Source organism: Bacillus sp. V26 (assembly GCF_034296245.1).
Lineage (GTDB): Bacteria > Bacillota > Bacilli > Bacillales > Bacillaceae > Bacillus > Bacillus halotolerans.
Genome location: NZ_JAXKQF010000002.1, coordinates 171320 through 398881, shown reverse-complemented (window position 1 = coordinate 398881; position 227562 = coordinate 171320). Strand labels below are relative to the sequence as shown.

Genomic DNA, 227562 nt, shown 5'->3' with positions numbered 1-227562 from the left:
GCGTTTCGTAATATACACCCATTCAGTCGCTGTCAAAACACCTGCTGCGACATTAACTACTGCTGTCGTTGTCCAAACATTGTTATTGTCGCTTTCTTCTATAAAGAGCGTGCCTTCACGATCTGCATACGCCCAGCCCTTTACTTTCGAAATCAGAACTGCGCCCAGTCTGTCTTGCCCAAGCTGACTGTATGTCTCAGTGGCCTTTAACGCGGCATTTGTTAAAATCTCCGCTACACCTGAGAGATTCGAAACAGGTGTGACAAAATCGGTTTTTTCTCCTCTATACGGCTTCACAGCTCCAGCTTTTCCAGTCTTATCGAGAGGAAACTCATATTGATACTTGACCATTTTTATCCTCCTTTTCATGTAAAAATGAGCAAAATAAAAAAGCCTACATGGCTTTACCGGTAATTTCTTCATACTGGTCAGAAGTGATCAGCTTTTTGTTCACGCCTTCTGCCAGATCCTCTTCAGAACAGTCTTTGAATTGTATGGCCTGCTTCACCATATCTGTCGTCGCCCAATCATAATGTAAGGCAAGCACCCAATAATTCATTCAGCACTCTCTCCTTTCAAAGATAATAATGAGAGCTTTATATCTGACAACTCGCTCCCCAACGTTTTGTTTAGCTCTTCAAGCTGCTTGCGTGCCAGCTTTTCCTGCGACAATTCCTGAGCAAGTACCTCCACCTGATCAGGCGGCTCGTACGGCGGGTTTTTTTGCGATTCCTCCCACCAGGCTTCCAGCTCTTTTTGCGTCGGGATCGGGGCACGCAGGTTCCATTTTTCAATATAGGAACCATTTCCGTCATTCCGCAGCTCGAAATCCTTTCTTGGCACAGCGTCAGGGTATTTGTACATGATTGCATCGTATAATATCATTTTGCACCTCCTATAGTGTAGGGAAATTTCGGCCTCCGAGTTCTAGGATATCAAAGTAATTTTTACTAATGGACGTATCATCAACAATATACCGAGTTTCTGTACCTGTGTACCCCACATAAACGTAGATTTCCACATAATCACCCGCATTAAGCGATACCGCAACCGATCCTGTAACAGTTACATAAAATTCTTTTGAATCACTATTATCTTTAGGAGCTGGCGTTCTAAACTGATTCATTAATTTATATTGCGAACCATTCACATACGTATACAACTCAAAATTGGAATACTGTAATGTATTTTGAAAATATAAGCTGGCATTAACCAAATACATACCAGCGTGACTTGCTACAAATCTACTGTTAGATGGATCATACAGGTTATTGCTATCCTTCAGTACATTTTTAAATAATATTTTATTTTGTTCCCCTTTATTCAGCGCTTGTTTACCTGTTGTTTTTGCAATCATATGCCCGAAACCAGAGATTTTTTCCCAAGGAGTCCATCCTGAACCAGACCACCAGTGACGTATCCAAGTTCCGGTATTGTTTGCATATACACTTGTTTCATTACCTGTGCCATAAAAATATTGTGTAAAACGATAATTACTATATTTTTCATTTTTCACAATTCCATAGCCTAGCGGATAACCTGTTGTATTTCCTTGGCCAATATCCATAAAGGTAAGTCCTGGCGGATAAGATTCTCCACCAGTTCTTGCGTCTTGAATTGCATTAGAACCTGTAAGAATGGTTAGTTTCTGATTTGAGTAGTTTGTATCTACATAGTTTTTTGCATCAGTTAAGGATTTATCAACCTTTGTTTGAGCACCGCTTTCAGTTTCAACTTTATTCCATCCTTGCCAATCCAAATTAGCACCAAGATAATTTGTAAACATGTTATTCCTATAATCAATAGCGACTACGTACCCAAAAGTTCCATTCCCATCACTATCAGTAGCTGTAAAATGAAAAAATCCTCTTGTAGATAATGCAGAAGGTGCATTAGTCGGTTTTCCAGTAGAATAAAAAGTTCCAAACTTCTCTCCAGTTTGAACAATTTTACTTAGGAAATCATCTGCGTCACCTATTGAAACTAGAACCCCGCCCGTATCGTTCGTAATTTTAGACAACTGACCAGCATTCCATTTGTTCCGTTCCTCTGTCGTAATATGAGCTGTTGAGTCCTTGGCATGATTAGATACTTTAGACTGTGCTCCCACAGTTGTTTCTAGTTCTGTCCACTCAGACCAGTTCCCTCCAGATATTGTCTTTCGATAAGTTTTATTTGTATTATCAAAAGCAATAATCTGGCCGTAATTTCCGGTAGCATTAACTGTCCATATGCCTCTAACTGCAGTACCAGGACCATTCACTGTATTAGAAGCAGACGTAAAATGAACCATTCCAGTATTCTTTGGTACAATTTCATGAAAATCATCGGTTTCATTTAAGTATAGTTTTCCTTGACCATTATCCGCTGTTATTTTAAAAAGCTGGCTGTTGTTCCATTTATCCTTCTCCGCTTGTGTTACGTGTATATCCGACTTGGCGGCATGAGCGTTCACCTTTGTTTGAGCACCATTTGTTGTCTCCAATTCAATCCAATCTGACCAGTTGCCATTTGATAACGTTTTGCGATAGGTTCTATTATCATTTGTCATCACAATAACATGCCCATATAACTTACTATCACTGCAAGTCCAAAATCCCCTTCCTGATCCACCCGGAGAATTTAAAGGTGAGCCACTGTAAGAAAAATAAGTCAATGTAGGATAGTTCAACAGTTCCGTATGGAAATCACTCGTGATATTGAACATAGGTTGTCCATTATCATTTGTAATCTTAGATAACTGTCCACTGTTCCATTTCACCCTCTCTTCCTCTGTAATATGCCGCACCTGATCTTGCTCATGCTGGTCAAAATCCTTCTTTGCCGCCTGCTGCACATTATCCACATTCCCCAGCCCGACTTGCGCCTTTGTTGTGTTGTGGGGGTTGTTCATGTCGTTTTTGTGGGCGGCCAGGTCTGTGTGGGCGTCTTTTATTCCTTTTTCCCAGCGGTTGACGTCATCTTCGTTGATGGGATCGTCCGGGAGCCAGTCTGTTTTTTCTTCGTATGCCATGTTTACACCACCTCAAAAGTAAATCTGAAATCGAGTGTTCTGTTTTCGCTGACGTCCAGGTCTGTTTTTCTTTCTGTAATGACATTGCCCAGTTCGTCAAAAATTTGTACCGTTTCGATATGTTTAATATCTTCCTCACGTTTTGTCAGAACGGTCACTGTTGCTCCTTCAATGGTGAGCTCCACTATTTCTGTTTCTTGTCCGTTAAGTAGCACGTGATGAATCCTGCTTTTCAGATCGGCAGCTGTACGTTCTCTGTATATGGTTGAAATCAAGTTAAGACCACCTCATTATTGTTAAGGGTGACAGAATAACCGACCTTCAGCTCACTGGCTGTTCGGTATCTTCGGTGATTCATGATGACTGTGTCCTTTATTTGGAGCGTCTCATTTAATCCGCCTCTGAGCGTATACGCCAGATGTGCCGGCTTCATATTTTCCAGTGTTTCGATCAGCTCATTCATGTGCTGGAGATCATCAATATTGACGTCTACATTAAAGCGGTATTCACCGGGCAGCAGGCGGACTTGTGCCGACGGTTTTTTTAAGAAACGGTTCACCGCTTGCTCAATGGCCCGGTATGTGATCGGCGGAATGTTCGACATTTTTGAAATGAGCCTCAATCGTCTGATTTCATCGGTGTCTCCCGATTCCCGCGGCACGTTTAAAATCTTTTCCCAGCGGCTAAGCCCCCATGTTGCTGTTGGCACAAATAACTGGTCTGTCAGATCAAATATGCTGTTATTTTGCTGATCAAACTCAGGTGCTTCCGCTTTCAGCAGCTCCGACATTTCTTTTAAGCTTGTGAGAAACGGCGGCAGATATGAAATCATGTCATCTTGTTTGCTCAATGATCTTCACCTGCCCAAGCTTAGGGATTTCTACGTCGCTCAGCACTAAATTTTCGGAAGTGCTGTTGATTTTAATATTTGAATAATCACTGACAGACGGCGAATTATAGACGATGTTATTAATTTGAGAAAGGCGGATAATGTTATCTTCGAATGCCATTTTCTTAAAGAGATTTAAAACGCCTTCTTGAATTTCTGTCTTTACTTCATCAATCGGGTGATTGACTTCTGGAAGCACCTCGGCTGAAATCTCAACTTCCTTCCAGACCGCGCTTTCCACTGTGACAACGGCTCCGATTGGCGCCTGCCCCTCGCCCTGACCGGGCTCAGGGTCAATATAGTCTTTCACTTTTTGAATTAAGATTTCAGAAGCCGGTTCAAGGTTGGCATTCGTGACGACAATTTTAACCGTCCCGTCTCCGTTCCAAAGCGGAAAGATCTTTGCTTTTCCAACCCCGTCCACTTCTTCAGCCCACTCTTTATAATGCATTTTATTGGCGCTGACAGCCTCACGCCGAACCCTCGTAAAATACCGTTCTCTTAAGCTGTCGTCTCCTTCTTCTTCACGCCCCGGAATCAGAATCTCTTTGACAATCGCTTTTTCCAATCCCGGGATGGTATCCAGTGACAGTAAATTGCGTCCTGTCAGATTGGCATTTCCTGCTTCTCCCGGCGTTTCACAGACAAGCGTCCCGTCTCCTGTATATTGAAAATAAAGATTGTCCACATAGAAGCGGGAGCCTTCAGGAATTCTAACGCCAGCTGTGAACTCCCCTGCTCTCACGGCCTTTGTGGCAGCTGTCCGTTCAATCCCCGCTTCCGCAGCGCGCCGGTCCAAAAACTCTCCTTGCGCAGTATCAGAAAACACAAGCTCAAGCACGGTATCAAGCCATATATACGACTTCGCAAGCTCGGCTGCCGCTGGGGCTAATGCGTTATAAATAACACTGCCTTCTCTCGTGTCAATATCTGCGGAGATGCTGTTCAGCATACGCTCCATAATATCTTCAAAGGTCTGATCCTCAAACATCTTCGCCAATCACCTCCTCAATCTCAAGCGATCCTTCATCTGTCTCGACTACAAAGGAAACATGAAACGCATCGCCTTGTTTTTCTATCTCAAAGTCTGTTACAGCGGAAATCCGGTCATCATAAACAAGTGCCTCTTCTATGAGCCTTGGAATCTCCATTTTTTTGTATGCATCAGTCGTCTCATGATCTGTAAGCACGTCCTGAAGCTCATTTCCGACATTATGGCTGTAAACTGAATACGCATATCGTTCAGTTTGTAAGGCGATATACACAAACTGTCTGATTGCTTCAAGCCCGGTAATCAGCTCATTTGTAATTCTTCCGTTTTCAAAATCTATTTTGTAGGTTTGCGAGGTTTCAATGACTTCGCCGTCATCTTCAATATCCTCAAACTCCACTTCTGGTGTCAGGGCCATGATGCCCACTCCTTTATACATGCTAAATAAAAAACCACTTCGTCCGAAGCGGTTTTGTTTACAGTTTATCTAAAATATAAAACGATTGCCCGCCTGTCAGGGCTGCAGTCATGACGCGATCCCCCAGCTCGAGTGCATCATCTCCTCCGGACTGCATCCGTTTTGGGATGATGAGAGCGTCAGCCGGTATAATCAGTTTGCTGTTTTCTTTTAATTTGATTTCAACAGGAGAAACCGAAACCACCTCAGCTGGGAGCAGCTCCACCGGAGATTCAGCATCAACCGCACCGACGGCCAAATGTTTGATGGCTTCACTCAGTCTCATCAGGAAACCCCTTCCGGCATCGTATTCTTTTCGACAACATCAATGGTCATCGTATGTTTCGTTCCTTTAAACTCATGCCGGTCTGTATCTACCCAGTAGGTTTTCTTAATCCCGGCCTCCGGAATGGATATATAGACAGGCAAGCCGCTCTGCACTTCTGGAATGCCGATGGCCTGAATATTTTTCAGTTCTTTTTTTACGCCCTTTTTTTCAGCAAGGCGTACGTCAGCCCTCTGCTGAAGCTGCGCCTGGTTAATTTCGTCCGTTACGGTCTCCGTATATTGAAGCACGCCGTATTTGTTTAAGCCTGAACTGTCCTTCGCAGACGCTTTATACGTCTTATTATCCTTCTGGCGGCGCAGCACGACTCGTGTAGCGGTATCATTTATAGACGTGCTGTATTGGTAGCCCGTAATATTGACGCCGGTTTCCAGCACCCATATCTCAGACGGATCTGGCCAAGCGCGCAGACCCAGCTTTCCTTTTTCCGAATACAGCTGATAATTCCGGCCCGTCTGGCTCTTTGTTTGTTTTAAAGCCTTCAATATGATGTCGTACAGGCTCGTATCATTTTTAATCACAAGGCTTTTGATCGTATGACTTGTGTTCGCAATAGAGGTTGTCGGAATTTGAAAATCATTGGCGATCCTCCTGATCATCTGGTCAGCACGCTGATTGGAAAACACGTACACATCCTGATTTTTGACCAGATATTGCAGCATATCGTACGCACTGAAGGCAAGCGTATGTTCATCAGGCGTTCGGGCGAAGACGATCCCGCGGAAAAGCTCTTTTCCCTTCCACTTAAACAAGACGGTATCTCCTTCTGTGACGCTGTAATATTTCTGGTCGCCCTGTTTAATGACGATGGTCGCTTCTATGGAGCGCGGCGCTTGATATCGGTGCCCCTCCAGCGACACGCTTTCCGCTACCAGCTCAAGCCATTCTGTATCTTTAATGACGAACAATTCTATCATCATACATCACCTGCTTCATTGCGGTATCTTTAATTTTTGACCGGGAAAAATCCAGTGGCCCGGCTGCCTGATATTTCGTTTGCTTCGCTTGATCATCGCTGTTTTATTGGCGTTCCAAATTTTGCGCCATTGCGTGCTGTTCCCGTAAAATCTGCCGGCAATGTCCCAAAGCGTGTCTCCCTTTTTTACTGTATAGGTTTTCGGAGAGGCCTTTGACGGACGTTTTGCCTTTGTTTTTTTCTTTTGCTTGATTTTTCGGGGGGAAGCGGTTTTGTATTCTTTCAGTACAATATCAAAATCCCTATCTCCTATCTCTTTGTCTCCTTCACTGTATTTAAAGCTTTCGATGCTGCATGTCATATTTATTTTTGTTCCCGTAATTAAAAATTGAACAGGCTTTTTAGCCTTCATCCATTTTTCAATTTTAACAACGGCGTTCTCTGGAGAAGGGATATTCTGATATTCAGCTATCGGGCTATACTTTTTTGGAAAAAAAGAAGAAAAAGAGATTTCTTTAGCTCCGGGCTCTTCAATAAATGTGATTTCACCCAGCCCTGTTATTTTTACTGAGTCATTTTGTAAGCTATTAGATACGTCAATTGTCTCTGGAAGAACGGGAAATCGCAGCTTTTCCTTCCCCTGTGATATCCAAAATTCATAGACAGACTTAGTCAAAAGCCACGACCCCCTTTGTTCCGGTATTAATGTCTTTTTGTAATTCATCAAGTAATGCTTGCCTGATTTTAGCTACTAGACTGTCTGTATCCTGTCCGTTATGAAAATGCTGGTCGCCATTGAATTCAATCTTTATTTCTTTCGTTCCGGCTGTTTGTACCGTTTGCCGGGATCCGGAAGTAACGGCTGCTGATACTTGTCCTGATGAAAGCTCAGACTGCTGAGTTTGTGATGGATCTGTTACTTCCATTCCTAAAGCTTGGGCTGCTCTCTGAAGGAGGTAACGGCCGCGTATGCCCCGCTCCTCCGGAATGATCCATTCACGTTTATTTCCTTCCCCGACACGGGCGATTTGTTCTTTTGTGATCAGTCCGCCGTTGGCATAACCGACATAGGGACCGCCACGTTTCAGACTTTTAATGCCAGGTACATTATCAATTGAGCCGTATCTGCTTTTGATATAGCCGATAGCGGCAGCAGCGTTGTGAATCGGATTTCTAATGTTACCCATGCCCGGTGCTTTATGAGCATTAAATGTGGTCGGGACTGTCTGCATGAGTCCTTGTGATGGATTTCCCGCCTTCGCGTTGCTATCCCACAGGTTAATAGAGTTCGGGTTGCCTCCTGATTCATACTGAGCAATCGTCATCAATCCTGGAAGCCAGCTTAATGGTGTCTTTGTGGCCATCATTGCAGCCATAAGCCACTGCTTCACATTTCCCCCTACTGCACCCATTCCGGAATAAGCAGCTGCCAGTGAACCGGCTTGCTTTTCAGCGTATTTTTTCACATCGACAGAATCCAATCCTTTTACTACACCGACAGATGCAAAACGACCGAGACTCATCATAACTCGAGAAGGCGAATGGATATCTAATTCTTCACGGAAAGCCTTCTCAACTTTTTTCGCGAGTTCTTTGGCGGCTTCATGGACTTCACTTGCCTTTGAAGTCATACCCGAAACAAAATTCCCGATCATGCCGCTACCCCAGCCGTTTGATGATTCTTTAGATCGCAAAAACGGCTTATTCACATGTGTATTTACATATTGATCGGTACCGGTTTGGGAACTATTTTGTCCTGAAGCAAACCCTTTGATTGTACTGCTTCCCCATGATGAAGATTTGTTTACAGTAGCTTGGAACGGTGTTTTGACTTTTGATTGTAAAAAGCCGTCTGTTCCGGTTGCTGTGCTGTTTTGCCCCTTAGCATAGCCGCTTACCATCTGTTTTCCGTAATTTGGTGAAGAAGAAATCATTTGTGTAAATGGCGTATTGATGTTTTTCTTTTTCCAATCTTCCATTTTGACCGGCTGATTGCTGATGCCTTTACCAAAGCCTTCTGAAAATTGCTTTCCGAGTGTGGACGCTTGCCCTGTCAGACTTGCAGTGTCCATTGATGGAGAGGCTGATCCTGATAACGGACTGGCAGCTGCTCCTCTTGAAACAGATACCGGGCTTCCAGCAGAAGACGAAGCGGTTCCCATATCGTCTACGACTTGCATACCAAGTTTAGACGCCGCTTGTGAGAGAAGCATTTTACCTCTGCCTCGGTTATTATCAACTGGTATAACGAATTCCTTGCCGGCTTCACCGATCCATGAGATGGTTGGTTTTGTGATGTAGCCGCCTGTGGCATGTTTATCAGTTTTAGTTTTTTCTCCTTTATAGTCATCCGGGTCTCCTCCGCCAGTTACGAAGTTGACAATGCTTGAGACAACGCCGCCTGCTTTATCCCAAATTTTCTTTACCCAGCCAAACGCTTTAGAAAAAGCATCCGAAACTGTTTCTCCAACCTTAGTAAGAGGTTCTTGAATATTCTTTTTAAACCAGCCGCTCAGACCCTTCCAAATGTTCTTGACCGTATCTAAAGCTTTTTGGAAAGCATCAGATATTCCCTTGCCTACATCTAAGACTGTATTTTTAACTGGGTTCCAAACTGTATCCATGAACCATCCTGATACTGTACTGAAAACACTCTTAATCTTATCCCAAGCGCCCGTCATTTTATCCCAGATAGTGGTTGCCGCTCCGATAACAGCCGATTTGACTGGCTCCCATACATTGCTCATAAACCATGAAGCAACTGCACTGAACACATTTTTAATCGTAGTCCATGCATTTACAATTTTAGACCATATCGCTGTAGCCACACCGACAACCGCGGATGACACCGGTGTCCAAACATTATCCATAAACCATGTTGCGACGGTACTAAAGATTGTTTGTATGGTGGTCCATGCGTTTACAATATTTGACCATATACTTGTAGCCACGCCCACAACTGCGGATGACACTGGTGTCCAAACATTGTCCATAAACCATGTTGATACAGTTCCCCAAGTACCCTGAATGGCTGACCATGCATTTTGCGCACCCTCTGTAATGCTATTCCATGTATCATTTAGAGCGCCGGCATCAAATGCCTTCCCTAAACTTTCACCGCCGAAAGTGCCGGCAATTCCTCCTACAACACCGCCAATAGCGGTTCCGACTCCCGGCACAACGCTTCCAATAGCCGCTCCGGCAGCTGCTCCTGCTAAACCTCCGCCGGCTGAACCTACTTTTTCACCGGCATTATCCTTATTGATTCCGGCTAAGTCAGTAAGAGACAGAATTTCGCCTAATCCCGGTATTCCTTTTGCGGCTCCTTTTAAGCCCTTCAGTCCGCCCTTCAAACCTTTTGATTCTCCCAATGTTTTCAGAAGGCCTGAAAAACCTTTGCCTGATCCGCCTTTAGCTGCTTTTGCCGATTTAGGCGTATTCACAGGATTTGATTTATTGCCCTTGTTTGATGAACCGTTTCTATTTTTGACTTTTTTGCTTTTGCCTGTACTGATTCCGGCACAGCAGCATCCGCAAACCCCGCCCCATTTGCCGCCTGACTTCTTCGATTTAGAACCTGACGCTTTTTGATTCATAGAAGGTTTTTTAGTTCGGTTTGAGTTGTTTGAAGTTGAGTGATTTGTATTGGCTTTTGAGGCTTTTTGTTTGCCTTTGCTTCCGCTGGATTTGCCGCCAAGCAGTCCTCCAAAATCCAGATTCCCCAATTTTTCAGCAATGCCTTTTATAATCTTTTCAAAAAACTCTCCCGCTTTTTCAATAATTTTATCAGGGCTGAATTTCTCAAATTTTTTCGCGATTTTTGAGACAATATTATCAAAAAACTTTTCTGCTTTATTCGCAATTTTATCTGGGTTGAGGAAATTGAATTTTTCAGAGATTTTGTCAACAATATTTGTTACAAAGTCTTCTGCTTTAGTGAGAATCGCGTCCGGACTGAATTTACTTGCGATATCATCTACTTTTTTCATAAAGGAGTCTGTAAACTTGTCCAGTTCGTTAAAAATGGTTTCTGGGCTGAATTTGCTTACGACATCGTCCACTTTTTTCATAAAGGAATCTGCAAACTTATCCAGTTCGTTAAAAATGGTTTCTGGGCTGAATTTGCTTACGATATCGTCCACTTTTTTCATAAAGGAATCCGCAAACTTATCCAGTTCGTTAAAAATGGTTTCTGGGCTGAATTTGCTTACGATATCGTCTACTTTTTTCATAAAGGAATCCGTAAATTTGTCCAGTTGCTTAAAAATGGCTTCAGGACTGAATTTACTTGCAATATCGTCTACTTTTTTCATAAAGGAATCCGTAAATTTGTCCAGTTGCTTAAAAATAGATTCGGGACTGAATTTACTTGCGATTTTGTCCACTTTTCCCATAAACGATGTTGTGAACTTATCCAGCTCTGTCAAAATCGTTTCTGGGCTGAACTTTGTCGCGATCTCATCCACTTTTCCCATAAAGGAGCTTGTGAACTTATCCAGCTCTGTCAAAATCGTTTCCGGGCTGAACTTTGTCGCGATCTCATCCACTTTTCCCATAAAGGAGCTTGTGAACTTATCCAGCTCTGTCAAAATCGTCTTCGGACTAAACTTTACCGCAATTGCATCCACCTTACTCATAAACGATGTTGTGAACTTATCCAGCTCTGTCAAAATCGTTTCCGGACTAAACTTTGTCGCGATCTCATCTACTTTTCCCATGAAGGAGCTTGTGAACTTATCGAGCTCTGCTAAAATCGTCTCCGGACTAAACTTCTCAGCTAGTGCGGTCATTTTAGATGTAATGGATTCTGTGTATGATTCTAATTTTGAGGTGATCGATTCGGGTGTAAAATGTTCAAATTCCTTCAAGAAGGTACTTTTTAATTCCTCAATTGCATTGCTGATACCGGCTGTACCTTCACTGATAAACGAATCTAAAAGGCCTCCGCCTCCTGATTCTGCGGCTCCTCCAGATCCTGGATTCAACCCGTTGCAGCAACAGCCCGCATTTTCTGCCGGAGTTTTTTCTTCGGGACCGAACACTTTATCTAATAAAGCATAAAACTTATCATCAAGTATTTTTTCCGGATTAAACTTTTCAAATTTTTGGGTAACACGATCAATAACGGCTTCTTTATATTCAGTTACTTTTTCATCTAACTTTTCTTTGATCTTCTTTTTGCCTTCTTCAACGAGGCTTCCCCAAAAGGAACCGCCTTCTTTTCCCTCTCCCTTTTTGCTCTCTGCTTTCTTAGCTGATGGGGGAGCTGTTTTCTCAGCTGTCTTTAGTTTCCCAAAGCTATCCATTTTCTTCTGAAGTTCATCCAGCTTTTTTGATACCTGATCATTCAAAGTGAGATGAACTTGGTTATCTTTTTGTGTAAGTGCGTCAATGCCTGCTGAAATGCGGCCGACTGTTTTCATGACGTGATCAATCACACGTATCGTAACAGAGTAACCATTTTGAAGTGCGGTTTCCATATAACGCTGTATTTTTTGCACAGCCGGAGAAACTTGATCTTCTGCACTTAGCATAATCGTAAAACCTTTAAAACCCGCAACGAGCTCTCTTAATTGTTCAAACTTTTCTGTCGCTTGATCATTAGCGCCAATTTTAATAGATACCGATGACGGCAATCCCTGCAATTGAGTTTGAACCTTCTGAATGACAGTGCTGGCGTTATCCTCAGCTGAAATGGAAATCATTTGTGCGCCAAGCTTTTTCTTTATAGATTTTTGTATGCGGTCAATTGTCCTTAACACCGTTTTGCTTTCTTTTCGTATATCTATAGAGCTATTTCGCTGCGCTATTTTTCTATACTTTTCAAGCGCTCTAAACCCATTTTGTATCTTTCTTAACTTTTTGCTTACACGGTCTTCCATTTCAAATCTTGCTGTCAGCTTTGCCAATTACGATGCCCCTCCTTTCTTTGCTTGTTTTTCAAGGATATCCAGCTTATACCCAATCAGCCCATACAACAGCGCCTTAAAGTTTCTGGGCGCTTCATACAGTTCTAATAAATCTGATGGAGAATAATGAAGCTCGTGCATCGCAAAATAGAGATACACGGCTTCTTTATGCCCATCTTTTATTAGTTTTTTGCTTCTTCTTCCAGGTCTTCTAATTCATCTTCGAATCCATTAATCTCAATTGCTTTGTTGAGCCAGTTTGCGTATTCGCCTCCTACAGACAGGACACGTTTCGCTACTTCTACCGGGTCGGCCGTTTTGTAAGCTTCTCGAAGATCTTTTGAACGGAAGTCCGGATAGACTGTCGATTCCACTGCGATTCGGGCATAAAAGCGCTGGCTGTCTAAATCTTTTACACGGCCTCTGCCTTTTACATTTTTATAAGTTGTAGTTTCTTTCTCCAGTTCGTCAATGCGCTCTGTCGTGATCGCTTTGAAAATAAATGGTACGATATTTCCTTTTTTATCAACAAAACGTTTAGAGATCGGCACTTTGATTTCTTCGGCTTCGATTGTTTTTCCTGGCATAAAAAAGGAAAGATCATATACGTTTTCGTTCTTCTCGCTCATGTAAAAAACTCCCTTATCTTTAAATTGATTTCATCATTTAAAAACAGACCTTTCTGAGAAAGGTCTGTTTATGGCTTGTTCAGTTTTGATTAAAACGTGTCAGAAAGCTTTTCAGGCACGTCGAAGTCTTCAAATGTAAACGGAACTTCTTCCTCTAATGCTTCTGAATCGACATCGAGGCTGGCGATTTTTGCGGAATCGAAGTTTACGTCGTAAAGCGTGACTCTTTCCGTTCCTCTTCCGGAAGATTTATCATCTAACACAGCCTGCAGGGTGAAATAAGGATCGCTGCCTTTTTTGACGTAGTCCATCATGAGGATCACAAATTTTGAAGTGACTTTGTAGAACGTCGCTGTGCCTGTTCCGTTTGCGCCTGTTGTTTTATGGCCTGTCATGCGGCGGCCCATAATATTTACTTCAGACTTGTTTTTCTCCACATTTGCTTCAAATGTTTTGATATGCGCCATTTCTTCTCCATCGAGAAATAAGCGTCCTTCTTTACCTGAAATCGTGTTTTGTGCTTTTAATGCCATATTAGTTTACCTCCACATTAAAGTAGAATTTTTCTGCTGCGTCGACAGGCTGTACAGCGAGGTCGATCAAGAAGCCGTCACGGTCTTCATTCATTGAAATTGTGATATCTTGATCAGAATCAAAACCGGTAATGCCGCCCGCATCCTGAAGGGTTGTCATGTATTGCGTAATCATCGTTTTCACATACTGAAGCCCGTCTTCAGAGGCCGGGATGTCGCTTCCGCTTCCTTTTCTTGATTTCATTAATGCTTTCAGCTCGCGTGTTAAATCGTTATTGACTGCGTCGAGTACACGGACGATTTTGTTTTTCGCAAACTTCTTGTTTTTCTCAGCCGTAAACGTGACAAGTGAGTTAATGTCTTTTTCTACGCTTACCGATTTATCGCGGGCGTCAAACGTGAATAAAAATTCGCCTTTGCCTAAGCGCTCCACAATCGCGTCGTGGTCAAGGCGGTTTAAGACATCAACAGCGCCTTCATACTCCACAAATGTGAGAGATTGGTTAAAGGTTGCTCCCGCACTTGCGCCGGCTACCCACGCCGTCGCTTTGTCCGGTGTCACTTCTGTTCCGTCTTCCAGCAGCACGCCTTCTGTCACGTTGATGATGCCTTCATAGTCACCGCTGTAGTTGGCTGTTACCCCTTGGACTTTTTGCCCTTGACCGTCACGCAGACGCTTAATGAATGCGGCAAAGGTCGCCTTCAGCTGATCTCCTTCTGCAACCGGCAAAGCGATGACATCAAAGCTCTCCGTTTCAGCCGCAGCCAAGAAATCGGTATAGTCTGAGTTGACCGGCGCTTTATCCGTACCGCCGGATAAACGGATTCCCGCAGATGCGTTCAGCGTCTCGGCAGCCGTGTCTCCCTCTGATCCAGTCAGCGGAATTGAAGAGGAAAGATCTCCTGTTCCGGTAAATGTCACATAGCCGTTTGCTGTTAATTCTTCAGCTTTTTTGACAGTCTGTTTATCCACTTCTGATTCATCCATATACGTTGTGACATCAAATGACGCTGCATCCAGTACATTTTCATTAATGCGGATGATGATGTCATTCCCTTTTGATCCGCCGTATAAAGCAGTCGCTTTAACGCCTTCGGCAATATCGGCAGATGCTCTGACGCCTTCAGTGAGGCGGTACAGCAATACCGTTTTCGCGTTTTTCTTCGCTTCACGCAACAGTAATAAAGATGGATCGTCGATGCTGAGACCCACTTTTTTGTTTAAATCCTCCACGCTTGAAATGGAGACAAATGTTTTCGCTTCGCCCCAGCTTGATGCGACCGGAAGTGCGACCGTCCCCCGTTCACCAAGTGACACCCGTTCCTGTGCCGTCGTTTTAAAATTGAAATAAATGCCTGCACGATCCTTTTCTTTTCCTGCTGTAAATGTTCCGCCATTCATTATTGCATGACCTCCTTAGTTAAAAATGTTTGTATCAATTGACTTGCCTCTGATTTTGTCAGGCGTGTTTTGTCCACACCAAATAAAGCCCCCTGAAGGATCTCCGGCTTAACGCCGAACAGTTCCTTTGCGTGCTTGATCAAATCCGCTGTATCAAAAAGAGCTTCCCGGCTCTCTGTATGTACAGCCTTCGCTTGTTTCTGCTTTGCCACCGCTATTTCACCCCGCTGTTCATATCGATATCCTGTAAGACAGGCTGTTCTGTTTTGTGATAATAATATCGGCTGCTCCACCTGATCACCATGACCGCCTCGCCCCTGTCTCCCACCCTTGTCTCAATTCGGGTGATGCGAAGCATATCCCCTGTCTCCTCACCGGATTCACTGAGCAGCGGTATCATATTTCTCGCTTCTCTGATGGCATCCGCGAGCCTGTCCGCTTCATCCAGCGCCTGCACGGAGTCAAGATGAAACAGCTTCACATTGAGACTGTAGGTTTTTTTAAACGTGGAGACTGTATCTGTTTCTTCAAAAACAGATGGCGCAGGGACATATAAAGACGGCACTTGAAACTGATCAGGCAGCTCGCTTTCATAAATGGGAACAGACCACTGGCTGTACAAAAAAGCCATGATCGATCCTGTTTCGCTGTTCATCCCGCTCCTCCTTTACATCTTTTTCAGCCACTGGTGCAATTTATGTTCCATTGATTTTGCAAACAGCTGTTCATATAGAAGCAGTGCATGCTCCCAATAGCTCGTGCCGGGTATCCATTTTTTCTTGAGTGCCATGCCTGTGGAAGAAGCCGGATCATAGATAAACCGTGAGCCTTGAAAATGCCCCGGCACCCATCTCACATCGTCCGCTTTCGACGTCCAGTGGCCGTCATTGAGAAAAGAAGCATATTCAAGCTGGGTCCCGACCTCAAGTGAGAGTCCGCCGCTTTGTATCTTCCAGAGGTTGTCCTCTGAGCCTTTCTGAAAGGAGCTGAGCAGTTTTTCTGTATCTATCGTTTGCGTGCTGATGAGTTCAGATTGTACGATCTCCAAAAAATCTTGCCCGCACTCTTCAAGCCACCGGGACGCCTCGCGAGAAAAACCGCCGGATGCCTCTTCCTTTAACGATGCGTTCAGCTGTTTAAGTCCCGCTATCTTCATAGACTTTCATCTCTGACAGCGATGACTTCCCAATGATGGTGTCTGATCTTTTTTGGCAGCTTCAGAATATAGCTGTTGTGTTGCCAAATGATTTTGTCGTTCATCCGGATATCCGCAGAGAATGGAAAATGGACAAGAAAGCTGTGATACACGGTTTGATCAGGCTCCTCCTGAATCAGCTGCTGCGTTTTTTCTGTAAAGTAGCAAGGGACATTTTCTTCATCAGGTGTATTCGGATATGAAAATACCGGCTGAAGCTTGTCCGCCGGAATTCCGAATCGTCCCGCCGGCGGCAGCTGCGCTGTTTCATGATAAATATCACAGCGATGGATCAGCATCTGCTGATAACTCATAACGACCGCACCTTCAATCTGGCGGACTCCGGGACATAGTCCGGTGCGATAAACTCTTCCAACAGATGATACACATCGGGCTTTTGAATGCCGGCTTCACCGGAAACCGTGTAGGAGTAATCCCCCATTTTCTCAGACTGATAGCTTGATGCGGCTGATTCGTCGCTGTTTACTAGGGCAAAGTATTGGGCGAGCTTCAGCAAAGCTAATCTCGCCTTTTCAGGGAGCGGGTCGTAGATGCTGTCTGTAAAGCTGTGCCCTGTAATGAGGGCCGCTTCCGATTCCGCCTCGATGATATCCTGCGCCAGCAGTTCTTCCGGCCTGTTTTTCACCTGGTCATAGACCGAATAGGCGGCAACGTCCTTCGGTTCGATGAGCATATAAGCTGGCCACCCCATTTCAATTATTCTTTTACGTTAATTAATTTAGCGCAGGCATCCTCTTCCTCGAACTTGCTGTCCAGCTTCGCCGTTAAGACAATGATGAACTTACGGGAGCGGATATCCTTGTCGACTTCAATTCGAATATTGCGTGAGAAGCCGAGAATGATATTTTTCGGATGTGTCAGAATGATATCGGACGCATCATATTGCGCGTCTCCCTCTCCGACTGCGTACGGCTGGATATTGGATACCCCTTTTACCGGTACGCCGAATGCTGTGGACAAGCCGCCCTGAACAGCCTGGTCCCCAAGATTTGTCTGGCGGTCCGCCACGCGGTCCTTCCATTCAACTTCTAAGCCGTGCGACGTATAGAATCTGAATTCCTGAGGGATGCGCAAATATTTTGGCGGAACAGCCTTTAAGCCTTTTTTAAATGTCGCTCTCGACAGTTCTTCACCGTTCATATCGACGATGTGGGACACTGCTTGTTTACGGATGCCGTCCAGCTGTGCCAGGTAAGGATCTGCTGATGCAGTATCTCCGTTTACGATCAGCTCTTCAATATCAACTGCCGCCCGCTCTGCTAAAATTTGCATGATCGTTTGCTGCAGTCCGCCTTTTTCAATATTGTTTTCGAGCGTGTCGTACGTAATGTTAATTTCCGCAATGACTTCCTTTGTGTTCAGCTGGACAGTGCTTGTCGTCGGAACCGTCAGTTCGTCTGTTGTCAGCGCCTTTCCTTCTTGAGCCGCGCGCAAAATACGCTGGCCGAAACCGATTTTCTCAAATTTTTGCGAATCGTTTTCCATTTGAATCACGCGGGATTCACTGAAAATCGTCGGCGTGTTTTGCACCATGCGGATAAAAGCTGATGCTTGTGCAGGGTTCATGAGCCCGCCGCTTTTTAAAGCAGAAAGCGACATTTCCGCTTTCCGAATGATCTCTTGATTTCTCAATTGATTTCCTCCTCTTTGACTGGTTTACAGCAGTCCGCTCCAGATTGATTTTTTGACTTGCTCTGTATTGCCGGCCGCATCGGCCGCCGTCTGTTTAGAGGCTCCCCGAGCTTTTTCCAAGGCTTCAATGCGTTCGATCAGCGGGGCAATCATGTCCTCAACGAGCTTCTTCAGGCGCTCGTCATCTCCCGTCTGCTCCGGTTTTTCCTCTGTTTCCGTGTTTTTTTCAATTGTCTCCAGCCGTTTGAGCAACGGATACAGCGCATGCTCGATTGATTCCCTCATGTCTTCTTTCCTCATTTCTTCAGTCTCCTTTCCGGTTTTGTCGGCCAGCAGCTGCTTAAACACGCTTAGAAATCCGGCTTTTTCAACCGGTTCTTCTTCATATACATCAGCAGTGCCCGCCATGCTGTAGCCGGTGATGATGCCGGCTTTGATTTGTTCCCACACCTCATCTGACGCTCTTGTCACAAGCACCCACGAGCCCTTTGTAATCCGTTTTGTTCCGATGATAAAATCATCGGGCGCCACATAGGATTCAACGACCACGCCTGTGCCGCCTTCAAAGCTGTGATTGATATCAATCTCCCGCGCGTCTGCAAGAAAGCCATGCGCCGCTTTTTCAATTTCTTCTGCGGTCATATAGTCGCCGTGGGCATCTGGAACATCAGGCTCATACACAATTCCGTATACAAGCTTTTGTTCATCCTGCTCGCTTTTCGTAAACAGCCGAACTTTTTTTTCAAATGACGGAGGTTCGGCTGACTTCGTAAAGAAAAATTCTGTCTGGTTTGCCGCCTTGTCCACATAGCTGACAAAGCTGATTTTGGCATTTTTCAATTCCCGCGCCACCTGCTTGATTCACCTCCCTTCAGGACGTTTTGATATCTTCGATGCTGTCCTTCAGCTCCTGCAGAAGTGCTGTCAGATTCGTCTTTTCAGCATCCTGTCCGGCAGGGCGTTTGTAAATGTCCTCCGGCCACTCCTCAAGCGTTTTGCCGAGCACCCGTCCGGCAAGGTCTCGTAAATCATTCGGCGAAACGGCTCCAGCTGTAATAAAAGGACCGAGCACTTTCGCAATCTCAAGCGGATCACGAAAGTCCGGTCCTTTTAATGTCAGCCTCACATCATGAAGATTCAGCTCCGGCAAAAGCAGTGTGTTCAATTTGTTGACAAGCGTTTTCCGCTCTGGCTGAAACACCTGCTCCTCCGTAATTTTTCTCGCTGTATCAGCCGTAGCCCGGTTGTATTCCTGAGCTTCTCCCGTATAAAGCGGCGGCAGACGGAAAGCAGAGCGCAGCTTATTTCTGCTTTTTTCATCATATTCAAGAAACAAGGCGTCGTTTTGGAGGATTTCCGCAAGGGATTTGATTTCCACAGAAACCGGCGTGATATCTTCACCGCCGTGCAGATCCTTCTCCTTCGCGATGCCTTCCGCCTCAATCAGAAGAAATTTATGGGCATTTTCCACACCTTCAAGGTCATTCATATACTCCTGCAGTTCCCGGTAAGAAGCTTCAGACAGCATCCCGTTTTCCACCGTAATCGCCGCGGGTACGTGACGCCCCTGCTTAAAGTACATAAAATTGAGCTCTTCCGCTTTCCGGGCGCCGTATAAATTGACGATATTGCCTACCCAGCGGGGCACGCCGTATACGCCGCTTCCGATTTTAAGATGAATCACTTCGTTTGCTTGGTGCTTTTCAGCCAGTGTGCTGACATATTCGCCCGTGCGCATGTCCAGTTTTCGAGGATCGCCGTATTCTTTGAAAAATACTTTTTTTCCATTGATCATCTGCACAAATTTCCGAAACCGTTTTTGCCTTTTGATTCTCTTCACTTTTCTGTTTTCTTCATACATAAAAGATACTTCGACAGGCTCGCCGGCTCCGCATACGCGCATATATTTCACATCCAAATATTCAATGCCGGCCGGTTTTCCCATCCCGTCGCGAAGCACTTCCATAAAGCCGTTTCCGGTTTTTTCCCTGTCTTCAATGGCATAGCCTAAAATCATTTCAGCAGATTCATCAAAGTGAAGGCATTTGTAAAAGGCTTCAAGTCTGGCCCAGTCTTTTTCCGCTTTTTTCTTTTTCGCCTGGTCGACATCAGTGGCGTTGACATCAAACGTGTACTCCACATCAAAACCAAAACCAGTAATATTCACTCTGTACGCATCAATGCATTGCTGAAGAATGGTTGAGTATTCAGCAATTGTTTTGAGCTCGGTGATATTGTAGGGCGGAGCGATGATATCCTCTCCGTACAAATCAGAAAAGTCGTCTTCATAAATTTGCTTTGTCTGAGGAGCAGATGCATTGGCTTTCAACACGGTTGCTCTGACTGTTTGATTGTGCGGCATTTATGACCTCCTCCTTTCTCGGTTCGGACGGATTCGTTTTTGCGCTGTTTCCTTCACATCTGCGACCTCATAATCATCAAGCGCATACCAAATAGCAGAAAGCGTATGCGGATCGATCGTGAATTCATCCTCAATCAGCGCACCGTTTTTATCTTTGGCATACGTCAGTGTCTTGAGCTCATAGATGACATTTTCACAGCGGTCCGAACAGAAAATTTTTTTGAAGCGTTTGACCTTTTTGGTGTATTGAAGCCTGGAGCCGGGAAACTTCCTGGCTCCGACCATCCGAAAACCCTGCTGGCGGAAATATTGAATGCTTTTCGGCTCAGCGGAGTCGGCTTTGATCATTTCCTGTGTTTTAACCAATTCCTGCAGCTCCTCAGCCGTCCTGTCATCTGTCATTTTGTTTTTATAATACTCCCAATAAATGTAGAGATATTTCTTATCAGGATCGACGGCGAGACGGACGACAGCATTGTAGGATTCTTCAAAACCAAAATCCATGCCTGTGCGAAGGATCGGCTGGCTGATGGCGGCAATACGTTCTTCGATACGGTCGTGCGGGAGCACCTCAAACTGCGGCAGCACCCTGATTCCATTGACGCCGAACCTGCCTTTACGGGCAATTCGGTATAAGTCAGGATCATATTCCTTCAGTCCGTCAAGCTGCTTGATATAGCTTTCGGGGAGGAAGAGGTTGTCGTTTGCCGTGGAATGATGGTAATACGTATCTCTCCTGACAAGTGTCCGCTTTTCGTAAAGCTCGCTGTCATCCAGCACAAACCGCTGATTGCGTTCATCCCGAAAAAAATGCCGGTACGTCCAATTGGAGGTGCCGACGGGATTGGTGGTGCAAATCATGTGCAGCTTCAGCTCAGGGTGGCGAAGACGGCCGATTAATTCCTTAAAGCCTTCATACTTCACCTCAGAGCACTCTTCAATCCATATTAAAGAAATGTTGTGAACAGATTTCAGCTTCGCCGGATTGTCCATTCCTTTGAACATGATCCGGCTGCCGTTTTGAAACCGCAGCTGAAGCGGGGAAGAAAGTGCTGCAGCTGCCTTCGTAAGACCAAGCTCTTCAATCACCTCTTCAAATAAAGCGAAGGTCGAATCCCGGTGGGTATCGAACACCTCGCGTACGACGAGCGCCGTCCGCTTTTCCTTCAACAGCTTTAACACGATTTTCAGCGCCGTATGATAGCTTTTTGATGAGCCGTAGCCGCCGACGAGGAACTGGTACGTCTGCTCCCAATTGAACACGTAATCTTCAAAATGAGGATTGATTTCTTTTACAATCATGCCTTGTCCTCTTTTCGTTTGATCATGATTTCAATTGGCTCGCGGCCGTCATCAGTTTTTTCCGCTTTTTGTTTCGCGAGCTTTAACTTCTCATTTTCTATTTTTTGTTTAAATTGATCCGGAAACAAATCAAAGTATAATGACAGCTTTTCAAGTGCTTTCATCTTATCGGCAAGCTTAATGGCGATGCCTTCCTTGCCGAGCTTTGCCTCCGTGACAATGGTGCCGTCAACGAGACCGGAGTCTTTGACGTCGACAAAGCTGATTTCCTTCATGATCGGGTTATCATCTTCATCAAACAGCGGTCCCGACTTTCCGACGGCCTGCACCTCTTTTTTGCCAAAGGTCACATAATCCGTGATATCGGCGAACGCGATTTTGACATATACCTGCAAAACGTCCATCGCTTCAATAAACACTTCATTCACCATTTCTTTTTTTATCCGCCTGATTTCAGCGGCAACCTTTTCATGCTTTAACAGCCTGCAGCCCGTCACATGGGCGCTGTCCGGAGAATAGCCCGCCTTGATCGCTGACTGTGTCGCATTGAAGCTTTTTACGTAGTACAGGCAGAACAGCCGCTGCCGTTCATTTAATTCATCGTTTTCTATGCGGCGCTGCTTATGTCCGTTTTCAGAAAACAAGGCTTCTTTCCATCCGTCCTGTTTTTTCCAGATGCCGATTGTTTTCGCCGAAACGCCGATTGTGTCTGCAATGGCCCGGTTTGTGATATTTCCCTGATGGTGCTGATAGATTGCTAATGCTTGTTCTCTCTGTTGTGTTTTCATGCTACGGCATCACCGCCACCTCCAGCATGGATTTCTATTCATAAAAGCGGCCGGTTATGCCGGCCGCTTATGTGTCATGCTCTTTTCACTTATAGGTGGCAAACGTATGACAAGCATTCAGGCAAGCGATCGGTTTATTTCCTCCTGCTGTCTTTGCATCTTTAATAAAGCCCGTTTGATTGTTGTCTGCACAGTTGATTTTTTGACGCCAAGAAGATCGGCAATGCGTTCATAAGAAAAGCATTCCACCTTGTGCAGCAAAAACATTTCTTTCTCCCTGTCCGTTAAAAGGGATAAAGCTTCTCGGATTCTCTCCCTGTCTTCCTCAGATACCTGTCCGTCCGGCTCAAACATCATATCGCAAGAAAATGATTCTATGATTCTTGGATCTTTGATCATCAGCCGCTGATACGCATCACGCCGGTCAATCGCCCGTCTGATGCCGGGCTGTCTTCCTTTTTCAAGCCATTCTGTTACATATTCAAGGTCTGTGATGATGTTTCTGATAATCTTTTTATCCTTCATGTCCTCAGCTGAGAGCACTGATTCATCTGCTTCAGCGAGCGGTTTATATTGTGTTCTTGTTTGTTTTAATGTGCGTTTATATTCAAATAATAAGTCTTGCATTCTATGATTCCTCCTCATTTGTGCAATAAAAAAGCGGACACCAATCAACGCACAAATGCTGTGCATGTTGATCAGTGTCCGCAGGCTTTCCGTCTTGGACGTATTCTTTTTTCGCTTTAATTTAATTTGTAGCCGATTTCAAATTCTACGCGGGCAAGGTCTCCCTTTCTCGTTTCAACAAGCGTTTTCCCGTGCTCCGGAGCTTCTGTGATCCAGGCTTCTTGCTTTATGCCGTCGACTATAATAACGCGGATTTTCCCGTCCTTAAGCTGGCTGTCGAGCGTGATGGAATCTATATTTACGAGTTTTTTAGGGTTGATCATGTGTCATTTCTCCTTTCGGGTTCAGCGCTTTTGTTGGCTTCTTCTAATACCTTTATGATGTGCTCCTTGGAATGAGCGGAATTCCCGTTCAGAAAATCCAGCGCCGCTTTAGCCGCTTCCTTCAGCTCAGGTGCGGCTGCCATCAAGTTGGCATTGCTTATTTGCGAAAAAGAGCTGAGGTCAAATACAGCGGCGATCAGCCGGCCGTTTGAATAAGGGAATCTCTCTTTTTCTTCTTCACTGTAAGCAGAATAGATATAAATTGGCTTCTCATCCCCGCATGCGACAGCACGCCACGGCGCAGGACTCATTTCAAATTGTTTTGTTTCCGGCATCTGCTTCACTTCCCGTCATCCTTGTACCATTGTTCGATGTTTTTTTCTGTCCGCTTCGCCCGAAACAGCAACGCGAACAGAGCAGCCAGCTGTTTAATCACGGGCATTCAGCCCCGCTTTTCCGGCTGTCAGCATTTGTTCCAGCTTTTGAATAACCGGCGTTAAATCATTGCCGGACCGGCAGTTCGGACATGGATGAAAAACCGTTCCGATCCCGGTATGTTCAACAATTACTTTCTTTGTCTTACAGAGCTTGCACATTATCTGATGCCCTCCAATCTATGATTCAGGTCATACGCTGTTCCTTTGATAATCACTAAATAATCACTGCACATTTCATAGATTCTCGTGCCGATCGCTTCATCAACCCGGACGAGCGTTTCAATCGTAAGCTCGCTTGAAAGCAGAATCGGTTTATGATTTAAGTAGCGGTAGTTCAAAACGGAATACATTTGTTCCAGCTGCCAATCAGTGGCGCGCGGTTTGCCGTTTACCGGTTTAAAGAGATCATCAATGAACAGCACGTCTGCCTGCTTTATTCGGTTCAGCTTGGCTTCCAAAAGATCAAAATCATTTTTTAAATCAATAAAGCCTTCGACGAACGGAAAATAAATGACCGGCACATGGCGCTTTCTCATCAGGTCATTGGCCGCAGCGGTAAGAAGATGTGTTTTCCCGGAACCGGGCTGACCCAAAAGGGCGATGCTGTTTTTCCGGCTGTCCTTGATTTTTTCATAATCCGCCACAAACTCTTTGGCGCATTCAAACGCGTCCTTGACGGCCTGTGGCTTCCCTTGGGTGCGGAATTCATGAAAGCCAAGCTGTCTGAAAGCAGGGGTAATTTCGCTTGCGCCAAGCAGCCGTTTTACTTTTCGTTCTGCCATACAGCTGCACATTGTCCACACTTCCAGACCGTCTTGCCGGCTGAGATATCCTCCCTGATCCTTGCATCGCTGGCAATCATACCGGCTTGCGTCTGATTCGGCCGGTTTGTCCGCCAGTAATGGACGTCTCCCTTTTCTCAACTCGTCTAAAATCTGCTCGATTGTATGTTTTGTCATCACTTTCATTCCTCTCATGTTGTATTGCAGCGGTCTTTTTGGCTTGCTGCGCGAAAAATCGGTCTTCGATGAATTTCGAACAGTAGCGAAAGGCCTTTATCGTTTCTGAAGCAGCGGTTCGCCGGTTTTCAAAAGCTTGAAAACATTCCTCAAGCCATTTGATTGTTTGCGTTACGGGAACGCCGATGGCGACAATACGGGCGATGGCTTGATAATCTCTGGAGGAAGGATACACGGTGCGTCCTTCTTGAGCCGACCGTAATTGTGTAAACCGCTTCGCAATGCGATCCACTGCATCATCAGCAGCAGTATATGTTTTTGTTTTATCTATATTAGAGCGGCCTTCTTTGTCCTGTGCCAGCGGCGAAAATGACCGCTCATTATCGCTGCGGTGTGCAGTTTTGTCCGATCTGAAGCTGAATTTTTTAGAGTGCTTCACAGAAATCATGAGTCCGTATGGCGCGCGGGCAGCCTTTATGTATCCATGGCTATCAAGAAGCTCCAGCCATCTTCTGACTGTTTTTTCACTAACACCGAATACGGCCGCCATCTCTCTTGCTTTTAATGGCTTATGGCCGAGCACAATTCCCCAGCTCACGCCGTCCTTTTCAATTTCTTTTGTTGTTGAGCTGATAAACCAGAGAAACAGCCACAGGGCTGAGCCTATTTTGTCATAATGTTCTGAATTCAATAGCCCTGAATATATGGGAAAAGGATAGCTTTTATCCCTTTTCATTGCGTTTCACCTCTTCTTTTAACAGCAAGTACGCTTGAAATTGTTCTCGATTTTCAAAATGGAATACCGGAAGGCCGCATGCTGTAAAAGAAATGGAGCCGCCGGATTGCCCGAGATGGCGCTGATCTATCGGATGTTCACTAAAAACGATTTGAATCGGATGCATGTGATCACTCCCCCGATTTGTTTTCGATACAATTCGTATCAACTGTTACCAAGTATAAACGATACATTCTGTATCATCAAGTTATTTTTGATACTTTTTTTATCATAACTTTATTTTGATACAGATTGTATCTATAATCATAAGTAATTTAGGGAGTTAAAAAAAGAGAGGTCATAGTATGATAGGCGGCAGATTGAAGAGTCTCAGAGGAAAAAGGACACAGGAAGAAATCGCATCTCACATCGGTGTATCGCGCGCACGATATTCTCATTATGAAAACGGGCGAAGCGAACCTGATTACGACACACTGCAAAAGCTGGCTGATTACTTCCAAGTGACAACGGATTACTTATTAACAGGAAAAGAAAAAAAATCTAATGATGATATGTTTTCTGATCCGGACTTGCAGCTCGCATACCGGGATATGCAGGATTTTTCCCCGGAAAGCAAGCAGCAGGCCATCGAATTTATCAACTATTTAAAAGAAAAAGAGAAAAACCGGAAACCGAAAAACAAATAATATTTCTCTGTTCTCTAAAACATATAAAAAATAGACCGATATAAAGAAAAAAGTGTTTATTTTTTAAAGAAAAGGGAAAGATTTCAACACACTTTTTAGTCCTAAACGGGCTTTTCTTTCTCGCTATAAACAGAACATACGTTCGAAAGGGAGTATTCAATTGGGCGATTACTTATCACATCTGGAGGAATACGTAAAAAATTTATACAGCCGGCTGGGCATCACCTCTCCCCATCACATTGACATGCTGAAAATCGCAAACGATCTTGATATTTGGGTTCATTTCGAGGATATGGGAAGCATGATGGTGAAATACGACGGCATGTACAGTATCATATTGAACCAAAGAAAGTCCCAGGAAGAGCAATGGGAGGATTTTGGCCATGAACTGTGCCACGTATTAAAGCATGCAGGCAATCATTTTCAGATGAACAAGCTCTTCAGGGAGCTGCAGGAATTTCAGGCGAACCAATTTATGTACCACTTCTGTGTGCCAACCTTTATGCTGTTGCAGATGGAACTGCCGCAATGGAGAAGTCAGGCTCTTGCAACCATTGCGACGGTATTCCGGGTAACAAAGGACTTTGCTGAGAAAAGACTTGAAATGTTTGAACGGCGTAAAGCAGGTATTCAATTTCAGAAGCGGCTTGCTTACTTATTATCACATAAGCGGCCAAATGCGTACGAGGAAGGCGATCAGCAGCACTTGCAGGTCGCTGAAGAAAAAGCGTTGTATCAAATCGGCAAATACAGCTGATCAAAAACAGGCTGGGGACATTTGCCCTCAGCCCGGCATAGATATTAATATTTCGACATCGGAGGCATGGTATTCTGCAGCCACATTGGCGCCGGTTTAAGATGAGGCGCAGATGCGAACGCAATCGGAGCCGGGATATACCTGAACTCGCCCCGGCTGTCAAAGGCTTCGCCATGAGCCCACCTTCCCTGTGAGCTTTCATCCCCTCTGGAAAAGTTAAACAGGTCATAGGATACTTCCTGCTTTTCTAGCTCACGCGGAAATGTCGTGGGAACGACAATATCCCGTTCTCTTTCTTCCAGCTCTTTAATCGCTGCATACCACATATTTTGATGATAAGTATCCCTTGCAATCAAAAATGACAGCATATCTCTTACCCCGGGATCATCAGTCATGGCGTAAAGCCGTGTCACCTGAAGGCGCCCCTGGGCTTCCGCATTTAAGTTTGCACGGAAATCCGCCAGCAGATTTCCGCTTGAGATAATGTATTTTGCATTCCACGGATAGCCCTCACTATCTGATGCCATCGCACCCAAACCGGACACAATAGCGTGCTGAGGATTCATCCCTGACATCACTGCTGCAATAGCGGGGTTGCTTTTATAAGCATTTTCCTGTACATCAGCGGGAGCATCATCCAGAAGCCTGGAAATCATCGTAGCCAACATTTCCACATGTCCGATCTCTTCCGTCCCCACATCACATAGCAAATCTTTATACTTGGCATCCGCCCTGCAGTTAAAACCCTGAAACAAATATTGCATCATCACACTAATTTCACCAAATTGGCCGCCCAGCACCTCTTGGAGCTTTTTCGCATAAACAGGATCCGGACGGGAAGGCTTTGCCTGATATTGAAGCTCTTTAATATGATAAAACATCGTTCATTCCTCCCTGCGCATTCAAACAATCACAGCATATGAAGGAATGGGCAGTTATTGCAGGTCCTACTTGTTTCTTTCATAAAAACCAAGCTTAACGGCATTCACATATCGAGAAAAAAGATTGTTTTCTATGTATTGTCCCTTACGGCAGCCAAAATTGTGAAACAGCGCGCTCCGCTGCGCCGTACTCAGTTCCAGCTGCAGCCCCATCTCCCTTTTCGTCCGATTGACGATATTTTGCGGATGAACACCTGCCAGCCTGTCTTTTTCACTGACCAGTTCCGCACTGAAACCTGCCTCATTCAGCAACTCGCAAATGGCTTCTGCTTTTATCCGATCCGCGCCCCCGACCAATGTATGCGGCTTTTTCATATCACGGTAGCCGTGAAATGCCAGCGCGAATCGGTGGGCGTTTACTTTTTCTATGGCAAGCGGTTCATCAAAACGAGTGCTTGTCAGGTGGAGCGAACGGTTGTTGCGCTGCTTCAATCCTTCAAAGATATAAATGGAACTTTGATCAGCAAATGCCCGCACCAGTTCGCTGACGCCCGGCTCAATTCTTCCGCCGTGAGGGCCGATGACAATATGCTCGCTCCCGCTGTTCTCTTCATAAATAATCCGGTACTCCGATTCAGACGCAGAAAGAGATAAAAAACAGTCATACATATCTTTCATGTTAAGCGCTCTCCTTTATCAGTCAGCACCAGTTTACTCTACTCATCTATGAATGAAAACCTTTTTATCGTATTTCCATATCAGGAGATATATGAAGGGATTTATCGATACATTGCTGGAATGTGTCAACTCTTTCAACAGCTGAGGCGATAGAAAAGTAAGCACTTATTTTACTAGAAAGAAAAACTGCGGCGTTTAAATGGGGTCCTTGTGCGGTCGATCTACAGGTGGATTAAGTATAAATGTTATAAATCATTCTTTTAAAAGGCTTATGTAAGATCGCACGCTATCATTTTTATCAGTTTGTTTTTTAAAACAGCCTTTTTTTGATGACGAATACATTTGACCATACCATCTCTTTTTTAATCCATATAATAAAACTGATCATACATTAAAGGAGGCGTTAGTATGGGTTATTATAAAAAATATAAAGAAGAGTATTACACTTACAAAAAGAAGTACTACAAGAAGTACTACAAGAAGTATTACGACCACGATAAAAAGTATTATGATGATCATGAGAAAGATTATGATTGCGACAAAAAGTACTATGACCATGACAAAAAATATTATGACCACGGCAAAAAGTGTTATGACCATGACAAGCATGACTATGATTACAAAGTAGAATATAAAAAGTATTACTAAACCTGTAACGTTCTATTTCTTTTCCCCGGTGATCACCGGGTCTTTTTATTTTCTATTTTATTGCTTGAAGGTTTTTGCTTTTCTAGATTTCTTGTCAACTTCGTGCCCAGCAAATTGTTCATAACTCTTAACATCCTTTTGTGGCGCGGCGCTCTCCTGCTGTGCCAAATCAGTCAATAGGTTCTCGCTGCCGTTTGTATGTAAGGGAAAAAAGGAAGCTCCATTCAAGTGAAGCTTCCTTTTTTTCATTATCGTTTTTGTTCAATTTTAGCTTTCGTTTTCGGCCCGTAAATGCCGTCTGCCGTTAATCCGCTGACAGATTGAAAGCGTTTGACAGCATTTGCTGTTTTTGGCCCATATACACCGTCCACCCCATGATTCTTCGCCCCTTTATCAGGATAAAAATATAGAGCTGCCAGCGCAGTCTGAACCTGCTTTACTTTTGTGCCTTTTGTCAGCGGGCTCGTTACTTTGATCACCCCCGATGGCAGCGGATAAGAGGATGCGGCATGGCTTTTAGAGGAAGAGGCCGTCCCGGAAAGCTTGATCTCCTGTCCGACTTTAATGTAATTTGGATCAGTGATGTGATTTAAGCTTTGCAGAGTTTTCACACTGACACCGTGTGATGCTGCGATGCCGGACAGCGTATCTCCTTTTTTCACATGATACACTTGCGCAGAAGAAGAAGCCTTTTTCGCTGAAACGCTGCCGTTTAATTCCGCTTCAATTGCCGCCTTGACTTGCTCCCAGCGCCCCTCTGATAAAATGCGGTGCGGGCAGTATTTTCCGTTCCAGTCTTGGTGCTTTCTGACTCGATCAATTCCCCAGCCCCGCTCCTTCAAAAGCTGTGCCACAAAAGAGATCGCCAATGCCTCGGCTGCCTTGTACTTTGGGCCTCCCGATTTGCTGTAGCAAATTTCAACGCCAATCGACTTGCGGTTGCCTGTACCGTTTGTGCCGTCACCAGTATGCCAAGCGTTACGGTTTAGCGGCAAACCTTGAATCACTTCTTTATCGTCAACCGCGAAATGAAAGCTTGTCGAGCTGGTATTCCCGATCATGTAGCTGATTTCGTTGGCAGCGGACGCGTCGTTTGCCGTGTTGTGAATGGTAATATATTCAGCGGACATCGCATTCGGGCATTTCAGCCCGTACTTTGCCTCAGAAACCAAATTTTTCTTCACTTGAATGCTCACCTATCATCTCTCCTTTTTCTTTTTTCATCAATAGGTGGCATTCGTAGGACGAAAAGCACCGCTATATGGATAATTGTGCTAAGCTAAAGTTCAAAAGGAGGGGACATTCTTGAATACGTACTTAATACTGACTACGAGAACAGATCAATTCAATCAGGAGCATGCAGCCAGACACTATGAATTTTTGGACCGTCTGCAGGCAGAAAAACGCTTAAAAATGTTCGGGCCTTTCAGCGACGCCACAGGCGGAGCCTACGTCATCGAAGCAGGTTCGCTGGAAGAGGCATCAGAAATCGGACATGCAGACCCGCTGGTGGCAAGCGGTTCTTCTGAGCTGGCCATAAAGGAATGGAATCTGAAATAAAAAAGACCCCTGAGGGTCTTTTTTCGTCATCATCATGTTTGATTGCGTGCCGCAATATGAAATGTTTTTCCCTCTGTATCTGCTGTTTCTCCTGCATGGACCATCACCTGAGTAAAGCTGAACCCGACCGCAACGAGCAACAAACCTGTCATCCATTTAGATTTCATACAAACAATCTCCTCTCTGGATTTGTTTTTGTGCGTGCACCATTTTCTCATAAAAGGAAAGTGCTTTTTCAGGCTGTCCGTTCTCTATATAGAATTGGGCAGCATCATGCGCCAGCTCTTCAATGTAAGGATACAGCATATGTTCTTCAAGAAATTGAAAGGTGTGTGAGACTGATTCTGTGTCAATGTTTTTTCCGTATAACGCATGTAAAAATTGAAAAAGCTCCACGAATAATTCATCACTATACTGACGGGCGATTTCCAATCCTTGACGATATTGCTTTTGCGCCTCGGCATCATTTTTTTGTTTATACAGAACTTGTGTTAATGAGTAGATAGAATGCGGAAGATTATCGAACTTTTCCGACTTGCAAATAGAAACAGATTTCTCAAAGTATTCGGCTGCCTTTTGCAGTTCACCCATTTTCTCGTAACAGTTTCCGAGATTGTAAAGGGCCGAACTGATCAGGCGGGGATTGCCTTCTTTCTTTGCAAGATCTAAAGCCAGTTCTAAATGGGGCAATGCTCTTTCTGGATACTGCATATCATCATAATTACCTGCAATAACGAATTCACATTGGATTCTGCGGACAGTGTACGTTTCATACATCTGATACGTTTCTAACGCCTGAACGGCATAGCTCATAGAGACATAAGTCTGCTTTAAATTGTAAAAGATCTCAGCCATTTTAAAAGCAAATTCAGCTTTTTCAATGTCGTCTGACACAAGGGCAAGGTTCTTTTCTGCCCTCTTATAGTACATCATGGCACTGACAAACATTTTCTGCTTAAATTCATACATCCCGCGAAAAAAGTTAAAGTAGTATTCGAGCAGTCCTGTCAGCTTGTACTGATTCCCCTCGATGTCTTCTAATAATTCTGAAAACTCTAGCTGCGAGGTGTCCTCTCCCAGAGGCTTAATGTAATCCAGCATAACACGGTGCCTAAATTCCATTAAAGAATAATACAGCAGCAAATCTTGATCTTCTTCCATATCCTCGATTTCTCTTTCTACTTCGAGCTTGACCCGTTCGGCTTCAGCTATGTGAAACTGCCGGATATGGGTATACCATTCATTAATTTTAAGCCCGACATAAGAGGACGGAATAGTCTGCTTCATCCTCAATTAATCCCCCCTTTTATATACCCGAGATATGTCATATTTTATCATATTTACAAGAAAAAGAAGAACGCAAAAAGACCGCAATTGTCGAATTTCGGCTAACCGCAAAAAAAACAATCACTTCTCAGCATATTGCTTGTTAATTTATGCGCATTGATATAGGATTTCATTGCACCATTTATTTTTACATATGGAGGAGATTCTATTGAGCCAATCCACTCAAATTGTGAGTCACTTTTTGTCACATCGAAATGTGACGATTGAGCTGACAGAAAAAATCAGCAAAAATCATTACAGCTACAAACCGACAGAAACATCAATGTCAGCAGAAGAGCTTGTCAAGCACATCCTGACGACTTTCCATCTGTTCGCAAATGTCATTAAAGAAGGCAATGCCTCACCTTTTCAAAACAAGCAGGAAGAAACGGAAACAGATCTCAATGTTTTGGCTAAAACGTATACAGAAAAAACGGCTGCCATCCTTGAGCAGCTGACTGAGGAACACCTTGACAGAGAAATTGACCTGACAGCCACTTTCGGAAGAAAAGTCACTGGTAGCGCATTGCTTCAGCTTGCGATGGAGCATGAAATTCACCATAAAGGCAACCTGTTTGTTTATGTAAGAGAAATGGGCCATACGGAGCTGCCTTTTTATCAGCAGCGTATGTAACCTAAAAAAAGATACCTGATCTAAAGGTATCTTTTTTTATTGCCTTCAGTTCACTACCGTATCCAACACACCGCGATTCCCAGTGACAGCCGGTATTTGCATATAGCTGACTGGTTGATCTCATTCAGCCAAATACCGCCCCGAATGACCTGTTTTAACCGATCAAACTCAATCCCATCTCGTCCTCCTGACACTCATTATAGGGCAAATGAATAAAGATATTGAGCATACAAAAATCAAAGAAACACACGTACAAATATTCAAAAAATTTAATTGATTAAAGCGACCTAATCATATATAATCTGATAAAAATAGTCGGGTTTTCAGGAGGCCTTTATCATGAGTGTTAGCATCATTTTGATGGGTTTGTTAGTCGGTGTCTTAGTCGGATTGACAGGTGTAGGCGGAGCTGCGCTTTTAACTCCTCTTTTAATAGTGCTTGGAATCAATCCTTCCATTGCAGTCGGTACGGACCTTGTCTATAACTCGATCACCAAGCTGTTTGGTGTTGCGTCCCATTGGCGGCAGAAAACAATCAATTTTAAATTGGTAAAATACTTAGCCATCGGCAGTATTCCGAGTGCTTCTATAGCCATTGGCATACTTCATTTGTTTCCCGCCTTCCACCAGCATCAGGAAGAGATTATTAAACACGCTCTTGGTTATGTTTTGACCCTAGTTGCGATTTCGATCATCGTCCGCCTGTTTCTGGACAAAAAGCTTCGCCCGAACCGCTGGCAGCTGATGCCGCTAGAAGATAAGCGGATGCTTACGATTCTTATCGGTGTCGTGTTTGGATTTATCGTCGGCTTAACGTCGATCGGTTCCGGCTCGTTGTTTGCGATTGCTATGCTGTACTTATTTAAAATGAAAACATCCGACATTGTCGGAACAGATATTGCGCATGCTTTTCTGCTCGTTACTGCGGCAGGTATTTTAAATGCAAGCTTCGGGAGTGTTGATTATTTGTTAGCGGCCAATTTGCTTATCGGTTCCATTCCGGGGGTGCTGGTTGGCAGTCATCTCTCACCTAGATTTTCACCCCGTCCGCTGCAATTTATTATGGCATCCATTATCTTAATCAGCGGCTTGAAGCTGATTTAATCAAGAAGGCTATCCTTAACAGGATAGCCTTTCTTGGTTTATAGCGTCACACCCGATTTAAAAATGGCAAGCTCTCTGAAGTCATTTTTTTCGTGATTCACAAGCTCTCCGCTTGCAACCTTCGTGATATAATCGATAAACTCACGAAGCACAAATTCCTCATGAACATCATCCTCTGCTAAGAGACCTGCGTTAAAATCAATCCAGTGCGGCTTCGTCTCGTACAGCTGTGTATTCGTCGCCACCTTTATCGTTGGAACAAAAGTGCCGAACGGCGTGCCTCGCCCCGTTGTAAACAAAACAATGTGGCAGCCGGCCGCAGCCAATGCGGAGGAGGCGATTAAATCATTGCCGGGTGCGCTCAATAGTGTCAGTCCGTTTGTCTGAAGCACTTCACCGTATTTTAATACATCTGAGACAGGAGAAATCCCCGCCTTTTGCGTGCAGCCCAGCGATTTATCCTCAAGGGTGGAAATGCCGCCTGCTTTGTTTCCTGGCGAAGGATTTTCGTAAACCGGCTGATCATGCTGTATAAAATATTGTTTGAAATCATTGATTAAATCGACAATTTTATGGAATACCTCTTCATTGGCAGCCCGCTGCATCAGCAGCGTTTCCGCACCGAACATCTCCGGCACCTCCGTCAGCACCGTGCTGCCTCCCTGCGCAATGATATAATCAGAAAATCGTCCGAGCAATGGGTTCGCTGTGATGCCGGAAAAACCGTCAGACCCCCCGCATTTCAACCCTATTTTCAGTTCAGAAAACGGGATGTCTTCCCGTTTATCCCCTTTGGCCGCTACATGGATGTCCTTCAGCAATGCGACACCTGCCTCCATTTCGTCTGTCACCGACTGGGATTCGAGAAATTTCACCCGATCCTTGTTGACATCCTGAAGCGCTTTTTTCATTGCTGCCAGCTCGTTATTTTCACAGCCGAGCCCCAGCACCAAGACACCGCCGGCATTTGGATGGCGAATGGCGTTCAGCAGGATTTGCCTAGTATTTTCGTGATCATCGCCAAGCTGTGAGCATCCGTATTGATGTTTTAGCACTAATACGTTGTCAAATGGGGCAATATCCCCCGTTTCTCTTACAAACCGCTGAAGCATTTTTTCGGCAATCCCATTGACACAGCCGACGGTTGGCACGATCCACAATTCATTGCGAACACCGGCATTGCCGTTTTCTCTTCTATATCCTTTAAATGTCCGCTCCTCATGTGTGTATGGATTTTGTTCAAATCTCGGTGTATAACTGTACGTTTGGATAGCAGATAAATTTGTTTTTGTATTATGAACATGAATATGCTCCCCAATAAAAATATCTTTTAACGCATGCCCGATCGGAAACCCGTATTTGATGATGCTGCCGTTTTCCTTTATATGCTGCAATGCAATCTTATGGCCTCTTTTAATATCATCTTTTACTTCAATCGATATGCCGTCCGCGTTCAGCAGCTCCCCCTTCTGAATATCACGCAAAGCAAGCAAGACATTATCCTGTCTATGAATTTTTATAAATGATTTCACAGCACTTTCCCCCTTTGCAGACAGCATTGTTCAAGAGCCCGCTCCATTCCCAGTTCATGAATATGATTCAAGTACTCAGCGACTCTCTCAGTCAGCTTCGGAATCTCATTCAGATTTGCTCCCCACAGCCATTGTTCTCCTAATAAGGCTGAAGCGATACGGAGCATATCTCCGGTCTCCTGATTCCAAACCTCTTGGAAAAATCGAAGAACAGCCGGGTCATCCTGCATTTCCCTATTTCGATAACTATACAGAAGCGCGCTGAATGAAAACACTAAACGTGCAGGAAGCTGTCCCTTTTGTTCAACATATTCCTGAAGGGTCGGCAGGTTTCTCGTTTTGAACTTTGACACTGAATTCAGTGCAATGCTTTCCACATAATGTTTGATGTACGGGTTTTTAAAGCGACTCAGTACATCCTCCGCATATTTAGTAAGCCCTTCCATTTTCAAAACAGGAAGTATTTCATCATGAATCAGCTCCTCAACAAAGCGCCCCACTGCCGGATGTTCAACTGAATCACGCACCGTTTTCAAACCGTATAAAGAAGACACTGGCGTCATTGCCGTATGCGCGCCATTTAAAATTCTCACTTTTTTCGTCCGATATGGGGTCAGATCGCTGACAATCTTTGTATGAAGGCCGGCTGCCGCAAAGGGCAATTCTTCTCCAATCCAATTCGGCCCTTCAATCACCCATAAATAATACTGTTCTCCCACAACAACCAGTTCATCTTGATAGCCTAATTCCGCAGTGATCTCATTAATGCTGTCTACAGGAAAACCGGGAACAATGCGGTCTACTAAACTATTACAAAACGTGTTGGCGTTCTGAATCCATTGCGTAAACCCCTCTTCCAGCTCCCATAGATCAGCATAATGCAGAGTCGCTTCCTTCAGCTTTTGCCCGTTATTCTCAATCAGCTCACACGGAATCAAGACACACCCTTTTGTCTCGTCTCCGGCAAAAGCCTGGTAGCGAAAGTACAGAAAAGCTGTTAATTTCCCTGGAAATGTTTTTTGCGGCCTATCCTCTAAGCGGTCTTCTTTCTCACAAACAATACCGGCTTCGGTCGTATTAGAAATGATAAAACGCAGTGATTCGCTTGAAGCCAACTTTTTGAACTCGTCATAGTCGGAAAACAGATCAATCCCGCGGCTGATTGAATTGATAATCATCTTTTCGTTTACCGCTTCTCCATCCTTCATTCCCTGTAAAAAAAGAGTATACAAGCCATTCTGGTCATTTAATCTTTTGATTTTCTCTGAACCTCTCGGCTGTACAACTGCGACACTTCCATTGAAATCAGTATGTCGATTCAATTGCTCAATTTGCCAATCGACAAACGCCCGCAGAAAATTTCCTTCCCCAAACTGGAGAATCTTTTCCGGATACTGTGTATAGCTTTCGTACAATTTTTTATTCAGCTTTTGCACCGTCATTGCCTCCCTTTCGGATTTATGCACACGTTAACATTTCTCTGTATAAAGAATGCCCGCTGGAAAAACGAGGCATCATGTCGTGACATCTTTTACTGAATCACGCACCATAAACTCTGTGTTTTCAAAGATTTTTTCTGCCTTCGTATCAGGTGTGCTGATCAGCGCCAATAATTTTTTTGCACCGAGCACGCTGATTTTTTCAACAGGACGCTTCACTGTAGAAAGCCTTGGCGTGATATATTGCGAAAAACCAATATCATCAAATCCGATGACAGATATATCATCAGGGACGCGCATCCCCTTGGCAAATATGGCATTCATTGCTCCGATCGCCATGTCATCATTCGAACAAAAGACAGCGGTTGGAGTGTTCGGAAGCGCCAGCAGGCGTTCCATCGCCTGAAAGCCGCTCTCCATATCGTATTGCCCTTTTACACTGTATTCATGTTTGATCGGTATATGATGGCGAATCAGCGCCGCTAAGTAGCCTTCCTTTCGCTGCTGAGATGATTTAAATCCTTCGATTCCCTCAATGATGGCGATGTCTTGATGTCCGTTTTTAATCAAGTATTCTACAGCTTCCTGAGAACCTTCCTTGTCATTGGACAATATGTTGGTAATGCCTCTGTCATCGATATCCCGGTTCAGCACGACGAGCGGGATCTTTTTTTCCCGAATATGATAAATAAAAGAATTATCAATATCACTTTGACTCATTAAAATAATTCCGTCATATCTCATTGGTGTTACAGAGTCATAGCTTTTCAGATCATCAATGCCGCGCACATACAGATTGTACTCCTCGCTGATTGCCTGGTTTACGCCTTTTATGGTATCAGCGAAAAAACTGTGTGAGGTTCCGTTTGTGATGCTTGTAAAGAAAAGCCCGATCGTATGGGATTTTTGCATTGCAAGGCTTTTTGCATTCACATTCGGTGTATAGTTGAGCTGTGAGGCGAGCTCCAATATTTTTTTCTTCGTGTGTTCTTTAATATAAGGGCTGTTATTGAGTGCTCTGGAAACGGTTGTGTGGGATACGTTTGCAAGTTTTGCGATATCTTTAATGGTTACCATCTATTTCCCTTCCTTATCATACCGGCTGCGATTCGTTATTACATATTGTATCATCAAACACACCGCCTCTCCCACCATATTTCCAGATTAATAAGAAACCGTATCATCATGCGTTCCTGCTGCGCTGCCGATGATCGGCCGCACAAAACGGATGACAGCCAGTGAAGCGAAGACGGCCAGCCCTCCGGCAAGTAAAAATGCGCCAGAAAAAGTACCCGTCCGGTCAACTATAAAGCCGGTTAAAGCGGGACCGATGATGCCTGCGGTGTTGGCGAGAAAATGCATGAATCCGCCAACAGAACCGACATTCTTTTGGTCGACTACATCCTGAATAACAGCCCAGTAGATCGCGCCCGTCAAATATAAAAAGAAGACAGACAGAGCCACGAGTGTAACAGCGCTTACAGTTGTGGTAACAAGCCCAGCCAAACCAATCAATACCGCGGAAGAAAACAAACACGTGACGAGTACAACTTTACGCGAAAACAGAACGCCTTTCCGGACTGTTTTTTTGTATACATAGTCCGAAACAAATCCCCCGGCTGCCAGGCCGATAAATCCTAAAATCCACGGAATGACTGTGATGACACTCATTGACCCAACACTTAATCCCCGCTCCTCGACAAGATAGCTCGGAAACCACGTCAAAAAGAAGAAGAGGATGTAGTTGTAAGCGAAAAAAGCAAACGCCGTGAACAAGACTGTTTTTTGTTTCAGATAAAAGGTCAGCGGAATTTTCTCCTCGGGAGCGGCTTCAACTTTCATCGCAGGAGCATTGCCCATTGGCTCAGCCGGCTTTTCTTTTACGCATTTTAACCAGAGAAATGCCCAAATCAATCCGATGATCATGATGAGAACGAAGGAGACCTTCCAGCTGAATGCAACGGCGATCATGCCGACAATTGGGCCGGAAATGGCTCCGCCAAGGGGCGTTCCGCTATTTGTGACTCCGACAACAGACGCCCGCTGAGTCGGCGGAAACCAGTTATTGACCATTTTATTGATGGTCGCCGAAAGCGGCCCTTCCCCCATTCCAAACAAAATTCGTATGATCAGCAGGCTGACAAAGCCAAAAGCCAATGCAACTGCTCCGCTGAACAGCGACCAAACGACCATGGCCACAAATAAGGTCAATTTTGCTCCATAGCGGTCGGATGCCACACCGCCAAGAAAATTGAAAACGGCATATCCAATCGAAAAACTGCTGAAAATCAAGCCCATTTGTGTAGCGGACAGTGTGAGATCATCCTGAATGAATGGAGCTGCAATGGACAATGCCGAACGGTCCAGATAGTTAATCACACCAGCCAGGAACAAAAAAAGGATGACTGGAAGCTTATCTTTTGAAAACATCTCAACCTCACCCCTATGTTGGTTCAGTATCTGTATCTGCTTTCGTCACACTCCTGAATAAGCCATAAAACCTCCATCGACAGGAACGGTGATGCCGGTGACAAAGCCTGAATAGGAATCATCCGCCAGCCAAAGAAGCGTGCCGAGCAGGTCCTCCGGTTTTCCAAATCGCTTCATCGGTGTTCCCGCAATAATCTTTTTAGAGCGATCTGTAAAGCTTCCATCCTTATTGATCAGCAGATCGTGGTTTTGTTTTGTCAGAAAAAAGCCTGGTGCGATTGCGTTAACCCTCAGTCCGGTTTCCGCAAAATGCACAGCCAGCCACATTGTAAAATTATTGATTGACGCTTTGGCCGCACTGTACGCCGGAACCTTCGTCATAGGTGAATAAGCGCTCATTGATGAGATATTCACAATGGCTGGTGAGCCTGCCTTCAGCAGTTCCTTTCCAAACACTTGGGTAGCCAGAAATGCCCCAGTGAAGTTGGTTGAAAAAACTGTTGAAAATCCGTTTTCATCCATGTCAAAGAATGATTGGCCTTCTCCTTCTTCTTCATATGTCTCCACATCAGTAATCGCAGCGGGATGATTCCCTCCTGCTCCATTGATTAAGAGATGAACAGCGCCAAATCGGTCAAGGATATCAGTCTTCGCCTTCTCTAGCGACGTCCTGTCCAGCACATCAGCAGAAACGGAATATGCCGTGCCGCCAGCTTTCGTAATTTCCCTCACAACCTCTTGTCCTGTTTCAGCTGACCGGTTCAGTATTGCCACCTTCATGCCATGGCGGGCAAGCTCCCGGGCCATGGCCGAGCAGAGCACACCGCTGCCCCCTGTGATAACAGCAACTTTACCCGCCAGTCGATGATGAAGAGGAATCATAATTCCACCTCTTTTTTCGCCATTGATTCGTACGCGTCCCACAGTCCGTTCAAATACATGATGCCTAAAGCGCGGTCGTATAAGCCGTAGCCCGGACGGCATTGCTCTCCCCAAATATGGCGACCGTGATCCGGCCTGACATATCCGTTGTAATCCTGCTTGTGCAGTTCTGCCATGACCCCTTGAATATTAATCGAACCGTCCTTTGTCAGATGAGACGTTTCAATAAAATCTCCATTTTCAAAGATCTTCACATTGCGGATGTGTGAAAATGGAGCAAGCCCGGCATATGTCTTAGCAATTTCCACCATGTCATTGGCGGGATTGGCCCCCATGGAACCGGTACATAAGGTGATGCAGTTAGAAGGTGAGTCTGATATGGCCCGCAGCTTCTTATAGCTTGCCTCTCCTGTGATAATACGCGGCAATCCAAAAATCGGCCAAGGCGGGTCATCCGGATGAATGGCCATTTGAATGCCATGCGCTTCAGCAACCGGCAGAATTTCCTTCAAAAAAAATGATAAATTGTTCCACAGCTGTTCTTCATCGACCGTCCTGTAGGCCTCAAACAGTTCTTTGATCCGAGCCATTTTTTCTGGCTCCCACCCTGGGAGTGTCAGGTCAGACGCTTCTTCCACCGTCCGGATCAGCTCTTGAGGCTCCAGGCTCTCCACTTTGGCTTTTTCAAAAAACAGAGCGGTTGAGCCGTCTTCCAGCGGACGGAACATGTCGGTGCGTGTCCAGTCGAAAATCGGCATAAAATTGTAGCAAATCACTTTCACGCCAAAAGCAGACAGATTGCGGATGGTCTGCTTATAATTTTCAATGTACCGGCCGCGTTCTTCGCTGCCCAGTTTAATCGCTTCATGAACGTTTACGCTTTCGACAACCTCCGCATGAAAACCATGGGATTGTATATATTCCGTCTCAGCTTTGATTTCTTCTATTTCCCACACTTCCCCGGCAGGTTTGTGATGGAGACCCCAGACGATGCCTTTCACCCCGGGAATTTGTTTCACGTGTTCAAGTGTGACTGTATCGTTGCCTTGTCCATACCATCGAAATGTAATATTCATCGTACACCTCCGGATTGAGCCTTTTAATCAAATGTGATCACTGCCTTCCGCACCTGATCGGGATGCTCCTTGATAAATTGAAACGCGTGATGGACATCATCAACTGAAAACGTATGGGTGACGAGCCCGTTATGCGCTAACCGGCCTTCATTCAGCAGCTTTACAACTTTCGGAAACTGATTTGTCTGGAGTCTTGAGCCGGTAATCGTGACTTCTTTTTTTGTAATGGGGAGCTGGGGAATTTGTGACGCTCTCTCATCAAATCCAAGCACCACCACACGCCCTGCCGGAGAAACAACATCAACGGAAAGCTCAAAAGTCGCAGGGAGACAGACAGCATCAATGACTACATTGGCTCCTTCATTGCCCGTCCATTCCCGAACCCGCTCAGCCGCATGTTCTGTTTGAACATTCACAACAGCGTCGGCACCGTTTTCTGTAGCAAATGCCAGCCGCTCATTATTTAAGTCGGTTATCATGACGGAAGCACCCGCAAGCTTTGCCATTTTTAATACACAGATGCCGATAGGCCCCGCCCCCTGAATCAGAACGCGATCACCCTTTTCCACCTGTCCCCGCCAAACAGCCTGGGCACCTATTGTATAAGGCTCGGCCATAACTGCCTCCTCCCAAGGCAGCTCTTTTGAAACCGCGTGAAGCTGCTTTTCAGGAAGCACAACATATTCCCGCATCCCGCCGTCTTCATGAACGCCAAACACAGAAAGCTTCGCACAAACATTTGGCCGGCCTTTACGGCAGGCATAACAGTTTCCGCAATAAGAAATCGGTTCAATCACAACATGGTCTCCGGCTTTCAGGCCTTTAACATTCGCACCAACCTCCTCCACTTCTCCCGTTACCTCGTGTCCGATTACTCTCGGAAGGGTCGCAAGCGGATTCGTGCCATGATAAATATGCATGTCAGAACCGCAAATTCCGACTCGTTTTACTTTGACGAGCACCTCATCAGCCTTTGAAAGAACAGGCTTTTCCATGTCTGCTGTCACCAAATCATACGCTTTTCGCACTTGAACCGCTTTCATTTTCTCACCTGCTTTTTAAAAATTCATACACGCTCCGAGCAATTGAAATTCCGTGTTTCCTGTTTCTTTCCTCATGCAGCTGCTCCAATTCGCCAGGCACATACACTCGCTCGACTCCTCTAGCCGGAGGTGATTGCTGCAGTTCATCAAGCATGGCGTCCATCTGCTCTAAAAACGTATCTTGTCCGGTAAAATAGGACGGATGGATCGCGCAAACATAATGTCCAAGCTTCCTATTTTGATCAAGATCGCCATACATTTTAGCGATATGCGGCCCAAAAGCCGCCCCAGCCAGCAAACCTGAAAACACATCCACCACAACAGATAGCCCGTAGCCTTTAGGACCCCCGAACGTTGAAAGTGAGACGACCTTGTGAGGGTCTGTTACCGTCTCTCCGTTTTCATCGACTCCCCATCCTTCTGGTATTTCTCTGCCCTCTTCACGCGCCTGCAGAATCTTTCCAAATGCCACTTTTGACGTCGCCATATCTAGGATAAACGGTTTTTTATGCTTTGCCGGCACACCGTAAGCAATTGGATTCGTGCCTAAAAAAGGAGACCTCCCGCCAAACGGGACTACAATACTGTCAGTATGAGACATAGCGATTCCGATCAGTTTTTCCTCAGCCGCTTTTTGCACAAAATAACTTAACGCTCCGCAATGGCTGCTGTTTGTCGCGGTGACCATGCCAACACCATTTTTCTTTGCCATTTCAATGGCATGAGCCATCGCCTTATCGGCAATCACATGGCCGAACCCGTCATCACCGTCCAGCACTCCTGTCACCGGCCCCGTTTCTTTAAAAATGGGACACGCTTTTGGATTGATGCCTCCAGCCCTGAGCCTGTTCACATAATGTTCTGTTCGCAAAACACCATGAGAATTCACATTGCGTAAATCGGCGTGTATGAGCACGTCTGCTACTTTTTCGGCATCTCGTTCATTCAAATTGGCGCCGATCAGCTTTTGCTGAACCAGTTCCTTCGCTTCTTCAGCGGAAATCGTTACCGTATTCAATTCAATGAAGAGCCTCCTTTCTTTCAGTTTCATCACTTAGCGAAAACCCTTACAAATTATTATTACTTGCGAACTATTCAAAATATTCTTTATATGGTTGTTTGATCAGTTTCTATGCTGAAGCTCTTCGACAATCTGTGCATGCTGCTGATCTGTCAGTTTATAAAGAAAACCGATAATGACTATAGCTAATGCCAAAGCAATGGCGGGATACAGAAGAAGAAGCGCTTTAATGCCGAGCAGCGCCTGTGCCGTCTGGGCTACGTTCGGCATATATCCGACAAGTCCCAATCCGATCCCCGAGAGAAATCCAGACAATGACTGAGCAAGCTTTCGCGAGAAGTTAAAGAGGGAATATGTCGTTGCTTCTTTCCGCTCACCGGATTTCCACTCGCCGTAGTCAATGATATCTGAGACAAGCGCCCACGTAATGCCATTGGGAATACTGATCCCAATAAACGCGATGCTTGCAAGGATGGTAAACACATATACATTTGAAGGAAGCATAAAGTTGATCAGGTCCGCGGCAACGCTGATGCCGAAACCGATCATTGCGGTTTGTTTCTTTCCAAACATCTTGACGAGCTTTGGCAGAAACACGACGCCCAAAAAGGAAGATCCAATAATGATAAAGTTCATATAAGCCATCAGTTCGACATTGCCTAGGTTATATTGTGCGAAGTATACGAGCATTGCGGATTTAATGTTGTATGCGGAAATCGAAAAAATGGTCATCAGGACAAGGGTTAACAGCGGTTTGTTCGTTATAAACGTTTTGACGACAGATGAAAATGTTAATTTCTCTTTTGGCGCTTCCGCAATAACAATACGTTCCTTGCAGTTGCGATAGCAAATATAAAACCAAAGCACACCGAGAACAGCAAACAATCCCATGACCACCGGATAGCCTATCTTCGGGTTATCAAACTTGACGAGCAGCGGCATGACGGCCACGCTCGTGATAAACAAAGCCCCGAGTGAACCGATTTGGCGAAAAGTAGAGATAGAAGTCCGGTCTTCGGTATTTTGAGTCATCGCCGCTCCCAATGAACCGTACGGGATGTTTACAAATGAATAGCCCACGCCCCACAGTATATAGGATGCATACGCATAAATCAGCTTGCCTGTCGTTGATACATTCGGGGACAGAAAAATAAGAACAGTAAGCACCGCAAGAACAATGCTGCCGATTAATAAATAAGGCCTGAATTTCCCCCGCCTGCCGATGTTTTTGCGATAATCAATTGATGAGCCGACAATGGGGTCTGTTACAGCCGCAAAGAGCTTGCTGACTAAAAAAATACTTCCCGCCATTGCAGCCGGAATTCCCGCCACATCAGTAAAATACTTTAATAAATAGATTTGGCCTAAATCAAACATAAAACCGTTCCCAAAATCACCAAAACCATAGGAAATTTTCTCTTTCAGTGAAAGCCTCTTCTCTGTTTCAATCGACACAACCTTATTTTCCAGTTCTGCTCGCATCTTCCACCTCTGTATCTTAAGAATTTTCGATGAGATGTCCGCTCAGTATGACGTATCTGAGCGGAACTTATTTTATACGTTTGCCTTTTCTTCTTGAAATTGAAAATATTGTTTCGCATTGTGATAGCAAATGCCTTGTACGATGCTGCCAAGAAGCTCCATATCTTTCGGCACTTCACCGTTTTCAGCCCATTCGCCCATCAGATTGCAGACAATCCGTCTGAAGTATTCATGGCGTGTATACGACAAAAAGCTTCTGGAATCAGTCAGCATGCCGATAAAACGGCTGAAAAGCCCGACGTTTGACAACGCTTTCATTTGATCAAGCATCCCATCCTTGGAATCGTTAAACCACCATGCTGTGCCAAATTGTATTTTCCCAGGCGTGATGCCGTCTTGAAAGCTATTGATCATGCTGGCAATGACATAGTTATCATTTGGGTTGAGCGAATATAAAATCGTTTTCGGCAGCTGGTTTTTCATTTCGATTGAATTCAGCAGCCTGTACAAAGGCTTCGCAATTTCTTCGTCATTCATAGAATCATAGCCTGTATCCGGCCCCAATTTCTTCATCATTTTCGTATTCGTATTTCTGAGTGCATTGATATGAAACTGCATCGCCCAGTCGAGCTCAGCATACAATCCGCAAAGAAATTGAAGTGTATATGTCTTGAATTTCTTCTCATCTTCGTAAGAAACCTGTTCCCCGTTTAATCTTGCGGTAAAAATGAGGCCCGCTTCCTCTTTGTCCGTTTCGGCAAACACCATTGAATCAATCGCATGATCTGATACTCTGCCGCCGACTGAATGGAAGAAACGCACTCGTTCTTCAAGAGCCTTCAAAAACTCATCATAGGTTGTAATCGAAAGTGACGCAGCCTTTTCAAGCGCCTGCACCCAATCCGGGAAGCCTTCGCGATTGATTTCCAGCCCTTTATCCGGCCGAAATCCCGGCAGCACACTGACAGGAAAATCTTTGTCCTCTTTTAATAATAGGTGGTACTCGAGGGAATCGACAGGGTCATCGGTTGTGCATACTACTTTTACATTTGATTTCACAATGAAATCCCTTGCCCCGAAGCCCTCTCCTTGCAGCAGTTCATTCGTCCGTTTCCAAATATTTGGCGCCGATTGCTCATTTAATATCTCGTAAATCCCAAAAAATCGCTGCAGCTCTAAATGGGTCCAATTGTAGAGCGGATTGCCAATCGCCATCGGCACTGTTCTCGCCCATGCCATGAACTTCTCCTCATCAGCTGCATCGCCTGTAATGTATGTTTCTTCAATTCCGTTGGCTCTCATGATGCGCCATTTGTAATGGTCTCCATACAGCCAGGCTTCTGTCATGTTTTGAAATCTCTTATTTTCATAGATTTCTTTCGGACTCAAATGGCAGTGATAATCAATAATCGGCATGTCTTTCGCATAATAGTGATAGAGGTTGACAGCGGTTTCATTTTTCAGCAAAAAGTTTTCTCCCATAAAGGGTTCCATGTCCTCACCGTCTTTCATTCTATTTCAAAATGTTAACGTTAACATTTTGATTTGTTTTTATTTTACCTTTATATTCCTCTAGGATCAATCTCTTTTTTAAATTTAAATGTTAACGTTAGCAAATAAGCGCAAAAAAGACATTGCCGTAAAGCTGCCTGAAAAGACCTCTTTTTGGCAATGTCCGATTTTACAAGAAAGGATTAGTAAGCCAGGCTGAATAGTCCTTTAATGTGTGTTAAGTAGCGTACGTTACTTGCTTCTTTCATCAAGGAAGCAGGAAGACCTTTAAGCGGTGTAGAATTAGCACCAATTATGGCTACCGCATCTTTGCGTCCAAGACTTGCAAGTGTACCAGAGTTTACTGGCTGGAATGTTTCAAGTGTTTTTCCTTCTAAGTAAGCGAATAGGTTGTAACCGATCAGCTCACCCATTTGCCATGCGATTTGTGCAGTTGGCGGGTATGGACGGCCGTCTGCCGCAAAGTAAACTGCGCTGTCACCGGCAACAAATACATCTTCATGAGATGTAGATTGAAGGAAATCGTTAACTGTCGCACGGCCGCGGTTCACTTCAAGACCTGATTCGCCGACTAAAGGATTTCCTTGTACGCCGCCAGTCCAAACAAATGTGTTGGCAACAACTTTTGATCCGTCTTTCAGATCAATCACGTTTCCTTCTACATTTGTAACAGGAAGGCCTGTTAAGAACTCAACGCCGCGTTTTTCAAGGCTTTTAGTCGCGCGTTCGATAAGATCATCCGGAAGAACAGGAAGGATTTTCGGACCTGCTTCAACCAATTTCAATTTGATTTCTTTATGATCTACGCCATATTTTTTCGCAAGGTTCGGCATGATGTCAGCAAGCTCACCGACAAGCTCAACGCCTGTTAAGCCGCCTCCGCCGATAAGGATTGTTGCATCTGCTTCGTTTTTCGTTTTAGAGTACTCACGCACACGGTCTTCAACATGTTTGAAGACTTTGTTCGCATCAGCAGCAGATTTAAGAACCATGCTGTTTTCTTCAAGTCCTGGGATGCCGAAGTAAGCAGTGACAGAACCAAGGCCTACTACTAGCGCATCGTAAGTTAATGCAGAACCGTCAGCAAGCGCAATCTCTTTCTTATCAACAGAGAAAGAGCTGACTTCGGCGATTTTAAGATCAATGTCTTTGCCTTTGAAAAGTTTTTCTAACGGCATTGCAACCGCTTTTTCAGACACGTTGCCTGCTGCAAGACGGTGTAATTCCGTAATGATTTGGTGAGTTGGGTATTTGTTTACCACTGTCACGCGTGCTTGTTCTTTCGTGTAATGTTTGCGAACTGTTAAAGCAGAAAGAACACCGCCATAACCAGCGCCTAAAATGACAATATGTTTTGACATCGTATATCCTCCGTCCTTTATATCAATTTGAATCTGAGATTATTTTTGTTTTTCGTTCATGATTTCAAGGTAGCTGTTAGCAAAACGGAACAGCTTTTGAGCTTGAGGATCTTTCAGCATGCGCAACAGGCCGAAAAGTCCAATCGTTTCGTTGCTAGCATCCGCGCGGTCTTTTGCTTCGATTGCAGTCGCAGCCACTTCTTTTGCTGTTTCTTTTACAGGCTCAAGAATTTCAGTGATTGCACCGACTGTATCGCTTTTCAATACTTCGTCAGTCGCAACAGACTGAGCGAAATCATAAGACTTCGTTAAAATATTCACTAACTCAGTCAGCTTTGGAAGCTGGTCAACTAAAACAGTCAGTGATTCTTGAACTTCTGGCTTTAACAGCTGATCAATAAGATCTTGCTGGCTTTGGCTGACAGACGCATTTGTTTGATCGATTGTTTCTGGCATATCCAATTCTCCTTTACTATAAGCAGTATGCTGATTTTTTGGAAAGGGTAGTGCCTCTCCCTGATCTCATGTTTGAAAGCATGAGAAGAAGGATTGTGAATTCGTGCACAATCATTCGCAAAAATAAATGTTTACTACCCAGTTTTTCATCTTGCCATATTCAGTATTATTTTTATCTCAAAAATAAACCATTGAATAAGTCAAAATCCTTTACTCTCTCTGAAAATAGCAAACATAAAAAACTCCAATTTGATTACCTTCTATATGATAACACTTTTTGAACAAAATTTGAACGTGAATTGCTTCGATTATGAAATTAATTTATATGGTGCCCGTGTCATAACATTTCTTCAGCACTAGTTATTGACAATCCATCAATTTTCTCCCCTACGCGTTACCCAGATGTCCAATAGAGGTTCTCTTTTTCCTGTAACTGGATCCAATGCCGGAAGTACTGCTTGCTCTATATTTTCTAGCGCAGCCGCTCTTTCATCCGGCTTTCCCGTCTTCATATCATACCGAGAACCATCTGGATAAGCGCCGATTACGGTAAAATCGGGGCTCGCGCTTAGCTTTTTATGGCCGACACCGGCTGGAATGACCGCTGCGTCGCCTGTTTTGACAGGAACAGCAGCTCCTTTTTCTCCCCCAAATTGAATAACAGCCTCCCCTCGGACTGCGATTAGGACTTCATGCGTGTTGCTGTGATAATGATGGTACGGAAAAACACTGCCCGACCAGCTGTTTAGCCAGCCATGCCGGTTGACGATCCGCTCTGCCTGTTCAGCACGTCCCATAAAAACATTTTTATAGATAACGAGCGGAAAATCAGGGTGATTTGGAACCCTGCCGTCATCCTGAAAAAAGTACGTTTCTGTTTCCATCATTTTCACCTCCCTATTTCTGTCTTCCACATATATTGATCCGTAAAACATCATTATTTTCTCACAATTCCGTTGATCTGTATCATCCCGGGTAGTATAGTATAAAAAAATAATGCCAGAATGAGGGATTTGATGAAAGCGATCGTAATCGGAATATTGGCTTCTCTCTTTTTCGCCGTTACCTTTATTTTAAACAGGGCGATGGAATTATCCGGAGGCAGCTGGCTTTGGAGCGCCTCGTTACGCTTTATTTTTATGGTTCCGTTTTTATGTCTGATTGTCATCATGAAAGGGAAGTTCGTTCCTCTTTTACAAGAGATGCGGAAAAAGCCGTTTTTTTGGATAAAGTGGAGCTTCGTCGGCTTTGTTCTTTTTTATGCGCCGATCACGTTTGCCGCCGCATTCGGGCCGGGCTGGCTCGTAGCCGGAACATGGCAAATTACCATTGTAGCCGGTGTGCTGCTGTCTCCATTTTTCTATGAGAAAAAAGACACGCCTGGAGGCACTTTGCTCGTTCGGCAAAAGATTCCCCTTGTTTCGCTGGGCACTTCCATCGTCATTCTGATTGGGGCAGCGCTGATTCAGCTCCAGCATGCAGAATCGCTTTCCGGAAAAATGCTGCTCTTCAGCGTGCTGCCGGTTGTCATTGCGGCTTTCGCCTATCCGCTGGGAAACCGGAGGATGCTTGAGCAATACGGAGGCAGGCTTGATACGTTCCAGCGTGTGCTGGGAATGACCCTTGCAAGCCTTCCATTCTGGCTTGTATTGGCAGCTTACGGCTGGTGGTCAGATGGCCTTCCGACCGCGGGACAAACCGTTCAATCCTTTATCGTTGCCGTCAGCTCAGGCATCATTGCGACCGTTTTATTTTTCTGGGCAACGGATATGGTAAGAGATCATCCGCAAAAGCTTGCTGCTGTTGAAGCAACACAATCCGGGGAAGTGATATTCGCTTTGCTTGGTGAAATAATCCTGCTGTCAGGTGTTTTCCCTTCCATTTTATCGTTTGCCGGCTTAATGATTATTATTGCCGGAATGGTGTTACATACCTTCGCTTCCCAACAAAAACCCAAAGAGAAAACTCAGTCAAATCTGACTGCTTAGCAGCTTCTGGAGAATGGGCGAAAGCCCGTTCTCCTTTCTTTTTAACGCCTTCCAAAAGAGACCTGTTTCACGTTATATTTATGTATAGTCTAAGCCCACTTAACTGAAAGGTGATATTTTAATGGAAGCAAACAATCAAAAAGACGATATACCAGCAATCTCATTCACATCTGTGCGAAAAAGCTATGAACAAGAGGGACAAACCTATGATGTATTAAAGGATGTCACCGGAGACATTAAACAGGGTGCAATCGTGGCCGTTTTGGGCCCTTCCGGTTCAGGAAAAAGCACACTGCTGTCAATGTGTAATTTGATGAAAACACCGGATCACGGTGAAGTGAAGATTTACGGAAAGGAAGTCAGAGACTGGAATGTGAATGAACTGAGGCGGACGGCCTCCCTTGCCTTTCAATCCGCCCCCGTCCTTGACGGAACGGTGCGTGACAATCTGAATCTGGTACAAAAGCTCCACCAAACCCAGCTTTACTCTTCTGAAGAGCTCGCTTCACTGACAGGCCTGTCTCCAGAACTGTTAGACAGGAGCGCCAAGGATTTATCCGGCGGACAGCGGCAAAGGCTTTCACTTGCCAGAACACTCGCAAACCCTTCCTCCATCCTATTATTGGACGAAATTACATCTGCCCTGGACCCTGTTTCTGCTCTGGAGATTGAAGAACTGATCAAAAGGCAACATCAAGAGAAAAAGCTGACGGTCATGTGGGTGACTCATAATATGGAGCAGGCAAAACGAGTAGCCGATTCCATTTGGTTTATGGCGGATGGCCGGCTGCTGGAAATCGCAGAAACTGAAACATTTTTCTCTAATCCGCAGCATGAAGCAGCCAAGGAGTTTTTGAAGGGAGGCACTCAATAATGGATTATCTTTCCCTCTCTTTAACGATGATCTTTGTTTTGATCGCCTTGTTTTTATCAAAATCCTTTAAAGCCGGCGTAGAAAAAGACATGATCATTGCCACCATCCGGGCCGCGTTACAGCTGCTTGTGATCGGTTATGTGCTGTCGCTGATATTTCATGGGGATCACCCTGTGTTTATTCTGCTGATGGTGCTGTTAATGCTGGCGGTGGCGGCGCAAAACGTCGTCAAACGAAAGAAAATGAAAATCGGTTCTTTTTGGAGGGTGTTTGTGGCATTAGCGATTGTAGAAATCGTCACCCAAGGCATTCTTCTGGCGCTTCACATCATCCCGCTTACCGCACGGTATGTCATCCCGATCAGCGGAATGGTCATCGGAAATTCAATGGTGCTCGCGAGCCTATTTTTAAACCGGCTCAGCTCCGAGGTCGGAGTGCGCAAGGAAGAAATTCAATTGATTTTGTCGCTTGGCGGCACACCAAAACAATCCATACAGCATATCCTGACTTCCGCCATGAAAATGAGTATGATCCCTACGCTAGAAAGCCAGAAAACATTAGGGCTCGTCCAGCTTCCCGGCATGATGACCGGCCAGATCTTAGCAGGCGCCGATCCGATTCAGGCGGTTCGCTTTCAGCTTTTGATTGTTTTTACAACGATGGCGTCCGCCGCACTGACTTGTGTCATACTCAGCGTGCTGACATACCCGTCATTATTTACCGCGCATCAGCAGCTGAAGCAAAATGGTTAACATTATGACAGCAATTTCGGGATTTGCAGATCACATAAAAGCCGCTTCTCAACAGAAAAGCGGCTTTTGTGCTGGTTATTCCCCAGCCATTTCTTCATAATACCGTGAAAGTTCAATAATCATCGCGCCCATCCGCTCAATCTCCGGAGCAAGCAGCCTTGTGATGCCTTCTTCCCGCAGCGCTTCAGCAGTCACTTTTCCGACAGCCGCTGCGATGGCACGCTCTTCGAATACAGCCCTCACTTCATTGATAAAGCCACGCTCCTTGGCAAATTGAAACAGAGAACGAACCTGAATGGCCGTGGTAAAACAAACAGCATCCAATTCACCATTCAGCAGTTCCCGGCATAGCTGTTCCACCGTTTCCTCCTCTGGCGGGATATGCTGATAAGGGAGTATCGGCAAAACTGAAGCTCCTTTTTCTTTCAAAAATGCTATGAGGGCAGGTGCATTTTCTCCGTGAAGCTGCACCATTACTTTTTTTCTTGAAAAGTCGTAAGGCTCCAAGGACCGGATCAATCCGCTGGTTGTCCCATCTTCATCAGAAGCCTCTGCGGTGATGCCAAGCTTTTTTAACGCAGACAATGTTTTGTACCCTCGGCACGCCGCTTTAGCCTGGCGAATCGCCAGCAGAAACTCGTCCTTTATTCCGATTTTCTCTGCCATCTTCACAAGCGTCTCCGTACCGATGCCTGTCGTAAAGATCACCCAGTCGGCTTTTTCTTCCGCAAATTTGCGCAGCTCCGGCTCCACCTGCTCCTCTGCCAAGTACACCGTTCCTTGGAGAGGCCGAACGACAGGAATTCCGCCCTGTTTTTCAATGATTGTGCTGATTTCTTCCGTTTTCCGAGAACCGCCGATCGCAATGCGTTTTCCATGTAAACCTTTACCCATATCCGTTCCTCTCCTCTTTGCCAGCTTAGTCTTTATATGTATATAACCTTTAATAAAGCTATTGTGTCGCAAACCAAGGGAGAAATCAAGATGAACCAAATGCCTCTCATTACCCGTTGAATACACCGGATGCATGCTGTAATATAAACAACAGACACGCTTTAACGGAGGATCGACCATGGAAACAAAAGAAGAATACGAAACAAAAGGCTACGACACATCGGTTATTTATGAATTCAACGAATATCCCGACGTCCATAGCGGACGCTGTGATAATTGTGACTATACGCTTTTTAAAAGCTCCGTAAAAGGCGGAAAGTTTTTGAGAGAATGCCGGAGATGCGGGATGAAAAAGAATATTTAATAGAAGATGTTCGCGGGGCAGGGATTAGCCTCTGCACCCGAGAACAAGCTGGAGAAAGCGGGATTCATTATTTTATTTTCGCTGCAATCTCCAGCCCTTTGTATATCATTCCCACTGTCTCTTCCGGCGTCATCTCTGACGAATCCAGCCACAGGCCAAGACGCGGTGTTTCTGACTGCAAGACGGCATCGAGAGATTCAATGCTGATATCTCCATATCCTTTTTTCTTGCGTGCTGATTCTCTTGCGGCTATTATGTCAGCTCGGGGTGCCAACACGATCACATACAATGGACGATAACTGATCAACTTCACCATTTCTTCTAACATAGGTCCGATGATCACATCCTGCACCACCGTATGAAACCCCGCTTCAGCATACATATCCGATACGTTAGCCGCCAGCCGGTAGCGAAGACGCAACTGTTCCAGCGCCTCAGCTGAAGGAGTGTCTGACATTTGCATTTCGCCGTTTACAATCATTTTTCTAAATATATCTCCCCTGATATGAACGCTCTTGTCTAAACGCTCAGAAAGAAGCTGGGCAACTGTGGACTTCCCCGCTGCCATCACCCCTGTAATCAGATAGACGGCGTTTTCTTTACTCATTGCATCCCATCCTTTTTAAAAGAAGAAAAACCGAAATCTCAGCAGATTTCGGGTGCAAATGTGTTATTGCGGAACAACAGACTTTTTTATGAAGGCTTCAATTTCCGCGGCTGCCTTCTCCGCTCCGCCTGCTTCTTTTACGTCTTTCTGCATGTCTTTTACACGGTTGAGCATTTCTTTATCTCCGGATACGTCCTGAACTGCCTTCTGCAAACGGGAGACGCTGACCTCTTCTTTCGGCAAATAGACGCCGAGGCCTAATTCATCAATACGCCGGGCAGTGAGCTCCTGCTCATACATTTGCGGAATCACCACAAGCGGTACCCCCGCATTCATTGCCTCCATCGTACTGTTCATTCCTCCGTGAGAAACAAACAGATCGGCTTTCGCTAAGATATCCAACTGCGGAACGCGCTGGCGAACTGTAAAGTTGTCAGGAATGTCACCTAGACTGTCAGGTTCAATTGATATCCCTGTTGACATCACAACATGCCAGTCGGAATTCCGAAATGCATCTATACACATACGATAAAATTCCGGCCATGCGTTAAAAGCGGTTCCCAATGAAATCAGCATGAGCGGACGATTGCCTGTTTCCGGCAGCAGACTCTCTTGTTCACCTCGTTTTCCAAGTGAAGGGCCGACAAAGCAGAATCGCTCATCAAAGGTTTCGTTTTTAATCTGAAAAGACCGCGGCATAAAGACAATATTTAACGCTTCCGGTATAGCTAAGTGTTCAAATGAGACAGCCGGTAAGTTTTCTTTCTCAAGGTAAACCTGGAAATCGGCCTCCGCTTGTTTGAGTTGCTTGAGCATCTCTTCACTTCCAAGCTGGAAGGATTCATTTTGCGCATAGGAAGAACAGAGCCTGATGGCCGGCACATTCAGCTTATCAGCAAACAATTTTCCCGCAAATGCGATAAAATCATAAACGATAAGATCAGGCCTGTCATTTTGATATAATTCTTCAAGCTGAGGCAAGATTTCGAGCGATTCTTTTAAAATGCTAATCGGTGTTTCATTTTTCTCTATCATTTCCTTAATGCGTTCCGGTTCCACGTTAATCGTAGTTTGATATAGAAGCGGGCTTGCCCCTGCTTGCTTCACCGCAGGCGCGAATTCCTCAGTCGTCGCATAAGTGACACGGTGCCCTTTTTCACAAAGCTTCTCCACTAACGCAAGAGTGGGATTCACATGTCCGTATGCCGGGATATTAATAATTGAGATATGATGCTGTCTCATCATTTCAGCCTCCAATTTTCATATTATATGTTGACGCGAAAACTCTTTAGTCCGTATATCACGCTATTTTCAATCGGGGTGATACTGACTGGCTCCATATGAGAAAACGTTTGAGTCAATGCCGTTAACGCGATGGCTGCTTCAAGCCGTGCAAGGGGAGCCCCAAGACAAAAATGAATGCCGTGGCCAAACGCAATATGCGGATTGGGATGGCGGTGAATATCAAACTTGTGCGCCCTGTCAAACTTCGCTTCATCACGATTTGCTGACGCTACAAACGCTAACACCATGTCGCCTTCTTTCATCTGCTGGCCACCAATCTCCGTATCCCGCTTGGCAATTCGCCGCAAAACAGGTGCAGGCGCCCTGAAACGCAGAGCTTCCTCCACCGCCTGAGGCACCAGCTCTGGATGCCGCCGCAATTCGTCATAAGCGCCAGGCGTGTCTAAAATGCTGTACATCGCGTTTGAAATCAAGTTCGTTGTCGTTTCGTTTCCCGCCACAAGCAGCAATGTACAAAACGGAATCAGCTCTTCTCCGGAAAGCTTCTCGCCGGTTTCTTTCGCTTTAATTAAAATGGAGATGATGTCCTGTTCCGGTTTCTTCCGTTTTTCTTCTATGATGCCGGCAAAAAACGCGGCTAGCTCTTCCTCGCATTTGTTCCGCTCTTTCAGAAAGGCTCTCTCCGCTTCCTCACTTCCATCTCTTGGTGTGCTCACCAAAATATCAGACCATGTCTTAAACGCATCCATATGCTCTGAAGGAACGCCTAAAAGCTCAGATATTACAATGACAGGAAGCGGATATGAGAAATCCTGGACCAAATCAAACTCGCTTCGTCCATGAAAACGATGTATCAGATCATCTGCGATGTCTTGAATTCTTGGTTCCCACTGCTTCATGACACGCGGTGTAAACGCTCTATTGACAACAGAACGGATTTGCGTGTGTCTTGGCGGGTCCATATTAATGATCGAATTCCCGATAGAACTTGTCTGCTCCGGCATATAACTGGAGAAAAGCTCTTTATCCCCAATCACTTTTTTGACATCATCATAAAGAAAAACACTCCATACTTGATTGTCTTCATCATAGGTAACAGGAGCTTCCTTTCTCATCGATTCGTACCACGGAATCGGATGATAAGCATCCTGTTTATTTTTTCCGTTCATCAGTGCACGCTGCAAAGCTTGTCGCCGATTTACCACATTCATGCTTTTCCCCTCCCCATGAAAGAAAAGATTCAGCAATTGACGAACTTCACCACCTCCTGCTATCGAAAAAGAGAGGGACATCCATTTTGTCGTCTGAAACAGCAGGCAGGTCTTCAAGATGCCGGTGCAGGCATCATATAATCTCCCTCGAATGTTGTTCATCTTACCATAATCTTTCAATTTTTTTCTATTACGCACACCCGATTTGGTTCACAACGTGACCTTAGGCATGCTCATCGATTTTAGAAACGCAATCAATAGCTTATGAAAATCTCACACGTCGCCCTCATCCGCAACGTAAGCACTACTCTAAAAGATGACTTTTCCATTATGTAAAGCAAGCTGAAGATATGATTAAATAGAAAGTAAAATGGTGAAGGAGAGAACAAATGACAGCACAGATCAACCGTAAAAAACTAGTTGTCGGCATCGTACTTTCACTTGCATTTGTATTGTTTGTGTTCTCTTTTTCTGAGAGACATTCAAAACCGCTCGTTGAGGGAAAAAAACAGGAAAACTGGCATACTGTGGTCGACAAAGCCTCTGTCGATATATATGGAAGCCGTTTAGTGGAAGAAAGCAAACTAAAACAAAAGCTCGGCCATAAACAAGCCGATTCGGTACTAACCCTTTTGAAGCTAGCCAGCGAAAAACATATTGCCCTGTAAAAACAAAAAAGAGCCTCCGGCTCTTTTTTGTTTAATCAAATACAGTTTTTTTATCTGGATGACGCTGAAAGTCAAAAAGCATGCTGAGCTGTGACTGTGTGTTTCGTTTTGGAGAAAGCGGAGGGAGCCTGTCTTCCGGAAAAAAAGCGGCATGGTTCGTCTCAATCCCGGTTTTCTGCTGTCCGCCCGTTATGCTGCATTCAATGAAGATCTTATAGTAATGATAAGGCTGAGGGGGGTGAGGATGCTTATGGCTGTCCAGCACGGCCAGTAATCGAGAAGGCACTGTATCGTAACCCGACTCTTCTTTGATTTCCTTGATCACATTTTCAGCGGGTGATAAACCAATTTCACAAAAACCGCCTGGGAGTGACCACAGCTCGTCATGCTTCTCCCGGACAAGCAATATGCGATTCTCTCGAAATACCGCGCCGCGAACATCCGCCTTCGGTGTCGGATAGCCTTTCTCGCCTTTCCATAAATCAGTGATGACTTCAATGTCCTTCTCAGAGTAATCTGCCATCATCTCCAAGCTCAGTTCCATCAGTTCTTCGTATCTTTCCCTGTCATACACATCCTTGGAAAACGCGAGTCCCGCCTGTGCGATCGCCTGAATTCGCTGTGCCCGTTCCAGCCATTTGGTTTGCACGTTTATCACTCGTCCTTTCAAGTTATTTTTCTCTATAAAAAATGCACGTTTCACTAATGAAAAACGTGCAGCTGTAAATCAAGTTCTAATCTAATTTCACCAAATAATCAATATCGTCCTTTACTCTCTCTTCAGTATTACTGCTATTTGTATCAGCTAAAAACGGATTATATACCAGTGTGTAATGTTTCTGTTCTCCTTTAGGGATGACATAACTGAGTACACCTGTAACCTTTTTCCCTGATGTCAGTGTTCCTGTCATCAGGATCCTGCCCTTCTCTTCTATTGAAAAAACCGGCTGGACTGATTGATTTTTCTTGTCTTTTAAGTCTAACCCGAGAAAATTGTATTGCATTGAATCTTTCTCTATGTTTTCTATCGTAACTTCTATAATGAGCCGTTCCTCATCATCTTTTATTGTTTTTGGCTTCGAGTCTACAGCTCCTCCAAATTCCGAATATTCACCTTTTTGCACTCTATCAACTTTATTCACTGTAAAATTCGTATGTCCCGCTTTAAACGTTTCTCCTATTTTATGTATTTGATCATCTTTTTTAATCTTCGGCTCACCGCCTTTTTTCAGTTCCTTATCAAGTTCCTTTTCAAGCTCTTCTTGCGTTTTTTCTTTCGGTTTTTCCTTCTCTGACGCATCACTCGATTGACTGCACGCGGAGAGCGCAAGCCCGATTGTCAGTACAAATAATAGTAATAAGACTTTTTTCACGACTGTTCCCCCATCTAAAGTAATCGTTTTCTATTATAATCCGATTTTCCCTTTTCTTAACAGGTAAGAAAGTAGTGAATTTTTCTGCCTCATTCATTACAAACTTACTTTTTTCTAGTATTTGAATATTTTTTGCTAGTCCATTAGACCTTTTCATCAAAAAACCCGAGCTGGCATTAGCCGGCTCGGGCGGATGTCAATCTCGCTTATCCATTCCCCTTTTCTCTCGGGGTTCCTGATGATGTTTTTGATGTTCAGGAGGCTGAGTTGTGCGTTCCAGCTCCTTTGTATCTTGTCCCATTCCTTTTAAAAAGGAGAACAGCAGCGTAACCGCTTTGTTGATTTCCGGGTCTTTAAGCGAACGGATGATATCAAAATAACCTGTTTTCTCTTCGCTGTTCTTCTGTTCTACCGCGTTCGCCACACCGGCATTCACTTTCAAAATGAGCGGCTCCAGCTGTTTGACATCCAGCATGCCGAGCGTTCCAAACAAGAGGAGCAGGTTTTTAAGCATATTGGCCGTTTCCTCTGTATCTGCCTTTTTTACTAGGATGTCAAGGACTTTATCACCTTGGCCAAAAAGGCCGCGGAGCAAAGGCAGCACGCCCCGTTCGTTCATGTGCCCCAGCATATGCAGGGTCTCCAGAATGGCTTCTTTGTTGTCGACTAAGGCATCTTCGATTTCTTCCAAATCACGTTTGCGCTGATCTTCTTCGGTCACCTGTACTTTCTGAATGCGTTTAATCGCTTTAGCCATTGTGCCCAGTCCCCCTTTTCACAGCATCGCCAGGGAAGATGTAATCCTTCCGCGCCCATTTTTTATGAACCTGCACACCGATTTGCGGCTGGGGATTTCCGTTGCGGTGATTGATTTTAGGCAGCGGATTGATTCCATCCTGCTTCAAGATTTCCATCTTCGCTGATGTTTCTTTGTACGCAGGCGTGTCAGTATCCTTGTCCGCGTGGCTGCCTGTTAACAGGTTGATCGCCGCTTCCCCAGAATCGTTCATTGGCAGATACACTTCCTTCCCTTTGACACGATCAGTGATCAGGCATTTCACCTTCACGTTTCCAAAAGGCGACGTGAGTCTGACAAGGGTCCCGTCCTGGATCCCCCGTTCTGCCGCAAGCTCTGGAGAAATTTCTAAGAATACATGCGGCGTTTTTTCAGAAATGCCTTTTGATTTATACGTCAGGTTTCCTTCATGGAAATGCTCCAAGAGTCTGCCGTTATTTACATGGATGTCATATTCCTCACCGAACTCCTCAGGCTCAGTCCATTGAACCGGATAAAGAATCGCTTTGCCATCCGGGAAAGGAAAGCGTTCTGTAAAGAGTAAAGGTGAATCCTTCCCATCAGCACTTACAGGCCATTGCAGGGAGTTGTAGCCCTCAAGACGTTCATAGGTTACTCCTGCATAAATTGGTGACAGCATTGCAGCTTCTTCCATAATGTCGGAAGGATGCTCATAATTCCAATTGGCCCCAAGCTCATTCGCTACCTCCATAATAATCTGCCAGTCCGGCTTTGATTCACCCATAGGTTCAAATACCTGGTATAAACGCTGAATACGGCGTTCAGTGTTTGTAAAGGTTCCTTCTTTTTCAAGGCTCGGGCTCGCAGGAAGAACAACATCTGCAAATTCTGCCGTCCGAGATAGGAAAATGTCCTGCACAACAAAGAAATCAAGTTTTTCATATGCGGCGTGTACATGATTGATATTAGAATCGACAAGGCCCATTTCTTCCCCTTTTACATACATCGCTTTCAGCTGGCCGGAATGGATTTTTTCAATCATTTCATGGTTGGTCATGCCCGGCTCCTTCGGCAGCTGCACACCCCAGGCTTGTTCGTATTTCTTGCGGACTTGTTCATCCTTCACTTTTTCATAGCCCGGCAGGCTGTCTGGCATGCTTCCGAAGTCACTTGCTCCCTGCACGTTGTTATGGCCGCGTAATGGATAAGAACCCGCCCCCGGTTTTCCGTAGTTTCCTGTAACAAGCAGCAAATTTGAAATCGCAGTGCTTGTATCGCTGCCTCCAATGTGCTGTGTCACGCCCATGGCCCATAACGCGCACACACTGTCAGCCTCATGAATCATTTCAGCCATTTGAATCAGGGTTTGTTTATCAATTCCGGTTTTCTCCTCTGCATATTCAAGTGTGTACGGCGCAAGGCTTTTCACGTATTCATCCCGGCCGTTGACCCTTTCCTGCAAAAAGCGCTCATCTGCCTTGCCGTTTTCAATCAGATATTTGGCGATGGCATTCAGCCAGACGATATCTGATCCGGCACGCGGCTGAACAAATAGATCAGAATGCTCAGCCATTTCGTGTTTTCTGATATCAGCCACGATAACCTTCTGCCCTCTCAGCTTGTGGGCCCGTTTAATGCGGGTAGACAATACCGGGTGCGACTCTGATGTGTTCGAACCGATAATTAAAACAAGATCTGCCTGGGCGATATCTGTAATCGATCCTGAGTCACCGCCGTATCCGACTGTCCGGAACAGGCCGGCAGTAGCCGGAGACTGGCAATAGCGCGAACAGTTATCCACATTATTTGTGCCGATAACCCCTCTGGCCAGCTTTTGCATCAGGTAGGATTCTTCATTCGTACATTTAGACGACGTGATAAAAGCAAGTGAGTCAGGGCCACATTCTTCTTTCAATTCAGTGAACTTGCTTGCGATCAGTGTTAAGGCTTCCTCCCACTCTGCTTCCCGGAAATGGTCGCCTTCGCGGATGAGCGGTTTTGTCAGACGCTCCTCGCTGTTTACAAAATCCCAGCCGAACTTGCCTTTTACACAAGTGGAAATGCCATTGGCAGGCGCCTCCTCCTGCGGCTCCACTTTCAGAATATCTCTGCCTTTTGTCCAAACATCAAAACTGCAGCCGACACCGCAATAGGTGCAGACGGTTTTGGTTTTTTTGATTCGTTCATCACGCATGGCAGATTCCATGTCAGAAATGGCTAGAATTGAGCCGTATCCTGTCTCTACGCCTTTCGTAATCTCGATCATCGGGCGCAGTGATTCGTTATTGATGCCTGTTAAATATCCCGCTTCCCCTTCCATTCCTTTTTCCATCATCGCGTTGCACGGACATACGGTTGAGCAATGGCCGCACGACACACATGACGACTCGTTAATCGGCACGTCATGATCCCAAATGACGCGCGGGCGTTCCCGCTCCCAGTCAATCGTCAGTGTTTCTGTCACCTGTACGTCTTGGCATGCTTCGACACAGCGGCCGCACAAAATACATTGATCAGGATCATACCGGTAAAACGGATGGGATTCATCCTTATGATAAGGCTTTTGATCAAACGGGATGCTTTGGTGATTGATTTTCATTTCCTTCACCGTATTATGTATTTCGCATCCTCCATTGTTGTAATCGCAAACTGTACAGTAAAGCTCATGATTATATAAGATTTTATCCATCCCGATGACCTGTGCCTTTTTCACGTCAGACGCAAGCGTATCAATGACATCGCCATCCTTTATTTCAGCTGAGCACGATCTCTTCAGCTCACCATTGATGCTGACGATACACGTATCACATGTTTCTATCGGCCCAAGGCTCGGATGATAGCATACTTGCGGCACTTCGATTGAACTGTTATTCAAAAGCTGCAGCACCGTCTGGTCTCCGGCTGTCTCCATCTCAACGCCGTTTATGGTTACTTTTTTTGTGTCCGCCATCTCCATTCCCCTTTCTTGCGTTTATATACCGAATTACCCATTTCAGTTCCCTTACATGTGCTGATTAAAACATACAGAGCGCATACAAATGTTTTAATGCACGAACACCGGGAAACGTCATGATAGACAAAAAGGGAGGGATAACCATGAAGAAAACCATTTCCGCATTAACAGCGGCGGCAGCACTGTCAGGCACTGTTTGTGGCTTTGGGACGGCAATTCCGGCAAAAGCTGCCGCTCAGACAAATCCGCCTGCTGAAGAAACAACCTCATCATCCGCTGAGCTTGTAAAAAATCTTTATAACACCGCTTTTACAGGTGAAATGCCGCAGCAGGTACAAGGTCTTACGATTAACAAAAGCACAAAAGGGGATGTCCATGCCAAGATGGGAGAACCGGAAAGACCGGCTGGAGGAAACAATATGTTTGATCTATACAGCTGGAATATGGGAAATCCCGGCTACGGCTTTTCCTATAACAAAGACATGACCATTTCAGAAATCCGTTACTTTGGAACCGGAGTAGAACGCCGTCTGAATCTTGGAGGGGTTACACCGGATGTGCTGAGCGATCAAATTGGCCCCGCCGACCGAATTTTAACCGTCCCATTCACGGATGAAATCGACTATATCTATGATACAGGCCGTTATGAGCTCCATTTCGTCATTGGAAAAGACCAGACAGCCGACCATGTCAATCTAAGAGCAAGATAAAAGCACTTGCGGCTCCAGCCGCTTTTTTTATGGACAAAGTGAGGATGGATTCCTTACAATACATGGGAGGAAAATACGGGAAGAGGTATCAATCATTAATGAGTAGGAAACGGTTCATATATGCGGCCTTTACAATCCTCATCATTGGGTTGGGACTGGGGTCAAGAGCGTTCTCCAGTTTTCTCCCGGATATCGTCAATGCCTATCTCGGAGATGCACTGTGGGCCGCAATGATTTTTACGGGCTGCGGCTTTCTGTTTCAGACGATGAAAACCATCACAACAGGAATTATCAGCCTTTTATTTTGTGTTATTATCGAATGCAGCCAGCTGTACCATGCTGAGTGGATCGACCGGATCAGGGACACTTCGCTCGGCGGCCTCGTGCTGGGGTACGGATTTTTATGGAGCGATATCATAGCTTATACGATGGGAATTGTCACCTGCACACTCATAGAGCTGATCCATCAAAACATCAAAAAGCGCCGCTGACGTGACGCTTTTTCTTATGTCGAGAACAGCCCGCACTGAGACAGAATCGTCTCTGTATCCAAGAGTGTGGCCTCCTTTATATCGACCCGGTGTTTATTCATAAAAGACTGAACAGCATGATATCCAACCGCATATCCGGCAAAAGCAGATAATCCCGCCGGCTCAAAGCCTTGCGCTTTCGCTATTTGATCTCCAAACATGTAACGGCTCACCTCCGAAAAGCCTTTTACATCAATCACCTCTTTTATGACTTCAATGGAATATTGCAAATCGTCCCGATCAAAGCGAGTAACCCAAGGGCCTAATTGTTCTTCGCCAAAGAGCTCCCGCGCAAATGACTCAGCCAGCCCTTCAATGACAAGATAATCCCCGACCGACACAGAACCTCGCTGAAAATCAAAATACGAAAACCGCAGATTATGGTGAAATTCATGGGCAATCATCGATGAAATCCTCAGAAGGTTATAGCTGTTCGGATACATCCAAACGTGAATAAAGCCTGGAATTCCCCCAAACCCACAATACCCTTTTTGCAGCTTCAGCTTGCTTGGATCAGCAATGTAAAGCCCGAACCTCATTTCTTCCGCATTTACTCGCAGCTTTTCACGCTCGGCAAAATGTATACACTGCTGCAGCGCAGATTCAGCAGTCTCGGCAATATGCAATTGCTGCAGTTTTCTTAATGCTTTCTGTCCGGTTTCAGCATCACACACATCCAAATAACCAAGCATCTTTACAGCCATGATTACATCATATCCATTCGGTGTCTTCGCTTTTAGGGGAACCCGTATGGCGCTCCACATTTTTTCAAACGGTCCCATCATCGTATACCGAAATTCGTCCGCTCTTTCGTGTTCTTCCATCGAAAACAGCTTTTCATATTGCTGAAAAGTCTGTTCTATTACGATATTCATCCTAATCCCTCCTTACAAAAAAATATACGGTATGCCGCAGCGTAAGGGTCAACAGAAAAAATTAAGCCTTTCTGCCCTATAAAATCGAAGCCGGCCGCCGATAGGTAAGGCATAGGAGGTGTAGCAATGGATATTCCTGCATTATCAGTTGCCATGCATCAAGCAAATCTGGCCCAAAATGTTGATATCGCTTTAACGAAAAAGATGCTGGACACTGCCCAGCAAAATGCTGACCAAACCCTTAAGCTGATTCAGCACCCGACGCTCGGACAAACCATTGACCTGAAAGCTTAGCTTCACACCCCAGGCGGCCAAGTACTCCATCCTCCCGGCCGCCTTTATTTTTCACAAAAAAGCATGCATGTTTTGGCCTTTCCTCCGTATGATTTATTGTTTGTCATTTTAAGGGGGTCAGGAAGAAATGAAAAGAATGGTTAAAAAGGTGTCTTTGGTGTTGTTCGCGTTCGTATTTATTTTTGCCATCAAGGGAGCACCCGCTCATGCGGAAACGCATGCCTACGATGGAAAAAGCCCTTATTACAATGATTGTGCGTCCAGCGCCACCACAAAAAAATCTTCTAACTTAGTGAACGCAAACAATCAAGTCATCGGAGTCGTCGAGCTCAAGTTCAGCAGTACATGCAAAACGGCATGGGCAAAAATAACGATGAACAACACCTTGACAACAGGCTATGAAGCAAACGCTGAAATAACCCGGAACACAGACAAAAAGAGATATAACTGTGACTCTGCAGGCGGCAATGGCAAAGCGGTGGCAGGCCAAAAATCTTGTTATACGCCTATGGTCTATGACTTAGACCCGAGAACCTCCTACGCTTTCGGTAAATATTCAGGCCCCAACCTGAATGTATGGGCAACCACAGGCTCTTATTAAAAAGAAAAAAGGCTGTCCAACGGGCATTTCCCGCGACAGCCTTTCCACATTTATTTCGCTTCCCTTTGTTTTTTTACCTCTTCAAGCTGAGTGACCGTCACCAATTGATAGCCTTGATCGGTCAGTCTTTTGATAATCTCATCGGCAGCATCAGCAGAAGTGCCGTAAATATCGTGAATTAAAATCGTCTTTCCGTCAGCCGCGTGGCTCATGACTCGGTTGACAATTGTATTTTTATTTCGGTCTTTCCAATCTTCCGGATCAATGTCCCATAACGCGACATCCATTTTCAGCTTGCTGCGCAGTTCATCATTAATGCCGCCATATGGAGGACGCACAAGCGTCGGACGATACCCGCTTATTTTTTCAATCATGTCCTGCGTGTCATTGATCTGCTTTACAGCCTCTTTCACTGAAAGCCTTGTGAGAAGCGGATGGCTCCATGAGTGGTTCCCCACTTCATTTCCTTCTTTCAGCATTCTTTTTAACGTTTCCGGATAATATTGAACCCTGCTGCCCAGCACAAAAAACGTTGCATGCCCTTCATATTTCTTCAAGGAGTCCAGAATCTGATTTGTTGTCGCAGGATTCGGGCCGTCGTCGAAAGTAAGCGCAATGACTTTTTTATTCGGATCAACTGTTTCTTCCTTGGGTAATGAAATGACTTCGTGCTTCGGTTTTTGTTCTTTGATTTTATTTTTGTTTTTCGCTTTATCAATATATTGTTCTTTCAATATATCTTTTAAAAGATTTTTCTTAATCGCAATCGACTGCTCTCCAAGATAGCCCGCAGCGACTTGATATGTATCAAAATAAAACTCGATATAATCTTCCTTGACGGCAAAACGGCTGAAATTTTCTTTTGCCGGTGCAGTTCCTTCTTTTAACAATTCGTCGTCCGCTGCAATGTCCTTATTCTTTTTAAGCTCATGATAAGCGATCAGCGAAAGCTTTTGTAAATAATCAGAGTCCCTTTTGAAAATATCATCAATAGAAAGAAAGGCTTCCTTGCTAAAATCAAAGTTAAATGTTTTTTTTACGGTTTGTCCATGCGCGCCGCCTATGTATTTATATTCATTAAAGACCACTGCCGCTGTCTGCTTGGCATAATGAACAATTTCATAATCGATGTTGAGTTCATTGCGCTTTTTTGTATGCTCCTGGTCAGCATCTTTCGTTTCCTTCTGAAATTGGCGAACCTCTTTCTCTGCGAAACTCTTTAATGCCGCATCCATTTTTTTATTTTTAAAGACAGGGTAGTTGACCGCGTAATTGAAGGTTTTCCCGTCATTCACAAGCGTTGCGATCTCCACATCTCCATACTGAGAATCGGTTTTCACCTGATTCATGACCGTTTCTTTTTTTGATGTATTATGGCAAAAGCCAATAAGCCCTGCCGCACAAACAACTGCTAATAATACTTGAAACCATTTGATTCTTCTCGCCAACAACACAAACTCCTTCTTTCGTAATCACTTCGATTTATATCCCATCAAAAGATTCAGATGATGTTCTTTATGCTCATTCGTACTCAATTAGAAATATTTTTGTAACATTAAAGTAACATTTATTTCACTTTTGTAATAATAGGAGATTTAGAAGTTCTTGTCAATCCCTTTCTGAGGATTTACTCAATTTAAAAAAACAATTTGGTCGATGGACATACACCCATTTCTCATATCAGGAATAAGGTAAACAGAATAAAAAATGCTAGGGAGGTAACCCTCTTGGAATTTCCTGTTAATTACGATCAGTTTGAGCAAGTTTCACCTTTTGACGAAAGACAGCCATATTACTACCCGCGTCCGCGCCCTAGACCGCCATTTTATCCGCCTTATTATTACCCAAGACCGTTTTATCCGTTTTATCCGCGTCCGCCTTACTACTACCCTCGCCCTCCTTACTACCCTTGGTACGGGTACGGCGGCGGATACGGCGGCGGATATGGAGGATACAACAGATAGCAGGCGGTGTTTACCGAAATGGGGGCAGTCCAGCTCCCCTTTTTTTGTATAAAAATTGACAATGCCATGACAAATACAGGAAATCATTGTGGTCTGGCTGGGCTCTTGGTACGATAACAAAAGCATACAGTTTTGGGGGAGGCGTCTATTTTTGGATAATTCAAGAGTTTCTGCTCCGATTTCTGAAACAAAATACATAAAAGCCTCGAACCGGGTATCCGTTTACGATTTTATAAAGCTTGCAAAACCCGGCATTATCATATCAAACTCGATAGCAGCCTTCGGCGGATTTTGGATCGCATTTGTGAGCTCAGAAATACCATTAACAGGACTCGCTTTTTTTATGACAATGATAACGGCAATGCTTGGAACCGCGTTCGTCATGGCCTCCGGCACTGTCTACAACAACTATTTTGATCGGCATATGGATGCAAAAATGGAGCGCACCCGCAGCAGGGCCTCAGTCACAGGAAAAATGCCGCCGGCTTTGATCTTAACGTATGGCTCTGTTTTAGGAATATCAGGTCTTGCCATGCTGTATTCCCTCAACCCTTTAACTGCAATTCTCGGACTGGCCGCCTTTATTTTTTATGCCATCATCTATACAGTATGGGTGAAACGGGCCTCGGTATGGAGCACGTTTGTCGGAAGCTTTCCGGGAGCTGCTCCGCCGCTGATGGGTTATTGTGCCATCACAGGAGAAATCAGTGTAACCGCCGTCATGTTATATGCCATTATGTTTCTGTGGCAGCCCCCGCATTTTTGGGCTATTGGGATAAGACGCAAAGAGGAATATCGGGCGGCTGGTGTCCCGCTCTTGCCTGTTGTAAAAGGAAATCATGTAACGAAAGTAAAAATGATTCAATATATTGCTGTCCTGGTGCCGGTCACGCTATTATTTCCTTTTTCTCTCGGCACCGGCCATATAAGCCCATTTTATTTTTTAACTGCCTTGGTTCTCGGAGGTATATGGATCAAAAAAAGCATGCAAGGATTCAAAACAGACGATGACGTAAAGTGGGCAAAGGATATGTTTGTCTACTCACTCATTTATTTTTGCTTGCTGTTTTTTGTCATGATGATTGATTCATTTGTAATGTTTTTAATCAGATGATTTTATGCAAAAAGAGCCACACATTAATGTGACTCTTTTTTGTTTGGAAAAACAGTCTCTAATAGAAAAGTCAGGATAATAAACACAGCCGCGCAAATCAAAAATCGGACGATTTCAGTCAAAATCCAGCTATGGGCAATACTCATATCATCGGTTTCCTGGAGGACTGCACATATTGAAAAAATAGTGAGTATGTTTTTTAGGATTTCTTTGTTCATGGACACCATCACTTTCTGGATATGATCACCAATATCCAAAATAACACATAGCTAAGAGCGGCAAAAGCCGAAAGAGCAAAAAAGTACCAGCCCAGGCTGAACCAAACTCCAATGAAATACATACTGGCTCTCCATTCTAAGATATGAATATATTACAGATTAAGATCCTTTCCATTGTCAGCTATCCCCATCCGGAAATAAAGAAAAAATTGTCCAACCCCCTACATTATGGTAATATATGATTTACTTTTCTCATGTTCATTGATTTGGAGGCGTACGATGAAAGGGATTGTTTTAGTTGTTCAGCTTGGATTTTCATTCATGGCTTTTCTGTTTTTAGCCGCTGTCAATTGGTATCAAGGAAGCGAGCTTGTTTCAGATCAATTCGATTGGAATTACACAGCCAAATTTTCAAAGCTCCTTAACGGCATTGACACCATCACCAGCCCCAAACATATTTCACAGCTGGACTTTTTCATATACTCTGCGAAACACTATCCGGTCATGAGTATACTGATGATCTGTTCGTTTTTATATGTGTTATTATCACTTTTTTTGCTGATTCGCGATTGCCACACGGCTCGGTAAAGAATATGTCATTACCACATGCCCCATTGAAATACCATAAAAGGAGCACCGTTATGATCCTCCCCCTCTTTTTTCTTTAATCACCAGTTCATCTAAAGGATATGGCAAGGCGTAGCTCGCTCCGCGTACTTGATTTCTAAGCATTCCACGATTAGGTGCGCGATTTACATCTTCTCTATATTCGTATGGTCAATCAGAACTGCGTTTGTATGATCCGAACTTGAATGTTCTTGCCTCATTGGTTACTTTCGGTTTCACCTTTTGTTTTTCCATCTTTCGGAACTTTTCTCTCGCTCTTTCGTATAACCTTACAGGAGGTATCACATGATGAAAGAGTATGAATTCGTTAGAGTCGAACTTAGTACCATGAGAAGAAGACCCAAAGAAGACTACCAACAAATCATTCGTGACTATGCTCAAAGAGGATGGAAGTTTATTCAGATTTTCGCCCCTAGTATAGACGGGTATGGAGCAGCTGCTTATTTTGAAATGATATTTGAAAGAGATGTGGAAGATGCTTAGTCTTTATGGCTAAGCATTCTTATCATTGAGTAACTTATATTTATAAATGACAAATCATAAAAAGCTTACAATTAGTAAGCTTTTTTGACCCTTCATGACAAAGAAATACTCTAGTTTTTTCAATCGTGCTTCAAACTTCGCTTTCGTTTTCGCTCGATAAAGTCCATGCATCAGTTCGATGCTTAATCATTTACTTTCCCAGTATACACATAGATCACCTGTCTTAGAAATTCAGCTAATCCCTCACCATGTTGATCGTAATATCGCTTAAAGCGCTCATCTGATACATACATCTCCCCTAGACCTGCATGAGCTTCTTTGCTGTAGTCGCTCCAATGATAAAGAAGCCATTTTTTGTGCAATTCCGCCGCTTTCAAGGCGTCTTCACTTTTTGGATCTCCTTCTTCAAATGCTTTTTTAAGTTTTTCAAACATTTCTTTTTCTGTAGCGGTCAGCTCTTCATATTGCTCCTTTGTCATATTCAACACTTTTTGGTTAGTTTCTTCCACCGCTTCTTCTCCATACTTTTGGCGTATTTCCGCTCCGTATTTCCTCTCGTTTTCTTCCACAAGCTCTTTTTTAAATCCTGTAAATTTCTCTTCATCTCTCATCTTTTCATTTCTCTCCTCTGCATGAATTGTTTTCTCTACATTTTGTATAAGGCTATCAATCCGGGCTCTTTCTTCTAGAAGCTCTGCATGATGATCCTTTAATGCTTTATGACGATTGAAAGATGGGGAAAAGATTAATTTTTTTATCTCCTCTAATTGGAAACCTAACTCTCGATAAAATAAAATGTGCTGTAATTCGTTGATTTCTTTTTCCCCATAAATTCGGTATCCTGATGAATTAATCCGTGCTGGCTTTAAAAGGTTAATCTCATCATAATACCTAAGCGTTCTTGTGCTGACTCCCGCTAATTTGGCTAACTTCTGAACGGTATATTCCATTTCTTCTCCCTCCTTATACATTAACCGTACACTTTGACGTAACGTGAATGTCAAAGCTTTTTAAAAAAAGATCTCCTTGAATGTTTCAAGGAGATGATTTATCTGCAACATGTCATATACCGAAACTTATTTGATGTCTCTATTAAGAAGTTCTTTTAAAAGTTGATTGAACTCCTCCTGCTGTTTTATATTTTTGCGGCCATTTCGATTAATTGCTGCTAGTTCACAGACAATGCCAGCCGAAATGAAAAACAATAAACCTTCAAGCATATAGCATCCTCCAACGTTTAAGAGATAGTCAACTGTGTTTGTTCATTTTTTAAAGACTGCTTATCATTTTTATCTTCCTTACGCTGAAAAATGTTATTTAGAATAAGCGCTGTCATGACAAGCAGTGTTCCTGCTACATCAAAAGTGGTTATTTTAGATCCTTGTATCATCATGATTAACAATGTAGTAATGGGAACAAAGTTAATAAATAAAATCCCGTTAATGGGTGATAAAATTTTAACACCATAGTTCCAGCTAAGGAGAGCTACGATACCTGGTAAAGTAATCATAAATATTAAGTCATACTTAATTTCAGCAATCACATTTATACTAGGTATGGACACGTATCCTTGAGCGGTGAGCGCAGCTGTTAGAATACCTGTTACAGCTGTACCGAATAAACACGTCAATGTTGAATAGCGAAGTGTAGACCATTCTTGAAATAGCTGTCCCCCCATTGTATAGATTACCCATCCCACAACACCCATTAAAATAAAGGTTAGCGAAAACAGGTTATCTCTCAATGTATAAAAGAAACTCATATCGCCTTTGGTAATAACGAATGCGGCTCCAAAAAAAGCAATTATAATAGATATAATCTTATATTTTTTCGGTTTCACATGTTTATATCCCCACAGGATAAAAATAGAAATGATTGGCATAAGAGCCTCTGCAATAGACGCAGTCATGATTCCAGACTCCCCCATCAACCTTTGGCCCCAAAAAATAAAAACGTTGTATACAGTAAACGCCATTACACCAAAAAAAATGAGCAATTTTGCTTTACCCTCTAAACGAAATGATTTCTTCCCCTCCCTTACCAATAATAAAATCACTAAGATAACTGCTACCACGCCATATCGAATAGTTGAAAAATAAAATGGATCAACAAATGCTAATGCATGATCTGCAACTGGAAACATTGCGCCCCACGACATACTTGCTACTAAACATGTGAGGACACCAATGAATAATTGACCGTTCTTCATTGTCATTCCCCTCCTTTTCTTGTATTGACAATGAGAATTATAAAAAGAAGGATGACATCATGTAAAATGAATAAAAATGATGAAAAACATCATTTAGAATGATATTTTAAATGAAGGAGGGATACTAAATGGAACTGCGAGACTTACAAATTTTCCAAAGCGTTGCCCATCACAAAAGTATTACCGGCGCTGCAAAGGAATTAAGCTATGTACAATCCAATGTAACAGCACGTATTAAGCAATTAGAAAACGAACTCAAAACACCTCTTTTCAATCGGCATAAAAAAGGGGTAACATTAAATCCTGAGGGCCGAAAAATGCTTGAATACGTTAACAAAATCTTGAAAGATGTTGAAGAGCTAAAACAAGTCTTTCTTGATAGTGATATCCCCTCTGGAATATTAAAAATCGGTACAGTGGAAACAGTGAGGATACTGCCGACCATCTTAGCCTCCTATTATAAAAAGTATCCAAACGTGGATTTATCATTGCAGGCTGGTTTAACGGAGGAGCTTATTGAGAAGGTAACCAACCACGAATTAGACGGGGCTTTTATATCAGGGCCAATTAAGCATTCATTTCTCGAACAATATGATGTCTATACTGAACAACTTACTCTAGTAACGGCAAATAAAACGTTTCAAATAGAGGATTTTATGACGACGCCGATCCTTGTGTCTAATCAAGGATGCGGATATCGTTCCAGGCTGGAACATTGGCTCAAAGATGAAGGTTTACTGCCAAAAAGAATTTTGGAGTTTAACATTCTAGAGACCATTTTAAATAGTGTTGCGCTTGGTCTTGGAATCACAGTCGTACCCGAATCTGCCATAACACATCTTTCAGCCGCTGGTAAGGTTTATTGTCACCCGCTGCCTGAGAAATATAGCATGATCTCAACCATCTTTATTCGGCACAAAGACGCTTACATGACAAATTCGATGCGCAGCCTGCTGATGACGATTAGTGAGCATCAAAGGATGAGTATGTCTTAAGGGAGTCTGCTACTGCTTTGTTCTCACCGCCAAACTTATGCATATTCCTGTTAGCTGCAAATATCTTTTCATAATAAAGAGCAGGCATCATCTCTGCTCCCCCTTTACTCCTTATCATCCGTTTATTTGGACCCAGACGGTTATTCTTACTTTTGAAATCATACTGATTTCTTTATCATTTTTTTCTGTTATCAAGTTCATGAATTTTTTTGGTGCGGCACATATTACGGATACGTTATAGAGAGAGAAAGTAATGAATATGCATTGTGACAAACTTGTTATAGAGAGGACAATTAATTCTCGATTCATGGTAAATGAACATAAAAAGAATCACATGTATGGATATCAAATAGAAGAGAGGCTAAAGAGATGGTTCTCCTTGAAACGGATCGGTTACTATTAAAAACGATTGATGTTAACCTGCTAGACGCTGCATCTAAACTGGATCATCAGGCTATTATAGACCTGGGTTATAAAACAAATGGGGAATGGCCAAACTCCGATTTTTTTGAAGCAATTCCTTATTTCCGCGAGATTTTAATCAAAAATAAAGGAACAAGAGGATTTGATTCATGGATCATTTTAAAGAAGGATGATTATGAAATTGTCGGAGGAACTGGGTTTTTAGGCGACCCTGATACGGATGGCATGGTTGAAATCGGTTTTGCAACAAATAAAAGTCACCGCCGTAAAGGTTATTGTTTTGAGGCTGCTCAAAAGTTAATCAACTGGGCATTAAGCGAAGAGAATGTTAACTGTATTGCGGCAAGATGTGAACATGGCAATATGGGATCACAGCATATTTTGAAGAAGTTAGGGTTTAAACTGGACCGTGAAGAAAAAGACTTTATCCATTGGAGATACGCTAAAGTGTAAAACATATACTTCACTTATAAGAAAGCAGGCTCTATGCCTGCTTTTTCAAGCTATTTTCCTCTATGCTTTTTTTAGCTTTTTGCTTTCTGATGAGATACTTTTGTTCTTTTCTTTTTTCTCTTTGTTCTTTCGTTATATGTTTTTTCTTTTGCTTCTTCGCTTCCAACTCTTGTTTCATCGCATCCTGTGCCTTTAAGGATGCTCCGGCACGTTTCAATTCCTTCGAAACCTGACGTTGCAATCTTTTCGGATTTATCTTTTTCTGATCTTGGGCCTTTACACTAACTCCTTCCTGCTCAGACTGGGACAGAGTCTTTAAGAGTTGTCTATTAACAAAATCTAATACTTCAGAATCCTTCGGCTCTTTTCCAAACAAATGCTGAGAGGCCTTTAGTTTTCCGTTTTTCACAACCTCAATAACTCCTACCCAAAACTGACCATTGTAGTAAATCGTTAATTTCATAACGATTCCCCCCTCTTTTAAATGATGAAAGAATGATGGACATCCCGAGGAGGGGAAGGTTACTGACATGATAAAAATGCATTCGGACTACCAACCGAATCGTGTTTTTTCATTCTTCCGCATAAATTTTATCAATTTTTCCCTTTAGAGAAAAGATATTGAGAGCATACTTCAAGAATAAGTCATACATCAGCTTGGACCTTTTTTTCTCTATTCAAAATCAAGGAAACCAAAGAAGACTGAAAAAAATTAAATAGAATTGCATTCTCTTCTTTCAATAGAATATCAAGCTACGGTTTCCTTTTGTTTCGCAAAAGCGAGGATCCCATTATTTGCATGCCCCTTTATGAAAGCAGCTTCTGCCGAACCAGTTTCATCTTTGTACTGAAAACGGAACTAACTCAAGTTCATTCGAGTCAGCTCCGCTTGATTGTTAGTCCAAGTTTTGGTCGATGGTTCCCTCAAAATAGTCATCACTGACTTGTTCATGCGTTTCAGCCAAACCCTGTTCCAATTGTGTGGTTCCTTTGTAATCTGACGGTTCAAAATATCTTCCTGCGACATCCATATTTTCGTTTGCTTCTTCTTTGTTATTGGTTTGTTCGTTCTTGCCTAATGTCTCTGACTTAGGATCGCCATTTTGATTAAAATCAAAGTCCTTGTCAATTTCAGAAAATCTTTTATAATCATCAGGTCTGTCTGCTCCATTTTTTTGAGTCACATCATCCACTCCCATTCCTTATCAATCAATATGACAGGCCAAAAACAATTGGCCCAGATCTTGATATCAGGCTTTCCATTGAAACAAAACTTATTTGGTCCTCTTTGAACCTGTGCCATGTTTTTTAGGGTCATCTGCTTTGAATGCTGTTTCAGTCTCATGATCATTTCTTATTTGTTCAATACTTGAATTTTGAATCCCTTTTTTAGTCATGCTTTCACCTCTTTTCTGAAAACATTGGAATATCAGCTTCCCCCTTATTCTGTCTTTTGAGCAGGCATTCATTCACCCCTTTTGACCAATAACAAAAAAACTCTTAAGAGTGACCATTCGTCATTAGTTCTGTATCTGCCAAAGCATAATTTATCTTTCAGCCAACACAATAAGTTTAAAGAATGTAATATGCCAGAAACTGTTCTGTTTACTGTAAGAAAAACACCCTTTATATAGAGGATCAGCCAGCATAAAAAACAAGTCTAGAATTATGTATTAAGCCTAATTGCTGATGTGACTGCCGTTGGACCGGATACATTCATGCCTAGTAAATCTGGTTTTTTTTCATTGAATTGGAACAGCAGATTAGATTGAAAAAAACCCTTCTCTCTGAGAAGGGCTAAGTAATGGTAATGACATTCACACAATCGGTTCATACCTTAAACCACGCCATATTAATGAAAGCGGCGGGTGTATTCGCAAAGGGTGCAGCCGGTTTCTTTACACTTGCTGCTTATTTGATTACGAAATCACCGTATTCTGCTGAATGGATATTGATCGGTCCGTTCAGATTGTAGTTATTCGACTTGGCGATAGAGCGAAGCACGTCCACACGGGCAACCGATTCTCTCCACTCATCACGGGTGTCCGGATCTGCTGGATTCATCAGGTCGTCATAACGCACGTCCAGAAATTTATTTAACCATTTCTTCTCATCTATTCCGTCTTTAGGTGAGCCGCCTGCCTTTTTGTTCGTGCGTTTGATCAAGGCATAAAAAGAGTCAGGGTCATCACCATCGCCATGCTGAATAACTGTATCGTACATCACAGCTTTTGCCAGTGCCGTTTTCAATCCGGCATTCTCTGATCGTTTCATGGCAGGCTGATAATACAAGCGATCATTTACCTTGTCTTGGGCAGCACGGAAATCTTTATCATTTCCAAGCGAACGCCAGGCAGAAGCAAATCCCTTGAGGTTGCTTATGTCATCGCTTTCTTCTTCGGCCAGACGGCGCAATTCAGGAAGATACTTTTTCAGTTTGTTATTCGGTACTGCCTTTGTGTATACTTCAACTACTTCCAATGCATCCCCGGTAGCCGTTGTAAAGCCTGCCCGGCCGCATGTATAGCCTCTTCCATCACCCAAGGGTTCCACATATCCGTATTGGATTTCCGTCGTACCGTTTTCAAAGATACTGGTCAGCTGTTCCGCCCGGCGCTTTTGATCTTTGTTCAGTCCGGCCGCAAAAACCGTATCACTCATCATCAGGGTAAAAAACATGGTGAACATAAATGATGAAATCGCTGCCTTCTTCCAGAAACCTGCTTTTTTCTCCAAACTGATTTTCATTCTATTACCCCTTTCTATATATTGTAATTACGGACTCAGTATACATGAAGGGGTTGCCCTTTTGTTGAAAATACATCGATTTGTCAATATTTTGAATCTTAATTACTACTCTTAATGATAAATAGATTGCGGCCTGAACCTTATCCTCTCATTCTAAAAAACAGACATCATTTTCACCCCAGAGAGATTCTTGAGAGAAAAGGCTTTCCGACAAGGACTTCTCTTATTATCATTCGTTCCATTTTTAAAAGTAATCATTGCCAATCAGCTATCGTAGAAACTGTAAGTCAAAAAAAGAATCCTTCTTTGTAAGGACTCTTCCTAATACCAAGATGTTTTTATTTAAACCACGCTTTCTTTAAATTGCTGGTAAAGTTATTATCATTAAAAGGAACATTTGCTTTACCGAAATTTGCTGTATGTAATGCATTCCTTGCGGCAGGAGTTAAATCATCCCATCCGATTAACGGTTGAGTTCCGCCTACTACATCATCGCTCATAAATAATTCATGGTTCAGCGGCCAAGTGCTGTCATATGCAATCAAAGGATGGTGATTTCTCATGTTGCTTCCACTTGGTGCTGCATTTGTGAATTTTCCGTGTCCGGAATATGCAATGGATAAAACTTTTGGATGTTGATTTGCTGGATTATCAATCCATACAACGATTCCTTCCCAGTCATGTCTGTGACCTAATTTTGGAGAGGCTTCATCTTTTGGAAAATACCAGGAATACATAATTGCCCAAACACCATTGTACCAAGCAGAACGCGAATATACTTGTCCAGTATTTTTGCTGCAATGTCCTTCAGGCGCTCCAGTAGGCTCTAAACCTCCACTTGTATTGCCTTGTGCATCGACTGCAGGAAAAGGCACGCACCCGCTATAAACCTTCAAATATGGCTGAAAACGTTTCGCCGCTTTTTGAGTAACAGTGGCAGGCGATACCTCTTTAAAGCCGACAACCTTGTCATGATCGATTACTGCTGCATTTGCTGTTGAAACAATGCTGACAGAAGCGAAAACGGATAAAAAGAGAGCCAAGAAAAATTTGTTCATGATTCCAACTCCTTTTGACAATATAGACAATTATTAGTTATCAAAAATTCGAGTTGAAATCAATGTCATTTTTACAAACTTCACACATTTTGTTTCTAAAGTATTATTTGAATTTTTCTTATGTTTTAAATTCAGTAAATCGTATTCATTTCAAAAACGTGTCAAAAACACACAATAAGCCCCATCCACTAAGGACAGAGCTTTTTGTCATTTTAGAGCCTTTCAAGCACATTTTTCGTCTGTAGCACCGCCAGCAGAACGCTTGGAAAAGAGTTATAAAACTTCTCTGCACGAAGAGTCGGTTCTTCTGCAAACAATGGTGATGTGCTGTTTCCTTACTCATCTTTTTTATCTTTATCGGCATCTTCATTATCCTCAACCGGATCTTCGGGATCAGTCTCATTATCTTTTTCATCATCTTTATTGATCGTATCGTCCTCATCAACACCCGGCGCATTGTTACCATTATTATCCTGTTCGTTCTCCTCAACATCTGGAGTATTGTTATCTTGATCATTATTATTTTGATCATTATTACAGCCCATTAATATAAAAGTGGATAGACATAACGCAGTTATTATTTGCAGCCATTTTTTACTCATTTCCACCCTCCTCTCTTCTTTTTAATCCATATAAGTTTGTCCATTAAGTTCACTTTGATTCGTTCCATTCTTAAATGTCTTCTTGATCAGCATATTAATTCAATCCTTTGCGAAAACTATAAACAAAGGTGCTTAGAAAGTGGTTAAGAAGAAAAAGGAATAACTATTCAATATGCAGTTAACCATGTTAAACCAAATAATGTAAGATCATTCATGCCGATATCCTGCAGCACAAAATTCTTTAAAAGTTGTTCTCTATCTTAAATATGTAGTTTCCTTATGAGTTCTTCAGGCTATAAAAAAACACCCCAATCGCTAAACTCATTGTCTAACAATTGGGGCGCAATTTACGATTCATTTATAATCTTAGGATTTGCTCCATATTGATTCTCTATTGTTTCACTATCTTGGCAGTTAAAGATCAGCATAATAATAGGACCGACCACCGGAATAAAGCCTATAAATATCCACCAGCCACTTTTGCCGATATCATGCAATCTGCGGATACTGAGAGCAAGAGACGGAAGAAAAACAGCTAACTGATAAAGAAAGATCAGAATATATGCCAGTAATCCCCCGCCATATCCAATTACATATCCTACTTGAGAACCGGCATATCCTTCTGCCGCCAATGGGCCTGATGTTAATAATCCAACTAGTATTAATGATAGCAGTAATAAAATAAAACAAATGATGCCATTAAAGAGATGAAACATCCAATATTCCTTTCGCCGAGCTCTCCCTTCAAAATTGACGTAATTCTTTAAGCCATTCCAATACCACTTCATATCATTTCCTCCGTTACCAACACTATAGATTAATGCAAAACATATCCATTATATCATAAAAATGATTAAAAACAGGAGAGCTATAAAACTAGTCAATGGCAAAAAGACCTCATTATCAAAGAACTTGCTATAAAAAAATGAAGGCAGTCGTAAAACAAAAATGGACAAGCTGATTGTCCTTACTCCTTTAGTTCCATTCTAAGTCAACTTACAACAAAACAGGAATTAACGAACTACGCCAACATACACTTTGTATGAATGTAAACGAAGGAGTGGTTGCTTTGTATCATTACTTTTATGTTCCTGTGTTAATTCCTCACTTACCACCTGCTCATCACACGCAAAGAAATCAAGACTTTTCAGAAAGACAGCGAAGAAGAGAAATAACATTGAATGTAGATGGCTTTATACCGCCATCTTCCACCGAGGATCTCGGAGACGGCTTTTATTCTTACGCATGGACTAACCAACAGGTCATAGATCCCGGTGAATACCTTGTTTGTTATCTTGAAGGAAGAGATATAAAGGTAATAAATGGCGGGTTTACTCCACGTGATTATGCTCCAATGTATGCAATAGGCAGTTTTCCGAGGAGAAGGAACCAGTGGGTGATTACGATTCATAATCCTCTTCAAACCCAAAGAGCCCTATCACTTTATCTCATTGCGAAAAGATAACACAAAACAAAAACGGCAGGAACGCCTTTATCAGCGTTTCCTGCCGTTTTTCGTGTATGATTCCGCCTGGGTTCGAACCAGGGGCCTCTCCCTTGTCAAGGTAGGGACTATATGCCGATACGAACTGACGTTTTATTTTAAAAACCTTATTTTATAGGGTTTTCTAACAAGAATTTCTGATAAAAAACCTTTTGTTTTGACTAAAAAGTTTGTCCCCTATTCGTCCCCATCTGTTCCCTAATGGCATTACAGCATACTTCGTCTATTCACTGTGATCGAATCCTTTCACCTAACTTATATTTGGTTATCAGAAATGCCCTATTAATAAATTATTAGTGAATTTGGCCATACCATATCATATAAACTTCATATATTAATATTGATTAAAATAATAGGAGGGCTTAAATTGGGTTATTATAAAAAATATAAAGAAGAGTATTACACTTGGAAAAAAACTTATTACAAAAAGTATTATGACCACGATAAGAAGCATTATGATTGCGACAAAAAGTATCATGACTGCGATAAGAAGCATTATGATTGCGACAAAAAGTATTATGATTTTGATCATGACAAGAAGTATTATGATGATGATCACGATTATCATTGCGATAAAAAATATTATGATGACGATGATCATTATTATGATTATGTCGAATCGTATAAAAAACATCACTAAATCTCTTAAATATCTATAAAAGTTTCTTATATTTAAAACGCTTTATATCAAGTGATGTGAAAATAGAAAAGCTCCCTATTATGTGGGAGCTTTTCTTAGAAAATTGAGATTTTATGTACCAAATTAAACACCGCTGAACTTTTCAATGATTTTGACCCTAAAAAGAGACAGGCTCAATGAATCTCTAAGCCAAAAAATCAAGTTTGCCCTTTTATTTCAAAGCCTATTGAATTGTACATCTGATGACTTCTGAATGAAAATGATGATTGTTGGCAGAATTGGACAACAATCCGTCAACACTTTACCACATAATTACAGGTGGTTGATTCTTAGCCATTGAATGTCTCTTTTTAAGGAACCTTTTACTCATTCACATTGCTTTTCATTAACCATTCTACTTCCGTTAATTCTTGTTTTTGAACGTCTTTTGTGTGTTTTTTCGTGAAATGTTCTTTAACAGCTTCTTCGTTTTCCCAAATCTCCCAAAGCATTATTTTGCGTTCTGATGGTTCAAGCGGATAAGCATGGAATTGAATACACCCTTCTTCTTTGTTTGTTTCTTCCTCAAATTTTTTAAATTCCTTCATTATTTCATTAAGGTCTTTATCACTGATGATTTTTAAGCATGCAGTTATGTAATGCACCGAAATCCCCCTCTTCATATTAATTCATGGCTTTTCATTATAGCATTTTCTCGAAAAATGTAGATGTCATTTATAAATCATTAAACGACATCGATAGCCTTTTAGACCAATTTTCTATAAATTCTAAAGCAAGCTAAAGGGTCGATATCAGACGATATGGTCCTTATTTATGTTTATTCCGACCCTTTTTAGTCTAAATAGAGGGACTTTTCAAAAAATACTCTATTAGAGGGGGTCCTTAGTGGTATAATATTAAATATATGTAAAGAAAAGGATGTATTTGATTGTCTGTTTCGGATTTATTCCCATATCATTATGTAACTACAGACATTAATCATTGGTATGTTATCATAAAGCAGGGTCGAATTGAGAAAGCAAAACAAATGAAAAGAAAAGTTGAAAAAGAATTCGATATGATGGAGAAAAATGAAAAGGTTGCAGTCTATCTTCAGCTATTAAAGCTACGGCACGAAATAATGCTGTCGTATCTCGAACCTGACTCTGTTAAAAATATAGATGGTGTTTATTCTGCTCTTAAAAAGACAAGGGAGAATATGGCCCCTGAATCCCTTACGAATACAATAGAGTTCTATTATCATTTTTTTACCGGTATGTATCATTTCAGAACAAGAGATTTAGTTATTGCCTTAACATATTATCGCGAAGCCGAAAAATATCTTGATTTATTAGATGAAAACGCAAATACAGATAAGGCCGCGTTCTATTTTAAAGTATCAGAGGTCTATTACTATATGAAAGAGACTCATTTCTCAATGAATTATGCTCAGCGAGCATATTCTATATTTAAAGAGCAAAAAGATGCTCAGGGTAACCTTACATATGGCAAAGAAATGGTCCAATGTCAGTTTGTTGTCTTTGGGAAATGGCTAGATAAAATGTGTTATGAGGATGCTTTAGAAACAGCTGAAAAAGCCTTACATGATGCTATAAAAATAGGGGAGCAACATTTAATTGGTTCAGCTCATTTTTAAGTGGGATTATGTTATAATAACCTTGAAGAACTTGACAATGCTGAGAAACATTTTCAAATTGCCTATGAAATTCATAAGGATCGAAAACACATTTATGAGTCCAAAGCGATTTTTAATCTGGCATATGTCAAAGCAAAGAAAAATGATTTAAAGACTGCATTAGAATTATACCAGGAAGGTCAGAAGGTTGCTGCCCGACACAATAACCAGGAAGTAACCGAGAAATTAAAACTGGTTAAAGGTCTTTATTTATCATTCGACTTACAAACACTTAGAGAAGTGTTCAAGTTCTTCGAAGAGAAAAACCTTTACGGTGATATGGAAGAATACGCTGTTGCTGTTGCTGATTTTTTGACCAACAAAGAAGACAGACATGATGCGGTCGATTTTTATCAAATGGCAATTGAAGCACGCAAACAAATTCAAAGGGGGAAACATTTAAATGAAAAAATGTAAAATTGCAATTTGTTTAGCGCTCTTGCTTGGCGTTGTTGGAGTATCTAGCGCTTCATACGCTCTTTCTGAGCAGTCCACTTATAAGGTCGCAGATAGAGCAGCAACTTAATATGAAATTAAGAAATAACCCCATTTTGGACTTTACAAATGGGGTTTTTATTTTATCTTTCTCAACTCAATTTTTATTCTTGGGTTTTCATTAAATCATATACTGCATTAATAAAACCGACAACCCCTACAAAAAGTAAAAAACCCTTGCTACGCAAGGGTTTAAGCTATGATTCCGACTGGGCTCGAACCAGCGACCTCTACCCTGTCAAGGTAGCGCTCTCCCAGCTGAGCTACGGAATCATGATATGTATGTGTTGCTGGGTATGTTGTTATCTTTCTGACAAGTTCTATTATATAATCTTCCCTTCTATTCGTCAACTGCTTTTTTAGAAAAACTTTTTTTCGGACTTGCTGTTATGTTCATCAGCTATTATAATATGTCTTAATTTTCTAACAATAGAGGTGATGGGGTTTTGCATTCTTTGATTTCTTCTGATGATGTATGGGTATTATGGGGGTTTATTGCGGTGTGGGCGGCAGTGAGCATCGGGCTGGAGCAGCGCTTTAAGTGGGCGTCCGCTGTGTCTGGCGCTATTATCGCGCTCGCAGGCGCAATGGTGTTTACAAATATAGGAGTGCTTCCTGTTGAATCCCCTGTTTACGATACCGTATGGTCATATGTGGTGCCGCTGGCGATTCCTCTTTTGCTGTTTCAGATCAATGTGCGGCAGATTTTTAAGGAAAGCAGGCGTTTGCTGTTTATTTTTCTTATAAGCTCCTTAGGGACAGTGGTTGGCAGCATCATCGCTTTTTTTCTATTAAAACAGCATATTCCCTATCTAGATAAGATCGGCGGGATGATCAGTGCCTCCTATATTGGCGGCGGGATTAATTTTGCGGCGATGGCTGCGAAATTTGAGACACCGGGCGAATATGTGTCAGCAACGGTTGTGGCAGATAACTTCATGATGGCGCTGTTGTTTTTTATTTTAATCAGCATTCCCGCACTCAAATGGTTTCGCCGGCATTATGCGATGCCGTTTGAAGATCAGGCAAAAGCGGAAGGAAACAGCGGTAACAGCGCGGAAAGCTATTGGAAGCGGAAAGACATTTCATTAAAGGATATTGCCTTTAACGCTGGAGCTGCTTTTGCCCTTGTTGCTGTAAGCGGTAAGATCTCCGGCTATTTCAAAATTACGTTCTCTCACCCCCTTTTGACCGGGACGCTTGGCGATCAGTACCTTGTGCTTACGTCTTTAACCGTTCTTATCATCTTTCTGTTCCCTCGTTTTTTTGAAAGGCTCAATGGATCTCAGGAGCTTGGCACCTACTTGATTTATTTGTTTTTTGTGGTGATTGGCATTCCTGCAGATCTCCGGTTAATCATCACAAATGCGCCTCTTATTCTCTTATTTGTCTTTATCATCGCCATCAGCAATTTAGCGGTTTCGTTAGCTGTCGGTAAATTGTTCCGCGTGCGCCTTGAGGAAATTCTGCTTGCCGTAAACGCCACAGTCGGCGGCCCTACGACAGCAGCTGCGATGGCGATTGCCAAAGGATGGCGGGAGCTTGTTGCACCGATTATGCTGGTCGGCACACTCGGCTACTTGATCGGCAATTATGTTGGCACCTTTATGGGAAATTGGTTTTCTTCCTTTTTATAAAAAGGATTTTCACACTTTCCTCAGAATACTATGTAAGAGAAATTGCTGACGCGAGAACGGAGAGATCACTGTATGTTAAAAGGACATACCATTTATATAAGACCTTTAGAATCAGAAGATGCTGAAGAGAATCTTCGGCTGCAAAGCGAAAACCGGGCATTTTTTGAACAGTTCTCCATGATTCGCGCTGACGATTACTATACGATTGAAGGGCAGAGAAAAAGGATCGAACAATATCAGCAAAGACTGGAAAATGACCAAGAGTATCACTTTGGCATCTTCACAAATAAAGACCATACATTAATCGGGACGGTATCCCTTTTCCAAATCATCCGCGGAGCGCTGCAATGCGCGTTTATTGGATACTTTTTAGATAAAGCCCATAACGGAAAGGGCCTGATGACAGAGGCAGTCAGATTGATTGTTGATTATGCGTTTTACGATCTGAAGCTGCATCGTATTGAAGCCGGTGTCATGCCTCGCAATCTGGGGTCCATGCGCGTATTAGAAAAAGCGGGATTTCATAAAGAGGGCATTGCCCGAAAAAACGTGAAAATCAACGGAAAATGGGAAGATCATCAAGTACTGGCGATTCTGAATCCTAATGATGAAAAGTAAAAAGAAGCCGGGATATCGCCCGGCTTCTTTTTTAACGCGCAGCTACAGGCGCAATTTCTTTCAGCGCTTGTTCGAAATCACGTTCTAAATCATCTGCATGTTCGACTCCCACACTTAGACGGAGCAGGCCGTCTGTGATGCCGCGTTTTTCACGTTCTTCCTTAGGCATTGCTGCGTGAGACATCGTTGCCGGATAGGACAAAATCGATTCCACGGCGCCAAGGCTCACAGCAAAGACCGGAAGTGATACATTCTCTACTAATTTCTTAACGGCCTCTTTGCTTTCTAGCTCAAAAGAAAGTACAGCACCCGCTCCCATCGACTGACTTTTATGGGTTTCGGCTCCCGGATGATCAGACAGCCCCGGATAATACACGCGTTTCACCGCCGGATTCTTCTGGAAAAATTCCGCAAGCCGCTGCGCTGTTTGGCTCGCTTTTTCTAAACGGACCTGCAATGTTTTTAAGCCGCGCAGCACGAGCCAGCAATCTTGCACGCCAAGGACGGCGCCGAACGAGTTTTGCAGCTTATACAGCTGCTTCCCAAGCTCTTCATCCTTGACAGCAGCCAGGCCTGACAGCACATCGCTGTGTCCGCTCAGGAATTTTGTTGCGCTGTGAAGTACGATATCCACGCCGAGATCAAGCGGACGCTGCAGTGCCGGTGTCATGAATGTATTATCCAGAAAGGTCAGACAGCTGTTTTCTTTTGCAAGCTGGACAACCGCTTTAATATCAGTAATTCCAAGTGTCGGATTTGACGGTGTCTCCATATAAATGACCTTTGTGTTTGGCTGGATATTCCGCGCCACTTCGTTGATATCCGTCATATCAACAAACGTGTGCTCAATGCCAAAACGGGTCAAAACCTCTGTCACCATGCGGAAGGTTCCGCCGTATACATCTTCTGTCACAAGAACGTGATCGCCCTGTGAGAGAAGTAAAAATGCTGTTGAGATCGCAGCCATGCCTGAACTGAAAGCAAATCCTCTCGTTCCGCCTTCCAGGGCGGCAATTGTTTCTTCGAGAGCTGTTCTTGTCGGCGTGCCTGATCGGCTGTAATCATATGCGCCAAATTCTTCAAATGAAGATTGATGGAAGGTCGATGCGTGCTGGATCGGTACACTGACCGCCCCGGTTGCACCGTCTGTTTTAAATGGATTGTGCACGAGCTGGGTTTCCAGCGTCCAATTGTGATTACTCAAATGAAACAGCTCCCTCTTTGACCTGACATAACGCCTGTTTTAGGTCCTCTTTTAAATCTTCCGCATGTTCAATTCCGACTGAAAAACGCAGAAGACGGTTACAGACGCCGTTTGCGATGCGGATTTCCTCAGGAATATCCATGTGTGTCTGTGTGGCAGGGTATGTAATAAAGCTCTCCACCCCGCCGAGGCTTTCAGCAAAGCAAATCGTTTTCAGTGCTTTTAAAAATGGATTCACCCATTCTTCTTTTTGCAGACGGAAGGACAGCATGCCTCCTTTTCCCGGGTAAAGCACATCCTTGATTTCTTCTTGCTCATCTAAAAAGGCCGCAAGCTCTTGCGCGTTCGCCTGATGCTGGCGCATTCTGAGACTGAGTGTCTTCATTCCTCTCATCAAAAGCCATGAGTCAAACGGAGGCAGGACCGCGCCGATGGCGTTTTGATGCTGAAACATTTCTTCTCCAAGCTGTTCATCCTTTACAACAACAAGGCCTGCGAGCAAATCATTATGGCCGCCTAAATATTTGGTTGCGCTGTGAATGACAATGTCGGCTCCGAGCTCAAGCGGACGCTGCAAAACCGGTGTATAAAATGTGTTATCAACAATCACCAGAAGACCGTGCTCTTTTGAGATCCGAGCAATCTTTTCAATGTCCGCCTCCTGCATCAGCGGATTTGTCGGTGTTTCCACAAACACCGCTTTTGTATTCGGTGTAATCTTGGAGCGTAAACAGTCCTCATCGCTGAAATCATCATAATAAAAGGTCAAGCCGTATTTTTTCCATTCATTTTCAAACAGACGGTACGTGCCGCCATACAAATCCGATGAAACGATCAGTTCATCCCCGCTTTTAAACAGCGCCATAATCGTTTGAATTGCTGCCATTCCTGAACTGAAGGCAAGCCCTCTCGCTCCGTTTTCTAAACTGGCAATCGCGTCCTCAACAAGCTGGCGTGTCGGGTTTTTTGTCCGAACATAATCAAATCCGGTCGATTCGCCGATCCCTCTGTGGCGGTATGCAGTTGATAAATAAATAGGAGGACTCACTGTTCCCGTTACTTCGTCGCTTCGGTTTCCGATTTGGGCTAATTTCGTTTCAACGTGCTGTGACATATAGCTGACACCTTCCCTTTTCAAAATAAAAACCCCTTCTTCATAAGAAGAAGGGGTTTAACGCTTCTTCTTATCTTCCAAGCATAGTACGCTTGCTGGATTTAGCACCTTGGCGCTTTGCACGTATGCAAAACAAGCCGGTTGCTGAGGTTTCTAAGGGCCAGTCCCTCCACCTCTCACGATAAGAAATATCGATTTCAATTTTCTGATTGTTTTATATTAGCGCAATTTGCAGTTTATTTCAATACTTTTTTCTTCGGGCACCGAACTGTTTAAAGAGAGAAATTTCTAATAATTCATGGTACAATAATTTCAAACGCAAGAAAGTCTAGTGATGTCCTGGAGGAATGTATTATGGCACCGAAAAACGGCACAGTTCAAGAAAAGAAGCTCTTTTCAAAAGAGCTTAACGAGGAAATGACAGTACTCGTTTATCTGCCGTCAAACTACTCCCCTCTTTATAAATATCATCTTATTATTGCGCAGGACGGCCACGATTATTTCAGGCTGGGGAGAATCGGCAGACAAGTGGAGGAATTGCTGTCCAAAAGAGAAATAGACCGATGCATTATTATCGGTGTTCCTTACAAGGATGTAAAAGAACGCAGAAAAACCTATCATCCGGAAGGTTCTATGTTTTCGGCATATAAACGATTTATTGCCCACGAGCTAGTTCCTTTTGCGGACCATGAATTTCCGACGTACCAAGTCGGCTACGGGCGGACACTGATCGGTGATTCTCTCGGAGCGACCGTTTCTCTTATGACAGCGCTTGATTATCCGAATATGTTTGGTAACATCATCATGCAGTCTCCCTATGTTGATCAACATGTATTAGAAGCCGTGAAACAGTCAGACGACATCAAACACCTCTCTCTTTATCACCAAATCGGAACAAAAGAAACAGACGTCCATACGACAGACGGCAATATTTTGGACTTCACAGAACCGAATCAGGAGCTGAAAAAGCTCTTGGAGGAGAAGCTTTCCGATTATTATTTTGAGCCATTTGACGGAGACCACAAGTGGACATACTGGCAGCCGCTCATTACGCCGGCTCTGAAAAAAATGCTCTAACATACTTTATTTTCAGGAGGGACATACTATGAAATACGGAATTGTTTTATTTCCATCAAAAAAACTGCAAGATCTCGCGAACTCTTACAGAAAGCGCTATGATCCGAGCTATTCCCTGATCCCGCCTCATTTGACGCTGAGATCTTCATTTGAATTTACGGAAGAGGAAGCCGGTGAATTGGTATCACAATTGAGAGAAATCGCTAAAGAATCTCATCCGATTGTTCTCAAAATGACCAAATACAGTTCTTTTGCGCCTGTCAATAATGTCATTTACATTAAAGCAGAACCGACGGAAGAATTAAAAACACTGAATGAAAAACTTTACACCGGTTTATTAGCCGGTAATCAGGAATACAATTTTGTTCCGCATGTGACGGTCGGCCAAAACCTTTCCGACGATGAGCATTCGGATGTATTAGGGCAGTTAAAAATGCAGGAAGTATCTCATGAAGAAATTGTTGACCGTTTTCATCTGCTGTATCAATTGGAAAACGGTTCGTGGACGGTATATGAAACGTTCCTGTTAGGCGGAGGAGAATAAACGATTGGAAGCAGTTATCGCTAAAAATGAAAAACAAATGAAAGATGCATTTTATGTAAGAAAAGAAGTCTTTGTCAAAGAACAAAACGTACCAGTTGAAGAAGAAATTGATGAGCTCGAAAACGAATCAGAGCATATTGTGGTATATGACGGAGATCAGCCGGTCGGCGCCGGAAGATGGCGGCTAAAGAACGGATACGGCAAATTAGAGCGAATTTGTGTCTTAAAAAGCCACCGCTCAGCCGGTGTCGGCGGCATCATTATGAAAGCGCTGGAAAAAGCGGCAGCAGACGGCGGTGCTTCAGGTTTTATGTTAAATGCGCAGACACAAGCGGTGCCATTTTACAAAAAACATGGATATCGGGTGCTGTCTAAAGAGGAATTTCTCGATGCTGGCATTCCCCATTTGCAAATGATTAAGGATTAAACACCATCCGGGTCTTCTGAGATCCGGATTTTTTCGCATATAAAAAACCGCTCTCTCGTGTGAACGGTTTTTTATACATATCGATTAATAGATGTGCCTATCCCTTTTTCTCTCAATCTTTTATAAAAAGAGCGCTTACGTTTTGCCTCATTTACTTTCCTTTCAGCAGCCGTTAGATTCTCCTGCTGTTTTTCAAGTTCCTTATATACCCGCTGAAACGGGACATAGCTGATCTTCTCTGTTCCGGCATAATCCTGTTTATGGCCTATTGTGCGATTGGCATATTGAGCGTATTGCTGGTTCTGAATCTGACCTGCATATATCATACGATACCCACCCTTCTGCTGTTCTTTTCCCTTAAACTTACTTTTTGAAACACGTTTCTTTTGATATGATAGTCTTTGTCTGTAATGAACACCTTTTTATTGGGAGGACCCCTTTTTGAAATGCGCCCGACTGAATGATCGAACAATACATTTACATACATATTCGAGAGAACATTATCAATTCCTCTATGAAGAAGGAATAAAAGGGAATTTATTTTGTTCTCATTGCGGAAAGCCTGTTTTGTTAAGGCTTAACATCGCTGAACCGCCTGCATTTATTCACCGGCAGCCTGGTGCTTTCCCGGCGTGTGAGGAAGCCTGCGAACCGAAACCGGCGAAAGAAGAGAGAAAAGAAGACTTTCAGGAATCCGGCGTCTTTCGTTTGCCTAAAGGAAAAGCAATATCAGCTGATCCGGCACCCGGTGTCACGGATTGGCAGACTCCAAGACATATTAAACCTGGTACACCTTTTATAAAAAGACCGGAAACACCTGATATGAGCCTTTTTCCGACTGTCGGCTTAAACACAGATCAGCTGAAAGCTGTCACGGAAACGGAAGGCCCTTTATTGGTGCTTGCCGGTGCAGGAAGCGGAAAAACACGTGTGCTGACCGCGCGCGCTGCCCACATGATCGAACACTTAGACATACCGCCGGAACATATGCTGCTTGTCACCTTTACAACAAAAGCCGTCGCGGAAATGAAAGATCGCATGGCGAAGCAGTACGGATTACAGCCGTCAAAAGTCAGAAGACTTGTCACCGGAACATTCCACAGCTTGTTTTATAAAATCCTGTATCACTATGATTCTGCCAAATGGAATGGCGAGCATTTGCTTAAAATGGAGTGGCAAAAGGAACAATATATAAAAAAAGCACTCTATGAAGAAGGCGTAGATGAGAAAGAGTTCCCCGTCGATCAGGCCTTGCAGCAAATCGGCTTCTGGAAGAACACTTATTTGCCGAATGAACGTATTCCTTTAAAGGATGAGTGGGAAAAACAAGTCTACCGCCTATACGAATATTATGAGCGACAGAAAAAAGAACACCGCCAATTTGATTTTGATGATATGGCATCAGCCTGCTATGAACTGTTTATAGAACGGCCTGACCTTCTGGTGCAATATCAATCTAGGTTTACGTATATTTTAATCGATGAGTTTCAGGACATTAATCCGGTTCAATATAAAATCATGCAAATGCTGGCGAGTCCGGAACAAAACCTGTGCTGTGTCGGTGACGACGATCAGTCAATCTATGCGTTTCGCGGCAGCAGCCCTTCTTTTATTCTGGATTTTCAAAAGGATTATCCCGGTGCTAAAACAATCTATTTAACAGCGAACTACCGTTCAACACATCCGATCGTTTCCAGTGCTGATATTGTCGTGAAAAAGAACAAAAACAGGTATGCCAAGATGCTGGAAGCCGCTCGTGATGACGCGCAGGTTCCTGTGCTGTTTTATCCTTATGACGAAGAAGAAGAAGCGACAATGGTGGTTTCCGATATGAAAGAAAAAATTCAAAACGGCGCAAACCCTGAAGATTTTGCGGTTCTCTACCGGACAAACAGCGCCGGCCGCGCCATTTATGAAAGGCTTCATCAATCATCAATTCCGTATACCGCAGATCGCGGCGTCCAGTCCTTTTACAGCAGAAGGATCGTCCGCCAGATACTCGCATACTTGTACGCGAGCCAAAACGAGGATGATACTGAAGCGATTAAACACTTGCTGCCTGCCTTATTTCTAAAACAGTCTGCTTTAAACACGCTGAAGGCGCTCTCGATTACCGAGGACTGCTCCATGATCAAGGCCCTGGCCAAACTGCCGGATCTGAAGCCGTTCCAGCTGGATAAAATCAAAAAAATCGTGCCCTTTTTCGCAAGCATCCGCACCATGAAGCCGGTGGAAGCCATTACCTTTGCCGAAGGAAAAATGGGCTTCTCCGAATACTTAAAAAAACGGGGCAACGAAGGAAATAAGCTGGAAAAAGGCTCTGATGACCTGCGTGACGTCAAGGTTGTCGCCAAAAAATTCAAAACCATCCCTGACTTTCTCGCCCATGTTGATCACATGCGGGCTGCTGAAAAAAACAAAACGGATGAAAACGGCGTGCAGCTGATGACCATTCACCGGTCAAAGGGCCTCGAATTCAAAACCGTCTATGTATTAGGCACGGTAGACGGCTCCATCCCGCATGATTTCTCACTAGAAACAGCGAGAAAGGGAGACGAAGCTCCGCTTGAGGAAGAAAGACGCCTTCTGTATGTTGCAATGACACGGGCCAAACAGCATTTATATTTGTCTTGTCCCGCAAACAGGCGCGGCAAAACCGCCCATCGTTCAAGGTTTTTGTATCCTCTTTTGCAGCAAACGAGACAGCCCTTGCCCAAATAAACAGCCCGGCAGTGATACTGCCGGGTTTTTCACTGTAAAAAAGGCCCGCTGCCCAGGCCATCCGCTTATTTACTATCCAACATTTTAGAAATTGTTCCAAAATCAAGCTTTTCTTTTCCGCTTGTAATGGACTGGACAATCTTATCTTCCAGTTCTTTCGGCACGCGTCTGTTTGCCAGCTGCGCCACGCGTTTAATAACGCTGCGGACTGTGTTTTCATCTTTAAAATTGGCGTTTTGAAGTGATCCTGCAAGATTCATGACATCCTGCATGTTCACGCCTGTTTTCTTTTCAATGTTCTTAAAAAATTGATTATCCATGATACGCCTCCTTTTGGCGGAGTAATACAGTATTGTATGAACGCTTTACGCATAATGTGATGATTTGCAATCAAAAAATAAGTTACTGATTTAAAAAGCAGCAAAGGGTACACAATGTAAGGAAGAAGCACGGGAATCATCCGCACTTCCTCCTTCATTCATTTCTTAGTAGTTAAAAAAAGATGCACCTACGATGATGAGAAGAATGAACAGTACGACCACAAGAACGAATGTTGAACCGTAACCGCCTGAATATCCTCCAGAATAACCGCCGCCGTAGCAGCCGCCTCCGTAACCAAATCCCATAACTAAGCACCTCCTTTACTCTCTATACACTATGTGAGACATCATGATCGGCTTGGATATTCGCATAGGGCGCTTGCGGATTTATGATGGATCATGCTGAGCCTGCCGTTTTTTCAGTAAGGCTTCCGTCTTTTCAGCCAATTCTTCAATTTCTTGTTCAAACGACAGGCCGGCTTCGTCAAATAAAGCCAATTCCTTTTCAATATGTTTGATCGTCTTGTCATGTTTGTTTTGCTTTTGATCGTGCGGTCCATACCTGCCCTCTATGAATTTTTCAAACTCGTTCATGAGATCCCCCCTCTCATGACATATGCTGAGCGTATCAGCATTGTTAAAAAAACAAAAAACCGGACATCTCCGGTCTCTTGTCAGTGTCAAGCTATTGAGGTTTTTTCTTTTTACTGCCGCATCCGCAGCCTTTCTTTTTGATCTTTTTTGTTTGATACGATGAATCTGTATATGGAGTTTTTTGGGAAGGTTTGTTAAATTGATTCACTTTGATCCCTTCCTTTCCTTATGTCATATATGCTACTTTATGCGGAAACTGACGGAAAGTTGCTGATGGGAATGCCTCATTCCTGCAGCCATTTTGATACAAGGGTTTCAATAATACCGGCCAGCCCTGCGATCGCCAGCAGCAAAACCAGCCACTGGGCCGCCTCTGGAATAAAGGCCTGGCACAAAATCAAAAAGCCGGCGCACCACACGCCTGTGCACCAATAGCAGCTCAGCAATTCACCGATAAACGCCCTGACACCCGTTCCCTTTATGACAATATACGTTTCAATGTTCCCGTCCGCATCCTTTTCCTCTTTCTCTTCATGAAAAAGGCTGCGAAGCGGCGCCATAATCGTATCAAACACGAAAAGACGCGCGAGCCGGAAGACCGCAAGCGAAAGAAGGAAAAGAGACAGCCAATTGATAACCACTTGTTCACTCCTTTCATCATCCCCTTCACATATATGCAGAAACCCTAGCTTTCATGAATTTGTATCTTGTCCTGTTGAAAATTGGTTATTTTTCTTATTCCGCTCTGCACTTGTTCTGCATTATATACAGTATGGATAAGAAAGGAGTGAAGGTTATGTCATTTGAAGAAAAAGTTGAATCCCTGCATCCTGAAATATTTGAGCAATTATCTAGCGAATTCGAGCAGCAGATCGAAGTCATTGATTGCGAAAATATCACAATAGATACGTCACATATAACAGCTGCCCTTTCTATACAAGCCTTGGTCACAACAATGATTATCCTGGCAACACAGCTCGTCATCGCCGACGAGAACTTAGCTGACGCAGTCGCAAGCGAAATACTCATCCTCGATAACTCCCAAATCAAAAAAAGAACCATCATTAAAATTATCAACAGTCGAAACATCAAAATTACTTTATCTGCCGACGAAATAATAACCTTTGTACAAATTTTGCTTCAGGTGCTAAACAGCATTCTCAATGAACTTGACGTCCTTTAACCCTTTCTTTTCATAAACTTAAAAGTCGAGGTGAAAACAAATGTCAGATAACGATAAATTCAAAGAAGAGCTTGCAAAGCTGCCGGAAGCTGATCCAATGACGAAAATGCTTGTTCAAAATATCTTTCTTAAACACGGCGTCACGAAAGACAAAATGAAAAAAGTATCAGATGAAGAAAAAGAAATGCTCTTGAACCTGGTAAAAGACTTGCAGGCTAAATCAGCTGCATTAGTTGAAAATCAAAAGAAGAAAAAAGAAGAAGCAGCCGCGCAAGAGAAGAAGAACGAAAAACCGCTAAGCCGCAGAGAGCAATTAATTGAACAGCTCAGACAAAGACGGCAAAACAATAACAATTCAAACCAATCATAAAAAATAGGGTTCTTCATCAGGATATATGCCTCAGTCAAAGTAAGAGGCTCGCTCATTTAATAACAGTAAAAGAAAAGGAGGAATAGATATGGAAAGCAGACCATACTCTTGGGTTGCACTTGATCCTGACTGTGACCATCCGTTAGACGAAAAAGATAAAAAAGAAGAAAGAAAATGTAATTGCGATATTTGCTGCAATGGCAATGGATTCGGCGACGACAATGCCTTTATCAATCAAGATCTGGCTCAGGCAAATCTTAACAAACAAGTCTCCGATGAAACAATTATTATCAGAGATTCTTGTGACATCAACGTTACATCAACAGACGTTCAAGCCGTAACATCAGTTGTAACTGCAATTAATGCCGCTGTCGTAACAGCAACTCTCACATCCATTGCAGATGGTGTAATTGCTGAATTAGTCGCACAAGATTTACTGCAGCTTACAGCTAACAAGCAAGTAAACCGCCAAAAACTTCTCATCGAATGCTCCCGCGGCGTAAACGTCTCAACAGTAGATGTCGATATTGCAACACTTGTCTCTACAGCAACAAACACTCTCATTGCCATCCTAGTTATCACACTCGTCCTCTAGGACCTAAAAGCAGAGCTAAAACGCTCTGCTTTTTCTTATTTTCCCAGCATATGATGAATATATAGACGTTCACCCACACCAAGTGAGGCACGAGTACATATGTTGTTAAGGACTAAAGTCAAATACCCTATAAGAAGGAGCTGAAATCAATGAGCTGCGGAAAAACCCATGGCCGGCATGAGAACTGTGTATGCGATGCAGTGGAAAAGATTTTAGCAGAGCAGGAGGCAGTGGAGGAACAGTGTCCGACTGGCTGCTATACAAACCTTTTAAACCCTACGATTGCTGGAAAAGACACAATTCCGTTTCTCGTTTTTGATAAAAAAGGCGGATTGTTCTCCACATTCGGAAACGTGGGGGGATTTGTGGATGATATGCAATGCTTTGAATCCATTTTCTTCCGCGTTGAAAAATTATGCGATTGCTGTGCAACACTGTCTATTTTACGCCCGGTCGATATCAAAGGCGATACCTTAAGTGTTTGCCACCCTTGTGACCCAGATTTCTTCGGGCTCGAAAAAACAGATTTTTGCATCGAAGTGGATCTCGGATGCTTCTGTGCGATTCAATGCCTGTCACCAGAATTAGTTGACAGAACTTCGCCTCATAAGGATAAAAAGCATCATCACAATGGATAAACACTTGTAAAGAGGAATCCCCTTCCAAGCTCTATTACAAGTGCAAATCATTCAGCTGCTTCGAAAGTGAGGCAGCTGACTCTCCATCATTTCGCCAGTCTCAAAATTACAAGGCAGGAGGGATAATATATGAGCCAGAAAACATCAAGCTGCGTGCGTGAAGCGGTAGAACAAATTGAAGATCTGCAAAACGCGGTTGAAGAGGATTGCCCGACCGGCTGCCACTCCAAGCTTTTATCTGTAAGCCATTCATTAGGCGATACAGTGCCTTTTGCAATATTTACATCAAAATCAAAGCCTTTAGTCGCCTTCGGTAATGTCGGCGAGCTGGATAACGGACCTTGCTTTAATACAGTATTTTTTAGAGTGGAAAAAGTTCATGGCAGCTGCGCAACGCTATCCTTATTAATCGCTTTTGACGAACACAAACACATTTTGGACTTCACTGATAAAGACACGATTTGTGAAGTGTTCCGACTTGAAAAAACGCACTACTGCATTGAAGTGGATTTAGACTGCTTCTGCGCGATCAATTGCTTAAATCCCCGTTTAATCAATCGAACACATCATCATTCATGATAAGGCGGAAAAGCTTGCAGATTTGCAGGCTTTTCTCTATGTAAAAAAGCTGCCGGAACGATCTGCCGGGCAGCTTTTTGCTTTCATTAAAAACCTAACGGGTGCAGAGATGTGATATCATCAATCGCCAGCTCAGTCGGAGCGCCGTTTCCGGTCGTCCGAAGCAGAACGGAATCATTTCTTCTTCCGACAATCACGCCTCTGTACGTTTTCCCATTGGCTTCAATCAGACAAAGCGCTCTCGGCATGTTATGCGGCAGTTTTGTTAAAAAGTCGATTTTTTCATGGATGGACATCTTGCTCATCGGTTTTTTCACTTTTCTGGCCGGCGGTGTCTTTTCTTCAGCTTTAGCTGCATTATGAACGGCCTCCGGTTCCTTTTCAGGCTTACGGGCTTCAGGTGCAGGCTCTTCCTTTTTTTCTGCTTCCTGAGGTTGCTGTTTGGCGGTGTCTTCAATTGCCTGCGGCTCTTCTAACGGTTCCTGCTGCTTTTTCTGGTTCTCCGGCTCTCTCGCCTCTTGTTTTTGCTGACTCACTTGTGCCTCTGCCTGTTTTTTCTCTGTTTGCCGAGCATCTTTTGCCTGAATGTCTTCCCGCTGTTTTTCCTCTGTTTCCACGGCATCTTTTACCTGAATGTCTTCCCGCTCTTTTTCATGGTAAACCGGCTGTTCCTTTGCTTTTGGCGGAGCCGGTTTGGCTTTTCTTTTAATGACGATCTCCTGCATGGACGAGCGTGTTTCCACATAATCCGGCTGAACAATATACATGAGCGGTTTTTTATCCGCGTTTCTTTTCTTATTAGACATCTTCATCCCTCCGATTCTGTCATATTCTATCTATATGACAGAATGCTGAAAATCAGAAGAAATAAAAAAGCAATCCCTGTTAGGGACTGCTTGATGGTGAATCTGCTTAGCGGGCAGTGATATGGAAACCTGAATCAACATGAAGATTTTCACCTGTGATGCCTCGGGACATATCGCTAAATAAAAATGCAGCTGTATCTCCCACCTCTTCAGGTGTAGTCGTGCGGCGTAGCGGCGCACGCTCTTCGATGTCTTTTAAGATGGAGTTGAAGTCACTGATGCCTTTAGCAGACAATGTTCTGATCGGACCGGCAGAAATGCTGTTAACGCGGATATTTTCTTTTCCTAAGTCAGCAGCTAAGTACTTCACACTTGCGTCAAGAGAAGCTTTCGCTACACCCATCACGTTGTAGTTCGGCATAACGAGCTCTCCGCCAAGGTAAGTCAGCGTTACGATGCTTCCGCCTTCAGTCATCATCGGACGCGCCGCTTTTGCGACAGCGGTCAGTGAGTATGAGCTGATGTTGTGAGCTAGAAGGAAGCCCTCACGATTTGTGTTTAAGTATTCGCCGACAAGCTCTTCTTTGTTGGCAAACGCGATACAATGCGCGATACCGTGGATCACACCGACCTGCTCCTTAATGCTTGCGAAACAAGTTTCGATTTCCGCGTCGTTTGTCACGTCGCAAGGAAGAATAATGGAATCGTTTCGCTCTAAAGTTCCAGCGAGTTCATGAACAGATTTCTCCAGGCGTTCACCTGCATATGTGAAAATCAAACGTGCGCCCGCTTCATGTAAAGAGCGCGCAATTCCCCAAGCGATACTGCGTTTGTTGGCTACTCCCATAACAACAATGTTGCGGCCTTCAAGTGAAAAATTCATATGTATAAAGCCTCCTATATTTGTTAAAGACATAGTATTAGTACCTGATCTTAATACCTATCATATCATAACCTTGTCCAGATGAAAAGCGCATACCAAAGTCAAACATAAAAGAGACCACCATAAGCAGGTGGTCTCATCGGTTTATTTTTATACTGTTTCGTTTAAAAGCGAAATGATTTGTCGGTCCGTGGCCCGATCCGATGCCGAGCGTATTTTCCACAGCTTCGCGGACAAAGTTGGCAGCAACCTCGAATGCCTGATGGATGCTGTCTCCTTTAGCGGTTTGGGCTGTTAAAGCCGCAGCAAAGGTGCAGCCTGTGCCATGCGTATGCTTCGTATCGATATAAGGATGGCTGATTTGCATAAACATGTTTCCATCAAAAAGAAGGTCAGTAATGTGATTGTCCTCAGGCTGGTGCCCGCCTTTGATAATCACATGCTGCGCACCCATCTTCACCAGCTGTTCCGCAGCTTTCTTCCGGTCATCAAGCGAACGGATCGCCATACCCGTCAGCGCTTCTGCTTCCGGCACATTCGGCGTGATCGCATAGCTTCTTGGAATCAGCAGCTCCTTCAGCGTAGCGATTGATTCATCGCGAAGCAAGGACGCCCCGCCCTTCGCAATCATAACCGGATCAACGATTACCCGGCTTAATTCGTATTGATCAATTTTTCTTGCCACTTCTTCAATCATTTCCGCATTCCAAAGCATTCCTGTTTTTACGGCGTCCGGTCTCAAATCCTCCGACACAGCGTCAATTTGCTCTCTCAATGCCTCTGCAGTCAGCGGATACACGCCGTGGACGCCAAGTGTATTTTGAGCAGTTACCGCCGTGATGGCAGACATTCCGAATACACCAAGCTCCTGAAAGGTTTTAATATCTGCCTGTATCCCCGCACCGCCGCCTGAGTCAGAGCCGGCGATCGTCAAGGCTTTATATATACTCATCAAACTACACTCCTTTTATTACCCGATCCATTTATGATAGATGGATTTTGCCCTGGCAATATCATTTGTTCCATGGATCAATGCTCTGCCGTCCCTAAACAGCACCATTTTCATGTCATCCGAGCGGCAGGAAATTAAATACGGATTCGCTGCTACTTCCAGCCCCGCCTGCCTCAGCCGCCCCGCCATCACGTCAAGATCTGCTTCTTTTGTGAAAGAGGATCTGATTTGCACCGTGTTTCTGCCGCACAATACTGCTGCTTTCGTTTGATTTTCATATGATAAAAACGGAAAATCCTTTGTGCCGCAGCTTGGACACGAGTCATCTTTAAGTCCCGCTGCTCCTACCTCTGACCGCTCATTTTTCCACAGATCAAAGGAGCGCAGCACAGGCTCGCATTCCTCTCCCGTCAGCAGTTTCAGGGCGTCTGTCACCTGAAGAACAGCAACCTGCAGAACAGCCGGGCTGATAATGCCGGCTGTGTCGCATGTCGCACCGCCAATAGGAAGAGTATCGAGTAAACAATGAAGGCAGGGTGTTACTCCCGGCAATACAGTAAACGTGAGACCGTAGCTCCCCACACAAGCGCCGTAAAGAAACGGAATGCCTTCTTTCACCGCAGCATCGTTAACAATGAGCCGGGTTTCAAAATTATCGGCGGCATCTACAATGATTGATGCGCCGCGAATCAGCTCGGATACGTTTTCTGCTGTGACATCCATGACAAGTCCGGTCACATCCACATCACTGTTAATGGAACGAAGACGCTGCTCAGCTGCTGCTGCTTTCGGCAGTTCCTTTTTGACATCATTTTCTGTGTAAAGCTGCTGGCGCTGAAGATTGCTCCATTCGACGTAATCTCTATCGGCGATTTTCACCGATCCGACTCCCGCTCTCACCAGCATCTCTGCGCTGGCTGTTCCCAGTGCGCCGGCGCCGATGATCACAACGCGCGCCTCTCTCAGTTTCTTCTGGCCTTCGCGGCCGATTGGAGCAAACAGCTCCTGTCTGGAATACCTGTCCGTCATACAGGAAGACCTTCTCCCGGACTGCTAGCCGTCCCATATGACTTGGCTGGAATACGGCCTGCTTCATAAGATAGACGGCCTGCTTCTACCGCAAGCTTCATGGCGTGTGCCATTTTCACCGGATCGTTCGCACCTGATACGGCCGTATTCAGCAGTACGCCGTCCGCTCCAAGCTCCATTGCATATGCCGCATCTTTTGGCGATCCGATTCCGGCATCCACGATGACCGGCACTTTCGCCTGTTCAATGATAAATGACAGATTCAAAGGATTTAAAATCCCCTGTCCCGATCCAATCGGAGAAGCCCCCGGCATAATGGCATGAACACCAAGCTCTTCAAGCTTTCTCGCCAGCACCACATCATCCGAGGTGTACGGCAGTACAATGAATCCTTCTTCAAGAAGCTGTTCAGACGCTTTTAACGTTTCCACAGGATCGGGCAGCAAGGAGCGGCTGCACCCGATGACTTCGACTTTAATCATGTCACAAAGCCCGGATGCCTTCGCAAGCCGTGCAATTCGAACTGCTTCTTCCGCCGTGCTGGCGCCTGCTGTATTTGGCAGAAGCGTATATTTGGATAAATCAAGCTGCTCCAGAAAATTAGGCTGAGACGCTTCAAAGATATTCATTCTCCGCACAGCAAATGTTAAAATATCAGACTCTGAAACCGCCACCGCATCCTTTTGAATGTCAAACGATGGATATTTTCCCGTGCCCAGCAGCAACCTTGATTGAAATTGTTTCCCGCCAATTGTTAACATTCTCATCCGCCTCCTACAAAATGGACAATTTCGATGACATCACGATCAGAAAGCTCTACCTCGCGATATTGTTCTTTGCCTATAATTTCTTTATTTCTTTCAACGATCACGATTTTTTTTTCAAGCTGATAAGACGCAAGCAGATCCTGAATCGTACCTCTGTCTCTATCCCACTCAACTTGTTTACCGTTCAGCTGTAGCATCATATCTGAACCGCCTCCTTGCGATCAATTCGAAAGGCGTGCAGCCAGTCTGCCTTGACCTCTTTATTCATAATGAGATCACCGATTAAAGCACCCGTTGCAGGAGCAAGCAGAATCCCGTTTCTGAAATGGCCCGCCGCAAATAAAATGCGGCTGTCCTCAGGGTGTCTGCCAATGTATGGTTTTCCGTCCTTTGTCCCCGGACGCAGTCCCGCCCAAAAACGATCAACCTTCATTTTCTGAATCGCCGGCAGCATCGTTTTCGCTTTTTCCATAACCGACTGAAGTCCGCCAAGATCCGGCTTATCGCTCCAATCACCAGGCTTCATCGTCGCGCCGACAACCAGTCTGCCGCTTTTTCTCGGTACGATATAGCAATGATCATGATAAAGTGTTTTTGTCAGCGGAATATCATCATTCCAAACAGACAGGCACTCTCCTTTTACAGGAAAAAATGACTGGTTCAACCCGAGCTGTTTAAAAAACATCCCACTCCAGACCCCGCTGGCAACCACGACATGGTCCGCATGCAAGTCACCGGAACCTGTTTTGATCAAAATGGATTCACCGCCACGTGTCACATCGAGAACGGGAGTATGCTCAAAAATTTCCGTACCAAGCGCTTTAGCCGATTTAGCGTATGCCTTGCATACAAAATAAGGCTCAACATGAACATCGTCCTGAATAAAGCTCGCCCCGTAAATCTCACCGGCCGTATACGGCTCTTTTGCCAGCACTTCTTCTTTTGTATGCCAGCTGACAGAATCCAAATCGTCCATCCGTCTCAGGCGTGACACGTCTTCTTCGGAGAATGCAAGCTTAAACATACCGCCATCATGCCTTCTGATATCAATGCCGGATAATGCAAATAGCTCCTCTCCAAGCCCCTGATACAAACGCTGACTGTGCATGGCGAAATCAAAAAACGCATCCCGCTCCTCGCACTCGGCATGGGCGCCAAGCATCCCTGCCGCGGCGCTTGTTGTTCTGCCGCCAATTGTTCCGCTTTCAAGCAATGCGGTGTTTTTCTTTTCTTTTGCCAACTGATAAGCTATCGCGGAACCAATCATTCCGCCTCCAATGACAACTGCATCATAATGCCTTTTCATACTGAATCTCCTTTAGCTTGCGGGAATATCGTCTGGCAGCTTCCAAAGGATCATCGGAAGAAAAAATTCCGGACATGACAGCGATACCGTTTGAACCTGCTTGTTTCACTTCTCTTAATCTGGCAGGTGTCATTCCGCCAATTGCAATAACCGGAATCGAGATCCTCTGTTTGATTTCTGAAAGCAAAGACACGCCTCTGCCCTCAAGGCCTTGTTTGCAATCCGTTTCAAACACATGGCCGAACAAAACATAATCAGCGTCTTCCTTTTCTGCCTGAAGCGCTTCCTCCAGTGAATGCACCGATCGCCCAATGTGCAGGTGAGGAAATCTGGCTCTTACTTGTTTCGGCGAAAAGCTGCTGCTCGGCAGCTGAACGCGATGAATATTTGAAAAAAGCGCAATATCAACCCGGCCATTCATCACCAGCTTTTGCTTATCAACACCGTCTTCAGAAATAAACTCCAGCAGTTTCAAAATGTCAGCCGCCGATTTAGACCGTTCACGAATATGGATGAAATCAACCTCATCCTGAATGGCTATAATTGATCTCGCTAGATCTTCAACCGGCTTGCGGTCATCAGTTATGGCGTGCAGCTCCAAGCCCTTCCACCTCTTTTACGCCGCTGTCTGACCAGCCTTCTTTTCGATAAGCCATTCCCCAGAACTGATATTCATAATAGCTCGAAATAACGAAATTCTCTTTCATTTTGGCACGCACTTCCTCCGTGCTGTTTTCCGCCAGCTCATCCAGACGGTTAATTTGTTCTTCCACCTGCTGTCTGAACCAGTCACCGCCGTATGTGCTAATCCACTTCTGATAAATCGGATGCCCCGGATCACATGTCAGCAATTTCTCACCAACCTCATAATAAAGCCAATAGCACGGGAGAAGAGCTGCCAAGATTTCTGCAAAATTCCCGCTCAAAACCGAACGGTACATATGGGATGTATAGGAGTAAGCGGTAGGAGATGGCTTAAATGACTTCCGTTCTTCCTCACTGATTTCCAAAAGCTCCGTAAACTCGCGATGAAGCGCCATTTCCGCTTCATATGTACCTTGAGCATGGCTGGCCATGCGTCCTGTTGTATAAAGATCCTTTGCATAAGCGGCACCGAACGATTGCACCTTTGCAAAATGAGTTAAATAGTAAGAATCCTGAAGCACGTAATATTTAAAGCGGTCGATCGGAAGAGTTCCGTCACCGATCCCCTGAACAAATGGATGGACAAAGCTGCCTTCCCACCATTCTGCGGCTGCACTGCGGCATTCTTCTGAAAACTTCACACGTCATTCCCCCTGTCTGATAATAAAAAAACCACTTTCCCGCAAGGAAAAGTGGTTTGGAATTGGCATAGTTATATAACACAAATACCGCTCCACTTCCCTACGCAGGTCTGAACCTGTTCAAGTTATGAGGGTCTAAAAGTCACACTTTTATCTCAGCCCTTATAAAGGACACCCCTAGTGGTTTTACGAATACATATTGAATTGTTCTGCACCTCTATCTTAACACGAATCCTTATTTGGTCAAGATATTATCCTTCCAATGTTTTCTTAAGATCGGTTACGTACCCGCGTGATCCGGTGACAATTAAGCGGTCTCCGATTTTCAGTCTTGTATCGCCGTGAGGAACGATGCTGTCGACACCCCGGAAAATCCTGACAAAAATCACGTCGCCTGTTAAAGGGAATTCACGGAGAATCACGCCATCGTATTTGCTGTTTTCCATATTAATTTGATACAGCGAAGACTCCTGGTTCGTGAGCAGTTTCATGACGCCAGGCGCTTCTATCAGCGCGCGAAGCAGCGTTTTGGTCGACAGCAAGATGGAAAAGATGCTGATGCCCTGCTCTTTCAATTTCGCTTCGTTCTCCGGTGATCCGGTGCTGGCAATGACTCTTTCTGTTCCTTTTTCTTTGGCGTATAGTGCGATGTCCGTATTCATGTCTTCATCCCCTGTCGCCACCACAAGGATTTCTGTATCAAATATACCGAGTGATTCAAGGGTTTGATGCTCATAATCAGAAATCGTTTCGACGGAAAATACTGAGTCTGACAGCTTTTCCTCAGCGTTTTCTTGATAAACGTGCACGACACGCACTTCATACTCGTTCTCAGGCAATTCAAGTGTCACAGGCAGTGTCATTTGATTAGCGCCGATAAATGTGATCTTCTTTTTCTCCTCCGGCTGCTCCTGTTTTTTGTACAGCTTTTTAAAACCCACCGGCGTAAAAATACTTGCAATAACCGCCACCAGCGTAAGCGCTCCTGACATATTCGCGCTGATTACATGAAGCTGCTGGCCGATTGTCGCAGCGGCAATCACAAGAGAAAGCGTTGATGTCAGCAGGAAACCAGACGCCAATATTGTGCGGTTATCATACCATTTCTTCAAGTACAGGACAGGAAGAATTTTGCTTACTAGCAGCGCCATAAGCAGCAGCGGAATCATCACTAAAATTTTCGGGTCCTGAAAAAGTGTCCAAATATCCAATTTTACACCGACCATCACAAAGAAAATCGGTATTAAGAACCCGTAGCCGAAGGAATCAAGCTGCTGAACCAATTCCTTGTTCGGCGAGAGCAGGGAAACAAGTACGCCCGCTAAGAAAGCGCCGAGAATATTTTCTGCCCCCAGTGATTCAGACAGAGCCACCAGTACGATAATTAAGGTGAAAATAGCACGAGTGCCGATCTGGATCGTCCCTTTTGACATGGACTGAACAAAAGAACGGTGTTTGAAGACCCGGCCGAAAAAGTAAAGCACTACTCCGGCTGCGAACAGGATCATCAAGAGCCACATGTTTCCGCTGTCCTCTCCGTATAGAGAAGAAAATACAGCAAGAAGAATCATAGTGACCAAGTCAGCAATCACAGCAACAAGCAGGATAATCTGCCCGATGTTTGAATCCATGATCCGTTCTTCCTTTAAGGTTGGAACAACAACACCTAACGAAATCGTAGAAATAATAAGCGTCATTAAAAAAGCATTTTGGATAAATCCGGCCAAGACGAACCCATAGGACAGCAGCAATGATAAAATAAAAATACCGATAAAAATAATGGATGCTGTGGCAAATGTATTGGGTGCTTCCTTGCCGTTTTGCAAAAACTGCTTTTTCTTTCCTCTCTCAAAGGATGAAAAATCAATTTCAAGCCCGCTTAAAAACATTAAAAAGATAAATCCGAGCATAGAGAGCGTCTGAAGCCAAGTATCACCCTCCACAACTAAATTAAGACCGCTTTTTCCTATAATCAATCCCATAATAATTTCAGCAACTACAACAGGGATGCTGAGTTTAAACCGATGCAAAAGGATGGGAGTTAAAAATGCAACGATAAGTACGACAACTAATGATGCGACAGATGTATGCGCCATAATCTGAACCTCCTTTTAAAAAAACATAACGCGATTTTAACAAGGGTGATAATGAAAATAAAGTAATAAGGTCTCATTTTTTTTAGAAAATGATTCTTCTATAATTTGCACATAAAAGCTGGTGATGACTCACAGCAATTTGCTTCATAATAAATAAAATCATGAGTAAGGAGGATGCTGCATGGCTTACTACGATATTATCAGCGATATTCATGGCTGCTACGATGAAATGACAGCCCTGATAGAAAAACTTGGATACACAATAAAAAATGGATTGCCTGTACATGATGAAGGCAGGATGCTTGTTTTTGCCGGGGATTTGACAGACCGAGGCCCTAAATCAATTGAAGTCATCCGCTTTGTAGCCGGCGCTTATGAACAAGGAGCAGTGCGTTATGTCCCGGGAAATCATTGCAACAAGCTGTACCGCTACTTAAAAGGAAATCCCGTTAAAGTGATGCATGGTCTTGAAACAACTGCGGCAGAGCTTAAAGCACTTTCTGAAGAAGAAAGAAGAAAAGTCAGCGAACAATTTATGAAGCTTTATGAAACTGCGCCGCTTTACGACATCTTACATAATGGAGAATTGGTTGTCGCCCATGCTGGCATAAAGGCTGACGATATCGGCAAAAACACAAGAAGAGTAAAGGACTTTGTGCTTTACGGCGATGTGACGGGTGAAACGTATCCGGACGGCAGACCCGTCAGGCGGGATTGGGCCGCCGTCTATAACGGGAAAGCATGGGTTGTATACGGACACACACCTGTTAAAGAGCCCCGCATCATAAATCGCACCATTAACATTGATACGGGCTGTGTGTTTGGGAATGAACTGACGGCCTTGCGTTTTCCCGAACTGAAGACAGTCTCCGTTCCAAGCTCTATGCCTTATGACGAATCTAGATTTCGCCCCATATAAAAAAGGAGAGAATCGTTTTAATGATTCTCTCCTCTAACTAATTCTTGCATATCGTGCGGCAGAGCCGCATGAAACGTCATTTTCTCCTGCGTCAGCGGGTGGATAAACGACAGCTGCTCACTGTGCAGCGCCTGCCTGTCAATCTTTTGTCTCGTTCCGCCGTACAACGTATCGCCGCACAGCGGGTGTCCGAGGTAGCTCATATGGACGCGAATCTGGTGGGTCCGCCCTGTCTCAAGCTGCAATGCCACCGAGGTTAAGTCATCTGTTATACGTGTGACACGAAAGTGAGTAACAGCCTTCTGACCGCCCGGTGTCACCATCCGTTCAATGATACTGTCAGGATGTCTGTCAATCGGGGCGTCTATCTTTCCCTCTGTCTCTGTCATACGTCCATGCACAACCGCAACATATCTGCGTTTCACAAGGCCGTTTTTTTGCGCCGACGATAAAATGGAGTGGGCAAAGCGATGCTTGGCAATCAGCATGACACCAGACGTGTCCCGGTCTAGCCGGGTGACAAGATGAACCGTGGCCCGCACTCCGTTTTTTTGGTAGTGATGGATGATGCCATTTGCGATGCTTCCCGCCGGGTGCTCTCGCGACGGAATAGATGACACATACGGCTGTTTGTTTATCACAAGCACGTGTTCATCCTCATACAGAATATCGAGCGGAACAGGCTCGGCCAAAAGCGTCTCGCTCACCTGTTCCTCAGGAAACTTTACAACTAGAAGGTCTCCGTCTCTCAATACGTATTTAACAGTCACATGCTCACCGTTAATGAGAAAATCTCCTCCGCTAAACTTGATGTCGGTCAGCAGACGTTTCGAAATCCCCAGCTCGCCCGCATATTCCTTTAAGGTCATTCCGTCTTCAGCGGAAGTGATGTTCTTTTCAATAATAAATTGCTCCACGATACGTCCTCTTTCTACTCACCTTTTCCGATAAATGAATCCTGGACTCTTTTCCAAAACGGAAACGGACGGAATCTTGCAAATCTTACATTTTCGGATGCAACCTGGCAGCGGATGGACTTTACATCCTTATGAAGCAGGGTTAAATGGTCAATTGTTACTTGAAAGTCAACTTCGTTTCTCGGTTTAATCATGCAATCATGATGGGAAGGGAGAAGGAGCGGTGATCCGACCGTCCGGAATACGCGGTTATTGATAGATGCCATTTCCGCCAGCTGAATCGCTCTGATGGATGGGTGGATAATTGCTCCGCCCAGCGCTTTATTATAGGCTGTGCTCCCGGAAGGCGTGGACAGGCAAAGGCCGTCGCCTCGGAACGTTTCAAAGAGCTGCCCTTTGATTTCCACATCCGCCACAAGGCTTCCTTCTATGCTTTTAATCGTACATTCATTTAACGCCAAATATCTTTCCTCTCGCTCATTTTCATGATAGGTCACTATCACTTCAAGGAGCGGATATTCCACAGTATGATACGGTGTTTTCGCAATTGCGAGCACGAGTTTTTCAATTTCATGAGGAACCCAGTCCGCATAAAACCCAAGATGACCCGTGTGAACGCCGACAAAAGCTGTTTTATCTAACCTGTCGCTGTATCTGTGAAAAGCGTATAAAAGCGTCCCGTCGCCCCCGACTGAAATGACGATTTCCGGTTCATTTTCATCCAGTTCCATGTCAAAATCCAATAAATACGCCTGTATTTTGCTTTTCAGCGTATCAGAAACATTATCTCCTTTTGACGATACGGCAAATTTCATGCTTTTTCTTCCCCTTTACCTATTGATGCTCGCTTCCTTTTTTCTTTCTAGAAAAGGCAGCTTGAGCTTCCTGTATTTCACCCTTGATCTCCGACATCTCTTCATCAAGCCGCGAAGCCGCTTCAGAAGCGCGCTGGAGCCTCAGTTTTACTTTTTCAGGAATGTTTCCGCTGTATTTATAATTTAATGAATGCTCAATGGTCGCCCAAAAATTCATCGCCAGCGTACGGATCTGTATTTCAACAAGAACATGTTTCTCTCCGGATATCGTCTGCAAAGGATACATCACGACAAGGTGATATGACCGATACCCGCTCTCTTTATGTTCTGCAATATAATCTCTCTGATCCACAACGGTGAAATCTTTTCGGGCAAACAGCATTTCCTTTACAAATTGGATGTCATCGACAAATTGGCACATGATCCTAAGGCCTGCGATATCCTGCATGGTTTCAATTTCATGTAACGGTATGCTTTTCCGTCTGGCCTTTTCGAGTATACTTGCCACAGGCTTGACGCGTCCTGTCACAAACTCAATCGGTGAATGGTCATCCTCATATTCATAAAGCGTGCGGATCCCCTTGAGCTTCACTTTTAATTCTTCAACAGCCTGGCGGTACGGCACTAAAAAACGCTCCCATTGTTTGTCATCCATCATACATCCCCCAATTCAGCACCAGTTTCTATAGAAATACGCGTTTCACTTTTTCTTCCATTTCTTCTCCGTAGTTCGCATTATCTTTAATATTTTCTAAAAGATACTCCAGCTCCTCATAGAGGCCTGACAGCTCAATGCTTTCCTTCCCTGCCTCTAAAACAATCGGTTTTCTTTGATCATGGGCCTGCTTCAGTTCAGGCCATATATGTTCCTTTATCATGACATATTCAAAAGAATCAGCTAATTCAAGTATGTATACAAAAGCAATGTTGTCAGAATCAACAAGCATTTGACCTGACGGCTTGCGCTCTGCTTCGATTCCTTCTGTCTCACAGGTAAGGCGAAGCTCATCATCCGATAGTGTTGCATTTAAGATTTCGATTCTGTTTTGCATAATGCTCTCCTTTATAAACAAAGTACAGATTCATTTTATCATATCAAGCTCGATATTGATAAACCTAACATCTAAAGAGATAATAGTAAAAATGAGATTTACAGAGCTGAAAGGAAGACAATCATGAGCCAAGAAATTGAAATTGAATTTAAAAATCTGCTGACAAAACATGAATTTGAAAACATAGCTGCAGCACTGCACTTGACAGAAAAAGAATTTACAAATCAAGAGAATCACTATTTTGATACAAACAGCTTCGCACTGAAACAAAAACATGCGGCGCTTCGAATCCGCAAGAAAAATGGCGAGTATGTGCTGACGTTAAAAGAACCGGCTGAAGTTGGACTTCTGGAAACCCACCAGAAACTTTCCGGCGTATCCGAATTTACACGTTTCACGATTCCGAAAGGCCCTGTCGAGGACCAGCTGAAGAAGCTTCACATCGATACAGACGCCATTCATTATTTTGGATCTTTAACAACAAATCGTGCAGAAAAAGAAACAGAAAAAGGTTTAATAGTTTTAGATCACAGCCGATATTTAAATAAAGAGGATTATGAAATCGAATTTGAGGCGGCTGACTGGCATGAAGGCAAACTGGCCTTTGAAAAGCTGCTTCAGCAATTCAGTATTCCTCTGCGTGAAACCAAAAATAAAATTCAGCGTTTTTATGAAGAAAAACGAAAGTCTATATAAGGTGGAATGACATAGTGAACGTAACGAATTGGGCGGCTCTCCTTCAGCTTCAGGCATTACAGTCTATATCAAATGCAAGCAGCACGGGCAGTCAGAGTGCCGAAAGCCCGCTTTCAAGCTTCAGCTCCTTGCTCAGCCAATATACAAATGGACTGTCCCAGCAAACAACAGCGCCAGCAGCATCTTCAAGCCCGCTCAGCCAGCTGAACAGCGTTTACGGGACATCGCCGTCACTGCTTTCAGCTTACGGGCTTACCTCCTATTCCAACGGCAATGCCGGCCAAATGACAAAAGCGAGTGAAACCACTGAAACAGCCGCTGTTGATGTCTCCTCAAACAAACAAGAGGATAAAAACATCAGTTCGGGTGACTTCTCAATCGACAGCGCTATAAAAAAAGCGTCTGACAAATACGGAGTCGATGAAAAATTAATCCGCGCTGTCATCAAACAGGAATCAGGCTTTAATGCAAAAGCCGTCAGCGGTGCAGGCGCAATGGGCTTAATGCAGCTGATGCCGTCAACAGCAACCTCACTTGGCGTTTCCAATCCGCTTAATCCGCAGCAAAACGTTGAGGGCGGAACGAAGTATTTAAAACAAATGCTGGATAAATATGATGGGAATGTATCCATGGCGTTAGCAGCTTATAACGCCGGACCGGGAAACGTTGATCGATACGGAGGCATTCCGCCTTTCAGAGAAACTCAAAACTATGTAAAAAAAATAACAGCAACCTATTACGCGTAACCGGAGCGGCTCTTGCCCTCCGGTTTTTTTGCGGAGTGAAATCTTACACATTCATGATTTGTATGTGATATGATATGAAATACAAACCCGGCTCTAAAGCCGAACCCTGTCTTCGAGCACATAAAAGGCAGTTTGTTTGTAGAAATGATGCCTTGTTGCTAAAATAAATCATAGATGAATTGAAATAAATACAGAAAATAACTTTTTGCAATAGGAATTATGATTCCTATTAGCCATATTTAAAGGAGTAGTCAACATGGGACAATCGTTTAACGCACCTTATGAAGCGATTGGAGAAGAACTTCTATCGCAACTTGTTGATACTTTTTATGAGCGTGTCGCGTCTCATCCTTTGCTTAAGCCCATATTTCCGAGCGATTTAACAGAAACGGCCAGGAAACAGAAGCAATTTTTGACACAGTATTTAGGCGGGCCTCCCCTTTATACTGAGGAACACGGCCATCCCATGCTCAGGGCAAGACATCTTCCCTTTCCAATTACAAACGAGAGGGCCGATGCGTGGCTCAGCTGTATGAAAGACGCAATGGACCATGTAGGACTAGAGGGCGATATTCGTGAATTTTTGTTTGGCCGGCTGGAGTTGACAGCAAGGCATATGGTGAATCAAACAGAAGCGGAGGATCGATCATATTGACAAACTATCAGCATGAGCAATACTTCGCCCATTGCCACGGCCATCCAAAAAAACCGCTGGAAATCTACATGTTTGTTGACCCTTTATGTCCCGAATGCTGGTCCTTAGAGCCTGTCATAAAAAAAATGAAAATCAGATACGGACGTTTTTTTACCTTACGCATCATCGCATCCGCAAGCCTTACAGCGTTAAATAAGAAACGCAAAAAGCACCTTCTGGCAGAAGCCTGGGAAAAGATCGCTAGCCGTTCCGGTATGCCGTGTGACGGCAGTGTATGGTTTGAGCAAGATCAGCCGCTCTCATCTCCATATATGGCCGCTCTCGCATTTAAGGCAGCCGAACTTCAAGGAAGAAGAGCCGGTATGCAATTTCTTCGGAATATGCAAGAGAGTCTGTTCGTTTCGAAGAAGAATATTACGGATGAAAACGTGCTTTTGGAAATAGCGTCAAAAACAAGCCTAGATCTCGAGGAATTTCAAAAAGACCTTCACTCCCAAAGCGCGGTAAAGGCGCTTCAATGCGACATGAAAATCGCGGCTGAGATGGATGTTACAGCCACCCCGACGCTGACGTTTTTTAATACGCAGCATGAAGATGAAGGACTTAAAGTCCCCGGCAGCTATTCATATCATGTATATGAAGAAATCTTATTTGAGATGCTTGGCGACGAGCCGAAGCCGTCGGAAACACCGCCTCTGGAATGTTTTATTGAATATTTCCGTTTCGTTGCCTCTAAGGAAATCGCTCTTGTATATGATTTGAGTCTTGAAGAGGTAGAAAAGGAAATGAAAAAATTGGCGTTTGCTAAAAAGGTTGCCAAAGTAGAGGCCAAGCACGGAATGTTTTGGCAGTCCCTCACAAGCAGTTCTGATGAATACCAATCATGTGAAAAATAGCCGCAGGCGTGTATATGCTTGAGGCTGTTTTTTTGCGCAAAAATCGAACTTATGTTCCGTTCAAAGCACTAAAGAAACCGCGCCGGGATAAGCGCGGTTTCATATGTCTTAACGACAACAAAGGGGATGGGAGAAATTTTTCACGGTCAAACAAAGGGGTAATGTTTGTTTGTGATCAATTTCACATCCTTATCATATCAAAAGTTGTCGACTGTTGACAACCATTAAGCTTAATGTTCATATTTTTGTCACAAAACATAACTGACAGATTTCATTCATATGCTTGTAAGGAACAAGGACGAGGAGGATCGCCATGATGTTTAATGTAATCTCAATTGTGTGCATTGTTGTTTTTTTCTGTTTAAATTTATTCGCTATGATGCATATGCTGCCTCTTTACATTACATCCCCTCTGCTGTTTCTCTCTATTCTGTTTACCTTGTACCGCCTGAACCATCGGAAAACCTTTAAAGGATTTTAAAAAGCCTGTGCATCATTTATGCACAGGCAATTTTTTTAAGACTGCTTTACTTTTAACAGCAGTTCTTCCATCTCATCAAGTTTTTCCTCAAACATTTTGCACGCAGCTTCAATCGGTTCTGGAGACGTCATATCAACGCCCGCTTTTTTCAGGATGTCGATCGGATATTGTGAGCTGCCCGCTTTCAGGAAGTCAATATAACGGTCAACCGCAGGCTTGCCTTCCTTCAAAATTTGGCTGCTTAACGCCTGGGCCGCACTGTACCCTGTCGCATACTGATATACATAGTAGTTGTAATAGAAATGCGGAATCCGTGACCATTCGAGTCCGATTTCTTTATCAATCACCATGTCGTTTCCGAAATACTTTTTATTCAGATCATAATATACATTGGTCAGGAGCTCAGGTGTCAGCGGCTCTCCTTCTTGCGCTTTTATATGGATAAGATGTTCAAATTCTGCAAACATCGTTTGTCTGAAAACGGTTCCTCTAAAGCCCTCAAGCATATGGTTGAGAATATATAAACGCTGTTTTTCGTCCTCTAAATTGTTCAGCAAATATTCACCAAGCAGCGCTTCATTTGTCGTGGAGGCAACTTCCGCGACAAAGATGCTGTAATTGCCGTAAGGATATGGCTGATGTTTTCTCGTATAGTAGCTGTGAACAGAGTGGCCGAACTCATGGACTAGCGTAAAGAGATTATTGACGTTATCATGCCAGTTCATTAAAATATACGGATTTGTGCCGTATGTTCCAGAAGAGTAAGCGCCGTTGCGTTTCCCTTTATTTTCATAAACATCAACCCAGCGGTTTTCAAGCCCCTCTTTTAAGATAGAGCGGTATTCTTCTCCTAAAGGTGCAAGCCCCTTTAGCATATAATCTTTAGCTTGTTCGTACGTAACCTTCATTCCCGCATCCTTCACAAGCGGTGTATACAGATCATAGATATGCACTTCATCCAGCTCAAGCACTTTCTTTCTCAGTGCAATATAACGATGCAGCAACGGAAGATGCTTGTTAATCGTTTTGACGAGATTGTCGTATACCTCTTCAGGAATACTGTTGTTAGAAAGCGCAGCTTCGCGTGCTGATTTGTACTTTTTCATTCTTGCGTAGAAGTTGTCTTTTTTCACAGTCCCGCTCAAGGTAGTCGCCATTGTGTTTTTATATTGGCCGTATGTTTTATATACAGCGTCAAACGCATTTTTGCGGACTTCGCGGTTTTCGCTTTCTAAGAAATTAATAAAATTGCCGTGAGTGATCTGTTTTTCTTTTCCCTCTTCATCTTTAATTGATGGGAATGTAATATCGGCATTATTTAACACGCTGAACGTATTTGACGACGAAGACAGCACCTCAGAAGCTTCAGCCAGCAGCGCTTCTTCCTTCTCGCTCAGCACGTGCGGGCGTTCCTTTGTGATTTCCTCAATCGCGTGTGAGTAAAGCTTCAGCTCTTCTTTTTCAAGAATAAACTGCTGCAGTTTGTCTTCCTCTATGGATAAAATCTCCGGAACAAGATAGGCTGTTGCGCTTGCGGCCTGTGTATACAGATTTCCAGCCTTATCATTAAGCCCCTGATAAAAGGAGTTCCCGGTATCTTGGTCTGAGCGCATATGCGCGTATGTGTAAAGTTTGCCCAAACGCTCCATCACCTTATCTTGGTAAGTAAGGGCTTCGTATAAATGATCAGCTGAATCAGCCAGCTTGCCTTTATACTTAGATAATTCCGGTATTAATTCTTTGACAGCTTGAAATTCTTTATTCCAGGCCTCATCACTAGGAAAAATATCCTCTAGTCTCCATGTGTCCTCTACCTTTACCTCGCTTCGGTCAGGCAGTTGATTAGCTTTTTTTTCCTCAGCCATGGTGATCCCCCTCGTTTTCTTTGATTCAAGCCAATTGAAAAAACGGTTGTTTCTCAATAAACTTGTGTTGTGAATATCTTCCGGTTTTTCACTGCCATTTGTCAAATCATATGCAGTTATGAAGAGAACGAATGCCAAAAAAGCAGTAAAAACACGAAAAACCTTTCCTTTTGTGCTTCTCACAACCAGCCCACCACCTTTGTCTTAGGGTGAGCCAAATCAGGAAAACTCATTCGATAAAACAGCTTCTGTCTTTTTCAATGAGATCCTGTAATGATTGGCTGCGCTTTGCGGGCTGATTCAGCACATATACTTCTTTCTGAGTCCCCCTCAAAAATCCCTTCTTGCACAAAAACTCAATGTACTGTTTAACCGCCTCAATGAAATCCTGATCCCTGTATACACCTCTTAGCAGAATGTTCTTTTTATGAATGTGTATTTTGCAGTGCTGCAAAACGGCTGAAAAGCGAATGGGCGCATGTTTATATCCAAGATCCGTAATAAACAGATAAAGATAGCCCTGCCATACAAAAACGGGACTCTTAAAAACAGCTCCTTTCTTTACAGGAACAAACACCTCTGTCGGAAGAAAAGAGAGTGGTGTTTGCCGTTTTTCATAAAACAGAAGCCTGATCCGATTCATATCTTTAGAGAGAAAGCGATGAGTTTTGCGGCGAAAACGGAGAATGGCTCCTGTCCAATCTGAGTGCTTAAACGACGAATCTGGTTCAGCGAAAAATAAATCTTCAGCCGCTGCCTGGCGGATTGGAATCGTTTGGACGGAGCAGTAAAAATGGGTTGTGTAAAATGGGATCATGCGGCTGAGCCTCAGGAAAGAATGTGTTTCGGGGCAGTAACATAACAGATCACTGTTCGGACTGGCATTGATAAACTGCCAATGGAAAGCGGACAGCTGGTAAAAGGATGATGATGTCCGTTTTAAGCGGCTGCCTCCAAGAATCCACTGCGGTATCATTCCTGCTTGTTTGAAACCGGCTGTTCTTTTTTGAAAGACATCTGGAGCGAGAGTCGCGCATTGATATTCAACTGCAAGCGTATCCCCCTTTACTTTTGCCAAGATGTCGGGCCTTTGTTTAATCTCTTTCACGTACGGCTCTAAGAGCGGGGAAGCCTTTTGCGTTTTCAGCCATACATAAAGCTGCCGTTTTCCTTCTAAGTGATAGGCGCTCTCAGGTTCTAGTTCTATCGTGCAGGACTTGTTCTGTTTATGGGCAAAATGCGGCGCTTTCTGAGACCCTAGCTTCACATCGAGCTCCTCTGCACACACCGGGCAGAAAAACCTGGTCTGCTTTAATTGTTCTCTCCTCTGCCTGCCTATGAGGTGAAACACTTGGCCGTCTTCTGTCACAGCACTAAACAATTGTCATCTCTCCTTTCCAGATTCATAACTCTTTCTGGAAATAACCGATGAACTCCTGTTCGCTGATGTTTTGCCTATATGTATGTTTTTGATTTTCCAGCTTCAATATGTTGTTTTGAAATAGAAAAAAACCGATTTCCGGCAAGAAATCGGTCTGCTATGATGCAAAGTGTTTTTTTATCGTTTCAAGAGCGTGCTCTGACACAACCAGCTTGCCGTATTCTTCAAGACGGTGTATGCTGATTGAGGATTCAGACGCGTACTCCAACAGGATGCTTAGCTGATTTTCAACCTCTTCATCAGTCAAATTGTAAAAATCCACATATAAATAATATCGGTTCTCAAACGAATATAAAGTCGTTTTACTTCCGTTAACGTTTAATTTAGATAGAGAAATTACATCTTCGAAGTCATCAAACCGCAAGACAAATTGAAGCTTTTGCTCCTTCTCTTCCTGATTGACTTCTTGCTCTTCTTTTTGAAAATCATCCAGCAAGGCGTCAAGATCCTCAGATGCTGGTTCTTGCTTTTTATCCTCAGGAATCGGCAGTTCGAGCTTTTGTCCGTCTTTGGAAAGCTGGGCTTTGGTGACGATAATTTCTAAGCCTTTGTCCAGTGCCTGAACTTGAATCCAAAGAGGACCTTCAACAGCGAATTCCTCTTCCTCATGAACTTCATCCATAACTTCCCAGAATAGTTCTTCACTGCGCTCACGGTTATACCAAATTTCTTCTCTGTCAAAACCGCGATCTTCAATATCTCCATAAGACATATAAAATTTTACTGTATGCTCGTTAATTCTTTCAATTTCCATTTGCCAACCTTCCCTTCTATATAAGATGTTGAAGGGACATCTAAGCTCCCGATTAATAGTACTTTACTACACTTTACCCATTCCGTCCACATCTTAACCTTGAACCAAGGCAAGTGTGAATTCCTTTGTATTTCTATTTTATGATAAATCAGTCACAAAAGAAATAAAAATGCATCTTCGGCCAAAAAATGGCTTGTCTTCCGCACCGCTATCATAAATTGCCTCCCGCTTCATATATTAGTGGTACAAGCGATGGAACGAAAGCGAGGTGCCGATTCATGGAGCATGACTATCTGATATCGCTGCTGCTTATCGTCGGAATTGATCTGATTCTCGGCGGTGATAATGCAGTCGTAATCGCCATGGCCAGCCGAAATTTACCGGACAAGCAAAGACAGCAAGCCATTATTCTCGGAACATTTATCGCCGTTGCGATGAGAATCGGATTAACAAGCGCAGCAGTTTATCTTTTAAATATTCCTTTCCTGCAATGCGCCGGCGGAATTTTCCTTCTATATTTGGGATACCAGCTATTAATTGAAAAAAAAGACGCCCAGCACGTCAAAAGCAGCACCTCTCTGTGGAAAGCCATACGAACAATTGTACTCGCAGACCTGTTTATGTCGCTGGACAATGTAATTGCTGTCGCAGGAGCGTCGCACGGTGAGCTTTCTCTCGTTATGATTGGTCTGTGTGTATCGGTGCCGGTAATTATTTGGGGAAGCAAACTTATCCACATCGCGCTTGAGAAAATACCTTTATTGATTTATGCGGGAAGCGGATTATTGGCTTATACAGGCGGAGAAATGATTGTCCGGGATAAAAAGCTGTCTTTTTTTATGGCTCAGCACGGCGCCGTTGAAGCGCTTCTCCCCATTTTAACTGTCGTCTTTGTCATCCTTGCCAGCATTTATTATCAGCAGGTTGAAAAATAAAAGAAGGCTGATGATGTCTCAGCCTTCTTTTTAACGTGCGATCTATTAGTTTGCCAAACGCTGTGCTTCTCTTAATTGGAAAGAGCGGACTTTTCTTGGCAGGAAACGTCTGATTTCGTCTTCATTGTATCCGACCTGCAAACGTTTTTCATCGATGATGATCGGACGGCGAAGCAAACCTGGGTGCTCGTTGATCAAGCGGTATAAGTCTTGCAGCGGCATTGATTCAACGTTCACATTCAATTTTTGGAATACTTTTGAACGGGTTGAGATGATCTCATCTGTTCCGTCCTCAGTCATTCTTAAGATTTGTTTTATTTCATCAATTGATAAAGGTTCAGAGAAAATGTTTCTTTCTACATAAGGAATCTCATGCTCCTCGAGCCACGCTCTCGCCTTTCTGCATGAAGTACAGCTTGGTGATGTGTATAATGTAACCATTCATCTTCACTCCTCTAATTAGTAGGATGAACATCTATTTTATTCTTAAATTGAAATTACTCTAAAAAAGGAATCTTTATAGGTATTATACTATAAAAAAGTAAGTGTGAACAGTATCCTAAGAAAAAAATGTGTCAATCCAGCAAATTTTTATTTTATTCATGTGTTTGCATTCTCAATTAGCTTAACTCATCGAAAATATTTTTTTGCTTTTCTTCATCAATGAGTGTCAGGACTTCATCCGTTTTTTCGTATGATTCCCCGTACCATTTCTCATCTTTATAAGTATGAATGTTTTCATATGTCTGTTTCATGGCTTCAAGAATTTCTTCTTCTGATTCTGTTTTCGGTGACCAGTACAGAATCTCCATCTTGTTGACTTCATTCGTAGCCAATGACCGGCGCCGGTACCCAATTGACTGAGCATGCTTAAAATGCTCTCTTTGATAAAATCTCAGGCGTTTTTCTGTATCAGCATCATCTTCATCCACAGGCTCCACCTCAAGCAATATCGGCTTATTTTTCTTTTTCAGCTTGGCAATCAGTTTGCCGCCAAGCCCCTGCCCTCTTGCATCTTTTGACACATACAGATAATCAACGAAGATAAAAGATTCAAATTCCGCAAACATTAAAATATGATGCTTGCCTTCGTCTTTATGATAAATATCGCTTCGCTCTTTCAAAAGAGCTTCCATATGCGCTTTTGATTTCAATTCTTCAATTGGAAAGTACTCGCTAAGCTTTTCGTACCAGTTCATTGATTTGCTCCTTATGAGTTCGTTGTCTTCATACTTTTAGATATACCCCATTTCTTCTTGTTTAAACAGCCTTACATCTATAAAGACGTACGAACTTTCCGCATGGTTTCATTTTTTTTCGGCAAGTAAGACGATTCGTCGTTCCACCGGAGATGTTTGTCATGCTCAATTCGCGTGTTTTTCCCGTTTGTAACGACTCAGGCCGGGCTGTGCCAACGCAATCAAAAAAGTCATGCCATATAATACACCCGCCGAAATAAAAGCTGTTTTTGCACCAGCAGCATCAGCCAGCAGTCCCATGATGGAATAAGTAACACCAGACCAAGGAGTCAACAGCGCGTTTTTGGCAGCCATGATCCCGATGCGCTTATGTGCCGGAATGACCTCCTGCAATACGGTTTCCTGACAAATATCTCTGACCTGATAAAAAGGCCCCATCGCCGCGCAAGCCAGGGCGCATAAAAATGGAAAGGGAGAAACCGCAAAGAAAAATGTCAGCACTGACATTACAAGTGAGCTGAATATAATCGCGTACCCCATGTTTCGCTCAAAAAATGCAGAAAAATGGATGGCGATGACACTGCCGATCATAGCACCTATAAAATAAGAAGCGTTAAAGATTCCCCACCACACTTCTGTTTCATGCAGAACAGCCACTGTAAAAGCCAAAAGAATGGCAGATGACCAAACTGAGCCGGCAAGAGCTTCTATCATGTCCATTGCAGTGATGTCTCTTACAATCGGGGTTGTCATCAAATCCTTCCATACACTTCTGGCAGATGCTGTTTCAGCTGTTCTTTTCGTTCCTTCATCGTTCACATGAAGCAGGCTGATGAAAGCTCCGGAAAAAACAAACAGGCATATGGCACTGCCGACAACGAACTCAAAAGATACAGCATATGTAAGAAAACCTCCAAGTCCCCAGCCAGCTGTTAAAAACAATTGATTAGCGAGTGAAATCACGCCGTTCGCTTTCACGTAATGCTCTTTTGAAACAATGACAGGCAGCAGCGCGAACCTTGCCGGCTGAAAAAAGGCGCCCGAAAATGAAATACAAAAAACAAACAGCAGCGTCATGATCAAGGAGGAAATTCCGTTTTGGCTGACACTGTATGCGATTAGCATCGCAAAGACCGCTCTCAGCAGACTTGCACCGGCAAGCACCTTTTTAAAACCAAGCTTATGGAGTGCATCTGAAATGCAAAAGCTTGCCGCAACACTTGCAAACGACATGAATGATAAAATAAGACCCGAAAAAAAGACAGAATCGGTCATTTGATAGACCCTTACCATTAAAACGATTGTCACCAGTACTCCAGCTAAAGATTGCAGAGATTGCGACAGAAGCAGCGCAAAGACATTTTTCTGATGAATAATTTGAATAGTGTCCGCCTCCGTTTTTCCTCTAATTGTAAAAGAGATGACTCTTACTTTCTATCAGCCTGTATAAAAAAATCCTTCAAAACATTTGTTTTGAAGGATTTTCAACTTATTATGAGTAGGCTTTAAATTCTTCTTCCGTGCACATCACAAAATGACCTGGTTTTACTTCACGGAATCCCATCTTTTCTCCATCCTTTAGCCGATGCACGGACGGATCGTATTTCTGGCGGACACGATTTCTCTCATAATCCGGGTCAGGAAGCGGAATGGCAGAAAGCAATGATTTTGTATACGGGTGTAGCGGGTTTTCGTAAAGTTCATCTGCCGGCGCAAGTTCAACCAGCTTTCCGAAATACATCACTCCGATACGGTCGCTGATGTATTTGACCATTGATAAATCATGAGCAATAAACAAGTAGGTGAGCCCTTTTTCCTTTTGGAGTTCTTTCATTAAGTTCACGACCTGTGCCTGAATAGACACATCCAATGCAGAAATCGGTTCATCCGCGATAATAAATTCAGGATCAACGGCAAGAGCTCTCGCGATCCCGATTCTTTGCCGCTGTCCGCCGGAAAATTCATGCGGATAACGGTTGGCATGCTCCTTGTTTAAACCGACTGTTTGCAGGAGCTCATGAACCCGCTGCATACGCTCTTTCTTCGTTTTCGTCAGCTTATGAATGTCGAGGCCTTCTGCAATAATATCTGCGACTGTCATTCTCGGATTCAGCGATGCATATGGATCCTGGAAAATCATTTGCATTTTGCGGTTGAATTCGAGCAGCTTTTTGCGGGATTTTTTACCGTGAACATTTTCACCGTTAAACAGCACCTCGCCATCAGTTGCTTCGTACAGCCGAATAATACTTCGGCCTGTTGTCGATTTACCGCAGCCAGATTCACCAACCAGACCTAATGTTTCGCCCCTATAGATATCAAACGACAGGTCATCTACGGCTTTAACCGTTCCTCTCGGCGTAACAAAGTGCTGTTTTAAATGTTTGATTTCTAATAGTTTCTCCGTCAATTTATTCACCTTCTCTCACTAAGACAGGTTTTTGATACGTATTCGCCAGCGTCCGCATTTTCGCTTTTACCGTTTCAGGCGGCTCTGCCTTTGGCGCATCAGGATGAAGCAGCCACGATTTCACATAATGAGTATCGGAAACCTTAAACATTGGCGGCTCCTGTTCAAAATCAATTTTCATCGCATATGAGCTCCGGAGCGCAAAGGCATCTCCTTTTGGAGGATTTGTCAAATCAGGCGGCGTGCCCGGGATTGCCGTCAGCTGTTCGTCTCCTGAGCTGTCAAGTGTCGGCATGGATGCCAGCAGCCCCCAAGTATACGGATGTCTCGGATCGTAAAAAATTTCGTCTACCGTACCGGTTTCTACAATCTGTCCCGCGTACATGACAGCGACCCGGTCAGCAACGTTAGCCACAACACCGAGATCGTGAGTGATAAAGATGATGGACGTGTCGATTTTCTTTTGCAATTCTTTCATCAATTCAAGAATCTGCGCTTGGATGGTCACGTCGAGAGCAGTTGTCGGCTCATCGGCAATTAACAGCTTCGGATTCGCCGCAAGTGCCATCGCAATGACAACACGCTGTCTCATCCCGCCTGAAAACTCGTGCGGAAATTGGTTGACCCGTTTTTCCGGCATTGGGATCCCTACTAAATCCAGCAGCTCAACAGCACGTTTTTTCGCAGCTTCCTTTGAAATGTTTTCGTGTTTAAAAAGCACTTCCGTAATTTGTTTGCCGACTTTCATTGTCGGATTTAAAGAGGTCATCGGATCTTGGAATATCATTCCGATCTCTTTCCCCCGTACATTTTGCATCTCTTTTTCGGACAGCGGCACTAAATCCTTGCCGTCAAATAAAATCTCACCGCGTTTAAAATAACCCGGGGGCATCGGTATCAGCTTCATGATCGCTTGAGATGTCACACTTTTTCCGGAGCCTGACTCCCCGACGATTGCCAATGTTTCTCCTTTATTCAGATGGAAATTCACTCCGCGGATCGCCTGAACCTCTCCGCCGTATGTTTTAAATGAAATCGCTAAATCTTTTACTTCTAATAGGCGTGTCACCCGTATCACTCCCTTATTTACGTAACTTAGGATCCAATGCGTCTCTTAATCCGTCGCCGACAACGTTAAAACCAAACATGGTAATGCAGATAAAACCGGCAGGGAAAAACAAACGCCACGGATAATAGGTCAATGCAGGCAATCCGTCAGAAGCCATCGTTCCCCAGCTTGCAAGAGGAGCCGGAACACCAAGTCCTAAATAGCTTAAAAAGGCTTCTGTAAAAATCGCGGTTGGAACAGTTAGTGTCATCGTGACTAAAATAGAGCCCATTGCGTTCGGCACGATATGTTTAAACAGCAGACGGGATGTTTTCGCCCCGAGTGTCTGCGACGCAAGCACGTATTCCTGGTTCTTCAGCTGCAGCACTTGTCCGCGAACGATTCTGGCCATGTTAATCCAGCCCGTAATCGTCATGGCAATAATAATCGTTAACAGCCCTTTCGGAAGAACGACCATCAGCAGGATAACCATTAATAATGAAGGAACAGCCCAAAGGATATCTGCGATACGCATCATAATCTCATCTGTTCTGCCTCCGCGGAACCCTGAAATACTGCCCCAAATAACACCGATCAGCAAGTCAAGAACAGCGGCTGCGACACCGATAAAGATTGAAATTCGCGCACCTACCCATGTACGGACGAAAATGTCCCTTCCTAGATCATCAGTCCCGAACCAGTGATCTTTTGAAGGCGGCTTATCCGCATTTAAGAGATTGGTAGTCGAATAATCATATTTTGAGAAAACAGGCGCAAAAATCGCCATTAAAATAATGAGAACAATAATAACAAGCCCGACCATCGCAAGCTTATTGCTGCGGAAGCGTAACATCGCATCTTTCCAGAGGGAAAGGCTCTTTTTACTTATTTTCTCAGCATCGCCGGCATTCGCTGCGGCTGGTTCAAACATGTTTTTTGGAATGTTCTGCATGGCCTAGGCTCCTTTCTTTGCTTTGGAAAGCTTGATTCTTGGATCAATAATGCCGTATAACACGTCTACGATTAATACACATAAAAGCAGGATGACACTGAAGAACACCGTTACACCCATAATGACTGTATAATCACGGTTTGTAATACTGTTAACAAAGTGTGCACCAAGCCCCGGGATACCAAAAATGGTTTCAATGATAAAGCTTCCAGTTAAAACTTGAGCGGCCATAGGGCCCATATATGTAACGACTGGCAACAGCGCGTTTCGGATGGCGTGCCGCACTGTAACTGCAGGACGCGACAGCCCTTTTGCTTTCGCTGTGCGAATATAATCACTGTTTAATACTTCGATCATGCTTGAACGGGAAAGTCTGGCAATAAACGCCATCGGCATGGAAGCAAGTGCGATGGAAGGCAGAAAGGTGTATGACCAGGACTCCCACCCCGCGACCGGAAACAGCTCAAGCTTCATAGAGAACACATATTGCAGCACAGCCGCCATGATAAAGCTCGGAACTGAAATACCAAAGATCGTTAAAATCGCGACGGTATAATCCTGCCATTTATTATGATAAAGGGCTGCAATCACCCCAAACAGTACACCAAACGCTAAAGCGAGGAGAATAGCTTCTGCTCCAAGAGTGAATGAAACGGGGAAACCTGAACTGATCAGGTCATTGACACTCTGACCTTTATATTTAAATGACGGTCCGAAATCCCACATTGCAACTGATTTCAAATAGCTCGCATATTGTACAAACAGCGGCTTGTCCAAGCCATAATGCGCATTTAAGTTTGCTTCAATTTCAGGCGGAAGCTTTTTCTCACCCGAAAACGGCCCGCCCGGTGCTGCTTGCATTAAGAAGAATGTCACGGTTACAATCACAAATAATGTGATGATCATATAGACTAAACGTCTTCCGATATATTTTAGCAAGGGGGAACACCTCCATGGTTTTTACTTTTTTATACTCCATCAGTAAGAAAGAAAGGTATATGGGGCTTTTTTCCCCATATACCTTGAGGTCTTTTATTTTCAGATAAAGCCTTATTTAAAATATGCGTTTCTGAAATAAACCTCACCAGTACCTGGCATGATAACACCTTTTAGGTTTTCATCCTGTACCCAAGTATCAGTATAGAAATAGATTGGGGCTACAGGCATTTCATCAATGAAAATATTCTCTGCTTTTTTCAGCAGTTCTGCACGTTTTGTTTTATCTGTTTCAGTTTGTGACTGGTTCAGAAGCTTTTTGAATTCTGGATTTTCCCAGCCGGTATCGTTATTTCCTCCGTCTTTGTCACGGAACAGCTCAAGGAAATTAATAGGATCATTGAAGTCGCCAAGCCAGCCCATACGGCCGACTTGATAATCTTGGCTGTGAAGCTTATCAATATATACATTCCATTCTGAGTTATCAAGCTCAATATTAACGCCTAAATTTTTCTTCCACATTTCTTGTACAGCTTGCGCGATTTTCGCATGTGCTTCATCCGTATTATAAGACAATTTGATTTTCGGCAGGTCAGATGCCTTGCTTAAGCCCATTTCTTTCAGGCCTTTTTCAAGGTATTCTTTTGCCGTTTTGACATCGTTGTCTTTGAAGTAACCTTCTTTGTTATCTTCAAATCCCTTCATTGTCGGCGGAACTGCGGCCATTGCCGGGATTTGCTCGCCTTGCGTCACGTTTTTAACAATTGATTGGCGGTCAATTGCATAAGTTAAAGCCTTACGGATATTTACATTGTTTAATGGCTTAGCTTCTGTGTTAAATTTGTACCAATACACACCTGCAATCGGCTCAACATGTAAAGAACCGTCTTTTTTCAAGCTAGGCAGAGATTCAGTCGGAAGCTGTCCGAGCGGCATACCGGCCCAATCAAGTTCACCAGCTTGGAATTTTTTCAGTTCAGTATTGTTGTTGTTGATCATAACCATATTGATTTTCTTCAGTTTGACTTTGTCTTTATCCCAGTATTGATCATTCTTTTCAAGATCGATAGATCCGCTGTGTTTCCATGCCGTCATCTTAAATGGCCCGTTTGACACATAATCGTCTCCGGCATTTGTGTTCCACTTTTTGTTTTTCTCTGCAATTTTTTTGTTAATCGGCATATAAGTATAAAATGCTGTTAATTCAGTGAAGTATGGAGTCGGGTTGTTTAGTTCAACCTTTAATGTCTTATCGTTTTCAGCTTTTACTGCCACATCATCAAGGCTGCCTTTACCGGTATTTGCCGCCTCAGCACCTTTTATGTAGTAGAGCTGGTAAGCGTATTGTGATTCGTTATTAGGATCAAGCGCCCATTTCCATGCATATTCAAAATCTTGCGCTGTGACAGGGTCACCGTTTGACCACTTTGCATCATCACGAATCGTAAACGTATAGGTTTTTCCATCTTTGCTTGTTTCAATTTTAGAAGCTGCGCCTTCTTCAGGCTCACCCTCTGCATTAATACGTGTCAATCCTTCAAAAGTCTGACGGATAACCCCGCCTGATACCGAGTCATTTGCCAAGCCGGGATGTAAGGAGAACGGCTCAGTTTTAATATTAATGTTAAGAGTCGTCTTCCCTTTGCTGTCTTTTTTCCCATCACCGTTTGAACCGCTGCCGCCAAAGCCGCATGCGCTCAGCACGAGAGTGAAAATGAGCATTAACGTGACAATCGACCAACGTTTTTTCATATCCACAAACCCCCTAATAATCATTTTTTCAGCTCCTTACGGCTAAATCCTCAGAAATATCAGACAAATGAACCTAAGTTTACATAACTTTTATTCTGTTCCGTCTTTTCTGATTATTTTTGTAAAAAAGCTGTAACAATAGAGTGAACAAGTTCATTATAATGAAACAAATTCTTTATTGCAATATTATTTTATCAATTTAAAATTTTTAAACTTCGTTAGTTTTTCTGTCAATAACGCGATATCCTTCTACCGTTTAAAGCATAAATTGATTAAAAACTATTTTAGGAGTTTCCAATCCATATTGCTTTATACATATAATATCTAGCTGTTTAACTGCTGAGAGCGGTTATCATTTGGGCGATTTATAACTGTTCTTTTATTTATATCATTACAATTTTCATGCAAAAAGAACGTTTTTTCAGGATGACAATTGGTTATAATTGATTTATAATGAAGCAATCAAAAGAAAAGCTTGCTATGAAAAAGAGTAGTACACATTTCACCCGTTTGAAGAGAGTCTGCGGTGCTGTGAGCAGATAACGGGCAATGTGGAATGGACTTTGGAGCAGCTGACCGAACCAAAAAGTAGGCTCAGCCGGAGCAGTCTCCGTTACAAACGTCAGAGTGATTCCATTTTAATGGAATAATCAGGGTGGTACCACGGTTCATTCGTCCCTTTTTTATAGGGGAAGAATGAGCCTTTTTTATTATGTTCTAAGAAATGAGGTTGATTTTCCAATGAAACAGACGATTTTTTCAGGCATCCAGCCAAGCGGTTCCGTTACACTCGGCAACTACATCGGTGCAATGAAGCAGTTTGTCGAACTGCAGCATGATTATCACAGCTATTTTTGCATCGTAGACCAGCATGCGATCACAGTGCCTCAGGATCGGCTTCAGCTGAGAAAAAACATCCGCAGTCTGGCTGCGCTTTATCTAGCTGTCGGTCTCGATCCTGAAAAGGCAACACTGTTTATTCAATCAGAGGTTCCCGCACATGCACAGGCCGGATGGATGATGCAGTGCGTCGCTTATATCGGCGAGCTTGAACGAATGACTCAATTTAAGGACAAGTCAAATGGAAAAGAAGCAGTTGTCTCAGGCCTGTTAACGTATCCGCCGCTGATGGCCGCTGACATTCTGCTGTACGGAACAGATCTTGTGCCTGTCGGCGAGGATCAAAAGCAGCATCTTGAGCTGACACGAAACCTTGCAGAGCGATTTAACAAAAAATATAACGACATCTTTACAATTCCGGAAGTGAAGATTCCAAAAGTAGGCGCCCGGATCATGTCTCTGACTGACCCGCTGAAGAAAATGAGTAAATCTGATCCGAACCAGAAATCTTTTATTACATTGCTGGACGAACCAAAGCGGCTTGAAAAGAAAATCAAAAGCGCTGTGACAGATTCTGAAGGTATTGTAAAATTTGATAAAGAAAACAAACCGGGCGTTTCCAACCTTCTTACGATTTATTCAATTCTCGGCAATAAGACGATTGAAGAACTTGAAGCGAAATACGAAGGAAAAGGCTATGGCGAGTTCAAAGGTGATTTGGCAGAAGTGGTAGTCGGTGCATTAAAGCCAATTCAAGACCGTTATCATGAACTGATTGAGTCCGAAGAATTAGACCGGATTCTTGATGAAGGCGCTGAGCGGGCGAACCGGACAGCAAACAAAATGCTCAAAAAAATGGAAAATGCCATGGGTCTCGGCCGAAAAAGACGATAACAAAAAAACCGCTCTTGCAATTTGCAAAGAGCGGTTTTTTTAATTTACCTTTGATTCATTTTCTAATTCCCAAAGCTTCTCGAAAAAAGGCTGTCCTTTTATCAAGTTTTCGCAAAAGGCCAGGTGCTTGTCCGACCAGCCTTCAATGGTTTCGTTATACAGCATGTCCCAAATCTCTTCAAAGCTCATCCGTTTGATTTGCTCATACATATGCGGGTTCCACTCTGTGTACCAGTAGCCAATCTCCGCACGGTTTTTCAGCCCTTTTAATTGATCCAGCGCCATAAACATAAGCTGCTTAATTTGCCGCTCTTTTCTCGTTAATCCTCTGACGTGCTCTGGTGCCAATGATAAGATATGATATTCTTTTGAGGACTCCAGCTTCTTCGGCTCAAATTCATACGTTTCCGGCTCTACATCTTTCACCATTTCATACACGAGCTGCTCCTGGCGCGGAATAAGGCGGCTTTTTCTGACAGGGATCGTGTAGCCGATTGTATCAACAGCCAAAATGCCGATTCCGTCCGTCACAACAAAACAATACTCCAGCTTTGTGCGTTCATGATTTTTGCGAATGTACGATTTTTGATGAACCTCTTCAAGCAAATCTTTCGGAAGCTCTGACAAATCGTTTTCTATGTAATGAAACAATACTGACGGCACCCTTAAGAGAGGCACCTGATCCAAAAGCTCAACCGTATCTTCCTTGCGCCATTCATGAAAGTGGCATACATTGTAGCCATTTTCTTCCCCTTCAAACCAATTGACCCACACATCATGAAGAAATAACATCTCTAACCCCTCACTTTATAAAAACTGTTGTCCACAGTATAGGCAAGGTGCAGAGAAATTATTCCATAGAGATTGAGGAAATCTGGAATAACTGGGTTTCTGTTATAAACACAAAAAGCAGACTTCCTCGTATATTTTCTGACAAAGGAAATCTGCTTACTTTAGGAATTCGTTACATTTTCTAACGAACATGATTTTCATTTTTATTTAATATTTTTAGGATCAAGAGCATCCCGCAAACCGTCACCGACAAAGTTGAAGCACAGCACGGTAATTAAAATAAATAGCCCGGGAAATAATGGGTACCACCATGCTTGAATCATCACTGTAAAATTTTGTGCGTCTTGAAGCATATTTCCCCAGCTTGCGATTGGCGGCTGAATCCCAAAGCCTAAGTAGCTCAGCGCGGACTCAGCGAGAATAACTGAACCTACCTTTAATGTTGCTGACACAATAATCGGTCCTAATGCATTGGGAAGAATATGTGAAAAGATAATTTTGTGAGTCTTCGTTCCGATTGTTTTAGCAGCCAGAACGTATTCCCTTGAACGAAGCGATAGAAACTCTCCTCTTACCAATCGTGCCGTTGTTGTCCAGCCGGTGAGACAGAAAATTAAAATCAGTTTGTCCACGCCAGGCTTGAAAATGGTAACCAGCGTGATCAGCAAGAAAATATCCGGAATGGATAATACAATGTCGACTAAACGCATAATGACAGCGTCGACAATTCCTCTGAAATAACCTGCTAACGCCCCTAATACAGTTCCGATTAAAATAGAACCGACTACAGAAGCAAAACCGACCAATAAAGAGACGCGCGCTCCATATAAAATCCGGCTGAAAATATCGCGGCCGAATTTATCTGTTCCCATCAAATGTTCAAGGCCCGGCGCTTTATACTTATCAAGCAAGCTTTGCTGCTCTTGGGGATAAGGTGCAATCAAAGGAGCGAAAACAGCCGACATAACAATGATAAACAGAATGACGGCACCTAGAATGGCAAGCTTGTTTTTCGAAAATTTTTCCCAGAAGATCTTGGTCATCGTCTCTGGTTTTTTCGAAATGTTTTCTTTCAGTCTGATCTCCGGCGAGGGAGTTGTTTGCAGCTCTGACATCTCTGTTTCCCTCCTCTTAATATTCGATCCGCGGATCAACAATCGCGTAAAGGATGTCTGCAACGAGGTTTCCGACCACGACAAGCACCGCTGAAATTACGGTCATTGCCATAATAACCGGATAATCACGCTGGAATGCCGAATCCACAAACAGTTTTCCTAGCCCCGGCCAAGTGAAAATCTGCTCTACGACAACTGCTCCACCGATAAAAGAGGGGATCATTAATCCGAAGATCGTAATAACAGGCAATAGCGCATTCCGCAAGCCGTGCTTAAATAGCACGCGATTTTCTTTAAAGCCTTTTGATCTGGCTGTTCGGATATAGTCTTGGTTTAACACATCAAGCATATTTGACCTTGTATATCTCGTTAAGCCAGCCATATCTGCCGTAGCTAACACAAATGCGGGTAATAACAAATGATGAATCCTGTCTAATAAGCTAAAATCCGTGTTAAGAGTAGCGACTCCCCCAGTTGGGAACCAGCCGAGGTTCACAGCAAATACCATAATTAAAATCAGACCGAACCAAAAGTTCGGAATGGCTAAACCGATAAATGAAGTAAATGTAATGCCATAATCCAGCTTGGAATAAGGTTTTTTTGCAGAAATCACACCAAATGGGATTGAAATGATCAGCGCCAAAATCGTCGACACCAGCATAAGGAGGAGTGTGTTAGGCAGCCTTGCTATAATCAGCTCTGAAACAGGCGTTCCTTTTCTGATAATGGACGTTCCGAAATCCCCTTGAACCATATTGCCGAGCCATTTTAAATATTGAACGTATTCCGGGTCATTCAGGCCGTATTTTTCAATAAACTGCGCTCTGTCCGCCTGGCTGATGGTAGGGTCCATCATAAGCGTCATCGGATCTCCGGGAGCCGCTTTCATAATGACGAAAGACAAAATTGTAATTCCTAGTAGGATAGGAATCGAAGCTAATGTTCTTCGAATGATATATGTAACCATATTCTTGTCCCCTTTGTGGTTCTTTTTCAATATAGAAGGGGGAAGGAAATTCGCTCCCTCCCCTTCAAGGGAAAATTATTGGGCAAGCCACCATTTTTCAATCTGATATAGTGTACGTTTCGGATGATACACATACCCCTCTAAGTTAGCTGGCATCGCCATATGGTTGTTCGGATAATAAAGGAAGGTATACGGCTGATCTTCAGCAAGCTTTTGGTAAATCTTTTCATAGGCTTTAGAGTATTCGTCACGGTCACTGATCGATTTTGCAGCTTTCAGAAGCTTATCAACCTCTGGATTTTTGTACCACATATTATTTAAGCCTTTTTCAGACTGGCTTGAATGGAAGATATCATAATGATCTGGGAAAGTGGACAGACTCCAGCCTAAAACCATTGCGTCATAGTCCCAATTAGGGGCACTGGTTTGTTCAACAAGCGCACTCCATTCCACGATTTGCGGCGTTACTTTAATACCGACTTTCTTCAGCTGTTCTTGGACAACAACTGCAATATCCTCACGCACCTTATTTCCTTGGTTCGTTTTCAGCGTAAACTCGAATTTTTTGCCGTCTTTATCTAAGATGCCGTCACCGTCAGTATCTTCCCAGCCGGCTTCTTTCAGCATCTTCTTCGCTTTTTTCACGTTGTATTTAAATTTAGGCACTTCTACGCCTTTCGGATAGTTCCAGGAAGCCGGGCTTTCCGGAATATAAGCGACTTCCGCGTCTCCATCCAATACAGTTTGCACCATCGTTTCACGGTCTAAAGCGGTGGTGAGCGCTTGGCGTACTTTTTTATCTTTAAAGAGCTCGTTTTTCTCATTCCAGCCGATATATGAGTAGCTCAGCGCCAAGTCTGTTACAACCTTGACATTATTAAACGATTCGGCTGTCTTATAATCAGTTGACGGAACGTTAAAGAAATCAATATCCCCCGCTTGAAGCTGGGCAACCGCAGCATTGGCATCAGGAATAATTTTATACGTAACACTGTCTAAATACGGACGTCCGTCATAGTAGTCATCATTGGCAACGAGCTTGACGTATTGCCCATCTTTCCATTCTTTAAATTTGAAAGGCCCTGAGCCAATTGGATTTTTTCTGTTAAATTCATTATCTTCAAGCTGCGCAACCGGTACATCTTTTAAAATATGCTCCGGAAGAATGCCGTAGCTGTCTAATGTATTGTTATAGAAGTTAGGGTCTTTGTATTTCAGGGTAAATAAAACCTCGTAATCTCCCTTTTTCTCTACTGATTTCAGCATTTCAAAGTTAGAGCCGCGCTCACCTTTGTAATCCTTGTTCAGCGGGATGTTAAACGTAAATACTACATCGTCAGCAGTAAGTTCTTCTCCGTCATGAAACTTAACGCCTTTTTTGATTTTCACATCATATTTCAGTCCGCCATCCAGCTCTTTGACACTCTCAGCCAATGACATTTTGACATTTAATTTTTCATCTGTTTTTGTTAAAAAGCTGTAAATCATTTGTTCTATATCTGTACTCGATTCATCCGTTGAATATAATGAGTTGAAAAGTGTCGGGGCACCGATTGAACCAACAACCAAGTCCCCGCCCTGCTGCGGTTTGCCGGTTGATTTTTTCTCGCTGCTGCTTGACTTCGATCCCGAGCAGGCCGATAAAAAGATGGCCATCACCATTAATACACTTAGCATCATCAGTGCGGTTTTACGTCTTTTCATTAGATATTCCCCCTCTTGAAATGTTCGTTCTTCTTAGCTGCTGTTTATGTAGTAGCATACCCCCTCTCAAAGCTGTGCGGGCGACAGTTAGCTATAAAGGTGACAAGCCACAAAATGGCTGGGAGCAGCTTCTTTGAATTCTGGTATTTGTTCCTTGCATATCGGTTTTGCAACAGGACATCTCGTATGGAAAACACAGCCTTTTGGCGGATTGGCCGGGCTGGGCAGTTCTCCTTTCAGGACGATGCGTTCGCGTTTGACAGATCCTTTTTTTCTTGTAACCGGGACAGATGATAAAAGGGCTTGGGTGTATGGGTGCAGCGGGTTGTCATATAACTCATGCTTGTCGGTCAATTCCATCATTTTACCGAGGTACATTACTCCGACCCTGTCGCTGATATGGCGGACGACACTTAAATCGTGAGAGATAAATAGATACGTCAGATTAAATTCTTCCTGCAATTCTTCCATTAAGTTGATGACCTGGGCCTGAATCGATACATCAAGTGCAGAAACCGGTTCGTCTGCAATGATAAGCTCCGGATTCAGCGTGAGGGCTCTCGCAATGCCGATCCGCTGACGCTGTCCGCCGGAAAACTCATGAGGATAGCGGGAGGCAAACGACGGATGAAGGCCTACTCTCGCAAGCAGCTCTTCGACTTTCTCATTTCGTTCTCGCATCGTGTACATGTGATGTGTGTTAAAAGGCTCCTTAATAATAGAACGCAGCGTTTTTCTTGGATTCAGCGAAGCAAATGGATCTTGAAAGACCATCTGAATATTTTTGCGGACGTTTTTTCGTAAATTCTCCTCTGACAGATTGGAAATATCCTGTCCCTTAAAGAGAATCTGGCCTTCAGTCGGTTTGTACAGCCTGATCATCGTTCGGCCGGCAGTCGATTTTCCGCAGCCCGACTCTCCAACGATTCCGAGTGTTTCTCCTTTTTTTAAAGAAAACGAAACACCGTCCACCGCTTTCACATCACCAACTTTTCTTTGAAAAAAGCCTGAGCGGATTGGGAAATATTTTTTTACGTCCCGAAGTTCTAAAATTGTTTCCTGATTAGCTGCTGTCATGATTGTTCGGCACCTTCTTCCTCATATAAAAAGCATCTCACTGACCTTCCGCTTTTGTGTGTCAAAAGCGAAGGCTGATGGGTCCAGCATTTATCCATCGCTTTTGGGCACCTAGGAGCAAAACGGCACCCCGGCGGCAGATTATCTGGTGTCGGCACGCTGCCTTTAATCGCATTTAATTTATCAATCTCTCCATCTATGACTGGAATAGACATAAGCAGGCCTTCTGTATAAGGATGAAGGGGCTCTAAAAATAACTCATCGACTGAGGCATTTTCTACGACTTGTCCGCAGTACATGACAATGACTCTGTCGGCTGCTTCCGATACGACACCTAAGTCATGTGTAATCAGCAAAATTGAAGTATCAAACTTCTGGCAGAGATCTTTCATTAGCTCCAGCACTTGGGCTTGTATCGTCACGTCTAACGCCGTTGTCGGTTCATCGGCAATAAGCAGTTTTGGATTACAGCTGAGCGCGATGGCAATCATTACCCTCTGTCTCATGCCGCCAGATAGACGGTGCGGGTATTCCTTCATAATTTGCTCCGCTCTTGAAAACCCAACCATCTTCAAGAGTTCGACGGCTCTTTGATACGCTTCTTTTTTCTTCATGTTTTTATGGTAAATCAGCACTTCGGTAATTTGTTCTCCGATCGTTAACACCGGATTAAGGGAGGTCATTGGTTCTTGAAAGATCATGGATACTTCGTTTCCGCGGATTTTGCAATAGTCATTTTCAGTGAATGTGGTGAGGTCCTTGTCTTCGAGTTTAATCGTACCGTCCATGATTTTCCCGCCTGAGCTCTGGACGAGACCCATAATAGACAATGAAGTAATACTTTTGCCGGAGCCCGATTCGCCTACAAGCGCGACGGTTTCGCCTTTTTTGATGTAGAAATCGACTCCGTCCACCGCAGGGATCGGCTCCTTTTTTCTAAAAAAATAAGTCTTTAAATTATTCACTTCTAAAAGTGTGCTCATGCTAGCTCCCCTTTCCCCCTCTTGTCGCCAAACGTTTTCAAGAGAAAGTAATCCCTCTATTCAGAAATAATAAACAATATTGAATTATCGAAAAATTTTATAGTTGTATATTATTACAATCATTTTGCAAAATCAAGAATTTTTTAGGATAATTGTAATATTATTAATGGAATTCCATTATTTTATTCTTTTAAAGCGTTGCTTTCAAAAAGGTTTCAGGAGAGATGGACAACCCTTCTGTTGTACTGGCTCTGTTCTCTGTTAAATATTTTTTTACAATATTGAATCCGACTGCGTATCCAAGCATTTTCGGCTGATATCCTTTGCCGTATAAAAGCTGATCGAACAATCGATGACCCCGTTTGATGTTCAGATGAGGTGCAATCTTTTTTTCGTAAAAAACCTCAAGCTGCAGAGGGGTATACCAGGTGGTCCATTCAGCCGTTTGGCTTTGGCCTAACCTCTCATAAACAGCATATTCTGCCAGCCCTTCCATGATGATTGTATCAAGTAATGTGACGTCTTTTTCCTCTTTTGTCATATGATCTAACCGGCAAACATGATGATATTCATGTGTCATAAGGGCTGAAACCGAGGACAATTCGATATCTGACGAGAGAAAGAGAAACATTTTATCTGGGAAGGCGAGCCCTGATTTTGACCCGAATTCTAAACGGATTCTTCTGTTACGTTCATCAACCGGCAGTGCTACGATTGGCACGTCAGGCCCTTGCCACTTCTTTCTGAGATACTGCTCCTCTTTTTGTATATGCCTGAAAAGTCCTTTTTCTTTCAGAATGGAAGACGTGCTTATACCCTCTTTTATGTTTTTAAACATTCCGTGATGCTGCAAATGTCCCAAGATGCCTTTCCAGTCTTCTTTCTTTGTTCCTGAAAAGAGTGGGACAATGTAATGCGCCAGATCATCTATTGAAGCGGCTTTTTCAAACCATTTGTATGTTTGTTCCACGCTCATGCTATCGCCTCCTCTTTTTTATCCTATGCGCACGAAAAAAACCGGCTACCCTTTTAGGGCAGCCGGTTTGGCGTCAAAATTACTGATATTTTTTGAAGATTAGCGTTGCATTATGTCCGCCGAATCCCAGTGAGTTGCTGAGAACATAGCTGAGATCCTGTCTGCGTGCTTCATCAGGCACATAATCTAAATCGCATTCTTCGTCAGGCGTTTCAATATTGATTGTTGGCGGGATCATGCCTTCTTTAATGGCAAGGATAGAGAAAATGGCTTCAATACCGCCCGCCGCGCCTAGAAGGTGGCCCGTCATAGATTTTGTAGAGCTTACCGCAAGTTTATAGGCATGCTCGCCAAAAACTGTCTTAATCGCCATTGTTTCATATTTGTCATTGTAATATGTGCTTGTGCCGTGAGCATTGATATAGTCAATCTCTTCAGGCGCAATGCCCGCATCTTTAATGGCTTCTTGCATCGCTCTCGCTCCGCCTTCGCCGTCTTGGGCAGGCGCTGTGATATGATAAGCATCTCCCGTCGAACCGTAACCGACGATTTCTCCGTAAATTTTGGCGCCGCGTGCAAGTGCATGCTCAAGTTCTTCAAGAACGATAATACCCGCACCTTCACCCATAACGAATCCATCACGGTTTTTATCAAACGGACGGCTCGCTGTTTTCGGATCCGGATTTGTAGAAAGCGCTTTGTTGGCACTGAAGCCCGCGAATGACATTCTAGTCAGCGGCGCTTCTGTTCCGCCTGTGATCATAGCGTCTGCATCGCCGCGCTGAATCACTTTAAATGCGTCACCGATAGAGTTTGTTCCTGTTGCACATGCAGTTACCGTACAAGAGTTAACTCCCTTTGCTCCTAAAGCGATAGAAATTTGGCCTGTCGCCATATCAGGAATCATCATCGGCACAAAAAACGGGCTTACCCGTCTTGGGCCTTTTGTTAAGAAGATTTCAAACTGAGACTCAAGCGTTTCAAGCCCTCCGATTCCGGAACCAACCCAAACACCGACTCTCGGCGCGATTTCATCAGTAATTTCAAGACCTGCGTCTTCAACTGCCATTTTCGCAGCGACAACCGCATATTGAGTGAAACGGTCCATTTTTCTTGCTTCTTTTTTGTCCATGTAATCTTCAACATTAAAGTCTTTTAATTCAGCGGCTACTTTAGCCGGATATTCTTCAGAATCAACACGAGTGATCGGACCGATCCCGGACACACCGTTGATTGCGTTATTCCAACTTGTATCGACGTCGTTGCCAAGCGGAGACAATGCCCCGAGCCCTGTAACAACTACTCTTTTTTTACTCATCTTGTGTGCACCTCACCTTTTTTTATCGGCCCCAGCGGATTGCAATGGCGCCCCAAGTTAATCCTCCGCCGAATCCTACCATGACGATCACATCGCCATCTTTGATTTTACCGGCTTCCAATTCTTCTACTAGAGAAATAGGAATGGATGCGGCAGAAGTGTTTCCATATTTATGAACAGTTTTAGACATCTTTTCGACAGGAAGCTCTAAACGCTCACGTGCAGCTTCCATGATGCGGATGTTCGCTTGATGCGGAATCAAAAAGTCGACGTCCTCTTTTGAGAGCCCGGCTTTTTCAATGACGTTTACGCATGATTCACCCATTTGGCGGACCGCAAATTTGAAAACTTCCCGTCCATTCATGATTGTATGTCCTTTTTCATTCAGATACAAGTGCTGACCGCCTGTGCCGTCTGCTCCTAGTTCAAATGAAAGGATTCCTCTGTCATCACTGACTGGCCCGACTACCGCAGCGCCCGCTCCGTCACCAAACAGAACGGCTGTGTTGCGGTCTTCCCAGTCTGTAATGCTTGAGAGCTTTTCTACACCGACAACAAGGACATGCTTATAAGTTCCGGATTCAATAAATTGTTTACCCGTGACAACCCCGTACATAAAGCCTGCACAAGCCGCGCTGATATCCATGGCACATGCTTTCTTTGCGCCGAGCTGTTCTTGAATCATACAAGAAACTGTAGGAAATGACTGATCAGGTGTGACAGTCGCAACGAGAATCATATCAAGATCCTCAGCGGACACTTCAGCTTGTTCCAGCGCTTTTTTCGCTGCTGCAACAGCCATATGTGATGAATATACGTCATCAGCGGCAATTCTTCTTTCTTCTATTCCTGTTCTTGTACGAATCCACTCGTCAGAAGTTTCAACCATTTTTTCTAAATCATGATTTGTTAAAACCTTCTCAGGGATATAACGTCCAACTCCAAGTATTCCAGCTTTCATAAGGGAAGACTCCTTTATATAGTTAATTTAGAAGATCAATCAGGTTATGATCAATTATTAGTATCAGGTACTAATTCTATCTTATTTTTTTTCACATGGCAATATATTCGTCTAAACTATCGGTCCATCTTACTCATAGAGTATGGTATATGGAAAAGGAGGCGTATGCAGGTGGATGTGTTTTCAAAAATGATGTTCGGCGATAACGCCAAACAAAAAACAGAAAAAGAAGAAGTGCAGGAGGAGGGGGTTTCCCCGACAAACGAAGAAGAGACGATTGATTACATGTATATTATGAACCAAATCGGTTCGATTATGAACTCTCTCGATCAAATCAAGCCCGCTCTGAAGGAGCTCGCGCCTATGGTATCCGCTATTAAAAAGAAAATCATGTGAAAAGCCACTTTCGAGAAAGTGGCTTCTTCTTATTCGGTTTCAGATTTCGCGTCGGATTTACCCAGCTCATAGGCTTCCGCCATTACCGTTGTAAATAAATTCATAAACGGCTGAATGGCCTCCATCGACAGATCTATTCCTGATTTTTCAAGCTGCTCTTTCGCTTCAGGCAGATATTTCATTGCTATTTGCAGAAACTCAAGTGATTTTTCGTGCTGCATGTAAAAGTCACCCCGTTACTCGTTTTTTGGCAGTTCACCTGTTTTATTATATGTTTTGACCAGTTTGGCGATTTTTTTCTGAAAGGCTTTGTCTACAAGCGGACTGAAGGTTCCCATTTCGACAACTCGGCTTTTCAGATCGTAATAGTGATCGCCGCCTTTTAAAGTGCCTTTGTCGAATTGCTCAGCTATAATTTCATAGGCCTTGTCCACATTTTGCACCGTGCTGGTTAACACGGTGTTCTCGCCAAGATCGGATTGATCTGTGACATAGCCGATCGCATATAGGCCGTCTTTTTTGATTTGCTGAATGACAGGAACATTATACCCGTCTCCGGCTGGATACACAACATCCGCGCCTTCATTCTTCATTTTTTGATAAAGGTTCACCGCAGTCGAATCATCATCCCAGTGATCCGTATATTTTGTATTCACTTCTATATTAGGATTTTCATACTTAGCCCCTTTTATAAAGCCGTCCACTTCTGGCTGCCATGAAAAAGAAGCGATGACGCCGACCTGATTGGTTTTTGACATATGGGCAGCGGTCATTCCGCCGAAAAAGCCGATTGCTTCCCCGCTGAGATGGACGCTTGCGACATTTTCCGCTTTTGCTTTTGCATTTGAAATCACAAACTGCATATCCGGATAGTCTTCACTCACCAAGTTAAATACTTCTTCATACTCACTTCCATGGCCAAAGAGGAGATTGACGCCGCGCTTATGAAAATCTTCAATCGCATTTATAATATCTTCATCTGTTTTTACGCCTTCTTTATAGTAGACGTCCACATTGTATTTAGATTGTATATTCAGTAATCCTTTATACCCTTTTGTGCCCCATACGAGGTCATTAATCGTATCAGGAAAGAGCATGCCGACCTTCTCAATTTTTCCTTTAAACGGAGTTTGTCCACATCCGCTTAATAAAAGGAGGACAGAAAAGATCATGACAAGCCTTGTGATCAAGTCATGTTCAACTCCTTTTGACAAGCTATCACATGTATTCAAATGATACGTTTATTGTATCTAGAAAACTCGAAACATGGAAGGTTTTTCTTAATATTTGTCGAAAATTGATGAAAATTGTCTTTTCCACTCGAGAATTTTTGTTTTCGCTTCATCTTTTGAAGTTTTTTTCGTGACTTGCAAATCAAAAATGCAATCTTTGCCGGTGTCACGGCCGGGCTCAAGCAGGAATCTCAACAGCTCGTCAGCTACATCTTCTGTATAAAAGCCCTCTTCCTCCTGTTCTTCTTTCCACGGCCCATACATTTTAGGAAGGATCACCGCTTTTTCTGAACCTGTCTTTTCACGTTTCTCCCACTCTTTTCGGTCTTGTTCGTATACCAATACATATGCGGATTTATATTGGTCCAAAGGCAAAAAGCTGCTGCCATATTGGATACAAATTGTATCATACTTTTGATCCTCAATGTGCTCAAGCTGCCGAAAGTGCTCGTTTCTTCCAAGCCACATGAGTCTTTCTTCTAAGTACATTTGTCTGTTTTCATCATCTGTTTCAGCCAAAACGACATCGACGTATATGCCTTCATCCATCATTCGCTCGCATAAAGAAAGGCCGAAAAATTCATCCGCCCCTACAATCAGCGTTGATTCCATTTCATCTGCCGCCCTTCCGGTTTTTCATTTATCCAAAGCAAAACAGCCTCCGCAAAAGAGAAGGCTATTGTTATTGTATTCTTTATAACTCTTTTTCATGCCTGTGAAAGAATTTGCAGATTGATGCATAGATCCTGCTTGGGTGCTCAAATAAATGAAACGTTATGTCAACCGGACAGCCTTGGTTTTGCTGCTGCTTTTCCTTAAATACTTCCGCATGCAGGCTGTACGGATACGGTGCTCCGGTCATCCGCTGCCATATATGAACCGGTACGCTGCTCGGATAGCTTTCTATTGTTTTATAACGGAGTGAAGCCGCTTCTTTTTCGGAGATTTCGTAGCTTTCCGATACCTCTTTCAAAAATTGCTTATAGAAAAATTTATTTTCTTTTTCTGATTCATAATGTGCCTGAAGATCGAGACAAGGATTCAACATCGCGGCTGATCGGATATGATCCGGGGAAAAACGAAGCAGTTCATCGGCCACGAGAGCGCCCATCCCTTCTGCTAAAATATGAATCTTCGGATTGAGTATTTCCTGCTTCAACACGAAATGTATCAGCTGTTTGGCATAGGCGACCGCTTTTTCCGCGCCCCAGTGCCTTCCGAACAGATTGCTGTTAAAAATGGTATAGCCTTCGTCCCTCAGCATATTTAAAAGCTGATTTTTGCCGTAATGCTGAAGCCAAAAGCTTGAATCATTACCGACAAAGTGGGTTCTGTCCCCGAGGACAAAGATGCCAAAGCCGTTCGGACGATAGGGCAGATGAATCACGTTATGCTCCGTTCCCAATTGAAAATACCTTTCCGTTATTCCCATCGCTTGCCCGCCTCCTTTCACACTTCATCTCACGCTATCTTATGTAAAAAGAAAAGAAACGAATAAGGTAAAGTCCTAGCCTTTCTATGTTTTGGCTATTATACCAATTGACGATATTTATTTTTTATATTTTACCATTAAAAATGTGACGAATCAGACTCTTTTGTCACCTCACTTTCTTCTAAAATTAGATTCCCCCTTGGCTTTATGTATGGTATGATAACTTCTAGAACAGAATGAGAAGGACGAGGTGGAAACGTGCGATTTATTATTGCTTTTATTTGGACGTTCCTTTTATCGCATATGGCATGCTATTTGATTGCCAGCATGAACAGTGTAGCGTATAACTTCACAACATCATCCGTAATTGCTGTCGTTTTATATGTGCTGATCATGGCGCTAGCAGCAATCATGCCTATGAACAACAATGCCAGCCAGCATTAATAAGCCAAAAACCCAAAACATGTATTGTTTTGGGTTTTTTCGTGATCACGGTTTTCTTTTATACGTCCACAGGCGATTGTGATTAGATGTTTCAGGAAACATATCTCCTGCTGACAGATGGACCTTTTGCGGGTTTTTGACCATACTCCCCGTCTCGCCGATTTCTACGTAGATGCCGTTGTTGGGCGCTTTCTGCCCGGGCCGGAATTGATGCTGCTGTCCCACTGTTTTTCCTCCTTTTCCTTTTTCGTGTAGTATGCGCCTAAGCGGGTGTGAATATGTTTCCATAAAAAAACTGCTGAGACCCGGCTCAGCAGTTTTTTCGGTTATTCCCCTTTGTAAAGGATCGCCTTTAACAGCGCTTTTTGCACATGGAGACGGTTTTCGGCCTGCTGGAATACAGCGGAATTCGGACCGTCAATAATCTCTGCCGTCACTTCTTCTTCACGGTGTGCAGGAAGACAGTGCAAAAATGTATAGTCAGGTTTAGCATGGCTGACAAGCGATGCATTCACCTGGTAAGGCGCGAAGACTGCGAGACGCTCTTGCTCTTCCGCTTCCTGTCCCATGCTTGTGAATACATCTGAATAAATGACGTCCGCATGTTTTACGGCTTCAATCGGATCAGCTGTAAGTGTAATGGAAGCACCGGATTGAAGGGCAGATGCCTTGGCTGCTTCCGCCGCTTCGTCTAACACTTCGTATCCCTTAGGGGAAGCAATCGAGATATCACAGCCCATTTTTGCGCAGCCGATCATCAGGGAGTGCGCCACATTATTTCCGTCACCGATATATGCGACTTTCACACCTTTGAGATCGCCTTTGATTTCCTTGATCGTCAATAGGTCCGCCAGCGCCTGGCAAGGATGATATTTATCAGTAAGCCCGTTGATGACCGGAATATCAGCGTGTTCAGCAAGCTCCTCCACCTTTTCATGCTCGAAGGTCCGGATCATGATTGCATCTACATAGCCCGAGAGCACTTTTGCCGTGTCAGCCACAGTTTCACCGCGGCCCAGCTGCAGATCTTTCTGGCTTAAAAAGAGGGCGTTTCCGCCAAGCTGCGCCATGCCGGCCTCAAATGAAACACGTGTCCGCGTGGATGATTTTTCAAAAATCATCGCAAGGGTTTTGCCTTGAAAAATAGGCTGAATCTTGTTTTGCTTCAGTTCACTGGCTTCAGCAAGCAACGCGCTGATATCCTGTTCACTGAGATCTTTTAGCGTTAATAGGTCTTTTCCGAATAGATTGGTTTGCATTTCTCCCATATTCACTGTGTGCATGATGCCACTTCCTTTTTATAAAGATCTCTGAGGGAAACAGGGTGCGGACTGCCTGATCCGCTTTGCAAAAACGCCCGTACGGTTTCCTCTTCAGTAAAGACGGTAATGCCGTGTGTCATGGCTTCCAAACGCTCTTTGCGTGCTTCTTCAGAGCCGTTCAAATGGATATGGAGCGCTTTTTCATCCTGTTCCATCCAGGAGGCGAATGTGCCTTCATGAACCGTAAAGCCGGCGTTTTCCGCTAATGTCTTCAAGTCTTCCGGTCCGTTTTGCAAATAAATGCTTCCTTTTTGATTCCAAACACGCGTGTAGATTTTTTTCAAGGCGCTGTCGGCGTCGTATGCAACACACATGCCTTCTCCTGTCGATTTCATTTCCGGTCCAAGCTTCACATCTACATCTTGAATCGCATGTGATGAAAAGACCGGGAACTTTACAGCAACACCATGGTGATTTTGAATTGCCGGGTTTACATCTTTTAGAGATGCCCCCGCCAGCAGCCGTGTGGCGAGCGGAATCATCGGGACGCCCATGACTTTGCTGACGACCGGAACTGTACGGCTCGCTCTCGGGTTCACTTCAAGGACGAGAATGGTTTCGTTATCGATCACAAATTGGATGTTCATAATGCCTTTAAACGAAAGCTTTTGGGCAATTTTTTGCGCAGCATCTTTTATTCCCTGCTGCAGCTTGTTTGTGACGGAAGGACCCGGGAGAATGGCGAAGCTGTCTCCTGAATGGACGCCCGCCCGCTCAATATGTTCGGTATATGTCGGGATAAAGACTTCTTCACCATCGGAAATCAAATCAATTTCGACTTCTTTTCCTGACACGTACTGATCAATTAAAATGGGGTACGGCATGCTGTCTTCTCCGTCCAGCAGCTGAGAAAGCGCAGCTTCCGATTCAACGATGATCATGCCCATTCCGCCAATGACATAAGAAGGACGGATTAATACCGGATAGCCGATCCCGTCTGCTTTCTCTGCAGCCTCTTCTTTTGTATAAGCAATTTCTCCTTTAGCGTGCTGCAATCCGAGTTCATCAAGAAGCTGATAAAATTGATCGCGATCCTCTAACACGTCAAGCGTTTCAAACGATGTGCCGAGAAGCGTGATTCCGGCTTTTTCGAGCGCTTCAGCAGCATTGATCGCGGTTTGGCCGCCGAACTGCACGATCGCATAGTCAATGTTTTCCTGTTCCGCCACGTTTAATATGTGCTCCGTTGTCAGCGGTTCAAAATACAGGCGGTCCGCAATTTCATAATCAGTGCTCACGGTTTCCGGGTTGTTGTTAATCATAATCGTTTCGAACCCAAGCTTTTGCAGCGTTAACACCCCATGAACAGCACTGTAATCGAATTCAACACCCTGCCCGATGCGAATCGGTCCTGAGCCGATAATCAGCGCGCGCTTTTTCTCTTTGCGGCTGATGTCTCCATCGGTTTCTCCGAAATACGTGGAGTAGAAATAGTTGGTTTTCGCATCAAACTCAGCTGCGCAAGTATCAACAATTTTGAAGGAAGGCGTTATCCCCTTCTCTTTGCGAAGAGCGCGCACCTCTACCTCTGTCTTGCCGATAAGCGAGGCAATCGTTGCGTCTGAAAACCCTTTTTCCTTTGCCTTTTTCAATAAATCAAAAGAGAGGTCGCTCCCCGCTTCCATGATCTGATTTTCCAGCTTGATGATATTGTTAAAGGTGTGAAGGAAAAACGGGTCGATTTTTGTTTTTGCATGGATTTCTTCTATTGATAGGCTTCGGCTTAACAGCTCCATCACAACGAAAAATCTTCGATCGTCAGGTGTGATTGCCAGCTCCCAGAGCGCTTCAATTGATAAGCCGCCGAGCTCCGGCAGATGCGTGCCGACGTTTTTCAGCTCAAGGGAGGCTGCCGCCTTTTGGAGCGCCGCTTCTACATTACGTTCAATCGCCATCACTTCTCCGGTGGCTTTCATTTTTGTGCCGAGCTTGCGGTCCGCGTTTTTGAATTTATCAAACGGCCAGCGCGGAAACTTGACGATAACATAGTCCAATGCCGGTTCGAAGCTCGCATAAGTGGAGCCTGTAAGCGGGTTTTTTAATTCGTCAAGCGTGTATCCGACCGCCAATTTCGCAGCCATTTTCGCAATGGGATAACCTGTTGCTTTTGACGCAAGAGCAGATGAACGGCTCACACGCGGATTCACTTCAATGACGTAGTATTGCTTGCTGAACGGATCAAGCGCAAACTGAATGTTGCACCCGCCTACGACATCAAGTGCCGAAATGATCGTCAGACTTGCCGTCCGGAGCATTTGATAGTCTTCATCAGTTAATGTTTGTGAAGGCGCCACTACGATCGAATCGCCTGTATGCACACCGACCGGATCAATGTTTTCCATATTACAGACGGTAATGCATGTGTTGTTGCTGTCGCGCATCACTTCATATTCAATTTCTTTAAAGCCGGCAATGCTCTTTTCTACCAGACATTGATTGATCGGGCTAGCCAGGAGCGCTTGCTTGATCATGGCGGTAAATGCTTCTTTCGTAGGCGCGATGCCCCCACCTTTTCCGCCTAACGTGTAAGCAGGCCGGATAATGACAGGAAAGCCGATGGATTCCGCAAAACGAAGGGCATCTGTTTCGTTATCGACAATTTCGCTCTCTGGAACTGGCTGATTCAGCTCGTTCATTAAAGAACGAAATTTTTCCCGGTCCTCTCCTTTTTGTATCGTATCAACGGATGTACCCAGAAGTTTGACGCCGTGCGCCTTTAAGATACCCGCTTCTTCAAGTTCAACCGCTAGATTCAGTGCAGTCTGCCCGCCTAAATTGGCCAGAAGTCCGTCGGGCTTTTCTTTCTTAATAATGTCTGTCAGGCTTTCTACCGTCAGCGGTTCAAAATATATGTCATCCGCGAAAGCTTCATCGGTCATAATTGTTGCCGGGTTGTTGTTGACGAGAATAACCCGATAGCCTTCTTCCTTGAGCGCGATGCACCCTTGAGTGCCTGAATAATCAAATTCTGCCGCCTGGCCGATGATGATCGGGCCTGAGCCGATTACTAATATGCTTGAAATACTGGTGTCTTTAGGCATGGGCGATTTCTCTCCTTGCTGGTATCACATTCTTTAAATAATCATCAAAAATCCATTCGCTTTCCGCCGGCCCGGGATGGGCTTCCGGGTGAAATTGCACACTCATGACAGGCAGCTTTTTATGGGAAAGCCCTTCAACTGACGTGTCATTGACATGGTGGAATCTGATCGTCAGCTCTTCTTGATTAATGGATTTTTCATCGACCACATAGCTGTGATTTTGGCTGGTCATGAACACCCGCTTCGTTTCACGGTCGATGACCGGATGGTTTGCGCCCCTGTGTCCGAACGGCAGCTTAAACGTATTTCCGCCGAAAGCGAGCGCAATCAGCTGGTGGCCGAGACATATGCCGAGTGTCGGAAAGCGGCTGACAATGTTTTTGATTTGTTCCATATACGGTGTAATGGCTTTCGGATCTCCGGGTCCGTTGGATAACACGACACCGTCCGGCTTTATGCCGTAAACCGATTCCATTTGCTGATACGGTATAACTGTGACCTTGCAGCCTCGTTTCACGAGTGAGGCTGCAATTGATTTTTTAAAGCCAAAGTCAATGAGAGCGATATGTTTATTTCCTTCACCGATTGTGCTGATGTCCTGTGCGGACGCCTGTTCTGCGACGTTCTCAGGCTGCAGTGCAATCTCAGCCGCTTCTTTAGAGGCAGTGACAGACGCCCCCATCGTTCCGTTCGCTCGGATTTTTTTGACGACAGCCCTCGTATCGACATGGGACAAGAGCGGGATATTCCATTTTTTCAGATATTCCTTAAGGCTGTATACTGCTTCATGATGAGAAAAATGATCGCACGCCTCGTAAACAACCGCTGCTTTCACTTGCGGTTGTTTGCTTTCAAAGTCGTTTTCATTAATACCGTAGTTGCCGATCAGCGGGTACGTAAAAACGATAATCTGTCCTTTGTATGACGGGTCTGTCAGCACTTCCTGATAGCCCGTCATTCCTGTGAAAAACACAGCTTCGCCCGTGCAGTTTTTATGTCCGTCCAGTTCTCCGCTGAACACTGTTCCATCTTCTAATACTAAATAACCTTCCATCTAAAAGCCCACCTCTTGATGAATAATTAATTACAAAAATGAATTTTTATGCTTTCATATCGAAAAAAAATTACAAATTGACAGCGGTATGCTGAGCAATCGCTTGTTTCAGCTTGCTGACGGCTTCTGTTATTTCATCCTTTGTCACGGTGAGCGGCGGCAGCAGACGAATCACGTTCGGTCCGGCCGGCAGTACGAGCAAGCCTAATGTCTGCAATTCAGCAATGATGTCTGCAACCGGCCCATCACACTCAATTCCAAGCATTAATCCTTTGCCGCGGATTTGCCTCGCAAAAGGACTCTTCAGTTCAGCCTCCAGCTGTTCTTTCAAAAACGCACCCTTATCAGCAGCCTCTTGCAGAAATTCAGGCTGGAATACAACCTGCAATGTTGCATTGACGGCGGCCATCGCCAGCATATTCCCTCCGAAGGTCGTTCCGTGAGATCCAGGAGTAAACGCTGCTCCCAGCTCTTTCTTGCCGATTACCGCACCGACTGGAAAGCCGTTCCCCAATCCTTTTGCAGCTGTGATGATATCAGGTGAGAGGCCGAAGTGTTCGTATGCGAAGCCTTTTCCTGTCCGTCCAATACCGGTCTGAATTTCATCTACGATCAGAAGCGCCTGCTTTTCCTTGCAAAATGACTGTACGGCTGTTAAAAATTCTGCACTGGCCGGATTGACTCCGCCTTCTCCCTGTACGGTCTCAAGCATTACCGCGGCTATGCCGTCTTCCTCCCCAAGAGCATCAAAAGCGGCAGGATCATTGTACGGGAGGTAATGAAAGCCTTCCAGCATCGGGCCGAAGCCTGTTTTGATTTTATCCTGTCCGGTAGCTGCCATCCCTGCATAGGTGCGGCCGTGGAATGATTGAAGAAATGTGATGATTTTCGTTTTTCCAGTTGCTTTTCGCGCCAGCTTAATCGCGCCTTCATTCGCTTCTGCCCCGCTGTTGCAGAAAAAAACGAGATCTCCGGCACTGTTTGCTGCTAACTGCTGTGCCGCTTGCTCCTGAAGACTGTTTTCAAACAGATTGGATACGTGCCATACGCTGTCGAGCTGTTTTTTGACCGCTTCTGTGACCGCTTCATGGCAGTGGCCTAGGTTGGAAACCGCAATCCCTTGAATGAAATCGAGGTATGTTTTGCCGTTTTGATCCTCAACGCAAGTCCCCTTCGCCTTCTTTATCTCAATGTTCCAACGTCCGTAGGTTTGAAACAAGCTGCTCATGAAACAGCCTCCTTTGCTTTGACGATTTTTGTTCCTTGAAATGTTTGATCTGTGAAAAACGATCCTTTTCCGTTTACGATCATCACTTCTGATACTTGATCCGTTAATGCTGACAAGGCTGAATTGACCTTTGGTATCATCCCGCCTGTGATCACTTCCTGTTTAATGAGAGTCTGAATTTCCTCAGGGGTCAGGATGTCGAGACGCTGTTTTTCCTTTATAATTCCTTCCACGTCTGTGACGAACATCAGCTTATCGGCTTTCAGCGCCCCGGCGACTGCCGAAGCCGCAAGATCAGCATTGACATTCAGTGTTTTGTAATCGCTCGTCAAGGACAGGGGCGCGATTACCGGAATGATGCCTTCATCCATCAGCGCGTTTACCATAGAGGCATTAACCTTTTTAATTTCTCCGACTTCCCCGTATGTGTCCGGATCAAGATAGTCTGCTTCGAGAAGGCCTCCATCCTTGCCGGACACTCCCGCAGCCCGGAGCCCGTGTTTTGCAAGCTCGGCAACGAAAAATTTATTCACTGAGCCGGACAGTACCATTTCAGCGACTTCCAATACCGGTTTGGTTGTTTTCCGCTGTCCGCCTTCAAATTCTGTTTTGATGTTTAACCGTTTCAGCATATGTGTGATTTCCGGTCCGCCGCCGTGCACGATTGCCAATTTCCATCCTGATTCCATCAATTCTTTCAGGTTTTGAAAAAATTCTTCCGACAGCTCACGGATGACACTTCCCCCGCATTTAAAAACGATTGTTTTCTTCATTGCGCTCCCCTTTATTACGTGCGATAGCTCGCATTAATTTTGATATAATCATAGGTCAGATCACAGCCCCATGCTCTTCCGTTCCCGTCTCCTTCATGCATCTTGATGACAATGGCAATCTCATCTCCTTCGAGATATTCTTTCGCGAGAGATTCAGAGAATGGCTGAGGCTCGTTGTTTTTAAACAGGCATTGGCCCCCGAGATAAACCTCTACTTCTTCAGCCTTCACCTGAGCCGCGCTGTGCCCGATAGCCCCGATAATGCGCCCCCAGTTCGCGTCTGTTCCGTATACAGCGGTTTTTACGAGGTTCGACCCGACAATTTTCTTGGCAATTACGTTTGCATCAAGATTGTTTTTCGCCCCTTTTACTTGGGCTTCGATTAGTTTTGTCGCGCCTTCTCCGTCTCTGGCAATCTCCTTAGCCAAATCTTCGCAAGCCATCAGAAGCGCTTTTTTAAAGAGCGGCCAGTCTTTATGATCTTCCGTAAGGCACTCATTTTCCGCGCAGCCATTTGCCATGACCAATACCATGTCATTGGTGGAGGTTTCTCCGTCAACTGTAATTTGATTAAAAGAGACGTCAGTGATGTCGCGGAGCGCTTTTTGCAGCGTTTTTTCTTCGATTGCCGCGTCTGTTGTCACAAACCCCAGCATCGTTGCCATGTTTGGGTGAATCATTCCGGAGCCTTTAGCCGCTCCGCCGATGGTGACTTTTTGACCGCCGATTGTCAGTTCATAGCACGTTTGCTTGATGACGGTATCTGTCGTTAAAATCGCTTCCTCGAAATCTCCAGATCCCGCAGGCGTTTCTTTCAAAAGCTCGATGCCGGCCTGAATGTTTTCCATATTTAAATGTTCGCCGATGACACCAGTTGAAGAAACGGCGACAAGCTCCGGCTCAATGCCCAGCTGTAAAGCAAGGCTCTCCCGCATTTTGTATGCATCCTCTAAGCCCTGTTCCCCTGTACAAGCATTGGCAATGGCGCTGTTGACAATGACTGCTTTCAGAGCTGATCCATGCTTTAAGCTGTCCTGTGTGACTTTAATCGGAGCCGCCTGAAAGTGGCTTTGCGTATAAACTGCCGCGCTCACTGCCGGTGTCTCGCTGATGATGACGCCAAGGTCTTTTTTCGAGTAGCGCAGCCCGCAATGCACGCCCTTTGCCTGAAATCCTTTTGGCGAGGATACATCGCCTTTTACTTTCACTATTTGATCTTCACTCAACTGAATCATGGTTCGATTCTCTCCTGTTCTATGGATAAATTGGTGTCATGGTAAGACCTGTCTCTTCGTTCCAGCCATTCATGATATTGAAATTTTGTACTGCCTGCCCAGCGGCACCCTTCATCAGATTATCAATTACCGATACGATCGTGACCCTGTTCGTTCTTTCGTCGAGGGTAACGGATACATCGCAGAAATTGCTGCCGAACACTTCCTTCGTTTGCGGGAAATGACCCTTTGGCCTCACTCTCACAAAATATGAATCTTGGTAAAATTCCGAATATAAATCGTGCAGATCTTCTGCAGATAGGTCAGATGTTAATTGCGTATACATTGTAGCCATGATTCCCCTAGTCATCGGAACCAAGTGAGCAGAAAATGTAATAGCCTTCAACCCTGGCTGCCATTCTTTTAACGTCTGTTCAATCTCAGGGGTGTGCTGATGTTCATTTACTTTATAAATTTTAAAATTGTCGTTAAGCTCAGAAAAATGGGTTCCCATGGATGCTTTCCTCCCCGCACCGGAAACGCCTGTTTTCGCATCAACGATAACGAACGATTCATCAAGCAGCTTTTGTTGAGCCAAAGGCGCGAGGCCCAGAAGCACAGCCGTCGGGAAACACCCCGGATTGGCGATGAGCTTCGCCTGCTGAATGTTCCTTTGATTCAGCTCCGAAAGACCGTAAACCGCCTCTTGAATTGTTTCTTTTGGTGCCGCTGTCCGTTTATACCACTTTTCATATACAGCAGGCTCTTGGATCCTCAGATCACCTGACAGATCAATAACCGGAATTCCCGCCTCTGCAAGCTGCGGAGTCAGTTCACTTGATACTCCCGGGGGCGCAGCAAGAAACATGACATCGATTTCCTGTTTGATTGTATTGATATCAATGGGCTTCAGCGTTTGCCCAGCCAAGCCGGTAAGATGAGGGTAAACATTACTATAGACCTTTCCTTCCCCGCTGGATGAATAAAGTATACATTCTTCTGTATGAGGATGATGTGTAAGAATCCTGACAAGTTCGGCGCCTCCATAACCCGTAGCGCCTACAATTCCTATTTTCAAAACGAATTCACCTTCTTGGTCTTTGTGAAATTATTTAACATTATAACATGAATAAAAATTAATTCAATCGTATATTTAATATTTTTATTCATTTATAAATTTTCTGTTCAATAAAAAAACCGGCTCTTAAAAAGCAGGCAGAAATCGCTTCAAGTTGTTGATCCGGCGCCATTTGCAGCTGCATAAAAAAAACAGGCTGACCGTGTCAGCCTGTTTTCATCATCATCAATCCGCTCAGAAAATATAGAATAGAGCTTGTATAAAAAATCATTTGCACCGTAAAAAAGTCGGCGAGAAAACCGCCGAGCATAATGGCAGCCGCTGAAAAAACAGCGGTCCAAAAATGATAATTCCCAATCTTTTTTCCGCGTTCCCCGGTGTCTGTAAAGTCGGCGATTAATACTTTTTCTCCGTGTTTTTGCATCGCCCCAAAGAGACCTAACAGCACTTGCACGATGTACACTTGAAGAACGCTGTTTACATGCGGGACATACAAAAGCAGAACCGCCATGCCCCATGAGTTCGCAAGCAGATAATAGCGGCTGTCGATCCTTTCAGAAAGCCGGCCGAGGAGCGGGTAAATGAGCGCTCCGCTCAGTCCGAATAATCCGTAGGAAAACCCGAACTGCGTGTAGCTTGAGCCGATATTCTTCACAAACAGAATATAAAACGGAAAGATTAAACTGCTTGCGAAAAACACGCTGCTTTGTGAAAGTGTCAGCCATTTTAATTTGTTTTTCCCCATTATTTATACCTCTGATAAAAGTAATTCATAAACCGCTCATCCGGATCATACGCCCGTTTTTTCTGAAAAAACGCTTCGCTTTTCGGATACGCCTGTCTCATTTGCGCTTTTGTCTGATATGTCATATACGGCAGATAATAGCTTCCTCCGTGTTTGAGCGCAACGTCTGTCATGCGCCTGATGATTCTCGCAGCGTCAGCCTGGTCTTCTTTTGAAAAGCCCTCGTTGATTAAAAGCACGAGCGAAAACATATCATCCTTCGCATAAGACAGGTCAGCCTTTTCGTTTTTTTGCACATACCGGATCGTGATATTAAGCAGATTCAGGTCTTCGTGTGACAGCGTTTGTCTCAGGTCATCAATATAGGAAGCGTACTCCTTCACCGGCACAAAGTATTCCTGCAGCACGTCTGTATTTTCATTGTTTTCGTATTCGAGAAATTTTGATTCTGACCGCATGACGTTATTGCGTGAGATCTTTGTTCCATTTTGGCTTAGAAAATAGGATTGCTGGGTGTTCCACAGCCAGTTTCTGCCCCACCCGTACCGTCTTGACAGGCCGAGCGCGAATTTCGTCACCTGTGTATGCTCATCCTTTTTGAGATCGCTGTAAGATGTCAGCTGATCCTGCTCTTCTGATAATACGTAATTTGTGACATACATGTCTTTCAGAAATCCTTTTTCTGCTGTTGAGATGCGAGCGAGGTGCATGCGGACACCAGGATTGCCTTTGACATGCTTTGTAAAATAGTCAGCGTATGTACTGTAGTTCATTTTTTCCGTCTGCATGACGTACAGCTCGTCATCCGTTAATTCAAGCTCAGCATCGAGAATCACGCCAAAAAGACCGTACCCGCCGATGACTGCTGAAAATAAATCATCTTTTGGAGTGACGGTGACAATTGTGGCGTCGGCTTTTAAAAGACGGAATGATTTGACTGTATCAATCAGCGACCCATAGCGGATATCACGCCCGTGGGCATTGGCGCTGAGAGATCCTCCGATTGTAAAAATATTTTGTGACTGCATGACTTTTACCGCAAGCCCGTATGGATTTACGTATTTCTGTATGTCATTCCACGTCGCCCCGCTTTGGACCCTGATGGTTTTTTTCTCTTTATCGAAAGCGAGGATTTTGTTGTAGCCTGTCATGTCCAGAACGATGCCGTCCTCGTAATATGTATGGCCGCCCATCGAATGCTGGGTTCCGGCTATTGAGATTTTTATGTTTTTTCGATTGGCCTCTTTGACTGTGTCAATGAGGTTATTTTCTTCCTGCCCTTTCACCGTCTGCTTAATTTTCACCGGCATCAAGCGGCTGACATCGGTCATCTCGCCGGAGCCGCTTTTTTGCTCTGAGTGAACAGAGTACGCAAACAGGGCCGCATACGCACCGGTGCACAGCGCGAATGCAAGCAATTTCTTTTTCATGGCGCTCTCCCTGCTGTTTTTTATGGCCATTATACCATGTTTGCGTCCTCTTTTTTCCAGATTATCGTCTTGCCCGTTTTTCAGCGCGGCGGTCAGCCACGATAAAACAAGCGTGAATGGCGCCCGGCAGCCAAAAGATGCATGTCAATATGAGATTGAGCAGGGCCTGAAACGGCTTTCCCGTAAACAAAACAGCAAGCGGCGGACATAGAACGGCAAGCAGGTACATCATTTTGCTTCACTCCTTTTCAGCTGTAAAAAGGACAGCCTCACAGTAAGGCTGTCCTCTTTTGTTTTATTGTATGCCAAGCGCTATTTTTGCATATCTTGACATTTTGTCCCGAGTCCACGGCGGATTCCACACAATGTGAACTTCCGTCTCTTTCACTTCCGGAATGTCCGCAAGCGCTTTTTTCACTTCATCAACAATAATCGGCGCTAAAGGGCATCCCATTGACGTCAGTGTCATTGTGACGTGCGTTAAGCCGTCTTCATCCATATCAACATCGTATACTAACCCGAGGTTTACGATATCAACGCCAAGCTCAGGGTCGACAACCTGTTCCAGGGCGCCCATAATGTTTTCTTTTAATGCTTCTTCCACGTTCCCTCACTCCTTTTTTCTACAGTATAACGTAAATCCGGCCTGTGTTTACACCTTTGTGCTTTATAAATGCGTTTCAAACCATTCAACGGTTTTTAACACAGCGGCCCGCGGCACTTTGTGATCGGCTCGTTCATCCGCAATAAACTGGAGATGTTCCGGCTGCTCGCTGTAATAAGATTTAATCGTGTCATAAAATTTCCGGGTCGGCGCGTAAGGCACGACTTGATCTTTAACGCCATGCCAAAATAAAAGCGGGCGCTGGCGAAGTTTCTCCGGCTGAAGGCTGAGATCCAGCACTTTAAGGCGCTCCATGAGCTCCCGCACCCTTTCCTCCGGCACATCGATATCGATGCCCTGAGATTTAATATGGTCGATCTGCTGCTGAAACAGCTCGACATAATTCGGGCTTCCCATCAGGCTGACGCCGGCTTGTACCCAGTCATAAACCGTTAAGGCGCCAAGCGTTGTAATGCCGCCCATTGATGTACCCGCAAGCCCGATACGGCCGCCGTCTATCAGGCCTTCCTTCTCAAAATGGTTCTTGAGTACTTCAAGCTCTTCAATCTCGTTTAGCACGATGTCCCAAAAATGGCCGGCCAGCTTTTCAACAGCCATTTGCTCTCCCCGTTCACCATGGTGCAGCGCCTCCGGCAGAACGGCTCTAAAGTCCTTCTCTGCAAGCAGATAAGCAATATGAAGGTTGTGTTCCTTTGCGCTTGTAAAGCCATGTATAAAGAAAACAAGAGGAACGGCACGGTGCCTGTTCTCTTCTTTTACAATATGTAAAAACGGAATGCCGGAAACGGTTTGATTTTCAATTTGAATCACAATGTCCCCTCCTTAGGATAACCATAATCATAAGTGTAACATGTAGACAATAAAGATGGTAAAAAGCTACACTGTAATTAAGGCAACTCACGTAAAATCTATGGTTAAAGGAGCTTTTCATGGAGACAAAACCCTATGTAATCGCATTAGATTTAGATGGAACATTATTAAAGGACGATAAAACAATATCAGAAAACACCCTTCAAACGATACAGCGCCTAAAAAATGATGGACATTACGTCTGCATCTCCACCGGCCGGCCGTACCGTTCAAGTTCCGTGTACTATGAGCAGATGAATCTGACAACGCCGATCGTCAATTTCAACGGAGCGTTTGTCCACCATCCGCAAGATGACAGCTGGGGACGGTATCATACCTCACTGCCGCTTCAAGTTGTCAAACAGCTTGTGGATATCAGCGAGACCTACAACGTACATAATATACTTGCTGAAGTCATCGATGATGTGTACTTCCATTATCATGATGAGCATCTGATTGATGCCTTTAACATGAACACAACAAATGTCACCGTCGGCGATTTGCGTGAAAATCTCGGTGAGGATGTCACCTCTGTGCTCATCCATGCGAAAGAGGAAGATGTGCCAGAGATACGCGCTTATCTAACAGATGTGCACGCCGAGGTGATCGATCACAGAAGATGGGCAGCCCCGTGGCATGTGATTGAGATTATTAAAAGCGGCATGAACAAAGCGATTGGCTTGCAGAAAATCAGCGATTACTACGGTGTGCCGCGAGAACGGATCATCGCTTTTGGCGATGAAGATAACGACCTGGAAATGCTTGAATTTGCAGGATGCGGCGTCGCCATGGGAAATGGAATTGACGCAGTCAAGCGGATCGCTGACAAAACGACGGGTTCCAATGAAGAAGACGGTGTCGCCCAATTTTTGAAAGAATATTTCTCAATATAAAGAGCGGAGTTTTTTAATTTTTCCCACTTATAAACCTTTACCCGTCCCAGCATACTATGGGAGACGACTCATCTCGTCAAAGTATGGAAGGGGGCAGTCTCACAATGGGTAAACGAAGCAAATCCAGAAGGTTTATTCAGCAGGGTAAAGACTCCATCGGGCTACACGCCGCAAGATTTCCATATCGGTCTACATTAGAAGAAACTCACCAGCATGCCGCGGCACGAGATTCGGCCGAAAGACAGGTTGAATATTAAATGAGAAACGAACTGTTTCAGCAGGCGAAATCATTTGTTCAACAGGCTGTCATGGTGACAAACGGCTTTGAGGAAGGCGATCAGGAGCAAGCGATTCTGAGGGCCAAAAATGCTGTGTCTTCTGCGTATGCCAATTCGACAGATGCGGAACGTCAACAGCTTCATCAATTTCAAGATCAACTGGATAAATTGCAATAAAAAAGGGCTATGGCGATTCGCCATAGCCTATTATTTGACCTCAAACTGCTGAACAGCCTGGACCTGCTTAAGATTCTCCGCTCTGCCCTTAAACGTCACCTTCACCTCGTATGTTCCCGGCTCCGGTACTTCCTTCCATTCATCAGTGAAATCATAGGTTTCTCCCGGTTCAAGCGTCAGGTTTTGAAAAGCCTGTGTAAACATTTTGTCTTTCGAATAACGGTATCTTTCTTTGTGTTCTGAATCGTACACGACAAGTTCAAATTTTTGTCCCGTGCTGAATTGAAACTCCACCCTGCGTTCGCTTTGGTTCTTCAGTGACATGTTAAATTTGATTTGTTCAGGCTCCTCAATTGCGTCAACAGATAAAACAACCTCTTGATTCTCCATTCCGCCTGATACCTCCTTATCGGGTTCTGTCTGCTCATTTTTCCCGCAGCCTATTAATAGCACCACAGGCAAGAGCATCACAAGCAGCCGTTTCACGACTTCCACCTGCTTTCGTCAGTCTTTTCTAAAGAAACCAAAAATCCCGGTCGTTTGGACAATGTTTGTAAATGCTTTCGGGTCCACTTCTTTTACGATTTTTTCTAAATCGTACAATTCATACCTCGTGATGACGATAATCATCATTTCTTTCTGCTCGTTTGTAAAAGCTCCTTTGGCTGGGACAGTCGTTATGCCCCGCACCATTTTTCCATAAATGGCTTCCTTGATTTCGTCCGCTTTTTTCGTCACAATCATTGCTGTCAGCTTCATGTGCCGGGTATGAATCGCGTCGATCACCCTCGTTGTCACATACAAAGTAACAAGGGTATATAAAGCTTTCTCCCAACCTTGCAATAATCCTGCCGTCAGAATGATAATCCCGTTCAGAATAAAGAAATACGTGCCGACGGGTTTATCCTTCCACTTGGCCAGCACCATAGCGACGATATCAAGGCCGCCTGTCGAAGCGCCGTACTTTAATGTTAAACCGATTCCGACCGCGGAAATCACGCCGCCGAATACCGCGTTCAGCAGGATGTCATGAGACAGTCTCATTTCCGGCAGGATTCCCATAAACAATGTGGTCAGTGCGACACTCAAAATGCTGTACACCGTAAACGATCTGCCGACCTTCAGCCATCCTAAAATACCGACCGGAATATTTAAGAGGAACAAGAGCGTTCCCGTCGATATGTAAAAAGGGGCATATTGGTCAACGACGCTTGATAAAAGCTGGGCAACACCCGTGAATCCGCTGGCATATACATCTGCCGGAATCAGAAATAAGTTCAGCCCGGCCGCATTAAGTAAGGCCCCGATGATGACGATGAGTAATTTTTTTGTTTGATCTAGTACCATGGCATGTTCCTCCGCTCATTCTTCTTTATTATGTTTTCCCTTAAAACAAATATTTGAACACGATTTTGACAAATTAATATGATATAGTTGGCTTAAATCACATGATGACGAGCGATAAACGGAAAGAAGGGAAGCAAAATGACAGTTCATCTCATCGCTGACAGCGCCGCTGATCTGCCTCGTTCTTATTTTGAGGAAAACGGCATTGGCTTTATCCCGCTTAGGGTTTCTCTCGGCGACAAAGAATATGAAGATGCAGTCACGATTCATTCGGAACAAATATTTGAAGCGATGCAAAATGGGGAAGCGCCAAAGACGTCCCAAGCCTCACCGCAAACAATTAAAAATGTATTTTTGCAATATGCCGAAACAGGAGAGCCCGCACTTTACATCGCTTTTTCCTCAGGACTCTCCGGCACCTATCAGACAGCCGTCATGATCGCCAATGAAGTGAAGGAAGAATTCCCCGATTTTGATTTGCGGGTGATTGATTCCAAATGCGCTTCATTAGGGTGCGGTCTGGCCGTCCGGCATGCACGCGAACTCTGTATCAACGGAAATACAATACAAGAAATTGAAACGTCTGTAAAGAGCTTTTGCGCACAGCTTGAGCACATTTTTACAGTCGATGATTTAACGTACCTCGCCCGGGGCGGCCGAATTTCAAAAACGTCCGCTTTTGTCGGCGGTCTGCTCAATATTAAACCGCTTCTTCATATGGAGGACGGCAAGCTTGTGCCTCTTGAAAAAATCCGCGGACAGAAAAAGCTGTTCAAACGGATTATTGAATTAATGAAAGAGCGAGGAGACAATTGGAGCGAACAAACCGTCGGAATCAGCTATGCCGCTAACGAAGGAACAGCCAATGAAATGAAACACTTGATCGAAGACGCATTCAAGCCGAAAGACATCATCATGCACTCCATCGGCTCTGCTGTCGGATCCCATTCCGGGCCGGGCACACTGGCCATATTTTTTCTGGGTAGATCATAAAAAAACAGCCAGGCTAAAAAAGCCCTGGCTGTTTTTTCATTTTTATTGAATTCCGACTGCGTCATATGCCTTTTCGACAGAAGCTGATTGCTTCGAGTCTTCACCGTATAAATCATTGGCAGCTTCGATTGCCGCTTGCTTCATCATGCTGAAGTCTGAAGAAGGCGTTACATAATATGTCAAAGCCCGGTAATAAATTTGCTCACAAGCTTCACGCCCGATCCCCTCAACCCGCACATCATGGTGCACGCCGCCTTCTGCGAGAAGATATGCCGCTTTATTGTGGATCGACGAATTGATATGCACCCCGCCGTAATCGTCTGTGCCCGTATACCGGTTTGAATAATGATCCGGATTCCCCTGCTTGGAAGGGTCCTCTAATGAACGTAAAGCATCCCCGCGTACATCCGGCGTATATACATCCTCGCCGATTTCCCAGTCATCCCGGTCTGTCATCGCCGCCATAATATCAGAAATGGATTCGTTTAGCGCGCCGGGTTCTCCCTGATATAAAAGGCCTGCGGAATACTGGGTGACCGCGTGTGTCATTTCATGCGCTACAATGTCGAGCGATCCGGACAGCGGCTTAAACTTAGCGCCGTCACCATCCCCGTACACCATCTGCACACCGTTCCACGCCGCATTGTTCCACTGTGTTCCCACATGTACGGTAGACGTAATTCTCGCTCCGTTTTGATCAAAAGAATGACGGCCGAACGTGCGGCTGTAATAGTCGTAAACGGTTTGTGCATTTGCATGGGCATCTACAGCCGCCGGGTCATGAAATACGGACGTGCCGCTGACCACTTCACTGCCTGTATACCCGATCAATTGAGACAAAAGAGTAAACAAGGTTTCGTTCAGGTTCTTTGCGTCAAAAGTATTTATCCCTTTTCCCCTTGTTTCGTCAGCCAAATAATAATGCCCATTCTGTTCGGTTACTTCAAAGCTTTTTTCTTCGCCTGATACGCCGATCCCTGTACCGGCTGCTTCATGAATGGCATTAAAAGAATCGATGACCTTTCCGCTTTTGGCATTAATGAAATAATGCCAATATCCAGGCTCAGGTTCAGACGTCGAAAGTCTCACAAGGTAGGCAAGATCATATGCGCCTTCGTGCGGATAAATATATAATTCGGCTTTCGGTTCTCCGTCAACATACTCGATTTTTCCAATGGAGGCCTCAAGCGCACGGCGCGCTGTATGTATGGCTTTTTTCTTATATACAGACGGTGTGACAGATATGTCATTTATTTGCGGGTGCACCTTCCCGAAGAAACTTTTCACTTGTTTGTTTTCCTTCATCGCGACCGCCTGTCCAAAGCCGTAAACAGGAATCCCTTTATACACTTCCTCTAATTTAAAAAATGTTTGTTTTGTCTTTGAATCCTTTATTGTTTTTGAAATGCGAAAATGGCTGTTCGCGTTTCCTTTGAGCTTAAAATGGGTTTGTTGCTTGTCCAGATATGAAAATAGCGCTTCTTTCTGCGTTAGGTTTTGAGCTGGCTGCCATAATGGCTGTGATTTTTCGATGATGTATGAAGGGGTTTGATACGTATGGTCGTATTTGATGCTTTGATCTGCTGAGGCATTTGATGCAAAAACACATTGAGCCGCCGTGCATAAGCCGGCCATAAACAGAGATGTTTTGAACAGTGTACGCAAAACACCACATCCTTCCTGTTTTTTCGTTCATCCTAACAAAAAAACCGAAACTTGTATGTGGTGCTTCATTCCTATTTTCAGGAAAAAGAAAGAAGGACAGAGGTTTCGCTCCGTCCTTCAGCTCCTATTCTACCAGTTTTTTATTCACGTAAATAATAACCCCTGCGCCATATGCCAAAATAAGCGGCGGAATCAGCTGCTCCTGGCCTTGAAATGAGATAAAGCTGTTCAGCAGAATGAACAAACCGGAATTCAAGAAAAAGTAGCCTGCTATTCTGGCCAGCCGATCCTTATCCCGGATACGTGCCTCATTAAACCCCGCCAGCATCCACGTCTGTTTTTTGATCCCGACAAAATAGGCTACCACAAAGAATAAAAGCGAAATGACAATTAATAGATAATTGATGCTGATCTCCATATTACAGCCTCCTACAACATTACTTGACGTTTAAATAAAGAAAAAAAGCGGCACAGCTAACCACAATCAGCAGAAGGACGACGAATGCATTGATGAACGGCTGCACAAGAAGCAGAACAGCCAAAAACAGCAGATAACCCGCACCGACCCTAGAAATCGTGACAATCTCATGTTGAGAGCGCATTTTGTTCTTTCTTACGCCCGCAAACATCATTAACTTCTTCCGCTTCCACACATAGCCTGCGAGCACCGCCAAATAAAGAGCCAATGGCACATATCTGTATGAGGGCGGCAGCAGCGGCAGGAGTATGATTACAGCAATGAGAAAAACTGAAAGTCCGCTTTTTCCTAACACAGAACCCCTCCGTTTCTGTTCCTTCCCTTCACCCATCATCGCTTCGGCAAGTTCTTTCGGATGAGAAAACTCATTTTCGACAGCTTCCCGCAGAGCCTCTACACTATGGCCGGCATTCATTCTGTCTTGTACAAAAGCGGTTAAATGGCCCTTCAATTCGGCTATCGTATTTTCTCTCTCTACTTCAGGCATATTCGCCAGCTCAGCGTTTAGTTCCTCCGTATAGCGGTCAATGATGTGCTGTGCATTCATAGCAAATCCCCCGATAAAGACAATAAAGCTTGATGGGTTTCCAGGTACTTCTCCAGCCGTTCTTTTAACATCTCTTCTCCTTTTTGCGTCATTTTGTAGTACTTCCTTTTCGGGCCGTCCAAAGAATCTTGCCAAAAAAATTCGACCCAGTCCTTCTCCGTCATCCGTTTCAAAATCGGATAAATCGCACCCTCTGAAATAGCCAGTGCCGGGGTTGTTTTTAAGGACGATGTCAGCTCATAACCATACATCGGTTTTGAGCGCAGCAGGGATAAAATAGCCAGCTCGAAAATCCCTTTGCGAAATTGAACAATCCAGCGGTCGTTAATTTGATTCGTTTTCATGGTTTAAATATATCGAAAAAACCACTATATATCAATGACATATAGCAGTGAAAAATGTCCTGTTTTTTCATTTAACAAAAATGGAATTTCTCCTACTTTCTAACCTTTTTATTACAAAAATGTTTTTATATGATGAAAAGTAAGAAAAATGAATTTCTTCAGTTTAAAAAGGAGCAGTCGAATGCAGAAATCGATATCATTTTTTATCATTTTTTCAGTCCTCTGGGGGTCTTTATTTCTGTTTTCCATCATTGGCAGCTTAGGGACAACCCCGATTCCGCTGACAAAGGACTCCAAATTTCTCATGTCCAGCGTCATTCCTCAAGGCTGGGGCTTTTTCAGCAAAAACCCCCGCGATACCGCCATCGGCTTATATGAAGATGGAGATGCCAGCGCCAAGGTCAGATGGCCTAATATGAGAGCTGATAATCTATTCGGCCTGTATCGTTATGGGCGATCGCAGGGCGTAGAAATGGGCGTAATCTACAGCCAAGTCGGCAAGGAACAGTGGACAGAATGTAAAGATACGGACCTGAGTGCCTGCAAAAGCAAAGCCAAAACCGTACAGCTGCAAACACCGGCGCCCCGCCCGCTGCTTTGCGGCAGCTATTATTTGACGAAAGAGGACATCGTTCCTTGGAGCTATTCTAAATACACCGCTTCGTCTTATCAGGTAAAAAGCATAGTCAAGGTTGTGATCTCATGCTCGAAAACATAAAACAGACCATCACCGGATGGGACCAAAAAAACCCGTGGACAAATGTATACGGACTCGCGCGAAGCATTATTGCTTTATCCAGCCTGCTGACGCTGCTCGTCAATCATCCGAGCCTCATTATGAAGCCCGCCAGCGGAATCAGCAGTTATCCTGCTTGTAAAATGAATCTCAGTCTCTTTTGCCTCGGCGAAAATAACTATATGATGTTAAATCTGGTCAGATGGATCTGCATTGCCATTCTGGTGCTTGTTGTGATCGGGTGGCGCCCTAGAATCACCGGGATTCTTCATTGGTATGTCAGTTACAGCCTGCAATCGTCGTTAATTGTCATCGACGGAGGCGAGCAGGCAGCCGCGGTTATCACATTTTTGCTGATTCCTATCACGCTGACTGACCCGAGAAAATGGCATTGGAGCGGAAGGCCTGATGATCCAGAGGGCCAAAGAACAATTGGAAAAATCACAGCTTTTATTTCTTATTTTGTCATCAGACTCCAAGTAGCGGTACTTTACTTTCACTCTACTGTCGCTAAGCTGTCTCAGCAGGAATGGGTGGACGGAACGGCCGTCTATTATTTCGCCCAGGAAAAAACCATCGGCTTCAACGGCTTTTTTCAGGCTTTAACGAAGCCGTTTGTGACAAGTCCGTTTGTGGTGATTCCGACATGGGGGACGCTTCTCGTTCAGATTGTCATCTTTGCGGCACTGTTCGCGCCGAAGAAGCATTGGAGATTGATTTTAATCATCGCTGTTTTTATGCACGAGATATTCGCGGTTATGCTGGGTTTAATCAGCTTTTCACTCATCATGGCCGGCATTTTGATATTGTATCTCACTCCAATTGATTCCACGTTTCAATTTACATATATACGCAGACTGAAGTGGAATAAAAAAGAAAAGAAGGGAGAGGTTTCAGTTTGAAGAAGGCGTTTCTTGTATTTTTGTCGGTTGTATTGGTAACAACAGTGTTTTTGGTGAAGCAGCAGGAAAGTGTAGCACAGGCGAAGCAGCTTGAGTATTCAGGTGAAGAGATTTTTAAAGGGTTTGTGTTTGCTCAGGGTGAAGTGGGCAAAAAGCTTCCAGAGGTATTTAATAAAGCCATGACTGACAAGCTCAACACAAAACAGGCAAAGGCTTTTGCCAATCAGGTTGTTGCTGATATCAAAAAAGAGGATGCTGACTTTTTTGACAATCTGAAGAAAGCCGTTTACAGCAAAGATGCAATGAAGGTGGATGAACTGCTGAAAAAAGCAGGTCAAATCGTTGAAGAAAAAGTAGAAGCTGCAAAGGACATCGCCGCTTCCAAGGATGATACGTCCAGAGTTCAAGCCGAGCTCGTCAACACGGTCGATACCGCTAACTATTTCTATTATGTTTCTTATGTTGCCGCTGCCGGTGCGCTGATTCTTGTCATTCTTGCCATTGATATTACGCCGATCGCGATTTCAGACAATGTGGATCGCGAAATGGCAATCAGAACGCTGGTTGATGAATTAAATTAGAATTAAAAAAGGCTCGCTCCGCAGTTCTGCTGCAGGCGAGCCTTTTTCATGCACTATTTTTTCTCGTATGTCCAGCCGTCTTCCTGATACACTTTTCCGTTTTTCATTAAGTGGCCAAGCGCCCGTTTAAAGGCAGCCTTGCTCATGTTAAAACGTTCTTTGATATCATCAGGCTGGCTTTTGTCGCTGTACGGCATGGCGCCGTTTCTCGTTCTTAAATACGTTAGAATATACTCGGCATCAACAGACAGCGCATCCTGCTTTCTCGGAAGAAGCGACATATTCACTGAGCCGTCTTCCTTCACTTGAATCACACGTCCTGTCACTCTTGAGCCGAGTCTAGGCTCTTCTTTTCTTTCTGATGAATGAATAAAACCGCGGATTCCGTCATCCGTAATGATGAACGATCCTGAAGCGATCAGCCTGTATACCGTTCCGGTCAGCTCTTTATTCATCAGATCGTCTGAAGCGTCTGTAAACAGCTCGCTGATGATATCCTCCGGTGCGGGTTTGGCAAACATGCGCCCCCGATTTGTCACCTTCAGCATACAGTAGAGCTTATCCCCTTTTTGCGGCCAGACATCTTCATACGGCGGCAGATGCTCTGTTGCGACAAGCGCGTCTTTCGAAAGGCCGACATCGACGAATACGCCCATATCCTCTACCGTGTCCACCACTTCTACCCATCCGTACTCATCAGCGCTGATGACCGGAATTTTCATCGTTGCTGCAAGCCGTTCCTGCTGGTCAACGTATATAAAGACCTCTACCTCATCTCTGTCTTCTATATCCTCTGTCACTTCACTGTTATGTAAGAGAATCGTATCTTCTCCATCGGTTAAAAAGTAACCGAAGTCCGTTTCGTGATCTATACTCAAGGTTAATTGCTGCCCTGGTCTCATGCTATCGTCCTTCCTCTTCCCGCTTATTTCACTGCGGATCTTGTTAACATTTTTTCCAATCATCACAAATTGATTCTTTGTTCTGTTGGAAGTTTCTCTTTATTCTACTATAATCAACACATAAGTTAAATGTTATGGAGGTTTTCATATGGCAAAAGAAAGTTCATTTGATATTGTATCCAAGGTGGAACTCCCTGAAGTGCAAAACGCGATTCAAATCGCACTGAAGGAAATCAGCACACGCTATGACTTCAAAGGGAGCAAAAGCGACATTTCATTAGATAAAGAAGAGCTTGTTCTTGTTTCCGATGACGAATTCAAATTAAGCCAGCTCAAGGATGTGCTTGTCAGCAAATTGATTAAGCGCAGCGTGCCGACAAAAAATATTGATTACGCCAAAATTGAGAACGCGTCCGGCGGCACCGTACGCCAGCGCGCAAAGCTTGTTCAAGGGATTGACAAAGACAACGCCAAAAAAATCAATACCATCATCAAAAACTCCGGACTGAAAGTAAAGTCTCAAGTGCAGGATGATCAAGTGCGTGTCACCGGAAAAAACAAGGATGATCTTCAGCAGGTTATCGCAGCAGTTCGAGGTGCTGATCTGCCAATTGACGTTCAATTTATAAATTTCAGATAAATTTTCTGATTCCTATTGATTATTGTCTTTATTTTCGGTAAATTTGGAGAAAGGGAAAATGCCAGGCATCTTTTGGCAGCCCCTGAACATGTAAAATTTCATATCCGTTCTTATCAAGAGAAGCAGAGGGACTGGCCCGACGAAGCTTCAGCAACCGGTGTAATGGCGCAATTGCCATGACCAAGGTGCTAAATCCAGCAAGCTCGAACAGCTTGGAAGATAAGAAGAGACAATATCACTGACAAAGTCTTCTTCTTAAGAGGACTTTTTTTATTTCTCTTTTTTCCTTGCTGAATGCGAATAAAGGAGGCAGACAATGGGACTTTTAGAAGATTTGAAGAAACAGGTGTTAATCGGTGACGGCGCAATGGGCACGCTGCTTTACTCCTTCGGAATAGACAGGTGCTTTGAGGAGCTCAACCTTTCAAAACCTGAGGAAATTCAGCGTATACATAAAGCCTATGTCGAAGCGGGAGCAAACATCATTCAGACCAATACGTACGGAGCGAACTATATTAAATTATCGAGACACGGCCTTGAAGATGACATCAAAAAAATGAATCAGGAGGCTGTAAAAATCGCGCGGGCTTCCGCCGGCGATGCGTATGTGCTCGGGACGATGGGCGGCATCCGCACGTTTAACAAAAATGCGTACAGCCTTGACGAAATCAAACGAAGCTTTCGCGAACAGCTGTATTTACTGCTGCATGAAGAGCCGGACGGTTTGCTGTTAGAAACGTATTATGATTTGGAAGAAGCCCGTGAAGTGCTGAAAATCGCCCGAAAAGAAACCGATCTTCCGATTATGCTGAATGTATCCATGCATGAGCAGGGCGTACTTCAGGATGGAACGCCGCTTTCTGATGCGCTGCGCTCGGTTGCGGATCTCGGTGCCGATATCGTTGGCATTAACTGCCGGCTCGGCCCTTACCACATGATTGAAGCGCTCAGTGAAGTGCCGATTTTTGATGACGTGTTTTTATCTGTCTACCCGAACAGCAGCCTCCCCTCTCTCGAAGAAGGCCGGCTCGTATATGAAACTGACGACACGTATTTTCAAAACAGCGCGGCTGAGTTCCGCAAGCAAGGCGCGCGGATTATCGGCGGCTGCTGCGGCACCACGCCAAACCATATCCGGGCTATGGCAGAGGCTGTGGGCGGACTCGTCCCTGTTACGGAAAAGCATGTAAAGGTTCGGGCAAAGGAATTGGTGACTGTTCAGCACGAACGGACAGAGCCGGGATTAAATGAAATCGCTGCGGAAAAGCGCTCAATTATTGTTGAGCTGGACCCGCCGAAGAAATTGAGCTTTGACAAATTTCTGTCCGCCGCTGCTGAATTAAAAGAAGCGGGAATCGAAGCCCTGACGCTCGCCGATAACTCACTGGCAACCCCGCGGATCAGCAATGTTGCCTGCGGCGCCCTTGTCAAGCAGCAGCTCGATATGCGGTCTCTTGTCCATATTACATGCCGGGACCGAAACATTATCGGACTCCAGTCACATTTAATGGGACTCGACACATTAGGGCTGCATGATGTGCTGGCGATTACCGGCGATCCTTCTAAAATCGGTGATTTCCCGGGTGCAACGTCTGTCTATGATTTAACATCCTTTGATTTAATCAGGCTGATTAAACAGTTCAATGAAGGGCTGTCTCTGTCCGGAAAACCGCTCGGAAAGAAAACCAATTTCTCAGTGGCCGCTGCTTTTAATCCAAACGTCCGCCATCTCGATAAAGCCGTAAAACGGCTGGAGAAAAAAATAGACTGCGGCGCCGATTATTTTATCTCACAGCCCGTCTATTCAGAGCAGCAGCTTGTCGATATTCATAATGAAACAAAGCATTTGAAGACTCCGATTTATATCGGCGTTATGCCGCTGACAAGCAGCCGGAACGCTGAGTTTATCCATAACGAAATTCCGGGCATCAAGCTGTCCGATTCCATCCGCGAAAAAATGGCGCGCGCCGGCGAAGATAAAGAGAAACAAAAGGCGGAAGGCCTTGCGATTGCACGCTCCCTGCTGGATACTGCCTGCGAACTGTTTAACGGCATCTATTTAATCACGCCTTTTCTCAGATCCGACCTGACCTCGGAACTTACATCTTACATTAAGCAAAAAGATGAACAGCGTCAGAATATTTATTTGCATTAACATCGCTTTCTAAGACTGTCCGAACCAATTGGGCAGTCTTTTTCAAACCCGATTCGTGTTACGATATAGAAAATAAATCACATAAGAGGAGGAACATCATGCTTGAAGTGAAAACCATTCCCGCAGAGGATACCTATGAAATCCGAAACCGCATTTTGCGTCCCCATCAATCAATTGAACAATGCAAATATGAACAGGATCAAGCAGAAGGCTCTTTCCATCTCGGCGCTTTTTTTGAAGGAACGCTGATCAGCATCGCTTCCTTTTCTCCCGAGAATCAGCCGCTATTGACTGATTCACCCGCATATCGGCTTAGAGGCATGGCAACGCTCGAAGAATACCGTGATCAAAAAGCCGGAAGCACACTGATCACATACGCGGAGCAGAAGCTGGCCGATATGGGCGTACAGGCGGTCTGGTGCAACGCAAGATACCATGTGAAAGGCTATTACGAAAAGCTTGGCTGGAAAGAACTTGGCGAGCCGTTTGAGATTTCCGGCATCGGCACCCATATTGTGATGTACAAAAAAACAGGAACAAGCAGGTGATGACATGCATTCAGCGATTGAGCTGATTCAGCTTACTGAAAAACATGTGCCCGGCCTATTGCGTCTGTCCCGGCAAGCCGGGTGGCCGGATTACGGCGAGCGAGAGCTGCAGTTGCTTGTAAAACATGGACGCTTCTTCGGGTATCAAAACAGCCAAGAAGACATCATCTCCTGCATCGGTTTGTTTTTGTATGGCCGACTTGCTTCTATCGGACTCGTTATCGTCGACAACGAGTACAAACGGCGAGGCCTGGGGCGGCGGATGGTGAACGCATGTATCAGCCAAGTCGATGAAAACACCGCCATCATGCTTTGCGCCACGAAGGAAGGTTTGCCGCTTTATGAAAAAGCCGGATTTCAAACAGCGGGTTCAATCCGCAAATACAGCTGTCAAAGCTTCAAGCCGCTTACAAAGCAGCACGACATTGAACTGACATCTTTTACAGAAAAGGATTTTCCGGAATTAATCGCGGCTGATCAAGCCGCCTTTGGCGGAGACAGAGCAGCACTTCTGCATCATTTGATCTCCCAATCAGCGGAATGTATAATTGCCAGAAATAATGAAGGCACATTCATTGGCTATGGCTTATCTGTACAAACACCCGCCAATCTGAAATTAGGCCCGCTTATCGCAACGTCACCGGGTCTCGCTGCTGTATTGGTCAACAGGCTGGCCGCAGGAAAACAAGGAGCCATCCGAATCGACGTGCCTGGGGAAAGCCCGTTGCTGCATGACAGCCTGGAAGCAATGGGCTTTCACTTAGACGATGAGCCCCCGCTTATGATGTACCAAAAAAAGACGCTGCCTGCACGAAACAGACAATTATTCGCTGTCATCTCACAAGCGCTCGGTTAACCCTTTTTTACCCGAACAGGAAGATTCTGTTCGGTTTTTTTAATGCCTTCAGGGACACTCTAAGCAGAAGAAAAGGAGTGTGCTTTGAGATGGAAACATCAAAACAAAATAACGGAATGACGATTGTAGCTATCGGTTCAATCCCTTTAATATTAACCCTTGGAAACTCTATGCTTATTCCTATACTGCCAAAAATGAAATCTGAACTTCATTTATCCCAATTTCAAGTCAGTCTCGTGATCACGGTGTTTTCCCTGATTGCGGCGTTTGCGATTCCGATTGTCGGCTATCTCGCAGACCGGTTTTCACGGAAAATCATCATTATTCCCTGCTTATTTTTGTATGGAGCAGGCGGATTGCTGGCCGGGTTTGCGGCAGGTTTTTTTGACAATGCTTATCCGTGGGTCATGGCTGGCCGGGCTCTTCAGGGTATCGGAGCAGCCGGAACGGGACCGATTGCGATGGCGCTGTCAGCGGACCTATTTAAAGGCGCACAGGAAAGCAGAGTGCTCGGCCTTGTTGAAGCGTCAAACGGAATGGGGAAAGTTCTATCGCCGATTATTGGCTCACTTATCGCCCTGATCGTTTGGTATGGCGCATTTTTTGCCTTTCCTGTGTTTTGTATCATTTCAATCGTGCTGACTTGGATTTTTATTAAAGAAAAGGAAAAAGAAAAAGAACCGCCTCCTATCGGAAAATATGCAAAAGGGCTGTTAAGTGTATTTAAGCATGAAGGCAGATGGCTGTTTACCGCTTATTTAGCCGGGGCTACCTGTTTGTTTACCTTATTCGGCATTTTGTTTTACCTATCAGACATACTGGAAAAAACATACGATACAGATGGCGTCAAAAAAGGGCTGATTTTGGCGATTCCCCTTTTGGTCATGTGTGTGACATCCTATACGACGGGCAGCAAAATCGGACAAAAGCAATCGTTAATGAAAAAACTGATCGTCATCGGTTTAGCGTTTATGACTGTGTCTTACGCGGCACTGTCATTCATTGAAAATCTCGTCCTGTTTATCAGCGTTCTTGTGCTGAGCAGTATCGGTTCAGGCCTTGTCCTTCCTTGTATAAACAGCTTTATCACAGGCGCTGTCGGCAAAGAACGACGGGGTTTTGTGACATCGCTGTACGGATCAGTGCGTTTTCTGGGGGTGGCAATCGGGCCTCCTATTTTCGGTCGCTTGATGCAGTGGTCAAGACCCGGCATGTTCTTAAGCATTGCGGGCTTGACACTGGTTGTCGGCATTCTTGTGCTTACGCTGATTCATGTCAAACAAAATAAAGACGAGACAAATGAAAAAGAAGAGCCTGCAATGAACGGCAATCGGCTTCAGCCGGCTGAGGAAAGGTAGCGTCCGGTTTGAAAATCGAACGGATCGAGACCTTTCCGCTCTTGCACCGATTAGAGAAACCTTACGGAGATGCAAACGGATTTAAACAATACCGGACATGCTATCTGATCAGAATTATCACAGAAAGCGGCATTGACGGCTGGGGAGAGTGCGCGGATTGGCTCCCGGCCCTGCATGTCGGTTTCACAAAACGAATCATTCCCTATCTCTTAGGTAAACAGGCAGGCAGCCGCCTGCCTTTAGTGCGCACAATCAAAAAATGGCATCAGCGGGCGGCATCGGCTGTAAGTATGGCACTGACGGAGATTGCGGCAAAAGCAGCAGGTTGTTCCGTATGCGACATGTGGGGCGGACGGTACAGAGAAGAACTCCCTGTGTATGCCTCTTTCCAATCATATTCAGACCATCCGCAATGGATCAGCAGCTCGCTTACGAATGTTGAAGTTCAATTGAAACAGGGCTTCAATCAAATCAAAGTCAAAATCGGCGGGACAACCTTTGAGGAAGATGTGCGGCATATCACTGCCCTGCAAAACACGGCCGGCAGCTCTGTTTCTATTATTCTGGACGCAAACCAAAGCTACGATACAGCAGCAGCTTTAAAGTGGGAGCGTCTTTTTTCGAAATGGATCAATATTAGCTGGCTGGAAGAGCCTCTGCCTTTTGACCAGCCGCAGGATTACACTTTGCTGCGGAGCCGTTTATCCGTTCCTGTCGCCGGCGGAGAAAATATGAAAGGCGCGGCACAATTTGCGCCTCTCCTCTCACAGCGCTGCCTGGATATTATTCAGCCTGATGTCATGCATGTCAATGGAATTGATGAGTTTCGCGACTGCCTCCAGCTCGCGCGTTATTTCGGTGTGAGAGCGTCTGCCCATGCCTATGACGGCGCTCTTTCCCGGCTTTATGCTTTATTTGCGCAGGCCTGCCTGCCTCCGTGGTCAAAAATGGAGAACGACCAAATTGAACCGATTGAGTGGGACGTAATGGAGAATCCTTTTACAGAACTGATCAGCCTTCAGCCTTCAAAAGGAATCGTGCACCTCCCGAAAGGAACAGGGATCGGCAGAGAGATCAATACGGAGATCATCAATCGGTATATGTGGGATGGTTCAGCGTTTTAAGCTGTCCCATCCCTTTATTTATAGACATAAATCATGGACAGCCTCATAAAATGGTAACAGCGGACAAGTCTTTTCATAAAGGAGCAAATGACTTAATGGCTGAACTGCTGATGAAAGCAAAACTCACGTTTATGATTGTCACAGGCGGTGTATTACAGGGACTCGGCATGTCCTTATTTTTATTTCCGCATGATATTCCGACAGGCGGGGCGGCAGGTATTGCGGTCTTATTGCACCATTTGTTTCACATTCCCCACGGCTTCTCGGTATGGGCTGTGAATGTGTCAATGCTTTTCACTGCTTTAAAATGGCTGGAGATGAGAACATTCACCGGCACTCTCGCCTCGATTACCGTCACCTCTGTATCGGTATTGATCTTCGATGTCATTTTTCCGGACATCACCTCAAACCTGTGGCTTGATTTGGCAAGCGGCGCTGTTTTATTAGGACTCGGCATCGGACTTTTATACAAATATAAAATTTCTAACGGAGGGTTTGGAGCCCTTGCACTTATGATCTCAATTTACCGGGGCGGAAACCCGGGAACCATCTTGCTCATTATGAATTGCATCATTTTTATGATTACCGCATCAATTATTGCCTGGGGCATTGTGATTCAAGCTCTTATTTGCCAAGTGATATCAACAAGAGTCATCGACTTCATCTATAACATCCGCCTGACCTCTCTTCCCATACTTACGCCTATGTACCGTCATAAAAAATAATAGGCAAGAGGCTCTCCCGATACAGAGAGCCCCGCAGCCGCTGTTTTACAAATAAAAGGTATCGGATCTTAACCCCAAGCGCAAAGTCTCCAGAGCAATCGCATCATGAAATGAGATATTCGCCAGATTGACATTCGGCCCGATCCTTTGAATAAAACCTTGCTGGAGCGTTTTGTTTGGTGCTTCAAATATCATTCGGCTGATATCAATATCCGACAAAATGATATCATCAACGATTTGAAACCGGACATCTCCGCTGCTGGAACAGATCCCCCCTGTCCCGCTTTCCCTTGCTTCCGTAATCACTTTCTCTGCGCCTGCCTCCATATCTTCGAGAATATACTCAAGCCATTCCTCAGAGCACTGGCAGCTTGATACTTCCTCATCCTTGCTGCCCACCTCGCTGAGCACAAGAAATTCATCAGAAAAATCAGCAATGTAAGCCGCTTTTTCTTTATTCGTCATCGGGAGAGTGCCGTTTGAAATCTCAATATATTCGCACCCGAAGTAAGTGCAGTACCGATGAAATTCGTTGACTTTATTCTGGCTTACATATTTCTCAAACAGCGTGCCGCCGAAGAAAAACTTCACGTCATGCTCTTTCAGGGAGCTGATTTTTTCTTCAAGGTCTTTCGTAAGTAATGAAGTGCCCCAGCCGAATTTCACAAAATCTATATAGTCGGATGCCGCGCCTATCACATCTTTGAAAAACTGTAAGGGGTAGCCGTTGTCGATTAAAATGGTCTGTCCGTTTTCTCTCGGTTTACTTGTTCTCACTGGCAATTCTAGTGAAAAATCATTCATATCATGACCCTCTCTATCGTTGGAACTTCTCTTTCTTGTTTTACTTTCATCACGAAGTCGCCCGTTATTTCTTTTGTACAGTACGCAATGTCTTCCGGTTCAAATAACGGCTGGCTGCTGTCAAAAAACTTCTCCGCAACGGATGAGTTTTTGATTCTTTCAATCACTTCAGCGGCCGCACCATTCGTCCCTTCTATAATGCTTTTGATATATTCCGCACACGCCATATCATCATCACCTGACGGATGGGAAGCCACAATGTTCAGCACACAATCTTTTGCAGCGAGCTTTTTCACATATTCCGCTGTTGTTCTGGCATTAGAAAATCCGGTCACAAAAAGATGCTTGGCCTTCAGCGCTCCTAACGCCGCTGTGACGCCGTTTGTCGTTTTCTGGATCAGCCGCTTATCCGCCATATCCTGCTCTGCCATACGCTTTGGAGAATTATCCAAATCAAATCCTTTGATTCCGACCCCCTTTTCCTCTCCTGTTAATACATAATCCGGATAGGTTTCTTTCAACTTGAAAGCTTCCTCAGTTGTCCGGGCCAAGAGAATTTCTTTCGCCCCGCCGATAAAAGCAAAATGGGCCACGGTAAAGGCTCGAATGACGTCAATAACGATATTGATATCTGCCGGGGCAAGTGAATGATGATGCCCCTGATAAATGGTAATCGGCATAATACCTCTCCTTGGGCTTAAAACCATTTTGCTAAAAAGCATATTCAGCTGGTCTCTTATTGGTTCCGCCGCGCCTCCGTCTCCTCATTTAGGCGGCCGCACACCTAAAAACCCTGAACCTTTATCTCAAAAGTGAATAGTCTGCCTATAACTCGATCAATAGATAAAAAACAGACAGATGCAAAACGGGGGGAAAATATTGAACGAACACATCACCTTTGACACATGGAACGAAACGCTGGCAAAAGAGATGACGGACCAATTGATCGATGAGCTCGATGTATTGAAATGGGCTTACAGGACATACGGGGATAAGATCGTGTATGCATGCAGCTTTGGCGCTGAAGGGATGGTGCTTCTCGACTTAATTTCAAAGATCAACAAACATGCGCACATCATCTTTTTAGATACAGGGCTCCATTTTCAGGAAACATATGAGCTGATCGAAGCCGTCAAACAAAAATACCCGGCATTTACGATCCAGCTGCTTGAACCCGAGCTGAACTTAAAAGAACAAGCGGCGCAATACGGCGATGAATTATGGAAACACAACCCGAATCTCTGCTGCCAATTACGGAAAATCGCACCTCTGCAAAAACACTTATCAGGCATGACAGCTTGGATTTCAGGTCTGCGCCGGGAGCAATCACCGACGAGAAAGCATATTCAATTCATCAACCAGGATCAGAAATTTAAGCTTATTAAAATCTGTCCGCTCATTCACTGGACATGGGATGATGTTTGGACGTACATCCGGCTCCACAATTTGCCTTACAACAAACTGCACGATCAAAATTACCCGAGCATAGGCTGTGAAATGTGCACATTGCCTTCTTCAAACCCAAATGATGAGAGAGCGGGAAGATGGGCCGGACGCGAGAAAACTGAATGCGGTCTGCACCAGGAATGAAAGACCGTATGTCGTGAGAATGGAAGCGCCGGCAGGTTTCAATCTACATTTTCTATTGATGAGAAAGCCCGTCCAGCGAAGAAATGGCAGACTATTAAAAAACAATGTAAAACGCAAAGATGGAGGTTAAGCACGTGAATGCAATCGAGCCCCATGGAGGGGTGTTAATCAACCGCTTCGATCCCGCATGCACTTTTGATGGCTGCACTTGCGAAGCTGAGCTTGATCAGCTGGCATTGAGCGACCTCGAGCTTATCGCGATCGGCGGCTACAGCCCGTTAACAGGTTTTTTGGGAGAAAAAGATTATCATTCCGTTGTGAAAGAGATGAGGCTGGCGAACGGTTTGCCGTGGAGTCTGCCTATTACGCTGCCTGTCAGCGAAGAAACAGCAAAACAGCTGTCTGTCGGAAATCACGTGAAGCTTGTGAAACACGGCGTGACGTACGGCATGATGACAGTGACCGATATCTATCAGCCAGATAAAACACAGGAGGCGCTGTCTGTTTATAAAACAAACGATCCCGCCCACCCCGGAGTAAAAAAACTGCTGGAGCGTCCGGACTTTTATATTGGAGGGCCTATCCTTGTCAGCCGCCTTCCCGATAAGTCCTTCGAACAGTTTTATGCAGCGCCGGCACAAACGAGAACGGCCTTTGAAAAGCTCGGCTGGAAAACAATTGTCGGCTTTCAGACGCGGAATCCCGTTCACAGAGCCCATGAATATATTCAAAAAACAGCGTTGGAAACCGTCGACGGTCTGCTGCTTCATCCGCTAATAGGAGAAACGAAATCAGATGATATTCCGAGTGATATCAGAATGGAAAGCTACCAAGTACTGCTTGACCAGTATTATCCAAAGGATCGGGTGATGTTATCGGTGTTCCCTGCCGCCATGCGGTATGCCGGGCCGCGTGAAGCGATTTTCCATGCGCTCGTCCGCAAAAATTACGGCTGCACCCATTTTATCGTCGGACGCGATCATGCAGGTGTCGGCAGCTATTACGGAACGTACGACGCACAGACCATTTTCGGATCATTCACCGAGGAAGAGCTGGGCATCAAGCCGCTGTTTTTTGAGCATAGCTTTTACTGCCGGAAATGCGGAAATATGGGCACCTCCAAAACGTGTCCGCACAGCGCGAGAGATCACATCCATTTATCAGGCACCAAAGTGAGGGAGCTTCTCCGCCAAGGCAAAAAGCCGCCGAAAGAATTCAGCCGGCCCGAGGTTGCAAGCGTGCTGATAAAAGGGCTTCATCAGCAGCCTGTTGCCATTCAGAGAAACAGCGGGGGATCAGAATGACACACAACCCGAATATCGTTTGGCATCCAGCGGTGATCCAAAAATCTGACAGACAGAGCTTAAACGGACATAAAAGCTGCGCCCTTTGGTTTACCGGTCTGTCCGGCTCAGGAAAATCAGTGCTCGCCAATGCCGTAGATGAAAAGCTCTATCACATGGGAATTCAGAGTTATGTCCTTGACGGCGATAATATCCGCCACGGATTGAATCGAGATCTCGGCTTTCGGACTGAGGACAGAATCGAAAACATCCGCCGGATCGGGGAAGTCGCAAAGCTGTTTGTCGATAGCGGCCAAATGATCTTAACAGCCTTTATTTCTCCGTTCAGAGAGGATCGGGATATGGTCAGAGCGCTGTTTCCCGATGGAGAATTTCTCGAAATTTATGTGAAATGCCCGCTCCAGGTTTGTGAACAGCGGGATCCGAAAGGTCTTTATAAAAAAGCGCGCAACGGCGACATTAAACATTTCACGGGGATTGATTCTCCCTATGAAGCGCCTCTTTCTCCCGATTTGATCATTGAATCTGACCAAACGTCCATTGCGGATGGAGCTGATTTGATCATCAAAGAATTGCAGCACAAAGGCATCATTTAAAAAACCCGACATTGATCGGGTTTTTTTATTTAGCAAACTGTGCAATCAGGCTGTTTATTTTTTCTTTTTCCTCATAAAAGAGCCCGTGCCCATTGTTTTCAAACGGAACCAATTCCGACTGCTTTATGCCGCGTTTTAATACTTTGGCAAAATCAAACGGAGCGATTTTGTCCTTTCTGCCATGCAGGATGAGTGTCGGCACCTTGATTTCCGCCAGATCTTTTCTGAGATCCTCGTCTCTTAACGCAATGCCTGAGTGAATCGTTCCGTATGAGGAAGCGTCCAGCAAAAGATTCTGGAACCATTGCTGGAACTCCGGAGAAACTTGTTTCTCGAAAAACTGTCTTCCCAGGTCAGCAAGCGTCTTCGGCCGATCGCTTTTGAATTGTTCAATCATGTCATCAATGTCCTGTTTCCTCATGCCGTACGGATAGCCCGGGCGCTTTGTAAATGCTGGCGCGGCCGCTGACAATAAAACCAGTTTATCGATATCGGTGCTCTCATGCCTTGCCATGTAACGGATCGCAATCGCACCTCCCATTGAAAAGCCGGCGAGAATCGCATTCTCGAGCTGCAGCGTATAAATGACGGCCTTCACGTCATCTGCCATCGTATTATAATCGTAGCCTTCCCACGGGCGGTCGGAATCACCGTAGCCCCGAAAATCGATGCCGATAAAACGGAAACCTCTTTTCGGCAGCTCATTCATTTGATATTCAAACATCTTATGATTCAGCGGCCAGCCATGCAAGAAGATCATCGGCCTTCCATGCCCGATATCCTCCACAAACAGTGTCACATTCTCCTCGGTTTTTACGTAATGCCCCACTTCACATTCCTCCTGTTCCCTTTTCCTTCCCGTCTTGTAAACGCCTTGACGTGCGGGAAGCTTTGCATTTATGCTTACAAAACAAGCGGGCTGCAGCACCCAGAATAGGCTCTTCACGTTTTACTATATGTATCAATCCGCGGAAACGATCTATGAAATTGATCCTGATGGTTTTAGGTCATTCAGGAATGTAAAGGATGTCAAATGATGAATAAAACAGCGATTCAAAAACCGTACGTACCAGAAAACCTGCAAGCCGCCGATTTTCATGAAACGGCTGCAACAGATGATGTGATCAGCATGCATTTATTTGAAGATTGTTCAATTTCCGGTGAAGACATAGACAGGCTTTGTATTGAAAAAACCGTATTTCGGAATGTCGTGTTTATCGATGTTTCCTTCCGTTTTATTGAGCTGACAGATGTGATTTTCGAAAAATGCGATTTATCGAACGCTGATTTCAGCGGGGCTGTTCTGCACAGAACTTTATTGAAGCAATCGAAAATGGTCGGGATGAACTTGGCGGACTCAACGCTGCGGAATGTGTCGTTCGAGGAATGTCACGGGCAATTCAGTTCATTTTATTATTCGAATATGAAACACGTTCTGTTTCATCATTGTGTCCTTTTGCAAAGTGAATGCAGCAGCATGGCGCTCCAGCAGACACACTTTGATGCGTGCGAACTGGAGGGCGCCAACTTTACCGGTACGTCACTTCAAAACGTGGACATCAGCTCCTGCCGGTTTGAACAGATCCATGTCTCACTAGACAAATTAAAGGGCTGCAAAATTGCTCCGGAGCACGCAATGGCCTTTGCGAGAGCGCTGGGAGCTGTCATCGTCTAGCTTAAGCCTGCGTCATCAGGCGGCGGGCTGTATCTGCAGCCGCCTTGATGCCGATTTTCAGATCCTGAAGAGACGCATAGGAATACGACAGCCGAATGCTGCGCCGGTCATCGCCGTCATAAACGGAACCGGGGTTCACCAGCACCTGCTGTTTCAATAATTCCATAAACAGCTGCCTGACAGGCAGTTGTTTATGGAATGTGACCCATATATAAAAGCCGCCGGCTGGGATGCGCCACTCGGCAATATCTCCTGCATACTGCTGAAGAAACTGAAGTGCCGCGTCTCTCCTTTTCTTCAGCTCCTTTCTTACCCAAGCGAGGTGTTCTTCATAATATCCTTGTGACAGCCATCGCGCCGCGGCCCATTGAGAGAGGCCGCTCGATCCGTAATCCGTCTGCATTTTAATGTCAGCCAGCCTTTCAATAACTGGTTCCGGGCCGGCCAGCCAGCCGATTCGAAGACCGGGGCTTACTGTTTTCGAAAACGTGCCGAGATACAGGACATTGCCTTCCTGATCCATCGACTTTAACGGCAGCGGCGGCTGTTCTTCAAACCACAAATCACCGTACGCATCATCTTCAATGACCGGCAGCTGCTCTTTTTTTGACAGACTGACAACCTCTTCCCTTCTCTTCTCTGACATGACAATGCCAGTTGGATTATGAAACGACGGAATCGTGTAAAGCAGCTGGCCCCCGTATTGCTTCCGGTAAGCTGAAATCAGCCCCGCCTGCATTCCTTCTTCATCCATCGGCAAACCGCGAAGCCGCATCCCTGCGGATTGAAAAACATGCAAAGAGTGAAGATAGGAAGGTTTTTCTGTCAAAATGACTGAGTCCCGCTTTAAAAGCCCGATCGAAATGAGCTGGAGCGCCTGCAGTGCGCCGGATACAATTAAAATGGCTGAAGGTGACACATTGATATGCTTTGTTTTTAAATGCTCAGCCACCGCCTCCCGCAGATCTATATTTCCTTTCGGCTGTTCGTATCCTAAAGACAGAACATGCGGATTGATTTGCTGAAACATCCTGCGCATCGTTTCAGCCGGCAGCAGCTCTGGTGAAAGCTCTCCCGTCCCCAGCCGAATGATATCCGCTCGCGCCTCGTTTTTATTGATATCCTGAATGATAGAAGAATTGGGATGATGAATCCCTGAGCGGACATAGGTGCTCCAATCAAGTGGCGGAGCTGACGCAAGCACGCTCCATGTGCTGTTTACTACCTTTGTGCCGCCGCCTCTTCTCCCCTCTAACAGACCTTGAGACGTGAGTTCATCAATCGCCGATGTCACTGTGCTTCGGTTGACCTGAAACATATCCGCCAGCGTTCTTTGTGACGGAATTTTCGTCCCTACAGCCCACTCGCCATGGAGAATTTTTTCTTTTATATATTGTTCGATTTGCCGATGAAGCGGAATGTCCGATTCACGGCTTGGCTGCCAATGTGACAACGTCAAGCCCCCTTTTTTTCACATTATACATTTGGCTGGTTTCAAAACCAACCAAATGGCCGGAGACATGTAAAATCTTCTCTATTATTATGAGAAAAACAGATGTGAAAGGAGTTTTTTCAGCATGAATGCAATGATTCACGGAATCGTGCTGGCCTTCGGCTTAATTTTGCCGCTGGGGGCGCAGAATGTGTTTATTTTTCAGCAGGGAGCGTGGCAAAGGCATATTTGGCTGGCGCTGCCAGCCGTCATCAGTGCTTCTGTCTGCGATACCCTGCTCATTGTGTTAGCGGTTGCGGGTGTATCTGTCATTGTGCAGCAGGTGCCTGTTTTTGAGACGGGAATGATGGCCGTGGGATTTTTGTTTCTCATTTACATGGGCTGGGTAACATGGAACAGCCGTCCGAAAACGGATGACAAAGAAAACAATATATTCACAGCAAAGAAACAAGCCGCATTTGCCGCAGCCGTGTCTCTGTTAAACCCGCACGCCATTTTAGACACTGTCGGCGTCATCGGTACAAGCTCTTTGCAGTATTCAGGGCTTGAGAAATGGCTCTTTATGGCCGCCTGCATCGCTGTGTCTTGGATTTGGTTTATCAGTCTTGCGATAGCGGGCCGGCTGTTTCAGACGATAGATACGAGCGGCAGGCTTATGTTGATCGTAAACAAATGTTCTGCGGTGGTAATGTGGGCTGCCGCCGTCTATTTCTTGTTCTCGATCTTTCGTTAACTGGAGGAAACCACAGCCTAAACATCGAATTCTATTTAGAAAAGGGGGCGATGTTTGTGACTGACGCTAAACAGTTTTATGACTACCATTCCTGGGCGAACAAGCGAATCTTGAACCATATCGAACACCTGCCGGAGGAAACTGCTTATCAAGAAGTAAAGAGCGTATTCCCTTCAGTCAGTGACGTACTGCTTCATATGTGCAGGGCTGACTACATATGGCTGAACGTTCTTTCGGGAGTGGACTACCAAGAGATTATAGACGGCACAGGCAAATTCGAGTCCGCGAATGGCAATATGGCAGCGATTAAACAGCACGCTTCCGAGTTGGAATTACAGTATCATCATTTCTTCAGCCGCCAGACGGACTTAGAACAGACCTTCTCCATGCAGCATCCGAAACTCGGTACACTGGAATCAACCTATGCAGACACCATCCTGCATGTCGTCAATCACGGCACTTATCACAGAGGGAACGTGACGGCCATGCTAAGACAGCTGGGCCATTCAGGCGTACCTACTGATTATATGTACTATTTATATGAGAAAAGAGAAAGCAAGGGCTAAACTGTCCTTGCTTTTTTTGGCGGAAAAGCCACAAATGGAACCTATTAACTTTTACATACCTGTATAAGCACGCTCCACATCAAGCTGTACAGGCCTGCCGCTTCGATACGAATCGGTCGCGGCGATGCCGACTTCTAAATTGATCGTCGCATCGACATCTGTCACAATCGGTGTTTTTCCATTTCGGACGCACTCTGCAAAATGCTGCAGTTCTAAGCAGTAGGCTTCATGAAAACGAGTTTGAAAGTCTGGGATGATCTCATAACTGCTCCCTTTAGCGGTCAGGATGGTCACATTTTGGTTTCTCAATGTCCCTATGAAAATACTGCCTTCTGTCCCGATAATTTCTGCACGGATGTCATGGCCGTATGGAGAGGTTCTGCTTGCCTCGACGTCTCCCGCTGCGCCGGAATCAAACTCTAAATACGTCAGCGCCTGATCAACATCGCCATATTGTTCCATAAACGGGTTGTTTAAAATCCGGCCGTGTCCGGAAACAGAAGTGATCTCCGCTCCGAGCAAATAACGGGCAATATCGTAATCATGGATGGAACAGTCGATAAAGATCCCTCCGCTATGTTTGATAAACTCAGCGGGTGGCGCCCCTTGATCGCGTGTAAAGCCTTTATAATAGATGGGTTTGCCGATCTCTCCCGCGTCTATCCGCCGTTTCGCATCCCCATATGCAGGATCAAAACGCCTCATAAAACCGACTTGGCAGATGACACCTGTCTCTTTTATTTTTTCAGAAACTGATTTTGATTCCTCAAGGTTTAATGTCAGCGGTTTTTCAACGAAAATCTGCTTGCCGTTTTCCGCCGCTTTGATGATCATTTCCCCATGCGTGCTTGTCGGCGTTACGATGACCACTGCATCAATCTCGGAATCTGCTAAAATCTCATGCGGATCATCCGACCATTTTTCAAGCCCGAATTCTTTAGCGACCTGCTCGGCTCTTTCTGTCATCGGATCACCGACACTGACAAGCTCAGCTCCCGGAACGCTGGTCATAAGGTTTCTTGCGTGATAGTATCCCAGTCTCCCTAACCCTAATACCGCGCATCTTACTCGATTTCCCATGTCCTCATCTCCTTAGTCTCCTTTTTACCACCTAATGAAAGCGCTTTACCATAATGGTTAAAAAAATAGCGGTTCATCCACTATTTGGCCGATATATTTTTGCGCAAGCGCTTTCTCAAAAGGTGATTTCATTTTACAATGTCCTTTCTTCCCATGCAATATCTTTTTCGCCTTCGCTGTCAAAAAGAAAAGAACCCGCTGCATTATCGGATTCTTTTCGTGAACGGTGCTGTAGAATGTCTGATCACTAGCTCGGGTGATAACACTATTTTTTGTTTTGCCTTTCGTTTTCCTTCGATTTCTTCCGCCAGCAGTTCAATGATGCGCTGCCCCATTTCTTTAATCGGCTGGGCTACCGTTGTCAGGGGCGGATCGACCATTTCAGCAAGGATGGTGTTATCAAACCCGATGATGGACAGGTCATCCGGAACCTTGATGCCTCTTATTCTCGCCGCCTGAATGGCGGCACAGGCCAATACATCGTTAAAAGCAAAAATAGCCGTTGGCCTATCCCTGTCCAGCAATTTTCCCGCCTCTTCCTTACCGCTCTCCAAAGAGAAGCGTGTCGGAACGATCAGCGACTCATCGACCGGCACATTCGCTTCCGCCATCGCCTGCCGGAATCCTTTGATTCTGTCTGTTTCACCTGTCGTTGACCCGTCACCCACAATGCAGGCAATCCTCGTGTGGCCCAATGACAAAAGATGCTTGGCAGCCTCATACCCGCCGAGAATATCATCCATCACAACGATATCCATCGGAAGAAGGGGCTTATCCTGAGAAATCATGGCGAGCGGGATATGTTCGCTAATGATTTCCTCTAAAGCTGACATGCTGTCATGATTCTCAATTCCTGTCGCAAAAATGATGCCGTCTACGTTTTTTTGCTTTAGGACAGAAAAATATTTCGTTTCTTTTTTCGGATCGTAATCGGTACTGCAAATGATCATCTGAAAACCAAGCTCATCCGCTCTTTCCTCTATGCTTTTCGCGAGCTCGCCGTAAAACGGGTTTGAAATATCAGGCGTCACAAGGCCGATAATATTGGTCCGCTTTCCCGTTAAAGCAGCGGCGTGGACATTGGGCGTGTACTCCATTTCCTTCATCACATTCATGACCCTTTGCCTTGTTTTGTCACTGATCCGGCCCGTATGGTTAATGACGCGCGATACGGTCGTGATCGAGACACCCGCCTTTCTCGCCACATCGTAAATTGTCGTTTTCATCTTCATCCCTCGTCTGCTTATTGAACTTTCCGGCTGACAATTTTCCGGTATTCAATTGGTGAAATGCCTTCAATTTGCTTAAAGAGCTTTGAAAAGTATGTCGGGTCCTCCATTCCAATCGTTTCCGCGATGACGCCCATTTTATCATTTGTCGAGGATAAAAGACGCTTTGCTTCAGTCATTCTTACCCGATTTGTGTATTGGCCCGGCGTGACACCAAGCACTTGCTGCATGCAGCGGGTCACATAATCCTGATTATAGTGCAGGGCGAGCGACAGATCCTTGATTGTCGTTTTCTCCTTATAATGCTCCTGTAAGTATCGGGCCGCCTCCCATGCCACCCGCTCTTTTGCAGACGGAATTTGAAACGCCTCCTTTTGAAGATGCAGCATCAGCTCTTCAAACAAGATTTGTTTTCTGAGCGGCAAATCGGAGTTTTCTGCGGAGTAATCAATGAGCCTTTCAAACTGCTGCGCCATAAATTGCGGGCGCTGCACCTTGCCTTTTCTCGGCAATGCGAGCCCGTAGCGGGCTGGCTCCTCGAAGCTCCCCTTTTCCTGCTGAAGCTCTGCCCAATTGCTGCCCCCTTTTGCGGTAAATTCATATTGATGTTCATCAAAGTGAAGCCAATAATAGGAGGTCGCTTCATCACTGCCCTTTGTCCCATAGTGTTCAAGACCGGGAGAAAGCAAGATATATTCGCCCCCTTCAACAGAGAACGATTTTTCATTTTCAGTGATATATAACGTCCCCTGCTTGACGTATATCAGATCAAATACAGAAAAAACGCGTTTGACATGGGTTTCTCCTTTTTTAAAAACCCCTTCTCCGGCTGCGATAAACACCGGGAAAGGCGGGACTGTAAACAGGATGCGAGGCAATTTGATCACCCTCCTTTTTAAGTCGGATTTTTGCAAGAAGTATCGTTTCTCTCCCTTTTTATTATAAGGAAATGGAGGTACACTTTAAAACGTTGATTTTATTTACGAAAGGGGTTAGACACTATGAAACAAGCTGTCTTCAAATCAACTGCTTTGAAAAAACCCGCTGACAAATCGTTCTCATTATTTTCGCTTACTTGGCCGATCTTTATTGAGGTCTCATTATATATGTTTATGGGTAATGCTGATACACTGATGCTCAGCCAATACTCAGATAACAGTGTGGCGGCAGTCGGCGTCAGCAACCAGATTTTGAATTTAATTATCGTGATGTTCAGTTTTATCGCAACAGGAACAACTGTTGTCATCTCACAATTTTTAGGATCCCGGAAAAAGAAAGAAGCTATGGAAGTCGCTTATGTGTCAATCGCAGCCAACTTCTTCATCAGCCTTGCGATCAGCGCTCTCATCTTTTTTGCGGCAGTTCCTCTGCTTCATATGATGGGATTATCAAATGAGCTGATGCCTGACGCTAAAGTCTTTTTACAAGTTGTCGGAGGTCTGTCCTTTATTCAGGCTTTAATCATGACATTCAGCGCGATCTTAAAAAGCTATGGCTACACAAAGGATACAATGTTTGTCACAATCGGCATGAACATTTTAAACATTGCCGGAAACTTCGTTGTCATTTTTGGCCTGTTCGGCTTTCCAGTTCTCGGCGTAGCCGGTGTTGCCATGTCCACATCTATCGCGCGTGTTATCGGATTAATCGCGATGATTGTCATTGTAAACAAACGCATTCAGCTGAAGATGTCGTTGAAAAAAGTATTTCATATGCATAAAGACCATTTGCGCAAGCTGCTGAAAATCGGCATTCCTTCAGCAGGTGAACAGCTTTCTTATAACCTTTCGCAAATGATTGTCACTTATTTTATTGCCATCATGGGGGCGCAGGCTTTAACAACCAAAGTGTATACGCAAAATATTACGATGTTTATTCTGCTCTTCGGGACTGCGATCAGCCAAGGCACACAAATTTTAATCGGCCGCTATATCGGCGGCAAACAGTTCGATGCCGCATATGAGCGCTGCATGAAAAGCTTGTATTGGGCGCTCGGAATTGCTGCGGCCACATCTGTTTTGATGACAATCTTTTCAAAAGACCTTATCGGCATCTTCACACAAAGCCCTGATATTATTGCTACCGCAAGCCTTTTGATTGCGATGACCATCATCCTTGAACCGGGCCGCTCATTTAATGTGATTATTATTAACTCTCTGCGCGCCGCGGGGGATGCGAAATTCCCGGTCTACATGGCGATGATTTCCATGTGGGGCATCGGCCTTCCGCTTGCTTATCTATTCGGCATTCATCTCGGTTTCGGGCTTGCCGGCGTATGGATTTCTTTTATCGCGGACGAATGGGTCCGGGGAATCTTAATGTACAGAAGATGGCGCTCACGGATCTGGATTCAAAAAGGTATGGCGTAACACCCGGCAGAACAAGCCGGGTGTTTTTTTACAGCTCGGACAGAATCATTTTTGCTTCGCTGTCTGTTAAGGCATGCTTGTGTCCAAATACGTTGTACTGCTCCGTTCGGATTTTTTCCAGAATGGCTCGGTACAGCTGAGCTGCAGCTTTTACCGCTTTTTGAGAATACTGAGGGAAAATCGGCAGGGCATCCAGGCACTCTTCAAGGTAGGCCTCCGCTTCAAAAGCGATGTACTCCCACGTCATCGTGAACGCTTTATTGACGGTGCCTTTTTGAAGATCGGCCTCTGTATAGCCGAATTGCTGCATCACCTGGCGGGGAATGCGGTTTTTTTGATGCTGGTCCGTGCCGAGATTGTTTAAAATTCGAATCAGCTGTATGGCCAAGCCGAGAGAGACCGCTGCTTGTTTGAGCTGATCTTGATTTCGGCGCGTCAGCATCGGCAGCAGCATCAATCCCGCGTTTCCGCCCGTCTGATATGCGTCCATGAGCAGTTCATCAAGGGTTTCATGCGTCTTCGATTCATCTTTCTTTGCGGCAAGGAACTCCCGAAAAGGCTCGCTGTCTAATGTAAATGTCTGATACGCATGGTCGAACGCTTTCCACAAATCGTGTTTCCCGTTACTTGCCCTTTGAAAAACATGTTCAGCCTCAGCTTCAAATACAGGTATCGCCTTCTCATCTGCACTGGCTGCCGTATGGCAAAACGCCAAAACAGCCCAAGCAGCTTGTCTTTGCTTCAGCGGGAGAAATGAGAATGCCCGGAAACAGGCTGGCGCGTATTCGCTGACAATCTGTCCGCACTGCTGATAAGCTTCTTTTATCTCTTTCATTTCTTTTCACTCCTATGTATCACTGCTTCTTCAAGTCTATTATGTTTGCTCCTAATTGTATATGAAGAAAAAGCCGATTCTTACTTTGTAAAAGTAACAAGAATGAAAAATGCGCAACATGCTGCTTCAATCATATAAACCTCGAATGCCTAGTCTGAACAGGACCATCAACGAGATATGCTTTTTTATTTTTAATGCCATACAACAGATAGAGATTAAACACTTCTCAATCACTGCTTCAATAAAAGAGGAATCACGAAAAAAAGGGCTAATTGTTATTTAATACATTATAGTAATGGAGTGAGTTCAGTGATAAAATTTTTTGAATATAACTGGCAGGTTAGAGATCAATGGTTTACTTGGTGTCATCAACTAAGCACTGAAGAGTTACTTAAAAACCATCTTGGCGGGGTAGAGAATATTTTATATACCCTTTTTCATATTATTGACGTGGAATATAGTTGGGTTCGTGCTATCCAAGGAAAAGAAGATATCGTTGTTCAGTTCGCTGATTATCATACACTCGATAAAGTGAAATCCCTCTCAAATACATTCCGAACTGAAATTATTGATGTTTTAGAAACACATTCAGAGCAAATAAAAGATGAACTTGTAAGCGTTCCTTGGGAGAAAGATGTTCTATATACGCGAGATGAAATATTACACCATATAATCGCTCACGAAATCCACCATATTGGTCAACTTTCTGTATGGGCTAGGGAATTAAAGTTAAGCCCAGTATCAGCTAGTTTTATCGGCAGAACATTAAAACCTATTCATTCATATTGAAGGAACGTGGGGACTTTGGCGCAACAACACTTCGATATTGCTGTTGTAAAAAAAGGATAGATAGAGCATAATTTCTCTGCCCATCTATCCTTTCTTATTTTAATCTATACATCTCCAGCTTTTAAAATAGAACCTACCTCTCGTCAATATCAATCCGATACGCCTCAAACCATGTATGAATTTGGGCAAGATGGGCGATCAGCTGCGGCCCTTTCATCAGCTGTCCGTACCATGGGACCTGAAAGGAGGAGCCTTCCGTCTCTAAAAGCTGATCCAATTGGTTTCTGTCCAGCAGGGTATGGAGCACGGAGTCCTTTTGGCTCCTGATCGCTTTCAGCCACTCGCTGACTCCTTTTGTATATTTAGGATGGTGCGTTTTCGGATACGGACTTTTTTTACGATATAAGATTTCATCAGGCAAAATGCCTTCAAGCGCTTTTCGCAAAATGCCTTTTTCCCGGTTGTCATGCATTTTCATTTCCCATGGGATATTCCAGACGTATTCAACGAGCCGATGATCTGCAAACGGCACCCGCACCTCAAGGCTCGCCCCCATGCTCATGCGATCCTTCCGGTCCAAAAGATTGGTCATAAACCAAAGCATATTTAAATAGAACAGCTGTCTCCTTGCTTTATCCTCACCTGTTTCACCGTCTAATAACGGCGTTTCGGCCAGGGTTTCTTCGTATTTTGCATGTACGTATTCCTTCAAATTCAATTTTTTCTGCCACGTATCGGAGAGCAGCTTCACCCGCTCTTCAGTTGATCTCATCCACGGAAAACCGGACTCAACGTCTGCTGTATGGAACCACGGATATCCGCCGAAAATCTCATCCGCGCATTCTCCTGACAGACTGACAACAAAGTCCTTTTTGATTTCACGGCAAAACCACAATAGGGATGAGTCGACATCAGCCATTCCCGGCAGGTCTTTGACCAGAACGGCTTCCTCCAAATGATCGACGAGATCTTTTTGGCTGATGACGCATTTATGGTGCGTCGTGCCGAAAGCCTCTGTCATTTTTTCAATCCACGGCCCGTCGTCATTCGGCTGAAAGGCGCTCGCTTGAAAAAATTTGTCGTTTTCTTCGTAATCAATCGAATAAGTATGAAGCGGGGCTTTTTCTTCCTTTTCAAAATGGCCTGCGGCAATGGCGGTAATCGCACTCGAATCAAGTCCGCCGGATAGGAACGTACAAACCGGAACATCCGACACTAGCTGCCGCGTCACCGCATCCTGAAACAACGACCTCACATTGGCCACACTGTCTTCAAAGCTGTCCGTATGTTTCTCGCTTTTGACATTCCAATAACGCCATATGTTCAGTCCGTCTTTAGAAAATGTCAGCGCATGGGCCGGACGGACTTCATTAATGCCTTTAAACACGCCTGTCCCCGGGGTTCTGGACGGTCCGAGCCCGAAAATTTCCGAGAGACCCGTTCTGTCCACTCGCGCCTTCACCTCGGGGTGTGCGAGGATGGCTTTGAGTTCTGATCCGAAGAGAAAAGAAGAGCCTTGCTCCGTATAAAAAAACGGCTTCACGCCAAGACGGTCTCTCGCCGCAAACAGCAGATCACGCTTTTCATCCCACACGGCAAAGGCGAAAATGCCGTTCAAGCGATCCACACAATTCTCCTGCCATTCAATGTAGCTGTGCAGCAACACCTCGGTATCAGATGTCCGCTCGAACTGATGGCCCCGCGCCCGCAGCTCTTTGCGCAGATCTTCCGTGTTATACAGCTCACCATTGTAAATAATTGTGTACGTATCCCCTTTATAGGTGCATGCCATCGGCTGGCGTCCGCCTTCAATATCAACAACCGCAAGCCTTTTATGTCCGAATAAAACATGGTGCTCTCCCCAAACGTTAGAATCATCAGGCCCCCGTTTGGAAAGAGTGTCTGTCATTCTGTTCATCGTTTGTTTTTCTTGGACGAGCTGCTTTTTAAAGTCGACCCAACCCGTAATTCCACACATGTGATATCAGCTCCAATCCCGTTTCTTTCGGTATCAAATTCGTTTCTTTCAGCACCTTAGTAAGTTTATGCATCTATAGACAGATAGTTGATTTGTCCACAAAAGAGTTGTATGGGACAGGCTTGTATTGGAAAGAAAAGAGAGGAACGAAGAAAAAAGGAGAGCACTTCATTTATGAAACGAAAACAATTTCTATATAAAGATGAACAGAAATGGGAATACGGCACCATTCTGATCGAAGACGGCATATGCTTAATCGAAAACCAGGAAGGTGATGTGCTGCTGGCGGAAAGTCTTCAAAACAAACCGATCTGGATTCAGCGCGAAGAAAAGTGGGAGCAGGCCGATTTCCAGGACAAAATGGTTCTGACATGTTGCGGAGAAGACATTTCCCTTTCCGGCGGAGAATGCATACGCTTTGAAAAATCGGTAAAACGTCCGCTTATGACGCTTCTGGATTCGCTGGATGATGAAACCTTTCTCGCTTTTTTACAGCATTTGCACAGCTTTGGTTTATCGGTATTCGATTGCGTGTTTTCTTATAATAAAGAGGTCTTTTCGAATATCTCAGAGGAACAAGGTGTTTCCTTTTATCACTTTTCAAATGATACCGCCCAATGCGCGCTGCAGCACCATTACAGCAGAGGAACGGCTGGCGACCGGTTCGAATGGACGGCTTCCGATGGAAAACGTTCTATTATGTATTCAGCGGTCCAGCGGGGACGCAAATAAAAAAGCGGTGCTTCAGCACCGCTTTTTCTTTATTTTTCTACAACAACCTTTACAGCCTTGCTTTCTTTTTTATCCGTATCAGCTGCCGTGACGTACAGCACCGTACCGGCTTTTTGTTTTTTGATTTTTACTGTAAAGGCACCTTTTGCGTCAGCTTTACCAGAAGCGATCACTTTTTTCGATTTGTTTTTCACTTTGATCACCGCTTTGCTGTTGGCCTTGCCTTTTACTGCTGTGTCTTTCGTTTTGACAGCCTTTACTTTCGGTGTGCCGGATGGTTTTCCTTTCACGACAACCACTTGTAAGGATGTTTTTGCATCGCCTTTAGTGGCTTTCACATGCAGGACTTTATCTTGTTTCTGAGTCGGGATGCTGACTTTAAATGTACCGTCTTTTCCCGCTTTGGCACTGCCGAGTTTTTTCTTGCCGCTCATCACCTCGATCAGCGTGCCTTCTTTCGCTTTTCCTCTGACGGCTGTTTGCGTGCTTTCCAGCTTATTGACCTTCACCTGTAAATCAACAGCGCTGACAGCCTGCATCACATTCAGCCGGCCGTATCCGGAATGCCAGTCAACTCCTGGAATGCGGGGAATTTCGATTGGATCGCCATTATCGTCATACATTTCCTCTTCTTCACCATCGGCACTTTCAAAGGAAATATCGTCCGCTGTCTTTTTCAGGATATCCTCTACTTCTGTTCTTTTAAGCTTCGGATTTTGCGCAAACAGCAGCCCTGCCGCAGCTGCAGCATAAGGCGTCGCCATGGACGTTCCGCTCATGTACGTCACATTTCCGTTCGGCACCAAGCTCGGGATATCAGAACCCGGCGCACTGATGTCGAGACCTTTCCCGTAGTTAGAGAAGTCTGCTGTCATATCCATGCGGTTCGTCGCTCCGACTGACATGGCATATTTAGAGGAAGCTGGGTAAGATAAGGAATTGGCTCCGTCATTTCCGCTGGCTGCCGCAATCAGGACGTTTTTGTCAGCCGCGTATTTCAAAGCAAATTCAAGCACGCGGCTGTAGCCTCCGCCTAAGCTTAAGTTAATGACCTTTGCTCCTTTGTCAGCTGCGTATTTGATGCCGAGGGCAATTTGTTCAGTATCTCCGGAGCCTGTTGAATCAAGCACCTTAACCGGTATAATTTTCGCTTTGGCGTTCAGGCCAGTCATGGAATAGCCGTTATCACTTTGGGCGGCGATAATGCCGGCGACATGCGTTCCATGCCCTTGATCATCCATTGCATTGTTATTCCGTCCCACAAAATTGTGTCCCAGATCGGTTCTTACTTTCCCTTTTAAATCAGCAAGCGTACTGTCTACACCTGTGTCCACAACCGCAATCAATGTATCGTTCAGCTTGCGCTTGGACAGCAATGTGCTGGCAGGCTCATATTTGACATCTGCATTTTTGATGCCGCCGTTTTCACCATTGTTTCTAAGCGGCCACTGGTAAGAGTACTGAACGTCGTTAGACAGGCTTTTGTATTCCTGAACCGGTTCAGCAAATTCTACGTTAGACATTTTGGATAATGTCGCGGCAGCGCTTTTCACACGTTTTGCGCTTGCCGTGTATGTCCCGCTTTGCTTTTGATCCTTCGGCAGTTCAAAAGAGTAGAGGTTGTCAAACAGTTTCTTTGCCTTATTCACATTGGAAATGTCTTGTTTCGATTGCGCGCTGGCAGAAAAGCCCTTCATTTCGTTATGTACTGATGAGAGGCTTTTATTGTCTTTTACCTTAAAAATCACCTTTGTTGTCTGAACTTCGCTTTTTGCCGCCAGGCTGTTTTCAGATAAAACCGCTCCTGCCGTCTTGCCCTCAAGCTTTGTGATGTTTAATCGCTCCGCCTGTTTCTTTATATCCCCTTTCAGGAAAGACGGAACAGATTGTAAAACCTTTTCGTATAACCGATTGATTGCTTTTTGATCCTTTTCGGTTACCTTATATGCAGACGCTGCGCCATTTTCTGACACATCGTCAAACATCGGTTTTAACGTCACAAGATCTTGATAGACTTCATTTCTCTCTGTTTTATTGAGTGCGAGTTTTGCAGCAATAAATGGAGCCGCTTTGTAGTAAAGGCTTGTCAGTTCTTTGCCCTCTGCTGTTTGGCTGAGCTGCTCATCACGAATCGCTCTCAGCTTTGCCAGAATGCCTTTTCCCGATTTTTTCTGGTCGACACTCATTTCCACCGGGCAGGCTTCTTCCTCTTCCAGATCTGAGGGCTGTTTTTTGGTGCCTGTATATCCAATCGTATATTTGGCTTCGGCAGCTGCTTCTGCGCTTCCTCCGTCTTCCGTTTCCTCTTCCCCAAGGTTCTCAACCTTTACATAGTAAGGGCCGCTCCATGCATAAGGAAAAACAATTTCGCTCTTTCCATCCTCTGCTGTGTAGGAACGGTACATGTCAAACGTCTCATCTTTAAGCGCTTTTTCCTTGCTTGAATAGACAGATACATTCAGAACAGCATCACTCTTAACAGTCAGTGCCATATGCGAGTCTTTCTGAATATCTGCCTTTCCAGGATTCACTTGATACCATTTCGCCTGCTCCGGTTCCTTCATGGTTCCCGTTTGTTCTTTGCCTTTTTCCAGCACACCGGCTACATCAATGGTTCCGGCAGCAGCTGCTTTGGTGCCTGGAGAAAAAAGGCTGAAGATCAGTGCGAAAATGAGCACTGCCGCCAAAAAAGAGCTGAATTTTCTTCGTTTCATGTTATCCCTCCTGTAAAATAATGAATCTTTTTGAAGAGTATCATAATTTCATAGGCCGAGATACCGCTTACAGGGAATTTTAAGGTTATTTTAAATGATTTGGAATATCAGGGAGGAACCATATAAAAAAAACCCGATTCTCTTTAGAACCGGGTTCAAGCTTTTTCTATTAAAATAATCGGAATCCAATCGGCAGATGAAGACCGAGCAGCACTGTCAGCACAAGGACAATGATAAAGCCGATCCACAGTCCGCCAGTTGATTTTTCTTTTTTCTTGCGGATCAATAGCATTTCCATCAGTCCGATGGTGATAATGCCAAGCAGCATTTTTCCAGCGTATTCCCCGTTCCAGTTGGCAAAACGGACAAACAGCTCAGCACCTGTCAAAATAATAATGATATAGAATAACCGCAGAATCATATGAGTGATTTTGGCGCCCTTCGCACTTCCTGATGAATACAGCGAGTAGCTGACGAAAAGCAGGATCAGCGCTACCACCCATGATGTAATATGCATGTGTGTCATACATGTTCCCCCTATCAGATAACATTACCCCACTTATAGTACCACGATCTTGTCCCTGGCTACAAAGATGATTCACAGAAAAAGCGGGCGGTTCCTGTGCCGCCCTCCTTATGATCAGCTGATTTGATTTGACAGCGTTCCGATGGGTTCAATCGTGATGTCGATTTGATCGCCTCGCCGCAGAAATTTCGGCGGTGTAAAGCCCTTTCCTACACCAGACGGCGTGCCGGTGGCAATGATGTCCCCCGCTTCAAGCGTCATCCCCATTGAAAGGGTTTCGATTAATTCCGCGACAGAGAAAATCATATCGCTTGCCGAGCCGGATTGGCGCAGCTCGCCGTTGACCCTCGTTTCAACCTTAAGGCGCTCCGGATCGGGAATTAACGATTTATGTACAAGCACAGGTCCCATCGGACATGTCGTATCCAGACTTTTTCCGATAAAAAACTGCTTATGTCTTTTTTGCAGATCCCGCGCCGTGATATCATTCACAATCGTATATCCGAAAATATGGTCATAAGCTTCTTCTTTTGAAATGCGGGTGCCGCTTTTTCCGATGACGACAGCAAGCTCTCCTTCGTAATCGAGCTGAGAGGTGACCTCCTCATGGCTGTTTACCGCATCACCGTGGCCAGTGACTGTTACAGGCGATTTTGTAAATACCATCGGATGCTCCGGAATATCAGCCTCACTGCCCATTTCAATTGCGTGATCCCTATAGTTTTTGCCGATGCACATGATATTTTTTGACGGCTTAGGAATAGGCGCATGGAGCTTCACGTCAGATAATGAGTAAATAAATGATCCAAGCTCATCATTTGGTTTCTTCGCCCACTCGGCCAGCTGCCTTGCATGCGCAACAAATTTATCCCCTTCTGCGATACACTCAATCAGCGAACCCGGAATCGTCTCAAGTTCAAACAGTTTTTTTTCAGCCCTTTGCAAGTCCATAATTTTATCATCTTCAATGATCAGGCCGACAAACATTCGGTTGTAAAGTTCCCCTGTCGCAAATTTCATGTTATTCCTCCATCATCTTTTAAATCAGAGTTCTACTTCAATTATTCTCTGTCGAATGCTGAAATTCCTTTTTATCAAATGCGTGTTTTCATTCCCGTTTCGGGACTGGCTCGCTGTACATATCATACAAATGGCTTCTGAGGAGGAGGAAAGAATATGGAAAGCATACATTTATTTTTTCGTCGGCAGCAGCTTAACAGAACGGGGACTGCCAAGGGACTGATGATGACAGACAGAATCGTTTCTCCCATTCTTCTCACACAGCGTGACAGCCTGCAAAAGGCGTCCTATGAAATAAACTGTGATCAGTCTCCGCTCGGTGAAAAAAAGTTTTATCTGAATGCGGAACAAGATGATCCTTCACTGATGCGGCGCAGGCTTGCTTATTGTTTTTTTCATCAAATCGGCGTCGCTTCCCAGGATGCCTCTTACATCTTTCTGATCATCAATGGTCAAAGGGAAGGCATTTATTTAAAAATTGATGGGCTCGATGAGAATCGCCGGCTTCCGAAAGGAGCCATTTATGAAGTGAAGGATACCGATCCGAGGGTTCCGCTGTCTGTTTTCAACCACGACACTTCCATTGAAAACAGACAGCGCACCGCATACTTACGTGAATTTATCACGCTGATCTGTACAGCGGAGGATGACGAATTTGCCGAACGAATTAAAATGTATCTTGATGTAAAGCTGTTTTTCCTGTGGCTGATCGGCAGCGCCTGCACACGCCAAGCCTTTTATTACGGCTTTTGTTTGAACGAGACCGGCCGCTTTCACATCGCTCCAATGGAAACAAAAGCGCTTGCCGCATACGGATTTACAGAAGAAGACCCTCTATTGGCAAACGGCCGTACACTTGCGTCAAGACTTCTCTCCATCCCAGCTTTCCGGGCACAATATCACGCGCTAATGAAAAACGTGCTGAGCCGGGAGTTTACGATCGACCGTCTGTCTCCGTTTATCAGAGACTGGCATTTTGACATTTGTCAAAGAGCAAGCGATGATCCGCACATGAAAAAAAGCCCCTTACAATTAGAGAAGGAGCAAGCAAATATCCTGCGCGAAATCGAAGAGCGGCAGGACTTTTTACAAGTACACCTGGCGAGACTATAGTCCTTTCTCAACCAGAGCAAGTCAAAAAGACCGCAGCAAAAATTGTCGCTTTTTTAGTCAAATTGACGAAAGGCAACCTTTTCAGCCAAAATAGGTTATACTATCTATATCCTGTATGCATCAAAATAAAATCTAGAATTGGAGATTGTTTCATGAATACAAAAATTGAAGAAATGAGAGTTATGCTAATTGAAACAGCACAAAAATACGGTATGAATTCGAAAGAAACGATTCAATGCAGCCAAGAGCTGGACAGTCTGCTCAATATTCGAATTAAAGAAGAAATCACCTCTTGGGGGCAAAACGCCCGTGTGTGATCATATGATATGTATTTAAAGGCTTCCCGCCTCACCCGCCGCTATTGCTCATCAACATCCTGAGATATGCTTCAGGGCGAGAATTTGCCGTCCGAAAACAAGAACAATTCAGCAGACCCTTTCAGGATCAGCATGAAATATCACGGCAGATAACACTCCAACAGCACGAATTACTCCGAAAGACATTTCCTGTACCTCTTTTGCACATACACCAACGCAACACACTATACAATCACGCAGGCGGACAGCGGCAGCATCGCCGCATTTCCGCTTGACCATATACAATACCCAGCTTCTGAAATGTGTAAACCTTCATCTGGAAAAAATAAACGGATTTTTTATACATCTCTCCGGCATGTCCCCATTTAATTTTCTCTCACACAAATGTGCGTTTGTCATAAGCTATCGTGAATAGCCCAGCAGAAACAAATCTTGTCCTTACTTTACCTGCCTTTTTTCAATTTCACAACAAAGGATGTGCTCGTATGCCGGCAATTGTCGGAGCGTTTAAAATTAATGCGGTCGGTACGAGCGGAGTCGTTCATATCGGAGACTGCATTACCATTTCTCCTCAAGCCGAGGTCAGAACGTTTGCCGGGGCAGGCAGCTTTAATACCGGTGACAGTCTGAAGGTGATGAATTATAAAAACGCAACGAATGTGTACGACAATGATGTGGTTGATCAGCCGATCGCAGGCAATGCGTAAAGGAGTGGTGCTTCATGAATTTTTATATCAATCAAACCATCCAAATTAACTATCTCCGGCTGGAATCAATCAGCAACTCCTCCATACTGCAAATCGGGAGCGCCGGATCTATTAAGTCTCTTTCAAACTTGTATAATACGGGCAGCTATGTGGAACCCGCACCTGAGGTTTCCGCTTTGGGGGAACAGGTTGAATCGGAAGGGCCCGATACAGGGTCATTGGTGCCGCTCCAGCCCCCTGGCCGTTAATAATAAGATGAGAGGTGAAAGAACATGTATGATCAATCCATTTCCTCTTACCTGCAAAATTTGAATTCCTTCGTTCAGCAGCAGGCGCTGCATATTCAGCAGCTCGAACGCCAGCTGAAAGAGATGCAAACTGAAATGAATACGATGAAACAGCGGCCGGCCACAACCATTGAGCGTGTGGAATATAAATTTGATCAGCTGAAAATCGAACGGCTCGACGGCACGCTGAATATCGGTTTAAATCCGACAGACCCGAACAGCGTTCAAAACTTTGAAGTGAGCCAGACTACACCGGAAATCGGAATGATGCAGCAGGAAGAGAGCGCCCAGCTCATGCAGCAAATCCGGCAGAACGTCGACATGTACTTAACCGAGGAAATCCCGGCTGTTTTGGAGCAGCTAGAAAACCAATATAACAGCAGGCTTGACGACACAAATCGGCATCATGTCATTGAGGACATCAGAAAACAAATAGACAGCCGGATTCACTATTATATGTCCCATATCAAAAAAGAAGAAAACACGCCGCCCAAACAATATGCGGAACATATCGCTGAGCATGTGAAGCGTGACGTGATCCGTGCTGTGGAACATTTTCTCGAACATATCCCCTCCGAGATGAAAGGAGATGAGCAAGCATGATCTTTACCGTCGTCAACCGCAGCCTGGAAGTCGGAGATATCCGAATGAACGGTGTATCCAGTTCCTCTGTTTTCCAAATTGGAGACGCAGAATCCATCTATTTATCGTCTATTTTCGATACGCCGCCTGAATCTCTTATTATCGGTCCGTTTGCTCCGCTGCCGTCGAATCATGCTTAAGCGTATATCACGCATCAGACAGATTAAATTTAACTCGCTCGGAATATCAAGCGTATTTCAAGCAGGCGATACAAACGAAATAGATATGAAAATAAAAGTGCTCGCTGTTCAGCGCTCGCTTTCAACGTTTTATGAAAATGAGGGCTCATTTAACAGAAAGGAGTACCCTATTTTTGATCAGCACGCTGTGAAGCTTCTTCCGGAAACGGGCGTGCAAACCGCTTTTTGCCATGTGATGCCTGTCATTCATGTCCGCAACATCAAAATTCAAGGGGTCTCATCCTCTTCCGTTTTTCATGCAGGCTCAGCTTCGGTCGTACGCGGCGACGCGCGAATTAAACATATCCGTCAGATTCTGCCTCCAAACTCACAATCGTCCGGCACGGGCATATAATAAACAGAGACTTCTATAAAGGGTGTCGTCTATGCCAGCAATTGTCGGGCCTATAGCTATCAATTCCATATCGGGCGGAGTCGTGAACTTTGGTGATTCCTTTTACCTTTCTCCGAAAAGCTCTTCAAAATCTGCGCTCGGTTCGGGAGCAGGAAACACGGGAGATTTCCTTCTTTTAAACAATGCAGTCAACGCGACAAATTATATAGACCCCGATGTCAGCGATCAGGATATGGTTGGAAACGGATAAAAAGCAGCCGCTCTGCAAAGAGAGGGCTGCTTTTTATTTTTTCTTTTTCCGTTCATTGGACTTCTTTGTTTTAATCAGCTTTTCAGGCGGCTGTTTTCTGATCCATTTAACAAACCGGGCAAGCTGCGGATCGTTTCTGAGCGCTTCTATTCCGGACAGTCGAACTGCCAGCTCCTGATTTGTATACAAGGCGTGGATCTGTTTATGGCAAGGGATGCAAAGCAACGCAGTCGGCAGGAACGTTCCGCCTTCTTCCTTCGGTGTGAGGTGGTGCTCTGTCAGCTGGACATCGCTCCGCCCGCATAGCTCACACACCCCGACAATCTGTTTTGCCACATCCGCGTCCCCCTTACATCATCTCAAGTGTTACCCTTGTGCCGCGTCCGCTAGGTTCAGCCGGATGTACGATCAGCTTTTTCGGAAGCCGCGCCCGCAGTTCCTGCACATGGCTGATCACGCCGACAGACAGATTGTCTGACTGCAGTTTTTCCAAGGCAGTGACAACCGTATCAAGCAGATCTTGGTCAAGCGTTCCAAACCCTTCATCCAAGAAAAAGAACTGAAGCGGGTATTCACCGCGAAGCTGAATCTGCGCAGACAGCGCGAGAGCAAGAGAAAGCGAGGTAAGGAAGGTCTCCCCTCCTGACAAGCTTGATACCGGGCGCTTAACACCTCCATTGGCATCATCCCGCATCACAAATCCGCCTTCTGAATCCACTTCAATGGCATAACGCTGTCTTGTCAGCACGCCGAGCCGTGCTGACGCATCCCGTGCAACACTTTCAAGCTGTTCCTCAGCTAAAAATTCAACGAACGTATTGCCTTTAAACACCGCTTGAAGCTTGTCCAGCCTGTCGATATGGGTCTGCCATTTTTTCAGCTCAGCTTCAATTTCATTGAAACGTTTGTGATGGTCGCGGATTACAGCCAGTGCTTTGGCCGCCGCTCCTTTTTCTTCCATAGCAGTCCCAAATGCCTCCTCGGCTTCTTTTAAGGACGTGACGGTTTCGTTCCATTCACTTTCGGATAAGGATCTGCCGGCGAGCTTATCAGACACACGTTTTAAGTTTGCGGCATTTTGCTTACATTTATCCAGAAACTGGTCAATGCTGCCTTTGATCTTTTCAAGCTCATCGGCTGGGATGAGACTGCGCTCCACCTCGTCAGCCCGGACAAAGCGGGTGCTTTTCGCATGTTCAAGCCAATCCGCTTCCGCTTTTTTCAACCTTTCTTCCGCTTCCTTAAGCGTATGCTCGCTTGCTGAAGCGCGGCTTTTTGCCTGATTGAGCATCATTTGGGCGCTTTGCAGCTCTTCATATAGAGATTGCTCTTTTTCCTTTAAACACTTCAGATCCTGCTGAACTGAGCGGAGCTTCGTTTGGATGGAATCCTCTTTTACATAGTCTCCGAGTTCCTGCTTATAATCAGCTATGACGCCCTTCGTACGTTCTGCGGCATAGTGAAGCTCCAGTTTTTCCCTTTCAAGCTGATGGCTCGATTCCCGCAGCTGATCCTTTTGTGACTCATGCTCAGAAAGAAAAGCGATACTGCGTTCAATTCGTTTCTCGCATTCTTCCGCGGCTCGGTCCTTTTCTTCGATGGCTTGCTGCCATTTTTCCGCTTCATCCAGAGATTGGCCTTCAAATGCTTCATGAAACATCTTCTGCTGGCTGTCCATCGAGGACTGAAGCTCTGCGATCATGCTGCCAATACGGTCAGCCTCTCTTTTTTCAAAACTCATTCTCTCGTTAAGCTGTTCAGCTTTTTTTAATGATTCCTGATATGTGCCGATCATTTGGGTCATTCGTGTTTTGACCGACAGGATGTCCTGTTTGATTTGCTTCCATTCTATTTTTGCGGCATGAAATGCTTCCTGCACCGGCTGATTCTCGTAGGAAGCAGCTGCCTCAAGAGTCGGCGCTTGAATCGATTTCAAAAACGGACACTGCTCGAGAAAGCGGGCGGACTGCTCTTCAAGTGTGATTTTGGCAGAAAGAATCTCCTGACTGAGCGCCGCCGCTTCTGACAGCAAATCTTCTGTCTGTTTGATTTCTGCTTCAACGTTGCGATCCGGCTCATATGTCCCATGTGCTGAGGCAGACGGATCATGATCGGTTGAACCGCAGACCGGGCAAGGTTTTCCGGCAATCAGTTTTTCCGATAACTCCTTGGTAAGTGCCGACATTCTTGCTTTCTCACGCTGAGTATGGAGTGTGTTTTGTCGCTGTTTTGCCTGATCAGCAGTACGCGTAAGGGACCGTTCCGTCTCGCAGACCATATGATACACAGCTTGAACAGCCTCATATGCCTGTATGATTTTATTTTCTTCCGCTTCAGCCTTTTGAACAAATGTGTTCTTTTCCTCATTCATCTTCTGTAATACAAGGTTCAATGCGTCAATGCGTTTTTTCTCTTTTCCCAGCTGCTCCTCAGTCTGTCTGATCCGCAAAGCCATTTCAGCGGCCTGCTGGCAGCTTTTCCGCTCATCAGTGGTTACCTGCAAGGTTTTGAGCTGCTGTTTTAATTCCGTCTGTCTGTTTTGTCCCCTTGTAAGACGGTCAGTTACGGTTTCTAATTCCTTCATGACAGATTGAAGATTTTCGGCCTTCTGCTGAAGTTCAGCCTGTTTGCGCTCTGCCTCCTGCTGGGCCTCTCTCAATTTGATTTCGATCTCCTGCAAGCGGAAGAGCTGTTCCTGCTCAGCTAAAAGCTCTGGCTCTTTCTCGCTTTTATGGCGGCGCCACGCTTCATATTCTTCATTCTTTTGCTGAAAGAAAGCGGTGCGTTCTGTTAAATCCTTTTGGGCAAGCACTTCTTCCCTCGCGGCCTTCTCCTCATGCTGTACCGCTTCCAAGTACCGGTCCGCATACGGCTTTAGAGCGGCTGCTGTTTCCGCTTCCGCCAGGCGTTTTTGCATGCTGCCGACATGCGGTTCTTCCTCTTCAAGCCGCTTTTTCTCTGCTTCATAAACGATTTTTTCCTTTTGGACATTCCAGATCTCTTGATGCTCCGCAAACCGTTCTTTTATTTGATCACGATTTTTCCGCACTGATTCCAGTTTGGCTTCCGCTTGTTCAAGCGCTTGTTCAGCTTGTTCAACCGCTTCTGAACTCGCCTCGCCGAGACCCGATTGCTCTGCAAGCATTTCGTTTTTTCTCGCATTGGCTTCCTGCGCCTGCTGTCTCAGCTTTTTCACAAGGCGGTCTCCATACTGTTCCAAATTGAATAAACGCTGAAGCATATGCCTGCGTTCCGCCCCTTTTAAGGAAAGAAATTCAGCAAACTTCCCTTGCGGCAGCACAACCGCTCTCGTAAAGTCGTCGATGGTCAGCCCCAAGAGCTCCTCGACTCTTTTGTTCACTTCATTGGCCTTATCAGCAAGCACAGTTTGCTCATCCTTGATCTCGATGAAACGGCAAAGCGCTGTTTTCACTTTCATTTCATCCGTTCTCTTAAACACGCGCTCGACTTTGTAAGAGGTTTGATGATTGGTCTGAAGCGCAAAGGTAAAGGAAACAGTCAGCGAATCTTCCGCATGGTTTAAGATCCCGTGCGTATTGTTCGCCGCCCGCTCTACCTTTCCATATAAAGCAAGGGTCATCGCATCAAGGATCGAGGATTTACCGCTTCCTGTCGGCCCGAAGATACCGAAGACACCTGCACCGGAAAGGCTGTCAAAATCTATCGTCTGCTCCTCCCTAAAGCTGTGGAGCCCTTTTATCGTTAAGGCGATCGGCTTCATCTTGCTTCCTCCTCATCTTCTGTGCCTGATGCAAGCTCTAAAAACAGCTTCACCATTTCATCATCCGGCACTGCGCCGCCTGTCTGTTTTTCATAAAATTTCTTGAAACGGTCTTCGATGGACACATGCTTAACCTCGATCCGTTCGCGCTCAATGTTTTGTTCTTCAAAGACCGGCCTGATATGGATAAAGCCCGGATGTGCTTTTCGCAGTCGGTGAATGTCTTCAAGTGACAGCTGGTCCGTCACACGGATTTCAAGATCAATCCAGGCATTCTGATCCCTGCCTTCATCGAGCCAGCTGTATACCTCACTTAAACCATTTGCCGCTTTCCATTTTACAAGAGACTTGCCGCTTGATAATAAAACCTCATGCCAAGAGGCCTCTTCGCCCGGCTTTGCGTCTACAATGGTCACCGATTTGGCGTAGCCTGCCTCAGAAAAGCTGTAGGCCAGCGGAGATCCAGAATACCGCGCAAGCGTTCGCGCCCGTTTAATCGTTTGCGGCCGATGCAAATGGCCAAGCGCCACGTAAGCGGCATCCGCCGGCAGGCTTTCAGCGGCCACCGTATAAGCGCCGCCGACTTCAATCGGCCGCTCCGAGTCTGTTTGGTTGCCGCCCGCAACATAAATATGGCTGGCGGCAATCTTTACGGCGTCTTTTCGGAAGCGGCTTGTAATCTGTTCAAACGCCTGCCTGATTTTCACATCATAGTGATCACGGAGAAGTTTCTCTTCAAATGTATCGGAAAGAACTTCATTTAACCGTGCCTCAGACGGATATGCCAGCGCTCCGACAGCCAAAAGCTCACCTGCTGAAGGCACTTCTATATGAAGCGGTTCAGTTGTCGGATAGCCGATTAAATAAATGCCGTTCTCATGTGTCAGCGGTGAAGCAGCGGACAATCTGTCAGGATTATCATGGTTTCCGGCAATGACAACGATCGGGCGCTTTCCTCTGTCACTGAGAGCGGACAGGCTTTCATAAAATAACTGCTCGGCTAAAGCCGGCGGGTTCACGGTATCAAACGCGTCTCCCGCCATCACAATAGCATCGATCTGCTCTTCCTTTACGATTGTATTCAGTTCGTCCAATACATCCGCCTGTTCACTCAGCCTGCTTCTTCCTTCAAGGGTTTTTCCTAGATGCCAGTCAGCCGTATGTAAAATCCGCAAATGCGTTCACCTCTCTTTTGTATAGAAAACGAGATCCGCTCCGTCTGATTCCCGGAGCTTATGGATCTCGTTATAAAGTCAGAATGTGCCCTCCGTCAAAGAAATAAAGCGCACACCCTTTTACCTTCGTTTGAGCAATTTGTTCAACGGCCCTTGTGTACAGCTGAATTTGCGTTTCATATCTCTTTTTCAGGATCGGGGCTGCTCCTTCAAAGCCGTGCTGGAATTTCCCCTCAATTCGGTCTGTTTTATAGTCCAGCAAATATAAGCCATCCTCTGTTTCGTAGAGACAATCGATGATCCCCTGCACCAATAGCGGCTCATCCGCCTCTTTCGCATCAGGATAAATCTCTTTTGCCGGAAGCGCCAAACTGAATGGAACTTCGCGGTTCTTCCATTTAGCGCCGATCAGTTTTTCGCCAATTTCCGTATGGAAAAATTGAACGATTTCCTCAATATTGATAGCGGATTGCTGTTCTTCGGTGAGCAGCTCTTTTTCATAAAGATGCTGCACTGTCCGCTCCGCTTCTTCTATCGTCGGCACATGTGTCAGCGGAATATGCTGCATGACCGTATGCATAGCTGTTCCTTTTTCTGCTGCTGTCAGGCCTTTTTTCATCATGAAAGCCGGGCGTCTGTACAGAATGCTTCCATCAGCCGGTTTAACGGGCGCCCGTCCGCTGTATTCGTCTTCGTACTCTCTTCTTCTCTTAATCTCAGAAACGGACTGCTTCGTGCGAATGTGTGTCACCTCGTGATACGAATACTTCCAGGCCAGCCGCTCGCGAGCTTTTTCCTCAAATGCAAACGGGCCGGGAACCGGTTCACCACGGCGGATCGCTTCAAGACGTTCGCTTTTTTCTTCCAGTCTCTCTTCCAGCTCATCATCAAGCAGATCATATGAATGGATCATTTGAATAGCAAAGCGGGCCGGATGGCCTGATATATCAGAAACCGCTGCCGTGCCGCCCTCAGCCAAAGACTCCAAGTCTCTGTGTCTGACAAGAGCAGGTCCGATGAAATCCAAATACGTTTTCGCCTGATAGCGGTCAAATTCCGGCAGAAGCCAGTCAGCTTGGGACGCGGATGCCTGCCATTTTGCCAGCTGTTTCTGATGATCCTTGTATGAGCCTACAAGAAACAGCTTTTCCTTTGCCCTCGTTAAAGCAACATAGAGGACACGCAATTCCTCAGACAGCAGTTCCCTGCGCATTTTTTTCTTCATCGCGATGAGCGGAAGCGTCGGATAGCTGATGCGCCATTCAGGATGGATAAATTTCGTGCCAAACCCAAGCTCCTTGTCCAGCAGGTAGGATTTGTTGAGATCCATCATGTTGAAATTCCGGCCGAGTCCCGCTGTGAAGACGACTGGAAATTCGAGTCCTTTGCTGCTGTGAATCGTCATTAAACGGACAACATCCTCCTGTTCGCTTAACGCTCTCGCCGTTCCTAGGTCATCGCCGCGTTCCTGCATGCGTTCGATAAACCTCAAGAAGCGAAACAGGCCGCGAAATGCCGTCGATTCATATTGGCGCGCCCGGTCATAAAGGACACGCAAGTTAGCCTGGCGCTGTTTTCCGCCCGGCATCCCGCCGACATAATCCATATATTTTGTGTCGCGGTACACTTCCCAGATCAGCTCGGACACCGAATGGTTTTTCGAAAATGCGCGCCACTTTTGCAAATGTCCGTAAAACGTTTGCAGCTTTTGGTAGAGCTCATCGTTTCGGTCGCCGGCTGCCAGATAGTCTTTCATTGCTTCATAGTACGGCGCCTTTTTGTTTTCAAGCCGGATCAAAGACAGCTCGTTCTCGTCAGCACCGACAATCGGTGAACGCAGAACGGAAGCAAGCGGAATATCCTGATACGGGTTATCAATCACCTTCAGGACAGAAAGCACCACAGACACTTCCACCGCATCAAAGTAGCCTGATGTTAAATTGGCGTAAACCGGTATGCCCTGAGCTCGCAGTTCCTCCATGATTTGCGGCGCCCACGGCATGGATCGCAGCAAAATCACGATATCGCGGTATTGAATATTGCGGTGTGTTTTCGTTTTCCCGTCATATACCTTAAATGGCGATGAGATCAGCTTGCGTATTTCCTTGGCGATCGCTTTTGCTTCGAACTGCACCGTTTCCAGCTCTTCCGCTTCCTCGCCTGCGTCCGCCTCCTCTGACTTGTCAATCAGCAGCAGCTCTGTTTCCGTTTCATTGTTTTCCGGATACGCCGCTCCGAGTTTCAGCTCAGCCTGTTCATCATAATCGACCTCGCCGATTTTGCCGCCCATCAGCTGTTTGAATAAGAAGTTTGTGCTGTCTAAAATATCAGCTCTGCTTCGAAAGTTTTTGTTCAAGTCGATTTTCCGGCCTGTACCTTCTCCGCTCTCTGTAAACCGTTTGTACTTGGAGAGAAAAAGAAGCGGCTCCGCAAGCCTGAATCGATAAATCGACTGTTTGACATCTCCTACCATAAACAGGTTGCCTGTCTCTTCCGGCCCGCTTGTGACGAGCTGAAGAATGGATTCTTGCACCAGGTTGGTGTCCTGATATTCATCGACAAGCACCTCATGAAACTGCTCTTGATAAAATCTTGCCGCCTCACTCGGCTCACGTTCGCCTTTTTCGTTCACAGCGGTCAAGATGGACAGGCAATAATGCTCCAAATCAGAAAAATCGATGAGCGACTTCTCCTGCTTTGCGGCTTCAAACCGTTTCCCGTAGCTGATAACAAGCTGGACGAGTGTTTCAATGACAGGCTCCATGTCAGCCAAACTTTTTACATGCTGCTCCGGGCTTCTGGTGAAGTAATCGGTTTTGAGTTTTTCAAGCAGTTTTTTGGCGCCATTTCGTAAGTCTGTCGCTTCATCAAGCAAGACGGGATCAAACTCGTCCCCCTTCACCGCTTTTGCACGCTTAAAGGAGACAGCGGGCACGCGCTGATAAAGTTCATTGAAGTCATCCTGATGCTGAATCAGGTCATCAATCTGCGCGAGATCATCGAGAAAATTTTCAGCGCGCGGCGCCGGTCCTCCCGGCGCTTTTGTCAGCTCAAGGGCACGCTGGAGCTTTTCCTTTGCTCCGTCCAGCACCATCGCAATATCTTCTTTGACATACGGATAAAACGGCAGTTCCTCGATCGCGCTCTTTTCTGTTACATCATACAAATGAACAAAACTTTTCAGCCATGTCTCCGGATCAGGGTGGGAACGGGAATACTCGTACACCTGTTTCACGAGATATTGCAGATCTAAGTCATGCCGGTCAGTCGTGTAGCGGTCGACAAGCTCAAAGAACGCCTTATCACCCTTTGCATATTCCTCCTCAAACAGCTCATCCAGCACCTCGTCCCCGAGAAGCTCGCCTTCTGTCTGATCAGCAATCCGAAAGCCCGGATCAAGATCAATCAGGTAGTAATATTTTTTCAGCACCTGCAGGCAAAACGAATGAAGCGTTGAAATGCTGGCCCGGTTTAATAGGGACAGCTGGCGTCGGATATGCAGTGATCCTGGGCGTTTTACCAGCTCTTTTTCCAGTGCATCCGCGATCCGGTGTTTCATCTCTGCCGCTGAGGCGTTTGTAAAGGTGACAACGAGAAGCCGGTCTACATCAACCGGATTTTCTTCCGCCGTGATTTTCCGGATCATTCTTTCGACAAGAACAGCGGTTTTACCGGAGCCTGCCGCCGCTGCCACAAGGATATCCTGGCCGGTTGAGACGATGGCATTCCACTGGTCATCTGTCCATGTGCTGTCTGCTGGTTTAGGAATGTTCATTGCCATCAGCCTCCTTCTTTATCCAATCAAGTACCGTCTTGTCCTTTTCGGCCTTTAACAGACGATACTCGTTTTCTTCTAATGATTCATCAAATTGGCATACTGATTTGAACGCACAGTATGTGCAAGGCGTCTTGTTCTTCATTTTATACGGCTCAATGGATACGCGCCCGTCAGTGATTTGCTCGCCTGCTTCTTGGAAGGTGCGGCGCACATGCTTCGTCAACAGCTCAAATTCTTTTTCACCGACTGCCGCTGAATCCGATCTGAGTGAGCCGTCTTTCTTCAGGCCCGCATTGATGATATTTGATCTTCCTTCTTGAAGGGTTGTATCCATGAGGCGAATCGCTTCCTGATCACCGAGGAGGAGGCCCTTCATCTTAAATTTCTTAAAAATTTCCTGTTCAATTTCATCAAGTCCGAGCGGAAGATTCGATTGTATCATCGGGTCATGAATATGGAAATACAGCACTCCGGCCGGCGTGGCTTTCATCCCTAGCCAGTCTAACGAATGTGTAATCGATAAATCCAGATACGTCAGCATTTGCAGCGCAAGTCCGTAATACACTTCCGCCAAGTCAAGGCCTTTTTCGCTGGATTTATAGTCGACAATTCGGAGGAGCAGGCCTTTAGAGCTCTCCGCTTTATCCACGCGGTCAATCCGCCCGACGAGCTCCATCGTACAGCCGTTTTTCAGCTTAAAGGTAAGCGGCGGGAGCGGGCCCTTTCCGCCAAAGCCCAATTCAAGGCCGATCGGCACGAATCCGCTCGCTTTCGCATGCTCGCTTAAAATGCCGGACACGCGCGTGACAATTTTTTGCAGTTTTTCCTTCACGTAATAATGTCTGTTTGAACTGAGCAGAATTTCTTTTTGCAGTTTCGGCGCCAGCAGCTCGACCGCATCATGAGAAAACAGCTCGCACTGCTCCTTCGTTAGGTCGCGCCAGTCTATTTTGTGCTCACGCAGCCGGTCTGAAATCAGTTTTAAACTCGAATGAAAAAGCTGCCCGATATCCGGTGCTTCAAGCTTGAAAAATTGACGTTCCTTCAGATGCAGCCCGTGGGACGCAAAATGAGAGAACGGACAAGCGTTAAAGGTTTCCATCCTCGACACGCTCCCTTGAATGCGTTCACCATAGAGCTGTCTCGATACAGAGCGTTCAAGCTGCTTGACTTCATTTCGGAAAAACAGGCTAGAGAAAAGCTTTTTCGATTCCAGCCTGTCAGGTTCATTCATCAGCGCATTATACGCGCTCCACCAGACATCGCTGATCTCATATTCCCTCGTCCATAATCTGAGCTGGCTAGCGGTGTATGATTGTGCCACGCTTTTATTGACAAGGTACATAAGCTGTTCCTCATCGCTGACCTGCTCCGGTTCATTTGTCAATAGACGCTCACGATGCTGCGGAAACAGTTCTTCCAGCCTCTTGATTACAATCGACGGCAAAAGCGTTTTTCCTTCAGCATCAGCAATCGGATACGTCACATAAAGGCGGTCAGACGGGCTTGAAAGCGCCATATAGATGAGGAAATGCTCATCAAGCAGACGCTCCCGCCCACCGGAGGAAAGCTCAATACCTATCGTCTTCAGCCACTCACGATCATCATCCGACAGCACCCCGTTTTCGTCAGGGCGAGCCGGCAGGACGCCGTCGTTTGCCCCGATCACAAAGGTGCATGAGGTGCCGTATATTCTGGACAAATCCATATTGCCGACAAACACCTGATCAAGCGCCGGAGGGATGAGAGAGAATGTCAGCGACTCTGCACCGGTCTCCATCATTTGCTGAAACAAATCGAGAGAAATGTCATCTTCGCCCATCATTTCCACAAACTCCTCAAGCAGCTGAATGACTGCATCCCACGCCTGCTGGTGCTGCTGTGCTTCAATGATTTTGCCGTCTTCCTCAGCCCGCTGTCTTTCCTGATCCAGCTTCAGCGGCACATCCGTCTCTTCTAAATAACGGTAAAGCGCCTCCGCCTTCTCTTGAACCGTTTTTGCTTTTTTCATTCGTTTCTGCAGCTGGAACAGCGGCGGAACAATCCAATCGCGCGTGTCATTCAGCATGTTTTCCATTTCGATTTCTTGATCGGTCTGCGCAAATTCATCATCTAACGACACAAAACGTCTGTAATGGAAACGATCGCCCTTTGTCCAGCGATCGCCTTTGATGCCGTAAGCGATACAGTAATTCTCCAGCTGATCAACCTGCTCTCTTACCTTGGCCTTCGGCTGGTTAAGCGGGAATAACAGTTCGGTTTTCACGCAGCGGAACACCGCTTCATAACGCCAATTTCCCTTTAATACGTCAAGGCTTGACCGAATAAATTCTACTAACGGGTGGTTCAGCATAGATGTTTTCCCGTCAATAAAATAAGGAATCTCGTAATCTGCAAATACTTCCTTGACCATATCCTTATAGTCTTCCGGCTGACGCGCTAGAATCGCCATATCCTTGTAACGGTAGCCCTTCTCTCTGACAAGGCTGTGGATTTCCCGGGCAATACCTTCTAGCTCTGCTCGTCTGTTAGCGGCCTGCATCACGGTAAAAGCCTCTTGTTTCTCAGCAAACGGAATAACCGGACGCGCTTCATACTGTGCTTCTAAATGGGCTAATTCCGGTGTGCGCTTGTGCCGCTTTGATTCATCAAGCTCTTTATAGGTGATGTCCAGATTCAGTTCCTTTGCCGTCTGGTGCAGGCGATAATACGTTTTTCCCGTCATTCTGAACAAATCAAGTTCCTGCGGCTCCCCCTCATGTGACGGCTTGTCCGCTGTGAGTGAAAACGTGATATGCTCTGCCTGAAGCATAAGCTGCTCTAACACCCTGAATTCCTGCGTTGTAAACTGATAAAAGCCATCTACATAGACATGTGCCCCTTTCAAATCTTCCGCCTGCGGGATATGCTCTGCCAATAGCGTCAAATAATCCTCAGAATGAAGATACTGATCCTCAAGGCTTTTTTCCATCTGCTGGTACAGGATCGATAAATCATGAAGCTTTTCAGATAAAACACGTTCCCCCCGATACTCGGAAGCTGTTCCGCTATCCGCCATCCGGCGAATATCTTCCGGTTCCAGACAGTATCTCTTAAACTCAGTCAGCATCCGTTCTACCTGTGCGGTAAAACCGCTTTTATCACTTGCTTTTTGATAGACTTTAAACTCCTGTTTGTGCTCTTCAATGAGCTTCCGCAGGAGCATCTGTACGCCCGTGCTCGTAAGAAACGGCCTGCTCATTCCTCCCGTATGCTGGAGGACGCGCCAGGCCAGTCGTGAAAAGCTGAAGACTTGAGCACGAATCATGCCGCCCGTATCAGGCGTTTTAGCAAGCTCGTATTCCATTAAAAACGTCATTTGATCCGGGACTAGAAAAATGATCGGTTTCCCGAATGGAGCCCGGCGCAGTTCATCTTGAATGCTGTCGATGATCAGCTTCGTTTTTCCACTCCCGGACCTGCCTACTAAAAACTCTGCTCCCAAATTAGAAGACCCCTCTCTTTTTATCTGTTTATATTTTATCGAATATTGACGAAAATGACCAATCTGATCTATTGGTAAAAACGGCCTTTTCATTTATAAGAAGCTGAATTTCTCCGCACATGTTTTCTGGCCTCACATATACTTTTACAGAAGCCCAATTCCTTAAGAATGGAGTTGAACCCCCTTGTATTACAGCTATTTTCCTTATCCAGCGCAATACCGGGAAGACCCTGTTTTGATTCAAAATCTCCAGAAAGCCATCAACGGAGAATTCAGCGCAGTTCAATGCTACCGCAGGCTTGCTGAACTTGCCCACCCTGCTGATGTCAGAAAACAAATTGAAGAAATCAGGCGCGATGAGATCCGCCATCTCCGTGATTTCTCCTCATTATACGGAGCCATTACAGGCAAACCTATCATGCCGAAACAAACAGAGAAATGCCCGGACACTTTTACAAGAGGACTTGATGCCGCTTTTAAAGATGAACAGAAAACCGTTGACTTTTACTTACGCGCAGCTGAGGAAACCTCAAATGTAAAGGCAAAGGGTATCTTTACGCGCGCCGCACGAGATGAACAAAATCATGCTGTCTGGTTTTTATACTATTTGATGGATCGCTAGCACCCGATTTTGATCGACACGATCAGATTATATTTACACCCTCTCCCCCTAAAACACACTCCACTGTTTTTCTTAACCTCAGCCGGGAAACATAAAATCATACACGAACATATGAGGGGGAATCAAGCATGCAGCAAACCATTGAAGCTTGTATCACATGTATGGAAGCTTGCAACCATTGTTTTACAAAATGTTTGGAAGAAAGCGCGCACCACGATCTGAGCGGCTGCATCCGGCTTGACAGGGAATGTGCGGATATTTGCGCGCTGGCAGTGAAAGCCATGCAAACGGACAGCCCCTTTATGAAAGAAATTTGCGCACTTTGCGCCGATATTTGTGAAGCCTGCGGCACTGAATGCGAAAAGCATGATCACGATCATTGCCAAGCGTGCGCGGCGTCTTGCTTTGCCTGCGCCGATCACTGCCGCAAAATGGCTGCGTAACGAAGCATAAGAGGGGTCAAATGAGAGCCCTCTTCACTCTTTTGACAGCCATACAGAGTAAAAATCAATCCACCCCTCTTCATCCAGCATCAGGCCCTCAACAGTTTCACTCGATGCAACCTCAAGCACATTTTGGTACAGCGGAATCGCGCTGACATCGCCTATAAGCTGACGGTCAATTTGTTTTACTATATTCATTCTGGAAGGCCGGTCGCGCAATGAGAAAAACCGTTCTATCATTTCTGAAAATGTCCGTTTCTGTTCATCTGAAAGATGCTGATGCAAAAAGCTGTTCTCCGAAAGAAGCAAATGCAAAAAACCAAACTCGCTTTCTTCATAAAACGTTGCGCTGTCATGAATGATGTCAGCCATTTGTACGATTTCCGGGCGGCGCAAATCGGCAGCAGCACAAAATTCCAGGTCAAGCCTAATACCGTTCCGTTCACAAACCTCTTGAATCCACGCTGCGTCCTCGCGATGATCCGTTTCAGAAAAGGTAAACAGTGACAGCGTTTCCCCCGCATATCCGCTTTTTTTCATTAATTCCGCAGGGGAAGCATCTCCCCAGTCAAAAGGCGCCGGGTGGAAAAAAGATGATACCGGAATGCTTCTGTGTCCTCCCGCCTCACGAACGAGCTGTTCAGATGAAATCAGCAGCCGAAGGGCTTTTCTCAAGCTTGGATGCTGAAGCGGTCCTTTCTTTCTAAGGTTTAGTGACAAGTATTGAACATGCCGTTCTTCAAAAACAGTTTGCCGCTCAGAAGGTTTCTGTTTTTCTCGAAGGATAAAACCGTACATATCATCTGCTTGCTCAGAAAACACAAACTCAATACGATCTAAGAATGCCCGGCCTTTAAAGTACCGCTCGTTGGCTTGAAGAATGAGCATGTGTTCGTCATGCTGAACAAGGCAAAAAGGTCCCGTCCCATTCACCCCGCCGTTCGTTTCTGCCGGCAGGATAGACAGCCGTTCATCACAAAGGATATACGGCAAAAGCTCATTCGGCTGATCGAGCTCAATGTCCACACAAAAAGGCCCTTTCTCTGAAATCCGTTCAACACCTTTCAGCAGCCATTTATATGGATTTTCATCATGATCCATAAAACGCTGAAACGTAAATACAACATCCCTTGACGTCAATGGCTTTCCATTATGAAAAGAAACGCCTTTCCGAAGAAAGAATCGCCACCGTTTTTTCCCCGCCTTATTCCATCCGTGGATTAAATGCGGCTGCGGTTCTCTCTTTTCCCGATCAAACCGGAGCAGTGTATCATAAATCTGCTTGACAAAATGGCCCTCTGACCGCAGAAAGATCCTGCACGGATCAAAACTGCTTACCACTGCTGGGGCTATAAACAAGCGCAGCACATCCTGTTCACGATCCTGTCCGGTTTCTGTTACAAAACCGAACACCTCAGAAAACCACATGTCATACATATTTTGAATCCCCGGAAACGCCTGCTGATAATGGTCAAGCAGTCCTTTTGCTTTTTCAAGCTTTCCGGCTGTTGTATATTCCTTGGCAGTTTGAAGCAGCAAATCTTCCGGATGACGGAGAAAAGCGATTTTTGATTTATGGCCGCGCCCCGATCCGCTTTCGCGAATGATCCACTTTTCGCTCTCCATCTTATGTAAAATCAGCTTCGCATTTCTCTCTGTACAATATAAACATGCCGCAATCTCACTGAGCGGCATTTCCTTCATCTGTCCCGGTTCGCCGCTCTCAGCTTTTGCGAGCGCCACATAATGGTCAATCAGCTTCAATCCCTGCACCTCCTGACAAAAAGGGGAATCTTTTTCTCTAATTTTCTTCTCTTTTTGGCCCGCCGCCCCTTCTATACACTACTACTATATCAAACAGCGAAAGGCGGTAATCACATGTTTATCCTCTTCCAATCAATTAAATCCCGCTACACAGCACCCGTTTGGCTCCGATTTTTCGGCGAAATGCTGACAAGCCTGACAGGGGCCATGATGGGGCCGTTTATGGTGCTGTATCTGCATGAGCAATTAAACGGAAGCGTGATGCTTCCCATGCTTATCATCAGTCTTCAGCCCTTCGCTGATATTTGCCTGACACTCATAGCGGGACAGGTGACAGATCAGCTCGGACGGCGAACAGCGATCCTTACTGCCCTGCTTCTGCAAACAGCGGCAATGGCGGGTTTTGTTTTTGCTCACGATGCATATTTTTTCGCTTTCCTTTATATCCTCAACGGCATCGGAAGATCCCTGTACATTCCTGCTTCACGCGCACAGATTGCCGAAAGCACGCCGGAAAGCAGACGTTCGGAAGTTTTTGCCGTCATCAATGCCATCTACTCAGCAGGCTTGACGGCAGGTCCGCTGCTTGGGCTGCTGCTGTACGCTCATGATCCCGTTTGGATATTTGCACTAGATGCCGCGGCGCTGTTCATTTATTTTCTTATCGCCGCCTTTAAATTACCAGAAACAAAGCCGCTAAAAGCAGATCATCCCGCAGCATTATCCGCGAGTTTCACAAGATACCGGCCTGTTTTGATCCTTTTGCTGCTTTCTCTCCCAATCAGCATGTTATACGCGCAAACAGAAACGACATACAGGCTGTTCAGCAAAAATAAGTTTCCTGATTACCTGTCCATGCTGGCAATCTACTCGGCAGCAAAAGCTTTATTAAGCTTTGTTCTTCAAGTCCCTTTAGTAAAATGGACAGAAAAGTTTCCGATGAAAACGATTCTTCTCATCACCTATATCAGTTACTCACTTGCGGCCGCCGGCTTTGCATTCTCAACATCTTTGACGCTGCTTATGCTGACTGCGGCCGTGATGACGGTTGGAGAAAGCATCGGACTCACTCATATCCATACCTTTATTTCCCGGCTTGCGCCGCCCCATATGCTCGGCCGTTTCTATGCGATATACGGCTTGCATTGGGATATTTCACGGTCAATCGGACCGCTGGCCGGCGGACTGATCCTGACTTCGTTTGGCGGAGAAATCATGTTTTACACCCTTTCCGTGTGTCTTCTCGCCGCCGGTTTCTTGCAGTCTCATATCATGGAGAGGATTGAATATAAGGTCATAAGAAAAATCAATGGCTGACAGAAAAAAATTCATAATTTCTTTATCAACAAAAATATACTATAGTAATCATACATTCACTACATGAACAATTGGAGCTTAATAGGAAGAAGGGTTTTATATTGAAGAAAGACAAAAATCTCCTCACAGATCTATGGTTTATCGCAATCAGTGCAGCCGGGGGGTTTATTCTTTCGTTAACCGGAATATCGATCGGGTGGATGATCGGAACGCTGATTGTCGCCTGCTGTCTCGCTATGATACGGCCGGCTTGGCTGATGATGGCGCCAGACCAAAAAGGAATTAACCGCCGGTGGCTCGCTCTCGGGCAGATGATCCTCGGCATTGAATTGGGCCAAAAGCTGAACCTATCCGTTCTGTCTGTCCTCAAAGATCATTGGTTTTCGGTCGGCATCATGCTGATTTTATCGATACTCCTTGCCATGCTGTCAGGCTATGTGCTTTGGCGTTTCAGCAAAACGGATATGATGACCAGCTTTGTCGGCACGGCTCCCGGCGGACTGTCCGCCATGCCGAGTATTGCTCAGGAGGTCGGTGCCAATACCGCTATTGTCAGTCTCGTTCAAATGATGCGGGTGCTTCTCGTGGTCCTGTCTATTCCGTTTTTGGTTATCCTGATTTACGCTAAACAAGATGGCCCTGCAAGTGCCGCAACACAAACGGTATCCGCTGCCACGACAGAAATCGGGCTCGCTCCCGTACTGTGGACCGGCGTTCTCATTTTCGTTGCCTGGGGAGCTTGTAAAGCGGCAAAATATTTAAAATTTCCCGCTCCGTGGCTGCTCGGCAGTATGCTCGGTGTAGCGGCCGTGCACATAGGCGGCGCTTCAATAACAGGCCATGACATGCTTGCATGGTGGCCGTCACAGGCCAACCATCTTTCGCAGATATTTCTGGGGGCTACAATCGGTTCTAAGATGTACAAAAGCATGTTTGCCGGCGTTACACGTATCATGATCGTCGGTTTCATTTCATCAGTCGGCTTAATTGCCGCTATGCTTTTAAGCGCGGTGATCGTTTCCAAACTGACAGGGATTTCGCTGATCACCTCTGTTTTGGCATTTGCACCCGGCGGCATTGCAGAAATGGCGACGACGTCTGTTACATTGCATGCCGATTCCACCTTTGTCGTAGCGGTTCAGGTCATACGCGTCATCCTTGTCATCGCCCTCTTGCCGCCATTTTATCGTCTGCTTCACCATCTTCACGGTGAAAAAAAAGGCAAAGAGAGTTCGATAAGCGGCAGCAATGCCTAGTTGGAAAAAATCTTCATATGGTAGTCTTTAGGAAGAAAAGGTTTGGGGTGACTCTATTCTGTAGAGTATGGAAGACTTCAAATGGAGAAGGTAAATGAAATAAAAGGATTTAAGAACTTTTAAATCGCTAACCATTAAGATGGGGAAATGTAAGTGTAAAAAGCATCAATCCAGATATTTCGTTGTTGTGAATGCTTTGATTGAAATTGCTGACACAAATGAATGATAAGTAAAAATGGATACAGCGTATAGAGCAATGAGTAATGAAGAATCTTTAACTAGAGCGACTTTTGGTATAAGAGCATCCATAAGAATTCCCAAAAACAGGATTCCTGATTGAAAAAGAGGTTACATATGAATAACCTCTTTTTCTATACAAAGATAAAGAAGTGAAAATCTCTAGTTACGTTGATTCTCTTATAATAAGATTTGTTGGCAGTTTAATAATTTTTCTGTTTAAAGAAGTGTTACCCGAAATATACTCGATTATTTTCAACACAGCCTGTTGACCTAATTCTATTATGGGAATATCAATTGTTGTTATGGTCGGAGTAACTACTTGGCAAATCGATTGGTTGTCAAAACCAATTACAGCTAAGTCTTCTGGAACTTTAAAGCCATTTTTTATCGCCTGTTTAATAATCCCTGCGGCGACTTGATCATTTCCTGTAAATATTGCTGAGGGTCTGTCCTTTAGATCCTTTATCTTATGAAAAACACGAAAGCCATCCTCGATATTAAACAATTCGCCGAATATCCATTCGTTTTTATGATGTAAATTGTAATCTTGTAAAGCTTTCAAGTAACCCTCTTTCCTCTGACATTGAGCTTCGCTATATGGAGTATCAAAACAAAATCCAATTTTTTTATGTCCTCTTTCAATTAAATGTGCTACCCCCATGTATGCGGCTTCAAATTCATCATACCCAATGATCGTTATGTCCGCTGAGTGATGATATTCATTACACAATAAGATAGGACCATACTTTAAGAAAGGGGATATCTTATCCCATTCATTTTCTAAAGTTCCAAGAATAATGCCGTCAACTTCTTTGTGTTTCAATAACTCTAATAGCTCTAGCTCTGTCTGTTTGTCATAAAAGGTTTGAAATACAATGACCTTGTAATTCTTAAACAGTGCTTCATGAGAGACCCCTTTTATTAATTGAGCAAAAAATGGATGATCGATACTCGGAACCGATAAAGCTATCGTTTGTGTCTTATTTCTCCTAAAATTCCGAGCTAAATAATTGGGAGTGTAGTCAAGATCGTTAATAGCCTCTAAGATCATATCTCTTTTTTCTTTCGACACATAAGGATGATTATTCAATACTCTTGATACTGTGGTTTTAGACACATTGCACAATTTTGCTATTTCATCAATTGTAGGCATATTTTCCCTTCCTTTAAAAAGTTATTGACATGTTATCGGTTTCAGAAATTAGGATAAATTTGTAACAAATTTTCCAGATTAAAAATCATTGGAGGTACTGTTCATGCAAAAACAGGTTAAAGTTTCAGGTAAAAGTAAGGAAAACATGTTACTACTAAAACACTTAAAAGGTGACTTACAAGGAAAAGAACTTGTTATTGAAGACAGTATTGTAAACGAGCGGTGGAAACAAGTATTAAAAGAAAACACAGATATTGAAAACGACCTTTTCAACTACCAAAAGAATCGTGAAATCAGTAAAGTCCCTTTTATGCCTGTAGATAGATTAATAACCAATGATGAAGTGGATGATATCTTAAATACTTTAACTAAAGTTTTGCCAACTGGAAAATTTACGAGTGGTTCCTTTTTAGATCAATTCGAAAAGGTTTTATCAACATATTTACATAAAAGGTATGTAATTGCAACCAGCAGTGGAACGGATGCTATTATGATAGGATTATTGGCTTTAGGGTTAAACCGCGGGGATGAAGTGATCATGCCAGCTAATAGCTTTTCAGCTACTGAAAATGCTGTGTTAGCTTTGGGAGGCGTTCCTATCTATGTAGATATTAACCCGCAAACATTCTGCATCGATCCTAACAAAATTGAGGAAGCAATAACTCCTTATACAAAGTTTATTCTACCTGTGCACTTATACGGAAAACATTCAGAAATGAAGCATATCCGTCAAATAGCCAATCGTTATCAATTGAAAGTAATTGAGGATGCTTGCCAAGGAATTGGACTGACAGACTTAGGAAAGGATGCAGACATAACCACATTAAGTTTTAATCCATATAAGAATTTTGGTGTATGTGGTAAGGCTGGAGCAATAGCAACTGATAATGAAGAACTCGCTAAAAAATGCATTGAATTTAGTTATCATGGTTTTGAAGTAAATGTGAAAAATAAAAAAGTTATCGATTTTGGACTCAACTCAAAAATGGACAATTTACAGGCAGCAATTGGTTTAGAGAGGATTAAGTATCTTTCATTAAACAACTTCAAAAGACTATTTTTGGCAGATAGATATATTACTCAATTAGCAGAATTACAGAATAAAGGTCTTATTGAATTACCAGAATTAAGTGAAGATCATGTGTGGCATCTGTTTCCTATTAAGGTAAGAACAGAAGATAGGACAGATATAATGTCTAAATTAAATGAAGATTTTGGTGTTCAAACAGATGTATATTATCCAATACTGTCTCATATGCAAAAAACTCCTTTAGTACAGGACAAGTATACAAAACTCCAATTGGTTCATACGGAAAAGGCTCATAGTCAGGTACTGCATTTGCCATTATATCCGTCATTTACTTTAGAAGAACAAGACAGAGTAGTGGAGGGTCTGTTTCATGTTATTAAGCAAGAAGTCAGAGTTTAAAACGTTATCCAAGGTTGACCATCCTAAGTATATTGTTTTTTGTGATTTTGATGAAACGTATTTTCCGCATACAATCGATGAACAAAAACAACAAGAGATATATGAACTCGAAGACTACCTAGAACAAAAAAGTAAAGCTGGGGAACTACTTATCGGATGGGTTACCGGGAGCAGTATAGAATCTATTCTCGATAAAATGGGACGAGGAAAATTTAGATATTTCCCGCATTTTATAGCTAGTGATCTTGGAACTGAAATTACGTACTTTTCAGAGCATAATTTCGGACAGCAAGATAATGAGTGGAACAGTCGTATAAATGAAGAGTTTAGTAAAGAAAAGATTGAGATACTTGTGAAACAGTTACATGAAAATCATAACATTCTTTTGAATCCCCAAACTCAATTAGGAAAGTCACGGTATAAGCATAATTTTTATTATCAGGAACAAGATGAAATAAGCGACAAGAAAAATTTATTAGCAATTGAAAAGGTCTGCGAGGAATACGGAGTTTCAGTTAATATAAATCGTTGCAATCCCTTAGCTGGTGATCCAGAAGACAGCTATGATGTAGATTTTATACCCATGGGAACAGGAAAGAATGAAATTGTAAAGTTTATGTTAGAGAAATACAACCTAAATACCGAAAAAGCTATCGCATTTGGAGATAGCGGAAATGATGTTCGTATGTTACAGGCCGTAGGAAATGGATATCTACTAAAAAATGCAACACAAGAAGCCAAAAATCTGCACCAACTGATAACCGATAGTGAGTACTCAAAAGGAATCACGAATACCTTAAAAAAATTAATTGGATCATGAGGAGGAAATAGAGTATGAAGAAGATTGGTATCATAGGTGCAGGTGGTATTGCAAGAGCGCACGCAACTGCTTTATCTACAATTAAAAATGCAGAGTTAGTAGGGGTGTATGACATCAATCAACAAAATGCGGAAAGCTTTGTTAAAACTTTCGGTGGGAAGACATATGAAAATGTAGATAAACTAATTGATGTCTCAGAAGGTTTAATTGTAGCATCTCCAAACTTTTGCCATAAAGAACATGCTTTGCAAGCATTAGCAAAACAAAAGCATGTATTGTGTGAAAAGCCTATGGCTATTTCTCTTGAGGAAGCAAGCATTATGAAAGATACTGCTGAAAGGTTAGATGTAAGAGCTAGTATGGGATTTAATTATAGATATTTGTCTTACGTAAATATCTTAAAAAGCTTAATTATCAATAATGAACTAGGTAACATCCTGTCCATAAAAGTACACTTCAAGAAAAACAGTGCACTTAGACGTAAGAAGTTTACTTGGAGAGATGACGCTAATAGTAAGAAGACCAGCGGGTCATTGGGGGATTTGGGTATTCACCTTATCGACATGGTATGGTATTTGTTTGAAAGTGATTTCATCACAGAATCAGTAAGGGCAAAGATGAACACAAATGTAAAAACAAAAGAGGATAAACAGGTACTTGTAGATGACTATGCAGAAATTTATGGTCAACTGAAGAACAAGGTATTTGTAAATATCATCACATCAAAATGTTCTGTACCTGAAGACTGCGGTTTTAGCATTGAGGTAGTTGGACACAAAAAAGAGTTTAAATACCACACAGGCAATCCTCACGTTTACAAGCTCATAGATGGCTTAAACGTGGCAGACTGCCCAGTGCCGCAAAGTCTATTAAACGATCCGCCAAACGAATTTTACGGTTGGGCTGATTCTTTTAGAAGCGAGTTAATCAATTGGATTTCATCAACTCAGAAAGATTGGGTTGAGATCCCTTCTTTTAACGATGGTTTTAGATCTCAGGAAGTATTAGAAATGTTCTTTGAGAAAGATAGCAACTCTCAAACAATGTCTGTTTTAGCAGTCAACTAGTATTTCGAAGAGATAAGTTACTGAAAAAGCAGGAATTTATTTTCCTGCTTTTTCATATAGGGGTGTAATGAATGTTAAGAGGGACATATTTATTTGGATATGCTTTCTTTTTCACAGTGGGTATTATCCATATATCAACAGGAAGTTTGACACCATTTCTTTTAGAGTCTTTTAACAAGACAACAGATGATATTTCGATCATCATTTTCTTTCAGTTTACCGGATTCCTAAGCGGAGTATTAATCGCACCGTTAATGATTAAGAAATACAGTCACTTTAGGACACTTACTTTAGCTTTGACAATAATGCTTGTAGCGTTAAGTATCTTTTTTCTCACTAAGGATTGGTATTATATTGTTGTAATGGCTTTTCTCTTAGGATATGGAGCAGGTACATTAGAAACGACAGTTGGTTCCTTTGTTATTGCTAATTTCGAAAGTAATGCAGAAAAAATGAGTAAGCTGGAAGTCCTCTTTGGAATAGGCGCTTTAACTTTCCCATTATTAATTAATTCCTTCATCAATATCAATAACTGGTTTTTACCGTATTACTGCATATTCACCTTTTTGTTCGTCCTATTAGCAGGGTGGTTAATTTTCTTATCCAAGAACCGAAAGTATGCTAAGAATGCTAACCAGCAAGTGGCCTTGCCAAATATAGGAGCATTTCAATACTTTATAGGAGATAGAAAAAAATCAAAGCAATTAGGCTTTTTTGTATTTTTTGCTTTCCTATATGCTGGTATTGAAACAAATTTCGCCAACTTTTTACCTTCAATTATGATAAACCAAGACAATGAACAAATCAGTCTTATCAGTGTCTCCTTTTTCTGGGTAGGGATCATCATAGGAAGAATACTGATTGGTTTCGTAAGCAGAAGGCTTGATTTTTCTAAGTACCTCCTATTTAGTTGCAGTTGTTTAATTGTTTTGTTGATCGCCTTCTCTTATATTAGTAACCCAATACTTCAATTGGGTGGCACATTTTTGATTGGTCTAAGTATAGCGGGCATATTTCCCATTGCTTTAACACTAGCATCAATCATTATTCAAAAGTACGTTGACGAAGTTACAAGTTTATTTATTGCTTCGGCAAGTTTCGGTGGAGCGATCATCTCTTTCTTAATTGGATGGAGTTTAAATCATGATACGATCTTATTAACCATGGGAATATTTACAACGATGGCGGTCATTCTAGTAGGTATTTCTGTAAAGATTAGGAGAACTAAAACAGAAGACCCTATTTCACTTGAAAGCAAAGCTTCAAAAACACAGTAAAAAACGTGTAAATGAAAGATACTAATAGACATATCGTAAGTAAGAAGAGGACTTAATGTCCTCTTTTTATTTTAAATATAAATAAAACATTATTGAAAACTCTTGTTGCTGAAAAAAGTGAGTATGGAAGCAAAGAAAATGTTCTAATTCGTAAGCACCACCAACGCGCAGACCAGACTACGAACCAGAGTTTGCCGACACGCTGAGCCACGCATCCTTTGTATGGTTTTTTATTCAAAAACGCTATGGAGACCCTCTTCCATTTCTTCTGAGGACGGATACCATTTCGTCGCCAGATCCCGGAACAGCCTTTCCGCAAACAGAATCTCTTCCTCTGTATAACGGTCAAAAAAGGAGAGAAAACGCTGCTCAACCTTTTGATGATAGTATTGATGCAAGCTGTGCAGCTTCTTCCCTGCCGGCGTCAAACGGAAGTAGACCTCCTTCTTATTATCGCTGAGCTGTGTTCTGTGAAGGAAGCCGGCGCCAAGCAATTTTGTGCTGATGCGTGACACCGTCGCTTTTGTCGTATTCATTTTGTCAGCAATCGAAGTGACATTGATCGGCTCATGCTCCCCCACACAGGAAAGAACATGAATTTCTGTCATCGTCAATTGAGATTTTTGTCCGTGCTCCTGATCCAGCTTCTTCATTTCATCAGCCAAAAAGACTTTTATGAGCCCCTCCCATTTCTCCTGCTGATGAATGAGATCCGCATATAATTCAAAAATGTTGCGTTTCGTATGGTCTTTATTCATCGGATTTTCCAACCTTTTTCATTCAATTGTTTCTTATATCATAACGTTTTGTTACAGATGAAACAATCGATTTGTGTTACACACGGCTGGCAATCGGCAGCCAGCGCCTGATACCTATTTGAATCACTTCTGCCGCATCTGGTTCGGCGGCATCGACTGCCCAGGCGGCATGGCCATCAGGCCGAACCAATACAGTATGCACGTCTCTCCACTCTTCACGCGGTTCTGCAAGAGAAGCACACACTGTGTGTAAGCCTTTAAATGGGATATGGTCATTATCTGCTCCTTGTTTCAGTGACAGCAAAACGTATGACCCATTATGCAGGCAGTTATAGAGGCGTTCCATACTGCCATCAGGAAGCCGCAGTTCCACATCCGGAAGTCTTTTGCCGTTCAACCGATGCGGCGGCATGTTTTGGTCAGCTTCATACCCGACATCGATTGCAGAAATTTGGCCCGCTACAAAGCGATTCACATCGGGAAAAGCAAGCATATCGGACACCATGCTTCGCAAATGGAGACCGGTCTTCGTGAAATCCATCAGCTGCGTCTGCGCCTCTGTGTTCCGAAGAAGATCTTCCGCCACCGGATGCCGCTCTGCGTGATAGCTGTCCAAAAGCCATGAAGGTGCAGAGCCGCCGACAGCCGCCGCAAGCTTCCACCCAAGGTTCATGGCATCCTGAAGACCGACATTCAGCCCTTGGCCGCCAGCAGGAAAATGAATATGCGCTGCATCGCCAGCAAGAAAGAGTCTGCCGCTCCGATACTGTTTCGCTTGACGGAAGGCATTCCCGAATCGGGACATCCACGTAGGCTCGTTTAAGCCAAAATCAGTTCCGCAAATCCGGGTGAGATCTGTTTTCAGCTCCTCTTCTGTGACAGGAGCATCTTTCGGCGTCTGCGTGCGATAAGGGCTGATCAACACAACGCGGTACCGGTCAGGAGAAAGCGGAACAATCATGACTCCCCCCTCTTTCGTACAAAGCGACAAGACTCCTGATGGCGGCGGAGAAAGCAGCTTCACATCACCAAGAGTTGCAGTAATAGTGCTGTCTGTTCCAGGAAACGCAATTCCCGCCTGTTTCCGAACGACGCTCCCTGCTCCGTCAGCGCCAACGGCAAACAGGCTGCTCAGCGTCCGCACAATGCCGTCCCGATCCTTGAAAATGGTTTGCACCGCCTCTTCGTTTTGCGTTACCGCTAGCACCTCTGCCCCTCGTAACACCTCTGCTCCCAGGCTCCGCGCACGTTCCTCAAGCAGCTGTTCAGTCTTGGCCTGCGGAAGCAAAAGCGTATAAGGACAACTCGTATCCAGACTGGAAAAATCAAGACGGGTATCGAGCATTGAAAAATGGCCTGAAGATATCTTTTTCCCACGAGACGCAAAACGCTCAAGCAGCCCTCTCATTTCAAAAAGCTCAAGCGTGCGGGGGTGCAGCGTCAACGCCTTTGAATACGGCACTGGCTGTTCAAGCCGCTCAAGCACGCATGTTTTTACCCCTGCCAATGCCAGCTCAGAAGCCAGCATCAATCCAACCGGTCCGCCTCCGATAATAACTGTTTCGTAATCCATCATGAGCTCACTCCTTTTGTTTTATCTGCAACTACACAAAAAGCCTAAGAAAAAAGAAATAAGTGTTAATACATATTTTATTTTGTTACACGCGTAACAAAAATAATTATATCGGGTGACAAATGATCTCGCAACATATTTTTCCAATCAGCACAAAAAAGACGCCTTTCAAATGGCGCCTTTTTCTCAGTGTACAGTTCCTAATCCGAAATGACTCCGACAATGTCTTTTTCCCTGATCGGACCGAAATGCCGGCTGTCAAAGCTATATATGCGATTATCTCCAATTACAAAATATTGCCCCTTCGATAACGTCTTTTTCCCTGTCGTTTCTTTCAGTGAAAAATCTCCCGTTACATGGCTTCCGGCAGATACAGATTTCAATGGTTTCAAAAATGGTTCAGCCACCTGTTTTCCGTTCACATACAGCTGATCGTCCTTATATTTGATCGATTCACCGGGCAATCCAATGACTCGCTTTATCAGCACTTTTTGATCAGGGCCTTTAAACAAAACAATATCAAAGCGATGGATGGTTTTGAATCGATGTGAAAATTTATTGACCAACAGTTCGTTCCCTTCCTGAAAAGTTGGGTTCATGCTGATGCCTTCTACTTTGTAATCAATAAAGACGGCATTTTTGACTTGAATGGCGAGAACTACGGACACGACACCGGCAAGAAACCAAAACCGTTTTTTCATGTTACTGTCTCCCTCCATCATGCTCACGCTGGCTGGCTCTCACATGCAGATACCGTTCCACCCTTTTGCCGACATACCATAAGACAGCAATCACCAGAACGGCAATAACCGTGCGAATCGGCTGCGTGATCAGCGCGTGAAGATCATATCCGATGAAGCTGATCATAAAAATCATGACGAGCTTTCCCGAGGCTGCCGCCAACACAAACGGCCGCGTTCCGATTCTGGACAAACCGGCGACCACATTCACCGCGGCAGACGGTGTAAATGGAAAACAAAGCAGAAGAAACATCGGGCCAAAACCGTGTCTTTCCACCCATAACATAAGCTTTCTGACAGACGGATGCCTGCGGATGAATCCAAGAGCCCTTCTTTGTCCATAATGACGGACAATGAAAAACACGAGAATGGACCCCGCTGTTGATCCGGCCCATGACAGGATGAAGCCTTCCCACAATCCAAACGAATTTGTATTCGCCACCACAAAAACGATAAGCGGCAAAAACGGAAGAAATGCTTCAACTAAAGGCAGCAGCACAGCAATAATCGGACCGAAAGCCCTATAGCTTTGAAATAATTCAGTTAAACGATCCTCTGTCAAATAGGATAAAAATTGCTCCAACGTTTATACTCCTCACCGGGTTTGTCTATCCTTATTCTACACATTCTCGGCGAAAAACTAAAAAGTTTTGGTGATTTTTTCTGTCTTGAAACATTTCACCAGCCGATATAGAATATAACAAGAACAAACGTTCCCTTGAGAAAGAAGGAGTTACCATGGCGCATTTGCAGCCGGAAGGATATGAATTGATAGAGCGGGCTCTCTTTTTGCCTATGGTCATTACCATTTTAAACCGCGATCTCGGCGGAATTGAGAAAAGCTCATTAAAATTGAAACACCCTTATATACAACTTATCAACGAATCATTAAAAATAGCACAAAAGGATCTGATTGAGGTCAGAAAAGAGCTGAGGAAAAGAAAAATCGCCATCCACGAGGCTGAGCGCGATGAAGCCTTTACGCTTTATTTATTTGTCATCGATGGCTACGAAGAAAAACACCGCTATTTTAACCCGCGAATCCGGGAGCAAGTAAGCAGTTTGTTAACATTCTATTTATTTGCGCCGGACTCGCCATGAGTCTTTCGAATCATTCTGTATTTCCCTCCTTGCGCCCCTCCCCCTTCTAGCTCCTCAAAAATAAATTTCTGACAATTCGCACTATACAAACAAAATAAATTTATTTATAATTCGTACCACAGCCTTTCACTCCCCAAAAAATGACATGTGCCGCCAAATTAGCGACATGATTTGCAGCCTGCACATGACACGCACCGCCCAACTTTTAATCAAAGGAGGATTTTATGAAACTGATTCACATTCTTGCCGCTTTGCCCTTCATCGGACTTTTGCTTGGCATCCCTTTTGCAAACAAAGTGACACCCTATCTGTTTGGCATGCCATTCATTCTCGCCTATGTCGTCATGTGGGCTTTGCTGACCTCTGTCCTGATGGCGATCGTATATGTCCTCGACAAAGAAAATAAAAGGGAGGAAGCAGAATGAACGCAGCTCTCATCATCATTTTCGGTGTCCTGCTATTCAGCATGTTTCTCGGCGTACGCGCCCAAAAAGGAAAAGACATGGACCTTGAGCAGTGGACGGTTGGAGGCCGCGGCTTCGGTACTGTCTTTGTTTTCCTATTGATGGCAGGAGAGATTTATACGACGTTTACATTTCTCGGCGGAAGCGGCTGGGCTTACGGAAAAGGCGGGCCGGCCTTTTACATCATCGCCTACGGCTGTCTGGCCTATATTCTTTCTTATTGGCTCCTGCCGGCGGTATGGTCCTATGCGAAACAGCATAAGCTAATGTCGCAGTCCGATTTTTTCATCAAAAAGTACAACAGCCCGCTGCTTGGTGTGCTCGTCTCACTTGTCGGCATTGCCGCGCTTATTCCTTATCTTGTGCTGCAGCTGAAAGGGCTTGGATTGATTGTATCGGAAACGTCTTACGGAAAAATTTCTCCTACTGCTGCCATTTGGATCGGCGTCATTTCAATCACAGTTTACGTTATGGTATCCGGCATCCACGGGTCCGCCTGGATATCCGTTGTCAAAGACATCATGATTTTGGCCGTCGTTTTATTCTTAGGCATATATCTGCCGATTCATTACTACGGCGGATTTCAAGACATGTTTCAGCAGATTGAAAACGCAAATCCCGGTTTTATTACCCTGCCCGAAACAGGGCAAAGTGCTGCATGGTTCAGTTCAACCGTGCTGCTGACGGCGCTGGGCTTTTATATGTGGCCCCATACGTTTTCCGCTTCCTATTCAGCAGAAAACCCAAAAGTCTTTCGAAAAAACGCCATTATTATGCCTTTATACCAGCTGGTCCTTCTATTCGTCCTTTTCGTCGGCTTTGCGGCTATCCTGCAAGTTCCTGGTCTGAAAGGCGCAGACGCGGATTTATCACTTTTGAGACTGTCTCTTCAAACCTTTGATCCTTGGTTTGTCGGAATCATCGGTGCAGCCGGACTGCTGACAGCGCTTGTGCCGGGTTCCATGATTTTAATGTCGGCCTCCACTTTGTTTGCCAAAAATGTTTATCAAGTGTTTGCTCCCCGCACGACGGAACAGCAGGTGTCATTATTAGCTAAATGTTTAGTGCCTGTGATTGCGCTGATTGCTGTGTACTTTACATTCAAAGGCGGGAACACAATCGTTACGCTTCTCCTTATGGGATACAGCCTCGTCACACAGCTATTTCCGGCCCTGCTGTTCAGCCTGTTCAAGCATAAGATCGTGACCAAACAAGGAGCCTTTGCCGGCATTATAACGGGAGTCGGAGCGGTTTCTTATATTACGGTTACGGAAACAACAATCAGCACTTTATTTCCGGCGCTGCCGCAAGCGGCGAAAGACCTAAACGTCGGCATTGTCGCTTTGCTGCTGAATGTTACGGTCATGATGGCGGTCAGTCTCGTGACAAGAAAAACGAAAAGCGCAGCTGCTGATCAAGCCGCTTAAACAAGAAAAAAGCAATCTGGACAACAGATTGCTTTTTTCTTTAGCGTTCGCAGGCGATAAAATCTTTATCACGGTCGCTCTTTTTATTGGCGTCATAAAGCGCCTTAGATACGTAAGGCTTGTACTTCGTTTTTCCGCCTTTATTTTTCACCTTGGACGTACGGGCTACCCCGCCTTTGTACACTTTGTTTAATTCCTTGCAGTTCTTATACGTCTTTACCTTCGTTTTGGCTTCCGCCACATGGTCAGCTCCGTATGAAAAACCGAAAACGAGACCGAGTGACAGCAAAAGCGCCGCGGCTTTTTTCATGACAATATACTCCCCCATACCCAATATTTAGTTGTTTTATAGCGATTTTATCATAATTCAATTCGTCATATTTTACAAGATAAATATGGAAGGAGCGGCAGTTTTTTTGCTTTCTTTGTCTTGGAGAGATGCAAACTGCCAAAACATGTTTTTCTCACTTTGTTCAAGGGTACACATACGAATGTACACCACACAAAAAGGAGCGTTGATGATGTCTGATACAAAACGAAACAATCCTTTAACAGCATTTTTTCACGATGAATTTCCTGAACAATACCAAGAACCGCCCGGCTTGCAGAAAAAAATGAAGCTGGTTCCGGACTGCGGAGAAAAAAGCTATAAAGGAGCTGGCAAACTAAATGGCCGAAAAGCTCTTGTCACCGGCGGTGATTCCGGTATTGGCCGCGCTGCCGCCATCGCTTATGCGCGGGAAGGCGCCGATGTGGCAATCAACTATTTGCCCGCGGAACAGCCTGATGCAGAAGAAGTAAAAGAACTGATTGAAGCAGAAGGACGCAAGGCAGTCCTGATTCCAGGTGATCTGAGTGACGAATCGTTTTGTCACGATTTAGTCAAACAAGCGCATAACGAACTCGGCGGGCTGGATGTGTTAGCGCTCGTTGCCGGTAAACAGCAAGCAGTGCAAAACATCGAAGACCTTCCTACTGAACAAATCTATAAAACGTTTGAAGTGAACGTCTTCTCGCTATATTGGATTGTTAAAGCGGCGCTTCCGTATTTGCCGGAGGGCGCGTCTATTATTACCACAACTTCAGTTGAAGGCTACAATCCAAGCCCGATGCTGTTAGATTACGCGGCGACGAAAAACGCCATTATCGGCTTTACCGTTGCGCTCGGAAAACAGCTGGCGCCCAAAGGCATCAGAGTGAACTCTGTTGCGCCAGGACCAATCTGGACTCCGCTGCAAATTTCCGGCGGACAGCCA

Annotated in this window: 247 protein-coding genes, 1 tRNA gene, 6 pseudogenes, 3 riboswitches and 1 other annotated feature (2 of these 258 only partly in view); of the genes and pseudogenes, 89 read left to right on the top strand and 165 right to left on the bottom strand. The window is 44.5% G+C overall.

Translation table 11 applies throughout. The features are described 5' to 3' along the window. The 33 genes and pseudogenes from xepA to UJ203_RS09235 all read right to left on the bottom strand — a co-directional run. A protein-coding gene (gene xepA / locus UJ203_RS09400; RefSeq protein WP_322010211.1) for a phage-like element PBSX protein XepA crosses the window boundary here: on the bottom strand, positions 1–351 show its beginning. The gene continues 489 nt to the left of window position 1, outside the view; the window shows 351 of its 840 coding nt (coding positions 1–351); its start codon is at positions 349–351; its stop codon lies beyond the left edge, outside the window. 43 nt (positions 352–394) lie between these two features. After that, positions 395–559 (bottom strand): XkdX family protein, encoded by a 165-nt coding sequence (locus UJ203_RS09395; RefSeq protein WP_322010209.1) that lies wholly within the window; start codon positions 557–559, stop codon positions 395–397. Beyond that, a complete protein-coding gene (locus UJ203_RS09390) occupies positions 556–885 on the bottom strand; it encodes an XkdW family protein (protein WP_268448613.1) in 330 nt (109 codons plus the stop codon). The genes UJ203_RS09395 and UJ203_RS09390 overlap by 4 nt, the downstream gene beginning before the upstream one ends. 10 nt (positions 886–895) lie before the next feature. Then, positions 896–3013: a terminase gene (locus UJ203_RS09385; protein ID WP_415859185.1), complete on the bottom strand. Its 2118-nt coding sequence runs from the start codon at positions 3011–3013 to the stop codon at positions 896–898. A 2-nt stretch (positions 3014–3015) separates the two neighbouring features. Beyond that, the gene (locus tag UJ203_RS09375; RefSeq protein WP_283912934.1) at positions 3016–3288 is read right to left on the bottom strand and encodes a hypothetical protein; all 273 of its coding nucleotides are present in this window, start codon (positions 3286–3288) and stop codon (positions 3016–3018) included. Next, positions 3285–3863, bottom strand: coding sequence for a YmfQ family protein (locus UJ203_RS09370; protein WP_322010201.1), 579 nt, complete (start codon positions 3861–3863; stop codon positions 3285–3287). The genes UJ203_RS09375 and UJ203_RS09370 overlap by 4 nt, the downstream gene beginning before the upstream one ends. Beyond that, positions 3847–4893, bottom strand: a complete 1047-nt coding sequence (locus tag UJ203_RS09365; protein WP_322010200.1) for a baseplate J/gp47 family protein — start codon at positions 4891–4893, stop codon at positions 3847–3849. Before UJ203_RS09365 ends, UJ203_RS09370 begins: the two co-directional genes overlap by 17 nt. Further along, positions 4886–5311 (bottom strand): DUF2634 domain-containing protein, encoded by a 426-nt coding sequence (locus UJ203_RS09360; protein ID WP_024121077.1) that lies wholly within the window; start codon positions 5309–5311, stop codon positions 4886–4888. Before UJ203_RS09360 ends, UJ203_RS09365 begins: the two co-directional genes overlap by 8 nt. Before the next feature lie 58 nt (positions 5312–5369). Then, complete coding sequence (locus UJ203_RS09355) at positions 5370–5636, bottom strand: DUF2577 family protein (RefSeq protein WP_322010198.1); 267 nt, start codon at positions 5634–5636, stop codon at positions 5370–5372. Beyond that, on the bottom strand, positions 5636–6613 hold the full coding sequence (locus UJ203_RS09350) for a phage portal protein (protein ID WP_322010637.1): 978 nt from the start codon (positions 6611–6613) through the stop codon (positions 5636–5638). The genes UJ203_RS09355 and UJ203_RS09350 overlap by 1 nt, the downstream gene beginning before the upstream one ends. Positions 6614–6628: 15 nt before the next feature. After that, positions 6629–7288, bottom strand: coding sequence for a LysM peptidoglycan-binding domain-containing protein (locus UJ203_RS09345; RefSeq protein ID WP_202852826.1), 660 nt, complete (start codon positions 7286–7288; stop codon positions 6629–6631). Beyond that, positions 7281–12521 carry a transglycosylase SLT domain-containing protein gene (locus tag UJ203_RS09340; protein WP_322010195.1) on the bottom strand — a complete coding sequence of 1747 codons (5241 nt, stop codon included), beginning with the start codon at positions 12519–12521 and terminating at the stop codon, positions 7281–7283. The genes UJ203_RS09345 and UJ203_RS09340 overlap by 8 nt, the downstream gene beginning before the upstream one ends. Then, the gene (locus tag UJ203_RS09335) at positions 12522–12662 is read right to left on the bottom strand and encodes a hypothetical protein (protein WP_095713546.1); all 141 of its coding nucleotides are present in this window, start codon (positions 12660–12662) and stop codon (positions 12522–12524) included. Positions 12663–12703: 41 nt separating this feature from the next. Continuing rightward, the gene (locus UJ203_RS09330) at positions 12704–13150 is read right to left on the bottom strand and encodes a phage tail assembly chaperone (RefSeq protein ID WP_014663652.1); all 447 of its coding nucleotides are present in this window, start codon (positions 13148–13150) and stop codon (positions 12704–12706) included. 89 nt (positions 13151–13239) lie between these two features. After that, complete coding sequence (locus UJ203_RS09325) at positions 13240–13683, bottom strand: phage tail tube protein (protein WP_003220592.1); 444 nt, start codon at positions 13681–13683, stop codon at positions 13240–13242. A 1-nt stretch (position 13684) separates the two neighbouring features. After that, the gene (locus UJ203_RS09320) at positions 13685–15085 is read right to left on the bottom strand and encodes a phage tail sheath family protein (RefSeq protein WP_322010191.1); all 1401 of its coding nucleotides are present in this window, start codon (positions 15083–15085) and stop codon (positions 13685–13687) included. Continuing rightward, a complete protein-coding gene (locus tag UJ203_RS09315; RefSeq protein ID WP_059336109.1) occupies positions 15085–15297 on the bottom strand; it encodes a hypothetical protein in 213 nt (70 codons plus the stop codon). The genes UJ203_RS09320 and UJ203_RS09315 overlap by 1 nt, the downstream gene beginning before the upstream one ends. A gap of 2 nt (positions 15298–15299) precedes the next feature. After that, positions 15300–15740 carry a phage tail terminator family protein gene (locus UJ203_RS09310; protein WP_322010188.1) on the bottom strand — a complete coding sequence of 147 codons (441 nt, stop codon included), beginning with the start codon at positions 15738–15740 and terminating at the stop codon, positions 15300–15302. A 12-nt stretch (positions 15741–15752) separates the two neighbouring features. Then, positions 15753–16241 (bottom strand): HK97 gp10 family phage protein, encoded by a 489-nt coding sequence (locus UJ203_RS09305; RefSeq protein ID WP_322010186.1) that lies wholly within the window; start codon positions 16239–16241, stop codon positions 15753–15755. Next, the gene (locus tag UJ203_RS09300; protein ID WP_322010184.1) at positions 16238–16594 is read right to left on the bottom strand and encodes a YqbH/XkdH family protein; all 357 of its coding nucleotides are present in this window, start codon (positions 16592–16594) and stop codon (positions 16238–16240) included. The genes UJ203_RS09305 and UJ203_RS09300 overlap by 4 nt, the downstream gene beginning before the upstream one ends. Next, the gene (locus tag UJ203_RS09295) at positions 16591–16974 is read right to left on the bottom strand and encodes a DUF3199 family protein (RefSeq protein WP_322010183.1); all 384 of its coding nucleotides are present in this window, start codon (positions 16972–16974) and stop codon (positions 16591–16593) included. Before UJ203_RS09295 ends, UJ203_RS09300 begins: the two co-directional genes overlap by 4 nt. 23 nt (positions 16975–16997) lie before the next feature. Further along, positions 16998–17936: pseudogene (locus UJ203_RS09290) on the bottom strand (phage major capsid protein); the annotation flags it as partial. Between the two features lie 21 nt (positions 17937–17957). After that, complete coding sequence (locus UJ203_RS09285; protein WP_322010181.1) at positions 17958–18785, bottom strand: XkdF-like putative serine protease domain-containing protein; 828 nt, start codon at positions 18783–18785, stop codon at positions 17958–17960. Positions 18786–18804: 19 nt separating this feature from the next. Beyond that, positions 18805–20295, bottom strand: a complete 1491-nt coding sequence (locus UJ203_RS09280; RefSeq protein ID WP_322010179.1) for a phage portal protein — start codon at positions 20293–20295, stop codon at positions 18805–18807. Next, positions 20296–21597: a PBSX family phage terminase large subunit gene (locus UJ203_RS09275; protein WP_322010177.1), complete on the bottom strand. Its 1302-nt coding sequence runs from the start codon at positions 21595–21597 to the stop codon at positions 20296–20298. It abuts the gene before it with no gap. Beyond that, complete coding sequence (locus UJ203_RS09270) at positions 21594–22385, bottom strand: terminase small subunit (RefSeq protein WP_322010175.1); 792 nt, start codon at positions 22383–22385, stop codon at positions 21594–21596. The genes UJ203_RS09275 and UJ203_RS09270 overlap by 4 nt, the downstream gene beginning before the upstream one ends. Positions 22386–22502: 117 nt before the next feature. Further along, a complete protein-coding gene (locus UJ203_RS09265; RefSeq protein ID WP_024121061.1) occupies positions 22503–23012 on the bottom strand; it encodes a sigma-70 family RNA polymerase sigma factor in 510 nt (169 codons plus the stop codon). A 116-nt stretch (positions 23013–23128) separates the two neighbouring features. After that, positions 23129–23335 carry an XtrA/YqaO family protein gene (locus tag UJ203_RS09260; RefSeq protein ID WP_322010173.1) on the bottom strand — a complete coding sequence of 69 codons (207 nt, stop codon included), beginning with the start codon at positions 23333–23335 and terminating at the stop codon, positions 23129–23131. After that, positions 23332–23670 carry a phage portal protein gene (locus tag UJ203_RS09255; RefSeq protein ID WP_415859188.1) on the bottom strand — a complete coding sequence of 113 codons (339 nt, stop codon included), beginning with the start codon at positions 23668–23670 and terminating at the stop codon, positions 23332–23334. The genes UJ203_RS09260 and UJ203_RS09255 overlap by 4 nt, the downstream gene beginning before the upstream one ends. 93 nt (positions 23671–23763) lie before the next feature. After that, positions 23764–23931 (bottom strand): hypothetical protein, encoded by a 168-nt coding sequence (locus UJ203_RS09250; RefSeq protein WP_105953655.1) that lies wholly within the window; start codon positions 23929–23931, stop codon positions 23764–23766. Next, positions 23931–24731, bottom strand: a complete 801-nt coding sequence (locus UJ203_RS09245) for an ATP-binding protein (protein WP_322010168.1) — start codon at positions 24729–24731, stop codon at positions 23931–23933. Before UJ203_RS09245 ends, UJ203_RS09250 begins: the two co-directional genes overlap by 1 nt. Further along, a complete protein-coding gene (locus UJ203_RS09240; RefSeq protein ID WP_322010165.1) occupies positions 24631–25467 on the bottom strand; it encodes a phage portal protein in 837 nt (278 codons plus the stop codon). Before UJ203_RS09240 ends, UJ203_RS09245 begins: the two co-directional genes overlap by 101 nt. Then, entirely contained in the window at positions 25454–25633 is a 180-nt protein-coding gene (locus tag UJ203_RS09235) for a hypothetical protein (protein ID WP_105953658.1), read from the bottom strand. Before UJ203_RS09235 ends, UJ203_RS09240 begins: the two co-directional genes overlap by 14 nt. 178 nt (positions 25634–25811) lie before the next feature. On the opposite strand from UJ203_RS09235, the gene xre reads away from it, so the two are divergent. Further along, positions 25812–26153: an HTH-type transcriptional regulator Xre gene (gene xre, locus UJ203_RS09230; RefSeq protein ID WP_322010163.1), complete on the top strand. Its 342-nt coding sequence runs from the start codon at positions 25812–25814 to the stop codon at positions 26151–26153. 160 nt (positions 26154–26313) lie between these two features. Beyond that, the gene (locus tag UJ203_RS09225) at positions 26314–26910 is read left to right on the top strand and encodes an ImmA/IrrE family metallo-endopeptidase (protein WP_044156263.1); all 597 of its coding nucleotides are present in this window, start codon (positions 26314–26316) and stop codon (positions 26908–26910) included. 44 nt (positions 26911–26954) lie between these two features. On the opposite strand, the gene UJ203_RS09220 is transcribed toward UJ203_RS09225, so the two are convergent. Beyond that, positions 26955–27791: a manganese catalase family protein gene (locus UJ203_RS09220; RefSeq protein WP_322010160.1), complete on the bottom strand. Its 837-nt coding sequence runs from the start codon at positions 27789–27791 to the stop codon at positions 26955–26957. Between the two features lie 66 nt (positions 27792–27857). Continuing rightward, positions 27858–28469, bottom strand: a complete 612-nt coding sequence (locus tag UJ203_RS09215) for a poly-gamma-glutamate hydrolase family protein (protein ID WP_322010158.1) — start codon at positions 28467–28469, stop codon at positions 27858–27860. A 408-nt stretch (positions 28470–28877) separates the two neighbouring features. Between UJ203_RS09215 and UJ203_RS09210 the strand changes: the two genes are divergently transcribed. Beyond that, entirely contained in the window at positions 28878–29117 is a 240-nt protein-coding gene (locus UJ203_RS09210) for a hypothetical protein (RefSeq protein WP_229043138.1), read from the top strand. Between the two features lie 57 nt (positions 29118–29174). On the opposite strand, the gene UJ203_RS09205 is transcribed toward UJ203_RS09210, so the two are convergent. Both UJ203_RS09205 and UJ203_RS09200 read right to left on the bottom strand, forming a co-directional pair. Further along, positions 29175–29345, bottom strand: a complete 171-nt coding sequence (locus UJ203_RS09205; protein WP_322010153.1) for a hypothetical protein — start codon at positions 29343–29345, stop codon at positions 29175–29177. 20 nt (positions 29346–29365) lie between these two features. After that, positions 29366–30313: an N-acetylmuramoyl-L-alanine amidase gene (locus UJ203_RS09200; RefSeq protein ID WP_322010151.1), complete on the bottom strand. Its 948-nt coding sequence runs from the start codon at positions 30311–30313 to the stop codon at positions 29366–29368. 109 nt (positions 30314–30422) lie between these two features. Here UJ203_RS09200 and UJ203_RS09195 point away from each other — a divergent pair, with 109 nt between their 5' ends. Beyond that, positions 30423–30677, top strand: a complete 255-nt coding sequence (locus UJ203_RS09195) for a YciI family protein (RefSeq protein ID WP_322010149.1) — start codon at positions 30423–30425, stop codon at positions 30675–30677. 32 nt (positions 30678–30709) lie between these two features. On the opposite strand, the gene phrA is transcribed toward UJ203_RS09195, so the two are convergent. Both phrA and rapA read right to left on the bottom strand, forming a co-directional pair. After that, positions 30710–30844 carry a phosphatase RapA inhibitor PhrA gene (gene phrA / locus UJ203_RS09190; protein ID WP_024121047.1) on the bottom strand — a complete coding sequence of 45 codons (135 nt, stop codon included), beginning with the start codon at positions 30842–30844 and terminating at the stop codon, positions 30710–30712. Next, positions 30834–31970, bottom strand: a complete 1137-nt coding sequence (rapA, locus tag UJ203_RS09185; RefSeq protein WP_322010148.1) for a response regulator aspartate phosphatase RapA — start codon at positions 31968–31970, stop codon at positions 30834–30836. Before rapA ends, phrA begins: the two co-directional genes overlap by 11 nt. Before the next feature lie 202 nt (positions 31971–32172). Between rapA and UJ203_RS09180 the strand changes: the two genes are divergently transcribed. Together UJ203_RS09180 and UJ203_RS09175 are read left to right on the top strand one after the other, a co-directional pair. Then, positions 32173–32637 (top strand): DinB family protein, encoded by a 465-nt coding sequence (locus UJ203_RS09180; RefSeq protein WP_322010147.1) that lies wholly within the window; start codon positions 32173–32175, stop codon positions 32635–32637. Positions 32638–32976: 339 nt separating this feature from the next. After that, entirely contained in the window at positions 32977–33741 is a 765-nt protein-coding gene (locus tag UJ203_RS09175) for a sulfite exporter TauE/SafE family protein (protein ID WP_044156273.1), read from the top strand. 38 nt (positions 33742–33779) lie between these two features. Here the strand turns inward: UJ203_RS09175 and UJ203_RS09170 are convergent, their stop codons facing one another. The 13 genes from UJ203_RS09170 to UJ203_RS09110 form a co-directional block, all read right to left on the bottom strand. Next, positions 33780–35273, bottom strand: coding sequence for an altronate dehydratase family protein (locus UJ203_RS09170; protein WP_322010144.1), 1494 nt, complete (start codon positions 35271–35273; stop codon positions 33780–33782). Further along, on the bottom strand, positions 35270–36709 hold the full coding sequence (locus tag UJ203_RS09165) for a tagaturonate reductase (protein ID WP_322010142.1): 1440 nt from the start codon (positions 36707–36709) through the stop codon (positions 35270–35272). The genes UJ203_RS09170 and UJ203_RS09165 overlap by 4 nt, the downstream gene beginning before the upstream one ends. Before the next feature lie 78 nt (positions 36710–36787). After that, positions 36788–37789 (bottom strand): LacI family DNA-binding transcriptional regulator, encoded by a 1002-nt coding sequence (locus tag UJ203_RS09160; protein WP_059292966.1) that lies wholly within the window; start codon positions 37787–37789, stop codon positions 36788–36790. Positions 37790–37876: 87 nt separating this feature from the next. Then, on the bottom strand, positions 37877–39142 hold the full coding sequence (locus UJ203_RS09155) for an MFS transporter (protein ID WP_322010134.1): 1266 nt from the start codon (positions 39140–39142) through the stop codon (positions 37877–37879). 45 nt (positions 39143–39187) lie between these two features. Next, positions 39188–40024: an SDR family oxidoreductase gene (locus UJ203_RS09150; protein WP_322010132.1), complete on the bottom strand. Its 837-nt coding sequence runs from the start codon at positions 40022–40024 to the stop codon at positions 39188–39190. Beyond that, entirely contained in the window at positions 40021–41100 is a 1080-nt protein-coding gene (uxuA, locus tag UJ203_RS09145; RefSeq protein WP_322010130.1) for a mannonate dehydratase, read from the bottom strand. The genes UJ203_RS09150 and uxuA overlap by 4 nt, the downstream gene beginning before the upstream one ends. Positions 41101–41123: 23 nt before the next feature. Beyond that, the gene (locus UJ203_RS09140; protein ID WP_105953671.1) at positions 41124–42143 is read right to left on the bottom strand and encodes a zinc-binding alcohol dehydrogenase family protein; all 1020 of its coding nucleotides are present in this window, start codon (positions 42141–42143) and stop codon (positions 41124–41126) included. 4 nt (positions 42144–42147) lie between these two features. Beyond that, positions 42148–43161 carry an ureidoglycolate dehydrogenase gene (allD, locus tag UJ203_RS09135; RefSeq protein ID WP_322010127.1) on the bottom strand — a complete coding sequence of 338 codons (1014 nt, stop codon included), beginning with the start codon at positions 43159–43161 and terminating at the stop codon, positions 42148–42150. Between the two features lie 105 nt (positions 43162–43266). Beyond that, positions 43267–44646: an MFS transporter gene (locus tag UJ203_RS09130; protein ID WP_322010125.1), complete on the bottom strand. Its 1380-nt coding sequence runs from the start codon at positions 44644–44646 to the stop codon at positions 43267–43269. A 72-nt stretch (positions 44647–44718) separates the two neighbouring features. Continuing rightward, complete coding sequence (uxaC, locus tag UJ203_RS09125; RefSeq protein ID WP_322010123.1) at positions 44719–46140, bottom strand: glucuronate isomerase; 1422 nt, start codon at positions 46138–46140, stop codon at positions 44719–44721. A gap of 200 nt (positions 46141–46340) precedes the next feature. Then, positions 46341–47519 carry an NAD(P)/FAD-dependent oxidoreductase gene (locus UJ203_RS09120; RefSeq protein ID WP_322010121.1) on the bottom strand — a complete coding sequence of 393 codons (1179 nt, stop codon included), beginning with the start codon at positions 47517–47519 and terminating at the stop codon, positions 46341–46343. A 39-nt stretch (positions 47520–47558) separates the two neighbouring features. Next, positions 47559–47975, bottom strand: a complete 417-nt coding sequence (locus UJ203_RS09115) for a DUF1641 domain-containing protein (protein WP_010333866.1) — start codon at positions 47973–47975, stop codon at positions 47559–47561. 374 nt (positions 47976–48349) lie between these two features. Next, entirely contained in the window at positions 48350–48862 is a 513-nt protein-coding gene (locus tag UJ203_RS09110) for a cupin domain-containing protein (RefSeq protein WP_415859184.1), read from the bottom strand. A 129-nt stretch (positions 48863–48991) separates the two neighbouring features. Here UJ203_RS09110 and UJ203_RS09105 point away from each other — a divergent pair, with 129 nt between their 5' ends. From UJ203_RS09105 to UJ203_RS09095, 3 genes are all read left to right on the top strand, one after another. Beyond that, entirely contained in the window at positions 48992–49963 is a 972-nt protein-coding gene (locus tag UJ203_RS09105) for a multidrug resistance efflux transporter family protein (RefSeq protein WP_322010117.1), read from the top strand. A 121-nt stretch (positions 49964–50084) separates the two neighbouring features. Continuing rightward, on the top strand, positions 50085–50837 hold the full coding sequence (locus tag UJ203_RS09100) for a phosphate ABC transporter ATP-binding protein (protein ID WP_322010115.1): 753 nt from the start codon (positions 50085–50087) through the stop codon (positions 50835–50837). Then, positions 50837–51589: an ABC transporter permease gene (locus tag UJ203_RS09095; RefSeq protein ID WP_322010113.1), complete on the top strand. Its 753-nt coding sequence runs from the start codon at positions 50837–50839 to the stop codon at positions 51587–51589. Before UJ203_RS09100 ends, UJ203_RS09095 begins: the two co-directional genes overlap by 1 nt. A 75-nt stretch (positions 51590–51664) precedes the next feature. On the opposite strand, the gene UJ203_RS09090 is transcribed toward UJ203_RS09095, so the two are convergent. Next, positions 51665–52483: a uroporphyrinogen-III synthase gene (locus UJ203_RS09090; RefSeq protein ID WP_322010111.1), complete on the bottom strand. Its 819-nt coding sequence runs from the start codon at positions 52481–52483 to the stop codon at positions 51665–51667. 178 nt (positions 52484–52661) lie between these two features. On the opposite strand from UJ203_RS09090, the gene UJ203_RS09085 reads away from it, so the two are divergent. Continuing rightward, positions 52662–52847: a hypothetical protein gene (locus UJ203_RS09085; RefSeq protein WP_010333860.1), complete on the top strand. Its 186-nt coding sequence runs from the start codon at positions 52662–52664 to the stop codon at positions 52845–52847. Between the two features lie 67 nt (positions 52848–52914). Here the strand turns inward: UJ203_RS09085 and UJ203_RS09080 are convergent, their stop codons facing one another. The 3 genes from UJ203_RS09080 to UJ203_RS09070 all read right to left on the bottom strand — a co-directional run bounded on the left by UJ203_RS09080 (position 52915) and on the right by UJ203_RS09070 (position 55910). Continuing rightward, complete coding sequence (locus UJ203_RS09080) at positions 52915–53454, bottom strand: AAA family ATPase (protein ID WP_322010108.1); 540 nt, start codon at positions 53452–53454, stop codon at positions 52915–52917. Positions 53455–53517: 63 nt separating this feature from the next. Beyond that, positions 53518–54696 carry a macrolide family glycosyltransferase gene (locus UJ203_RS09075; protein ID WP_322010105.1) on the bottom strand — a complete coding sequence of 393 codons (1179 nt, stop codon included), beginning with the start codon at positions 54694–54696 and terminating at the stop codon, positions 53518–53520. Between the two features lie 23 nt (positions 54697–54719). Continuing rightward, entirely contained in the window at positions 54720–55910 is a 1191-nt protein-coding gene (locus UJ203_RS09070) for a cytochrome P450 (protein WP_322010103.1), read from the bottom strand. Positions 55911–56299: 389 nt separating this feature from the next. On the opposite strand from UJ203_RS09070, the gene UJ203_RS09065 reads away from it, so the two are divergent. After that, positions 56300–56578: a hypothetical protein gene (locus UJ203_RS09065; RefSeq protein WP_024121023.1), complete on the top strand. Its 279-nt coding sequence runs from the start codon at positions 56300–56302 to the stop codon at positions 56576–56578. Positions 56579–56609: 31 nt separating this feature from the next. Here the strand turns inward: UJ203_RS09065 and UJ203_RS09060 are convergent, their stop codons facing one another. The 4 genes from UJ203_RS09060 to fdhF all read right to left on the bottom strand — a co-directional run bounded on the left by UJ203_RS09060 (position 56610) and on the right by fdhF (position 61658). Continuing rightward, positions 56610–57236 carry an NUDIX hydrolase gene (locus tag UJ203_RS09060; protein WP_322010634.1) on the bottom strand — a complete coding sequence of 209 codons (627 nt, stop codon included), beginning with the start codon at positions 57234–57236 and terminating at the stop codon, positions 56610–56612. Positions 57237–57312: 76 nt separating this feature from the next. Beyond that, positions 57313–57951, bottom strand: coding sequence for a DUF4352 domain-containing protein (locus tag UJ203_RS09055; RefSeq protein ID WP_322010100.1), 639 nt, complete (start codon positions 57949–57951; stop codon positions 57313–57315). A 196-nt stretch (positions 57952–58147) separates the two neighbouring features. After that, positions 58148–58708 carry a DUF1641 domain-containing protein gene (locus UJ203_RS09050; RefSeq protein ID WP_202852849.1) on the bottom strand — a complete coding sequence of 187 codons (561 nt, stop codon included), beginning with the start codon at positions 58706–58708 and terminating at the stop codon, positions 58148–58150. Further along, positions 58701–61658 (bottom strand): formate dehydrogenase subunit alpha, encoded by a 2958-nt coding sequence (gene fdhF / locus UJ203_RS09045; protein WP_322010096.1) that lies wholly within the window; start codon positions 61656–61658, stop codon positions 58701–58703. Before fdhF ends, UJ203_RS09050 begins: the two co-directional genes overlap by 8 nt. Positions 61659–61804: 146 nt before the next feature. Here fdhF and UJ203_RS09040 point away from each other — a divergent pair, with 146 nt between their 5' ends. Further along, positions 61805–62371: a YjgB family protein gene (locus UJ203_RS09040; RefSeq protein ID WP_322010094.1), complete on the top strand. Its 567-nt coding sequence runs from the start codon at positions 61805–61807 to the stop codon at positions 62369–62371. Between the two features lie 98 nt (positions 62372–62469). Beyond that, positions 62470–62862, top strand: a complete 393-nt coding sequence (locus tag UJ203_RS09035) for a DUF2809 domain-containing protein (RefSeq protein ID WP_322010092.1) — start codon at positions 62470–62472, stop codon at positions 62860–62862. Between the two features lie 14 nt (positions 62863–62876). Here the strand turns inward: UJ203_RS09035 and UJ203_RS09030 are convergent, their stop codons facing one another. Next, positions 62877–63776, bottom strand: a complete 900-nt coding sequence (locus UJ203_RS09030; protein ID WP_322010080.1) for a DUF2268 domain-containing protein — start codon at positions 63774–63776, stop codon at positions 62877–62879. A gap of 126 nt (positions 63777–63902) precedes the next feature. On the opposite strand from UJ203_RS09030, the gene UJ203_RS09025 reads away from it, so the two are divergent. Further along, positions 63903–64070, top strand: coding sequence for a YjfB family protein (locus tag UJ203_RS09025; RefSeq protein ID WP_105953689.1), 168 nt, complete (start codon positions 63903–63905; stop codon positions 64068–64070). A 127-nt stretch (positions 64071–64197) separates the two neighbouring features. After that, entirely contained in the window at positions 64198–64671 is a 474-nt protein-coding gene (locus UJ203_RS09020) for a YjfA family protein (protein WP_198097811.1), read from the top strand. 50 nt (positions 64672–64721) lie between these two features. Here the strand turns inward: UJ203_RS09020 and UJ203_RS09015 are convergent, their stop codons facing one another. Further along, positions 64722–66122 (bottom strand): polysaccharide deacetylase family protein, encoded by a 1401-nt coding sequence (locus tag UJ203_RS09015; protein WP_305933935.1) that lies wholly within the window; start codon positions 66120–66122, stop codon positions 64722–64724. A 276-nt stretch (positions 66123–66398) separates the two neighbouring features. Here UJ203_RS09015 and UJ203_RS09010 point away from each other — a divergent pair, with 276 nt between their 5' ends. Next, positions 66399–66635: a hypothetical protein gene (locus UJ203_RS09010; protein WP_024121014.1), complete on the top strand. Its 237-nt coding sequence runs from the start codon at positions 66399–66401 to the stop codon at positions 66633–66635. 124 nt (positions 66636–66759) lie between these two features. Continuing rightward, positions 66760–67749, top strand: a complete 990-nt coding sequence (gene cyoE / locus UJ203_RS09005; protein WP_322010632.1) for a heme o synthase — start codon at positions 66760–66762, stop codon at positions 67747–67749. Between the two features lie 23 nt (positions 67750–67772). Here the strand turns inward: cyoE and UJ203_RS09000 are convergent, their stop codons facing one another. Further along, entirely contained in the window at positions 67773–67895 is a 123-nt protein-coding gene (locus tag UJ203_RS09000) for a hypothetical protein (protein ID WP_255238331.1), read from the bottom strand. A gap of 351 nt (positions 67896–68246) precedes the next feature. Here UJ203_RS09000 and UJ203_RS08995 point away from each other — a divergent pair, with 351 nt between their 5' ends. Together UJ203_RS08995 and UJ203_RS08990 are read left to right on the top strand one after the other, a co-directional pair. Next, positions 68247–68555 (top strand): YjdJ family protein, encoded by a 309-nt coding sequence (locus tag UJ203_RS08995; RefSeq protein WP_322010058.1) that lies wholly within the window; start codon positions 68247–68249, stop codon positions 68553–68555. 327 nt (positions 68556–68882) lie between these two features. Then, positions 68883–69077 (top strand): DUF4177 domain-containing protein, encoded by a 195-nt coding sequence (locus UJ203_RS08990; protein ID WP_024121010.1) that lies wholly within the window; start codon positions 68883–68885, stop codon positions 69075–69077. A 182-nt stretch (positions 69078–69259) separates the two neighbouring features. On the opposite strand, the gene UJ203_RS08985 is transcribed toward UJ203_RS08990, so the two are convergent. From UJ203_RS08985 to UJ203_RS08975, 3 genes are all read right to left on the bottom strand, one after another. Next, on the bottom strand, positions 69260–70027 hold the full coding sequence (locus UJ203_RS08985; RefSeq protein ID WP_322010057.1) for a MerR family transcriptional regulator: 768 nt from the start codon (positions 70025–70027) through the stop codon (positions 69260–69262). Between the two features lie 126 nt (positions 70028–70153). Further along, on the bottom strand, positions 70154–70297 hold the full coding sequence (locus UJ203_RS08980; protein ID WP_024121008.1) for a YrzO family protein: 144 nt from the start codon (positions 70295–70297) through the stop codon (positions 70154–70156). A gap of 17 nt (positions 70298–70314) precedes the next feature. Next, positions 70315–71286 carry a DMT family transporter gene (locus tag UJ203_RS08975; RefSeq protein WP_322010056.1) on the bottom strand — a complete coding sequence of 324 codons (972 nt, stop codon included), beginning with the start codon at positions 71284–71286 and terminating at the stop codon, positions 70315–70317. A gap of 128 nt (positions 71287–71414) precedes the next feature. On the opposite strand from UJ203_RS08975, the gene UJ203_RS08970 reads away from it, so the two are divergent. Both UJ203_RS08970 and UJ203_RS08965 read left to right on the top strand, forming a co-directional pair. Further along, on the top strand, positions 71415–72281 hold the full coding sequence (locus UJ203_RS08970) for a LysR family transcriptional regulator (RefSeq protein ID WP_322010053.1): 867 nt from the start codon (positions 71415–71417) through the stop codon (positions 72279–72281). Between the two features lie 369 nt (positions 72282–72650). Further along, on the top strand, positions 72651–73157 hold the full coding sequence (locus UJ203_RS08965; RefSeq protein ID WP_105990618.1) for a GNAT family N-acetyltransferase: 507 nt from the start codon (positions 72651–72653) through the stop codon (positions 73155–73157). 50 nt (positions 73158–73207) lie between these two features. Here UJ203_RS08965 and UJ203_RS08960 read toward each other — a convergent pair. The 7 genes and pseudogenes from UJ203_RS08960 to UJ203_RS08930 all read right to left on the bottom strand — a co-directional run bounded on the left by UJ203_RS08960 (position 73208) and on the right by UJ203_RS08930 (position 78353). Further along, positions 73208–73620 (bottom strand): annotated as a pseudogene (locus UJ203_RS08960) (YjdF family protein). A 433-nt stretch (positions 73621–74053) separates the two neighbouring features. Next, a complete protein-coding gene (locus UJ203_RS08955; RefSeq protein ID WP_024121001.1) occupies positions 74054–74341 on the bottom strand; it encodes a YozQ family protein in 288 nt (95 codons plus the stop codon). A 90-nt stretch (positions 74342–74431) separates the two neighbouring features. Next, positions 74432–74554, bottom strand: coding sequence for a hypothetical protein (locus UJ203_RS08950; protein WP_059292995.1), 123 nt, complete (start codon positions 74552–74554; stop codon positions 74432–74434). A 514-nt stretch (positions 74555–75068) separates the two neighbouring features. After that, the gene (gene csn / locus UJ203_RS08945) at positions 75069–75905 is read right to left on the bottom strand and encodes a chitosanase (RefSeq protein ID WP_322010046.1); all 837 of its coding nucleotides are present in this window, start codon (positions 75903–75905) and stop codon (positions 75069–75071) included. A gap of 338 nt (positions 75906–76243) precedes the next feature. Continuing rightward, complete coding sequence (locus UJ203_RS08940) at positions 76244–76963, bottom strand: NPP1 family protein (protein WP_322010045.1); 720 nt, start codon at positions 76961–76963, stop codon at positions 76244–76246. A gap of 335 nt (positions 76964–77298) precedes the next feature. Beyond that, a complete protein-coding gene (locus UJ203_RS08935) occupies positions 77299–77565 on the bottom strand; it encodes a hypothetical protein (RefSeq protein ID WP_095713541.1) in 267 nt (88 codons plus the stop codon). Positions 77566–77912: 347 nt separating this feature from the next. After that, complete coding sequence (locus UJ203_RS08930; protein ID WP_024120995.1) at positions 77913–78353, bottom strand: DUF805 domain-containing protein; 441 nt, start codon at positions 78351–78353, stop codon at positions 77913–77915. Positions 78354–78634: 281 nt separating this feature from the next. On the opposite strand from UJ203_RS08930, the gene UJ203_RS08925 reads away from it, so the two are divergent. Both UJ203_RS08925 and UJ203_RS08920 read left to right on the top strand, forming a co-directional pair. Beyond that, positions 78635–79030: a hypothetical protein gene (locus UJ203_RS08925; protein WP_322010040.1), complete on the top strand. Its 396-nt coding sequence runs from the start codon at positions 78635–78637 to the stop codon at positions 79028–79030. A gap of 406 nt (positions 79031–79436) precedes the next feature. Continuing rightward, positions 79437–79709 (top strand): hypothetical protein, encoded by a 273-nt coding sequence (locus tag UJ203_RS08920; protein WP_322010038.1) that lies wholly within the window; start codon positions 79437–79439, stop codon positions 79707–79709. A gap of 362 nt (positions 79710–80071) precedes the next feature. Here UJ203_RS08920 and UJ203_RS08915 read toward each other — a convergent pair. Beyond that, a pseudogene (locus UJ203_RS08915) lies at positions 80072–80391 on the bottom strand (putative quinol monooxygenase). A 246-nt stretch (positions 80392–80637) separates the two neighbouring features. On the opposite strand from UJ203_RS08915, the gene UJ203_RS08910 reads away from it, so the two are divergent. After that, complete coding sequence (locus UJ203_RS08910; RefSeq protein WP_322010036.1) at positions 80638–81345, top strand: hypothetical protein; 708 nt, start codon at positions 80638–80640, stop codon at positions 81343–81345. Further along, positions 81346–81801 (top strand): tetratricopeptide repeat protein, encoded by a 456-nt coding sequence (locus UJ203_RS08905; protein ID WP_322010034.1) that lies wholly within the window; start codon positions 81346–81348, stop codon positions 81799–81801. Positions 81802–82079: 278 nt separating this feature from the next. On the opposite strand, the gene UJ203_RS08900 is transcribed toward UJ203_RS08905, so the two are convergent. Beyond that, positions 82080–82152, bottom strand: a tRNA-Val gene (locus UJ203_RS08900). A 173-nt stretch (positions 82153–82325) separates the two neighbouring features. On the opposite strand from UJ203_RS08900, the gene UJ203_RS08895 reads away from it, so the two are divergent. Both UJ203_RS08895 and UJ203_RS08890 read left to right on the top strand, forming a co-directional pair. Next, positions 82326–83516, top strand: coding sequence for a DUF819 family protein (locus UJ203_RS08895; RefSeq protein ID WP_322010032.1), 1191 nt, complete (start codon positions 82326–82328; stop codon positions 83514–83516). Between the two features lie 72 nt (positions 83517–83588). Continuing rightward, positions 83589–84134, top strand: a complete 546-nt coding sequence (locus UJ203_RS08890; RefSeq protein WP_322010029.1) for a GNAT family protein — start codon at positions 83589–83591, stop codon at positions 84132–84134. A 31-nt stretch (positions 84135–84165) separates the two neighbouring features. On the opposite strand, the gene metC is transcribed toward UJ203_RS08890, so the two are convergent. After that, positions 84166–85338 (bottom strand): cystathionine beta-lyase, encoded by a 1173-nt coding sequence (gene metC / locus UJ203_RS08885; protein WP_322010027.1) that lies wholly within the window; start codon positions 85336–85338, stop codon positions 84166–84168. Continuing rightward, a complete protein-coding gene (gene metI, locus UJ203_RS08880; RefSeq protein ID WP_268508950.1) occupies positions 85331–86452 on the bottom strand; it encodes a cystathionine gamma-synthase/O-acetylhomoserine thiolyase in 1122 nt (373 codons plus the stop codon). The genes metC and metI overlap by 8 nt, the downstream gene beginning before the upstream one ends. A gap of 67 nt (positions 86453–86519) precedes the next feature. Further along, positions 86520–86640, bottom strand: a riboswitch (SAM riboswitch). Between the two features lie 166 nt (positions 86641–86806). On the opposite strand from metI, the gene UJ203_RS08875 reads away from it, so the two are divergent. The 3 genes from UJ203_RS08875 to UJ203_RS08865 are packed head-to-tail and all read left to right on the top strand — an operon-like array spanning position 86807 to position 88500. Then, positions 86807–87529 (top strand): esterase family protein, encoded by a 723-nt coding sequence (locus UJ203_RS08875; RefSeq protein ID WP_322010025.1) that lies wholly within the window; start codon positions 86807–86809, stop codon positions 87527–87529. A gap of 28 nt (positions 87530–87557) precedes the next feature. Continuing rightward, positions 87558–88073 (top strand): YjcG family protein, encoded by a 516-nt coding sequence (locus UJ203_RS08870; RefSeq protein WP_322010023.1) that lies wholly within the window; start codon positions 87558–87560, stop codon positions 88071–88073. A gap of 4 nt (positions 88074–88077) precedes the next feature. After that, complete coding sequence (locus UJ203_RS08865) at positions 88078–88500, top strand: GNAT family N-acetyltransferase (RefSeq protein WP_322010021.1); 423 nt, start codon at positions 88078–88080, stop codon at positions 88498–88500. Positions 88501–88571: 71 nt separating this feature from the next. On the opposite strand, the gene UJ203_RS08860 is transcribed toward UJ203_RS08865, so the two are convergent. Next, positions 88572–88826 (bottom strand): hypothetical protein, encoded by a 255-nt coding sequence (locus UJ203_RS08860; protein ID WP_305933932.1) that lies wholly within the window; start codon positions 88824–88826, stop codon positions 88572–88574. A 115-nt stretch (positions 88827–88941) separates the two neighbouring features. On the opposite strand from UJ203_RS08860, the gene UJ203_RS08855 reads away from it, so the two are divergent. Next, complete coding sequence (locus UJ203_RS08855; protein ID WP_322010019.1) at positions 88942–91221, top strand: ATP-dependent helicase; 2280 nt, start codon at positions 88942–88944, stop codon at positions 91219–91221. Between the two features lie 65 nt (positions 91222–91286). Here UJ203_RS08855 and UJ203_RS08850 read toward each other — a convergent pair whose 3' ends face one another. From UJ203_RS08850 to UJ203_RS08835, 4 genes are all read right to left on the bottom strand, one after another. After that, positions 91287–91541 carry a stage VI sporulation protein F gene (locus UJ203_RS08850; RefSeq protein ID WP_024120950.1) on the bottom strand — a complete coding sequence of 85 codons (255 nt, stop codon included), beginning with the start codon at positions 91539–91541 and terminating at the stop codon, positions 91287–91289. A gap of 165 nt (positions 91542–91706) precedes the next feature. Continuing rightward, positions 91707–91847, bottom strand: coding sequence for a YjcZ family sporulation protein (locus UJ203_RS08845; RefSeq protein ID WP_105990606.1), 141 nt, complete (start codon positions 91845–91847; stop codon positions 91707–91709). Positions 91848–91928: 81 nt separating this feature from the next. Next, positions 91929–92135: a hypothetical protein gene (locus tag UJ203_RS08840; RefSeq protein ID WP_095713604.1), complete on the bottom strand. Its 207-nt coding sequence runs from the start codon at positions 92133–92135 to the stop codon at positions 91929–91931. A 284-nt stretch (positions 92136–92419) separates the two neighbouring features. Beyond that, positions 92420–92776, bottom strand: a complete 357-nt coding sequence (locus UJ203_RS08835) for a DUF1360 domain-containing protein (RefSeq protein ID WP_010333781.1) — start codon at positions 92774–92776, stop codon at positions 92420–92422. 155 nt (positions 92777–92931) lie between these two features. Between UJ203_RS08835 and cotV the strand changes: the two genes are divergently transcribed. The 5 genes from cotV (at position 92932) to cotZ (ending at position 95500) form a co-directional block, all read left to right on the top strand. Further along, positions 92932–93318, top strand: coding sequence for a spore coat protein CotV (gene cotV / locus UJ203_RS08830; RefSeq protein ID WP_105953710.1), 387 nt, complete (start codon positions 92932–92934; stop codon positions 93316–93318). A 40-nt stretch (positions 93319–93358) separates the two neighbouring features. Then, a complete protein-coding gene (gene cotW, locus UJ203_RS08825) occupies positions 93359–93688 on the top strand; it encodes a spore coat protein CotW (protein WP_095713606.1) in 330 nt (109 codons plus the stop codon). An 88-nt stretch (positions 93689–93776) separates the two neighbouring features. After that, positions 93777–94283 carry a spore coat protein CotX gene (gene cotX, locus UJ203_RS08820; protein ID WP_095713607.1) on the top strand — a complete coding sequence of 169 codons (507 nt, stop codon included), beginning with the start codon at positions 93777–93779 and terminating at the stop codon, positions 94281–94283. 149 nt (positions 94284–94432) lie between these two features. Then, positions 94433–94921, top strand: a complete 489-nt coding sequence (cotY, locus tag UJ203_RS08815; protein WP_105953711.1) for a spore coat protein CotY — start codon at positions 94433–94435, stop codon at positions 94919–94921. A 129-nt stretch (positions 94922–95050) separates the two neighbouring features. Further along, complete coding sequence (gene cotZ / locus UJ203_RS08810; RefSeq protein WP_095713608.1) at positions 95051–95500, top strand: spore coat protein CotZ; 450 nt, start codon at positions 95051–95053, stop codon at positions 95498–95500. Between the two features lie 86 nt (positions 95501–95586). Here cotZ and cotO read toward each other — a convergent pair whose 3' ends face one another. The 10 genes from cotO to UJ203_RS08760 form a co-directional block, all read right to left on the bottom strand. After that, positions 95587–96312 carry a spore coat protein CotO gene (gene cotO, locus UJ203_RS08805; RefSeq protein ID WP_305933929.1) on the bottom strand — a complete coding sequence of 242 codons (726 nt, stop codon included), beginning with the start codon at positions 96310–96312 and terminating at the stop codon, positions 95587–95589. Positions 96313–96412: 100 nt separating this feature from the next. After that, entirely contained in the window at positions 96413–97189 is a 777-nt protein-coding gene (fabI, locus tag UJ203_RS08800) for an enoyl-ACP reductase FabI (protein WP_024120941.1), read from the bottom strand. A 136-nt stretch (positions 97190–97325) separates the two neighbouring features. Then, on the bottom strand, positions 97326–98141 hold the full coding sequence (thiD, locus tag UJ203_RS08795) for a bifunctional hydroxymethylpyrimidine kinase/phosphomethylpyrimidine kinase (protein WP_322010006.1): 816 nt from the start codon (positions 98139–98141) through the stop codon (positions 97326–97328). Positions 98142–98159: 18 nt separating this feature from the next. Further along, complete coding sequence (gene thiF / locus UJ203_RS08790) at positions 98160–99170, bottom strand: thiazole biosynthesis adenylyltransferase ThiF (RefSeq protein WP_322010005.1); 1011 nt, start codon at positions 99168–99170, stop codon at positions 98160–98162. Further along, positions 99167–99937, bottom strand: a complete 771-nt coding sequence (thiG, locus tag UJ203_RS08785; protein WP_322010003.1) for a thiazole synthase — start codon at positions 99935–99937, stop codon at positions 99167–99169. Before thiG ends, thiF begins: the two co-directional genes overlap by 4 nt. Then, a complete protein-coding gene (gene thiS / locus UJ203_RS08780; RefSeq protein WP_322010628.1) occupies positions 99934–100134 on the bottom strand; it encodes a sulfur carrier protein ThiS in 201 nt (66 codons plus the stop codon). The genes thiG and thiS overlap by 4 nt, the downstream gene beginning before the upstream one ends. Beyond that, positions 100134–101243 carry a glycine oxidase ThiO gene (gene thiO / locus UJ203_RS08775; RefSeq protein WP_322010002.1) on the bottom strand — a complete coding sequence of 370 codons (1110 nt, stop codon included), beginning with the start codon at positions 101241–101243 and terminating at the stop codon, positions 100134–100136. The genes thiS and thiO overlap by 1 nt, the downstream gene beginning before the upstream one ends. After that, a complete protein-coding gene (gene tenI / locus UJ203_RS08770; protein WP_322010000.1) occupies positions 101227–101844 on the bottom strand; it encodes a thiazole tautomerase TenI in 618 nt (205 codons plus the stop codon). The genes thiO and tenI overlap by 17 nt, the downstream gene beginning before the upstream one ends. Further along, on the bottom strand, positions 101822–102529 hold the full coding sequence (gene tenA, locus UJ203_RS08765) for a thiaminase II (RefSeq protein ID WP_044156371.1): 708 nt from the start codon (positions 102527–102529) through the stop codon (positions 101822–101824). The genes tenI and tenA overlap by 23 nt, the downstream gene beginning before the upstream one ends. A gap of 80 nt (positions 102530–102609) precedes the next feature. Continuing rightward, positions 102610–102718, bottom strand: a riboswitch (TPP riboswitch). A 62-nt stretch (positions 102719–102780) separates the two neighbouring features. After that, complete coding sequence (locus UJ203_RS08760) at positions 102781–104625, bottom strand: monovalent cation:proton antiporter family protein (RefSeq protein WP_105953717.1); 1845 nt, start codon at positions 104623–104625, stop codon at positions 102781–102783. 181 nt (positions 104626–104806) lie between these two features. On the opposite strand from UJ203_RS08760, the gene prpE reads away from it, so the two are divergent. Continuing rightward, complete coding sequence (prpE, locus tag UJ203_RS08755; RefSeq protein ID WP_322009996.1) at positions 104807–105544, top strand: bis(5'-nucleosyl)-tetraphosphatase PrpE; 738 nt, start codon at positions 104807–104809, stop codon at positions 105542–105544. A gap of 17 nt (positions 105545–105561) precedes the next feature. On the opposite strand, the gene UJ203_RS08750 is transcribed toward prpE, so the two are convergent. Genes UJ203_RS08750 through UJ203_RS08735 form a run of 4 tightly spaced genes read right to left on the bottom strand, consistent with a single transcriptional unit; the run spans position 105562 to position 108328 of the window. Next, positions 105562–106461, bottom strand: a complete 900-nt coding sequence (locus UJ203_RS08750; protein WP_322009994.1) for an RluA family pseudouridine synthase — start codon at positions 106459–106461, stop codon at positions 105562–105564. A gap of 14 nt (positions 106462–106475) precedes the next feature. Then, complete coding sequence (locus UJ203_RS08745; RefSeq protein WP_010333761.1) at positions 106476–107276, bottom strand: NAD kinase; 801 nt, start codon at positions 107274–107276, stop codon at positions 106476–106478. 19 nt (positions 107277–107295) lie between these two features. Further along, on the bottom strand, positions 107296–107931 hold the full coding sequence (gene yjbM, locus UJ203_RS08740) for a GTP diphosphokinase (protein WP_024120930.1): 636 nt from the start codon (positions 107929–107931) through the stop codon (positions 107296–107298). A 28-nt stretch (positions 107932–107959) separates the two neighbouring features. Beyond that, on the bottom strand, positions 107960–108328 hold the full coding sequence (locus tag UJ203_RS08735; protein ID WP_095713617.1) for a hypothetical protein: 369 nt from the start codon (positions 108326–108328) through the stop codon (positions 107960–107962). A 123-nt stretch (positions 108329–108451) separates the two neighbouring features. Here UJ203_RS08735 and UJ203_RS08730 point away from each other — a divergent pair, with 123 nt between their 5' ends. From UJ203_RS08730 to UJ203_RS08710, 5 genes are all read left to right on the top strand, one after another. Next, the gene (locus UJ203_RS08730; RefSeq protein WP_322009989.1) at positions 108452–109024 is read left to right on the top strand and encodes a CYTH domain-containing protein; all 573 of its coding nucleotides are present in this window, start codon (positions 108452–108454) and stop codon (positions 109022–109024) included. A 14-nt stretch (positions 109025–109038) separates the two neighbouring features. Continuing rightward, on the top strand, positions 109039–109770 hold the full coding sequence (locus tag UJ203_RS08725) for a lytic transglycosylase domain-containing protein (RefSeq protein ID WP_322009986.1): 732 nt from the start codon (positions 109039–109041) through the stop codon (positions 109768–109770). 256 nt (positions 109771–110026) lie between these two features. After that, a complete protein-coding gene (locus UJ203_RS08720; protein ID WP_010333756.1) occupies positions 110027–110425 on the top strand; it encodes a thiol management oxidoreductase in 399 nt (132 codons plus the stop codon). Beyond that, a complete protein-coding gene (gene spxH, locus UJ203_RS08715; protein WP_024120926.1) occupies positions 110422–111321 on the top strand; it encodes a protease adaptor protein SpxH in 900 nt (299 codons plus the stop codon). Before UJ203_RS08720 ends, spxH begins: the two co-directional genes overlap by 4 nt. Before the next feature lie 313 nt (positions 111322–111634). Continuing rightward, complete coding sequence (locus tag UJ203_RS08710) at positions 111635–111802, top strand: hypothetical protein (RefSeq protein WP_322009983.1); 168 nt, start codon at positions 111635–111637, stop codon at positions 111800–111802. Positions 111803–111837: 35 nt separating this feature from the next. Here the strand turns inward: UJ203_RS08710 and pepF are convergent, their stop codons facing one another. The 4 genes from pepF to UJ203_RS08690 form a co-directional block, all read right to left on the bottom strand. Next, complete coding sequence (pepF, locus tag UJ203_RS08705; protein ID WP_181185656.1) at positions 111838–113667, bottom strand: oligoendopeptidase F; 1830 nt, start codon at positions 113665–113667, stop codon at positions 111838–111840. A 229-nt stretch (positions 113668–113896) separates the two neighbouring features. Beyond that, a complete protein-coding gene (locus UJ203_RS08700; protein WP_322009977.1) occupies positions 113897–115048 on the bottom strand; it encodes a competence protein CoiA family protein in 1152 nt (383 codons plus the stop codon). Positions 115049–115205: 157 nt separating this feature from the next. Then, complete coding sequence (mecA, locus tag UJ203_RS08695; protein WP_024120921.1) at positions 115206–115862, bottom strand: adaptor protein MecA; 657 nt, start codon at positions 115860–115862, stop codon at positions 115206–115208. Next, entirely contained in the window at positions 115829–115954 is a 126-nt protein-coding gene (locus UJ203_RS08690; RefSeq protein ID WP_120698858.1) for a hypothetical protein, read from the bottom strand. The genes mecA and UJ203_RS08690 overlap by 34 nt, the downstream gene beginning before the upstream one ends. A gap of 186 nt (positions 115955–116140) precedes the next feature. On the opposite strand from UJ203_RS08690, the gene UJ203_RS08685 reads away from it, so the two are divergent. Continuing rightward, complete coding sequence (locus tag UJ203_RS08685) at positions 116141–116797, top strand: TerC family protein (RefSeq protein WP_044156385.1); 657 nt, start codon at positions 116141–116143, stop codon at positions 116795–116797. Between the two features lie 45 nt (positions 116798–116842). Here the strand turns inward: UJ203_RS08685 and spx are convergent, their stop codons facing one another. The 8 genes from spx to oppA form a co-directional block, all read right to left on the bottom strand. Next, the gene (spx, locus tag UJ203_RS08680; protein ID WP_024120919.1) at positions 116843–117238 is read right to left on the bottom strand and encodes a transcriptional regulator Spx; all 396 of its coding nucleotides are present in this window, start codon (positions 117236–117238) and stop codon (positions 116843–116845) included. A gap of 179 nt (positions 117239–117417) precedes the next feature. Then, positions 117418–117996: a GNAT family N-acetyltransferase gene (locus UJ203_RS08675; RefSeq protein WP_010333747.1), complete on the bottom strand. Its 579-nt coding sequence runs from the start codon at positions 117994–117996 to the stop codon at positions 117418–117420. A 165-nt stretch (positions 117997–118161) separates the two neighbouring features. Continuing rightward, positions 118162–119379: an MFS transporter gene (locus UJ203_RS08670; RefSeq protein WP_322010624.1), complete on the bottom strand. Its 1218-nt coding sequence runs from the start codon at positions 119377–119379 to the stop codon at positions 118162–118164. Positions 119380–119488: 109 nt separating this feature from the next. After that, positions 119489–120406, bottom strand: a complete 918-nt coding sequence (gene oppF, locus UJ203_RS08665; protein ID WP_322009971.1) for an oligopeptide ABC transporter ATP-binding protein OppF — start codon at positions 120404–120406, stop codon at positions 119489–119491. A 1-nt stretch (position 120407) separates the two neighbouring features. After that, positions 120408–121484, bottom strand: coding sequence for an oligopeptide ABC transporter ATP-binding protein OppD (oppD, locus tag UJ203_RS08660; RefSeq protein ID WP_105953725.1), 1077 nt, complete (start codon positions 121482–121484; stop codon positions 120408–120410). A 4-nt stretch (positions 121485–121488) separates the two neighbouring features. After that, entirely contained in the window at positions 121489–122406 is a 918-nt protein-coding gene (gene oppC, locus UJ203_RS08655; RefSeq protein ID WP_024120915.1) for an oligopeptide ABC transporter permease OppC, read from the bottom strand. Between the two features lie 3 nt (positions 122407–122409). Beyond that, complete coding sequence (gene oppB / locus UJ203_RS08650) at positions 122410–123345, bottom strand: oligopeptide ABC transporter permease OppB (RefSeq protein WP_044156389.1); 936 nt, start codon at positions 123343–123345, stop codon at positions 122410–122412. Positions 123346–123456: 111 nt separating this feature from the next. Further along, positions 123457–125094 (bottom strand): oligopeptide ABC transporter substrate-binding protein OppA, encoded by a 1638-nt coding sequence (gene oppA / locus UJ203_RS08645; RefSeq protein ID WP_322009966.1) that lies wholly within the window; start codon positions 125092–125094, stop codon positions 123457–123459. A 471-nt stretch (positions 125095–125565) separates the two neighbouring features. After that, positions 125566–125777, top strand: a binding site (T-box leader). A 58-nt stretch (positions 125778–125835) separates the two neighbouring features. Here oppA and trpS point away from each other — a divergent pair. Next, positions 125836–126828: a tryptophan--tRNA ligase gene (trpS, locus tag UJ203_RS08640; protein WP_322009965.1), complete on the top strand. Its 993-nt coding sequence runs from the start codon at positions 125836–125838 to the stop codon at positions 126826–126828. Between the two features lie 39 nt (positions 126829–126867). On the opposite strand, the gene UJ203_RS08635 is transcribed toward trpS, so the two are convergent. The 9 genes from UJ203_RS08635 to fabH all read right to left on the bottom strand — a co-directional run bounded on the left by UJ203_RS08635 (position 126868) and on the right by fabH (position 136721). Then, positions 126868–127620, bottom strand: a complete 753-nt coding sequence (locus UJ203_RS08635) for a YjbA family protein (RefSeq protein ID WP_322009963.1) — start codon at positions 127618–127620, stop codon at positions 126868–126870. Between the two features lie 203 nt (positions 127621–127823). Further along, a complete protein-coding gene (gene appC / locus UJ203_RS08630; RefSeq protein ID WP_024120911.1) occupies positions 127824–128735 on the bottom strand; it encodes an oligopeptide ABC transporter permease AppC in 912 nt (303 codons plus the stop codon). 16 nt (positions 128736–128751) lie between these two features. Next, entirely contained in the window at positions 128752–129702 is a 951-nt protein-coding gene (locus UJ203_RS08625) for an ABC transporter permease (RefSeq protein WP_105953727.1), read from the bottom strand. 75 nt (positions 129703–129777) lie between these two features. Beyond that, the gene (locus tag UJ203_RS08620; protein WP_059293042.1) at positions 129778–131406 is read right to left on the bottom strand and encodes a peptide-binding protein; all 1629 of its coding nucleotides are present in this window, start codon (positions 131404–131406) and stop codon (positions 129778–129780) included. An 87-nt stretch (positions 131407–131493) separates the two neighbouring features. Then, complete coding sequence (gene appF, locus UJ203_RS08615; RefSeq protein ID WP_044156397.1) at positions 131494–132483, bottom strand: oligopeptide ABC transporter ATP-binding protein AppF; 990 nt, start codon at positions 132481–132483, stop codon at positions 131494–131496. Next, complete coding sequence (appD, locus tag UJ203_RS08610) at positions 132480–133466, bottom strand: oligopeptide ABC transporter ATP-binding protein AppD (RefSeq protein ID WP_105953728.1); 987 nt, start codon at positions 133464–133466, stop codon at positions 132480–132482. Before appD ends, appF begins: the two co-directional genes overlap by 4 nt. Positions 133467–133656: 190 nt before the next feature. Then, the gene (locus UJ203_RS08605; RefSeq protein ID WP_105953729.1) at positions 133657–134442 is read right to left on the bottom strand and encodes a DUF2268 domain-containing protein; all 786 of its coding nucleotides are present in this window, start codon (positions 134440–134442) and stop codon (positions 133657–133659) included. A gap of 79 nt (positions 134443–134521) precedes the next feature. Next, positions 134522–135760 (bottom strand): beta-ketoacyl-ACP synthase II, encoded by a 1239-nt coding sequence (gene fabF, locus UJ203_RS08600; protein WP_024120905.1) that lies wholly within the window; start codon positions 135758–135760, stop codon positions 134522–134524. A gap of 22 nt (positions 135761–135782) precedes the next feature. Beyond that, positions 135783–136721, bottom strand: a complete 939-nt coding sequence (gene fabH, locus UJ203_RS08595) for a beta-ketoacyl-ACP synthase III (RefSeq protein ID WP_010333732.1) — start codon at positions 136719–136721, stop codon at positions 135783–135785. Positions 136722–136886: 165 nt separating this feature from the next. Between fabH and UJ203_RS08590 the strand changes: the two genes are divergently transcribed. Next, positions 136887–137117, top strand: a complete 231-nt coding sequence (locus tag UJ203_RS08590; RefSeq protein WP_202853789.1) for a hypothetical protein — start codon at positions 136887–136889, stop codon at positions 137115–137117. A gap of 29 nt (positions 137118–137146) precedes the next feature. On the opposite strand, the gene comZ is transcribed toward UJ203_RS08590, so the two are convergent. From comZ to UJ203_RS08570, 4 genes are all read right to left on the bottom strand, one after another. Next, the gene (gene comZ, locus UJ203_RS08585) at positions 137147–137338 is read right to left on the bottom strand and encodes a ComG operon transcriptional repressor ComZ (protein ID WP_105990587.1); all 192 of its coding nucleotides are present in this window, start codon (positions 137336–137338) and stop codon (positions 137147–137149) included. A 15-nt stretch (positions 137339–137353) separates the two neighbouring features. Then, complete coding sequence (locus UJ203_RS08580; protein WP_322009949.1) at positions 137354–138307, bottom strand: BMP family ABC transporter substrate-binding protein; 954 nt, start codon at positions 138305–138307, stop codon at positions 137354–137356. Positions 138308–138397: 90 nt separating this feature from the next. Then, complete coding sequence (locus UJ203_RS08575) at positions 138398–138961, bottom strand: hypothetical protein (protein WP_322009948.1); 564 nt, start codon at positions 138959–138961, stop codon at positions 138398–138400. An 82-nt stretch (positions 138962–139043) separates the two neighbouring features. Next, positions 139044–139781 (bottom strand): hypothetical protein, encoded by a 738-nt coding sequence (locus tag UJ203_RS08570; protein WP_322009946.1) that lies wholly within the window; start codon positions 139779–139781, stop codon positions 139044–139046. Between the two features lie 258 nt (positions 139782–140039). On the opposite strand from UJ203_RS08570, the gene UJ203_RS08565 reads away from it, so the two are divergent. Beyond that, complete coding sequence (locus UJ203_RS08565) at positions 140040–140225, top strand: YjzD family protein (RefSeq protein ID WP_010333727.1); 186 nt, start codon at positions 140040–140042, stop codon at positions 140223–140225. Positions 140226–140270: 45 nt separating this feature from the next. Here the strand turns inward: UJ203_RS08565 and UJ203_RS08560 are convergent, their stop codons facing one another. The 13 genes and pseudogenes from UJ203_RS08560 to UJ203_RS08500 all read right to left on the bottom strand — a co-directional run bounded on the left by UJ203_RS08560 (position 140271) and on the right by UJ203_RS08500 (position 153545). Next, complete coding sequence (locus UJ203_RS08560; RefSeq protein WP_003239319.1) at positions 140271–140450, bottom strand: YjzC family protein; 180 nt, start codon at positions 140448–140450, stop codon at positions 140271–140273. Positions 140451–140535: 85 nt separating this feature from the next. Beyond that, a pseudogene (gene argF / locus UJ203_RS08555) lies at positions 140536–141493 on the bottom strand (ornithine carbamoyltransferase). 2 nt (positions 141494–141495) lie between these two features. Continuing rightward, positions 141496–144588, bottom strand: coding sequence for a carbamoyl phosphate synthase large subunit (locus UJ203_RS08550; RefSeq protein WP_322009939.1), 3093 nt, complete (start codon positions 144586–144588; stop codon positions 141496–141498). Further along, positions 144581–145642: a carbamoyl phosphate synthase small subunit gene (locus tag UJ203_RS08545; protein WP_322009937.1), complete on the bottom strand. Its 1062-nt coding sequence runs from the start codon at positions 145640–145642 to the stop codon at positions 144581–144583. The genes UJ203_RS08550 and UJ203_RS08545 overlap by 8 nt, the downstream gene beginning before the upstream one ends. Before the next feature lie 70 nt (positions 145643–145712). Continuing rightward, positions 145713–146870: an acetylornithine transaminase gene (locus tag UJ203_RS08540; RefSeq protein WP_322009935.1), complete on the bottom strand. Its 1158-nt coding sequence runs from the start codon at positions 146868–146870 to the stop codon at positions 145713–145715. Next, positions 146867–147643: an acetylglutamate kinase gene (argB, locus tag UJ203_RS08535; protein WP_322009933.1), complete on the bottom strand. Its 777-nt coding sequence runs from the start codon at positions 147641–147643 to the stop codon at positions 146867–146869. The genes UJ203_RS08540 and argB overlap by 4 nt, the downstream gene beginning before the upstream one ends. A 14-nt stretch (positions 147644–147657) precedes the next feature. Continuing rightward, positions 147658–148878: a bifunctional ornithine acetyltransferase/N-acetylglutamate synthase gene (gene argJ / locus UJ203_RS08530; protein ID WP_106022360.1), complete on the bottom strand. Its 1221-nt coding sequence runs from the start codon at positions 148876–148878 to the stop codon at positions 147658–147660. Between the two features lie 19 nt (positions 148879–148897). After that, a complete protein-coding gene (gene argC, locus UJ203_RS08525) occupies positions 148898–149935 on the bottom strand; it encodes an N-acetyl-gamma-glutamyl-phosphate reductase (RefSeq protein ID WP_322009931.1) in 1038 nt (345 codons plus the stop codon). 205 nt (positions 149936–150140) lie between these two features. Further along, complete coding sequence (locus UJ203_RS08520) at positions 150141–150680, bottom strand: MFS transporter (protein ID WP_044156416.1); 540 nt, start codon at positions 150678–150680, stop codon at positions 150141–150143. Continuing rightward, on the bottom strand, positions 150680–152110 hold the full coding sequence (locus tag UJ203_RS08515; RefSeq protein ID WP_322009928.1) for an FAD-binding oxidoreductase: 1431 nt from the start codon (positions 152108–152110) through the stop codon (positions 150680–150682). Before UJ203_RS08515 ends, UJ203_RS08520 begins: the two co-directional genes overlap by 1 nt. 61 nt (positions 152111–152171) lie before the next feature. Further along, a complete protein-coding gene (locus UJ203_RS08510; protein ID WP_003224527.1) occupies positions 152172–152342 on the bottom strand; it encodes a YqaE/Pmp3 family membrane protein in 171 nt (56 codons plus the stop codon). Between the two features lie 63 nt (positions 152343–152405). Beyond that, positions 152406–152714, bottom strand: coding sequence for a metal-sulfur cluster assembly factor (locus UJ203_RS08505; RefSeq protein WP_003224525.1), 309 nt, complete (start codon positions 152712–152714; stop codon positions 152406–152408). A gap of 63 nt (positions 152715–152777) precedes the next feature. Beyond that, positions 152778–153545: a prolyl oligopeptidase family serine peptidase gene (locus UJ203_RS08500; RefSeq protein ID WP_105990580.1), complete on the bottom strand. Its 768-nt coding sequence runs from the start codon at positions 153543–153545 to the stop codon at positions 152778–152780. A gap of 119 nt (positions 153546–153664) precedes the next feature. Between UJ203_RS08500 and UJ203_RS08495 the strand changes: the two genes are divergently transcribed. The 3 genes from UJ203_RS08495 (at position 153665) to UJ203_RS08485 (ending at position 154932) form a co-directional block, all read left to right on the top strand. Next, complete coding sequence (locus tag UJ203_RS08495; protein WP_322009922.1) at positions 153665–154477, top strand: Cof-type HAD-IIB family hydrolase; 813 nt, start codon at positions 153665–153667, stop codon at positions 154475–154477. Between the two features lie 104 nt (positions 154478–154581). Continuing rightward, a complete protein-coding gene (locus tag UJ203_RS08490) occupies positions 154582–154734 on the top strand; it encodes a hypothetical protein (RefSeq protein WP_322009920.1) in 153 nt (50 codons plus the stop codon). Further along, complete coding sequence (locus UJ203_RS08485; protein WP_003224518.1) at positions 154735–154932, top strand: DUF3813 domain-containing protein; 198 nt, start codon at positions 154735–154737, stop codon at positions 154930–154932. It begins immediately after the preceding gene. A 30-nt stretch (positions 154933–154962) separates the two neighbouring features. Here the strand turns inward: UJ203_RS08485 and UJ203_RS08480 are convergent, their stop codons facing one another. Both UJ203_RS08480 and UJ203_RS08475 read right to left on the bottom strand, forming a co-directional pair. Next, positions 154963–155418, bottom strand: coding sequence for a BsuPI-related putative proteinase inhibitor (locus UJ203_RS08480; RefSeq protein ID WP_322009917.1), 456 nt, complete (start codon positions 155416–155418; stop codon positions 154963–154965). Positions 155419–155436: 18 nt separating this feature from the next. Beyond that, positions 155437–156279 (bottom strand): YitT family protein, encoded by an 843-nt coding sequence (locus tag UJ203_RS08475; RefSeq protein WP_024120888.1) that lies wholly within the window; start codon positions 156277–156279, stop codon positions 155437–155439. A gap of 138 nt (positions 156280–156417) precedes the next feature. On the opposite strand from UJ203_RS08475, the gene UJ203_RS08470 reads away from it, so the two are divergent. Then, the gene (locus tag UJ203_RS08470) at positions 156418–157272 is read left to right on the top strand and encodes a DegV family protein (protein WP_227598273.1); all 855 of its coding nucleotides are present in this window, start codon (positions 156418–156420) and stop codon (positions 157270–157272) included. 42 nt (positions 157273–157314) lie between these two features. On the opposite strand, the gene UJ203_RS08465 is transcribed toward UJ203_RS08470, so the two are convergent. The 4 genes from UJ203_RS08465 to UJ203_RS08450 all read right to left on the bottom strand — a co-directional run bounded on the left by UJ203_RS08465 (position 157315) and on the right by UJ203_RS08450 (position 160306). Further along, positions 157315–158937, bottom strand: a complete 1623-nt coding sequence (locus tag UJ203_RS08465; protein WP_322009910.1) for a M4 family metallopeptidase — start codon at positions 158935–158937, stop codon at positions 157315–157317. 124 nt (positions 158938–159061) lie between these two features. Continuing rightward, a complete protein-coding gene (locus UJ203_RS08460) occupies positions 159062–159355 on the bottom strand; it encodes a DUF3784 domain-containing protein (RefSeq protein ID WP_024120885.1) in 294 nt (97 codons plus the stop codon). A gap of 19 nt (positions 159356–159374) precedes the next feature. Next, positions 159375–159962: an HAAS signaling domain-containing protein gene (locus UJ203_RS08455; protein ID WP_322009907.1), complete on the bottom strand. Its 588-nt coding sequence runs from the start codon at positions 159960–159962 to the stop codon at positions 159375–159377. After that, a complete protein-coding gene (locus tag UJ203_RS08450; RefSeq protein ID WP_010333707.1) occupies positions 159959–160306 on the bottom strand; it encodes a PadR family transcriptional regulator in 348 nt (115 codons plus the stop codon). Before UJ203_RS08450 ends, UJ203_RS08455 begins: the two co-directional genes overlap by 4 nt. 181 nt (positions 160307–160487) lie before the next feature. On the opposite strand from UJ203_RS08450, the gene UJ203_RS08445 reads away from it, so the two are divergent. From UJ203_RS08445 to UJ203_RS08435, 3 genes are read left to right on the top strand one after another with little or no spacing between them, the layout of a single operon-like run. After that, positions 160488–161024 (top strand): SdpA family antimicrobial peptide system protein, encoded by a 537-nt coding sequence (locus UJ203_RS08445; RefSeq protein WP_322009903.1) that lies wholly within the window; start codon positions 160488–160490, stop codon positions 161022–161024. Continuing rightward, the gene (locus UJ203_RS08440; RefSeq protein WP_322009901.1) at positions 161009–161944 is read left to right on the top strand and encodes a sporulation-delaying protein SdpB family protein; all 936 of its coding nucleotides are present in this window, start codon (positions 161009–161011) and stop codon (positions 161942–161944) included. The genes UJ203_RS08445 and UJ203_RS08440 overlap by 16 nt, the downstream gene beginning before the upstream one ends. Next, the gene (locus UJ203_RS08435) at positions 161941–162525 is read left to right on the top strand and encodes a sporulation delaying protein family toxin (protein WP_024120881.1); all 585 of its coding nucleotides are present in this window, start codon (positions 161941–161943) and stop codon (positions 162523–162525) included. The genes UJ203_RS08440 and UJ203_RS08435 overlap by 4 nt, the downstream gene beginning before the upstream one ends. Positions 162526–162578: 53 nt before the next feature. On the opposite strand, the pseudogene UJ203_RS08430 reads toward UJ203_RS08435, so the two are convergent. Then, positions 162579–163477, bottom strand: a pseudogene (locus UJ203_RS08430) (S1 RNA-binding domain-containing protein). 98 nt (positions 163478–163575) lie between these two features. On the opposite strand from UJ203_RS08430, the gene UJ203_RS08425 reads away from it, so the two are divergent. From UJ203_RS08425 to UJ203_RS08395, 7 genes are all read left to right on the top strand, one after another. Next, entirely contained in the window at positions 163576–164067 is a 492-nt protein-coding gene (locus tag UJ203_RS08425; RefSeq protein WP_044156433.1) for a YajQ family cyclic di-GMP-binding protein, read from the top strand. A gap of 107 nt (positions 164068–164174) precedes the next feature. Then, positions 164175–164293: riboswitch (SAM riboswitch) on the top strand. Between the two features lie 90 nt (positions 164294–164383). After that, positions 164384–166222, top strand: a complete 1839-nt coding sequence (locus UJ203_RS08420) for a bifunctional homocysteine S-methyltransferase/methylenetetrahydrofolate reductase (RefSeq protein ID WP_322009895.1) — start codon at positions 164384–164386, stop codon at positions 166220–166222. Between the two features lie 98 nt (positions 166223–166320). Continuing rightward, a complete protein-coding gene (locus UJ203_RS08415; RefSeq protein WP_101860826.1) occupies positions 166321–166770 on the top strand; it encodes a GNAT family N-acetyltransferase in 450 nt (149 codons plus the stop codon). Between the two features lie 4 nt (positions 166771–166774). Continuing rightward, positions 166775–167626 carry a GNAT family N-acetyltransferase gene (locus tag UJ203_RS08410; RefSeq protein WP_322009892.1) on the top strand — a complete coding sequence of 284 codons (852 nt, stop codon included), beginning with the start codon at positions 166775–166777 and terminating at the stop codon, positions 167624–167626. An 89-nt stretch (positions 167627–167715) separates the two neighbouring features. Beyond that, on the top strand, positions 167716–168984 hold the full coding sequence (locus UJ203_RS08405) for an MFS transporter (protein ID WP_322009890.1): 1269 nt from the start codon (positions 167716–167718) through the stop codon (positions 168982–168984). A gap of 8 nt (positions 168985–168992) precedes the next feature. Continuing rightward, positions 168993–170108 (top strand): mandelate racemase/muconate lactonizing enzyme family protein, encoded by a 1116-nt coding sequence (locus UJ203_RS08400; RefSeq protein WP_322009889.1) that lies wholly within the window; start codon positions 168993–168995, stop codon positions 170106–170108. A 95-nt stretch (positions 170109–170203) separates the two neighbouring features. After that, entirely contained in the window at positions 170204–170833 is a 630-nt protein-coding gene (locus UJ203_RS08395) for a YitT family protein (RefSeq protein ID WP_010333695.1), read from the top strand. Positions 170834–170878: 45 nt separating this feature from the next. On the opposite strand, the gene UJ203_RS08390 is transcribed toward UJ203_RS08395, so the two are convergent. Further along, positions 170879–171637 carry a phosphosulfolactate synthase gene (locus UJ203_RS08390; RefSeq protein ID WP_105990569.1) on the bottom strand — a complete coding sequence of 253 codons (759 nt, stop codon included), beginning with the start codon at positions 171635–171637 and terminating at the stop codon, positions 170879–170881. Continuing rightward, positions 171634–172317, bottom strand: coding sequence for a 2-phosphosulfolactate phosphatase (locus tag UJ203_RS08385; RefSeq protein WP_322009884.1), 684 nt, complete (start codon positions 172315–172317; stop codon positions 171634–171636). The genes UJ203_RS08390 and UJ203_RS08385 overlap by 4 nt, the downstream gene beginning before the upstream one ends. Before the next feature lie 199 nt (positions 172318–172516). Between UJ203_RS08385 and UJ203_RS08380 the strand changes: the two genes are divergently transcribed. The 3 genes from UJ203_RS08380 to cysC all read left to right on the top strand — a co-directional run bounded on the left by UJ203_RS08380 (position 172517) and on the right by cysC (position 175127). Beyond that, entirely contained in the window at positions 172517–173227 is a 711-nt protein-coding gene (locus tag UJ203_RS08380) for a phosphoadenylyl-sulfate reductase (protein ID WP_024120870.1), read from the top strand. Between the two features lie 134 nt (positions 173228–173361). Next, on the top strand, positions 173362–174531 hold the full coding sequence (gene sat, locus UJ203_RS08375; protein WP_322009882.1) for a sulfate adenylyltransferase: 1170 nt from the start codon (positions 173362–173364) through the stop codon (positions 174529–174531). Then, positions 174528–175127 carry an adenylyl-sulfate kinase gene (gene cysC / locus UJ203_RS08370; protein WP_217827169.1) on the top strand — a complete coding sequence of 200 codons (600 nt, stop codon included), beginning with the start codon at positions 174528–174530 and terminating at the stop codon, positions 175125–175127. Before sat ends, cysC begins: the two co-directional genes overlap by 4 nt. Before the next feature lie 25 nt (positions 175128–175152). Here cysC and UJ203_RS08365 read toward each other — a convergent pair whose 3' ends face one another. Continuing rightward, on the bottom strand, positions 175153–175956 hold the full coding sequence (locus UJ203_RS08365) for an alpha/beta hydrolase (RefSeq protein ID WP_322009877.1): 804 nt from the start codon (positions 175954–175956) through the stop codon (positions 175153–175155). Positions 175957–176163: 207 nt separating this feature from the next. On the opposite strand from UJ203_RS08365, the gene UJ203_RS08360 reads away from it, so the two are divergent. Further along, complete coding sequence (locus tag UJ203_RS08360) at positions 176164–176802, top strand: pentapeptide repeat-containing protein (protein WP_202853476.1); 639 nt, start codon at positions 176164–176166, stop codon at positions 176800–176802. A 1-nt stretch (position 176803) separates the two neighbouring features. On the opposite strand, the gene UJ203_RS08355 is transcribed toward UJ203_RS08360, so the two are convergent. Beyond that, the gene (locus UJ203_RS08355) at positions 176804–178261 is read right to left on the bottom strand and encodes a PLP-dependent aminotransferase family protein (RefSeq protein ID WP_248338320.1); all 1458 of its coding nucleotides are present in this window, start codon (positions 178259–178261) and stop codon (positions 176804–176806) included. Between the two features lie 118 nt (positions 178262–178379). On the opposite strand from UJ203_RS08355, the gene UJ203_RS08350 reads away from it, so the two are divergent. Then, positions 178380–178988 (top strand): LysE/ArgO family amino acid transporter, encoded by a 609-nt coding sequence (locus UJ203_RS08350; protein WP_105953758.1) that lies wholly within the window; start codon positions 178380–178382, stop codon positions 178986–178988. Positions 178989–179044: 56 nt separating this feature from the next. Further along, positions 179045–179554: a DinB family protein gene (locus tag UJ203_RS08345; protein WP_227598285.1), complete on the top strand. Its 510-nt coding sequence runs from the start codon at positions 179045–179047 to the stop codon at positions 179552–179554. A gap of 51 nt (positions 179555–179605) precedes the next feature. Here the strand turns inward: UJ203_RS08345 and UJ203_RS08340 are convergent, their stop codons facing one another. The 3 genes from UJ203_RS08340 to UJ203_RS08330 all read right to left on the bottom strand — a co-directional run bounded on the left by UJ203_RS08340 (position 179606) and on the right by UJ203_RS08330 (position 182741). Next, entirely contained in the window at positions 179606–180634 is a 1029-nt protein-coding gene (locus UJ203_RS08340; protein WP_227598286.1) for a Gfo/Idh/MocA family oxidoreductase, read from the bottom strand. A gap of 203 nt (positions 180635–180837) precedes the next feature. Continuing rightward, positions 180838–181860, bottom strand: coding sequence for a LacI family DNA-binding transcriptional regulator (locus tag UJ203_RS08335; RefSeq protein WP_305933899.1), 1023 nt, complete (start codon positions 181858–181860; stop codon positions 180838–180840). Between the two features lie 17 nt (positions 181861–181877). After that, the gene (locus UJ203_RS08330; protein ID WP_095713660.1) at positions 181878–182741 is read right to left on the bottom strand and encodes an AraC family transcriptional regulator; all 864 of its coding nucleotides are present in this window, start codon (positions 182739–182741) and stop codon (positions 181878–181880) included. A 123-nt stretch (positions 182742–182864) separates the two neighbouring features. On the opposite strand from UJ203_RS08330, the gene UJ203_RS08325 reads away from it, so the two are divergent. Next, entirely contained in the window at positions 182865–184232 is a 1368-nt protein-coding gene (locus UJ203_RS08325; protein ID WP_059293074.1) for an MATE family efflux transporter, read from the top strand. A 28-nt stretch (positions 184233–184260) separates the two neighbouring features. Here the strand turns inward: UJ203_RS08325 and UJ203_RS08320 are convergent. Further along, positions 184261–185090 (bottom strand): annotated as a pseudogene (locus UJ203_RS08320) (phytoene/squalene synthase family protein). Between the two features lie 286 nt (positions 185091–185376). Between UJ203_RS08320 and UJ203_RS08315 the strand changes: the two are divergent. Beyond that, entirely contained in the window at positions 185377–185856 is a 480-nt protein-coding gene (locus UJ203_RS08315; RefSeq protein ID WP_024120855.1) for a DinB family protein, read from the top strand. A 133-nt stretch (positions 185857–185989) separates the two neighbouring features. On the opposite strand, the gene asnB is transcribed toward UJ203_RS08315, so the two are convergent. Further along, positions 185990–187834 (bottom strand): asparagine synthase (glutamine-hydrolyzing), encoded by a 1845-nt coding sequence (asnB, locus tag UJ203_RS08310; protein WP_322009858.1) that lies wholly within the window; start codon positions 187832–187834, stop codon positions 185990–185992. Between the two features lie 174 nt (positions 187835–188008). On the opposite strand from asnB, the gene UJ203_RS08305 reads away from it, so the two are divergent. Further along, positions 188009–188566, top strand: coding sequence for a DUF2777 domain-containing protein (locus tag UJ203_RS08305; RefSeq protein ID WP_227598289.1), 558 nt, complete (start codon positions 188009–188011; stop codon positions 188564–188566). 29 nt (positions 188567–188595) lie between these two features. On the opposite strand, the gene UJ203_RS08300 is transcribed toward UJ203_RS08305, so the two are convergent. The 3 genes from UJ203_RS08300 to UJ203_RS08290 all read right to left on the bottom strand — a co-directional run bounded on the left by UJ203_RS08300 (position 188596) and on the right by UJ203_RS08290 (position 192826). Further along, on the bottom strand, positions 188596–191280 hold the full coding sequence (locus tag UJ203_RS08300; RefSeq protein WP_322009854.1) for a S8 family peptidase: 2685 nt from the start codon (positions 191278–191280) through the stop codon (positions 188596–188598). 169 nt (positions 191281–191449) lie between these two features. After that, complete coding sequence (locus UJ203_RS08295; protein ID WP_044156468.1) at positions 191450–191806, bottom strand: YisL family protein; 357 nt, start codon at positions 191804–191806, stop codon at positions 191450–191452. Positions 191807–191920: 114 nt separating this feature from the next. Further along, positions 191921–192826 (bottom strand): fumarylacetoacetate hydrolase family protein, encoded by a 906-nt coding sequence (locus tag UJ203_RS08290; RefSeq protein WP_105953767.1) that lies wholly within the window; start codon positions 192824–192826, stop codon positions 191921–191923. Positions 192827–192982: 156 nt separating this feature from the next. On the opposite strand from UJ203_RS08290, the gene UJ203_RS08285 reads away from it, so the two are divergent. The 8 genes from UJ203_RS08285 to UJ203_RS08250 all read left to right on the top strand — a co-directional run bounded on the left by UJ203_RS08285 (position 192983) and on the right by UJ203_RS08250 (position 196676). Continuing rightward, positions 192983–193939: a CotH kinase family protein gene (locus UJ203_RS08285; protein ID WP_322009849.1), complete on the top strand. Its 957-nt coding sequence runs from the start codon at positions 192983–192985 to the stop codon at positions 193937–193939. Between the two features lie 152 nt (positions 193940–194091). Further along, complete coding sequence (locus UJ203_RS08280; protein WP_024120848.1) at positions 194092–194256, top strand: aspartyl-phosphate phosphatase Spo0E family protein; 165 nt, start codon at positions 194092–194094, stop codon at positions 194254–194256. A gap of 485 nt (positions 194257–194741) precedes the next feature. Next, complete coding sequence (locus UJ203_RS08275) at positions 194742–194963, top strand: spore germination protein (RefSeq protein WP_010333672.1); 222 nt, start codon at positions 194742–194744, stop codon at positions 194961–194963. A 14-nt stretch (positions 194964–194977) separates the two neighbouring features. Beyond that, the gene (locus tag UJ203_RS08270; protein WP_105953769.1) at positions 194978–195211 is read left to right on the top strand and encodes a spore germination protein GerPB; all 234 of its coding nucleotides are present in this window, start codon (positions 194978–194980) and stop codon (positions 195209–195211) included. A gap of 24 nt (positions 195212–195235) precedes the next feature. Then, positions 195236–195853 carry a spore germination protein GerPC gene (locus tag UJ203_RS08265; protein ID WP_305933893.1) on the top strand — a complete coding sequence of 206 codons (618 nt, stop codon included), beginning with the start codon at positions 195236–195238 and terminating at the stop codon, positions 195851–195853. After that, complete coding sequence (gene gerPD, locus UJ203_RS08260; RefSeq protein ID WP_024120844.1) at positions 195850–196032, top strand: spore germination protein GerPD; 183 nt, start codon at positions 195850–195852, stop codon at positions 196030–196032. The genes UJ203_RS08265 and gerPD overlap by 4 nt, the downstream gene beginning before the upstream one ends. After that, complete coding sequence (locus tag UJ203_RS08255; protein WP_305933892.1) at positions 196025–196426, top strand: spore germination protein GerPE; 402 nt, start codon at positions 196025–196027, stop codon at positions 196424–196426. Before gerPD ends, UJ203_RS08255 begins: the two co-directional genes overlap by 8 nt. Before the next feature lie 31 nt (positions 196427–196457). Beyond that, positions 196458–196676: a spore germination protein gene (locus UJ203_RS08250; protein ID WP_010333667.1), complete on the top strand. Its 219-nt coding sequence runs from the start codon at positions 196458–196460 to the stop codon at positions 196674–196676. Positions 196677–196709: 33 nt separating this feature from the next. On the opposite strand, the gene UJ203_RS08245 is transcribed toward UJ203_RS08250, so the two are convergent. From UJ203_RS08245 to addB, 5 genes are all read right to left on the bottom strand, one after another. Then, positions 196710–197012, bottom strand: coding sequence for an HNH endonuclease (locus UJ203_RS08245; protein WP_305933891.1), 303 nt, complete (start codon positions 197010–197012; stop codon positions 196710–196712). 13 nt (positions 197013–197025) lie between these two features. Beyond that, positions 197026–200418: an exonuclease subunit SbcC gene (gene sbcC, locus UJ203_RS08240; RefSeq protein WP_322009839.1), complete on the bottom strand. Its 3393-nt coding sequence runs from the start codon at positions 200416–200418 to the stop codon at positions 197026–197028. Further along, positions 200415–201593, bottom strand: a complete 1179-nt coding sequence (gene sbcD / locus UJ203_RS08235; RefSeq protein ID WP_105953773.1) for an exonuclease subunit SbcD — start codon at positions 201591–201593, stop codon at positions 200415–200417. Before sbcD ends, sbcC begins: the two co-directional genes overlap by 4 nt. A 70-nt stretch (positions 201594–201663) precedes the next feature. Continuing rightward, positions 201664–205368, bottom strand: a complete 3705-nt coding sequence (addA, locus tag UJ203_RS08230) for a helicase-exonuclease AddAB subunit AddA (RefSeq protein ID WP_322009835.1) — start codon at positions 205366–205368, stop codon at positions 201664–201666. Then, positions 205355–208855 carry a helicase-exonuclease AddAB subunit AddB gene (addB, locus tag UJ203_RS08225; protein WP_322009833.1) on the bottom strand — a complete coding sequence of 1167 codons (3501 nt, stop codon included), beginning with the start codon at positions 208853–208855 and terminating at the stop codon, positions 205355–205357. The genes addA and addB overlap by 14 nt, the downstream gene beginning before the upstream one ends. A 184-nt stretch (positions 208856–209039) precedes the next feature. Between addB and UJ203_RS08220 the strand changes: the two genes are divergently transcribed. Together UJ203_RS08220 and UJ203_RS08215 are read left to right on the top strand one after the other, a co-directional pair. Then, a complete protein-coding gene (locus UJ203_RS08220) occupies positions 209040–209477 on the top strand; it encodes a ferritin family protein (protein WP_044156482.1) in 438 nt (145 codons plus the stop codon). A gap of 128 nt (positions 209478–209605) precedes the next feature. Further along, positions 209606–209920, top strand: coding sequence for a four-helix bundle copper-binding protein (locus UJ203_RS08215; protein ID WP_277852342.1), 315 nt, complete (start codon positions 209606–209608; stop codon positions 209918–209920). A 33-nt stretch (positions 209921–209953) separates the two neighbouring features. Here UJ203_RS08215 and UJ203_RS08210 read toward each other — a convergent pair whose 3' ends face one another. Then, the gene (locus UJ203_RS08210) at positions 209954–211684 is read right to left on the bottom strand and encodes an SgrR family transcriptional regulator (RefSeq protein WP_322009825.1); all 1731 of its coding nucleotides are present in this window, start codon (positions 211682–211684) and stop codon (positions 209954–209956) included. A gap of 114 nt (positions 211685–211798) precedes the next feature. Between UJ203_RS08210 and UJ203_RS08205 the strand changes: the two genes are divergently transcribed. Together UJ203_RS08205 and UJ203_RS08200 are read left to right on the top strand one after the other, a co-directional pair. Then, complete coding sequence (locus UJ203_RS08205; RefSeq protein ID WP_322009823.1) at positions 211799–213001, top strand: MFS transporter; 1203 nt, start codon at positions 211799–211801, stop codon at positions 212999–213001. 101 nt (positions 213002–213102) lie between these two features. Beyond that, complete coding sequence (locus tag UJ203_RS08200; RefSeq protein ID WP_322009821.1) at positions 213103–214257, top strand: AbrB family transcriptional regulator; 1155 nt, start codon at positions 213103–213105, stop codon at positions 214255–214257. A 403-nt stretch (positions 214258–214660) separates the two neighbouring features. Here UJ203_RS08200 and ntdR read toward each other — a convergent pair whose 3' ends face one another. Next, entirely contained in the window at positions 214661–215650 is a 990-nt protein-coding gene (ntdR, locus tag UJ203_RS08195; protein ID WP_322009819.1) for an NTD biosynthesis operon transcriptional regulator NtdR, read from the bottom strand. A 103-nt stretch (positions 215651–215753) separates the two neighbouring features. Here ntdR and UJ203_RS08190 point away from each other — a divergent pair, with 103 nt between their 5' ends. The 4 genes from UJ203_RS08190 (at position 215754) to glcP (ending at position 220243) form a co-directional block, all read left to right on the top strand. Continuing rightward, the gene (locus UJ203_RS08190; protein ID WP_322009817.1) at positions 215754–217079 is read left to right on the top strand and encodes a DegT/DnrJ/EryC1/StrS family aminotransferase; all 1326 of its coding nucleotides are present in this window, start codon (positions 215754–215756) and stop codon (positions 217077–217079) included. After that, a complete protein-coding gene (locus tag UJ203_RS08185; protein ID WP_322009815.1) occupies positions 217051–217899 on the top strand; it encodes an HAD-IIB family hydrolase in 849 nt (282 codons plus the stop codon). The genes UJ203_RS08190 and UJ203_RS08185 overlap by 29 nt, the downstream gene beginning before the upstream one ends. 14 nt (positions 217900–217913) lie before the next feature. Next, complete coding sequence (ntdC, locus tag UJ203_RS08180) at positions 217914–218966, top strand: glucose-6-phosphate 3-dehydrogenase NdtC (protein WP_322009813.1); 1053 nt, start codon at positions 217914–217916, stop codon at positions 218964–218966. A gap of 71 nt (positions 218967–219037) precedes the next feature. Further along, positions 219038–220243: a glucose/mannose transporter GlcP gene (gene glcP, locus UJ203_RS08175; RefSeq protein ID WP_322009811.1), complete on the top strand. Its 1206-nt coding sequence runs from the start codon at positions 219038–219040 to the stop codon at positions 220241–220243. Between the two features lie 230 nt (positions 220244–220473). Here glcP and UJ203_RS08170 read toward each other — a convergent pair whose 3' ends face one another. The 4 genes from UJ203_RS08170 to UJ203_RS08155 form a co-directional block, all read right to left on the bottom strand. After that, positions 220474–221001, bottom strand: coding sequence for a MarR family transcriptional regulator (locus UJ203_RS08170; protein ID WP_322009809.1), 528 nt, complete (start codon positions 220999–221001; stop codon positions 220474–220476). 76 nt (positions 221002–221077) lie between these two features. After that, positions 221078–222577, bottom strand: coding sequence for a monooxygenase (locus UJ203_RS08165; protein WP_322009807.1), 1500 nt, complete (start codon positions 222575–222577; stop codon positions 221078–221080). Positions 222578–222774: 197 nt separating this feature from the next. Beyond that, positions 222775–223275 carry a signal peptidase I gene (gene lepB, locus UJ203_RS08160; RefSeq protein ID WP_105953786.1) on the bottom strand — a complete coding sequence of 167 codons (501 nt, stop codon included), beginning with the start codon at positions 223273–223275 and terminating at the stop codon, positions 222775–222777. A gap of 1 nt (position 223276) precedes the next feature. After that, the gene (locus UJ203_RS08155) at positions 223277–223897 is read right to left on the bottom strand and encodes a TVP38/TMEM64 family protein (RefSeq protein ID WP_322009803.1); all 621 of its coding nucleotides are present in this window, start codon (positions 223895–223897) and stop codon (positions 223277–223279) included. Between the two features lie 155 nt (positions 223898–224052). Here UJ203_RS08155 and UJ203_RS08150 point away from each other — a divergent pair, with 155 nt between their 5' ends. The 3 genes from UJ203_RS08150 to UJ203_RS08140 all read left to right on the top strand — a co-directional run bounded on the left by UJ203_RS08150 (position 224053) and on the right by UJ203_RS08140 (position 226306). Then, a complete protein-coding gene (locus UJ203_RS08150) occupies positions 224053–224415 on the top strand; it encodes a hypothetical protein (protein WP_105953788.1) in 363 nt (120 codons plus the stop codon). A gap of 224 nt (positions 224416–224639) precedes the next feature. Then, positions 224640–224840, top strand: a complete 201-nt coding sequence (locus UJ203_RS08145) for a DUF3311 domain-containing protein (protein WP_010333642.1) — start codon at positions 224640–224642, stop codon at positions 224838–224840. Next, a complete protein-coding gene (locus tag UJ203_RS08140; RefSeq protein WP_105953790.1) occupies positions 224837–226306 on the top strand; it encodes a sodium:solute symporter family protein in 1470 nt (489 codons plus the stop codon). Before UJ203_RS08145 ends, UJ203_RS08140 begins: the two co-directional genes overlap by 4 nt. A gap of 40 nt (positions 226307–226346) precedes the next feature. Here the strand turns inward: UJ203_RS08140 and UJ203_RS08135 are convergent, their stop codons facing one another. After that, on the bottom strand, positions 226347–226616 hold the full coding sequence (locus tag UJ203_RS08135; protein ID WP_010333640.1) for an excalibur calcium-binding domain-containing protein: 270 nt from the start codon (positions 226614–226616) through the stop codon (positions 226347–226349). Between the two features lie 211 nt (positions 226617–226827). Here UJ203_RS08135 and UJ203_RS08130 point away from each other — a divergent pair, with 211 nt between their 5' ends. Further along, a protein-coding gene (locus UJ203_RS08130) for an SDR family oxidoreductase (RefSeq protein WP_322009795.1) crosses the window boundary here: on the top strand, positions 226828–227562 show its 5' portion. The gene runs 165 nt beyond the window's last position; only the first 735 of its 900 coding nucleotides appear in the window; it begins with the start codon at positions 226828–226830; its stop codon lies beyond the right edge, outside the window.

What these genes read in the sequence shown, in the direction of transcription:
- UJ203_RS09000 (WP_255238331.1), bottom strand. Translation starts at nt 67,895, where the DNA reads ATGAGTATTGCCCATAGCTGGATTTTGACTGAAATCGTCCGATTTTTG.
- UJ203_RS08275 (WP_010333672.1), top strand. Translation starts at nt 194,742, where the DNA reads ATGCCGGCAATTGTCGGAGCGTTTAAAATTAATGCGGTCGGTACGAGC.
- UJ203_RS08940 (WP_322010045.1), bottom strand. Translation starts at nt 76,963, where the DNA reads ATGAACAAATTTTTCTTGGCTCTCTTTTTATCCGTTTTCGCTTCTGTC.
- UJ203_RS09305 (WP_322010186.1), bottom strand. Translation starts at nt 16,241, where the DNA reads ATGAAGATAGCGGGACTTAAACAGCTGAACGCATCGTTAAAGGAAGAG.
- UJ203_RS08255 (WP_305933892.1), top strand. Translation starts at nt 196,025, where the DNA reads ATGCTTAAGCGTATATCACGCATCAGACAGATTAAATTTAACTCGCTC.
- UJ203_RS08280 (WP_024120848.1), top strand. Translation starts at nt 194,092, where the DNA reads ATGAATACAAAAATTGAAGAAATGAGAGTTATGCTAATTGAAACAGCA.
- UJ203_RS08460 (WP_024120885.1), bottom strand. Translation starts at nt 159,355, where the DNA reads ATGGAGATCAGCATCAATTATCTATTAATTGTCATTTCGCTTTTATTC.
- UJ203_RS08980 (WP_024121008.1), bottom strand. Translation starts at nt 70,297, where the DNA reads ATGCTTGAAGGTTTATTGTTTTTCATTTCGGCTGGCATTGTCTGTGAA.
- UJ203_RS08305 (WP_227598289.1), top strand. Translation starts at nt 188,009, where the DNA reads ATGAAACGAAAACAATTTCTATATAAAGATGAACAGAAATGGGAATAC.
- UJ203_RS09265 (WP_024121061.1), bottom strand. Translation starts at nt 23,012, where the DNA reads ATGCAAGACTTATTATTTGAATATAAACGCACATTAAAACAAACAAGA.
- thiD (WP_322010006.1), bottom strand. Translation starts at nt 98,141, where the DNA reads ATGAGTATATATAAAGCCTTGACGATCGCCGGCTCTGACTCAGGCGGC.
- UJ203_RS09245 (WP_322010168.1), bottom strand. Translation starts at nt 24,731, where the DNA reads ATGACAAAACATACAATCGAGCAGATTTTAGACGAGTTGAGAAAAGGG.
- cotZ (WP_095713608.1), top strand. Translation starts at nt 95,051, where the DNA reads ATGAGCCAGAAAACATCAAGCTGCGTGCGTGAAGCGGTAGAACAAATT.
- UJ203_RS08995 (WP_322010058.1), top strand. Translation starts at nt 68,247, where the DNA reads ATGAAAGGGATTGTTTTAGTTGTTCAGCTTGGATTTTCATTCATGGCT.
- UJ203_RS08515 (WP_322009928.1), bottom strand. Translation starts at nt 152,110, where the DNA reads ATGAAAAAGAAATTGCTTGCATTCGCGCTGTGCACCGGTGCGTATGCG.
- UJ203_RS09150 (WP_322010132.1), bottom strand. Translation starts at nt 40,024, where the DNA reads ATGATTCCTCTTCATCATCGACTGGCGGGTAAAGTTGCTGTTATCACA.
- asnB (WP_322009858.1), bottom strand. Translation starts at nt 187,834, where the DNA reads ATGTGTGGAATTACGGGTTGGGTCGACTTTAAAAAGCAGCTCGTCCAA.
- UJ203_RS08145 (WP_010333642.1), top strand. Translation starts at nt 224,640, where the DNA reads ATGAAACTGATTCACATTCTTGCCGCTTTGCCCTTCATCGGACTTTTG.
- UJ203_RS08165 (WP_322009807.1), bottom strand. Translation starts at nt 222,577, where the DNA reads ATGATGGATTACGAAACAGTTATTATCGGAGGCGGACCGGTTGGATTG.
- uxaC (WP_322010123.1), bottom strand. Translation starts at nt 46,140, where the DNA reads ATGGAACCCTTTATGGGAGAAAACTTTTTGCTGAAAAATGAAACCGCT.
- appD (WP_105953728.1), bottom strand. Translation starts at nt 133,466, where the DNA reads ATGAGCACACTTTTAGAAGTGAATAATTTAAAGACTTATTTTTTTAGA.
- fdhF (WP_322010096.1), bottom strand. Translation starts at nt 61,658, where the DNA reads ATGGCGGACACAAAAAAAGTAACCATAAACGGCGTTGAGATGGAGACA.
- UJ203_RS08965 (WP_105990618.1), top strand. Translation starts at nt 72,651, where the DNA reads ATGGTTCTCCTTGAAACGGATCGGTTACTATTAAAAACGATTGATGTT.
- UJ203_RS09030 (WP_322010080.1), bottom strand. Translation starts at nt 63,776, where the DNA reads ATGAATATCGTAATAGAACAGACTTTTCAGCAATATGAAAAGCTGTTT.
- UJ203_RS08390 (WP_105990569.1), bottom strand. Translation starts at nt 171,637, where the DNA reads ATGAATGATTTTTCACTAGAATTGCCAGTGAGAACAAGTAAACCGAGA.
- UJ203_RS09035 (WP_322010092.1), top strand. Translation starts at nt 62,470, where the DNA reads ATGAGTAGGAAACGGTTCATATATGCGGCCTTTACAATCCTCATCATT.
- UJ203_RS08335 (WP_305933899.1), bottom strand. Translation starts at nt 181,860, where the DNA reads ATGAAAACGACAATTTACGATGTGGCGAGAAAGGCGGGTGTCTCGATC.
- UJ203_RS08265 (WP_305933893.1), top strand. Translation starts at nt 195,236, where the DNA reads ATGTATGATCAATCCATTTCCTCTTACCTGCAAAATTTGAATTCCTTC.
- argB (WP_322009933.1), bottom strand. Translation starts at nt 147,643, where the DNA reads ATGAAGAAAACAATCGTTTTTAAATGCGGGGGAAGTGTCATCCGTGAG.
- prpE (WP_322009996.1), top strand. Translation starts at nt 104,807, where the DNA reads ATGGCTTACTACGATATTATCAGCGATATTCATGGCTGCTACGATGAA.
- UJ203_RS08620 (WP_059293042.1), bottom strand. Translation starts at nt 131,406, where the DNA reads ATGAAAAGACGTAAAACCGCACTGATGATGCTAAGTGTATTAATGGTG.
- pepF (WP_181185656.1), bottom strand. Translation starts at nt 113,667, where the DNA reads ATGGCTGAGGAAAAAAAAGCTAATCAACTGCCTGACCGAAGCGAGGTA.
- UJ203_RS09325 (WP_003220592.1), bottom strand. Translation starts at nt 13,683, where the DNA reads ATGGCATTAAAAGCACAAAACACGATTTCAGGTAAAGAAGGACGCTTA.
- UJ203_RS08990 (WP_024121010.1), top strand. Translation starts at nt 68,883, where the DNA reads ATGAAAGAGTATGAATTCGTTAGAGTCGAACTTAGTACCATGAGAAGA.
- UJ203_RS08545 (WP_322009937.1), bottom strand. Translation starts at nt 145,642, where the DNA reads ATGGAAGGTTATTTAGTATTAGAAGATGGAACAGTGTTCAGCGGAGAA.
- UJ203_RS08170 (WP_322009809.1), bottom strand. Translation starts at nt 221,001, where the DNA reads ATGAATAAAGACCATACGAAACGCAACATTTTTGAATTATATGCGGAT.
- UJ203_RS09155 (WP_322010134.1), bottom strand. Translation starts at nt 39,142, where the DNA reads ATGTTTTCAAAAGATAAGCTTCCAGTCATCCTTTTTTTGTTCCTGGCT.
- UJ203_RS09360 (WP_024121077.1), bottom strand. Translation starts at nt 5,311, where the DNA reads ATGGCCCTGACACCAGAAGTGGAGTTTGAGGATATTGAAGATGACGGC.
- cotO (WP_305933929.1), bottom strand. Translation starts at nt 96,312, where the DNA reads ATGAAGATGTCTAATAAGAAAAGAAACGCGGATAAAAAACCGCTCATG.
- argJ (WP_106022360.1), bottom strand. Translation starts at nt 148,878, where the DNA reads ATGATTCAGTTGAGTGAAGATCAAATAGTGAAAGTAAAAGGCGATGTA.
- oppA (WP_322009966.1), bottom strand. Translation starts at nt 125,094, where the DNA reads ATGAAAAAACGTTGGTCGATTGTCACGTTAATGCTCATTTTCACTCTC.
- UJ203_RS09240 (WP_322010165.1), bottom strand. Translation starts at nt 25,467, where the DNA reads ATGAAAAGGGATAAAAGCTATCCTTTTCCCATATATTCAGGGCTATTG.
- UJ203_RS09110 (WP_415859184.1), bottom strand. Translation starts at nt 48,862, where the DNA reads ATGATGGAAACAGAAACGTACTTTTTTCAGGATGACGGCAGGGTTCCA.
- UJ203_RS09080 (WP_322010108.1), bottom strand. Translation starts at nt 53,454, where the DNA reads ATGAGTAAAGAAAACGCCGTCTATCTGATTACAGGGGTGATGGCAGCG.
- xre (WP_322010163.1), top strand. Translation starts at nt 25,812, where the DNA reads ATGATAGGCGGCAGATTGAAGAGTCTCAGAGGAAAAAGGACACAGGAA.
- UJ203_RS08520 (WP_044156416.1), bottom strand. Translation starts at nt 150,680, where the DNA reads ATGGGGAAAAACAAATTAAAATGGCTGACACTTTCACAAAGCAGCGTG.
- phrA (WP_024121047.1), bottom strand. Translation starts at nt 30,844, where the DNA reads ATGAAATCTAAATGGATGACAGGTTTGTTGCTCGTTGCGGTCGGGTTC.
- UJ203_RS08570 (WP_322009946.1), bottom strand. Translation starts at nt 139,781, where the DNA reads ATGGGAATAACGGAAAGGTATTTTCAATTGGGAACGGAGCATAACGTG.
- UJ203_RS08295 (WP_044156468.1), bottom strand. Translation starts at nt 191,806, where the DNA reads ATGACACACATGCATATTACATCATGGGTGGTAGCGCTGATCCTGCTT.
- UJ203_RS08575 (WP_322009948.1), bottom strand. Translation starts at nt 138,961, where the DNA reads ATGGAATCAACGCTGATTGTAGGGGCGGATGAATTTTTCGGCCTTTCT.
- UJ203_RS08445 (WP_322009903.1), top strand. Translation starts at nt 160,488, where the DNA reads ATGCAGAAATCGATATCATTTTTTATCATTTTTTCAGTCCTCTGGGGG.
- UJ203_RS09105 (WP_322010117.1), top strand. Translation starts at nt 48,992, where the DNA reads ATGAAAGCGATCGTAATCGGAATATTGGCTTCTCTCTTTTTCGCCGTT.
- UJ203_RS08760 (WP_105953717.1), bottom strand. Translation starts at nt 104,625, where the DNA reads ATGGCGCATACATCTGTCGCATCATTAGTTGTCGTACTTATCGTTGCA.
- UJ203_RS08300 (WP_322009854.1), bottom strand. Translation starts at nt 191,280, where the DNA reads ATGAAACGAAGAAAATTCAGCTCTTTTTTGGCGGCAGTGCTCATTTTC.
- UJ203_RS09130 (WP_322010125.1), bottom strand. Translation starts at nt 44,646, where the DNA reads ATGCGAGCAGAACTGGAAAATAAGGTTGTGTCGATTGAAACAGAGAAG.
- UJ203_RS09075 (WP_322010105.1), bottom strand. Translation starts at nt 54,696, where the DNA reads ATGAGACAGCATCATATCTCAATTATTAATATCCCGGCATACGGACAT.
- UJ203_RS08635 (WP_322009963.1), bottom strand. Translation starts at nt 127,620, where the DNA reads ATGTTATTTCTTCATGATGTGTGGGTCAATTGGTTTGAAGGGGAAGAA.
- UJ203_RS09025 (WP_105953689.1), top strand. Translation starts at nt 63,903, where the DNA reads ATGGATATTCCTGCATTATCAGTTGCCATGCATCAAGCAAATCTGGCC.
- UJ203_RS09295 (WP_322010183.1), bottom strand. Translation starts at nt 16,974, where the DNA reads ATGCTCATCGAACCGAAGGACGTTGCCGCCTATTCGGTCTATGACCAG.
- UJ203_RS08150 (WP_105953788.1), top strand. Translation starts at nt 224,053, where the DNA reads ATGGCGCATTTGCAGCCGGAAGGATATGAATTGATAGAGCGGGCTCTC.
- UJ203_RS08190 (WP_322009817.1), top strand. Translation starts at nt 215,754, where the DNA reads ATGCAAAAACAGGTTAAAGTTTCAGGTAAAAGTAAGGAAAACATGTTA.
- UJ203_RS09250 (WP_105953655.1), bottom strand. Translation starts at nt 23,931, where the DNA reads ATGTGCAAGCTCTGTAAGACAAAGAAAGTAATTGTTGAACATACCGGG.
- UJ203_RS08685 (WP_044156385.1), top strand. Translation starts at nt 116,141, where the DNA reads ATGGAGCATGACTATCTGATATCGCTGCTGCTTATCGTCGGAATTGAT.
- UJ203_RS08420 (WP_322009895.1), top strand. Translation starts at nt 164,384, where the DNA reads ATGGGACTTTTAGAAGATTTGAAGAAACAGGTGTTAATCGGTGACGGC.
- yjbM (WP_024120930.1), bottom strand. Translation starts at nt 107,931, where the DNA reads ATGGATGACAAACAATGGGAGCGTTTTTTAGTGCCGTACCGCCAGGCT.
- UJ203_RS08440 (WP_322009901.1), top strand. Translation starts at nt 161,009, where the DNA reads ATGCTCGAAAACATAAAACAGACCATCACCGGATGGGACCAAAAAAAC.
- UJ203_RS09120 (WP_322010121.1), bottom strand. Translation starts at nt 47,519, where the DNA reads ATGTCAAAACATATTGTCATTTTAGGCGCTGGTTATGGCGGTGTTCTT.
- UJ203_RS09140 (WP_105953671.1), bottom strand. Translation starts at nt 42,143, where the DNA reads ATGAAAGCGGTTCAAGTGCGAAAAGCGTATGATTTGGTGACAGCAGAC.
- UJ203_RS08385 (WP_322009884.1), bottom strand. Translation starts at nt 172,317, where the DNA reads ATGCCGATTACCATTTATCAGGGGCATCATCATTCACTTGCCCCGGCA.
- UJ203_RS09320 (WP_322010191.1), bottom strand. Translation starts at nt 15,085, where the DNA reads ATGAATGGCGGAACATTTACAGCAGGAAAAGAAAAGGATCGTGCAGGC.
- UJ203_RS09280 (WP_322010179.1), bottom strand. Translation starts at nt 20,295, where the DNA reads ATGCCGCACAATCAAACAGTCAGAGCAACCGTGTTGAAAGCCAATGCA.
- mecA (WP_024120921.1), bottom strand. Translation starts at nt 115,862, where the DNA reads ATGGAAATTGAAAGAATTAACGAGCATACAGTAAAATTTTATATGTCT.
- UJ203_RS08395 (WP_010333695.1), top strand. Translation starts at nt 170,204, where the DNA reads ATGGCTGAACTGCTGATGAAAGCAAAACTCACGTTTATGATTGTCACA.
- fabF (WP_024120905.1), bottom strand. Translation starts at nt 135,760, where the DNA reads ATGAGTAAAAAAAGAGTAGTTGTTACAGGGCTCGGGGCATTGTCTCCG.
- UJ203_RS08325 (WP_059293074.1), top strand. Translation starts at nt 182,865, where the DNA reads ATGAAACAAGCTGTCTTCAAATCAACTGCTTTGAAAAAACCCGCTGAC.
- UJ203_RS09235 (WP_105953658.1), bottom strand. Translation starts at nt 25,633, where the DNA reads ATGCATCCGATTCAAATCGTTTTTAGTGAACATCCGATAGATCAGCGC.
- UJ203_RS09335 (WP_095713546.1), bottom strand. Translation starts at nt 12,662, where the DNA reads ATGCACGAGCTTCATTATTCTCCATCAGATTTATTAGAACTGTATGAA.
- UJ203_RS08140 (WP_105953790.1), top strand. Translation starts at nt 224,837, where the DNA reads ATGAACGCAGCTCTCATCATCATTTTCGGTGTCCTGCTATTCAGCATG.
- UJ203_RS08970 (WP_322010053.1), top strand. Translation starts at nt 71,415, where the DNA reads ATGGAACTGCGAGACTTACAAATTTTCCAAAGCGTTGCCCATCACAAA.
- UJ203_RS08490 (WP_322009920.1), top strand. Translation starts at nt 154,582, where the DNA reads ATGGGTAAACGAAGCAAATCCAGAAGGTTTATTCAGCAGGGTAAAGAC.
- UJ203_RS09065 (WP_024121023.1), top strand. Translation starts at nt 56,300, where the DNA reads ATGACAGCACAGATCAACCGTAAAAAACTAGTTGTCGGCATCGTACTT.
- UJ203_RS08285 (WP_322009849.1), top strand. Translation starts at nt 192,983, where the DNA reads ATGGAAAGCATACATTTATTTTTTCGTCGGCAGCAGCTTAACAGAACG.
- UJ203_RS09330 (WP_014663652.1), bottom strand. Translation starts at nt 13,150, where the DNA reads ATGAGCGAGAAGAACGAAAACGTATATGATCTTTCCTTTTTTATGCCA.
- UJ203_RS08930 (WP_024120995.1), bottom strand. Translation starts at nt 78,353, where the DNA reads ATGAAGTGGTATTGGAATGGCTTAAAGAATTACGTCAATTTTGAAGGG.
- UJ203_RS08745 (WP_010333761.1), bottom strand. Translation starts at nt 107,276, where the DNA reads ATGAAATTTGCCGTATCGTCAAAAGGAGATAATGTTTCTGATACGCTG.
- thiO (WP_322010002.1), bottom strand. Translation starts at nt 101,243, where the DNA reads ATGAAAAGGCATTATGATGCAGTTGTCATTGGAGGCGGAATGATTGGT.
- UJ203_RS09220 (WP_322010160.1), bottom strand. Translation starts at nt 27,791, where the DNA reads ATGTTTTATCATATTAAAGAGCTTCAATATCAGGCAAAGCCTTCCCGT.
- UJ203_RS09395 (WP_322010209.1), bottom strand. Translation starts at nt 559, where the DNA reads ATGAATTATTGGGTGCTTGCCTTACATTATGATTGGGCGACGACAGAT.
- UJ203_RS09090 (WP_322010111.1), bottom strand. Translation starts at nt 52,483, where the DNA reads ATGGGTAAAGGTTTACATGGAAAACGCATTGCGATCGGCGGTTCTCGG.
- UJ203_RS08360 (WP_202853476.1), top strand. Translation starts at nt 176,164, where the DNA reads ATGAATAAAACAGCGATTCAAAAACCGTACGTACCAGAAAACCTGCAA.
- UJ203_RS08410 (WP_322009892.1), top strand. Translation starts at nt 166,775, where the DNA reads ATGCATTCAGCGATTGAGCTGATTCAGCTTACTGAAAAACATGTGCCC.
- trpS (WP_322009965.1), top strand. Translation starts at nt 125,836, where the DNA reads ATGAAACAGACGATTTTTTCAGGCATCCAGCCAAGCGGTTCCGTTACA.
- UJ203_RS09260 (WP_322010173.1), bottom strand. Translation starts at nt 23,335, where the DNA reads ATGATCAACCCTAAAAAACTCGTAAATATAGATTCCATCACGCTCGAC.
- glcP (WP_322009811.1), top strand. Translation starts at nt 219,038, where the DNA reads ATGTTAAGAGGGACATATTTATTTGGATATGCTTTCTTTTTCACAGTG.
- UJ203_RS09160 (WP_059292966.1), bottom strand. Translation starts at nt 37,789, where the DNA reads ATGGTAACCATTAAAGATATCGCAAAACTTGCAAACGTATCCCACACA.
- UJ203_RS09385 (WP_415859185.1), bottom strand. Translation starts at nt 3,013, where the DNA reads ATGGCATACGAAGAAAAAACAGACTGGCTCCCGGACGATCCCATCAAC.
- UJ203_RS09300 (WP_322010184.1), bottom strand. Translation starts at nt 16,594, where the DNA reads ATGAGTTATCAGCAGATGCTGATCCATCGCTGTGATATTTATCATGAA.
- lepB (WP_105953786.1), bottom strand. Translation starts at nt 223,275, where the DNA reads ATGAAAAAACGGTTTTGGTTTCTTGCCGGTGTCGTGTCCGTAGTTCTC.
- UJ203_RS08840 (WP_095713604.1), bottom strand. Translation starts at nt 92,135, where the DNA reads ATGAACGAGTTTGAAAAATTCATAGAGGGCAGGTATGGACCGCACGAT.
- UJ203_RS09095 (WP_322010113.1), top strand. Translation starts at nt 50,837, where the DNA reads ATGGATTATCTTTCCCTCTCTTTAACGATGATCTTTGTTTTGATCGCC.
- UJ203_RS08720 (WP_010333756.1), top strand. Translation starts at nt 110,027, where the DNA reads ATGGGACAATCGTTTAACGCACCTTATGAAGCGATTGGAGAAGAACTT.
- UJ203_RS08710 (WP_322009983.1), top strand. Translation starts at nt 111,635, where the DNA reads ATGATGTTTAATGTAATCTCAATTGTGTGCATTGTTGTTTTTTTCTGT.
- ntdC (WP_322009813.1), top strand. Translation starts at nt 217,914, where the DNA reads ATGAAGAAGATTGGTATCATAGGTGCAGGTGGTATTGCAAGAGCGCAC.
- UJ203_RS08270 (WP_105953769.1), top strand. Translation starts at nt 194,978, where the DNA reads ATGAATTTTTATATCAATCAAACCATCCAAATTAACTATCTCCGGCTG.
- UJ203_RS08950 (WP_059292995.1), bottom strand. Translation starts at nt 74,554, where the DNA reads ATGACTAAAAAAGGGATTCAAAATTCAAGTATTGAACAAATAAGAAAT.
- UJ203_RS08510 (WP_003224527.1), bottom strand. Translation starts at nt 152,342, where the DNA reads ATGATGTACCTGCTTGCCGTTCTATGTCCGCCGCTTGCTGTTTTGTTT.
- UJ203_RS09210 (WP_229043138.1), top strand. Translation starts at nt 28,878, where the DNA reads ATGGGTTATTATAAAAAATATAAAGAAGAGTATTACACTTACAAAAAG.
- UJ203_RS08495 (WP_322009922.1), top strand. Translation starts at nt 153,665, where the DNA reads ATGGAGACAAAACCCTATGTAATCGCATTAGATTTAGATGGAACATTA.
- UJ203_RS08185 (WP_322009815.1), top strand. Translation starts at nt 217,051, where the DNA reads ATGTTATTAAGCAAGAAGTCAGAGTTTAAAACGTTATCCAAGGTTGAC.
- sbcC (WP_322009839.1), bottom strand. Translation starts at nt 200,418, where the DNA reads ATGAAGCCGATCGCCTTAACGATAAAAGGGCTCCACAGCTTTAGGGAG.
- thiG (WP_322010003.1), bottom strand. Translation starts at nt 99,937, where the DNA reads ATGAGAATGTTAACAATTGGCGGGAAACAATTTCAATCAAGGTTGCTG.
- cysC (WP_217827169.1), top strand. Translation starts at nt 174,528, where the DNA reads ATGACACACAACCCGAATATCGTTTGGCATCCAGCGGTGATCCAAAAA.
- UJ203_RS08350 (WP_105953758.1), top strand. Translation starts at nt 178,380, where the DNA reads ATGAATGCAATGATTCACGGAATCGTGCTGGCCTTCGGCTTAATTTTG.
- comZ (WP_105990587.1), bottom strand. Translation starts at nt 137,338, where the DNA reads ATGCAGCACGAAAAATCACTTGAGTTTCTGCAAATAGCAATGAAATAT.
- UJ203_RS08415 (WP_101860826.1), top strand. Translation starts at nt 166,321, where the DNA reads ATGCTTGAAGTGAAAACCATTCCCGCAGAGGATACCTATGAAATCCGA.
- UJ203_RS09215 (WP_322010158.1), bottom strand. Translation starts at nt 28,469, where the DNA reads ATGAAAGATATGTATGACTGTTTTTTATCTCTTTCTGCGTCTGAATCG.
- UJ203_RS08340 (WP_227598286.1), bottom strand. Translation starts at nt 180,634, where the DNA reads ATGGGAAATCGAGTAAGATGCGCGGTATTAGGGTTAGGGAGACTGGGA.
- UJ203_RS08870 (WP_322010023.1), top strand. Translation starts at nt 87,558, where the DNA reads ATGAAATACGGAATTGTTTTATTTCCATCAAAAAAACTGCAAGATCTC.
- metI (WP_268508950.1), bottom strand. Translation starts at nt 86,452, where the DNA reads ATGTCACAGCACGTTGAAACGAAATTAGCCCAAATCGGAAACCGAAGC.
- thiS (WP_322010628.1), bottom strand. Translation starts at nt 100,134, where the DNA reads ATGCTACAGCTGAACGGTAAACAAGTTGAGTGGGATAGAGACAGAGGT.
- UJ203_RS08250 (WP_010333667.1), top strand. Translation starts at nt 196,458, where the DNA reads ATGCCAGCAATTGTCGGGCCTATAGCTATCAATTCCATATCGGGCGGA.
- UJ203_RS08540 (WP_322009935.1), bottom strand. Translation starts at nt 146,870, where the DNA reads ATGAGCAGCTTGTTTCAAACCTACGGACGTTGGAACATTGAGATAAAG.
- UJ203_RS09270 (WP_322010175.1), bottom strand. Translation starts at nt 22,385, where the DNA reads ATGAAAACACAACAGAGAGAACAAGCATTAGCAATCTATCAGCACCAT.
- UJ203_RS08425 (WP_044156433.1), top strand. Translation starts at nt 163,576, where the DNA reads ATGGCAAAAGAAAGTTCATTTGATATTGTATCCAAGGTGGAACTCCCT.
- UJ203_RS08985 (WP_322010057.1), bottom strand. Translation starts at nt 70,027, where the DNA reads ATGGAATATACCGTTCAGAAGTTAGCCAAATTAGCGGGAGTCAGCACA.
- gerPD (WP_024120844.1), top strand. Translation starts at nt 195,850, where the DNA reads ATGATCTTTACCGTCGTCAACCGCAGCCTGGAAGTCGGAGATATCCGA.
- UJ203_RS08135 (WP_010333640.1), bottom strand. Translation starts at nt 226,616, where the DNA reads ATGAAAAAAGCCGCGGCGCTTTTGCTGTCACTCGGTCTCGTTTTCGGT.
- UJ203_RS09040 (WP_322010094.1), top strand. Translation starts at nt 61,805, where the DNA reads ATGAAGAAAACCATTTCCGCATTAACAGCGGCGGCAGCACTGTCAGGC.
- UJ203_RS09390 (WP_268448613.1), bottom strand. Translation starts at nt 885, where the DNA reads ATGATATTATACGATGCAATCATGTACAAATACCCTGACGCTGTGCCA.
- UJ203_RS09255 (WP_415859188.1), bottom strand. Translation starts at nt 23,670, where the DNA reads ATGCCGGAAACAAAACAATTTGAAATGAGTCCTGCGCCGTGGCGTGCT.
- appC (WP_024120911.1), bottom strand. Translation starts at nt 128,735, where the DNA reads ATGTCAGAGCTGCAAACAACTCCCTCGCCGGAGATCAGACTGAAAGAA.
- UJ203_RS08675 (WP_010333747.1), bottom strand. Translation starts at nt 117,996, where the DNA reads ATGAACTGGTACGAAAAGCTTAGCGAGTACTTTCCAATTGAAGAATTG.
- addA (WP_322009835.1), bottom strand. Translation starts at nt 205,368, where the DNA reads ATGAACATTCCTAAACCAGCAGACAGCACATGGACAGATGACCAGTGG.
- UJ203_RS08690 (WP_120698858.1), bottom strand. Translation starts at nt 115,954, where the DNA reads ATGTGGACGGAATGGGTAAAGTGTAGTAAAGTACTATTAATCGGGAGC.
- UJ203_RS08730 (WP_322009989.1), top strand. Translation starts at nt 108,452, where the DNA reads ATGAGCCAAGAAATTGAAATTGAATTTAAAAATCTGCTGACAAAACAT.
- UJ203_RS08405 (WP_322009890.1), top strand. Translation starts at nt 167,716, where the DNA reads ATGGAAACATCAAAACAAAATAACGGAATGACGATTGTAGCTATCGGT.
- uxuA (WP_322010130.1), bottom strand. Translation starts at nt 41,100, where the DNA reads ATGAATATTACATTTCGATGGTATGGACAAGGCAACGATACAGTCACA.
- UJ203_RS09100 (WP_322010115.1), top strand. Translation starts at nt 50,085, where the DNA reads ATGGAAGCAAACAATCAAAAAGACGATATACCAGCAATCTCATTCACA.
- UJ203_RS08625 (WP_105953727.1), bottom strand. Translation starts at nt 129,702, where the DNA reads ATGGTTACATATATCATTCGAAGAACATTAGCTTCGATTCCTATCCTA.
- oppC (WP_024120915.1), bottom strand. Translation starts at nt 122,406, where the DNA reads ATGCAGAACATTCCAAAAAACATGTTTGAACCAGCCGCAGCGAATGCC.
- csn (WP_322010046.1), bottom strand. Translation starts at nt 75,905, where the DNA reads ATGAAAATCAGTTTGGAGAAAAAAGCAGGTTTCTGGAAGAAGGCAGCG.
- cotW (WP_095713606.1), top strand. Translation starts at nt 93,359, where the DNA reads ATGTCAGATAACGATAAATTCAAAGAAGAGCTTGCAAAGCTGCCGGAA.
- ntdR (WP_322009819.1), bottom strand. Translation starts at nt 215,650, where the DNA reads ATGCCTACAATTGATGAAATAGCAAAATTGTGCAATGTGTCTAAAACC.
- UJ203_RS09070 (WP_322010103.1), bottom strand. Translation starts at nt 55,910, where the DNA reads ATGAATGTGGTAAATCGGCGACAAGCTTTGCAGCGTGCACTGATGAAC.
- UJ203_RS09175 (WP_044156273.1), top strand. Translation starts at nt 32,977, where the DNA reads ATGAGTGTTAGCATCATTTTGATGGGTTTGTTAGTCGGTGTCTTAGTC.
- UJ203_RS09350 (WP_322010637.1), bottom strand. Translation starts at nt 6,613, where the DNA reads ATGATAGAATTGTTCGTCATTAAAGATACAGAATGGCTTGAGCTGGTA.
- UJ203_RS08850 (WP_024120950.1), bottom strand. Translation starts at nt 91,541, where the DNA reads ATGGATAATCAATTTTTTAAGAACATTGAAAAGAAAACAGGCGTGAAC.
- UJ203_RS08550 (WP_322009939.1), bottom strand. Translation starts at nt 144,588, where the DNA reads ATGCCTAAAGACACCAGTATTTCAAGCATATTAGTAATCGGCTCAGGC.
- UJ203_RS08845 (WP_105990606.1), bottom strand. Translation starts at nt 91,847, where the DNA reads ATGGGATTTGGTTACGGAGGCGGCTGCTACGGCGGCGGTTATTCTGGA.
- UJ203_RS08975 (WP_322010056.1), bottom strand. Translation starts at nt 71,286, where the DNA reads ATGAAGAACGGTCAATTATTCATTGGTGTCCTCACATGTTTAGTAGCA.
- UJ203_RS09115 (WP_010333866.1), bottom strand. Translation starts at nt 47,975, where the DNA reads ATGCCAGAAACAATCGATCAAACAAATGCGTCTGTCAGCCAAAGCCAG.
- UJ203_RS08605 (WP_105953729.1), bottom strand. Translation starts at nt 134,442, where the DNA reads ATGAGCGTGGAACAAACATACAAATGGTTTGAAAAAGCCGCTTCAATA.
- cotY (WP_105953711.1), top strand. Translation starts at nt 94,433, where the DNA reads ATGAGCTGCGGAAAAACCCATGGCCGGCATGAGAACTGTGTATGCGAT.
- UJ203_RS09020 (WP_198097811.1), top strand. Translation starts at nt 64,198, where the DNA reads ATGAAAAGAATGGTTAAAAAGGTGTCTTTGGTGTTGTTCGCGTTCGTA.
- cotX (WP_095713607.1), top strand. Translation starts at nt 93,777, where the DNA reads ATGGAAAGCAGACCATACTCTTGGGTTGCACTTGATCCTGACTGTGAC.
- UJ203_RS09085 (WP_010333860.1), top strand. Translation starts at nt 52,662, where the DNA reads ATGGAAACAAAAGAAGAATACGAAACAAAAGGCTACGACACATCGGTT.
- UJ203_RS08875 (WP_322010025.1), top strand. Translation starts at nt 86,807, where the DNA reads ATGGCACCGAAAAACGGCACAGTTCAAGAAAAGAAGCTCTTTTCAAAA.
- UJ203_RS08205 (WP_322009823.1), top strand. Translation starts at nt 211,799, where the DNA reads ATGTTTATCCTCTTCCAATCAATTAAATCCCGCTACACAGCACCCGTT.
- UJ203_RS09365 (WP_322010200.1), bottom strand. Translation starts at nt 4,893, where the DNA reads ATGTTTGAGGATCAGACCTTTGAAGATATTATGGAGCGTATGCTGAAC.
- UJ203_RS08860 (WP_305933932.1), bottom strand. Translation starts at nt 88,826, where the DNA reads ATGATATATGCAGGTCAGATTCAGAACCAGCAATACGCTCAATATGCC.
- fabI (WP_024120941.1), bottom strand. Translation starts at nt 97,189, where the DNA reads ATGAATTTTTCACTTGAAGGCCGCAACATTGTTGTTATGGGAGTAGCC.
- UJ203_RS08475 (WP_024120888.1), bottom strand. Translation starts at nt 156,279, where the DNA reads ATGGTACTAGATCAAACAAAAAAATTACTCATCGTCATCATCGGGGCC.
- UJ203_RS08590 (WP_202853789.1), top strand. Translation starts at nt 136,887, where the DNA reads ATGCAGGTGGATGTGTTTTCAAAAATGATGTTCGGCGATAACGCCAAA.
- fabH (WP_010333732.1), bottom strand. Translation starts at nt 136,721, where the DNA reads ATGAAAGCTGGAATACTTGGAGTTGGACGTTATATCCCTGAGAAGGTT.
- thiF (WP_322010005.1), bottom strand. Translation starts at nt 99,170, where the DNA reads ATGACGGACAGGTATTCCAGACAGGAGCTGTTTGCTCCAATCGGCCGC.
- UJ203_RS08215 (WP_277852342.1), top strand. Translation starts at nt 209,606, where the DNA reads ATGCAGCAAACCATTGAAGCTTGTATCACATGTATGGAAGCTTGCAAC.
- UJ203_RS08290 (WP_105953767.1), bottom strand. Translation starts at nt 192,826, where the DNA reads ATGAAATTTGCGACAGGGGAACTTTACAACCGAATGTTTGTCGGCCTG.
- UJ203_RS09275 (WP_322010177.1), bottom strand. Translation starts at nt 21,597, where the DNA reads ATGATTGTAAAAGAAATCAATCCTCATTTTGAAGATTACGTGTTCAAT.
- UJ203_RS08735 (WP_095713617.1), bottom strand. Translation starts at nt 108,328, where the DNA reads ATGCAAAACAGAATCGAAATCTTAAATGCAACACTATCGGATGATGAG.
- UJ203_RS08890 (WP_322010029.1), top strand. Translation starts at nt 83,589, where the DNA reads ATGTTAAAAGGACATACCATTTATATAAGACCTTTAGAATCAGAAGAT.
- spx (WP_024120919.1), bottom strand. Translation starts at nt 117,238, where the DNA reads ATGGTTACATTATACACATCACCAAGCTGTACTTCATGCAGAAAGGCG.
- UJ203_RS08450 (WP_010333707.1), bottom strand. Translation starts at nt 160,306, where the DNA reads ATGAAAACGAATCAAATTAACGACCGCTGGATTGTTCAATTTCGCAAA.
- UJ203_RS09050 (WP_202852849.1), bottom strand. Translation starts at nt 58,708, where the DNA reads ATGGCTAAAGCGATTAAACGCATTCAGAAAGTACAGGTGACCGAAGAA.
- cotV (WP_105953710.1), top strand. Translation starts at nt 92,932, where the DNA reads ATGTCATTTGAAGAAAAAGTTGAATCCCTGCATCCTGAAATATTTGAG.
- UJ203_RS09310 (WP_322010188.1), bottom strand. Translation starts at nt 15,740, where the DNA reads ATGAACAGCGAAACAGGATCGATCATGGCTTTTTTGTACAGCCAGTGG.
- UJ203_RS08485 (WP_003224518.1), top strand. Translation starts at nt 154,735, where the DNA reads ATGAGAAACGAACTGTTTCAGCAGGCGAAATCATTTGTTCAACAGGCT.
- UJ203_RS08470 (WP_227598273.1), top strand. Translation starts at nt 156,418, where the DNA reads ATGACAGTTCATCTCATCGCTGACAGCGCCGCTGATCTGCCTCGTTCT.
- UJ203_RS09355 (WP_322010198.1), bottom strand. Translation starts at nt 5,636, where the DNA reads ATGAGACTGAGTGAAGCCATCAAACATTTGGCCGTCGGTGCGGTTGAT.
- UJ203_RS08935 (WP_095713541.1), bottom strand. Translation starts at nt 77,565, where the DNA reads ATGAGTAAAAAATGGCTGCAAATAATAACTGCGTTATGTCTATCCACT.
- appF (WP_044156397.1), bottom strand. Translation starts at nt 132,483, where the DNA reads ATGACAGCAGCTAATCAGGAAACAATTTTAGAACTTCGGGACGTAAAA.
- UJ203_RS08455 (WP_322009907.1), bottom strand. Translation starts at nt 159,962, where the DNA reads ATGAATGCACAGCACATCATTGACCGCTATACGGAGGAACTAAACGCT.